215 protein-coding genes, 2 tRNA genes and 1 riboswitch (1 of these 218 running past the window's edge) are annotated in these 227,282 nt (G+C 72.1%); of the genes, 131 read left to right on the top strand and 86 right to left on the bottom strand.

Annotation, left to right across the window (positions count from 1 at the left end; genetic code table 11):
* Positions 1 to 24: 24 nt before the first annotated feature.
* Entirely contained in the window at positions 25 to 1,203 is a 1,179-nt protein-coding gene (locus BJ958_RS00005; RefSeq protein WP_179724402.1) for a 5-(carboxyamino)imidazole ribonucleotide synthase, read from the top strand.
* A gap of 3 nt (positions 1,204 to 1,206) precedes the next feature.
* On the opposite strand, the gene BJ958_RS00010 is transcribed toward BJ958_RS00005, so the two are convergent.
* On the bottom strand, positions 1,207 to 1,746 hold the full coding sequence (locus BJ958_RS00010) for a hypothetical protein (RefSeq protein WP_179724406.1): 540 nt from the start codon (positions 1,744 to 1,746) through the stop codon (positions 1,207 to 1,209).
* A gap of 42 nt (positions 1,747 to 1,788) precedes the next feature.
* On the opposite strand from BJ958_RS00010, the gene purE reads away from it, so the two are divergent.
* On the top strand, positions 1,789 to 2,277 hold the full coding sequence (purE, locus tag BJ958_RS00015; protein WP_179724408.1) for a 5-(carboxyamino)imidazole ribonucleotide mutase: 489 nt from the start codon (positions 1,789 to 1,791) through the stop codon (positions 2,275 to 2,277).
* A 3-nt stretch (positions 2,278 to 2,280) separates the two neighbouring features.
* Here the strand turns inward: purE and BJ958_RS00020 are convergent, their stop codons facing one another.
* Positions 2,281 to 2,700, bottom strand: coding sequence for a CoA-binding protein (locus BJ958_RS00020; protein ID WP_273520129.1), 420 nt, complete (start codon positions 2,698 to 2,700; stop codon positions 2,281 to 2,283).
* 35 nt (positions 2,701 to 2,735) lie between these two features.
* Positions 2,736 to 3,401 carry a TetR family transcriptional regulator gene (locus BJ958_RS00025; protein WP_179724410.1) on the bottom strand — a complete coding sequence of 222 codons (666 nt, stop codon included), beginning with the start codon at positions 3,399 to 3,401 and terminating at the stop codon, positions 2,736 to 2,738.
* A gap of 88 nt (positions 3,402 to 3,489) precedes the next feature.
* Between BJ958_RS00025 and BJ958_RS00030 the strand changes: the two genes are divergently transcribed.
* From BJ958_RS00030 to BJ958_RS00050, 5 genes are all read left to right on the top strand, one after another.
* Entirely contained in the window at positions 3,490 to 4,641 is a 1,152-nt protein-coding gene (locus tag BJ958_RS00030; protein WP_179729886.1) for an acyl-CoA dehydrogenase family protein, read from the top strand.
* Positions 4,642 to 4,741: 100 nt separating this feature from the next.
* Complete coding sequence (locus BJ958_RS00035; protein ID WP_179724412.1) at positions 4,742 to 5,347, top strand: hypothetical protein; 606 nt, start codon at positions 4,742 to 4,744, stop codon at positions 5,345 to 5,347.
* Between the two features lie 259 nt (positions 5,348 to 5,606).
* Positions 5,607 to 6,128, top strand: coding sequence for a hypothetical protein (locus tag BJ958_RS00040; protein ID WP_179724414.1), 522 nt, complete (start codon positions 5,607 to 5,609; stop codon positions 6,126 to 6,128).
* A 69-nt stretch (positions 6,129 to 6,197) separates the two neighbouring features.
* Positions 6,198 to 6,962 carry a class E sortase gene (locus BJ958_RS00045; protein WP_179724416.1) on the top strand — a complete coding sequence of 255 codons (765 nt, stop codon included), beginning with the start codon at positions 6,198 to 6,200 and terminating at the stop codon, positions 6,960 to 6,962.
* A 93-nt stretch (positions 6,963 to 7,055) separates the two neighbouring features.
* Positions 7,056 to 7,628, top strand: coding sequence for an LPXTG cell wall anchor domain-containing protein (locus BJ958_RS00050; RefSeq protein ID WP_218865520.1), 573 nt, complete (start codon positions 7,056 to 7,058; stop codon positions 7,626 to 7,628).
* A gap of 82 nt (positions 7,629 to 7,710) precedes the next feature.
* On the opposite strand, the gene BJ958_RS00055 is transcribed toward BJ958_RS00050, so the two are convergent.
* Positions 7,711 to 9,009 carry a glycoside hydrolase family 6 protein gene (locus BJ958_RS00055; RefSeq protein ID WP_179724418.1) on the bottom strand — a complete coding sequence of 433 codons (1,299 nt, stop codon included), beginning with the start codon at positions 9,007 to 9,009 and terminating at the stop codon, positions 7,711 to 7,713.
* Between the two features lie 102 nt (positions 9,010 to 9,111).
* Here BJ958_RS00055 and BJ958_RS00060 point away from each other — a divergent pair, with 102 nt between their 5' ends.
* Positions 9,112 to 9,255 carry a DUF1059 domain-containing protein gene (locus tag BJ958_RS00060; RefSeq protein ID WP_139622113.1) on the top strand — a complete coding sequence of 48 codons (144 nt, stop codon included), beginning with the start codon at positions 9,112 to 9,114 and terminating at the stop codon, positions 9,253 to 9,255.
* Between the two features lie 9 nt (positions 9,256 to 9,264).
* Here BJ958_RS00060 and BJ958_RS00065 read toward each other — a convergent pair whose 3' ends face one another.
* A complete protein-coding gene (locus BJ958_RS00065) occupies positions 9,265 to 10,128 on the bottom strand; it encodes an enoyl-CoA hydratase-related protein (protein ID WP_179724421.1) in 864 nt (287 codons plus the stop codon).
* Between the two features lie 22 nt (positions 10,129 to 10,150).
* Entirely contained in the window at positions 10,151 to 11,350 is a 1,200-nt protein-coding gene (locus BJ958_RS00070; protein WP_179724424.1) for an LCP family protein, read from the bottom strand.
* A 23-nt stretch (positions 11,351 to 11,373) separates the two neighbouring features.
* On the opposite strand from BJ958_RS00070, the gene BJ958_RS00075 reads away from it, so the two are divergent.
* Complete coding sequence (locus BJ958_RS00075) at positions 11,374 to 11,880, top strand: hotdog domain-containing protein (protein WP_179724426.1); 507 nt, start codon at positions 11,374 to 11,376, stop codon at positions 11,878 to 11,880.
* Here BJ958_RS00075 and BJ958_RS00080 read toward each other — a convergent pair.
* Entirely contained in the window at positions 11,877 to 12,755 is an 879-nt protein-coding gene (locus BJ958_RS00080; protein ID WP_179724429.1) for a LysR substrate-binding domain-containing protein, read from the bottom strand. The two genes, BJ958_RS00075 and BJ958_RS00080, sit on opposite strands and share 4 nt — an antisense overlap.
* Before the next feature lie 86 nt (positions 12,756 to 12,841).
* On the opposite strand from BJ958_RS00080, the gene BJ958_RS00085 reads away from it, so the two are divergent.
* Together BJ958_RS00085 and BJ958_RS00090 are read left to right on the top strand one after the other, a co-directional pair.
* A complete protein-coding gene (locus BJ958_RS00085) occupies positions 12,842 to 13,801 on the top strand; it encodes a threonine ammonia-lyase (protein ID WP_179724430.1) in 960 nt (319 codons plus the stop codon).
* Between the two features lie 56 nt (positions 13,802 to 13,857).
* Positions 13,858 to 15,351 (top strand): LCP family protein, encoded by a 1,494-nt coding sequence (locus tag BJ958_RS00090; RefSeq protein ID WP_343052501.1) that lies wholly within the window; start codon positions 13,858 to 13,860, stop codon positions 15,349 to 15,351.
* 17 nt (positions 15,352 to 15,368) lie between these two features.
* On the opposite strand, the gene BJ958_RS00095 is transcribed toward BJ958_RS00090, so the two are convergent.
* Positions 15,369 to 16,034 (bottom strand): NADPH-dependent F420 reductase, encoded by a 666-nt coding sequence (locus BJ958_RS00095; RefSeq protein ID WP_179724431.1) that lies wholly within the window; start codon positions 16,032 to 16,034, stop codon positions 15,369 to 15,371.
* Between the two features lie 43 nt (positions 16,035 to 16,077).
* On the bottom strand, positions 16,078 to 16,845 hold the full coding sequence (locus BJ958_RS00100) for an inositol monophosphatase family protein (RefSeq protein WP_179724432.1): 768 nt from the start codon (positions 16,843 to 16,845) through the stop codon (positions 16,078 to 16,080).
* A gap of 50 nt (positions 16,846 to 16,895) precedes the next feature.
* On the opposite strand from BJ958_RS00100, the gene BJ958_RS00105 reads away from it, so the two are divergent.
* From BJ958_RS00105 to BJ958_RS00115, 3 genes are all read left to right on the top strand, one after another.
* Positions 16,896 to 17,291 carry a hypothetical protein gene (locus BJ958_RS00105; protein ID WP_179724433.1) on the top strand — a complete coding sequence of 132 codons (396 nt, stop codon included), beginning with the start codon at positions 16,896 to 16,898 and terminating at the stop codon, positions 17,289 to 17,291.
* A gap of 70 nt (positions 17,292 to 17,361) precedes the next feature.
* A complete protein-coding gene (locus BJ958_RS00110; RefSeq protein ID WP_343052502.1) occupies positions 17,362 to 18,270 on the top strand; it encodes a glycosyltransferase family 2 protein in 909 nt (302 codons plus the stop codon).
* Positions 18,267 to 19,193, top strand: coding sequence for a glycosyltransferase (locus BJ958_RS00115; protein ID WP_179724434.1), 927 nt, complete (start codon positions 18,267 to 18,269; stop codon positions 19,191 to 19,193). Before BJ958_RS00110 ends, BJ958_RS00115 begins: the two co-directional genes overlap by 4 nt.
* Here the strand turns inward: BJ958_RS00115 and BJ958_RS00120 are convergent.
* A complete protein-coding gene (locus BJ958_RS00120; RefSeq protein ID WP_179724437.1) occupies positions 19,102 to 20,232 on the bottom strand; it encodes a phosphatase PAP2 family protein in 1,131 nt (376 codons plus the stop codon). The genes BJ958_RS00115 and BJ958_RS00120 overlap by 92 nt on opposite strands.
* Before the next feature lie 97 nt (positions 20,233 to 20,329).
* Between BJ958_RS00120 and glf the strand changes: the two genes are divergently transcribed.
* From glf to BJ958_RS00140, 4 genes are read left to right on the top strand one after another with little or no spacing between them, the layout of a single operon-like run.
* Positions 20,330 to 21,532, top strand: a complete 1,203-nt coding sequence (gene glf, locus BJ958_RS00125; protein WP_343052503.1) for a UDP-galactopyranose mutase — start codon at positions 20,330 to 20,332, stop codon at positions 21,530 to 21,532.
* Positions 21,529 to 23,556, top strand: a complete 2,028-nt coding sequence (locus BJ958_RS00130; RefSeq protein WP_179724440.1) for a glycosyltransferase — start codon at positions 21,529 to 21,531, stop codon at positions 23,554 to 23,556. Before glf ends, BJ958_RS00130 begins: the two co-directional genes overlap by 4 nt.
* Complete coding sequence (locus tag BJ958_RS00135; protein ID WP_179724442.1) at positions 23,553 to 24,458, top strand: ABC transporter permease; 906 nt, start codon at positions 23,553 to 23,555, stop codon at positions 24,456 to 24,458. Before BJ958_RS00130 ends, BJ958_RS00135 begins: the two co-directional genes overlap by 4 nt.
* Positions 24,458 to 25,225, top strand: a complete 768-nt coding sequence (locus BJ958_RS00140; RefSeq protein WP_179724445.1) for an ABC transporter ATP-binding protein — start codon at positions 24,458 to 24,460, stop codon at positions 25,223 to 25,225. The genes BJ958_RS00135 and BJ958_RS00140 overlap by 1 nt, the downstream gene beginning before the upstream one ends.
* A 33-nt stretch (positions 25,226 to 25,258) precedes the next feature.
* Here the strand turns inward: BJ958_RS00140 and BJ958_RS00145 are convergent, their stop codons facing one another.
* Positions 25,259 to 25,873: a DUF2238 domain-containing protein gene (locus tag BJ958_RS00145; protein ID WP_179724448.1), complete on the bottom strand. Its 615-nt coding sequence runs from the start codon at positions 25,871 to 25,873 to the stop codon at positions 25,259 to 25,261.
* 211 nt (positions 25,874 to 26,084) lie between these two features.
* Here BJ958_RS00145 and BJ958_RS00150 point away from each other — a divergent pair, with 211 nt between their 5' ends.
* Positions 26,085 to 28,184: an N-acetylmuramoyl-L-alanine amidase gene (locus BJ958_RS00150; protein ID WP_179724451.1), complete on the top strand. Its 2,100-nt coding sequence runs from the start codon at positions 26,085 to 26,087 to the stop codon at positions 28,182 to 28,184.
* Positions 28,185 to 28,212: 28 nt separating this feature from the next.
* Here BJ958_RS00150 and BJ958_RS00155 read toward each other — a convergent pair whose 3' ends face one another.
* Entirely contained in the window at positions 28,213 to 28,950 is a 738-nt protein-coding gene (locus BJ958_RS00155; protein ID WP_179724453.1) for a TIGR03089 family protein, read from the bottom strand.
* A 50-nt stretch (positions 28,951 to 29,000) separates the two neighbouring features.
* Between BJ958_RS00155 and BJ958_RS00160 the strand changes: the two genes are divergently transcribed.
* Complete coding sequence (locus BJ958_RS00160) at positions 29,001 to 30,080, top strand: mannose-1-phosphate guanylyltransferase (RefSeq protein ID WP_179724457.1); 1,080 nt, start codon at positions 29,001 to 29,003, stop codon at positions 30,078 to 30,080.
* Between the two features lie 411 nt (positions 30,081 to 30,491).
* On the opposite strand, the gene BJ958_RS00165 is transcribed toward BJ958_RS00160, so the two are convergent.
* The 3 genes from BJ958_RS00165 to cofD form a co-directional block, all read right to left on the bottom strand.
* Entirely contained in the window at positions 30,492 to 31,250 is a 759-nt protein-coding gene (locus tag BJ958_RS00165; RefSeq protein ID WP_343052504.1) for a DUF3105 domain-containing protein, read from the bottom strand.
* Positions 31,251 to 31,319: 69 nt separating this feature from the next.
* Positions 31,320 to 32,276: a coenzyme F420-0:L-glutamate ligase gene (locus tag BJ958_RS00170; protein ID WP_179724459.1), complete on the bottom strand. Its 957-nt coding sequence runs from the start codon at positions 32,274 to 32,276 to the stop codon at positions 31,320 to 31,322.
* Entirely contained in the window at positions 32,276 to 33,334 is a 1,059-nt protein-coding gene (cofD, locus tag BJ958_RS00175) for a 2-phospho-L-lactate transferase (RefSeq protein ID WP_425489732.1), read from the bottom strand. The genes BJ958_RS00170 and cofD overlap by 1 nt, the downstream gene beginning before the upstream one ends.
* A gap of 144 nt (positions 33,335 to 33,478) precedes the next feature.
* Between cofD and BJ958_RS00180 the strand changes: the two genes are divergently transcribed.
* From BJ958_RS00180 to BJ958_RS00190, 3 genes are all read left to right on the top strand, one after another.
* Positions 33,479 to 33,733: a WhiB family transcriptional regulator gene (locus BJ958_RS00180; RefSeq protein ID WP_273520110.1), complete on the top strand. Its 255-nt coding sequence runs from the start codon at positions 33,479 to 33,481 to the stop codon at positions 33,731 to 33,733.
* A 72-nt stretch (positions 33,734 to 33,805) separates the two neighbouring features.
* Entirely contained in the window at positions 33,806 to 36,682 is a 2,877-nt protein-coding gene (locus BJ958_RS00185; RefSeq protein ID WP_179724468.1) for a glycosyltransferase, read from the top strand.
* Positions 36,675 to 38,093, top strand: coding sequence for a DUF5719 family protein (locus BJ958_RS00190; RefSeq protein ID WP_179724471.1), 1,419 nt, complete (start codon positions 36,675 to 36,677; stop codon positions 38,091 to 38,093). The genes BJ958_RS00185 and BJ958_RS00190 overlap by 8 nt, the downstream gene beginning before the upstream one ends.
* 26 nt (positions 38,094 to 38,119) lie before the next feature.
* Here BJ958_RS00190 and BJ958_RS00195 read toward each other — a convergent pair whose 3' ends face one another.
* A complete protein-coding gene (locus tag BJ958_RS00195) occupies positions 38,120 to 38,581 on the bottom strand; it encodes a metallopeptidase family protein (RefSeq protein WP_343052505.1) in 462 nt (153 codons plus the stop codon).
* A gap of 50 nt (positions 38,582 to 38,631) precedes the next feature.
* Here BJ958_RS00195 and BJ958_RS00200 point away from each other — a divergent pair, with 50 nt between their 5' ends.
* From BJ958_RS00200 to BJ958_RS00225, 6 genes are all read left to right on the top strand, one after another.
* The gene (locus tag BJ958_RS00200; protein WP_260806105.1) at positions 38,632 to 39,015 is read left to right on the top strand and encodes a DUF3499 domain-containing protein; all 384 of its coding nucleotides are present in this window, start codon (positions 38,632 to 38,634) and stop codon (positions 39,013 to 39,015) included.
* A gap of 34 nt (positions 39,016 to 39,049) precedes the next feature.
* Entirely contained in the window at positions 39,050 to 40,429 is a 1,380-nt protein-coding gene (locus BJ958_RS00205; RefSeq protein ID WP_179724474.1) for a phosphomannomutase/phosphoglucomutase, read from the top strand.
* Entirely contained in the window at positions 40,426 to 40,617 is a 192-nt protein-coding gene (locus BJ958_RS00210; RefSeq protein ID WP_273520105.1) for a Trm112 family protein, read from the top strand. Before BJ958_RS00205 ends, BJ958_RS00210 begins: the two co-directional genes overlap by 4 nt.
* 1 nt (position 40,618) lies before the next feature.
* Positions 40,619 to 41,644 (top strand): SIS domain-containing protein, encoded by a 1,026-nt coding sequence (locus BJ958_RS00215; protein ID WP_179724477.1) that lies wholly within the window; start codon positions 40,619 to 40,621, stop codon positions 41,642 to 41,644.
* Positions 41,645 to 41,721: 77 nt separating this feature from the next.
* Positions 41,722 to 42,828 carry a WXG100 family type VII secretion target gene (locus tag BJ958_RS00220; RefSeq protein WP_179724480.1) on the top strand — a complete coding sequence of 369 codons (1,107 nt, stop codon included), beginning with the start codon at positions 41,722 to 41,724 and terminating at the stop codon, positions 42,826 to 42,828.
* Complete coding sequence (locus BJ958_RS00225) at positions 42,825 to 43,247, top strand: hypothetical protein (RefSeq protein WP_179724483.1); 423 nt, start codon at positions 42,825 to 42,827, stop codon at positions 43,245 to 43,247. Before BJ958_RS00220 ends, BJ958_RS00225 begins: the two co-directional genes overlap by 4 nt.
* Before the next feature lie 17 nt (positions 43,248 to 43,264).
* Here BJ958_RS00225 and BJ958_RS00230 read toward each other — a convergent pair whose 3' ends face one another.
* Positions 43,265 to 43,756 carry a hypothetical protein gene (locus BJ958_RS00230; RefSeq protein WP_179724485.1) on the bottom strand — a complete coding sequence of 164 codons (492 nt, stop codon included), beginning with the start codon at positions 43,754 to 43,756 and terminating at the stop codon, positions 43,265 to 43,267.
* A 106-nt stretch (positions 43,757 to 43,862) separates the two neighbouring features.
* Here BJ958_RS00230 and BJ958_RS00235 point away from each other — a divergent pair, with 106 nt between their 5' ends.
* Positions 43,863 to 44,948 (top strand): acyltransferase family protein, encoded by a 1,086-nt coding sequence (locus BJ958_RS00235; RefSeq protein WP_179724488.1) that lies wholly within the window; start codon positions 43,863 to 43,865, stop codon positions 44,946 to 44,948.
* Between the two features lie 35 nt (positions 44,949 to 44,983).
* Positions 44,984 to 45,964, top strand: coding sequence for a DUF808 family protein (locus BJ958_RS00240; RefSeq protein WP_179724491.1), 981 nt, complete (start codon positions 44,984 to 44,986; stop codon positions 45,962 to 45,964).
* Between the two features lie 33 nt (positions 45,965 to 45,997).
* Here the strand turns inward: BJ958_RS00240 and BJ958_RS00245 are convergent, their stop codons facing one another.
* Both BJ958_RS00245 and BJ958_RS00250 read right to left on the bottom strand, forming a co-directional pair.
* On the bottom strand, positions 45,998 to 46,435 hold the full coding sequence (locus BJ958_RS00245; RefSeq protein WP_179724495.1) for a 6,7-dimethyl-8-ribityllumazine synthase: 438 nt from the start codon (positions 46,433 to 46,435) through the stop codon (positions 45,998 to 46,000).
* A 52-nt stretch (positions 46,436 to 46,487) separates the two neighbouring features.
* A riboswitch (FMN riboswitch) is annotated at positions 46,488 to 46,653 on the bottom strand.
* A gap of 9 nt (positions 46,654 to 46,662) precedes the next feature.
* Positions 46,663 to 47,031, bottom strand: coding sequence for a hypothetical protein (locus tag BJ958_RS00250; protein ID WP_179724497.1), 369 nt, complete (start codon positions 47,029 to 47,031; stop codon positions 46,663 to 46,665).
* A gap of 174 nt (positions 47,032 to 47,205) precedes the next feature.
* Between BJ958_RS00250 and BJ958_RS00255 the strand changes: the two genes are divergently transcribed.
* The 9 genes from BJ958_RS00255 to BJ958_RS00295 all read left to right on the top strand — a co-directional run bounded on the left by BJ958_RS00255 (position 47,206) and on the right by BJ958_RS00295 (position 58,583).
* Positions 47,206 to 48,663 carry an MFS transporter gene (locus BJ958_RS00255; RefSeq protein ID WP_179724499.1) on the top strand — a complete coding sequence of 486 codons (1,458 nt, stop codon included), beginning with the start codon at positions 47,206 to 47,208 and terminating at the stop codon, positions 48,661 to 48,663.
* 121 nt (positions 48,664 to 48,784) lie between these two features.
* A complete protein-coding gene (ahcY, locus tag BJ958_RS00260; protein ID WP_179724501.1) occupies positions 48,785 to 50,227 on the top strand; it encodes an adenosylhomocysteinase in 1,443 nt (480 codons plus the stop codon).
* Positions 50,228 to 50,310: 83 nt separating this feature from the next.
* Positions 50,311 to 51,021: an MtrAB system response regulator MtrA gene (gene mtrA, locus BJ958_RS00265; RefSeq protein WP_343052508.1), complete on the top strand. Its 711-nt coding sequence runs from the start codon at positions 50,311 to 50,313 to the stop codon at positions 51,019 to 51,021.
* Positions 51,022 to 51,027: 6 nt separating this feature from the next.
* The gene (gene mtrB, locus BJ958_RS00270) at positions 51,028 to 52,716 is read left to right on the top strand and encodes an MtrAB system histidine kinase MtrB (protein WP_343052509.1); all 1,689 of its coding nucleotides are present in this window, start codon (positions 51,028 to 51,030) and stop codon (positions 52,714 to 52,716) included.
* Positions 52,716 to 54,458 carry an LpqB family beta-propeller domain-containing protein gene (locus BJ958_RS00275; protein WP_179724502.1) on the top strand — a complete coding sequence of 581 codons (1,743 nt, stop codon included), beginning with the start codon at positions 52,716 to 52,718 and terminating at the stop codon, positions 54,456 to 54,458. Before mtrB ends, BJ958_RS00275 begins: the two co-directional genes overlap by 1 nt.
* A gap of 108 nt (positions 54,459 to 54,566) precedes the next feature.
* Positions 54,567 to 55,268 carry a ComF family protein gene (locus tag BJ958_RS00280; RefSeq protein ID WP_343052510.1) on the top strand — a complete coding sequence of 234 codons (702 nt, stop codon included), beginning with the start codon at positions 54,567 to 54,569 and terminating at the stop codon, positions 55,266 to 55,268.
* A 584-nt stretch (positions 55,269 to 55,852) separates the two neighbouring features.
* Entirely contained in the window at positions 55,853 to 56,479 is a 627-nt protein-coding gene (gene hpf / locus BJ958_RS00285; protein WP_179724503.1) for a ribosome hibernation-promoting factor, HPF/YfiA family, read from the top strand.
* Positions 56,480 to 56,596: 117 nt separating this feature from the next.
* A complete protein-coding gene (locus tag BJ958_RS00290; protein WP_273520096.1) occupies positions 56,597 to 57,256 on the top strand; it encodes a response regulator in 660 nt (219 codons plus the stop codon).
* Between the two features lie 112 nt (positions 57,257 to 57,368).
* Positions 57,369 to 58,583 (top strand): DNA glycosylase AlkZ-like family protein, encoded by a 1,215-nt coding sequence (locus BJ958_RS00295; protein ID WP_179724504.1) that lies wholly within the window; start codon positions 57,369 to 57,371, stop codon positions 58,581 to 58,583.
* Here BJ958_RS00295 and BJ958_RS00300 read toward each other — a convergent pair.
* From BJ958_RS00300 to BJ958_RS00345, 10 genes are all read right to left on the bottom strand, one after another.
* Positions 58,561 to 60,171, bottom strand: a complete 1,611-nt coding sequence (locus BJ958_RS00300) for a succinic semialdehyde dehydrogenase (RefSeq protein WP_179724505.1) — start codon at positions 60,169 to 60,171, stop codon at positions 58,561 to 58,563. The two genes, BJ958_RS00295 and BJ958_RS00300, sit on opposite strands and share 23 nt — an antisense overlap.
* Positions 60,168 to 62,039 carry an AMP-dependent synthetase/ligase gene (locus tag BJ958_RS00305; RefSeq protein ID WP_179724506.1) on the bottom strand — a complete coding sequence of 624 codons (1,872 nt, stop codon included), beginning with the start codon at positions 62,037 to 62,039 and terminating at the stop codon, positions 60,168 to 60,170. Before BJ958_RS00305 ends, BJ958_RS00300 begins: the two co-directional genes overlap by 4 nt.
* 29 nt (positions 62,040 to 62,068) lie before the next feature.
* Positions 62,069 to 63,211, bottom strand: a complete 1,143-nt coding sequence (locus BJ958_RS00310) for an MlaD family protein (protein WP_179724507.1) — start codon at positions 63,209 to 63,211, stop codon at positions 62,069 to 62,071.
* Positions 63,208 to 64,179, bottom strand: a complete 972-nt coding sequence (locus tag BJ958_RS00315) for an MCE family protein (RefSeq protein ID WP_179724508.1) — start codon at positions 64,177 to 64,179, stop codon at positions 63,208 to 63,210. The genes BJ958_RS00310 and BJ958_RS00315 overlap by 4 nt, the downstream gene beginning before the upstream one ends.
* The gene (locus BJ958_RS00320) at positions 64,176 to 65,318 is read right to left on the bottom strand and encodes an MCE family protein (RefSeq protein ID WP_179724510.1); all 1,143 of its coding nucleotides are present in this window, start codon (positions 65,316 to 65,318) and stop codon (positions 64,176 to 64,178) included. Before BJ958_RS00320 ends, BJ958_RS00315 begins: the two co-directional genes overlap by 4 nt.
* The gene (locus BJ958_RS00325; protein WP_179724513.1) at positions 65,315 to 66,295 is read right to left on the bottom strand and encodes an MCE family protein; all 981 of its coding nucleotides are present in this window, start codon (positions 66,293 to 66,295) and stop codon (positions 65,315 to 65,317) included. The genes BJ958_RS00320 and BJ958_RS00325 overlap by 4 nt, the downstream gene beginning before the upstream one ends.
* Positions 66,295 to 67,350, bottom strand: a complete 1,056-nt coding sequence (locus BJ958_RS00330; RefSeq protein WP_179724515.1) for an MCE family protein — start codon at positions 67,348 to 67,350, stop codon at positions 66,295 to 66,297. Before BJ958_RS00330 ends, BJ958_RS00325 begins: the two co-directional genes overlap by 1 nt.
* Complete coding sequence (locus tag BJ958_RS00335; protein ID WP_179724517.1) at positions 67,347 to 68,459, bottom strand: MCE family protein; 1,113 nt, start codon at positions 68,457 to 68,459, stop codon at positions 67,347 to 67,349. The genes BJ958_RS00330 and BJ958_RS00335 overlap by 4 nt, the downstream gene beginning before the upstream one ends.
* A 75-nt stretch (positions 68,460 to 68,534) precedes the next feature.
* Complete coding sequence (locus tag BJ958_RS00340) at positions 68,535 to 69,365, bottom strand: ABC transporter permease (protein WP_179724519.1); 831 nt, start codon at positions 69,363 to 69,365, stop codon at positions 68,535 to 68,537.
* Between the two features lie 7 nt (positions 69,366 to 69,372).
* Positions 69,373 to 70,182: an MlaE family ABC transporter permease gene (locus BJ958_RS00345; protein ID WP_179724521.1), complete on the bottom strand. Its 810-nt coding sequence runs from the start codon at positions 70,180 to 70,182 to the stop codon at positions 69,373 to 69,375.
* A 157-nt stretch (positions 70,183 to 70,339) separates the two neighbouring features.
* On the opposite strand from BJ958_RS00345, the gene BJ958_RS00350 reads away from it, so the two are divergent.
* The 10 genes from BJ958_RS00350 to BJ958_RS00395 all read left to right on the top strand — a co-directional run bounded on the left by BJ958_RS00350 (position 70,340) and on the right by BJ958_RS00395 (position 80,859).
* Positions 70,340 to 71,107: a MerR family transcriptional regulator gene (locus BJ958_RS00350; RefSeq protein ID WP_179724523.1), complete on the top strand. Its 768-nt coding sequence runs from the start codon at positions 70,340 to 70,342 to the stop codon at positions 71,105 to 71,107.
* Between the two features lie 45 nt (positions 71,108 to 71,152).
* Complete coding sequence (gene ndk / locus BJ958_RS00355) at positions 71,153 to 71,563, top strand: nucleoside-diphosphate kinase (protein WP_179724525.1); 411 nt, start codon at positions 71,153 to 71,155, stop codon at positions 71,561 to 71,563.
* 312 nt (positions 71,564 to 71,875) lie between these two features.
* Positions 71,876 to 72,907 carry a rod shape-determining protein MreB gene (locus BJ958_RS00360; protein WP_273520086.1) on the top strand — a complete coding sequence of 344 codons (1,032 nt, stop codon included), beginning with the start codon at positions 71,876 to 71,878 and terminating at the stop codon, positions 72,905 to 72,907.
* Positions 72,907 to 73,848 carry a rod shape-determining protein MreC gene (gene mreC / locus BJ958_RS00365; RefSeq protein WP_179724527.1) on the top strand — a complete coding sequence of 314 codons (942 nt, stop codon included), beginning with the start codon at positions 72,907 to 72,909 and terminating at the stop codon, positions 73,846 to 73,848. Before BJ958_RS00360 ends, mreC begins: the two co-directional genes overlap by 1 nt.
* Entirely contained in the window at positions 73,845 to 74,447 is a 603-nt protein-coding gene (gene mreD / locus BJ958_RS00370) for a rod shape-determining protein MreD (protein ID WP_343052511.1), read from the top strand. Before mreC ends, mreD begins: the two co-directional genes overlap by 4 nt.
* On the top strand, positions 74,447 to 76,600 hold the full coding sequence (gene mrdA / locus BJ958_RS00375; RefSeq protein ID WP_179724529.1) for a penicillin-binding protein 2: 2,154 nt from the start codon (positions 74,447 to 74,449) through the stop codon (positions 76,598 to 76,600). The genes mreD and mrdA overlap by 1 nt, the downstream gene beginning before the upstream one ends.
* Positions 76,597 to 77,826, top strand: coding sequence for a rod shape-determining protein RodA (gene rodA, locus BJ958_RS00380; RefSeq protein WP_273520083.1), 1,230 nt, complete (start codon positions 76,597 to 76,599; stop codon positions 77,824 to 77,826). The genes mrdA and rodA overlap by 4 nt, the downstream gene beginning before the upstream one ends.
* A 38-nt stretch (positions 77,827 to 77,864) precedes the next feature.
* Complete coding sequence (locus BJ958_RS00385; protein WP_179724530.1) at positions 77,865 to 78,410, top strand: hypothetical protein; 546 nt, start codon at positions 77,865 to 77,867, stop codon at positions 78,408 to 78,410.
* A gap of 68 nt (positions 78,411 to 78,478) precedes the next feature.
* On the top strand, positions 78,479 to 79,204 hold the full coding sequence (locus BJ958_RS00390) for a YcnI family copper-binding membrane protein (protein WP_179724532.1): 726 nt from the start codon (positions 78,479 to 78,481) through the stop codon (positions 79,202 to 79,204).
* A 20-nt stretch (positions 79,205 to 79,224) separates the two neighbouring features.
* Positions 79,225 to 80,859, top strand: coding sequence for a copper resistance protein CopC (locus BJ958_RS00395; RefSeq protein ID WP_179724534.1), 1,635 nt, complete (start codon positions 79,225 to 79,227; stop codon positions 80,857 to 80,859).
* Here BJ958_RS00395 and BJ958_RS00400 read toward each other — a convergent pair.
* The 3 genes from BJ958_RS00400 to BJ958_RS00410 are packed head-to-tail and all read right to left on the bottom strand — an operon-like array spanning position 80,846 to position 83,405.
* Positions 80,846 to 81,391, bottom strand: a complete 546-nt coding sequence (locus BJ958_RS00400) for a hypothetical protein (RefSeq protein ID WP_179724536.1) — start codon at positions 81,389 to 81,391, stop codon at positions 80,846 to 80,848. The genes BJ958_RS00395 and BJ958_RS00400 overlap by 14 nt on opposite strands.
* Entirely contained in the window at positions 81,388 to 82,290 is a 903-nt protein-coding gene (locus BJ958_RS00405) for a hypothetical protein (protein WP_179724538.1), read from the bottom strand. Before BJ958_RS00405 ends, BJ958_RS00400 begins: the two co-directional genes overlap by 4 nt.
* Entirely contained in the window at positions 82,287 to 83,405 is a 1,119-nt protein-coding gene (locus tag BJ958_RS00410) for a calcium:cation antiporter (RefSeq protein ID WP_179724540.1), read from the bottom strand. The genes BJ958_RS00405 and BJ958_RS00410 overlap by 4 nt, the downstream gene beginning before the upstream one ends.
* A 72-nt stretch (positions 83,406 to 83,477) precedes the next feature.
* Between BJ958_RS00410 and BJ958_RS00415 the strand changes: the two genes are divergently transcribed.
* Positions 83,478 to 85,418, top strand: coding sequence for a TIGR03960 family B12-binding radical SAM protein (locus BJ958_RS00415; protein ID WP_179724542.1), 1,941 nt, complete (start codon positions 83,478 to 83,480; stop codon positions 85,416 to 85,418).
* Positions 85,419 to 85,436: 18 nt separating this feature from the next.
* Here BJ958_RS00415 and BJ958_RS00420 read toward each other — a convergent pair whose 3' ends face one another.
* On the bottom strand, positions 85,437 to 86,117 hold the full coding sequence (locus tag BJ958_RS00420; RefSeq protein ID WP_179724544.1) for a hypothetical protein: 681 nt from the start codon (positions 86,115 to 86,117) through the stop codon (positions 85,437 to 85,439).
* A 19-nt stretch (positions 86,118 to 86,136) separates the two neighbouring features.
* Complete coding sequence (locus BJ958_RS00425; protein WP_179724546.1) at positions 86,137 to 86,847, bottom strand: DUF4190 domain-containing protein; 711 nt, start codon at positions 86,845 to 86,847, stop codon at positions 86,137 to 86,139.
* Positions 86,848 to 86,987: 140 nt separating this feature from the next.
* Between BJ958_RS00425 and lhgO the strand changes: the two genes are divergently transcribed.
* Positions 86,988 to 88,190 carry an L-2-hydroxyglutarate oxidase gene (lhgO, locus tag BJ958_RS00430; RefSeq protein ID WP_179724548.1) on the top strand — a complete coding sequence of 401 codons (1,203 nt, stop codon included), beginning with the start codon at positions 86,988 to 86,990 and terminating at the stop codon, positions 88,188 to 88,190.
* A gap of 9 nt (positions 88,191 to 88,199) precedes the next feature.
* Here the strand turns inward: lhgO and BJ958_RS00435 are convergent, their stop codons facing one another.
* On the bottom strand, positions 88,200 to 89,222 hold the full coding sequence (locus BJ958_RS00435; protein WP_179724550.1) for a lysylphosphatidylglycerol synthase domain-containing protein: 1,023 nt from the start codon (positions 89,220 to 89,222) through the stop codon (positions 88,200 to 88,202).
* Positions 89,223 to 89,353: 131 nt separating this feature from the next.
* Between BJ958_RS00435 and BJ958_RS00440 the strand changes: the two genes are divergently transcribed.
* A complete protein-coding gene (locus BJ958_RS00440) occupies positions 89,354 to 90,313 on the top strand; it encodes a Gfo/Idh/MocA family protein (protein ID WP_179724552.1) in 960 nt (319 codons plus the stop codon).
* Here the strand turns inward: BJ958_RS00440 and BJ958_RS28885 are convergent, their stop codons facing one another.
* The 7 genes from BJ958_RS28885 to BJ958_RS00475 all read right to left on the bottom strand — a co-directional run bounded on the left by BJ958_RS28885 (position 90,314) and on the right by BJ958_RS00475 (position 97,605).
* On the bottom strand, positions 90,314 to 90,745 hold the full coding sequence (locus BJ958_RS28885; RefSeq protein ID WP_179724554.1) for a DapH/DapD/GlmU-related protein: 432 nt from the start codon (positions 90,743 to 90,745) through the stop codon (positions 90,314 to 90,316).
* Between the two features lie 4 nt (positions 90,746 to 90,749).
* Entirely contained in the window at positions 90,750 to 91,670 is a 921-nt protein-coding gene (locus BJ958_RS00450; RefSeq protein WP_179724556.1) for an NAD-dependent epimerase/dehydratase family protein, read from the bottom strand.
* 76 nt (positions 91,671 to 91,746) lie between these two features.
* The gene (locus tag BJ958_RS00455; protein WP_179724558.1) at positions 91,747 to 92,940 is read right to left on the bottom strand and encodes a glycosyltransferase; all 1,194 of its coding nucleotides are present in this window, start codon (positions 92,938 to 92,940) and stop codon (positions 91,747 to 91,749) included.
* Between the two features lie 114 nt (positions 92,941 to 93,054).
* Positions 93,055 to 94,158, bottom strand: coding sequence for a DegT/DnrJ/EryC1/StrS family aminotransferase (locus BJ958_RS00460; protein WP_179724560.1), 1,104 nt, complete (start codon positions 94,156 to 94,158; stop codon positions 93,055 to 93,057).
* Positions 94,159 to 94,189: 31 nt separating this feature from the next.
* Complete coding sequence (locus BJ958_RS00465; RefSeq protein WP_179724562.1) at positions 94,190 to 94,882, bottom strand: acyl-ACP--UDP-N-acetylglucosamine O-acyltransferase family protein; 693 nt, start codon at positions 94,880 to 94,882, stop codon at positions 94,190 to 94,192.
* A 19-nt stretch (positions 94,883 to 94,901) separates the two neighbouring features.
* The gene (locus tag BJ958_RS00470; protein WP_179724563.1) at positions 94,902 to 96,047 is read right to left on the bottom strand and encodes a DegT/DnrJ/EryC1/StrS family aminotransferase; all 1,146 of its coding nucleotides are present in this window, start codon (positions 96,045 to 96,047) and stop codon (positions 94,902 to 94,904) included.
* 82 nt (positions 96,048 to 96,129) lie between these two features.
* Complete coding sequence (locus BJ958_RS00475; RefSeq protein WP_179724565.1) at positions 96,130 to 97,605, bottom strand: hypothetical protein; 1,476 nt, start codon at positions 97,603 to 97,605, stop codon at positions 96,130 to 96,132.
* A 67-nt stretch (positions 97,606 to 97,672) separates the two neighbouring features.
* On the opposite strand from BJ958_RS00475, the gene BJ958_RS00480 reads away from it, so the two are divergent.
* From BJ958_RS00480 to proB, 6 genes are all read left to right on the top strand, one after another.
* Positions 97,673 to 98,392: a TIGR03936 family radical SAM-associated protein gene (locus tag BJ958_RS00480; RefSeq protein ID WP_179724566.1), complete on the top strand. Its 720-nt coding sequence runs from the start codon at positions 97,673 to 97,675 to the stop codon at positions 98,390 to 98,392.
* Between the two features lie 315 nt (positions 98,393 to 98,707).
* Positions 98,708 to 101,629: an Rne/Rng family ribonuclease gene (locus BJ958_RS00485; protein ID WP_179724569.1), complete on the top strand. Its 2,922-nt coding sequence runs from the start codon at positions 98,708 to 98,710 to the stop codon at positions 101,627 to 101,629.
* Positions 101,630 to 101,815: 186 nt separating this feature from the next.
* Entirely contained in the window at positions 101,816 to 102,118 is a 303-nt protein-coding gene (gene rplU, locus BJ958_RS00490; RefSeq protein WP_179724571.1) for a 50S ribosomal protein L21, read from the top strand.
* Positions 102,119 to 102,152: 34 nt separating this feature from the next.
* Entirely contained in the window at positions 102,153 to 102,407 is a 255-nt protein-coding gene (gene rpmA / locus BJ958_RS00495) for a 50S ribosomal protein L27 (RefSeq protein WP_179724573.1), read from the top strand.
* A gap of 83 nt (positions 102,408 to 102,490) precedes the next feature.
* Positions 102,491 to 104,053: a GTPase ObgE gene (gene obgE / locus BJ958_RS00500; RefSeq protein ID WP_179724574.1), complete on the top strand. Its 1,563-nt coding sequence runs from the start codon at positions 102,491 to 102,493 to the stop codon at positions 104,051 to 104,053.
* Entirely contained in the window at positions 104,046 to 105,161 is a 1,116-nt protein-coding gene (gene proB, locus BJ958_RS00505) for a glutamate 5-kinase (protein ID WP_179724576.1), read from the top strand. Before obgE ends, proB begins: the two co-directional genes overlap by 8 nt.
* A gap of 13 nt (positions 105,162 to 105,174) precedes the next feature.
* Here the strand turns inward: proB and BJ958_RS00510 are convergent, their stop codons facing one another.
* Positions 105,175 to 106,251, bottom strand: coding sequence for an FAD-dependent monooxygenase (locus BJ958_RS00510; RefSeq protein ID WP_179724578.1), 1,077 nt, complete (start codon positions 106,249 to 106,251; stop codon positions 105,175 to 105,177).
* A gap of 67 nt (positions 106,252 to 106,318) precedes the next feature.
* On the opposite strand from BJ958_RS00510, the gene BJ958_RS00515 reads away from it, so the two are divergent.
* Genes BJ958_RS00515 through BJ958_RS00530 form a run of 4 tightly spaced genes read left to right on the top strand, consistent with a single transcriptional unit; the run spans position 106,319 to position 110,719 of the window.
* Positions 106,319 to 107,494, top strand: coding sequence for a cysteine desulfurase family protein (locus tag BJ958_RS00515; protein WP_179724580.1), 1,176 nt, complete (start codon positions 106,319 to 106,321; stop codon positions 107,492 to 107,494).
* 15 nt (positions 107,495 to 107,509) lie between these two features.
* Entirely contained in the window at positions 107,510 to 108,625 is a 1,116-nt protein-coding gene (mnmA, locus tag BJ958_RS00520; protein ID WP_179724582.1) for a tRNA 2-thiouridine(34) synthase MnmA, read from the top strand.
* Positions 108,622 to 109,641 carry a uroporphyrinogen decarboxylase/cobalamine-independent methonine synthase family protein gene (locus BJ958_RS00525; protein WP_343052514.1) on the top strand — a complete coding sequence of 340 codons (1,020 nt, stop codon included), beginning with the start codon at positions 108,622 to 108,624 and terminating at the stop codon, positions 109,639 to 109,641. The genes mnmA and BJ958_RS00525 overlap by 4 nt, the downstream gene beginning before the upstream one ends.
* Before the next feature lie 4 nt (positions 109,642 to 109,645).
* Positions 109,646 to 110,719, top strand: a complete 1,074-nt coding sequence (locus BJ958_RS00530) for a hypothetical protein (RefSeq protein ID WP_179724584.1) — start codon at positions 109,646 to 109,648, stop codon at positions 110,717 to 110,719.
* A gap of 69 nt (positions 110,720 to 110,788) precedes the next feature.
* Here the strand turns inward: BJ958_RS00530 and BJ958_RS00535 are convergent, their stop codons facing one another.
* Together BJ958_RS00535 and BJ958_RS00540 are read right to left on the bottom strand one after the other, a co-directional pair.
* A complete protein-coding gene (locus tag BJ958_RS00535; protein WP_179724586.1) occupies positions 110,789 to 112,441 on the bottom strand; it encodes an MFS transporter in 1,653 nt (550 codons plus the stop codon).
* Between the two features lie 35 nt (positions 112,442 to 112,476).
* Entirely contained in the window at positions 112,477 to 113,079 is a 603-nt protein-coding gene (locus BJ958_RS00540; protein ID WP_179724588.1) for a TetR/AcrR family transcriptional regulator, read from the bottom strand.
* Between the two features lie 134 nt (positions 113,080 to 113,213).
* On the opposite strand from BJ958_RS00540, the gene ligA reads away from it, so the two are divergent.
* Positions 113,214 to 115,316, top strand: a complete 2,103-nt coding sequence (ligA, locus tag BJ958_RS00545) for an NAD-dependent DNA ligase LigA (RefSeq protein WP_179724590.1) — start codon at positions 113,214 to 113,216, stop codon at positions 115,314 to 115,316.
* Positions 115,317 to 115,320: 4 nt separating this feature from the next.
* Positions 115,321 to 116,355, top strand: coding sequence for an alpha/beta hydrolase family protein (locus BJ958_RS00550; RefSeq protein ID WP_179724592.1), 1,035 nt, complete (start codon positions 115,321 to 115,323; stop codon positions 116,353 to 116,355).
* 29 nt (positions 116,356 to 116,384) lie between these two features.
* Here BJ958_RS00550 and BJ958_RS00555 read toward each other — a convergent pair whose 3' ends face one another.
* Both BJ958_RS00555 and BJ958_RS00560 read right to left on the bottom strand, forming a co-directional pair.
* Positions 116,385 to 116,573 carry a hypothetical protein gene (locus BJ958_RS00555; protein WP_179724593.1) on the bottom strand — a complete coding sequence of 63 codons (189 nt, stop codon included), beginning with the start codon at positions 116,571 to 116,573 and terminating at the stop codon, positions 116,385 to 116,387.
* Between the two features lie 69 nt (positions 116,574 to 116,642).
* Entirely contained in the window at positions 116,643 to 117,089 is a 447-nt protein-coding gene (locus BJ958_RS00560; RefSeq protein ID WP_179724595.1) for a hypothetical protein, read from the bottom strand.
* 16 nt (positions 117,090 to 117,105) lie between these two features.
* On the opposite strand from BJ958_RS00560, the gene gatC reads away from it, so the two are divergent.
* From gatC to gatB, 3 genes are read left to right on the top strand one after another with little or no spacing between them, the layout of a single operon-like run.
* Positions 117,106 to 117,432, top strand: coding sequence for an Asp-tRNA(Asn)/Glu-tRNA(Gln) amidotransferase subunit GatC (gene gatC, locus BJ958_RS00565; protein WP_425489795.1), 327 nt, complete (start codon positions 117,106 to 117,108; stop codon positions 117,430 to 117,432).
* Positions 117,429 to 118,955 carry an Asp-tRNA(Asn)/Glu-tRNA(Gln) amidotransferase subunit GatA gene (gatA, locus tag BJ958_RS00570; protein ID WP_179724597.1) on the top strand — a complete coding sequence of 509 codons (1,527 nt, stop codon included), beginning with the start codon at positions 117,429 to 117,431 and terminating at the stop codon, positions 118,953 to 118,955. Before gatC ends, gatA begins: the two co-directional genes overlap by 4 nt.
* Positions 118,952 to 120,445, top strand: coding sequence for an Asp-tRNA(Asn)/Glu-tRNA(Gln) amidotransferase subunit GatB (gene gatB, locus BJ958_RS00575; protein ID WP_179724599.1), 1,494 nt, complete (start codon positions 118,952 to 118,954; stop codon positions 120,443 to 120,445). Before gatA ends, gatB begins: the two co-directional genes overlap by 4 nt.
* A 66-nt stretch (positions 120,446 to 120,511) precedes the next feature.
* On the opposite strand, the gene BJ958_RS00580 is transcribed toward gatB, so the two are convergent.
* Positions 120,512 to 121,039 (bottom strand): hypothetical protein, encoded by a 528-nt coding sequence (locus tag BJ958_RS00580; protein WP_179724601.1) that lies wholly within the window; start codon positions 121,037 to 121,039, stop codon positions 120,512 to 120,514.
* Between the two features lie 677 nt (positions 121,040 to 121,716).
* Between BJ958_RS00580 and BJ958_RS00585 the strand changes: the two genes are divergently transcribed.
* From BJ958_RS00585 to BJ958_RS00605, 5 genes are read left to right on the top strand one after another with little or no spacing between them, the layout of a single operon-like run.
* Positions 121,717 to 123,219 (top strand): hypothetical protein, encoded by a 1,503-nt coding sequence (locus BJ958_RS00585; RefSeq protein ID WP_179724602.1) that lies wholly within the window; start codon positions 121,717 to 121,719, stop codon positions 123,217 to 123,219.
* Positions 123,219 to 124,079 (top strand): hypothetical protein, encoded by an 861-nt coding sequence (locus tag BJ958_RS00590; RefSeq protein ID WP_179724604.1) that lies wholly within the window; start codon positions 123,219 to 123,221, stop codon positions 124,077 to 124,079. The genes BJ958_RS00585 and BJ958_RS00590 overlap by 1 nt, the downstream gene beginning before the upstream one ends.
* A 7-nt stretch (positions 124,080 to 124,086) precedes the next feature.
* Entirely contained in the window at positions 124,087 to 125,193 is a 1,107-nt protein-coding gene (locus tag BJ958_RS00595) for a CbiQ family ECF transporter T component (protein ID WP_179724606.1), read from the top strand.
* Positions 125,193 to 126,821 carry an ABC transporter ATP-binding protein gene (locus BJ958_RS00600; RefSeq protein WP_179724608.1) on the top strand — a complete coding sequence of 543 codons (1,629 nt, stop codon included), beginning with the start codon at positions 125,193 to 125,195 and terminating at the stop codon, positions 126,819 to 126,821. The genes BJ958_RS00595 and BJ958_RS00600 overlap by 1 nt, the downstream gene beginning before the upstream one ends.
* A complete protein-coding gene (locus tag BJ958_RS00605) occupies positions 126,818 to 127,660 on the top strand; it encodes an ECF transporter S component (protein ID WP_379146780.1) in 843 nt (280 codons plus the stop codon). The genes BJ958_RS00600 and BJ958_RS00605 overlap by 4 nt, the downstream gene beginning before the upstream one ends.
* Here the strand turns inward: BJ958_RS00605 and BJ958_RS00610 are convergent.
* From BJ958_RS00610 to BJ958_RS00635, 6 genes are all read right to left on the bottom strand, one after another.
* Positions 127,647 to 128,828 carry a PQQ-dependent sugar dehydrogenase gene (locus BJ958_RS00610; protein ID WP_343052516.1) on the bottom strand — a complete coding sequence of 394 codons (1,182 nt, stop codon included), beginning with the start codon at positions 128,826 to 128,828 and terminating at the stop codon, positions 127,647 to 127,649. The genes BJ958_RS00605 and BJ958_RS00610 overlap by 14 nt on opposite strands.
* Positions 128,825 to 129,760: an alpha/beta fold hydrolase gene (locus tag BJ958_RS00615; protein ID WP_179724610.1), complete on the bottom strand. Its 936-nt coding sequence runs from the start codon at positions 129,758 to 129,760 to the stop codon at positions 128,825 to 128,827. Before BJ958_RS00615 ends, BJ958_RS00610 begins: the two co-directional genes overlap by 4 nt.
* Before the next feature lie 41 nt (positions 129,761 to 129,801).
* Positions 129,802 to 130,020 (bottom strand): hypothetical protein, encoded by a 219-nt coding sequence (locus BJ958_RS00620; protein WP_179724612.1) that lies wholly within the window; start codon positions 130,018 to 130,020, stop codon positions 129,802 to 129,804.
* A gap of 67 nt (positions 130,021 to 130,087) precedes the next feature.
* Positions 130,088 to 130,969, bottom strand: a complete 882-nt coding sequence (locus BJ958_RS00625) for an EamA family transporter (RefSeq protein ID WP_343052517.1) — start codon at positions 130,967 to 130,969, stop codon at positions 130,088 to 130,090.
* Positions 130,970 to 131,054: 85 nt separating this feature from the next.
* Entirely contained in the window at positions 131,055 to 132,986 is a 1,932-nt protein-coding gene (locus BJ958_RS00630; RefSeq protein WP_179724614.1) for a hypothetical protein, read from the bottom strand.
* 195 nt (positions 132,987 to 133,181) lie between these two features.
* Positions 133,182 to 135,098, bottom strand: a complete 1,917-nt coding sequence (locus BJ958_RS00635) for a hypothetical protein (protein ID WP_179724616.1) — start codon at positions 135,096 to 135,098, stop codon at positions 133,182 to 133,184.
* 227 nt (positions 135,099 to 135,325) lie between these two features.
* Between BJ958_RS00635 and BJ958_RS28890 the strand changes: the two genes are divergently transcribed.
* Positions 135,326 to 138,133, top strand: coding sequence for an AAA family ATPase (locus tag BJ958_RS28890; RefSeq protein WP_179724618.1), 2,808 nt, complete (start codon positions 135,326 to 135,328; stop codon positions 138,131 to 138,133).
* Here the strand turns inward: BJ958_RS28890 and BJ958_RS00645 are convergent.
* A complete protein-coding gene (locus BJ958_RS00645; RefSeq protein WP_179724620.1) occupies positions 138,123 to 138,428 on the bottom strand; it encodes a hypothetical protein in 306 nt (101 codons plus the stop codon). The genes BJ958_RS28890 and BJ958_RS00645 overlap by 11 nt on opposite strands.
* Positions 138,429 to 138,576: 148 nt before the next feature.
* Here BJ958_RS00645 and BJ958_RS00650 point away from each other — a divergent pair, with 148 nt between their 5' ends.
* From BJ958_RS00650 to BJ958_RS00680, 7 genes are all read left to right on the top strand, one after another.
* Positions 138,577 to 139,656 carry a WD40/YVTN/BNR-like repeat-containing protein gene (locus tag BJ958_RS00650; protein WP_179724622.1) on the top strand — a complete coding sequence of 360 codons (1,080 nt, stop codon included), beginning with the start codon at positions 138,577 to 138,579 and terminating at the stop codon, positions 139,654 to 139,656.
* 9 nt (positions 139,657 to 139,665) lie between these two features.
* Positions 139,666 to 140,115 carry an SRPBCC family protein gene (locus tag BJ958_RS00655; RefSeq protein WP_179724624.1) on the top strand — a complete coding sequence of 150 codons (450 nt, stop codon included), beginning with the start codon at positions 139,666 to 139,668 and terminating at the stop codon, positions 140,113 to 140,115.
* A gap of 138 nt (positions 140,116 to 140,253) precedes the next feature.
* On the top strand, positions 140,254 to 142,101 hold the full coding sequence (gene ilvD, locus BJ958_RS00660; protein WP_179724626.1) for a dihydroxy-acid dehydratase: 1,848 nt from the start codon (positions 140,254 to 140,256) through the stop codon (positions 142,099 to 142,101).
* A gap of 3 nt (positions 142,102 to 142,104) precedes the next feature.
* Positions 142,105 to 143,070: a pyridoxamine 5'-phosphate oxidase family protein gene (locus BJ958_RS27460; protein ID WP_246318984.1), complete on the top strand. Its 966-nt coding sequence runs from the start codon at positions 142,105 to 142,107 to the stop codon at positions 143,068 to 143,070.
* A complete protein-coding gene (locus BJ958_RS00670) occupies positions 143,067 to 144,035 on the top strand; it encodes a hypothetical protein (protein ID WP_179724627.1) in 969 nt (322 codons plus the stop codon). The genes BJ958_RS27460 and BJ958_RS00670 overlap by 4 nt, the downstream gene beginning before the upstream one ends.
* A 14-nt stretch (positions 144,036 to 144,049) precedes the next feature.
* Entirely contained in the window at positions 144,050 to 144,757 is a 708-nt protein-coding gene (locus tag BJ958_RS00675) for a GNAT family N-acetyltransferase (RefSeq protein WP_179724629.1), read from the top strand.
* A 78-nt stretch (positions 144,758 to 144,835) separates the two neighbouring features.
* Positions 144,836 to 145,252, top strand: coding sequence for a VOC family protein (locus BJ958_RS00680; protein WP_179724631.1), 417 nt, complete (start codon positions 144,836 to 144,838; stop codon positions 145,250 to 145,252).
* A gap of 40 nt (positions 145,253 to 145,292) precedes the next feature.
* Here the strand turns inward: BJ958_RS00680 and BJ958_RS00685 are convergent, their stop codons facing one another.
* Positions 145,293 to 146,165 carry a LysR family transcriptional regulator gene (locus BJ958_RS00685; RefSeq protein ID WP_179724633.1) on the bottom strand — a complete coding sequence of 291 codons (873 nt, stop codon included), beginning with the start codon at positions 146,163 to 146,165 and terminating at the stop codon, positions 145,293 to 145,295.
* Between the two features lie 108 nt (positions 146,166 to 146,273).
* Between BJ958_RS00685 and surE the strand changes: the two genes are divergently transcribed.
* The 6 genes from surE (at position 146,274) to BJ958_RS00715 (ending at position 152,295) form a co-directional block, all read left to right on the top strand.
* Positions 146,274 to 147,335 (top strand): 5'/3'-nucleotidase SurE, encoded by a 1,062-nt coding sequence (gene surE / locus BJ958_RS00690; RefSeq protein ID WP_179724635.1) that lies wholly within the window; start codon positions 146,274 to 146,276, stop codon positions 147,333 to 147,335.
* 36 nt (positions 147,336 to 147,371) lie between these two features.
* Positions 147,372 to 148,199 (top strand): CHAD domain-containing protein, encoded by an 828-nt coding sequence (locus tag BJ958_RS00695; RefSeq protein ID WP_179724637.1) that lies wholly within the window; start codon positions 147,372 to 147,374, stop codon positions 148,197 to 148,199.
* A 213-nt stretch (positions 148,200 to 148,412) separates the two neighbouring features.
* Positions 148,413 to 150,188: an acetolactate synthase large subunit gene (locus tag BJ958_RS00700; RefSeq protein ID WP_179724638.1), complete on the top strand. Its 1,776-nt coding sequence runs from the start codon at positions 148,413 to 148,415 to the stop codon at positions 150,186 to 150,188.
* A complete protein-coding gene (gene ilvN, locus BJ958_RS00705) occupies positions 150,188 to 150,727 on the top strand; it encodes an acetolactate synthase small subunit (protein ID WP_179724640.1) in 540 nt (179 codons plus the stop codon). Before BJ958_RS00700 ends, ilvN begins: the two co-directional genes overlap by 1 nt.
* A 74-nt stretch (positions 150,728 to 150,801) precedes the next feature.
* Positions 150,802 to 151,827, top strand: coding sequence for a ketol-acid reductoisomerase (gene ilvC, locus BJ958_RS00710; RefSeq protein ID WP_179724642.1), 1,026 nt, complete (start codon positions 150,802 to 150,804; stop codon positions 151,825 to 151,827).
* Between the two features lie 75 nt (positions 151,828 to 151,902).
* Positions 151,903 to 152,295: a VOC family protein gene (locus BJ958_RS00715; RefSeq protein ID WP_179724644.1), complete on the top strand. Its 393-nt coding sequence runs from the start codon at positions 151,903 to 151,905 to the stop codon at positions 152,293 to 152,295.
* Here BJ958_RS00715 and BJ958_RS00720 read toward each other — a convergent pair.
* The 5 genes from BJ958_RS00720 to BJ958_RS00740 form a co-directional block, all read right to left on the bottom strand.
* Entirely contained in the window at positions 152,285 to 152,692 is a 408-nt protein-coding gene (locus tag BJ958_RS00720) for a hypothetical protein (RefSeq protein WP_179724646.1), read from the bottom strand. The genes BJ958_RS00715 and BJ958_RS00720 overlap by 11 nt on opposite strands.
* Positions 152,693 to 152,816: 124 nt before the next feature.
* The gene (locus tag BJ958_RS00725; RefSeq protein ID WP_179724648.1) at positions 152,817 to 153,251 is read right to left on the bottom strand and encodes an EamA family transporter; all 435 of its coding nucleotides are present in this window, start codon (positions 153,249 to 153,251) and stop codon (positions 152,817 to 152,819) included.
* A 62-nt stretch (positions 153,252 to 153,313) separates the two neighbouring features.
* Positions 153,314 to 156,190 (bottom strand): PKD domain-containing protein, encoded by a 2,877-nt coding sequence (locus BJ958_RS28895; protein ID WP_179724650.1) that lies wholly within the window; start codon positions 156,188 to 156,190, stop codon positions 153,314 to 153,316.
* A gap of 203 nt (positions 156,191 to 156,393) precedes the next feature.
* The gene (locus tag BJ958_RS00735) at positions 156,394 to 157,272 is read right to left on the bottom strand and encodes an ABC-2 transporter permease (RefSeq protein ID WP_179724652.1); all 879 of its coding nucleotides are present in this window, start codon (positions 157,270 to 157,272) and stop codon (positions 156,394 to 156,396) included.
* Positions 157,269 to 158,201, bottom strand: a complete 933-nt coding sequence (locus BJ958_RS00740; protein WP_179724654.1) for an ABC transporter ATP-binding protein — start codon at positions 158,199 to 158,201, stop codon at positions 157,269 to 157,271. The genes BJ958_RS00735 and BJ958_RS00740 overlap by 4 nt, the downstream gene beginning before the upstream one ends.
* 131 nt (positions 158,202 to 158,332) lie before the next feature.
* On the opposite strand from BJ958_RS00740, the gene BJ958_RS00745 reads away from it, so the two are divergent.
* Positions 158,333 to 158,986 carry a DsbA family protein gene (locus BJ958_RS00745; RefSeq protein WP_179724656.1) on the top strand — a complete coding sequence of 218 codons (654 nt, stop codon included), beginning with the start codon at positions 158,333 to 158,335 and terminating at the stop codon, positions 158,984 to 158,986.
* Positions 158,987 to 159,018: 32 nt separating this feature from the next.
* Here BJ958_RS00745 and BJ958_RS00750 read toward each other — a convergent pair whose 3' ends face one another.
* Positions 159,019 to 159,471, bottom strand: coding sequence for a MaoC family dehydratase (locus BJ958_RS00750; RefSeq protein ID WP_179724658.1), 453 nt, complete (start codon positions 159,469 to 159,471; stop codon positions 159,019 to 159,021).
* Between the two features lie 180 nt (positions 159,472 to 159,651).
* On the opposite strand from BJ958_RS00750, the gene efeU reads away from it, so the two are divergent.
* The 4 genes from efeU to serA all read left to right on the top strand — a co-directional run bounded on the left by efeU (position 159,652) and on the right by serA (position 164,712).
* Positions 159,652 to 160,515 (top strand): iron uptake transporter permease EfeU, encoded by an 864-nt coding sequence (gene efeU / locus BJ958_RS00755; RefSeq protein WP_179724660.1) that lies wholly within the window; start codon positions 159,652 to 159,654, stop codon positions 160,513 to 160,515.
* A 3-nt stretch (positions 160,516 to 160,518) separates the two neighbouring features.
* On the top strand, positions 160,519 to 161,718 hold the full coding sequence (gene efeO, locus BJ958_RS00760; protein WP_179724662.1) for an iron uptake system protein EfeO: 1,200 nt from the start codon (positions 160,519 to 160,521) through the stop codon (positions 161,716 to 161,718).
* Positions 161,715 to 162,983: an iron uptake transporter deferrochelatase/peroxidase subunit gene (gene efeB / locus BJ958_RS00765; RefSeq protein ID WP_179729904.1), complete on the top strand. Its 1,269-nt coding sequence runs from the start codon at positions 161,715 to 161,717 to the stop codon at positions 162,981 to 162,983. Before efeO ends, efeB begins: the two co-directional genes overlap by 4 nt.
* 121 nt (positions 162,984 to 163,104) lie before the next feature.
* Positions 163,105 to 164,712 carry a phosphoglycerate dehydrogenase gene (gene serA, locus BJ958_RS00770; RefSeq protein WP_179724664.1) on the top strand — a complete coding sequence of 536 codons (1,608 nt, stop codon included), beginning with the start codon at positions 163,105 to 163,107 and terminating at the stop codon, positions 164,710 to 164,712.
* Between the two features lie 64 nt (positions 164,713 to 164,776).
* Here the strand turns inward: serA and yczR are convergent, their stop codons facing one another.
* Positions 164,777 to 166,231, bottom strand: a complete 1,455-nt coding sequence (gene yczR, locus BJ958_RS00775; protein ID WP_179724666.1) for a MocR-like transcription factor YczR — start codon at positions 166,229 to 166,231, stop codon at positions 164,777 to 164,779.
* Positions 166,232 to 166,292: 61 nt separating this feature from the next.
* On the opposite strand from yczR, the gene yczE reads away from it, so the two are divergent.
* The 13 genes from yczE to BJ958_RS00840 all read left to right on the top strand — a co-directional run bounded on the left by yczE (position 166,293) and on the right by BJ958_RS00840 (position 180,782).
* Positions 166,293 to 166,955 carry a membrane protein YczE gene (yczE, locus tag BJ958_RS00780; protein ID WP_179724668.1) on the top strand — a complete coding sequence of 221 codons (663 nt, stop codon included), beginning with the start codon at positions 166,293 to 166,295 and terminating at the stop codon, positions 166,953 to 166,955.
* A gap of 94 nt (positions 166,956 to 167,049) precedes the next feature.
* Positions 167,050 to 168,279, top strand: a complete 1,230-nt coding sequence (locus BJ958_RS00785) for a toxic anion resistance protein (RefSeq protein WP_179724670.1) — start codon at positions 167,050 to 167,052, stop codon at positions 168,277 to 168,279.
* Between the two features lie 33 nt (positions 168,280 to 168,312).
* Positions 168,313 to 168,828, top strand: a complete 516-nt coding sequence (locus tag BJ958_RS00790) for a hypothetical protein (protein WP_179724672.1) — start codon at positions 168,313 to 168,315, stop codon at positions 168,826 to 168,828.
* Complete coding sequence (locus BJ958_RS28330) at positions 168,825 to 170,450, top strand: AAA family ATPase (RefSeq protein ID WP_179724674.1); 1,626 nt, start codon at positions 168,825 to 168,827, stop codon at positions 170,448 to 170,450. Before BJ958_RS00790 ends, BJ958_RS28330 begins: the two co-directional genes overlap by 4 nt.
* Positions 170,447 to 171,712, top strand: a complete 1,266-nt coding sequence (locus tag BJ958_RS00800; RefSeq protein ID WP_179724675.1) for a hypothetical protein — start codon at positions 170,447 to 170,449, stop codon at positions 171,710 to 171,712. The genes BJ958_RS28330 and BJ958_RS00800 overlap by 4 nt, the downstream gene beginning before the upstream one ends.
* Positions 171,712 to 172,635: a glutamate ABC transporter substrate-binding protein gene (locus tag BJ958_RS00805; protein ID WP_179724677.1), complete on the top strand. Its 924-nt coding sequence runs from the start codon at positions 171,712 to 171,714 to the stop codon at positions 172,633 to 172,635. Before BJ958_RS00800 ends, BJ958_RS00805 begins: the two co-directional genes overlap by 1 nt.
* On the top strand, positions 172,632 to 173,762 hold the full coding sequence (locus BJ958_RS00810) for a hypothetical protein (RefSeq protein ID WP_179724679.1): 1,131 nt from the start codon (positions 172,632 to 172,634) through the stop codon (positions 173,760 to 173,762). The genes BJ958_RS00805 and BJ958_RS00810 overlap by 4 nt, the downstream gene beginning before the upstream one ends.
* Positions 173,759 to 176,188, top strand: a complete 2,430-nt coding sequence (locus BJ958_RS00815; protein WP_179724681.1) for a serine/threonine-protein kinase — start codon at positions 173,759 to 173,761, stop codon at positions 176,186 to 176,188. Before BJ958_RS00810 ends, BJ958_RS00815 begins: the two co-directional genes overlap by 4 nt.
* Positions 176,185 to 177,372 (top strand): zinc-ribbon domain-containing protein, encoded by a 1,188-nt coding sequence (locus BJ958_RS00820; protein WP_179724683.1) that lies wholly within the window; start codon positions 176,185 to 176,187, stop codon positions 177,370 to 177,372. The genes BJ958_RS00815 and BJ958_RS00820 overlap by 4 nt, the downstream gene beginning before the upstream one ends.
* A complete protein-coding gene (locus BJ958_RS00825; RefSeq protein WP_179724684.1) occupies positions 177,365 to 178,654 on the top strand; it encodes a vWA domain-containing protein in 1,290 nt (429 codons plus the stop codon). The genes BJ958_RS00820 and BJ958_RS00825 overlap by 8 nt, the downstream gene beginning before the upstream one ends.
* A complete protein-coding gene (locus BJ958_RS00830) occupies positions 178,651 to 179,433 on the top strand; it encodes a double zinc ribbon and FHA domain-containing protein (protein ID WP_179724686.1) in 783 nt (260 codons plus the stop codon). The genes BJ958_RS00825 and BJ958_RS00830 overlap by 4 nt, the downstream gene beginning before the upstream one ends.
* Positions 179,434 to 179,719: 286 nt before the next feature.
* The gene (locus tag BJ958_RS00835) at positions 179,720 to 179,863 is read left to right on the top strand and encodes a hypothetical protein (protein ID WP_179724688.1); all 144 of its coding nucleotides are present in this window, start codon (positions 179,720 to 179,722) and stop codon (positions 179,861 to 179,863) included.
* Positions 179,864 to 179,888: 25 nt separating this feature from the next.
* Positions 179,889 to 180,782, top strand: coding sequence for an SDR family oxidoreductase (locus BJ958_RS00840; protein WP_179724690.1), 894 nt, complete (start codon positions 179,889 to 179,891; stop codon positions 180,780 to 180,782).
* 89 nt (positions 180,783 to 180,871) lie between these two features.
* Here the strand turns inward: BJ958_RS00840 and BJ958_RS00845 are convergent, their stop codons facing one another.
* Positions 180,872 to 181,441: an O-methyltransferase gene (locus BJ958_RS00845; RefSeq protein WP_179724692.1), complete on the bottom strand. Its 570-nt coding sequence runs from the start codon at positions 181,439 to 181,441 to the stop codon at positions 180,872 to 180,874.
* Between the two features lie 500 nt (positions 181,442 to 181,941).
* On the opposite strand from BJ958_RS00845, the gene BJ958_RS00850 reads away from it, so the two are divergent.
* The 3 genes from BJ958_RS00850 to BJ958_RS00860 all read left to right on the top strand — a co-directional run bounded on the left by BJ958_RS00850 (position 181,942) and on the right by BJ958_RS00860 (position 184,391).
* Positions 181,942 to 182,103: a hypothetical protein gene (locus BJ958_RS00850; RefSeq protein WP_179724694.1), complete on the top strand. Its 162-nt coding sequence runs from the start codon at positions 181,942 to 181,944 to the stop codon at positions 182,101 to 182,103.
* A gap of 11 nt (positions 182,104 to 182,114) precedes the next feature.
* Complete coding sequence (locus tag BJ958_RS00855) at positions 182,115 to 183,221, top strand: 3-isopropylmalate dehydrogenase (protein ID WP_179724696.1); 1,107 nt, start codon at positions 182,115 to 182,117, stop codon at positions 183,219 to 183,221.
* 81 nt (positions 183,222 to 183,302) lie between these two features.
* Positions 183,303 to 184,391, top strand: a complete 1,089-nt coding sequence (locus tag BJ958_RS00860; protein ID WP_246319135.1) for a branched-chain amino acid aminotransferase — start codon at positions 183,303 to 183,305, stop codon at positions 184,389 to 184,391.
* Positions 184,392 to 184,430: 39 nt separating this feature from the next.
* On the opposite strand, the gene BJ958_RS00865 is transcribed toward BJ958_RS00860, so the two are convergent.
* Entirely contained in the window at positions 184,431 to 185,222 is a 792-nt protein-coding gene (locus tag BJ958_RS00865; RefSeq protein WP_179724700.1) for an alpha/beta fold hydrolase, read from the bottom strand.
* 206 nt (positions 185,223 to 185,428) lie between these two features.
* On the opposite strand from BJ958_RS00865, the gene BJ958_RS27280 reads away from it, so the two are divergent.
* From BJ958_RS27280 to BJ958_RS00885, 4 genes are all read left to right on the top strand, one after another.
* Positions 185,429 to 185,659, top strand: a complete 231-nt coding sequence (locus tag BJ958_RS27280) for a hypothetical protein (RefSeq protein WP_218865524.1) — start codon at positions 185,429 to 185,431, stop codon at positions 185,657 to 185,659.
* Positions 185,660 to 185,710: 51 nt separating this feature from the next.
* Positions 185,711 to 187,390: a protein kinase domain-containing protein gene (locus BJ958_RS00875; protein ID WP_179724702.1), complete on the top strand. Its 1,680-nt coding sequence runs from the start codon at positions 185,711 to 185,713 to the stop codon at positions 187,388 to 187,390.
* Positions 187,391 to 187,556: 166 nt separating this feature from the next.
* Positions 187,557 to 189,164: a citramalate synthase gene (cimA, locus tag BJ958_RS00880; RefSeq protein ID WP_179724704.1), complete on the top strand. Its 1,608-nt coding sequence runs from the start codon at positions 187,557 to 187,559 to the stop codon at positions 189,162 to 189,164.
* Between the two features lie 55 nt (positions 189,165 to 189,219).
* Positions 189,220 to 190,041 carry an SMP-30/gluconolactonase/LRE family protein gene (locus BJ958_RS00885; RefSeq protein ID WP_179724706.1) on the top strand — a complete coding sequence of 274 codons (822 nt, stop codon included), beginning with the start codon at positions 189,220 to 189,222 and terminating at the stop codon, positions 190,039 to 190,041.
* Here the strand turns inward: BJ958_RS00885 and BJ958_RS00890 are convergent.
* Positions 190,014 to 190,625 carry a TetR/AcrR family transcriptional regulator gene (locus tag BJ958_RS00890; RefSeq protein WP_179724708.1) on the bottom strand — a complete coding sequence of 204 codons (612 nt, stop codon included), beginning with the start codon at positions 190,623 to 190,625 and terminating at the stop codon, positions 190,014 to 190,016. The two genes, BJ958_RS00885 and BJ958_RS00890, sit on opposite strands and share 28 nt — an antisense overlap.
* 96 nt (positions 190,626 to 190,721) lie before the next feature.
* Here BJ958_RS00890 and BJ958_RS00895 point away from each other — a divergent pair, with 96 nt between their 5' ends.
* From BJ958_RS00895 to BJ958_RS00905, 3 genes are all read left to right on the top strand, one after another.
* Entirely contained in the window at positions 190,722 to 191,279 is a 558-nt protein-coding gene (locus BJ958_RS00895; RefSeq protein WP_179724710.1) for an NAD(P)H-dependent oxidoreductase, read from the top strand.
* A gap of 163 nt (positions 191,280 to 191,442) precedes the next feature.
* Positions 191,443 to 192,276, top strand: a complete 834-nt coding sequence (locus BJ958_RS00900; RefSeq protein ID WP_179724712.1) for a hypothetical protein — start codon at positions 191,443 to 191,445, stop codon at positions 192,274 to 192,276.
* A gap of 34 nt (positions 192,277 to 192,310) precedes the next feature.
* A complete protein-coding gene (locus BJ958_RS00905) occupies positions 192,311 to 193,735 on the top strand; it encodes an amidase family protein (protein ID WP_179724714.1) in 1,425 nt (474 codons plus the stop codon).
* Between the two features lie 76 nt (positions 193,736 to 193,811).
* Here BJ958_RS00905 and bioD read toward each other — a convergent pair whose 3' ends face one another.
* The 7 genes from bioD to BJ958_RS00940 all read right to left on the bottom strand — a co-directional run bounded on the left by bioD (position 193,812) and on the right by BJ958_RS00940 (position 200,156).
* Positions 193,812 to 194,534, bottom strand: a complete 723-nt coding sequence (bioD, locus tag BJ958_RS00910; RefSeq protein ID WP_179724716.1) for a dethiobiotin synthase — start codon at positions 194,532 to 194,534, stop codon at positions 193,812 to 193,814.
* Positions 194,531 to 195,658 (bottom strand): 8-amino-7-oxononanoate synthase, encoded by a 1,128-nt coding sequence (locus tag BJ958_RS00915; protein WP_179724718.1) that lies wholly within the window; start codon positions 195,656 to 195,658, stop codon positions 194,531 to 194,533. Before BJ958_RS00915 ends, bioD begins: the two co-directional genes overlap by 4 nt.
* On the bottom strand, positions 195,655 to 196,947 hold the full coding sequence (gene bioA, locus BJ958_RS00920) for an adenosylmethionine--8-amino-7-oxononanoate transaminase (RefSeq protein WP_179724720.1): 1,293 nt from the start codon (positions 196,945 to 196,947) through the stop codon (positions 195,655 to 195,657). Before bioA ends, BJ958_RS00915 begins: the two co-directional genes overlap by 4 nt.
* A gap of 10 nt (positions 196,948 to 196,957) precedes the next feature.
* Positions 196,958 to 198,166, bottom strand: coding sequence for a biotin synthase BioB (gene bioB / locus BJ958_RS00925; RefSeq protein ID WP_179724722.1), 1,209 nt, complete (start codon positions 198,164 to 198,166; stop codon positions 196,958 to 196,960).
* 93 nt (positions 198,167 to 198,259) lie between these two features.
* A complete protein-coding gene (locus BJ958_RS00930; protein WP_179724724.1) occupies positions 198,260 to 198,871 on the bottom strand; it encodes a CbiQ family ECF transporter T component in 612 nt (203 codons plus the stop codon).
* Positions 198,868 to 199,569: an ATP-binding cassette domain-containing protein gene (locus BJ958_RS00935; RefSeq protein WP_179724726.1), complete on the bottom strand. Its 702-nt coding sequence runs from the start codon at positions 199,567 to 199,569 to the stop codon at positions 198,868 to 198,870. Before BJ958_RS00935 ends, BJ958_RS00930 begins: the two co-directional genes overlap by 4 nt.
* The gene (locus tag BJ958_RS00940) at positions 199,566 to 200,156 is read right to left on the bottom strand and encodes a biotin transporter BioY (protein ID WP_179724729.1); all 591 of its coding nucleotides are present in this window, start codon (positions 200,154 to 200,156) and stop codon (positions 199,566 to 199,568) included. Before BJ958_RS00940 ends, BJ958_RS00935 begins: the two co-directional genes overlap by 4 nt.
* 115 nt (positions 200,157 to 200,271) lie before the next feature.
* Here BJ958_RS00940 and BJ958_RS00945 point away from each other — a divergent pair, with 115 nt between their 5' ends.
* Positions 200,272 to 200,772 carry a TetR family transcriptional regulator gene (locus tag BJ958_RS00945; RefSeq protein ID WP_179724731.1) on the top strand — a complete coding sequence of 167 codons (501 nt, stop codon included), beginning with the start codon at positions 200,272 to 200,274 and terminating at the stop codon, positions 200,770 to 200,772.
* On the opposite strand, the gene BJ958_RS00950 is transcribed toward BJ958_RS00945, so the two are convergent.
* Genes BJ958_RS00950 through BJ958_RS00960 form a run of 3 tightly spaced genes read right to left on the bottom strand, consistent with a single transcriptional unit; the run spans position 200,756 to position 202,809 of the window.
* Complete coding sequence (locus tag BJ958_RS00950; protein ID WP_179724733.1) at positions 200,756 to 201,559, bottom strand: hypothetical protein; 804 nt, start codon at positions 201,557 to 201,559, stop codon at positions 200,756 to 200,758. The two genes, BJ958_RS00945 and BJ958_RS00950, sit on opposite strands and share 17 nt — an antisense overlap.
* The gene (locus BJ958_RS00955) at positions 201,552 to 202,070 is read right to left on the bottom strand and encodes an RNA polymerase sigma factor (protein ID WP_246318986.1); all 519 of its coding nucleotides are present in this window, start codon (positions 202,068 to 202,070) and stop codon (positions 201,552 to 201,554) included. The genes BJ958_RS00950 and BJ958_RS00955 overlap by 8 nt, the downstream gene beginning before the upstream one ends.
* A gap of 19 nt (positions 202,071 to 202,089) precedes the next feature.
* The gene (locus BJ958_RS00960) at positions 202,090 to 202,809 is read right to left on the bottom strand and encodes a hypothetical protein (protein ID WP_179724735.1); all 720 of its coding nucleotides are present in this window, start codon (positions 202,807 to 202,809) and stop codon (positions 202,090 to 202,092) included.
* Between the two features lie 165 nt (positions 202,810 to 202,974).
* Between BJ958_RS00960 and zwf the strand changes: the two genes are divergently transcribed.
* Positions 202,975 to 204,423, top strand: coding sequence for a glucose-6-phosphate dehydrogenase (zwf, locus tag BJ958_RS00965; RefSeq protein WP_179724737.1), 1,449 nt, complete (start codon positions 202,975 to 202,977; stop codon positions 204,421 to 204,423).
* Positions 204,393 to 205,241, top strand: coding sequence for a GDSL-type esterase/lipase family protein (locus BJ958_RS00970; protein ID WP_179724739.1), 849 nt, complete (start codon positions 204,393 to 204,395; stop codon positions 205,239 to 205,241). Before zwf ends, BJ958_RS00970 begins: the two co-directional genes overlap by 31 nt.
* Before the next feature lie 23 nt (positions 205,242 to 205,264).
* On the opposite strand, the gene BJ958_RS00975 is transcribed toward BJ958_RS00970, so the two are convergent.
* Positions 205,265 to 206,140: an SDR family NAD(P)-dependent oxidoreductase gene (locus tag BJ958_RS00975; protein WP_179724741.1), complete on the bottom strand. Its 876-nt coding sequence runs from the start codon at positions 206,138 to 206,140 to the stop codon at positions 205,265 to 205,267.
* Between the two features lie 55 nt (positions 206,141 to 206,195).
* Positions 206,196 to 207,608 (bottom strand): HNH endonuclease signature motif containing protein, encoded by a 1,413-nt coding sequence (locus tag BJ958_RS00980; protein WP_179724743.1) that lies wholly within the window; start codon positions 207,606 to 207,608, stop codon positions 206,196 to 206,198.
* Between the two features lie 21 nt (positions 207,609 to 207,629).
* Between BJ958_RS00980 and BJ958_RS00985 the strand changes: the two genes are divergently transcribed.
* Positions 207,630 to 207,857 carry a hypothetical protein gene (locus BJ958_RS00985; protein ID WP_179724745.1) on the top strand — a complete coding sequence of 76 codons (228 nt, stop codon included), beginning with the start codon at positions 207,630 to 207,632 and terminating at the stop codon, positions 207,855 to 207,857.
* A gap of 117 nt (positions 207,858 to 207,974) precedes the next feature.
* Entirely contained in the window at positions 207,975 to 208,730 is a 756-nt protein-coding gene (locus BJ958_RS00990; RefSeq protein WP_179724747.1) for a methyltransferase domain-containing protein, read from the top strand.
* Between the two features lie 20 nt (positions 208,731 to 208,750).
* Here BJ958_RS00990 and BJ958_RS00995 read toward each other — a convergent pair whose 3' ends face one another.
* Complete coding sequence (locus tag BJ958_RS00995) at positions 208,751 to 209,647, bottom strand: helix-turn-helix transcriptional regulator (protein ID WP_179724749.1); 897 nt, start codon at positions 209,645 to 209,647, stop codon at positions 208,751 to 208,753.
* A 142-nt stretch (positions 209,648 to 209,789) separates the two neighbouring features.
* On the opposite strand from BJ958_RS00995, the gene BJ958_RS01000 reads away from it, so the two are divergent.
* The gene (locus BJ958_RS01000; protein ID WP_179724751.1) at positions 209,790 to 211,112 is read left to right on the top strand and encodes an MFS transporter; all 1,323 of its coding nucleotides are present in this window, start codon (positions 209,790 to 209,792) and stop codon (positions 211,110 to 211,112) included.
* On the opposite strand, the gene BJ958_RS01005 is transcribed toward BJ958_RS01000, so the two are convergent.
* Genes BJ958_RS01005 through BJ958_RS01015 form a run of 3 tightly spaced genes read right to left on the bottom strand, consistent with a single transcriptional unit; the run spans position 211,070 to position 214,331 of the window.
* Positions 211,070 to 212,590 (bottom strand): flavin-containing monooxygenase, encoded by a 1,521-nt coding sequence (locus BJ958_RS01005; protein ID WP_179724753.1) that lies wholly within the window; start codon positions 212,588 to 212,590, stop codon positions 211,070 to 211,072. The two genes, BJ958_RS01000 and BJ958_RS01005, sit on opposite strands and share 43 nt — an antisense overlap.
* Positions 212,587 to 213,435, bottom strand: a complete 849-nt coding sequence (locus BJ958_RS01010) for an SDR family oxidoreductase (RefSeq protein WP_179724754.1) — start codon at positions 213,433 to 213,435, stop codon at positions 212,587 to 212,589. The genes BJ958_RS01005 and BJ958_RS01010 overlap by 4 nt, the downstream gene beginning before the upstream one ends.
* A complete protein-coding gene (locus tag BJ958_RS01015) occupies positions 213,432 to 214,331 on the bottom strand; it encodes a patatin-like phospholipase family protein (protein ID WP_179724756.1) in 900 nt (299 codons plus the stop codon). The genes BJ958_RS01010 and BJ958_RS01015 overlap by 4 nt, the downstream gene beginning before the upstream one ends.
* Before the next feature lie 88 nt (positions 214,332 to 214,419).
* Between BJ958_RS01015 and BJ958_RS01020 the strand changes: the two genes are divergently transcribed.
* Positions 214,420 to 215,049, top strand: coding sequence for a TetR/AcrR family transcriptional regulator (locus BJ958_RS01020; RefSeq protein WP_179724758.1), 630 nt, complete (start codon positions 214,420 to 214,422; stop codon positions 215,047 to 215,049).
* A 10-nt stretch (positions 215,050 to 215,059) separates the two neighbouring features.
* Here BJ958_RS01020 and BJ958_RS01025 read toward each other — a convergent pair whose 3' ends face one another.
* A complete protein-coding gene (locus BJ958_RS01025) occupies positions 215,060 to 216,601 on the bottom strand; it encodes a purine-cytosine permease family protein (RefSeq protein WP_179724760.1) in 1,542 nt (513 codons plus the stop codon).
* A 7-nt stretch (positions 216,602 to 216,608) separates the two neighbouring features.
* Positions 216,609 to 217,010, bottom strand: a complete 402-nt coding sequence (locus BJ958_RS01030) for a nuclear transport factor 2 family protein (RefSeq protein ID WP_179724761.1) — start codon at positions 217,008 to 217,010, stop codon at positions 216,609 to 216,611.
* Between the two features lie 219 nt (positions 217,011 to 217,229).
* Here BJ958_RS01030 and BJ958_RS01035 point away from each other — a divergent pair, with 219 nt between their 5' ends.
* Both BJ958_RS01035 and BJ958_RS01040 read left to right on the top strand, forming a co-directional pair.
* On the top strand, positions 217,230 to 218,144 hold the full coding sequence (locus tag BJ958_RS01035; protein ID WP_179724763.1) for an AsnC family transcriptional regulator: 915 nt from the start codon (positions 217,230 to 217,232) through the stop codon (positions 218,142 to 218,144).
* 24 nt (positions 218,145 to 218,168) lie between these two features.
* On the top strand, positions 218,169 to 218,744 hold the full coding sequence (locus tag BJ958_RS01040) for a hypothetical protein (RefSeq protein WP_179724765.1): 576 nt from the start codon (positions 218,169 to 218,171) through the stop codon (positions 218,742 to 218,744).
* Positions 218,745 to 219,044: 300 nt separating this feature from the next.
* On the opposite strand, the gene BJ958_RS01045 is transcribed toward BJ958_RS01040, so the two are convergent.
* Positions 219,045 to 219,899 carry a 3-methyladenine DNA glycosylase gene (locus BJ958_RS01045; protein ID WP_343052522.1) on the bottom strand — a complete coding sequence of 285 codons (855 nt, stop codon included), beginning with the start codon at positions 219,897 to 219,899 and terminating at the stop codon, positions 219,045 to 219,047.
* A 32-nt stretch (positions 219,900 to 219,931) separates the two neighbouring features.
* Here BJ958_RS01045 and BJ958_RS01050 point away from each other — a divergent pair, with 32 nt between their 5' ends.
* From BJ958_RS01050 to BJ958_RS01075, 6 genes are all read left to right on the top strand, one after another.
* Positions 219,932 to 220,744, top strand: a complete 813-nt coding sequence (locus BJ958_RS01050; RefSeq protein WP_179724769.1) for a fumarylacetoacetate hydrolase family protein — start codon at positions 219,932 to 219,934, stop codon at positions 220,742 to 220,744.
* Entirely contained in the window at positions 220,741 to 222,216 is a 1,476-nt protein-coding gene (gltX, locus tag BJ958_RS01055) for a glutamate--tRNA ligase (protein ID WP_179724771.1), read from the top strand. The genes BJ958_RS01050 and gltX overlap by 4 nt, the downstream gene beginning before the upstream one ends.
* Complete coding sequence (locus tag BJ958_RS01060; RefSeq protein ID WP_179724773.1) at positions 222,203 to 223,183, top strand: CPBP family glutamic-type intramembrane protease; 981 nt, start codon at positions 222,203 to 222,205, stop codon at positions 223,181 to 223,183. The genes gltX and BJ958_RS01060 overlap by 14 nt, the downstream gene beginning before the upstream one ends.
* 44 nt (positions 223,184 to 223,227) lie before the next feature.
* Positions 223,228 to 223,299: transfer RNA gene (locus tag BJ958_RS01065), tRNA-Gln, on the top strand.
* A 104-nt stretch (positions 223,300 to 223,403) separates the two neighbouring features.
* Positions 223,404 to 223,476, top strand: a tRNA-Glu gene (locus BJ958_RS01070).
* 259 nt (positions 223,477 to 223,735) lie between these two features.
* Entirely contained in the window at positions 223,736 to 226,114 is a 2,379-nt protein-coding gene (locus tag BJ958_RS01075; RefSeq protein ID WP_343052523.1) for a M4 family metallopeptidase, read from the top strand.
* Positions 226,115 to 226,138: 24 nt separating this feature from the next.
* Here BJ958_RS01075 and BJ958_RS01080 read toward each other — a convergent pair whose 3' ends face one another.
* Positions 226,139 to 226,618, bottom strand: a complete 480-nt coding sequence (locus tag BJ958_RS01080) for a hypothetical protein (RefSeq protein ID WP_179724775.1) — start codon at positions 226,616 to 226,618, stop codon at positions 226,139 to 226,141.
* 92 nt (positions 226,619 to 226,710) lie between these two features.
* Between BJ958_RS01080 and BJ958_RS01085 the strand changes: the two genes are divergently transcribed.
* On the top strand, positions 226,711 to 227,282 hold the 5' portion of the coding sequence (locus tag BJ958_RS01085) for an AlkA N-terminal domain-containing protein (protein WP_179724777.1). The gene runs 913 nt beyond the window's last position; the window shows 572 of its 1,485 coding nt (coding positions 1-572); it begins with the start codon at positions 226,711 to 226,713; the stop codon falls past the right edge of the window.

Raw genomic sequence — 227,282 nt, forward strand, 5'->3', positions numbered from 1 at the left:
GCGCGCACTGCGTAGGGTTCGGCCGTGTCGACCACCGAACCCGCACCCCGGATCGCCGTGATCGGAGGGGGCCAGCTCGCCCGGATGATGGCCCAGCCCGCCGTGGCCCTCGGCGTACCGCTCCGCGTGCTCGCCGAGGCCGAGGGCGTCTCGGCCGCCCAGGTCATCCCCGACCAGATGGTCGGTGACTACCGCGACCTGGCCACGCTGCGCACCGTCACCGAGGGTTGCTCGGTGGTCACCTTCGACCACGAGCACGTCCCGACCGAGCACCTGCGCGCCCTCGCCGCCGACGGCGTGATCGCCCACCCGGGCCCCGAGGCGCTGGTCCACGCCCAGGACAAGGTCGTGATGCGCGAGGCGATGACCCGCCTCGGTGCGCCGCAGCCGCGCTGGGCCGTCGTCGCGACCGAGGCCGACGTCGAGGCGTTCGGCCTGCCGTGCGTCCTCAAGGTCTCCCGCGGCGGGTACGACGGCAAGGGCGTCTGGGTCGTCCGGACTCTCGCGGACGCGGTCGAGCCCCTGGCGGTCGCCGCGGACCGAGGCGTGCGGCTGCTCGCCGAGGAGCTCGTCGACTTCCGCCGCGAGCTGTCCGCCCTCGTCGCCCGTGCCCCGAGCGGCCAGGCGGCGGCGTACCCGGTCGTCGCGACGCTCCAGGTCGACGGCGTGTGCCGCGAGGTGATCGCCCCCGCGCCCGACCTCGACCCCGCTCTGGCGACCTCCGCGCAGGAGCTCGCGCTGCGCATCGCCGGCGAGCTCGACGTCACCGGCATCCTCGCCGTCGAGCTGTTCGAGGCGGTCGGCGCCGACGGCCACCCGGCCGTCTACATCAACGAGCTCGCCATGCGCCCCCACAACACGGGCCACTGGACCCAGGACGGCGCTGTCACCAGCCAGTTCGAGAACCACCTGCGCGCCGCCCTCGACCTGCCCCTCGGCTCGCCCGCCCCGCGCGCCCGCTGGACGGTGATGGTCAACATCCTCGGTGGCGACAACCCCGATGTCGGCCGCCTCTACGACGGCTACCCCCACGCCCTGGCCCGCGACCCACAGCTGCGGGTGCACCTCTACGGCAAGGACCTGCGCCCGGGACGGAAGGTCGGCCACGTCAACGTCTACGGCGACGACCTCGAGGACTGCCTCGAGCGGGGTCGCCACGCCGCCGCGTGGTTCCGCGGCGACCTCGGCAACGAGAGCGAGTAGGCCTCAGCGGTCGGCGCAGGCGGCGACCAGCGGCTCGCTGTCGTCCGCCTCGGCTGCTTCCGCGAGATCGGCGTACCTGTCGTCGAGGACCCCGGCCGCCGTGACCAGGTCCCGGCCGCGGTACCACGCCTCGCCGCCCTCCGCCACGAACAGGCAGCCGGTGCCGGCGAGCAGGGCGGCGTCCGGGGCGACCTCGTCGACGTCGGCGCACGCGTGGTCGACCTGCGACCTGCCCTCCTCGACGTTCTCCTCGTCCGGCTCGTTGCCGACCAGCAGGTCACGGACCGAGAAGTCTGCGCGGTCGATCCCCTCGGTGATCTCCGGCGCGAGGAGGGTGCTGAGGTCGACCTGGGCCCGCCAGAGCGCGTTCTGGTCGTCGTCGCTGGCGAGCTCGAGCCCGCTGACGTCGCGCTGCTGGTGGTGCAGCCCGCACAGGACCCGGGTCAGCAGGCCCGGCTCGAGACTCGGCTCCGGCGTGCCCGAGCAGGAGGTGAGGACGAGGAGCGCAGCCGGGAGGGCCGCCACCGGAGCCGTGCGTGACATGGCCCCGATCCTGCCCAGCGGCCTCGCCGATAACCTCTCCCCATGACTGCGCGCGTGGGCATCGTGATGGGCTCCGACTCCGACTGGCCGGTGATGAAGGCTGCGGCCGAGGCGCTGCGGGAGTTCGGCATCTCCTACGAGGCCGACGTCGTCTCGGCGCACCGGATGCCGGCCGAGATGCTCGCCTACGGCCAGGACGCCGCCGGTCGGGGGCTGTCGGTGATCATCGCCGGCGCTGGCGGCGCGGCCCACCTGCCGGGCATGCTCGCGGCCGTCACGCCGCTGCCGGTGATCGGGGTGCCGGTGCCGCTGAAGTACCTCGACGGCATGGACTCGCTGCTCTCCATCGTGCAGATGCCGGCGGGCGTGCCGGTGGCGACGGTCGCGATCGGCGGCGCGCGCAACGCCGGCCTGCTCGCCGTACGCATCCTCGCGGCGACCGACCCGGCGCTGCAGCGGCGGATGGCCGACTTCCAGGCCGAGCTGAAGCTCGCGGCCGAGGCGAAGGGCGCGGTCGTCCGCGACCAGTAGGGCTCAGCGGGCGCGCTTGCGCCACTCGATGGCCGGGCAGGTGTCCATGACCATCGGTACGCCGGCCGCCCGGGTCCGCGCGAAGGCGGCCTCGTCGACCACCCCGAGCTGGAACCACACGCCCCCGGCGCCGACCGCGACCGCCTCGTCGGCGAAGCGCCCCGCGTCCTCGGAGCGACGGAACACGTCGACCACGTCGATCGGGAACGGGACGTCGGCGAGGGTCGCGTAGCCCTGCTCGCCGAGCACCACCGGCGCCGACGGGTGGATCGGCACGATCTTCTTGCCGCGCGCCTGCAGCAGCTCCGCGATCCGGTACGCCGTGCGGTCGGGGTTGCCCGACAGGCCGACGACCGCCCAGGTGGTCGCCTCGTCGAGCATCCAGTCGATGGTCTCGGGGTCGAGGTGCGAAGTCGTGGTCACGTAGGTGCAACCCGGGTCGGGGCCCGGCTCTTCCCTCACGCCCGGCCGAGGGCGTCGCGGACCTCGCGCACGACCTGCTCGACGTCGCGCCCGCCGCTCGTGATCACGATGGTGGGCGCGCCCGCGGACGCGGGTCCACGCAGCACGGCGAGCGCGTGGTCCAGGGCCCGGTCGACGAGCGCCTGCGCCGTCGCTGCGTCGTCGACCTCGCCGCGCAGCCACTGCCGCAACACGTGGTTGTGGCCGATGACGACCGCGGAGGCGACCAGCTCGGCGCGCAGGGACCCGTCGGTCTCGGCGTCGAGCCAGCGGTGGACGTGCTTGCCGAACAGGCGCACGTAGCGCTGCACGCTCGCGATCTCGCGGTCGCGGATCGCCGGCACGGTGCTGGCCAGCCGGTAGCGGGTGCGGGCGGTCTCGCCCTCGTCGAGGTAGTGGGCCAGCACGATCCCGGCCGCCTCGCGCAGTGCCACCTCGCGTCCCGCGCTCGAGGCCGTGGCGAGCCGCTCGTCGACCCGGCCCAGCAGCGCCTCGTGGTCGGGCAGGACGACGTCGTCCTTCGTGGGGAAGTGGCGGAAGAACGTGCTCCGGCCGGTGCCGGCGCGGGTGGCGATCTCGTCGACGGTGGTGGCGTCGTAACCCTGGCCGGCGAAGAGCTCGAAGGCGGCGGCGACGAGACGGTCGCGGGAGGTGGCGGGCACGGGCTGACCCTAACTCGACGGAACGGAGTCTCACTAGTACGATACTGAGTACCAAAGAGACCAGGAGGCCGTCGTGAGCGACTACCCGATGTACGCCCTGTCCGAGGAGCACCAGGCGATCCGCGAGGCCGTGCGCGCGATCTGCGACGCCAAGGTCGCGCCGTTCGCGGCCGAGGTCGACGAGCAGGCCCGCTTCCCGCGTGAGGCCGCCGAGGCCCTCAGGGCCGCCGACTTCCACGCGCCCCACGTCCCCGAGGCGTACGGCGGCGCCGGCGCCGACGCCCTGGCCACCGTCCTGGTCATCGAGGAGATCGCCCGCGCCGACGTCTCGGCCTCCCTGATCCCGGCCGTCAACAAGCTCGGCTCGCTGCCGGTCATGATCGGCGGCTCCGAGGAGCTCAAGCAGAAGTACCTCGGCCGGCTCGCGGCCGGAGAGGGCTTCTCCTACTGCCTGTCCGAGCCCGACGCCGGCTCGGACGCCGCCAACCAGAAGACCCGTGCGGTCCGCGACGGCGACGCCTGGATCCTCAACGGCACCAAGCGCTGGATCTCGAATGCGGGGGAGTCGGAGTTCTACACCGTGCTCGCCACCACCGACCCCGACGCCCGGACCAAGGGGATCTCGGCGTTCGTCGTCGAGAAGGGAGACGCCGGCGTCTCCTTCGGTGCCCCGGAGAAGAAGCTCGGCATCAAGGGCTCGCCCACCCGCGAGGTCTACTTCGACAACGTCCGGATCCCCGCCGACCGGATCATCGGTGAGGAGGGCAAGGGCTTCGAGTACGCCATGAAGACCCTGGACCACACCCGGGTCACGATCGCCGCCCAGGCTGTCGGCGTCGCCCAGGGTGCCCTTGACTACGCGCTCGAGTACGCCAAGGAGCGCCAGCAGTTCGGCAAGGCGATCGCCGACTTCCAGGGCCTGCAGTTCCTGCTCGCCGACATGGGCATGAAGGTCGAGGCCGCCCGCCAGCTGACCTACGCCGCCGCCGGTCGGTCCGAGCGTGGTGACAGCGACCTCACCTTCTTCGGTGCCGCGGCCAAGTGCTTCGCCTCGGACGTCGCCATGGAGGTCACCACCAACGCGGTGCAGGTCCTCGGCGGCTACGGCTACACCCGCGACTACCCGGTCGAGCGGATGATGCGCGACGCCAAGATCACCCAGATCTACGAGGGCACCAACCAGGTGCAGCGGATCGTGATGGCCCGCCAGCTCCTCGCCGGGGTGCAGAGCGAGATCTGAGTCACACGCGTGGCTGTGTGTGCCTCTGCCTCGGGTGGGTAGGTCCCGGCTCGGGGGGACGTCCGGTCCTGCCCGACGTACTCACCCGAGGAGAGAATCCATGCAGATGCGCCGGCTCCGCCAGGCCCTGGTCGCCGTCATCGTCCCTGCCGCCCTGGTCGGCCTGACGGTCGGTCCCGCCGAGGCGGCCGCGAAGGCCCCGAAGCTCCCCACCCCCGCCAAGGTCGCGGCGGCCTACCCGCACCTCGCCGGTGTCACGCCGGTGGTGGTCTCCGGCGCGGCGAAGCCGGGCAACTGCACCCCGGCCGCGCTGGTCAAGGGCGCCAAGTCCTCCGCCGCCGTCTACAGCGCCTCCGCCCCGGCTGCCGCCACCCCGTCGGTCACCGTTGCGGCCATTCGCTTCAAGTCGGCCACCAAGGCGAAGGCGTACCTGAAGAAGGCTGCCGCCTTCATCGCGTGCGAGTCGCAGGCTCTGGGCTTCACCTTCAGCTCGACCGCGTTCAAGTTCAAGCTCAAGGGCACCGACCAGCGCGTCGGCCTGACCACCACCCAGTCGATCAGCGGCATCAGCATCGCCGGTCAGACCCTGCTCGCCCGCAAGGGCGAGAAGGTCGTCAGCGTGACGGCCGTCTCCGGGAACGCCACGGCTCCGGCCGTCGAGCCGGCCCAGGGCCTGCTCAAGGTCGCGGTCAAGGCCGCTCGCTGACCCACGCCAGGACGAACGCCCTGCAGCCCGCTCGGGCTGCAGGGCGTTCTGCTTGTCACGACTTGTCACCGACGTGGAGTGACCCCTCGCCAATGCCCGGCTACCAAAGGTGTTACCGGATGTCGCGTGTAGAAGGGTAAAAAGTCGGCGGGAGGGCCGTAACAAACCTCACAGGGGCCCGTTTGACCATCAAGCTCGCCCATCAACCGGGGCGATGGGCGAAGCGTCCGTGTTTCATCTTTCGGGAGATGGGGTCTTGATGCGTCGTTACCTGGTCCTGGGGAGTGCCGTCGTGGCACCCCTCGCGTTCCTGCTCGCCCTGGTCGGGTGGGGGAGTCCCGCGTCCGCGGACGACTACACGCCGGCGCTGCCGACGTCGTGCCGGGTCAGCGTGCCCGCCACCGTCGTCGGCGACCGCGTCGTCGTACGGGTGCGGGTGAGCGTGGCCGGCAACGTGCAGCCGACCGGGAACGTGACGGTCGAGGTCGACAAGAGCTTCTCGAAGAAGGTGCGCTACGACGGGGTGGCCGTCGAGGTCCTCGGTCCGCGGCTGAGCCGGGGCGAGCACAAGGCGAGTGCCACCTTCGTCCCCGACGATGTGAAGAAGTTCTCCGGGTGTCGCGACGCCGTGACGTTCTCCGTGGGTGCCGAGCAGGCCGGTGGGGGCGGCACCGGTGGACTGCCCAACACCGGTGGGCCGCACCTGGGGTTCCTCCTCGCCGGGGTCGGGCTCGTGGCGACCGGTGGTGGACTCGTCGAGCGGGGCCGCCGCCGGGCGTGACACGCAGGTCCGCGCCGCGTTGGATGGGGTGGGGCTGTCCGACGTGGGGCCCCGCGAGGAGGGAACCCCATGACCCAGACGGAGCGGCCCGACGACACGGACGTCGCGCCCGAGCGCGTACGACGACGGCGCTCTCGCCCCGCTGACGCCCCGTCCGGCAAGGCATCGGTCTCGACGGGCCGCCGGATCTCGTTCTGGACCGGTTGCGGCCTGATCGTCGCCGGTCTCGCCGTGCTCGGCTGGGTGGCGTGGCAGTTCTGGGGCACCAACTGGCAGTCTGGCCAGCGGCAGGACGACGTACGCCGTGCGCTCCAGTCCGGCTGGGGCGACGGCCAGGACGTCGTCCGCACCGACTTCGGCAATGCCACCGCCATCGTGCACATCCCGAAGTTCGGCAAGGACTACGCGGTCCCCGTGCTCGAGGGCTCGAGCCAGGAGGTGCTCGCTGCAGGGGTGGGCCACATGGCCGACACCGCGGACGCGGGTGCTGCCGGCAACTACGTCCTCGCCGGGCACCGGGTCACCCACGGCGAGCCCTTCGCCGAGCTGCCCTCGCTGGAGCCCGGCGACGAGGTGGTGGTCGAGACCCGCGCTGCGACGTACACCTACGTCCTCGACACCGGCGGCCAGGACCTGGTCATCCCGTTCACCCAGACCTGGGTCCTCGACCCGAAGCCGGTGAACCCTCACGGCGGCACCCAGCCGCCCGCCGACGCGGGGGACCACCTGATCACCCTGCTCACGTGCTCGGAGATCTTCCACACCGACAACCGCTCGGTCGTCTTCGGCCACCTCGTTGAGACGAAGCCCACAGGCGAGTCCGCGGCCGGCTGACCCGGCAGGGGTGATGTGCACTACGCTGAGCGATGCACTGCCCGTCACCTTGAACACCACGGGTCGTTGCATGGGGAAGTTCAAGGAGGACACGTGCTCAAGAAGCTGGCTGCGCTCGCCACGCTTGCCGCCGCATTCGCTGTCGCGCCGTCGGCGCCCGCGCGTGCGGATGACGGCTACACGGTCAAGATCCCGACCGTGACCCACATCCAGGTCATCACCGCCGAACCGGGTGAGCCGATCGTGCTGGAGGTCAGCGCGAGCGCCAACTACCCGACGCCGCCCGCCGGCAACATCGCGGTCACCGTCTCCGCGGGGGGCAACGCCGCCCGTGGGGCCCAGGTCGCCGCTGCCAAGCCGGTCTTCTCGACCACGGTGCACTTCGTCGACAAGCCGATCCGGGTCAAGGGTCCGCGCCTGCCCAAGGGCGGCTACCTCGCCCACGCGGCCCTCACCCCCGATGACGCGGCCCGGTTCCTGCCGTCGTCCGACACCACCGGCTTCCGCATCGGCGCTGCCGATGCCGGTGGCGGCGACAAGGGCGGCGCGCTGCCCAACACCGGTGGCCCGGACCTGATCTGGCTGGTCCTCGGCGCCGGCCTCGTCGCCGCGGGTGCGGGTGGGGTCGGCTACGGCCGCCGCCGCAGCGCCCCGGCTGCCGCCTGACGCACCACGATCCATCCCACCGGCCGTCCCCTCGGGGGCGGCCGGTGTGCTGTGCGCCGACCCCGTCGTGCGACGGGGTCGGTCAGGGGGCGAACCAGCCCGTGCTGCGGGCCATGCCGATGGCGCGGTCGGCGCCCTTCCAGTTGGCCTGCATGAACAGCCAGGGCCGGGCGTACCAGAGGAAGCCGTCGACGTACTGCTTCGCCTCGCGGCTGGTCTGCTTCGACAGGCCCCAGCGCTCGTCCCCGACGCGGGAGGTCGGGGGGATGCCGAGGGTGACGCAGCCGCGGCGGTCGGAGGTCGAGCCGCAGACGCGGGCGTTGTCGTTGACCCGGCTGCCCTGGGCCTCGACCTCAGGCCAGGTCATGCCGTTGCCGTTCTGGGCGGTGTCGACGACGAAGTGGACGCCCTTGACACCACGCGCGCGCAGGATCCGGACCAGCTCGGCGCCGTAGGCGACGGACTCCTCGGTGCCGACGTAGTGGGTGGCGTTGAGGGCGAAGCCGCGGGCCTCGGCGATGCCGTTGGCCATCAGCAGGTCGGCGGCCTGGGAGGCGCGGGGCGCGCCGACCTGCGGGGTGCTGCTCCAGTCGGCGGCGCCGGCGTCGAGGTAGACGCTGGTGTTGGGCTGTGCGGCGAAGGTCTTGACGGCGTAGGTGATCAGCGAGCTGGTCACCGCGCGGTTCGAGCACCACCAGAACGGCAGGTCCGGCTGCAGGATGATCGCGGTGTGCTGGCGTCCGAGGGCCCGGGCGGCGTTGGCGATCCAGCGCCGGTAGGTGTCCTGACCGCCGCGGGACGGGGCACGACCGCCGCAGACGGCGTGCTCCCACGGGTCCATCCGGAAGATCGCGAGCTGGACGAGGACCTTCGGGTCGCCGCCGGAGGCGTTCTCGACGTACTCCCGCACGACCGAGCCGATCTGCTCCGGCGACCCGCTCCAGTCGCCGAGCCACAGCGACTTGGGGCGCAGCGCGATCTTGCCGAGCAGCCGCTTCGTGTCCCCGCCGGCGGACTCGTACGCGCGCCAGGTCTGCTCGAGGTCGCCCTTGTAGACGCCCCAGCGTCGCTCGGCGAGCGGGTTCTTCAGGTTCTGCAGGTGGGCCGGCTGCGCCTTCTGCCAGACCTCCTTGTCCCTGAGGTAGGGCCGCTGGGTGCGCTGGACGTGGGGCAGCGCCGTCTTCGACTGCTCGGCCGCGGGCGGCTCCGGCGCCGGTGTCGGCGGGGGAGCGGCCGTGGTCGGCGGTGCGGTCGTGGGTACGGCGGCCGCGGGCTCCGCGGGGCCGGGCTCCTGCTCGTTGCAGCCGGCCAGGGCCACGGTCGCGAGGACGGCGACGAGGGTCGCGAGGGTACGTCGGACGGGGGCTCCAGGGCTGCGCATCGCCGTCGAGGCTAACCCGACGGGCGCCTCGTGCCGAAGTCGCCGGAGCTCCGGGTCGCCCTAGACTGGAACGCGTTCTGTTCCCCGTTCCCGGAGGTCCCGATGCCCTCGCTGCGTTGCCCCTGCGACACCACCCTGCGCGCCGACACCGACGACGAGCTGGTCGAGAAGGTGCAGGAGCACCTCGCGGCCGAGCACCCCGGTCGGGAGTACAGCCGCGAGGAGATCCTCTTCATGGCGATGTGACCCGCCGGGTCACACGATCCGGGGCAGCTGCGACGCCTTGCCGCTGAAGCTCGGCGTGCGCTTGTCCAGGAACGCCGCGACGCCCTCCTTGCCGTCGCCGATCGACGTCCAGAACATGGCGAGCGAGTCGGTGAGGTGCGCCTCGAGCGGGTCGGCGGCCGCGCTGTTGCGGTAGAGCATCTGCTTGGCCAGGCCGAGCGCGACGGGGGAGCGGTCCGTGACGAACGACCGTGCCAGCTCGTACGCCGCCGGGAGCAGCTCGTCGGGCTCGTGGACGCTGCGCAGCAGCCGGCCCGCCAGGGCCTGCTCGGCAGTGAGGATGTCGGCCGAGTAGACCCACTCCAGGGCCTGCTGGATGCCCACGATGCGCGGCAGGAACCAGGTCGAGCAGGCCTCCGGCACGATGCCCAGTCGGCCGAAGACGAACCCGATCCGGGCCTTCGTCGAGGCCAGCCGCAGGTCCATCGCCAGGGTCATGGTGGCGCCGATGCCGACCGCCGGGCCGTTGATCGCGGCGATGACCGGCTTGGGCAGGGCGTGGATCGCCAGGGTGATCTTGCCGCCGGTGTCGCGCACGCCGTCCGCGTACGGCGGCTCGTCGTACGCCGCCCGGAAGGCCTCGGGCGTCGGGGCGAGCGACTCGTCGAGCCCGAACACGTTGCCGTCGGCGGACAGGTCCATGCCGGCGCAGAACGCACGCCCGGAGCCGGTCACCACGACCGCGCGGACGGCGTCGTCGCGGGCTTCGGTGGTGAACACCTGCAGCAGCTCGCGGGCCATGGTGAGGTCGAACGCGTTGAGCGCGTCGGGCCGGTGCAGGGTCAGCGTCGCGATGCCGTCGTCGTCGACGTGCCAGGTCAGGGTCTCGTACACGAGGTCCTCCGGTGGGGTGCGGTCAGCGGGCGAGGCCGGTGGCCGTGCAGAGATCGGGGGTGATCTCGTCGGTCCGGTCGGCAGCGATCTTGCCGAAGAGCTGCTGCGCGCGCTTGGTGTCCCACGTGGTGTCGGCCCGGGCGAGCGGCACGGTGCACGACTTCTCGACCTTGGTCATCGCCAGCGCCCACTTGCCGGCGGCGACCGGGCCGGTCGTCTTGCCGAAGCGGAAGAAGTCCGGCACGGCGCCGTTGAGCTCCCACCAGCGGATCGGGTTGAGCACCGACCACGGGGAGAGCACCTTGTCGCCGACCGCCGCGATCACCTCGCGCTGCTGCTGGACCCGGGCCAGGTCGGAGATCGGGCTGTACTTGCGTGCTCGCGAGTAGGCCAGCGCGGTGGCGCCGTCGACCTCCTGGCAGCCCTTCTTCACGTTGAGTCCGGAGTCCTTGTCCTTGATCCGCTGCTTGGGGCAGATCTCGATGCCGCCGACGGCGTCGACGACCCCGACGAGGCCGCCGAAGCCGATCTCGACGTACTGGTCGACACGCAGACCGGTCGCCTTCTCCAGGGTCTGGACGAGCAGCGGCGTGCCGCCCTTGGCGTACGCCGAGTTGACCTTGCTCCTCCCGAACCCGGGGATCTCGAGGGGGGAGTCGCGGGGGATCGACACCAGCGTCGTCGGGCCGTCGCCGGTGTGCAGCAGCAGGATGGTGTCGGTCAGCTCGGAGGCGGCGTCGCCGGTGTGGAGCTTGCGGCGCTCCTTCGGGGACAGGCCCGCGCGTGAGTCGCTGCCGACGAGCAGGTACGTCGTCCCCGGCTGCTCGGCCGGGCGGTCGGCGCTGGGCTCGAAGTCGACCTTGTCGACCTTGTTCCACGCGATGAGCGGGACGGCCACGAGGAAGGCCAGCCACAGCACCAGCACGAGGAGCACCAGTCGCACGTAGGTGCGCGGCCGGGTCCAGCGCCCGCGCCTCGGCGGGCGGGCCGAGGGGCGCGGCCCACCGGGCTCGGGCGTGGCGCCGTACTGCTGGGCCGGGGGCAGCCGGACCGGCGGCGGCGGCGGACCCGGCGGGGTCGCTCCCGGTCGTCGCTGGACCGGGATCCGGCGGGTGGGTTCGGGGTCGGAGGAGCCGCGGGGACCGTCCTGCGAGCCGGACCCGTAGACCCAGTCGAAGTCCTCGCCGCCGGTGCCCCCGGTGTCGTTGCCACGCCCTGCCATGCCGATGACGCTACCGTCACGGCGTGAGCGAAATCGTCGCGGCACGCACGCCGTCGTACTCCCGCATCGAGCTGGCCACGCTGACCTCGCGGGCGCAGGCCAACCTGCTGGGCAACATCCACGGCGGCGAGGTGGTCAAGCTGGCCGACTCCACGGCGGGTGTCGTGGCGCAGCGGCACAGCGGGGGCCCGGCCGTCACCGCGGCGCTCGACGAGATGGCCTTCCTCGAGCCGGTCCGGGTCGGCGACATCATCCGGACCTTCGGCCAGGTCAACTGGGTGGGCCGGTCCTCGATGGAGATCGGCGTCCGGATCGAGACCGAGCCGTGGGACGCGGCCGGCAAGGTGCTGCACGTCGGCTCGGCCTACTTCGTGTTCGTGGCCGTCGACGGCGCGGGCCACGGCCGGCCGGTCCCGGCGCTCGAGCCGGAGACCGACGAGGACCGTCGCCGGATGCACGAGGCCGAGGTGCGCCGGGCCCACCGGCTCGCGCGACGCACGGAGATCGACGCGATCCGCGCCGGGTCCTAGGCCCTTGCCACCTCGGTCAGCGCGGCGGCCACGGCGTCGACGGCAGCGGGACGCGGGGGAGCGCCGTACGTCGAGAGCTGGACGCGGCGGTGCGCGGCGAGCGGGCGGCGTACGACGTCGCGGTTCTGGTGGGCACGCAGGGCCAGCCCGGGCAGCACGGTGACGCCGAGCCCGCTCGCGACCAAGGACTGCACGGCGACGTAGTCGTCGCTCGCGAACGCGATCGCGGGGGTGAAGCCGGCGTCCGCGCACAGGCTGAGCAGCTCGCGCCGGCAGCGCTCGCAGCCGGTGATCCAGCCCGACCCGGCGTAGCCGGCGAGGTCGACGGCGCCGTCGGGCGGCGCGGCCGAGGCGGGCGTGACCAGGTGCAGCGGGTCGTCGACGACGGGGACCGAGGTGATCTGCTCGGGCTCGGGCTGGTCGGGGTAGGCGAAGGTGAGGGCCAGGTCGATCTCGCCGCCGCGCAGCAGCTCGTAGGCCTCGGGCGGCTCGGCCTCGACCAGGTCGAGCTGGATCCCCGGGTGCCGGGTCGCGAGCAGGGCCAGTGCATCGGGGACCAGGGTGGCCGCGCCGGAGGGGAAGGCCGCGAGCCGCACCCGGCCCGACTGCAGGCTGGTCGCGGCGGCGAGCTCGGCCTCGGCACGCGCGAGCAGGCCCAGGATCTCCTCGCCGCGGCGGGCCAGGCGCTCGCCCTCCGGCGTCAGCCGGACCCCGCGGCCGACCCGCTGGAGCAGCACCGCACCCGTCTCGGCCTCGAGCCGGCGCAGGTGGTGGGAGATCGTCGGCTGCCCGTAGTGCAGGTGGGCCGCGGCCGCCGACACCGAGCCGGTGCGGTGCACGGCGACGAGGGCCTCGAGGCGGCGCAGGTCGATCACCGGTCCAGCATAGATCGACCATGTCGATCATTCCTGTCGAAAGGAACTATTGGACCGATGGATGTTCGGTCGCCGACGATGGACCCATGACCTTCGACCTCACCTACGACGACGTCCTCGCCGCCGCCGAGGTCGTCGGTGCGCACCTGCCGGTCACCCCGCTGCAGGCGCACCCGCTCCTCGACCAGGCGCTCGGCCGCCCGGTGCTGGTCAAGCACGAGAACGTGCAGCCGACCGGCGCCTTCAAGGTCCGCGGCGGCGTGCACCTCTCGGCGACCCTGACCGACGCCGAGCGCCGGCACGGCCTGGTCACCTGCTCGACCGGCAACCACGCCCAGTCGGTGGCGTACGGCGCCCGCCTGGCCGGCGTCCGCGCCACGATCGTGATGCCGGCCAGCGCCCCGGCGGCCAAGCGCGACGCGGTCGCGGCCCTCGGGGCCGAGGTCGTGCTCGTCGGCGCCAGCCTCGGCGAGGCGGGTGAGCACGCCCGCGCGCTGGCGGCCGAGACGGGCGCCGCCTTCGTGTGCCCGACCGACCCGCGGATCGTGCTGGGCCACGCGACGGCGTACCTCGAGCTGTTCGGGCAGGCCCCCGCCCTCGACGCGCTGTTCGTCCCGATCGGCAGTGGCACCGGTGCCGCCGGCGCCTGCCTGGCCCGCGACGCGCTCGCTCCCGGCTGCCGGGTCATCGGCGTGCAGTCGTCGGCAGCCCCCGCCGGCTGGCACTCGTGGCGCACCGGCCTGATCGAGGCTGCCCCGGCCACGACGCGCGCGGCCGGCCTGGCGACGACGACCGGCTATCCCCGGACCCAGGCGATCCTGCGCGCCCGCCTCGACGACTTCGTGCTGGTCGACGACGACGCGATCGACGAGGCCGCGCGCCTCCTGGCCACCTGTGCGCACACGCTGGCCGAGGGCGCCGGCGCTGCGTCGCTGGCCGGCGCGATCGCGACCGGCGTCGAGGGGGCCGTGGCGGTCGTCTGCACCGGTGCCAATGCCTCGGCCGACGAGATCGCCCGGCTCGCAGGCTCGGTCGCTGCTGCCTGACCCGCCCGCGGCGCGTCGTCACCGGAGTGGCGTGTGGGACTGGTGATACTGGACGGGTGCCTCAGCAGATGCCCGTCGACGAACGCGCCGCCCGGGTGCGGTTCCGCCGGGCCCTGACCCTGATGGCCTTCACCCTCGTGGTGCCGGGCTCGGCCCAGCTGCTCGCCGGCAACCGTGCGATCGGCAAGCTCGCGCTGCGGATCTGGCTGTTCTCGCTCGCCACCCTGCTCGCTGTCGCCGCCTGGAGCTGGTTCGACAAGGGCTTCGCGCTGACGCTGGCCTTCAGCCCCACCGTGATGCTGGTGATCCGCCTCTACCTGATCGTCGGGGCGCTCGGCTGGGCCGCGCTCTTCGTCGATGCCTGGCGGATCGGGCAGCCGCTGAGCCTGCGCCTCCCGCACCGCCGCGCCGTCGTCGGCGTCAACGGCATCCTCTGCTTCTCGGTCGCCGGCACCATGCTCTTCGGCGCGCACCTCGCCGCCGCGCAGCGCGAGTGGCTGACGATGTTCGCCGACGGCGACCTCGGCAGTGCCCACAACGGCCGCTACAACATCCTGCTGATCGGCGGCGACTCCGGCAACGACCGCTGGGGGCTGCGCACGGACTCGATGACCATCGCCTCCGTCGACGCCACCACCGGACGCACGGTGATGATCGGCCTGCCGCGCAACATGCAGAACTTCCCGTTCCGCAAGGGCAGCGTGATGGCCGAGCAGTTCCCCAAGGGCTTCAACTGCGACGGCTGCTACCTCAACGGTGTCAGCACGTGGGTCGGCGACCACACCCAGCTGTTCAAGGACTCCGAGAACCCCGGCATCGACGCCACCGTCTCGGCGATCGAGGGCATCACCGACCTCGACATCAACTACTGGGTGATGGTCAACATGCGCGGCTTCGAGCGCCTGGTCAACGCGTTCGGCGGCGTCACCCTCAACGTCCGCTCGCGAATCCCCGTCGGCGGCCTCGGCAAGGACGTCACCGGCTACATCGAGCCCGGCAGGCGCAAGCTCAACGGCCACGACGCGCTCTGGTACGCCCGGGCCCGTGAGGGCTCCGACGACTACTCGCGGATGGCGCGGCAGAAGTGCGTGTTCTCCGCGCTCGCCTCACAGGTCAGCCCGGCCCAGGCGCTGACCAACTTCCAGGAGATCGCCAAGGCGTCCAGCGCGATGATCCAGACCGACATCCCCGGCGGCGCGCTGAGCGACTTCGTCCAGCTGGCGCTGCGGGCCCGCACGCAGAAGATCTCCTCGGTCTCGCTCGTGCCCCCGCGCATCGACACCGCGCACCCCGACATCGACCTGGTCCAGCAGATGATCCGCAACGCCATCGACCGGGCCGAGGGCGACCCGAAGGCGGCCAGGAAGGGCGCGACGCCGGAGACCGGCAAGCCGAAGAGTGGCAATGGGGACCAGACCACCGACCAGGCCACCGACCCGGCCACCGAGCAGCCCGCCCAGCAGTCCGGCACCGTCACCGGCGGCTCGCTCGGATCGCGCAACCAGGGCTACCGGGCCAACGAGACCGACGACGTCGCGGCGGCCTGCTGACCGCGGGCGTCAGCGGTTCAGCGGACGATCTTGAAGTTGAACGACGCGCTGCCGAGCGCGCCGTACAACCGCAGCCAGACCGGCAGCATCATCTCGGTGCCCCGGGCGGTCGTGATGTCGCCGAGGTCGATGACGTCGGTGTGACCGAGCTCCTCGAGCAGCGCCGTCGCCGTGCCCTTGGCGTCGGCGTCGTTGCCCGAGACGAACACGCTCGACCCCTCCGGCAGGGTCTCCGGGTGGACCATCAGGTCGGCGTTGAGGGTGTTGAGCGTCTTGACCACCCGCGCGTCGGGGAAGGCCCGCTGGACCTGCTCGCCGAGCGAGTCGGTGTCCTTGACGAACAGCGTGGGCGGCATGCCCTGCGAGAAGTCGAGGGGATTGGCGACGTCGAGGAGCACCTTGCCCGCGAGCCGCTCGGCGCCGGCGAGCGCCAGCACGTCGAGGGAGGCGGCGCCGTTGGTGGCGCACACGACCACCTCGGCGCCCGCCGCGGCGTCGGCGAAGGTGGCCAGCCCGATCCGGGGGTGCTCGGCGGCCCATGCGGCGTACGACGCAGTGCCCTCGTCGCGTGCTCGCGTCGCCTCGGGGTCGCGGGTGCCGACGACCACGGTGTGGCCGAGCTCGTCGAGCCGGCCGGCGATCGCCCGACCGACCATGCCGGTGCCCAGGACTGCGATGTTCATGGAGTGCTCCTCGGGGGCGGGTGCTGCGCAGGGGGTCAGGGGGTCAGATCGGGAGCGCCGCCACCACGGCGTCGTACGTCGCCCGGTCGGGGGCGGCGACCAGCCCACCGGCCAGGCGTTGCGGCTGCATCGCGGAGCCGTCGTGCTGGCCGATCACGCCGCCGGCCTCGGTGAGGACGAGCGACCCGGGGAGGTGGTCCCACGGCATCGAGCGGCTGTAGACGAGTGCCCGGGCGTCCCCGGCGATCAGGTGCGGGTAGTCGACGCCGCAGCACGCCCAGGTGAGCTCCAGGGCGCCGAGCGTGCCGAGCTCCTGGCCGACCCAGGCGCGCCGCGCGGTCCGGAACGGCACCCCGCCACCGGCACTCGCCACGGTGAGCCGCTCGCCGTTGCGCCAAGCGCCGGCGCCGCGCTCGGCGACGTACGACGCCTCGTGCTGGGGCTGCCAGATCCAGCCGCGGGTCACCTCGCCGCCCCGGACCTCGGCCACCATCACCGCGTGGTCGGGGGAGCCGTTCACGAAGTTCTTGGTGCCGTCGACCGGGTCGACGGTGAACGCGTGGTCGGCCGACGCGAACCGGTCGAGCAAGGTGGCGTCCGCGGCCATCGCCTCCTCGCCGAGCACCAGCGCCTCCGGGTAGGCCGCCTGCAGGGCCGCGGTGATCAGCGCCTCGGACTCGTGGTCGGCCACGGTGACCAGGTCGCCGGGATTCTTCTCGGTGACCTGCTCGTCGGCGAGCGCGCGGAACCGGGGGTTGATCACCTCCGCGGCGACGTCCTGGAGCAGGGTCAGCACGGCGGCGGTGTCCACAGCGCCACGGTAACGGGACACCACACGCCCTGGTGAGGTTGGGTAGGACCATGCGCTTCACCGAGCACGAGCTGACCGCAGCACTCGCCGGCGCGGCCAAGGTCGTGCTGGCCGCCGACCGGCGCCTGCGCAAGCGCGGCGTCGACGTCGACACGGCGTGGGAGCAGATGGACCGCTACCAGCGGTTCAAGGTGCTCGACGCGCTCGGCGACCAGGTGCTGCCGGTCCTCGTCGCCCTGCCCGACGTCGATGTCGCCCCCGGTACCCGCCCGACGTACGACGACCGCCAGGTCGCCGAGGTCGTCGAGGGTCTTGCCGGCAGCGGCAGGGGGCGGCTGCGCCGGGCGGTCGAGGTCAAGGCACGCACCGCCCTGGTCCAGGCCGCGCTCGCGGCGATCCCGCCGCGACTCGACCCGGACGCGCTGCTCACCGACGACGACCTCTAGGTCCGGAGTACAGCCCAGCGCAGCCTCCGCGACACGGGTTTTCGGCGGCCGCCCCGCTAGGGTCTAGGCCGTGCGAGTCCAGGCCGTCGTGGTGACCTTCAACAGGTTGGCGATGCTGCAGCGACTCGTCGCGCGGCTGCAGGAGATCGCCGGCCTGGAGCGCATCCTCGTCGTCGACAACGCCTCGACGGACGGCACGGGGGAGTGGCTGGCCGGGCTGGACGACGAGCGGCTGCGCCACGAGACCCTGGCGGCCAACACCGGTGGTGCCGGCGGCTTCCACCACGGGCTCGGCTGGGCGGTGCGCGAGGGCGCCGACCTGGTGTGGCTGATGGACGACGACGGGCTGCCGGCCCTCGACTGCCTCGACCTCCTGCTGGAGCGGCAGCAGCGCGACGGCCTGGAGTTCTGCGGCCCGGCTGTGCTGGCCGAGCAGGACCCGTCGCGGCTGTGCTTCCCGATCCGGCTCCCGGGCGGCACGCGGGTCGTGCACGACATGGCCGCCGTCGAGGCGGCGGCGCGCGAGGGCCTGATCGACGACGTCGTGATCCCGTTCAACGGCGTGCTCGTCACCCGCGAGCTGGTCGAGCGGATCGGCCTGCCCCGCGAGGAGTTCTTCATCTGGGGCGACGACGTCGAGTACCTGTGGCGCGCGCAGCGGGCCGGCGCCCGGGTCGCCACCGTCGTGGATGCCCACTTCCTGCACCCGGCCACCGACGACCTCGGCACGCCGATGATGTTCGGGCGCACGACGTACAACCACACCGCGAGCGACCTCAAGCACTACTGCATGGCGCGCAACAACACGCTGAACCTGCGCACCTACCGCGGCTGGCTGCACGTGCTGCTGTTCTGGCTGAAGACCGTGTGGTTCTACCTGTTCACGAAGCCGCAGCCGGCGCGGATCCCGCTGAGCGCCCGCGCCGCGGCCGCCGGCCTGCGCGGCGACTTCACCGGCCACCGGAGGTACCTGACGTGAGCTCCGAGGCTCGCTCCGCTCGCGCCTCGACCACCGAGGCACGGGTGGCCGTCGTCGTCGTGACGTTCAACCGGGCCGACCTGCTCGAGCGGATGCTGGCCGGTCTCGGTGCGCTCGACCGTGCGCCGGACGCGGTGTTCGTGGTCAACAACGCCAGCACCGACCACACCCGCGAGGTGCTCGAGCGCAGCGCCCTCGCCGGTCTGGTGCCGATCCACACGACCGACAACCTCGGGGGAGCCGGCGGCTTCCGGCTGGGCCTGCAGACCGCCTACGACCGGGGCTTCGACGTGATGTGGCTGATGGACGACGACGTCGTCCCGGCTCCGGACTGCCTGACCAGGCTGCTCGAGGCCGACGGCTCCTGCCTGATCGCGGTCCGCGAGGACCTGACCGGCAGGCTCGTCGAGAAGGCGGCGCTGCGCTTCGACCTGCGCAACCCGCTCGCGATCCGGCCGAAGACGGCGAGCATCGACTCGACGTACGCCAGTCGTGCGGCGATGCCGGCCAGCGTCGAGGTCGAGAACGTCGCCTTCGAGGGCTTCCTGGTCCGCCGGGAGGTGATCGACCGGATCGGCCTGCCGGACGCGTCCTTCTTCATCTTCTACGACGACGTCGACTTCGCGATCCGGGCCCGTCGCGCGGGCTTCGCGATCCGGGCGGTGCGCGACGCCGTCCTCGTGCGCCAGCTCGACTTCGACCAGCAGCACGACCTCGCCGGCTGGAAGGGGTACTACATGTACCGCAACCTGTTCGTCGTGCACTTCCGGTACGGCGAGAACCTGCTCGTGCGGCTCAAGCCCGCGCTGATCGCACTGGTCGTGGTGCTGCTCAGTCCGCTGCGGGGCGGTCGGGCAGAGGCAGCGAACGTGACGCGAGCGCTTCGGGATGGCTGGCGGATGCGGGCTCTCCCGACTCGCTGACCTCCGGCACCAGGCGCACACGCAGGCCGACCCGGTTGCCGGTCGCGATGCCGGCGATCCACACCGCGAACGCTCCGAGCGCGGCGCCGGCGATCACGTCGACGAAGAAGTGCCAGCCGAGGTAGACAGTGGCGAGCACGGTCAGGCCGAAGAAGGTCCACGCGCCGATCCGGACCCAGCGGGCCAGCTTGACCGCCTGCACGATGAGGCAGATCGTCATCATGATGCCGACGTGCAGGGACGCGAACGCTGCGATCGTCTGCAGGCCCGACTCGCCGTGGGTGGCGAGGGTGTCGACCCGGTCGGTCCACATCGAGTCGGCGAGCTTGCTGACGTAGGTGTCGGGCAGGTCCGCGAAGGTGCTGCTGTCGGAGTAGATCGGTCCGACCGTCGGGACCAGCACGTAGAGCAGCGCCCCGAGCGCCCAGTCGACCGCGACGGCCGTGACGTACCACTCACCCGCGCGCGTCTGCCGGGTCCAGACCAGGGCGATCGCGATCGACACCGGGACCAGCGCGATCCACACGATGTAGACCGACGAGAAGAAGTGGGCGGCGATGCCGGTGCCGAACCATGCGTGCAGCACGGCGGCCGGGTCGTGGCCGGCGAAGAGGAACTTGTCGATCTCGGCCAGCGGGTCGTCGTAGATCTTCTCGTGGACGAACGGCGCCATGCTCTTCACGTTGCGGAAGGCGGCGTAGCACAGGTACCACGCGATCACGCCGTTGAGCGCGAACTTCCAGTGCGACAGCGGCCAGCGCTCCCGCATCACGGTGCGGAAGGCGGTGCGGATCCGGCTCAGCCAGCCGCCGCCCGGACGCCCGGCGGCCATGAAGGTGTGGGGCACCACGTCGAGGGCGATGGCACCGAGGACGATCGCGGGGAACCGGATGTAGCCCGGGATGAGGCTGTCGGGGTCCTTGATCGGGATGTCCTCGAACCTGGAGAACGCCACCGTGGCTACGGCCAGACCGAGGCCGGCGAGCCAGGCAAGGGCAAAGGATGGCGCGCCGCGTCCGGTCGACTGGTGGGTATACACCAGAACAGGATATTCGTCACCTCCCCCAGTGGGTGAACAGGGCATGGCCGCGCGTCCGAATGGGGATCGGCGCAGTGGGTCCGTAAACTCACCGATCGTGTCTCTCACCTCGTCGAACCCCGACCTCCCTGACCTGGTCGTCGTCGGCTCCGGATTCTTCGGCCTGACCATCGCGGAGCGGTGCGCTGCCGACCTCGGGCTCAAGGTCCTGGTCCTCGAGCGCCGCTACCACCTCGGGGGCAACGCCTACAGCGAGTTCGACCCCGAGACGGGCATCGAGGTGCACAAGTACGGCACCCACCTGTTCCACACCAGCAACGAGCGCGTGTGGGAGTACGTCAACCGGTTCACCGAGTTCACCAGCTACCAGCACCGGGTGTTCGGTCGCTACCAGGGGCAGGTCTACTCCCTGCCGATGAACCTCGCGCTGATCAACAGCTTCTTCGGCAAGAGCCACACGCCGGACGAGGCCCGGGCGCTCATCGCGGAGCAGGCCAGCGAGATCGACACCAAGGACGCGAAGAACCTCGAGGAGAAGGCGATCAGCCTGATCGGGCGCCCGCTCTACGAGGCGTTCATCAAGGGCTACACCGCCAAGCAGTGGCAGACCGACCCCACCGAGCTGAGCGCGGACATCATCACCCGGCTCCCGGTGCGCTACAACTTCGACAACCGGTACTTCAACGACACCTACGAGGGCCTCCCGGTCGACGGCTACACCGCCTGGCTGTCCCGGATGGCCGAGCACCCGAACATCGAGGTGCGGGTCGACACCGACTTCTTCGACGTCGCCGACGACTACAAGGGCAAGGTCCCGATCGTCTACACCGGCCCGGTCGACGAGTACTTCGACAACCGCGAGGGTCGCCTGTCGTGGCGCACCGTCGACCTGGTCCAGGAGACGCTCGACGTCGACGACTACCAGGGCACCGGCGTCGTCAACGCCAACGACGCGGACGTCCCGTTCACCCGCGAGCTCGAGTTCAAGCACCTGCACCCGGAGCGGGCGGCGTCGTACAAGCCGGGCCGCACGGTCGTCGTGCGCGAGTACAGCCGGTTCGCCGAGGAGGGCGACGAGCCCTACTACCCGATCAACACGGCCGAGGACCGGGCCAAGCTGCTCAAGTACCGCGACCTCGCCGAGAAGGAGCCGATGGTGCTCTTCGGCGGCCGCCTCGGCACCTACAAGTACCTCGACATGCACATGGCGATCGCCTCGGCGCTCTCCATGTACGACAACAAGCTCAAGCCGCACTTCGCCGACGGTGCCGAGCTCAAGAGTGGTGGGGTGGACGCATGAGCACCGCTGACACGGGGACGGTGCAGCGCCTGCTGCAGCGCCAGATCCTGCCGCTGGACACCGACCCGGACGTCCTGCCGCTCTACCTCGACTGCGAGGAGCCGAACCTCGACGAGGACAAGTACGTCGTCGGCGGGTCGCGTGCGGCCAAGGAGCTGAACAACGCCTCGATCCGGCAGAAGACCGCGACCGGACGCACGGTCCGGCCCGACCAGGTGCTCTCCCGCACCGCCGTCCTGGTGCCGTCGGGGGAGAAGGTGTCGTTCGGCACCTACTTCAACGCGTTCCCGGCCAGCTACTGGCGCCGGTGGAGCGTCGTCGACGCCGTCACGCTGACCGTCACGGTCCGCGGCTCGGGCGCGACCGTCATCGTCAACAAGTCGATGGCCAACGGACGCCAGCAGAAGGTCGACAGCGGCGTCACCGAGGCCGAGGGCCCGACCACGCTCACCTTCCAGCTGCCGCTCGGCCCGTTCATCGACGGCGGCTGGTACTGGTACGACGTCGTGGCCGGTCACGGCGACGTCACCGTCGAGTCGGCCGAGTGGACCGCCGCCGTCCCTGCCGACCGGGCCGAGCACGGCACCGTCGACCTGGCGATCACCACGATGAACCGCCCGGACTTCTGCGCCAAGCTGCTCGCCCAGCTCGGCACCCCCGAGCTGCTGCCCTACCTCGACACCGTCTTCGTGATGGAGCAGGGCACCCAGCTGGTCCGCGACAGCGAGTTCTTCCCCGGCGCCGAGGCCGGCCTCGACGGCCGGCTCAAGGTGCTCCAGCAGGGCAACCTCGGCGGCTCGGGCGGCTACGCCCGCGGTCAGCTCGAGTCGGTGCGTAAGGGCACCGCGACGTACGCGATGATGATGGACGACGACGTCGTCTGCGAGCCCGAGGGCATCATCCGCGCGGTCACCTTCGGCGACCTGGCCAAGCGTCCGACCATCGTCGGTGGCCACATGTTCAGCCTCTACGCCAAGAGCCGGCTGCACAGCTTCGGCGAGATCGTCCAGCCCTACCGGTTCTGGTGGATGTCGCCCAAGGACGGCTTCCAGGACTGGGACTTCGGCGCCCGCAACCTGCGCTCCGCGCGGTGGCTGCACAAGCGCCAGGACGTCGACTTCAACGGCTGGTTCATGTGCATGATCCCGCGCCAGGTGCTCGAGGACATCGGCCTGTCGCTGCCACTGTTCATCAAGTGGGACGACTCCGAGTACGGCCTGCGCGCCAAGGCGGCCGGCGTGCCCACCGTCACCTTCCCGGGGGCCGCGGTCTGGCACGTCCCGTGGACCGACAAGAACGACGCCCTCGACTGGCAGGCCTACTTCCACCAGCGCAACCGGTTCGTCGCGGCGCTGCTGCACTCCGGCTACCCGCGTGGTGGCCGGCTGCTCCAGGAGAGCTTCGCCTTCGACCTGGCCCACCTCGTCTCCATGCAGTACTCCACGGTGGAGCTGCGCATCCAGGCGCTCGAGGACGTCCTCGCCGGACCGCAGGGCCTGCACGGCATGCTCGGCACCCGCCTCGGTGAGGTCAACGCCTTCCGCAAGCAGTTCTCCGACGCGCAGCTGCACGCCGACCCCGACGACTTCCCGCCCGTGCGGCGCGAGAAGCCCCCGCGCAAGGGCAAGGACCTCAGCGACGTCCCCGGCCGCCTGTCCAAGGCGATCACCGCGGGCCTGGCGCCGATCCGGCAGCTGAAGAAGCCGCGTGACCTGTCCCGCGAGTTCCCGGAGGTCGAGATCCGTGCGATGGACGCGAAGTGGTACCGGATCGCGGGCTTCGACTCCGCGATCGTCTCGATGAACGACGGCACCTCCGCGGCGCTCTACCAGCGCGACCGCGAGCGCTACAAGGCGCTGGTCCGTCGTACCGTCCAGCTCCACAACCGGTTCCGGCGCGACTGGGACGAGATCGCCGCGCAGTACCGCTCGGCGCTCGGCGACATCACCTCGCCCGACACCTGGGAGAAGACCTTCGCTCCGTGGATCGAGGGGAGCGACGTGACCGAGGGGGAGGGCCGATGACCACCGACGCACCCGGCGCCCGGGCCATCGACGACGACGAGCCCGGCCTCCCGCCGCTGCGACCGCCGTCAGCGGAGAACGGCCTGCTCGGGGTCTTCCGGCGCCGCTACCTGCTCCGGCTGCTGGTGACCCGCGAGATCAGCGCGCGCTACCAGGGCTCGTTCCTGGGCCTGCTGTGGTCGTACATCAACCCGCTGACGCAGTTCTTCATCTACTTCTTCGTCGTCGGGTACATCTTCAACCTGCACGCGAACATCCCGAACTTCGCCATCCACCTCTTCGCCGGGCTCACGGTGGTGCACTTCTTCACCGAGACCTTCGGGGCGGGGACGCGGTCCATCGTGCGCAACCGCGCCCTCGTGGTGAAGATGGCGATGCCACGGGAGATGTTCCCCGTCGCCACGATGATGGTGTCGCTCTACCACGTCCTGCCCCAGCTCGTGATCCTCACCATCGCGTCGCTGATGTCGGGCTGGATGCCGGAGCCGGTCGACCTGATCGCGCTGGTCCTCGGCCTGCTGATCTGCGGCCTGCTCGGCCTCGCCGGTGCGCTCTTCTTCAGCGCCGCCAACGTCTTCTTCAGCGACTTCGGCAACATCGTCAGCGTCTTCAACAACTTCGTCCGCTGGGGCGTGCCGATGATGTACTCGTACTCGATGGTCGACGACCGGTTCGGCCGCTTCGCCCAGTACTACCTCTACAACCCGCTGGCCGACGCCGTCCTGCTGTTCCAGCGGGCGTTCTGGGTCGGCACCGTGCCGCCGGGGCACGAGGCGGTCCGAGCGATGCCCGACCACCTCATCGTGCACGGTTTCATCATCCTCGTCGCGTCGGTCGGCGTGCTCGCCGCTGCCCAGTTCGTCTTCAGCCGTCTCGAGAACAAGATCCCGGAGCGCCTCTGATGGCCAAGTCGATCGTGGTGGAGAACGCCACCAAGTACTTCACCCTGCGCTACCACCGCACCTTCAAGGAGGTCACGGTCGCGAAGGCCAAGGGCCGCAAGACAGGCGAGACCTTCCGCGCCGTCGACGACGTGTCCTTCAGCGTCGACATCGGCGAGTCGGTCGGGATCATGGGGCTCAACGGCTCCGGCAAGAGCACGCTGCTCAAGATGATCAACGGCGTGATGCGGCCCGACGAGGGCTCGATCCTCACCCGCGGGCGGATCGCGGGCCTGATCGCCACCGGCGCCGGCTTCCACAACCAGCTCACCGGGCGCGAGAACCTGTACCTCAACGCCGCGATCCTGGGCATGAGCGAGCAGGAGATCAAGCGGAAGTTCGACTCGATCGTCGACTTCGCCGACCTCGGCGCCACCCTCGACGGACCGGTCGGCCACTACTCCTCCGGCCAGAAGGCACGACTGGGCTTCGCCATCGCGATCCACGTCGACTCCGACATCTTCCTGGCCGACGAGGTGCTGGCCGTCGGTGACAAGCCGTTCCGGGTCAAGTGCATGAAGAAGATGCGCGAGATCCGCAACAGCGGCGACCGCACCCTCTTCTACGTCAGCCACTCCCCGGAGTCGGTCATCAAGATGTGCAACCGCGTCCTGGTCCTGGAGAAGGGACGCCTCGGCTTCGACGGCGACCCGGTCGAGGCGGTCCACTACCTGCGCTACGACGAGGACGACGACCTCGACGACGACTCGCTCGCCAACGACATCTGAGGCGGATGGCGCGAGCGGCTCGCTCGCGCCTCCTCACTCGCCATGCCCGGTGGGGAGCGGGCCTCGTCGTGCCCGGGTGACGGCGAGGACGAGCGCCGCCGCCAGCCCGCCGAGGGTGCCGAGGACCTCGTCGCCGAGCGTGTCCTCGTACGCCGTGTCGAGCTCGGTGCCGTTGCGGATGAAGCTCACCCACTCGCCGACCTCCCAGCCGATGGCGAGCACCGCTCCCAGGCCGGTGACGGCGACGACCAGGACCCAGGCGGGGGACAGGCGCGGCGCCAGCAGCAGTCCGAGCCCACCGCACAGGAGTGCCCAGTTGGCGAAGTGGTTGACGTCGTCCCACCACGCCACGGCGTCGTAGAGGTCGAGGCTGTTGCCGGTCACGTCCACCAGGAACGGCAGCATGACGAGGGTGAACGCGCCCCACGGCGGTGCGGCCGGCGCCGGAGCACGCCGCGCGCGTAGCCACCACCAGGTCGGCACGACCAGCATGAGCAGGGGATAGGCGACCAGGCGGGCGCCGAAGGCCTTGCCGTCGAAGCGGTCGATCCCGGGGGCTAACGCAGCCATGCCGAGCTGGGCGACGGTTGCAGCGAGGACCAGACCGGGGACCCACCCCGGGCAGCGTGGCGGAGCGGTGGCGAGCATGCGCGCAGCGTCGCACAGGGCGGCGTGCAGGGCGCGGGCCCGGCTCAGATACCGCCGTCCCGGGCCGATCTACAAATTTGCAGGCGATCGGCGTGTCGAGTGGAAATTACACGATTGTAGTTACTCACTTTCCCTTCCCAGACTCGTGTGACGCATGTGAAAGTTGCTACTCGTGTGACACCTTCCCCGCACACACGTCTGGAGCAGAACCATGTCGCCGTACCCCACGGAGATCCCCGAGCACACCCGGCGGAGCCGGTTCGTGACGCTGTGCCAGCAGGCGCTGGCCCTGGCTGTCGTCGTCGCCGTCCTCACGCCCGCAGCACGCACCGTGACCATGGAGGTCCGCCCCGCCGAGCCGGGCGCCACGACCCTGCCCGGCACGGTCAGCCTGCAGGCCGCGACCACCCCGCTGACGGTCCCGACCGCCACGGTCGACCCGACCGTGACGTCGTACTCGCTCACCCCGTCGCCGAGCGCCGTCAGCGGCCGGGTCACGCTGCACGGCAGCGTCAAGGAGCTGGCCGACGGCGGTGACAAGGTCACGAGCGACGCGCTGCCGGTCGAGGGCTACGGCACCGTCGGCGTCACCTGGGCCCACGGCGCCGCCGTCCCCGAGGACGGGATCACGGTCGACGTCCGCACCCGTACCGGTGACACCTGGAGCGGCTGGACCGCCGCCGACTACCACGACGAGCACGGCCCCGACCCCGACAGCGAGGAGGGCCAGCACACGCGCCCCGGCACCGAGCCGGTCCTGGTCGGCGACGTCGACCAGGTGCAGGTCCGGGTCGAGACCGCCGACGTCGCGCCGGCCGACCTGCAGGTCGCCGTCATCGACCCCGGTACGCCGTCCGCCACCGCGAAGGAGGGCCCGGCGCTCTCCTCGGGTGCCGGTGCCGCGACCACCTCGGGCCAGGCGAACGCGCGACCCGGGACGGACGGCGCGATCGCGATGCAGGCCGCCACGACCGGTGCGCCGCAGCCGCAGATCTACTCGCGGGCCCAGTGGGGCGCGCCCGAGGACCCCAGCTACAAGCCGAAGTACGGCACGATCAGCGCGGGCTTCGTCCACCACACGGTGAACGCCAACGACTACCGGCCCGAGGACGTCCCGGCGATCCTGCGCGGCATCTGGAAGTACCACGTCAAGACCCGGGGTTGGAGCGACATCGGCTACAACTTCCTCGTCGACCGGTTCGGCCGGATCTGGGAAGGCCGTGCCGGTGGCATCGACAAGCCGGTCGTCGGCGCCCACACCCTCGGCTACAACGACTACTCCTTCGCGATGTCCGCGATCGGTAATTACGAGACCGCGCAGCCGACCCCCGAGATGATCAACGCGTACGGCGCCCTGTTCGCGTGGAAGCTCTCCCTGTCCGGCGTCGACGCCGCCTCGATGAGCCAGCAGGTCGGCAAGAGCAGGTTCGCCGCGATCAACGGACACCGTGACGCCGGCAAGACGGCCTGCCCCGGCAAGTACCTGTACGCGCAGATCCCGGCCATCCGGGCGCTCGCCGCCCAGATCCAGCAGGGCGCGCTCCTCGGCCAGCTCAACGGCAACTACATCGGCTCGGCCAACCCGGACGTGGTCGTCCGCAAGGCCTCGACGGGCCGCCTGTTCCTCCACGACCTCGACCGGGTCGGTGGCCGGTGGGCGATCGCGGCGACGGTGAAGACCAACGTCTACGTGCCGTGGGCCAAGCAGGTGCTCCGCGTCGGCGACTGGGACGGCGACGGGCTCAACGACCTGATCGTGATCCGCAAGAGCGACAAGGCGCCGGTGCTCTTCCGTGGCGCCGGTGGCGGGACGTTCCAGCCCGCACAGGTGCTGCCGGGCAGCTTCGGCGGCGTGAAGATGCTCGCTGCCGTCGGGGACATGACCGGCGACAAGCTGCCGGACCTGATGGGCCAGCCGAAGGGCGGCCAGATGCAGGTCTACCCGGGCAACGGTGTCAACGGCTTCCAGGCGGCCGTGCCCGCAGCGGGCCCGGTCCCGGGCAAGCGACTCGTCCCGGTCGGACGCTGGAACAAGGACGGGTCGCCCGACGCCCTCGTCAGCGACGGGACGGCGCTCTCGCTCTACACCGGCATCCTGCCCGGTGGGTGGGCGGCCGCGAAGGCCATGAAGTCGGGCGTCCCCGGCTACGACTGGGTGATCGGCCTGGGCCCGATGGCCAGCGGTGGCAAGGTCGTCGTCGTGCGCAGCAAGGCGACCGGAGCGGTCTACGCCCTGGAGAAGACCAAGGCCAAGAAGTTCGGCTCGCCCATCTTCTTGAAGAAGCGCAAGAAGTTCGACCTCGCGGGCTAGACCCCGCGAACCGATCCGTCCTGGTCGTTCAGGCGGGGAAGCGGGCCGTGGCGTGCTCGGCGACGTACGTCGCCTCGAGCCGCTCCGGCTCGGCCCGGACGACCAGGACGAGTGAGCCGCCTGCAAGGAGCGGCTCACAGAGGATCGCCGGCTCCGCGACGGGGTCGGCGACCGCGAGCAGGCGGCCGTTGCCGACCAGACCGGTGACGGCCGCCTCGCTCCACAGCCCGGCCTGGCTCAGCGTCCGGTCCCCCACCTCGAGGGCCAGGTCGTCGGCCTGTGGCGGGTCCCATGCCGTGAAGGCGTCGGGCTGGGACCAGATGTCGATGCCGACGTCGGTCACGCCGGCCGGGACCGGCTCCGCGAACCGGACGCCGAGCGGCAGCAGGGCACAGGCCAGGACCGCGAGCTCGCCGGTCCGCTCAGCCCACGCGGACAGGGTGTCGGGTCCGCACACGACGGCGGCGAGATCGGTGGGGGCGGCGTCCGCGCTCGTCGTGACGACCAGGCCGCAGTTCCAGGCCGCGCCGAGGAAGACGGTTCCGAGCCAGTGCGGCGGCAGGTCGACCGCGATCCGGTCGCCACGCTCCAGGCCCAGCTCGTCGACGAGCAGCGAGCTCGCCTTCGCCACCCAGTTCGCCCACGTGGTGACCGACAGCTCGACCCGCTCGCCGGTCGCCTGGTCGTAGAAGGTCACCAGCGGCTGGCCCGGGTCGGTGCGGAGGCGGGCGGCCAGGACAGCGGGAAACGTGGTCGGGGTCGTCACGTCCCGAGCCTAGGGTTCGGCGGTTGACCGGTGGGCCATAGGGTGCGGCCATGGTCCTCGACGAGATCCCCGGCTTCTGGGCCGTGGTCCCCGCCGGCGGTGCCGGGACGCGGCTGTGGCCGCTGTCGCGCTCGCACGCTCCCAAGTTCCTCCACGACCTCACCGGCGCCGGTCGCACCCTGCTCGAGCAGACCCACGACCGGCTCACCCCGCTCGCGGGTGACCGGATCCTCGTCGTCACCGGCGCCGCGCACCGTGCGGCCGTCCGCGGTCAGCTCCCGACGCTGCCCGAGGACGCCGTCGTGGCCGAGCCGTCGGCCCGGGACTCGATGGCCGCCATCGGACTGGCGGCCGCCCTGCTCGAGGCCCGTGGCGCCGAGGTGATGGGCTCCTTCGCGGCCGACCACGTGATCCCCGACCCGGAGCGCTTCGGCGCCTCCGTGGCCGAGGCCGTCGCCGCCGCCCGCGAGGGCTGGCTGGTCACCATCGGCATCGAGCCGACCTTCGCCTCGTCCGCGTTCGGGTACGTCCGTCAGGGCGAGCCGCTGCCCGGTCACCCGTCCGCGCGCCGGGTCGTCGAGTTCGTGGAGAAGCCGTCGGTCCCGGTGGCCGAGGAGTACCTCGCGACCGGTCAGTACCGGTGGAACGCCGGCATGTTCGTCGTACGCCCGACGGTGCTGCTCGACCTGCTGGCCGAGCAGGACCCCGGCTTCGCGGCCACCCTGCGCACCATCGCCGCCGCCCCGGAGCGCCTGGGTGAGCTGTGGGAGAGCCTGCCGAAGATCGCCATCGACCACGCCGTGGCCGAGCCCGCGGCCGCCGCCGGCAAGGTGGTCACCATCCCCGGGACCTTCGCCTGGGACGACATCGGCGACTTCGACTCGCTCGCCACGCTCCTCGGCGACGACGACGCCTGCAGCGTCCTCGGCGACGAGACCCTGACCCAGTTGATCGGTGCGAGCGGGATCGTCGTCCCGCGCTCGGGCCGCACCGTCGCGGTGATCGGGCTGGACGACGTCGTCGTCGTCGACACCCCGGACGCGCTGCTCGTCACCACGCGGGCGCGGGCGCAGGAGGTCAAGAACGTGGTCGCCGCGCTGAAGGAGCAGGGGCGCGCGGACCTGGTGTGACGGGGCGAGTGCTGGCGACGGGTGCTCGTGGCGGGTGCGCGTGGGTGGTGCGCGTGGGTGGTGCGCGTGGGTGGTGCGCGTGGGTGGTGCGCTACGTGAGCGACTCACGGTGTTGGTTTGGCGCTCGCTTCGCTCGCGCATGTCGCGCCGCCTTGTGACGCCGTTTCTTCCTCCCCCGCTCGCTCGTTCCTCGCTCGCTCCTCCGTCCAGAAACGGCGGGCGGCGCGACGAGAATCAGCCGAATGTCGTGCGCGACCGCACGACATTCGGCTGAGTGCTCTCTGTCGGGCGCCCCGCGTGATCTGGACTGAGCGGAGCGAGCGACCGAGGAACGAGGGAGCGAGCGCAGCGAGGGAAGATCACGCGCCAAAGGGCGCCCGACATGCGCGAGCGAAGCGAGCGCCAAACGACTCAGTACGCGTAGGGCTCCGGGGCGTCGGTGAACGGGTACTTGTCCATGAACGTGCTCAGTGCGGCACCGCTGACCTCGGAGCAGTACTGCCAGGAGCCGTACTGCTTCTGGGTGTCGGGGTCGACGCGCCAGTGGGTGAAGGCGATGTGCTGGCCCTTCGGGAACTTGCCGACCTCCTTCTCGTCCGCCTTGGTCCACGGGGCGACCTTGAACTTCAGTCGCTGGTTGGTGTCGTTGGCGTCCATGATCTTGGCGATGGCGCGCATGGCCGAGATCTCGGAGGAGTCGTCGTTGGCGGTGGTGTCGTACCACAGGATCGTGTAGCCGTGCTCGAGGTTGTGCACGAGCGCCTCGAGCTCGGGGCGGGAGTCCTCGGTGTAGAAGCGGTCGCCGATCGGGGTGGGAGCGACGCCGGCCACGTTCCAGTGGGCGCCGAAGGCGGGCGGGGCGTCCTTGTAGTCGACCTGCTGGCCCTCGGGGACGTGCTCGCCGCTGCCCGTGGCCTCCTTCTCGGTGATCTTGCCGCACACGCTGGCAGAAGCGCCGATCTCGGCGACGCTCTTGCCCTTCCACTTCTGGTCGTTGACCATGTCGCGGACCTTCGGGTAGAGCGCCGCGCCGACGATGATGAGTGCGACCGCGACGCAGACGCCGACGATGGCCATGCCCTGGCGCTTGTCGGCGCGCTTCTGCTTGCGCCGGATGTCGTCGATGACTTGGCGGCGCTCCGACTTCTCGGACTTGCTGGACTTGGCCACGTGCGGGGTACCTCGTCTTGGTCGTGAAGGGCATGCGGGAGCACGCCCCGTGCGGCGAACGCGGTGAGTCTACGGAGTCACCGGTCGAAACCGCAGGTCGGTGTCGACATCGCCGGTCTGCGTGCTGTGCCATCCGTGGGCGAACGCGACGATGTCGGCGGCCGCGCGTCGCTCCCTGTCCGTGTGCACGACGTCCGGGGCCGTCGCGTGGGCGGTGATCCCCGCGCGGCCGAGCGCGGCGACGAACTCCGCGGCGTCGACGGGACTGCCGAACGGCGTGCGTGCGCCCGGCTGGGCGGCGACCGCCTGGATGACGGCCTCGCGGGCGCCGTACCCGAACAGGTCGGCGCCCTCGGCGCGGATCAGTGCGCGGGCGCCGGGACCGTCCTCGCCCGGGGCGAGGACGAGGTCCGCGCGACCTCGCAGCACGGCGCAGGGGCGGGCGCCGAGCTTGCCCTGGGCGAGCTCGACGGCGGAGGCGATCTCGTCGGCGACGGCGGGGGCGGTGACGGCGAGCTCGTTGCCGTGGGCGTCGACCCGGCCGGCGAACGACTCGAGCACGGCCAGGCCGGCGGCGCCGATGGCGATGTCGGTCTGGCCCTCGCGCCAGGCCCGGCCGGCGGTGTCGGTGACGACGACGCCGACGTTGACGCCGCGCCGCTCGGCGACCGCGGCTCGCAGCGCGCGGGCCGAGGCGTCGGGGTCGAGGGGGAGCAGGACCACGGACCCCGCGGCGACGTTCGAGGCGTCGACGCCGGCAGCGGCCATGGTCAGGCCGAGGCGGTTGCGCACGATCCGGGTCGGGCCGCGGCGGGCGACCAGGCGGTCGGTCTCGGCGTCGATCCACACCTCGCGGTCGCCGTCCTCGATCCGGCCCTCGGCCTTGCTGACCACCTTGCTGGTCACCACGAGCACGTCGCCGTCGACGAGGTCCTCGGGTCCGAGCGCGGCGAGCAGGGCAGCAGCGAGGTCGTCGCCCGGACGGATCTCGGGCACGCCGTCGGGCGCGGTCACGCTCAGCGCCATCAGCGCACCAGGTCGATCGCAGCGGCGGCCATGGCGGCCGTGGCGTCGTGGTCGGTCATCATCAGCGGTACGGCGGCCGAGCGGATCCCGGCCGCCTCCAGCCGCGCCACCTGCGCGGCATCGCGCTCGTCGACCAGCCAGCCGTCGAGCACCCCGCCGGCCGCACGGGCGCCGTAGTTGAGGCCGACGCCGGCCGCGCTGATCTCGACGCCGATCGAGGTCAGCATCTGCTCGGCCATGCCGCGCACGTGGCTGTCGCCGACGATGGGGGACAGGCCGACGACCTTCGCGTCGGTCGCGCGCACGGCGTCGCGCAGGCCGGGGACGCCGAGGATCGTCCCGACCGACACGACCGGGTTCGACGGTGGCAGCACCACCAGGTCGGCGCCGGTGATGGCGTCGAGCACGCCCGGCGCGGGGGAGGACTGGTCGAGGCCCACGAACACGACCTGCTCGGCGGGCACCTCCGCGCGCAGCCGGACCCAGTACTCCTGGAAGTGCACGACCCTCTTGCCGCTGGCGCTGTCCGCGTCGGCGACGGCGACGTGGGTCTCGACGCGGTCGTCGGTCATCGGCAACAGGCGCAGCCGGTCGCCGTACGTCGGCTCCAGCCAGCGCTTGCACAGCGCCTGCGTGACCTGCGAGAGCGGGTAGCCCGCGTCGAGCATCTGGGTGCGCACCAGGTGGGTGGCGATGTCGCGATCGCCGAGACCGAACCAGGTCGGCTCGACGCCGTACGCCGCCAGCTCCTCCTTGGCGCTCCAGGTCTCCTCCCGCCGGCCCCAGCCGCGCTCGAGGTCGATGCCGTCGCCGAGGGTGTACATCACGGTGTCGAGGTCGGGGCAGACCTTGAGGCCGTGGATCCACCAGTCGTCGGCGTTGTTGGCGACCACCGTCACGTGGGCGTCCGGGGCGACACCCGGTAGGGTTCCAGCGGCGATGCCGTGGAGCAGGCCTTGCAGGAAACGGGCTCCGCCCATGCCGCCCGAGAGGACGGTCAGCTTCCGCGCAGGTCGGCCGATGGGTCCACTGGCTGTCGCGTCAGGTGTCGAGTCCACGGGGGACAACTGTGCCGTGCCCGAAAAAGGCTGCGAGCACGGGGCTCCCCATAGCAGACTCGACCTTGACTGTTTGGGTATGACACGTATGTAATTCCAGAGATGTCGTTCGGGGCATCGGGTCGAGACGTAAGGGGCGTAATCGTGAGGGAACTGTTCCTGGTCGAAGCAGATTCCGAAGAGCTGGGGTGGCAGGAGCGCGCGCTGTGCGCGCAGACCGACCCCGAGGCGTTCTTCCCGGAGAAGGGAGGATCGACGCGCGAGGCCAAGAAGGTCTGCCAGACCTGCGAGGTGCGCATCGAGTGCCTCGAGGCGGCGCTGGGCAACGACGAGCGCTTCGGCATCTGGGGTGGCATGTCGGAGCGCGAGCGCCGCAAGCTGAAGAAGCGCGCCGTCTGAGACGTACGACGCGCGGTCGCTCCCTGCTGACGGTTCGCCCCCTTCGGGCCGTCGGTCGTAGGGTCTGACCTCGTGTCGCAACAACCCGAGGTGGCTGTCCTCCTGGTCAGCCACGACGGCAGCACCTGGCTGCCGGCGGTCCTCGACGGCCTGCTCGCGCAGACTGCGCCCCCCGCGCGCGTGGTGGCCGTCGACACCGGCAGCAAGGACGGCAGTGCCGACCTGGTCCGGGCCGCACTGGCCGGACGCCTGTCCCTCGAGCAGCGCTCCCTGGCCGGCGACACCGGGTTCCCCGACGCCGTCGCCGAGGGCCTGCTCGTCCTGGCCGAGACCGGCACCGCCCCGGACTGGGTGTGGATCCTCCACGACGACGCGAACCCCGCACCCGACGCCCTCGCCGCCCTGCTGGCCGCGGCCGCTGCGCGCCCCGACGCCGACATCCTCGGCCCCAAGCTGCGCGAGTGGCCCTCGCTGCGCCGGCTCCTCGAGCTGGGCGTCACGATCAGCGGCACCGGCCGGCGCGAGACCGGGCTGGAGCGCGGAGAGTACGACCAGGGCCAGCACGACGAGGTCCGCGAGGTGCTCGCGGTCAACTCGGCCGGCATGCTCGTGCGCCGCGAGGTGCTCGAGGAGCTCGGCGGCTTCGACAGTGCACTGCCGATCTTCGGCAACGACATCGACCTCGGCTGGCGCGCCGCCGCGGCCGGCCGCACCACGCTGGTCGTCCCCGACGCCGTCGTCTTCCACGCCGAGGCCGCCCACCGCGGCATCCGTCGTACGCCGCTGACCGGGCGGCACACCCACTTCCAGGAGCGCCGCGCCGCGCTCTTCACGCTGCTCGCCAACGGCCGTGGGGCCACGCTCCCGCTGCAGGTCCTGCGCCTGACCCTCGGCTCGCTGCTGCGCGTGCTCGGCCTGCTCGGTGTCCGCGCCGTCGGCGAGGCGCTGGACGAGCTCGCCGCCCTGGTCTCCGTGCTGCGGCACCCGGGCCAGGTCCGGGCGGCCCGCCGGGCACGACGTGGCGCCGGCGCCGCGGGCACCGACCGTGCGCGGGTACGACGCCTGCTGGCCCCGTGGTGGCTGCCCTACCGGCACGGCCTCGACTTCGCCTCCGACCTCGTCGCCGCAGCGACCAACCAGGCGGCCGACGTCGCCGACCGGAGGCGGATCGCGGCCGCCGAGCGCGACGCCGCCACGGCCCCGCCCGCCGCCCGGCACCGCGACGAGGACGAGGAGTTCGCCGACACCGGCATCGTCGTCCGCTTCTTGACGAACCCGGTCGCGGTCGCGACCGCGATCACCGTGCTGGCACTGCTCATCGGCGTGCGCGACGTCGTCGGCGGGGTCGCCGGCGGGGCCTTGTCGCCCGCGCCCGGCAGCGTCGGCGAGTGGTGGGCGCTGCACCTCGAGGGGCGGCACCCGATCGGGTTCGGCAGCGACGTGCCGGCGCCGCCGTACGTCCTGCCGCTCGCAGTGCTCGGCCTCCCGTTCGGCCCGTCGCTGCTGATGTCCCTGCTGATGGCGTTCGCCGCGCCGCTCGGGCTGTGGGGCGCCTGGCGCTTCCTGCGGGTGGTCGGCCGCCTCGTCACGCCGTACGGCGCACCGCGCTGGCTGCTGCTGTGGGGCTCGGTGACCTGGGCGCTGGTGCCGCTGGTCGCCGGCGCCTGGGGCGGTGGTCGCTGGGGGATCGTCGTCGCGGCGGCCGTGCTGCCGTGGATGGCGCACGCCGCGCTGGGCTTCGCCGATCCCGACGCCGACCACCGCTGGCGCGCCGGCTGGCGCACCGGCCTCGCGCTCGCCCTGCTGAGCGCCGTCGCGCCCCCGGCGTGGCTGGTCGTCGCGGTCCTGATCGGGGTGCTGCTCGGCTGCGCCGTGCGACTGCTGCCCAGCGAGGCCGGCGACAGGTCGGTCTGGGGGCCGCCGCTGCTCGCGCTCGCGGTGCCGCTGCTGGTGCTGCTGCCGTGGTGGCTGCCGGCCCTGCTGGAGGGCGGGATCGCCGGCACCGTGCTCGACATCGGTCGCTGGCCGACCGCGGCCACCTCCGGCTGGGACCTGCTCGCCGGCCGCCTCGGCGGCCTCGGCGCCCCGGTGCCGGTCGGCTACGTGCTGCCGGTGCTGGCTGCGCTGGCGCTGGTGCCGCGCGCGACCCGGATCCCGGTGGTCGTGTGCTGGCTGGTCGCTGCGGTGAGCGCCGTGGTCGCCGTACCGCTGGCCGTCACGACCATCGACATCGCCGGTCCGGCCGGCCAGCAGCCCGGCCTCGGCGCCGTCCTGCTGATGCTGCAGGGCGCGTGGATCACCGCGATCGTGCTGGGCGGCCTCTCGCTGCACCACCTCGGCGACCAGGCGAAGCCGGCACAGGCCGTGCTGGCGCTCTCCGGCGTCGTCGGCCTGGTCGCCCCGCTCATCGGTCTGGTCTGGTTCGCCGGCTGGGGCGCCGAGGAGCTCGACGACCCGCCGGCCTCCGACGTCCCCGTCTACATGGCCCAGCGCGCCGAGCAGGCCGACCAGAACGGCGTCCTGGTGCTGCGCGGCAGCAAGGACACCGGCCTGCGGTACGACGTCCACCGCGGCGACGGCCCGACCGTCGGCGAGGACGAGATCGCCGCGCTCACGCCGGAGGACACGAAGGTCACCGCGACCATCCGCTCGCTGGTCACCTCGCCCGACCCGGACGCGGTGGCCCGTCTCGCCGACCTCGGCATCCTCTACATCGTCCAGGCGGCACCCGCCGACGGGTCGGTCGCCGCCAGCCTCGACGCCACCACCGGCCTCGTCCAGGCCAGCTCCGAGCGGGGCACCCGCGCCTGGCAGGTCAGCCCCGAACCGGGACCGCTGCCGAGCCACCACGCCTGGCTGCGCTGGATCCTGCTGCTCGTCCAGGCCGCCGCGATCCCGGTGCTGGTCGTGCTCGCCCTCCCGCCGCTGCGAAGGAACCGCGATGAGTGAGTCCAAGCCCGCAGGCCGCCGCGCGGCAGTCGTCCGCCGTCGGCGGGTCGACGTCCTGGTGGCCCTGGCGATCCTGCTGCCCACCGTCGTCGCCCTCGCGCTCGGGGCGATCGGCGACGAGCAGTCGCCCGTCGCCGGGCCGCAGCCGCCGGGCACCGCCGAGCTCACCTCCGCCACCGTCGTGTGCCCGGGCGGCACCCGCGCGACGAGCTCGACGCGGGTCGGCCGCGCGCCCGGTGTCGCCGGCGGCGAGCTCGAGGTGCTCACCGCCCCGGCAGACGGTGCCGAGGCGGTCCCGGGGGCTCCGGTCACCGCCGACACGGCGGGCTCGGCCGTCGTACCGGACAGCTCGGGTCCGGTCGTCCTCGACGGTCGCGGCGCTGCCGCCCCCGGCGTCGTCGCCGGCCGCGACGACCCGCTGGCCGTCCCCGAGTGCCGCGCCCCGGCGTACGACGAGTGGCTGGTCGGCCTCGGTGCCACCGCCCGCTACGCCACCACCCTCGAGCTGGTGAACCCCGACGACGGCGAGGCGGTCGTCGACGTGGCGCTGTCCGACGCCGACGGTCCGGTCGAGGAGCCCGCCCTGCGGGGCATCCAGGTCCCGGCGCACGGCGTGCACCGGATCGACCTGGCCGCCTCGGCGCCGCGTCGCGAGCTGACCGCCGCCCACGTCACCGTGACCCGGGGCCGGGTGACCCTGACCGCCCGCACCACGCGGGACCAGCTCGGCCGCGGCCGCGTCACCACCGACTTCCTCCCGACGCAGGCCGCGCCCGACACCGACAACCTGATCCTGGGCCTACCGGCGGGCGCGCGCGGCGCCTCGCTGCTCGTGGCCAACCCGGGCGACGACGAGGTCCGGGCGCGGGTCCGGCTGGTGACCGCCGAGGCGACCTTCACCCCCACCGATGCGCCGGAGGTCGCCGTCGGGCCGCACGCGATGCAGGAGGTCGACCTCGGCCCGCTGCTCTCCGGCGACAACGGCACCGGGGTGGTCGGTCTCGTCGTCGAGTCCGAGGACCCGGTCGTGGCGTCGGTGCGGCTGGTGTCGCGCAAGGACCTGGTCCTGCTCGCGCCTGCGATCGAGGTCCGCGAGCCCACGGCCGCGGTGCTGCCGACGGGCGAGAAGACCCTCCTGCTCGGCCACGCCCTGCGCACCGGCGTCGTCCACGTCACGTCGTACGACGCCGACGGGACGGTCCTGCGTGAGGACCAGGTCGAGGTCGCTCCCGACCGGGCCGCGTCCCTGGCGCTGCCGCCGGAGGCCGTCCTCGTGGCGGTCGAGCCCCGCAACACCCGGATCGCAGGGGTCGTCTCGATGCCGACCGGCGGCGCCCAGCCGGGCCTCGCGACGCTGCGTCTGCGGCCGGCCGAGACCCACGCCCGGATCCCGGTCGTCTCGCCCGACTGACCCCTCGCTCCCGCTGGCCCCGGGCCTCAGTCGTCGTCGAGGTCGGAGGGGTAGCGCGGGTCCACGTCGTGCGGCTCGATGCCGAGCAGCTCGGCGACCTGCTCGACCACGAGCGCCAGCACGATGGCCTCGAGGTCGGCCCGGTCGGCCGCGCGGTGCTCGAGCGGACGGCGGAACACCACCAGCCGGGTCGGCGTCGTGCCCGAGCCGCGCACGAGCGAGGACAGCGGCACGCGCCCCGAGTCCCAGTCGTCGGGCAGCTGCGGTGCGTCCTCGACGGCGTACTCCACCAGGCCGAGGTGCTCGGACCAGCGCGCGTCGATGTCGGTGACGACGTCGAGCATGATCTTGTCGAACACCTCGCGCCGGCTGCGCGGCAACGGCGGCCGGTGCCCGGTCGCGGCCAGCGGCTGCACCGCCGGACCGCGCATCCCGCGCCCGCGCCGGTCGCGGCGTCGGCGGGGGACCAGCTCATCGCGCTCCGTCACACCAGCGAGCCTATCCACCGCTCGACCGTGGGGGCGGTAGCGTCTGCGCCGTGAGTGTGACGGCGAACGCGGGACCGCAGAGCCTGCGAACCTGCTCGCGCACGGCCTGCGGCCGGCGCGCGGTCGCCACGCTGACCTACGTGTACGCCGACTCCACCGCCGTCCTCGGCCCGCTGGCGACGTACGCCGAGCCGCACGCCTACGACCTGTGCGACGTCCACAGCGAGCGGCTGTCGGCCCCCCGCGGCTGGGAGGTGGTCCGGCTCTCCCTCGGCACCCAGCAGCCCGGCCCCAGCAACGACGACCTGCTCGCGCTCGCCGACGCGGTCCGCGAGGCCGCCCGCCCGGTCCGGCGCGAGCCGGTCGAGGCGCCGCGTGAGCCCGGTCGCGAGGTGGCCCGCAAGGGGCACCTGAGGATGCTCACCACCGACTGAGTGCACCGGGCGCGACATGCCCTAGGGTCTGGGCATGGCCACGACCAGTCCTGACAACCTCGGCAAGGTCTTCAAGGCCTACGACGTGCGCGGCCTCGTGGGTGAGCAGCTCGACGAGGAGCTGGCGCGCGCGACCGGTGCGGCATACGTCGAGGTGCTCGGCGTCGACGCGATGGTGATCGGCTACGACATGCGGCCCAGCTCGCCGTCGCTCGCGGGCGCCTTCGCCGAGGGCGCCACCGCTGCCGGCGCCGACGTGACGATGATCGGCCTGGCCTCGACCGACCAGCTGTACTTCGCGTCCGGGCACCTCGGCCTGCCCGGCGCCATGTTCACTGCGAGCCACAACCCGGCGGCCTACAACGGCATCAAGATGTGCCGTGCCCTCGCGCAGCCGGTCGGCATGGAGAGCGGCCTCGCCGAGATCCGCGACCGGGTCGCCGCCGGGGTCTCGACCGGCGGGGGACCGCAGCGGAGCATCGGGGCGATCAGCTCCCACGACGTGCTGCAGGCGTACGCCGCCCACCTGCTCACCCTCGCCCCGGTGACCGGGCGCAGGCTGAAGGTCGTCGTCGACGCCGGCAACGGCATGGCCGGCCACACCGCGCCCGCCGTCTTCGGCCGCCTCGCCGACCAGGTCGAGATGGTGCCGCTCTACTTCGAGCTCGACGGCACCTTCCCCCACCACGAGGCGAACCCGATCGAGCCGGACAACCTGGTCGACCTGCAGAAGGCGGTCATCGCCGAGCAGGCCGACATCGGCCTGGCCTTCGACGGCGACGCCGACCGCTGCTTCCTCGTCGACGAGCGTGGCGAGCTGGTCTCGCCGTCCACGCTGACCGCCCTCATCGCCGCCCGCGAGCTCGCCAAGGAGCCGGGCGCCACGGTGATCCACAACCTGATCACCTCGCGCGCCGTGCCCGAGATCGTCACCGAGCTGGGCGGCACCCCGGTCCGCACCCGCGTCGGGCACTCCTACATCAAGGCCACGATGGCCGAGACCGGGGCGATCTTCGGCGGCGAGCACAGTGGCCACTTCTACTTCCGCGACTTCTGGCGCGCCGACTCCGGCATGCTCGCCGCGCTGCACGCGATGGCGGCGCTGGCCGAGTCCAACCGGCCGCTCTCCGAGCTGCTGGCCAGCTACGCCCGCTACCCGCTCAGCGGTGAGATCAACAGCACCGTCGCCGACCAGGACGCGGTGCTCGCCGCGCTGGAGGCGTCGTACGGTGGCCGGGACGGGGTGAGCATCGACAAGCTCGACGGTCTCAGCGTCAGCCACCAGGACTGGGCGTTCAACGTGCGCGCCTCGAACACCGAGCCGCTGCTGCGGCTCAACGTCGAAGGAAAGGACGAGACCACCATGGCCCGAGTCCGGGACGAGGTCCTCGCGATCATCCGGAGTGGCAAGTGAGCGCCGCGCAGGGCGGGATCTCGCCCGAGCTGCTGGCGATCATCGTGTGCCCCTCCTGCAAGGGCGACCTCGCGGTGACGCCCGCGGGGGAGTCCGTCGAGCTGGTGTGCCAGGGCTGCGGCCTCGCGTACCCGGTGCGCGACGGCATCCCGGTCCTGCTGGTCGACGAGGCCCGTAAGCCGGCCTGACATGGTCTGGTTCGACGAGTCCCGGCTGGACGACGAGGCGGCGCTCGCCACCGCCGACCTGCGGTTGCGCACGCTCGCGGAGTCCGGCGCCCGGGTGCGCCGGGAGGTCGGTGACTCCGCCGAGGCCATCGCCGAGGCGGTGGCCCGTTCGATCGAGACCCGCCCGCGTGCGGTGATCGCCGCCGGGCCCGACTCCCGCCTGCTGCGGGCCGTGCTCGAGCCGTTCTGCCCCGTGCCGTTCGTGGCCTGGCCCTCGCCGGCCCTGCCCGGCTGGGCCGGCAGCCTCGACCTCGTCGTGGTGCTCGCTCCGGAGGGAGCCGACCCCGGCACGGCGCTGGCCGTCGCCGAGGCCGCGCGCCGCGGCTGCCAGCTCGTCGTGGCCGCGCCGCGAGGGTCGATGGTCGCCGAGCACGTGACCGGCCGATGGACCACGCTGCTGCCCACGAGCACCGGCGACCAGCTCGCGACCGCCGTCGCGATGCTGTCCTTCCTCGACCGCGTGCACCTCGGGCCGAGCGCCGAGCCGGAGGCCGTGTCCGAGGCCCTCGACGCGGTTGCCATCGCCTGCTCGCCGAACCGCGACATCTCGATCAACCCTGCGAAGATGCTGGCCATCTCGCTCGCCGACGCCGCTCCGCTGGTCTGGGGTGGCTCCGTGCTCGCGGCCCGGGCCGCGCGCCGGATCGCCGAGTCGATCCGCCGCACCTCCGGGCGCACCGCGCTCGCCGGCGACGCCGAGCACCTCCTCCCCGTGATCGAGGCCGCCCGCCCGCGCAACGTGTTCGCCGACCCGGTCGCCGACGGCACGGGCGATCGCCGTCCGGTGCTGGTCATGCTCGACGACGGCGTCGACGACCCGGTCGTCCGCGACCAGCGCCAGCGGCTCGAGGACGCTGCCCGCAGCAAGGACGTCCGGATCGAGCACGTCGCCTCCGAGGCGACCGGCGAGGTGGCCCGCTACGCGTCGCTGCTGCTGAGCGGGACGTACGCCGCGGAGTACCTGCGCCTGGGCCTCGTGGACGACTGAGCCGACCGGGTTTGCCGCGACCGGTTCGCCGGGTAGCAACTCAGCATGCCTCACTCCACCGTGCCCAGCAGGTGCCGATGACCGGGTTCTTCGTCGTCCCGGGCGCGTTGCGCTCCTACGCCGACACCCTCAGCGCCGCCGCCACCAACGGTGGCATCAACCTGGCGACCGACTTCTTCAACACCGCCCCGCCGTACGTCGACAAGTACCTCGCGGTCGACCGCACCTCGGGACTCAGCGACCTCTTCGAGGTGATCTTGTCCTCCAACGAGACGCTGGTGACCAACGTCAAGGACACCTACTCCACGGTCGGCATGCGCATGTCGATGTCCGGGCTCGCGCTGGCCGACTCGGCCGATCTCTACGAGACGACCGACGACGAGGCCAATGCCCGGATGGACAAGCTGTGGCCCGGGGCCGGCAAGGTGCCGGAGCTCGACTCGGGGGCCGGTGGCGGCAAGGTGGCCGAGGCGGCCGGGCCGCTGAACGCCGTACCGTCCGACGACGTGCTGATCCCCGACCCGGTGCACTGGATCATGGACCAGGCCGGTTGGTTCTCCGTCGGCGACAACCTGCTCAAGATCGCCAACATCTTCGGTCTCGACCCGGCCTCGTCGCTGACCAAGCTGCTGGCCGGCGACTACGGGCTGGTCGCGCGTGCCGGCCACGCCGCGACGGCCCTCGCGGACTTCGAGCGCAACGTCGCCGAGTCGATGGCGGCGGGCCTCACCACCATGACGACCCAGTGGACCGGGCACGCGGCCGACCAGGCCACGTCCTACTTCACCCAGTTCGTCAACGCCTTCGAGGACCACGCCTCCCAGCTCGACGAGGTCGCCTCGAAGTACGCCGAGATCGCCCAGGCCCTCGCCCAGGTCGCCGAGCTCCTCGGCGGCCTGCTCGCCACCGCCATCGACAAGCTGTTGATCTGCCTGGCGAAGCTGGCCGCGGCCGGCTGCCTGGCGGAGATCCCCGGCGTCAACGTGATCGCGGGGATCATCGGCGCCTACTCGGTGTGGCAGGCCAAGGAGGCGGTCGCCGCCTTCCTCAAGGCGACGAGCGTGATGGCCGACACCTGCGAGGCGGTCGTGGCGCTGGCGGTCGGCATCTCCGGGTTGTGCACCTCGGGCTCGGCCGATGCCGCCTTCCCCGCGGTGACCTACGCGAACGGAGCGCAGAAGTGAGCGGCTACGGTGTCCCGCCCGGGCGTCGCGACGAGCCGGAGATCCCCGACGCCCGCAGCGCTGCTGACATGAGGCGCCCCGAGATCGACTACTCGGCGATCGACGCGGTCGCCGGTGGGGATGCCCGGGCCGCCCGTGAGCTGCGCGCCAGCGTCGCCGTGATCGCCCGGCGGACCGAGGACCCCACGTTGCGCGAGCTGTGCCTGGCCGTGCTGGCCGGGCGGCAGAGCGTGCGCCGCGTGTTCGAGCACCCGGAGTTCCAGCAGATGAGCATGGTCAGCCTCCGGCACCTCGAGGAGGGACTGGCACGGCTCGACGACGAGGATCGGGAGGACCTGCTCGCGAGGGTCGGCATCCCCACGCTGGAGCAGGACGCCGAGTTCGACCTGATGGAGGGACGCGGGCTGCCCGAGCAGTGACCGGGCCGGCCCCGGCCTCACAGGCTCGTGAACAGCCGGCGGGTGTCGTGGGGAGCAGGGGCGGCCAGGGCGGCGGCGGTGTCGATCGTGGCGCCGGCGCCGGCCGCACGGCGCCGCAGGTCGCCGACGAAGTCCTCGTGCCCGGCGAGGAAGTGGACGCGGAACGGGCGTCGGCCCCGCGCCGCGATCCACACCGTGTGTCGCGCGACGTCGGGCCGCCCGTCCTGGTGCTCCCAGCTGGCGGCGGTGACCTCGGACAGCGGCACGCGCACCGTGGTCACCCGTCCCCGCACGACCAGCTCGTCCGCCGTGAGGACGACGGCGCGACGCAGCTCGCTCCAGACCCCGATGCCCGCCAGCACCCCCAGCGCCGGCAGCACGATCATGCCGGGGACCGAGCCCGATGCGAACGACGCCGCCGCCAGCAGCGCGCTGACGATCCCGAGAGCGCCCAGCCCGAGAACCATGCGCACGCGGATGGCATCGGTGGGCCTGTAGGTGGTGTCCACGCCATCAGTCTCCCATCGCCCCTGCTCGCGCCGCGGCGCGAGCAGGGGCGTCGCCGGGTTGTCTGACAGTTGGTGTCCGCAGAGGCGATTCGGGTACCAAGGAGTGATGGCCTCAGCACCTCGGACTCGGGACCCGTGGCTCGACAACGCGAAGATGGGCCTGGTCACGCTCGTCGTGGTCGGGCACCTGCTCGCGCTGCTGCCCTCCGACGGACCCGGCGGGCGGACGTACGACTTCGTCTACCTGTGGCACATGCCGGCGTTCGTGTTCCTGTCCGGCTACCTGTCGCGGGGGTTCGGCTACACCCCCGCGCGGCTGTGGCAGCTGGTGACCACGCTGCTGGTGCCGTACGTCCTGTTCGAGGGTGCGCTGGCCTGGTTCCGGATCAACGTGGGGCACGAGCACCTCTCCGACCTGTGGACCGACCCGCACTTCCCGCTGTGGTACCTGCTCGCGATGGTGGCCTGGCGGCTGGTGACCCCGCTGCTCCGGCCGCTGCGGGGCGGCGTGCTGGTCGCGGTGGGCCTGAGCGTCGCCGGTGGCTTCCTCCTCACCGGGGACTGGACCCGCTGGCTGGACGCCCCGCGGATCGTCGGCTTCCTTCCGTTCTTCGTGCTCGGCCTGAAGGCCACGCCCGAGGCGCTGGAGTGGCTGCGTGGCCGGTTCGCCGCGGTGGTCGGCGTCGCGACCTTCGCGGCGCTGTGGGTCGCCGCCGGCTCGCTCGACGAGTGGGCCAGCCGCGACTACCTCTACCAGCGGCCGTTCGCGCTGCTCGACGACCCGACCTCGACCGCGGTCCTGACCCGGCTGCTCGTGCTGCTCGCCGGTGTCGCCGGCGCGCTGGCCTGGCTGAGCGTCGTACCCCGCATCGGCGGCTGGTTCACCCGGATGGGCTCGGCGACCCTGGTCGTCTACCTGTTCCACGGCTTCCTCGTGAAGGAGCTGGAGTACCTCGGCTTCATCGAGTGGGCGCACGACCGGCCCTGGCTCGGCCTGCTCGCCGCGGTCGGCATCGGCGTCGCGGTGGCGCTCGGCCTGGCCGCACCACCCGCGCGCCGTGTGCTCGAACGGGTCGTCGACCCCTTCGACGTCGCCCACCGGCGGGTCCGGGAGGCGGTGCAGCTCACCGGGGTCGTCCACGAGCAGGAGTGGGAGACCACGGACGCGGGCCTCGTGGCCGCGGGCCGGTAGCCTTCGAGCATGCCTCTCACCACGGACCGACCCTCGTGAGCGCCGGCCTGTTCGGTCTCCTCGACGACGTCGCAGCCATCGCCAAGATGGCCGCCGCGTCGATGGACGACGTGAGTGCCGCGGCCGGCAAGGCCACCGCCAAGGCCGCCGGCGTGGTGATCGACGACACGGCGGTCACGCCGCAGTACGTCCAGGGCGTCGCCGCCACGCGTGAGCTCCCGATCGTGAAGAAGATCGCGATCGGCTCGATCCGCAACAAGCTGCTGATCATCCTCCCGGCGTCGCTGCTGCTCAGCCAGTTCCTGCCGGACCTGCTCCCCATCATCTTGATGATCGGCGGCACCTTCCTCGCCTACGAGGGCGCCCACAAGATCTGGCACGTGGTCTCCGGCCACGACGAGCACGAGACGCCCGTCGCCGAGGTCAGCGCCGAGGCCGAGAAGGAGCTGGTCTCCGGCGCGATCCGCACCGACCTGATCCTGTCCGCTGAGATCATGGTCATCGCGCTGGCCTCGGTCGAGGACGAGTCCTTCTGGACCAAGCTCGCCACCCTGCTCGTCGTCGCCGTCGTCATCACCGTGGCCGTCTACGGCGTGGTGGCGCTCATCGTGAAGATGGACGACGCGGGCCTGAGCCTCGCGCAGCGCTCCTCGGCGTTCGCGCAGCGGCTGGGCCGCGGCCTGGTCGCGTTCATGCCGCGACTGCTGTCGATCATCTCGATCGTCGGCACCGTCGCGATGCTCTGGGTCGGTGGCCACATCCTGCTCGTCAACCTGCACGAGGCCGGCTGGTGGGACGCGCCGTACGAGTGGGTCCACGGCATCGAGCACGACGTCGAGCACGCCGTGCACGGCGTCCTCGGCAGCGCCCTGGCCTGGCTCGCCAACACCGGGATCTCCGCGGTGATCGGCCTGGTCGTCGGCTCGGTCGTGGTCGCCGTCGTGCGGGTGCTGCCGTTCACCGGCGACAAGGACCCGATCGAGCGGTACGACGACGGCGAGCCCGCCGCGCACTGACCTCGGTCAGGCGCGGCAGGCCCGGCCGCGGGCTCAGAGTGCGGGGAGCCGGACGGTCGCGTCCAGCGCGTTGGCCAGCTCGCGGCCCTTCGTCTCGAAGTGGCGGCGGAAGTAGTCCAGGTGCTCGTCGTGCTCGTGGAAGTGGTGCGGCGTGAGCACCGCGGAGAACACCGGCACGTCGGTCTCCAGCTGGACCCGCATCAGCGCGTCCACGACGCTGGACGCGACGAAGTCGTGGCGGTAGATGCCGCCGTCGACGACCAGGGCGGCGGCCGCGACGCCGGCGTACCGGCCGGACAGGGCGCGTCGTCGTACCTGCAGCGGGATCTCGAACGCACCGGGCACGTGGACGACGTCCACGGCGTAACCGCGCTGCTCGAGCTCGGTGGTGAACGTGGTGACGGCGACGTCGACGATGTCGGCGTGCCAGCGGGCCGCGACGATGGCGACGCGGGGGGCGGTGGGTGACATGGGCTCTCCTCTTCGCGTGTCACCCAGGGCGTGACGACGCGCGCGAGGCCCGTCGCGTTCTCTTCCATCCGGACTGTGACCGTCGGCTCCGGAGTCGCACCGGATCTGCTGACCCGCCCCGGTCGTGACCGGGCCGGCGCTCGCGGGCTCGGTCGCCCCGGATCGGCCGGGACGCCCTCACCGCCGGTGGGGAGTTCCACCCCGCCCTGAGAACGTACGGCGTCAGACTACTGGCCCCGCGCCGCGTGCCGGTCGCGTGCCCGCCTGATGCCCACGAGCCCCGCCGCCACGAACGGCACCGGTGCCAGCGCGGCGACCAGGCCGCCCTGGCGGCCCACCGTCCGGATGGAGGCGGCGCCGACCACCACGTCGGTCAGGTCGCTGGCCAGCGCCGTCGTCGCCCAGCGGGTGAGGTCGGCGTCGGGTGCGAGCACGGTGCCGGCTCCGAGCACCAGGTCGCGGACCCCGATCGTGCGCAGCAACAGCTGGAACGACGGGTCGTCGTTGCGGCCGACCAGCCGCGGCGCGGCCAGCATCGTGACGCCCACCGCCATCCGTAGGGCGCCGAGGCCACGGGCCACGCTGGTGTCCGCCATGGCAGCAGGCTAGGACACGCCCCTGGTGGTGACCTCGGGAGTCGTCCGGGCCGCGGCGTGGGCACGCGGCCCCAGAAGTCTGGGGAGCGCGCACCACCGGAGGATCTGGGGCACCGGAGAACCCGCCCGCTTGGGATGGTCGGCGTACCGGCGCGACGGACAGCATCTCGTGCCATGACATCCGCCACCTCCCCGACACCTGCGACGACCGCGACCCCACCGCTCGCCCGGACCGCCGCCGACCGGACGCTCAGCATCGCCGTCGCCTGCGTGGCGACCGTGATGCTGATGCTGGACGTCAGCGTGGTCAACACCGCACTCGACGACATCGCGGCCGGCCTCGGGGCCAGCCTGTCCGGGCTGCAGTGGGTGATCGACGCCTACACCCTGCCGCTGGCGGCCGTCGTCCTGTCCGCCGGCTCGATCGCCGACCGTGTCGGCCGCAAGCAGGTCTTCCTCGGCGGCATGGTGCTGTTCACGGCCGCGTCCGCCGCCTGCGCCGTCTCACCGGGCATCGGCACCCTCGTCGCGGCCCGTGCCGTCCAGGGCATCGGCGCGGCGGTGCTGTTCGCCACCGCCCTCGCCCTGATCTCCGAGGTGACCCCGACGGCTGAGGAACGCGCCAGGGCGCTCGGCGTGTACGGCGCGTCGATCGGAGCCGCCTTCGCGATCGGCCCGTTCGTCGGCGGGGTGCTGACCGACGCCATCGGCTGGCGGGCGATCTTCTGGTGCAACGTGCCGATCGGCCTGCTCGCCCTCGCCCTGGCCCGCCGGGTGCAGGAGAGCCGGGACCCGCAGGCGCGGCGGCTCGACGTACCAGGTCAGCTGGCCCTCGTCGCCGGGCTGTTCCTCCTCGTGCTCGCCCTGCTGCGGGGCAACGAGGACGGCTGGGGCAGCGGCCTGGTCGCGGGGTCGCTGGCCGGCGCCGCGGTCGCCCTCGGGGCGCTGGTCGTCATCGAGCACCGCTCGCGGGCGCCGATGCTCCCGCTGCGGCACTTCCGGCAACCGGCCTTCAGCGCACCGCAGGTGCTGGTGTTCGGCATCTCGGCGTCGTTCTTCGCCGGCTTCCTCTACCTCACGCTCTACCTCCAGGGGGTCGTCGGTCTGAGCCCGTTGCAGACCGGGCTCGCGTACCTGCCCGGCACCGCGCTCGTCTTCGTCGTCTCCGGCACGACGGCCGGGCTGATGACCCGGTTCGCCCCTGCCGCCCTGGCCGTCGTCGGTCTGCTGCTCGTCGCTGCCGGGATGGCGGTCTTCGCCTGGACCACGCACGCGGACTCCGGCTGGGCCTCGATCCTGCCCGGCTTCCTGCTCGCCAGCGTCGGCACCGGGCTGTTCAACCCCTCCGGCAGCGCCCTCGCCCTCGCCGCCCTCCCGCCCGAGCAGAGCGGGCTCGCCGCCGGCGCGAACGACACCTTCCGGCAGACCGGTCTGGCCGTCGGCGTCGCCTGGCTCGGCACCTTCGTCCCCGCCGCCGGGCCGTACGGCGCCGACGCCGCCGGGTTCGTCGACGGGCTGCACCACGCGGTGCTCGCGGGCGCGGTCGTCGCGCTCGGGTGCGCGGTGGTGGGCGGCGTGCTACTGCGGGCGGGGCACGGGCGTGGCGGAGCGGTGGAAGGACATTCCCGATGATTCCCCGGCCCTCGGAGCACGCTTGTAGGGTGTCCTACGTCATGCGCGGGAGATCCCGACGATGCGCAGATGCGCCGCAGGACCCAGCTGTCACACGACACTCGAACCTCGAGGATCACTCATGGACTACAAGGTTGCTGACCTGAGCCTGGCCGAGTTCGGCCGCAAGGAGATCGAGCTCGCCGAGCACGAGATGCCCGGCCTGATGGCGATGCGCGCCCGCTACGGCGCCGACCAGCCGCTCAAGGGCGCCCGGATCGCCGGCTCGCTGCACATGACCATCCAGACCGCCGTCCTCATCGAGACGCTCACCGCCCTCGGCGCCGACGTGCGCTGGGCGACGTGCAACATCTTCTCGACCCAGGACCACGCCGCCGCGGCCGTCGTCGTCGGCAAGAACGGCACCGTCGACGCCCCCGCCGGCACCCCGGTCTTCGCCTGGAAGGGCGAGACCCTGGCCGAGTACTGGGACGAGGCCGAGAAGGTCTTCGACTTCACCGACGCCGACGGCAACAAGATCGGCCCCAACATGCTGCTCGACGACGGCGGCGACATCACGCTGCTCGTCCACAAGGGCGTGGAGTTCGAGAAGGCCGGTGCCGTGCCGGGCCAGGACTCGACCGACAACGAGGAGTACAAGGAGGTCCTCCGGGTCCTCGCGCGCTCGCTCGACAACGACCCGCAGCGCTGGACCAACATCGCCAACGGCATCAAGGGCGTCACCGAGGAGACCACCACCGGTGTCCTGCGCCTCTACGACCGCTTCAAGGAGGGCTCGCTCCTCTTCCCGGCGATCAACGTCAACGACTCGGTCACCAAGTCGAAGTTCGACAACAAGTACGGCTGCCGCCACTCGCTCATCGACGGCATCAACCGCGGCACCGACGTGATGATCGCCGGCAAGACGGCGGTCGTGTGCGGCTACGGCGACGTGGGCAAGGGCTCCGCCGAGTCGCTCCGCGGCCAGGGCGCTCGCGTCATCATCACCGAGATCGACCCGATCTGCGCGCTGCAGGCGGCGATGGACGGCTACGAGGTCAAGCGCCTCGAGTCGGTCGTCGACTTCGCCGACATCTTCATCACCACGACGGGCAACTTCGACATCATCCGCGTCGAGCACTTCGAGAGGATGAAGAACCAGGCCATCGTCGGCAACATCGGCCACTTCGACAACGAGATCGACATGGCCGGCCTCGCGAAGATCCCGGGCATCGTCAAGGACGAGATCAAGCCGCAGGTCCACCAGTGGATCTTCCCCGACGGCAAGAAGGTCATCGTCCTCTCCGAGGGCCGCCTGCTGAACCTCGGCAACGCGACCGGCCACCCGTCGTTCGTCATGTCGAACTCCTTCACCAACCAGGTGCTCGCGCAGATCGAGATCTTCACCAAGACCGACGAGTACCCGATCGGCGTCTACGTGCTCCCGAAGCACCTCGACGAGGAGGTCGCCCGCCTCCACCTCGACGCCATCGGCGTGGAGCTGACCGAGCTCAACCAGGCGCAGGCCGACTACCTCGGCGTCCCGGTCGAGGGCCCGTACAAGTCGGAGCACTACCGCTACTGACCAGCTACTGAGCAGTACGTCGACGAGGCCCGGCACCGTGGTGGTGCCGGGCCTTCGTCGTGCCCCCGCCTAATATTGCGGGCGTGACCCCGCCCAGCAGCGCGCCGTACCCGACGAAGGGACGCGTCCTCGTCGTCGACGACGACGCCCCGCTCGCGGAGATGCTCGGCATCGTGCTGGGGCAGGAGGGCTTCGAGAGCCGGGTCTGCCCGCGGGGCGACCTGGCGCTGGCGGCGTTCCGCGACTACAAGCCCGACCTGGTGCTGCTCGACCTGATGCTGCCCGGCAAGGACGGCATCGACGTCTGCAAGGAGATCCGCGCCGAGTCCGGCGTCCCGATCGTGATGCTGACCGCCAAGGGCGACACCGTCGACGTGGTGGTCGGACTGGAGTCCGGGGCCGACGACTACGTCGTCAAGCCGTTCAAGCCCAAGGAGCTCGTCGCCCGGATCCGAGCGCGGGTACGCCGTACCGAGGCGGTCCCGCAGGAGGCGCTCGCCATCCGAGACGTCGAGATCGACGTGGCCGGGCACGCGGTGACCCGTGGCGGCGAGGAGATCTCGTTGACGCCGCTCGAGTTCGACCTGCTGCTGTGCCTGGCGCGCAAGCCCGGCCAGGTGTTCACCCGCCAGGCGCTCCTGGAGGAGGTCTGGGGCTACCAGCACGCCGCGGACACCCGCCTGGTCAACGTGCACGTGCAGCGACTGCGCTCCAAGGTCGAGCACGACCCCGAGCACCCCGAGATCGTGCTGACCGTGCGCGGGGTCGGCTACAAGGCCGGCTCGGCCCAGTGATCACAGGTGCTTGAGGCGCTCCGCCGCTGCTGGGGGTGGCTCGCACCCCGGCTGCGCCGCGCACTGACCTTCTGGCGGCGCTCGATCCAGGCCCGGGTCGTGGCGAGCACGGTGGTGCTGTCCGCGGTCGTGGTCAGCGGCGTCGGCTGGATCCTGCTGCAGCAGACCCGTGACGGCCTGCTGCGGCACCGCTCCGAGGTCGTGCTCGGCGAGGTCGACGCCGAGGTCGCCGACGCCCAGGACCGCCTCGAGGCGGCGTCGGGACGCGAGGTCAACGCCAGCCAGCAGCAGCGCGACCTGGTCGACCCGATCATCGAGCGGGGCGCGAGCCGGGGGTACGCCGTCGTGCTGGCCGGGCCCGAGGGGGAGGACCCGGCCCTGCGCACCGGCGGCGGCGAGTACACCAGCGGCCTCGACCTGATCAGCATCCCCACCTCCCTCGAGGAGCACTTCGACGCCCCGCGCCGGGCGACGGCGTGGACCTACACCGAGATCGTGCGCACGACGGGCGCCGGCTCCGACGCGAGGACCACCCGGGAGCCGGGGATCGTGGTCGGCTCCCAGGTCCAGCTGCCCTCGGACGGCAAGACCTACACGCTCTACTTCCTGTTCCCGCTCTCCGAGGAGCAGGACACCCTCGACCTGGTGACCCGGGCGCTGCTGACGGCGGCCGGGCTGCTGCTCGCGCTGGTCGCGGGCCTGACCTGGCTGGTGACCCGGCAGGTGGTAACCCCGATCCGGCTGGCCCGGCGGGTCGCCGAGCGGCTCGCGGCCGGGCGGCTGCAGGAACGGCTGCAGGTCACCGGCGAGGACGACATCGCGCGCCTGGCGTACTCCTTCAACCAGATGGCGACCAGCCTCCAGCGCCAGATCCGCCAGCTCGAGGAGCTCAGCTGGGTCCAGCGCCGGTTCGTGTCGGACGTGTCCCACGAGCTGCGCACCCCGCTGACGACCGTGCGGATGGCCTCCGACGTCCTTCACGACGCGCGCGAGAGCTTCGACCCGGCGACGGCCCGCTCGGCGGAGCTGATGCAGGCCGAGCTCGACCGGTTCGAGAACCTGCTCGTCGACCTGCTCGAGATCAGCCGCTTCGACGCCGGCGCCGCGGTGCTCGCCACCGAGAACGTCAACCTCGGCGACCTCGTACGACGGGTGGTCGAGGCCGCTCAGCCACTGGCGGACCAGCGCGGGATCCGGGTGCAGGTCGTCGAGCCGGGGCACCCCGTCCAGGCCGACGTCGACGTGCGCCGGATCGAGCGGATCGTGCGCAACCTGGTCACCAACGCGATCGACCACGCCCTCGCCGACGACCCGACCGAGGCGGTCATCGTGCGCCTCGAGTCGGACGAGGAGGCGGCCGCGATCACCGTGCGCGACCACGGGGTCGGCCTGGCGCCCGGCGAGGCGTCGATGGTCTTCAACCGCTTCTGGCGCTCCGACCCGGCCCGCACCCGCACCAGCGGTGGCACCGGCCTGGGCCTCGCGATCGCGCAGGAGGACGCGCACCTGCACGGCGGCTGGCTGCAGGCGTGGGGCAGGACCGGTCAGGGGGCACAGTTCCGGCTGACCGTGCCCCGGCACGCCGACGGCACGCTGCGGCACAGCCCGCTCCCGCTGGTTCCCGAGGACGCGATGTCGAGCGACGCCGCCGTCGTGGTCGGGCCCGCGGGCGTCGTACCCGAGGGGGAGGAGTGATGACCCGCCTGCGCGCCGTCGTGGTGCTCGTGCTCGCCCTGGCGGTGCTGTCCGGCTGCACGTCGCTCCCGACCTCCGGCCCCGTGGTCCAGAGCCGCGGCACCGACCGCGGTGACACCCGCCGGGCCAGTGACATCGACGCCCGGCCCCCGGTCGAGGGTGCATCGCGCACCGAGGTGGTCGCCGGGTTCCTCGACGCGATGACGGCGTGGCCGGTGCAGACCAGCGTCGCGAAGCAGTACCTCACCAAGGAGGCCGCGGCCGGCTGGAACCCCGAGCAGGAGACGATCATCTACAGCGACTCGCTGCCCGTGCGCGAGAGCGGGGGCTTCGTGTCGGTGTCCCTGACCGCCGCCGACCGGCTCGACTCGGTCGGGGCGTGGCGGGGCGCGATGGGCGCCGAGGAGCTGACCCTCGACTTCAAGGTCACCGTGCAGGACGGGGAGTACCGGATCACCGACCCGCCGGACGCGCTCGTCGTGCCCGCCTCGTGGTTCCGGCAGCGCTACCACCAGGTCTCGCTCTACTACTTCGACCCGGTCGCCAAGATCCTCGTCCCCGAGCCGGTGTTCGTGCCGGAGGGCGACCAGCTCGCCACCAGCCTCGTCGCCGGCCTGCTCGCCGGTCCGCCGCCACTGGCCCAGGGCGTGGTGCGCTCGTTCCTGCCCTCGGGGCTGTCCGTGGGGCTGTCCGTGCCCGTCAGCGACGCCGGCGTCGCCGACATCTCGCTCGTCGGCGAGGCCCAGTCGGTCACCTCCGAGCAGGCCGGCCTGATGCTCGCCCAGCTCGCGTGGACGCTGCGCCAGGACCCGTCGGTCACCGCACTGCGGGTCAGCGTCGACGGCTCCCCGCTGCCGCTGCCGGGCGGTGTCGCGCAGTACTCCGTCGACGCGGCCGCCGCCTACGGCCCGGCCGGCCCCGGCGGCGGCAAGACGCTCTACGGCATCAGCCAGGGCCGGCTGGTCTCCGGCGCCCAGGACACCGACCTCGACCCCGTCACCGGCGTGTTCGGCGACGAGGGGGCAGGTCTCACCGCGATCGCGGTCAGCCCCGACAACGAGGAGGTCGCCGGCGTCGACGCGGGTGGGCGCCGCGTCCGCCTCGCCCACGTCCAGCAGTCGACCTCCGAGCCCGCCGCGCAGGTGCTGCTCGACGGCGGCAGCTACGCCCGCCCGACCTGGGACCACGCCGGACGGCTGTGGGTGCTGGAGCGCAGGGCGAGCGGCGCGGTCGTGTGGTTGTACGACGGCGCCCAGCTGCGCACCGTGAGGGTCCCCGGCATCACCGGCACCCGCGCCCGCAGCCTCGTCGTCAGCCGCGACGGCACCCGCCTGGTCGGGGTGGTCCGGGTGAGCGGGCAGGGCGACGAGGTCGTCGGTGCCCGGGTGTTCCTCAACGGTCGCGGCCAGGTCGCCCGGGCGGGCCGGCCGTTCGTCGTACGCGCTCCCGAGGGCAGTGCCGTCATCGACATCGCCTGGGCCAGCCCGGTCCGGGTCGCGCTGCTGACCGCGAGCGTCCCCGGCAACCTCTACGAGGTCGACGTGGTCGCCGTCGACGGCGCCACGGTCGGCGTCGACGTCCTGTCCACCATCGTCACCGGCGAGGTCCTCGGGCTGGCTGCCTCGCCCGTCGAGGACGCGCCGATGTACGCCGTCTACGCCCGCCAGTACGTCGACCTGGTGCGCCAGGAGGACCACGAGGCCGGGCCGGGAGGGCTCTCGGAGCTCGACTACGCGGGCTGAGCACCGAGCTGAGCACCGAGCTGAGCACCGAGCTGAGCACCGAGCTGAGTCTCCACAGGCTCCCCGGCGCCGGTTGCCCGGGTGGGGGTGGCCTGCTGAGGTGGGCCGGTGGCCACCGCGCAGCTGATCGACGGGTTCGTCGACCTGGTGCTCGGCTCGCGCTGCGTGGGCTGCGACCGGCCCGGGCGCCCCTGCTGCCCGGCCTGCCGCGACCTGTGCCGGCTGCTGGCCACCCAGGCCGTGCCGCACTGGCCGACGCCCTGCCCGGCGGGGCTGGTGCCGACCTACGCGGTGGGGGACTACGACGGCCTGCTGCGTGACCTCGTCCTCGCCCACAAGGAGCGCCGGGTGCTCGCCCTCGCCCGGCCCCTCGGTGACCTGCTCGCCGGGTCGGTCGGGGCCGCGGCACCGCCGGGCCCGCTGGTCCTGGTCCCCGTGCCGTCGCGTGCCACGACCGTGCGCCAGCGCGGCCACGACCCCACCCTCGCCATGACCCGGGCCGCCGCCGCGCTGCTCGGCGCCGAGACACGGGTGGCCCGGCTGCTGCGGCTGCGCCCCGGTGTCGTCGACCAGGCCGGCCTCGACGCCGCCGGCCGCTCCGCCAACCTCGCCGGCTCGATGACGGCGCCCGCGCACGCCGTACGACGCCTCGCGCGGCGCTGCCCCCGCGCCCACGTCGTGGTGTGCGACGACGTGCTCACCACCGGCGCCACGCTGCGTGAGGCACAGCGCGCGCTGGAGGCCGCCGGGGTGCCCGTGCAGGCCGCGGCGGCCGTCGCCGCGACCCGGCGCCGGAACCCCGCCAGATGAAGGGTCTGAACTTCGGGCCAAGCCTTTCGCCGTCACCACCGACGGACTAACGTCTGGTCATGGAGTCCGCCCGGGTCCGTGGTTGCGTCGCCCAGGCCGGGCGCGAGCCCAGCCGGGTGCGGCAAGCCGATGCCAGTCGCAGGCGAAACGGTCCACGTAAGCCGGCCCCCGGGCCGGTGATCACGGTGCGGCTTAGTCGTCAGTCCTGCCTCGGCCCGGACGTCAGATACGTCCGGCCCCGGGAGAGGGCCGGTAGTGGCAACAAGCTGCGGAAGCCCCAGCAGGCGGGTGTGGGGACGAAGACCAGGTCGGCCGGGCGGACTCCGCCATTTCGCGCTCGCTTCGCTCGCGCATGTCGCGCCGCCTGCCAGCGCCGTTTCTTCCTCCCCCGCTCGCTCGTTCCTCGCTCGCTCCTCCGTGCAGGAACGGCGGGCGGCGCGACGATGGCGCCCTGGCGCTCGCTTCGCTCGCGCGCCGGGCGTCGCCCCTTGAGTTCGTGCTGGTCGAGCAACGGGCCAGCACACCGGCTTCCTGCCTGGGCGGCAGGAGTACCCATCACGCCGAAATCCCCTTGGAGGTAACTGATGGATGTTGTGGTCACCGGACGGCACTGCGAGATCTCGGACAGGTTCCGGGAGCATGCCGCGGAGAAGCTCACCAAGCTGGAGAAGCACGATCACCGGATCATCCGGGTCCATGTGGAGGTGGACTGCGAACCCAACCCCCGCCAGCACGACCAGGCGGTGCACGTCGAGCTCACGGCCTTCTCCAAGGGGCCGGTGATCCGGGCCGAGGCCGCCGCTGACGACAAGATGGGTGCGCTCGACCTCGCGCTCGACAAGATGGCCGCGCAGATGCGCAAGGCCGCCGACCGCCGGCGGGTCCACCGCGGCCGTCGTACGCCGGTCTCGGTCGGCAAGGCGCTCTCCGACGTCCCGACCACCGTGGTCGAGGAGGACAGCGACGAGGTCGCGATCGACCGGCAGGTCGGTCCGATCACGGTCACCGGCGACGGGCCGCTCGTGGTCCGCGAGAAGACCCACCCGGCGAGCCCGATGACTCTCGACCAGGCGCTCTACGAGATGGAGCTGGTGGGCCACGACTTCTACCTGTACGTCGACAAGGAGAGCGAGCGTCCGGCCGTCGTCTACCGCCGCCGCGGCTACGACTACGGCGTCATCTCGCTCGACATCGGGAGCGTGCAGGACTGATCTCCCCAGCATCGTGCAGCGCTCGAAACCGGACTGGACCGGCACTCACTCGGGAGGTCGTGTCATGATGCCGCCGTGGCGGATGGTACTTCGCCGGCCGCAGCACCGGGACAGCCCGTGAGCGAGCCGGTACGTGTGGTGGTGGTCGACGACCAGGAGCTGTTCCGGCGTGGGCTGACCATGCTCCTGGGCATCGAGGACGGCATCGAGGTCGTCGGCGAGGCCAGCAACGGCATCGACGGCGTCAGCCTCGTGGTCAGCAGCGTGCCCGACGTGGTGCTGCTGGACGTCCGGATGCCCAAGCAGTCCGGGATCGAGGCGTGCGTCGCGATCAAGGAGGCGGTCCCGATGACGAAGATCATCATGCTGACCGTCTCCGACGACGAGGCCGACCTCTACGAGGCGGTCAAGAGCGGTGCCTCGGGCTACCTCCTCAAGGACTCCTCCATCGAGGAGGTGGCCCAGGGCATCCGCGTCGTCGCCGACGGCCAGTCGCTGATCAGCCCGTCGATGGCGGCCAAGCTGATCGACGAGTTCAAGACGATGTCGAAGCCCGACCGCACCGCCGGCCCGGCCCTCAAGCTCACCGAGCGGGAGCTGGAGGTGCTCCGGTTCGTCGCCCGCGGCCTGAGCAACCGCGACGTCGCCGCACAGCTCGCGATCAGCGAGAACACCGTCAAGAACCACGTCCGCAACATCCTCGAGAAGCTCCAGCTGCACTCGCGGATGGAGGCGGTCATGTACGCCGTGCGCGCCAAGCTGGTCGAGCTGGAGTAGTCGGGGCACTGCTCGCGCGCGCTGCACGGATCCCCGGAAGTCCCTGACCGGTGTGACCCCAGGGACAGGTGGGACGGCGGCGGCTGTCGGCGGCGGCTCCTAGGGTGGGCCCGTGCCCACCACGCAGTCGCTGTCGCTCGCCCAGGCCCGCCGCATCGCACTGGCCGCGCAGGGCTTCCTCGACCCGGCCCACAGCGCCCCGACGCTGCGCACCTTCGACCGCACCCTGGCCCGCACCGGGGTGCTGCAGGTCGACAGCGTCAACGTCCTGCAGCGCGCCCACTTCATGCCGCTCTACTCCCGGATGGGGCCCTACGACGTCCAGCTGCTGCAGCGGGCGGCGAGCGGGCGCAACCGGCGCGTCGTCGAGTACTGGGCTCACGTGCAGGCCTTCATGCCGGTCGAGCTGTGGCCGGCGATGCGGCACCGGATGGACGACTACCGGGCACGGCGCGGCAAGTGGTTCACCGTCGAGGAGGGCGACCAGCTCGAGGCGGCGCTGCTCGCCGAGATCACCGACCGCGGCGCCAGCACCGCGCGCGAGCTCGACGACGGACTGCCGCGCACGAAGGACCACTGGGGCTGGAACTGGTCGCGCACCCGCCGGATGCTCGACTACCTCTACATGACCGGGGAGCTGGCCATCGCGGGCCGCAACAGCCAGTTCGAGATCCGCTACGACCTGCCCGAGCGGGTCCTGCCGGCAGCGGTCCTGGACGCGCCGGCGATGACCGCGGCCGAGGCCCACGTCGAGCTCGTACGACGAGCGGCCCGGTCCCACGGCGTGGCCTCGGCCAACTGCCTGGCCGACTACTACCGGATCCGGGTCGGGGAGGCCCGGGCCGCGGTCGACGAGCTCGTCGCGGCCGGCGAGCTGGAGCCGGTCGAGGTGCAGGGCTGGAAGCGTCCGGCCTACCTGCACACCGAGGCGCGGCTCCCGCGCCGCATCGGCGCCCGGTCGCTGCTCAGCCCGTTCGACCCGGTGGTGTGGGAGCGCGACCGCGCCGAGGCGCTGTTCGACTTCTTCTACCGCATCGAGATCTACGTCCCCGCCGAGCAGCGGGTGCACGGCTACTACGTGCTGCCGTTCCTGCTCGGCGACCGGATCGTCGGCCGGGTCGACCTCAAGGCAGACCGGGTCTCCGGACGGCTGCTGGTGCAGTCGGCGTGGTCGGAGCCGCACGCCCCCGCCGAGACCGCGGGCGAGCTCGCCGCCGAGCTCGAGCGGCTGGCCGGTTGGCTCGGCCTCTCCGAGGTGGTGGTCGCGCCCAAGGGCGACCTCGCCCCGGCCCTCATCGCCGAGGTCAGCGCACCCGCAGCCTCCTGAGCAGCCTGAGCTGGGCGTTGCCGAGCCCCACGAACCTCTCCACCGCCATGCCGGCGGGCGGGCCGAGGGGGACCAGGCGCTGGGTGGCGACGGTCTGCGACTCGGTGTACTTGCGCATGCCCTCCGCGCCGTGGCGCCGACCCAGGCCGCTGTCGCCCATGCCGCCCATCCCGGCCTCGATCGATCCGGCCGCGGCGGCTGCGCCGTCGTTGACGTTGACCGAGCCGGCCCGGATGCGCTGAGCGAGTGCCTCCGCACGGGCGGCGTCGCGTGACCAGATGCTCGCGGAGAGGCCGTAGCGGCCCTCGTTGGCCTTCTCGATCGCGTCGAGGTCGGTGGCGACGCGGTAGAGCGAGATCACCGGGCCGAAGGTCTCCTCGAGGCAGACCGGCATGTCGGCGGTGACGCCCTCGAGCACGGTCGGCTCGTGGACCAGCGGGCCGAGGTCGGGCCGCGCCCGGCCTCCGGTCAGCACCCGAGCGCCCGACGCCACGGCGGAGGCAACGTGGGAGGTGACCGCCTCGAGCTGGGCCGGGGAGGCCAGGGAGCCGACGTCGACGGTGTAGTCGTAGGCCTGCCCGAGGGTGAGCGCCTCGGTCGCGGCCACGAGCGCCGACCGGAAGGCGTCGTAGACGTCCTCGTGGACGATCACCCGCTCGATGTGGATGCACATCTGGCCGGTGTTCGCGAAGGCCGCCGCCACGCAGCCGGCCGCGGCCTTCCCGACGTCGGCGTCGGCGAGCACGACCAGCGGGTTCTTGCCACCGAGCTCGAGCGAGGCCGAGATCAGCATCTCGCCGGCACGACGACCGACGTGGCGGCCGGTGGCGGTCGAGCCGGTGAAGCAGATGTGGTCGACACCGGTGCCCGGGGAGTCCGGCGAGCCGATGAGGGCGTCGCCGACGACCGCGCCCGGGCCGACGACGACGTGCCAGACGTCGCGGGGCAGGCCCGCCTCGGCGAGCAGGGCGCGGGTCCACAGCAGGGTGAGCGGGGTCTGCGAGTCCGCCTTGCTGACCACGCCGTTGCCGGCGAGCAGCGCGGGCAGCACGTCGCCGACGGCGAGGTAGAGCGGGTAGTTCCAGGGCGAGATCATCCCGATCACCCCCTTCGGCACCCGCACCTCGCGGACCCGGGTCAGGCCCGGCATCGCGCCGCGGACCTTGTTGTCGACCAGGTAACGGCGGCCGTGGCGGGCGTAGTGGCGGGCGATGGTGGCGACCTGCAGGATCTCCTGCCAGGCACTGAAGCGGGACTTGCCCATCTCCCACTGGATCAGGTCGATCACCTCGTCCTGCCGTTCGACCAGCAGGTCGTGGAAGCGCAGCACGATCCCGGCACGGGTGCTCCACGGCAGCAGCGCCCAGCGGTGCTGGGCGTCGAGAGCGCTCGCGACGGCGTCGGCGACGTCGACGGCGCTGGAGACCGGCACGGCGGCCGTCGGCTGCCCGTCGTACGGCGCGACCGCGGTGCTGGTGGCGGTCGAGGCCGCGTCGCGCGACACCCACCGGTTCCACGCGGAGATCCGCTCGTCGGTGACCCAGCCGGGACGGGCGGTGCTGGTGGGGGCAGCAGTGGTGGTGCTCACGAGTAGAGCCTCTCCAGGACGTCGGCGTACTTGGCGTGGACGACGCGGCGCTTGAGCTTGAGGGTCGGGGTGAGCTCCTCGGACTCGGCGGTCCACTCGACCGGGAGCAGCTCCCAGGCCTTGACCTGCTCGGGGCGGGAAAGTCGGTCGTTGGCGGCGTCGACGGCCTGCTGGGCGACCGCGAGGATCGCGGGGTGCTGGGCCAGCTCGGCGAGCGAGGTGCCGGCCGGGATGCCGAGCTGGGCGCCGACCAGAGGCGCGATCTCGGCGTCGAGGGTGAGCACCGCGACGACGTACGGCCTGCCCTCGCCGAAGACCAGCGCGTGGCCGACGATCGGGCTCTCCTTGAGGTAGTTCTCGATGTTGGAGGGCGCGATGTTCTTGCCGGAGGAGGTGATGATCATCTCCTTCTTCCGGTCGACGACCTTGAGGAAGCCGTCGGCGTCGATCTCGCCGATGTCGCCGGTGTGCACCCAGCCGTCGGCGTCGATGAGGGCGGCGGTCGCCTCGGGCTGCTTGTAGTAGCCCTTCGAGGCGACCGGGCCGCGGGCCAGGATCTCCCCGTCCTCGGCGAGGGTGATCTCGATGCCGGGCAGGGCGCGGCCGACGGTCCCGAGCCGGAACTGGTCGGGTCCGCAGGACGTGACCGCGGCGCAGGTCTCGGTCATGCCGTAGACGTCGTAGATGCGCATCCCGAGACCGGCGAAGAACCTGGCCACCTCCAGCGGCATCGGGGCGGCGGCGGACGCCGCCCACTCGCAGCGGTCGAGACCGAGCAGGGCGCGCAGGAAGGCGAGCAGGCCTTCGTCGGCGGCGCGGAACCGGGCCTCGAGCTCGGGAGAGACGCTGCTACCCGACTGGAGCGCCTCGACGTGCTCCAGGCCGATGGCGAGCGCGGCCTCGACCTGTGCCTTCTTCTCGGGGTCGGTCTCGGCGGCGAGCTTGGCGGAGATGCCCGTCCTGATCTTCTCCCAGACCCGCGGGACGCCGAAGAAGCGCGTCGGGTGCACCTCGCCGAGGGCGCCGAGCAGCAGCGCGGGGTCGGCGATCAGGTGGATGTGGGCGCCCATGACCTGCGGGATGTACATGCCGAGCGTGCGCTCGGCGATGTGGGCGAACGGCAGGTAGGAGATGAACTCGTTGCGCTGGGTCGGCGAGGCGACGCGCAGCGAGCAGACGCACTCGTAGAGCACCGCGTGGTGGGTGAGCACGACACCCTTCGGGTTCCCGGTGGTGCCCGACGTGTAGAGGATGGTCAGCGGGTCGTCGGGGGAGATGCCTGCGGTGCGCTCGGCGAGCTCGGTCGCGTGGTCGGCACGCCAGGCGGCGCCCGAGGCGAGGAAGGCGTCCCAGGTCACGAAGCGGCCGTCGTCCTCGGGAGGCGCCGCGTCGATCACCACGACGGTGCGGATCGAGGTGGACTCGGCGAGCGCTCGCTCCCACCGGGCGAGGTGGTCGGCGCTCTCCAGCACGACGAGGGTGGGCTCGGCGTGCCCGGCGACGTAGGCCACCTGGTCGGGGGAGAGGGTGTTGTAGACCGACATCGACACCCCGGCGGCGTGCACGACGCCGACGTCGGCGACGACGTGCTCGATCCGGTTGCTCGCCATCAGCGCGACCCGGTCGCCCGCGGCGACGCCCGCCGCCATCAGCGCGCCGGCCACGTCGAGCGCCTGCTCGCGCAGCCCGGTCCAGCCGACCGTGCGCCACCCCGGTGCGTAGCCCGCGGACAGGTCGATCCCGACCTTGTCGGAGTACGCCGCCCGGTCGCCCTCGGCCTCCACGGTGCGGGCCAGGGCCGCGGGCAGGGTGAGGCCGGCGATCTCCTGCTCGATCTCGGCGCGGATCGTCAGGGTGTCGGTGCTCATCGTGGTTCCTCTCGGTTGGGCGGACGGGACTACTGCTGGGGGACCTCGGCGGAGCCGCGGCCCTGGGTGCCCTTCGGCGGGTCGGTGCAACGCACGTCGGTGCGCGGCTCGCGGCGGCTGGTGTCCTGGATGTCGCGCTGGACGCTGCGGTCGTAGACGCAGTTCTTGAGGATCCGGGGGACGAGCACGACCCGGCCGCTGCCGTCGCGCGTGCTGCCGGCCATCACGTCGGCCTGGACCGGCGCCCAGTCCAGCCAGTGCTGGAGCCCGCGCAGGTGACCGGCGGCCATCTCGGTCAGGGGCACCCCGTCGCGCAGCATCCGCCGCAGCTGCGGGGAGGCCGACCGCCACCAGCGCTGGAGACGCGGCACCAGGTCGATCGCGGTCGTGACGGTGCTGCGCACGGCGGGCGTGGCCGTCGCGAGCGACTGGGCCACGGCCTCGAGGTCCGCGGAGAGCCGGCGGATCTCGGGGGAGAGGTCGGCCACCGTGGTCAGCGGTGTCTCGGCCTGCTCCGCGAGCCTCGTCAGGGCGGGCTCGAGCCGGCGCAGCATCGCGAACGCACTCTCCAGCTCGACCGCCAACGAGCGCAGGTCGACGTCCTGGTCGTTGTCGCCGAAGATCGCGGCGGTCTCGGTGGCGATGGTCTGCACGTCGGCGACGTCGAGGTGCGACATCAGCCGCTGCGCGTGCGCCAGCACGTCGGGCACGCCGAGCGGCACACTGGTCGCCGACAGGGGAACGGTCGACCCGTCGGCGAGGAACGGGCCCTTGCTCGACGAGGGACGTACGTCGAGGTACTGCTCGCCGACCGCGGACAGGTTGCGGACCTCCATCGCGCTGTCCCGCGGCACCTCCACGCCGGACTCGATCTCGATCCGCGCGACGACGCCGACGCCGGGCTTCGCGCTCAGCCGGACGTGGGTCACCTCGCCGATGCGCTGGCCGCGGTAGGTGACGACCGAGCCCTCGTGCAGGCCGGCGGCCTGCGGGAGCTCGACGGTGACGGCGTAGGGGTGGTGGAACAGGGACCCGCCGACGACGGTGTCGGCCACGTGGACGACGCCGCCGACGAGGATGACCAGGATCAGCGACTGGGCGACCCGGATCCGGCGCTGCCACATCCGGGCGGTGGCGGCGACGGCCTCCACGGGCGTGGGGCGGCGGCTCACTGCGCACCTCCGGTCGCCGACAGCGCCTGGAGGTCGAGCAGGAAGGTCAGGTCGAAGTTGGCGAAGTCGCCGGGTGCCGCCCGGTCACTGCCCTCGGCGAAGGCGACCAGCCCGGTCATCACGCCGTCGATGTCGTCGCGGCCGGCGAGCAGGGTGCGGACCACCGGTTCCATGTCCTCGAGCTGGGCGACGAGGTCCTCGCGCACGGCCGCGGTCAGCGGCGTGGCGACGGCGTCGAACCGGCTCAGCGACTCCATCGCCGTGACCAGCTGCGCGCGCTGCCGGTCGAAGGTGGTGACCAGCCCGGAGAGGGCGGTGAGGGAGCGGGTGATGTCAGGCAGGTCGCCGGCCAGCCGGATGGTCAGCCGGTCCAGCGCGGCGGTCAGCCGGTCGACCCGCGGGAAGTCTGCGTTCAGGTCGGTGACCGCGGTGTCGAGGCGGTGCAGGAGGCGTCGCACGTCGTCGGCGTTGCCGGTCAGCGCCGCGTTGAGCTGGTCGATGATCGTGGAGATGTCGGCGAAGCTGCCGCCGGTGACCACCGTGGACAGCGCGCTGAGCAGGTCGGTCACGTCGGGTGCGCTGCCGGTCGCGGCGACCGGGAGGGTTGCCCCGTCGGCCAGCACGGCTCCGGTGTCGCCGGGGAAGAGCTGCACGAACGCCGTCCCCATGGGGGAGGTCAGGCGGATCTCGGCGCGCGAGGTGTCGCGCAGCCGCACGGACGTCGACAGCGCGAGCTCGACCTCGGCGACGTAGTCGCCCGCCTCGACCGCGGTGACCTGCCCGACGGTGGCGCCGTCCAGCTTCACCGGGGCATCCACGGGGAGGTTGAGCGCGTCGGTGAACTCGACCGTGACGGCGTACGTCGGACCGTCGACCAGGTCCGGCAGCGGCACGTCCTCCAGGGTCAGCCCGCAGCCGGCGGTGAGGCCGGCGACCAGGAGGGTCACGATGGCGAGTGCGCGCCTCACGGGATCGCCCCCGGCAGGCCGTCGTAGACGCCGTCGAGGAGCGGGTCGAGCAGCCCGGTGCCCTGCTCGGTGAAGAGCAGCCCGCAGATCCGGGTGCCGCCGTCGCCGGCGAGCGCCTTCGCGAAGACCCGGCAGCTGTGGTCGCGGAAGGCGGCGGAGAACGGACCGGCGCTGAACGCGAACTGCACGCGAAGCCGGCCGAGGTCCCAGTCGTAGGCGCGGGCGAAGTTCTCCGCCATCGTCGGCATCGTGTCGAAGGCCTCGGCCAGCGAGTCCTGCCGGGAGCGGACCAGGGCGACCACGTCCGCGAGGCCCGACAGGTCGTCGCCGAGGACGCCGCCGTTCTGCTTCAGGAAGCGGTCGGCCAGCCGGGTGAGCTCGTCGAGGCTGTCGAGGGTCGCGACCAGCTCCTGGCGCTGGTCGGCGAGGACGTCGCCGGTGTCGGCGGCCGCCTTCGTGAAGTCGCGGATCGACCGGTCGCGCTCGGAGAGCGTGTCGACCAGGGCGACGAGGTTGTCGGTGACCGCGGTCAGGTCGCCGGCCTTGGCGTTGATCGTCGCCAGTGCGTCGCGGCTCTCGGCGAGCGCGGCCCGCAGGTGCGGCCCGTTGCCGTCCAGCGTCCTCGCCATGGCAGAGAGCACGTCACCGAGGCCCTTGTCGCCCTTGCTGCCCGGGCCCTCGGGACCGCCGTCGAGGGCGAGCACCAGGTCGTCGATCGCCTTCGCGATCTCGTCGACGGTGGCCGGCGCCCGGGTGTGGTCGGCGGCGATGTGGGCCCCGGACGCGAGGGTCGGCCCGTCGGTCCAGGCAGGCCCGAGCTCGACGTACCGGTCCGTGACCAGGGAGCCCTGCAGGATCTCGGCGCCCGCGTCGCGGGGGACCCGGGTGTCCGGGGCGAGGTGCATGACCACCCGCATGGTCGCGCCCTGCGGCTCGATCCGGACGATCTCGCCGACCCTCACGCCGAGGTAGGTGACGTCGTTGCCGACGTACACGCCGGTCGTGTCGGCGAAGTCGGCGGTCACGACCAGGTCGTCGGGGTCGTCGCCACCGAGCCAGCCGAGCAGTCGGGCGCCGGAGACGAGCAGGGCCAGCGCGACGACTGCCCCGGCGATCGTGAGGATGCGCTGCCGGCTCACTTGCAGTCCTCCGGCGAGATCGAGCAGACCAGGTCGTCGGGCACGATCGCCCAGGGCGCGTTCACGCCGAGCCAGGGCCCGTCGCCGGTCGCGTTGGTGAAGACCCGCATGGTGGGGCCGGCGAGCTCGAGGGTGCGGTCGAGCAGCGCGGTGTGCTCGTCGAGGACCTTCAGCACGGTGCGCAGGTCGCGCAGCGCCGGCTTGAGCTGGGGTGCCGTCGCCCGCACCAGTGCGGTGAGGCCGGTGACGAACCGGTGCGCGTCGGAGAGCAGCGCGCGCAGGGTCTCCTTGCGCTGCTGGACCATGAGCATCACGGTCGTGCCGTGGGCGAGGACCTGGTCGAGCTCGTCGCTCTGCTCCAGGACCAGGTCGGTGACCTTGCGGATCGAGGTGAGCAGCTCGTCGAGCTGCTGCTCGCGGTCGTTGGCGATCGCGGACACCCCAGCGATGCCGTCGAGAGCGTCCCGCAGGGCGTCCGGCTCGACGGCGAGGTCCGTGGCCAGCACGTCGACCGCGCGGTGCACCCGGTCGAGGTCGAGCGCCTCGACCTGGGGAGTGGACTCCAGCCAGAACCGCTCGATCGTGTAGCTGTCCACGGCGTGCTCGACGGCGATCGTCCCGTCGTCGCCGAGCGCCGCGCCCTCGCCCGGGCTGAGCGAGAGGAAGCGCTCGCCGAGGATGGAGAGCAGCTTGACCTGCACGGTGCTGTCCGCGGTGACACCGAGGTCCCCGGGAGCGCCGGTCAGGCTGAACCGGACGTCGACCTGGTCGCGCTCGGCCGTCACCGCAGTCACCTCGCCGATCCTCAGCCCTGCCATCCGTACGTCGTCCCCGGGCTCCAGCCCCGCGGCGTGCCGCAGCCGCGCGTGGTACGCCGGATCGCCCGCGAACGCGCGGACACCCAGCAGCAGCAGGCCGAGCACGACCAGGGCCGCGACCAGGCGCAGCGGCCAGGCGAGTCGTCCGAGCGTCCCCATCAGCGGCACCTCGTGGAGTGCCTGTTGCCGGTCACGCCGAGGTCGAGCCTGAACGGGAACCCGGCACCGCCGGCAGCGAGCGTGCAGACGTAGACGTTGAGGTAGCTGCCGTAGCCGAGCGTGCGCAGGTAGGTGTCCAGCTGCCGGGGGACGGCCGCGCCCGTCTGCACGAGCAGGTCGCGGCGCTGGGCGAGGTAGCGGAACCACGGAGCACTCAGGTCGGCCACGTCGGTGACCGGCTGGCGGACCTCGCCGACCAGGTCGGCCGTCGTGGCCGAGAGCCGGGCGATCGAGTCGAGGCTGCTCGCGATCCGGTCGCTGTCCTTCGCGAGACCGCCGGTGAGGGACGCCAGCCCGTCGACCAGGCGGGTGATCTCGGTGCGGTGCTCGTCGGTGGTGTCGAGGACCAGCGTGACGTTGTCGACGACCTTCGCGAGCGTGGCGTCACGGTCGACGATGCCGGAGGTGAGCCTCGCTGTCTGGTCCAGCAGGTGCGCCATCGTGGGGCCCCGGCCCTGCAGCACCTCGACGATGTTGGTCGCGAGCTGGTTGATGTCGGCGGGCTGCAGCAGGTCGAAGATCGGCTCGAAGGCGTTGAACATCGCGGTCAGGTCGAGCGCGGGCCGGGTGCGGGCGAGCGGGATACGGGCGCCGTCGGTGAGCCGTCCGGCCCTCGCCGTGCGGTCGGGCCGGGCCAGGGCGACGTACCGCTGGCCCATCAGGTTGAGGTAGTCGACCGACGCGGTCACGTCGTCGTGCAGCCGCTGCCCCGCGTCGACGCTCATGGTCACGACCGCGAGGCCGCGCTCATCGCCGCTGCCGAGGCGGGTGCCGGTGACCCGGCCGACCCTCACCCCTGCGATCCGCACGTCGTCGCCGGCGCGCAACCCGGTGGCGTCGCGGAACACGGCGGTGACGGTGATCGCGTCGCCGTGCTGGGCACGGGACAGGGTGCCGGCGACCATGCTGGTCAGCACGACGGCGACCAGCGCGAAGCAGGCGACCCCGAGCGCGGCGCCGCGGTGGCGGCGCAGCTCGCTCAGCTGGCGGCTCACCGGTGGTCACCCCCGCAGGGTCCGGTGAGTCCGCGGTAGGTGGGGCAGTCCTTCGGGTCGGCGGGGTCGTACGGGTCGAGCAGCTGGGGCGCGAGCACGCCCTCCATCTGGATCCGGCCGTCCTTGACGGCTTCGGCGCCGTTGCGCAGCAGGACCGGCACCTTGCGGAGGAGCTCGGCGAAGGCGGGGTACCGCTCGGCGAACACCTCGAGCGTCGCGGCGCTGGCGTTGAGCAGGCGCGCGGTCGCAGCTGCGTTGTCACGCAGGAAGGTGGTCACGCCGTCCTCGCCGTCGAGGAGCTCGGGCACGTCGGCGAGCAGCTGCGAGATCCTCGCCTGCTGCTGCACGAAGGTCCGGGCCAGCGGCCGGGTGTCGCGCAGTGCCTTCACCAGCCGAGGCTCGACCTCGCCGGCCAGGTCGGTGTCGCGGGCGAGCAGGTCGAGGTCCTCGCGCACCTGCGGGTGCAGGTCGGCCCAGCGGCCGAGGAAGCCGTTGCCGTCGCGGACCAGCTCCGCGATCCGTGCCCCCCGCCCGTCCAGCGCGTCGGCGAGCTGCGACAGCGCGAGGTCCCACCGGGCCGGGTCGACGGCCGCGAGCAGCCGCTGGGTCGCGGAGAAGGTGTCCATCAGCCGCAGCGTCGCGGTCGAGGTGTCCGCCGGCACGACGGCGCCCTCGGCCAGGTGTGCCCCGCCGGCGGCCGCGGTGGGGGTCGCGGTGGGGGTCGCGGTGGCGCTCGCGCTCACCAGGTCGACGTACTCGTTGCCGAACAGGGTGCCCGGCAGCACCCGCGCGACCACGCCCGCCGGGATCAGCGCGGCGTGCTCGGGTGCGACCAGCACCTCGGCGCTCGGTCCGGCGGGATCGACCTCGACGACGCGGCCGACCCGCAGGCCGTCGTACTTCACGTCGGAGTTGATCCCGAGCGTGTCGCCGACGGTGGGGAGCTGGACGGTCACCCGGACGTCGTCGCTGACGATGCCGAGGGTCTGCAGGCCGAGCGCGCCGGTGAGCGCGCCGAGCAGCAGGAGGCCGACGACGCCGAGCGCGGCCAGCCGCAGCCGCAGGGCGCGCGGGTCGGCCTTGCTGTGGGCGAACAGGAACTCGCTCATACCGGGGTCCCCGACCGATTGTTCGCGCAGGAGCGAAGCGGGGGAGCGGAGAATCGAGTGGGGTGGTTCACGCGCTCACCCCGAGATCTGGACCTGCTGGTCCGCGCCCCACAGGAGCAGCGTCAGCAGGATGTCGACGACGGTGAGCGAGATGATGCTGGCCCGGATCGCGCGGCCGGTCGCGCGGCCCACGCCCTCGGGGCCGCCGGTGGCGGTGAAGCCGTGGTAGCAGTGGATCAGGGTCACGACCGTGGTCAGCACGACGACCTTGATCGCGGAGTAGATGACGTCGACCGGGGCGACGAAGGTGCGGAAGTAGTGGTCGTAGGTGCCGGCGGACTGGCCGTAGAAGGTGGTGACCATCAGGTCCGTGGCGACGTAGGTGCCGACCAGGCCGATCAGGTAGAGCGGCAGCACGACGATCCACGCGGCGACCAGGCGGGTGCTGACCAGGTAGGGGATCGGGCGGATCGCCATCGACTCGAGCGCGTCGATCTCCTCGCTGATCCGCATCGCGCCGAGCCGGGAGGTGAAGCCGCAGCCGATCCGGGCGGCGAAGCCGAGTGCGGCGACCATGGGCGCGAGCTCGCGGGTGTTGGCGTACCCCGAGATGAACCCGGTCAGCGGCGCCAGGCCGATCACGTCGAGGCCCTGGTAGCCCTCGAGCCCGACCTCGGTGCCGGTCAGCGTCGACAGCAGCAGCACGACGCCCACGACGCCGCCGCCGACGAGGAAGATGCCCGAGCCGAGGGTGACCTCCGCCAGGACCCGCTGGATCTCGCCGCGGTAGCGGGTGAGCGCGACCGGCAGCGCCACGACCGCGCGCCAGGCCAGGACGAGCTGCAGCCCGATGCCGGCCAGGGGCCCGACGACCGCCTTGTCGACGCTCTCCTCGATCGCCGTCACGGGTGGTTCATCCGATCGGCCCTCCCGCGAAGGTGCTGTAGACCTGCGAGATCACGAAGTTGGCCGCGAAGAGCAGCACGAAGTTGGTCACCACCGCGCTGGTGACCGCCTCGCCGACGCCGGTCGGGCCGCGCTCGGCCCGCAGTCCCTTGTACGACGCCACGAGGGCGCAGATCACCGCGAAGATCGCCGCCTTGGCCAGCGAGAGCCACAGGTCGGAGACCTGGGCCAGCGTGGTGACCGAGGCGAGGTAGCTGCCCGGCGGGAGGTCCTGCAGCACCACGCTGACGCTGAGCGTGGTGATGATCGTGAAGAACATGACGACGCCGTTGAGCAGCACCGCGACGGCGACGACCGCGAACATCCGCGGCACGACGAGCCGCTCTACCACCGAGAGGCCCATCACCTCCATCGCGTCGATCTCCTCGCGGATCCGGCGCGAGCCGAGGTCCGCGCAGATCGCCGAGCCGGCGACGCCGGACAGCATCAGGGCCGTGATCAGGGGAGAGGCCTGGCGGACGACGGCCAGCGTGTTGCCCGCGCCGGTGAACGCGACGGCCCCGACCTCCTGGGCGAGCACGCCGACCTGCAGCGCGAGGATGATGCCGAACGGGACCGAGACCGCGAGGGCGGGCAGCGTGCAGACCCGGATCGCGTACCAGGTCTGCACCACGGTCTCGGCCAGCGGGAACCGGCGACCCGTGACCGACCCGAGAGCGGCGGCGAGCACCCGGCGGGTGAACCCGAGCAGCGCGACGACCTCCGCGAGCGGCCTGCCGAGGGCCAGGGCGGCCCGCGGGGCGCTGTGGGCGGGCATGGCGCTCCTGTCGTCGTACGGCTGCGGTCAGGCTCGGAGGGGGCACAATGACAGTAGAACTGTCACACACGTACTGTCCACGTCGATGTGACGCGCGTCAACCCTTGAAGGAGATCCTGCGTTGCACGCAGCAAATGACAGTCGTACTGTGACAGTCATGAGTTCTGTTGCCGGGGTCGACCCGGCGCCCCGGGCCGACGACGGCGGCCCGCTGCGCACCATCGACGAGCTGGCCGCGGCCGCCGGGCTGACCGTGCGGACGACCCGCTACTACGCCAGCCTCGGCCTGCTCCCGCCGCCGGCCCGGCGCGGCCGGATGGCGTGGTACGACGACACCCACCTCGCGCGCCTGGAGATGATCCGCGCGCTGCAGGGGCACGGCTTCACGCTCCAGGCGATCGAGAAGTACCTCGCCTCGCTGCCCGTCGACGCCGGCGTCGAGGACCTCGCGGTGCAGCGCGCGATGCTCACGTCGTGGACGGTGGGGGAGCCGCAGGAGCTGACCCGTCGCCAGCTCGACCAGCACGCCGGCCGCCGGCTCACCGACGACGAGGTGACCCTGATCGAGGAGTTCGGCCTGCTCCGGGTCGCGACCGACGAGCGTGGTGCGGTCCGCTTCACCCCGGTCCACGGCTTCGATGTCGCCGTCCAGCTGCTCGAGGTCGACATCCCCGTCGCCGGGATGCGGGCCGCCGGGGACGCGATCGAGCGGCACATGTCGGCGCTCGCCGAGGAGCTCACGCGGGTGCTGCGCGACGAGGTGATCGAGCCCTGGCGCCACGCCAGCGACCACCACTCCCGTGAGGACGCCGAGCAGCTCGAGGCCACCATCAGCACGCTGCGCCGGCTCACCCTCGACGCGATCGTGCGCGGCTTCCAGCGCTCTGCCAACAAGGTCATCGCGCGCTCGCTGCACCGTGCCTGAACCCGGGGGAGCGGCAGCGCGGCCCGATGGCCTAGTGTCGCGCCCGTGACCCAACGCACTCTCGTCCTGCTCAAGCCCGACGCGGTACGCCGTGGCCTGGTCGGCAACGTGCTGGCCCGGTTCGAGGCCAAGGGCCTGGTCATCGTCGCCATGGAGCACCGCCACATCGACGCGGCGATGGCCGACGCGCACTACGCCGAGCACGTCGAGCGCGACTTCTACCCGCCGCTGCGGACGTTCGTGACCAGCGGCCCGCTCGTCGCGCTGGTGCTCGAGGGCGACGAGGCGATCGAGGTCGTGCGCGCGCTCAACGGGGCGACCGACGGCCGCAAGGCGGCGCCGGGCACCATCCGCGGCGACCTGTCGCTGTCGAACCGCGAGAACCTGGTCCACGGCTCCGACTCGCCGGAGTCGGCCGCGCGCGAGATCGCGCTCTGGTTCCCCGGGCTCGCCTGAGGCGTCCCGGGCGCAGGAACAACCGCTTCAGCGGCGATTCCGCTGCTTCCTGGCCGTGGCAACGGCCAGGAAGCGCAAGAACACGTCAGTCGATGTGACCCGTGTGACTCCTGAGACCAGGCACGCCGTACCGGCGTGCCTGCGCACCCTGACCCGTCTCGTTCCTTACGCTCGCAAGCGGAGACGGGCGGATCGTGCGCTCGTCCGGCTCCCCGGCACACTCCTCGCACCACGAGGGGAGCGGGTCGGCTTCCCCGACGCGCGCGGACGGGCCTGTCAGCCGACCGGTCCGGTGACGTCTTGCGAGGAAGCGTGAGGGCGAACTCCATCATCGGCCGCGACATGGCCGTGGACCTCGGTACCGCCAACACGCTCGTCTACGTCCGCCGGCGCGGCGTGCTGCTCGACGAGCCGAGCGTGGTGGCACTCAACGACAGCACCGGCGAGGTGATCGCCGTCGGGCACCAGGCCAAGCAGATGCTGGGCCGCACCCCGGACAACATCACCGCCCTGCGCCCCCTGCGCGACGGCGTGATCGCCGACTTCGAGGCGACCGAGCAGATGCTGCGCCACTTCATCGCGCGCGTGCACCGTCGTCGCTACTTCGCCAAGCCCCGCATGGTCATCTGCGTCCCGAGCTCGATCACCCCGGTCGAGCAGCGCGCGGTCAAGGAGGCCGGCTACCAGGCCGGCGCCCGCCGCGTGTACGTCGTCGAGGAGCCGATGGCCGCCGCGATCGGCGCCGGGCTGCCGGTGCACGAGGCGACCGGCAACATGATCGTCGACGTCGGCGGCGGCACGACGGAGGTCGCCGTCATCTCGCTCGGCGGCATCGTCACCTCCCTCTCGGTCCGCACGGCCGGCGACGACCTCGACGCCGCGATCATCGCGTGGATGAAGAAGGAGCACGGCGTGATGCTCGGCGAGCGCACCGCCGAGGACGTCAAGATCACCCTCGGCTCGGCCTTCCCGCGCCCCGGTGAGCCCCAGGGCGAGGTCCGCGGCCGCGACATGGTCACCGGCCTGCCGCGCACGGTCGAGGTCACCAGCGCCGACATCCGGCACGCGCTCGAGGAGCCGCTGCACGCCATCGTCGACGCGGTCCGGGTCACCCTCGACCAGACGCCTCCCGAGCTCGCCGGCGACATCATGGACCGCGGCATCGTGCTGACCGGCGGCGGAGCGCTGCTGCGCGGCCTCGACGAGCGGATCCGCCACGAGACCGGCATGCCCGTGCACGTCGCCGAGGACCCGCTGGTCTCGGTCGCGATGGGTGCGGGTCGCTGCGTCGAGGAGTTCGAGGCCCTCCAGCAGGTGCTCGTGACCAACCAGCGACGGTTCTGATGGCCATCGACACCCGTCCCCCCGCGAGCAGGCCGAACCCCCAGGTACGCCGTACCGGCACGTCCCGCGACGCCGACCGCGACGCCGGCCGCCCGGCCCGGTCGCTGGTGGTCGCCCTGGTGCTCGCGTCGGCGGCGCTGATGGTGGTCGACAAGGCCGACGGCTCACCGGTCGACCCGGTGCGTCGCGTCGTGGGCGAGGTCGTCGGTCCGGTCCAGGCCGGCGTCTCCACGCTCGTGCGCCCGCTCGTCGACCTGCCGGACACGCTGCGGACCAACGGCTCGCTGCGCGACGACCTCGGCAGGCTCGAGGCCGAGAACGCCGACCTGCGCAGCAAGCTCGACAAGGCCGGGTACGACGACCAGCGGCTCGCCGACCTCCAGGGGCTGCGCGCGCTGTCCGGCGACATCGGCTACGCCCTCGTGCCTGCGCGGGTGATCGCGATCGGTCCTGCGCAGTCCTTCTCCAGCACCGTCACCCTCGACGCCGGCTCCGACGCGGGCCTGCACCCCGACATGACCGTGGTCGCCGCGGAGGGCCTGGTCGGGCGGATCACCTCGGTGACCGCGCACACCGCCACGGTGCTGCTCATCGTGGACGACAGCTCCCGCGTGGGCGGCCGGATCGGCGACAACCAGGAGCTCGGGTTCGTCCGTGGGCACGGCACGCTCGGCACCGACGACCGGCTGGAGATGGAGCTCGCCGACCACAACCTGGTCCCCAAGGTCGGCCAGTCGATCCTGACCTGGGGCAGCGAGGGCGGCTCGCCGTACGTCGCCGGCGTCCCGATCGGCACCGTCGGCAAGGTCTACGAGTCGCTGCGGGAGACGTCCTACCGCGCCGTCATCACGCCGGCCGTCGACTTCACCGCGCTCGACCTGGTCGGCGTCGTGGTGCCCTACGGCACCAAGGGCCGCGTGATCGAGGGAGGCGCGCAGTGAACCGCCGCGGTCGGCTGGTCGCCACCCTCGTCTCGGTGTTCGCCGCCCTGCTGCTGCAGGTGACGGTGCTGCCGAACTTCGCCTGGGACATCGGCGGACTCGGCGTCGTCCCCGACGTGGTGCTGCTCGTGGTGGTCGCGACCGCCGTCGCCACGGACACGCGGTTCGCCACCCTGACCGGCTTCTGGGCCGGCCTGCTGCTCGACGTCGCGCCGCCGGCCGACCACCTCGCCGGCCGCTGGGCGCTCGCCCTCATGGTCGTCGGCTACGTCGTGGGCCGGCTCGTCCACGACAACGCCGGCGATGTCGGGGCCGGCAGCCGCTTCGCCCGCGAAGGCGTACGCCGCCCGCCGCTCCTGCTCGCCCTCGCCGCCGCGGCAGGCGGCTCGTTCATCGGCACGTCGGTCTACGCGCTGACCGGGCTGCTGCTGCGCGACTCCGGTGCCGCGATCGGCGACCTGCTGCCGGTCGCCCTGATCGCGCTCGTGCTCGACGTGGTGGCGGCCCTGGTCGTCGTCCCCGCCTCGTTGTGGCTGCTCGACCGCACCACCCGCGACGGCCTGCCGCGTCCCACCCAGCGGATCCGGGCCCGCGCCTGATGGCCTCCTCTACCACGAGCGCGGGCGCCTCCCACCGCAGCCGGCTGCGGCTGATCGTCATCCAGACCCTGGTGTTCTCGCTGCTGGCCACGCTCGGCGCGCGGCTCTACTACCTGCAGGTCATCGCGGGGGAGCGCTACCAGGGCAAGGCCGCCTCGCAGTCGGTCCGCGAGATCGTCGTGCAGCCGCAGCGCGGCCTGATCGTCGACGCGATGGGTCGCCCGCTGGTGACCAACCGGCTCACCTGGGTGGTCTCGGTCGACCGCACGCTGATCGGCAAGATGTCGTCCGCGGACCGCGCCGAGCTGCTGGCGCGCACCTCCGACGCCATCGACGTCCCCGTCGAGGAGATCGCCGGCAAGCTGCTGCTCTGCGGCGACGACGGCGCGGTGGCCGGCGAGTGCTGGAACGGCTCGCCCTACCAGCCGGTCCCGGTCGCGCAGGACGTCAAGGAGGCCGCGGCGCTGCGGATCCTGGAGCAGCCCGAGGACTTCCCGGGCGTGGTCGTCGACCGCCAGAGCGTGCGGCAGTACCCCGCGCCGTACGGCATCAACGCCGCCCACGTCCTCGGCTACCTCAGCCCGATCACCAAGGACGAGCTCGAGTCCGCCGAGGACTCCGGCGACAGCTCGGTCAACGGCGCCTCCGTCGTCGGCCGGGCCGGCGTGGAGAAGGAGTACGACGAGTGGCTGCGCGGGCAGCCGGGCTACGACCAGGTCGCCGTCGACTCCAAGGGCCGCGTCCGTGAGGACGTGTCCGGGCTGGAGGCGCAGCCCGGCGACACCCTGGTGACCTCGATCGACGCGAAGGTGCAGAGCGTCGTCGAGGAGCAGCTCGCGAAGATGATCGCGACCCAGCGCCAGACCCGCGACCCGGTCACCAAGCGCAACTTCGAGGCCGACTCCGGTGCCGCCGTCGTGATGGAGGCGCGGACCGGCCGGATCGTGGCGATCGCCAGCCAGCCGACGTACGACCCCTCGGTGTGGGTCGGCGGGATCACCGACAAGCAGCTCAAGCGGCTCTACTCCGAGGCTGCCGGCACGCCGCTGCTCGCGCGCTCCTTCCAGGGGCAGTTCGCGCCGGGCTCCACCTGGAAGCCGTTCATGACCGTCGGCGCGCTGACCCACGGCTACGCGCCCTCCACCACGCTGCCGTGCTCCTCGGCCGTGCAGATCGGCAACCGTGCCTTCCACAACCACGAGTCGGCGGCCTACGGCCAGATCACCTTCGCCCGCGCGCTCGAGGTCTCCTGCAACACCTTCTTCTTCCAGGTCGGCATGCACTTCTGGCAGACCCTCGGCTCCGACCCCGACGACGCCAGGGCCAAGGACCCGCTGGTCGAGCAGGCCGAGAAGTTCGGCTTCGGCGAGCGCACCGGCGTCGACCTGCCGGGCGAGGCGTCGGGTCGGGTCGCCGACCGCAGGTGGAAGCGCAAGTACTACGAGTCGATGAAGGACTACTACTGCGGCATCGCGAAGAAGCCGCAGGACACCGGGCCGAAGGGCACCTCCGACTTCGTCTACAAGTTCGCCCGCGAGTTCTGCGTGGAGGGCTGGAAGTACAAGATCACCGATGCCGCGAACTTCGCGATCGGCCAGGGCGACACCATCGTCACGCCGCTGCAGCTGGCCCGCGGGTACGCCGCGATCTCCAACGGCGGCACGCTGTGGGATCCCCGCGTCGGCAAGGCGATCGTGTCGCCCGACGGCAAGGTGATCCGTCAGATCGAGCCGAAGAAGGAGCGAAGGCTCAAGATCCCGGCCTCGGTGCTGACCTACCTCGACGAGGCGCTCCAGGGCGTCGCGCTGCGCGGCACGATGAACTGGAAGCTCCAGGGATTCCCGCTCGACAAGGTCAAGATCCGGGCCAAGACCGGCTCCGCCGAGGTCTACGGCAAGCAGTCGACCGGCTGGGTCGCGTCGTACACCAAGGACTACGTCGTGGTGATGATGATGAGCCAGGGCGGCACCGGTTCCGGATCCACGGGTGACGGCATCCGGGCGATCTGGGAGGCGCTGTACGGCGTCGACGGCGACCAGGTCGACCCCGGCAAGGCCGCCATCCCCGGCGTCACCCCGCCCGCCCAGCTGCCGACGTTCGGTGACGACGGCTCGATCCTCCCGCCCGCGCGCGCGAAGGGAAGCGACCAGTGAGCAACCGCATCCCCGGCCGCAGCCGGGCCAGCACCCGTCGTACGACGGCCTCCCGGCGGGTCGGCCGCCTCCAGTGGGCCGACCTCGACCTGGTCCTGCTCGGGGCCGTGCTCGTGCTCTCGCTGCTCGGCTGCCTGCTGATCTGGTCGGCCACGCTCGAGCGCGACGACCTGACCGGCGGCGACTCGCGGGCGTTCCTGGTCAAGCAGGTCGTCAACGTCGTGATCGGGATCGGGCTGATGCTGCTGGTGGTGGTCACCGACCACCGCTGGGTTCGGATCCTCGCGCCGATCGGCTACCTGGTCGCGATCGGCGGACTGGTGCTCGTCCTCGTCATGGGCTCGACCATCAACGGCTCTCGCTCGTGGCTGATCCTCGGCGGGATGTCCTTCCAGCCCTCCGAGCTGGCCAAGCTGGCCGTCGTGGTCGGCATGGCCCTGGTCGTCGCCGAGCGCAGCGAGGGCCGCTGGCGCGACCGTGTCGGCACCTCCGACGTGCTCCTCATGCTGCTGGTCGCCGGCGTGCCCGCCGTGCTAATCCTGGCCCAGCCCGACCTCGGCACCATGCTCGTGCTGACCGCCACCGTCTTCGGCGTGATCGCCGCCTCGGGTGCCCACCGGCGCTGGCTGGCCCTGCTCGCCGGCGGCGGCGTGCTCGCGGCGGCCGCGGCGGTGTCGAGCGGGATGCTCAAGGCCTACCAGGTCGACCGGTTCCTCGCCTTCACCAACCCCGCGCTCGACCCGAAGGGCGCCGGCTACAACGTCGAGCAGGCCCGGATCGCGGTCGGCAACGGCGGGCTGTTCGGGCAGGGGCTCTTCGACGGCTCGCAGACCCAGTCCGGCTTCGTCCCCGAGCAGCACACCGACTTCGTGTTCACGGTCGCGGGGGAGGAGCTCGGCCTGGTCGGCGCCGCGCTGATCGTGCTGCTGCTCGGCGTCGTGCTGTGGCGGGCGCTGCGGATCGCCACCCGCACCGACGACGTGTTCGGCCGGATCGCCGCCGCCGGCATCGCCTGCTGGTTCGGCTTCCAGGCCTTCCAGAACATCGGCATGTGCCTCGGCATCATGCCGGTCACCGGTGTCCCGCTGCCGTTCGTGTCCTACGGCGGCTCGTCGATGTTCGCCGGCATGCTCGCCGTCGGCCTGCTCCAGAACATCCACCTGCGCGCACTGTCCGCCCCGGCGTCGCGGCTCGCGCCACAGCAGCGGGTGCTCGTCCGGGGCTGAGGACGGGGGCCGATCACCGATCCGGCAGGATGGGGGCCGTGCTGACCCTCCGCCGTGCGCCGCGCTCCCGCGTGCGGCTCTCGGCGATGCTGGGCAGCCTCGAGAGCGTGACGGCGCTGGTCCTGGCCCACCTGGCGGCCGGGGGAGAGCTCCCGCCGGCGGGGTGGCTGGCCGCCTTCGCCGTCCTCGTGTACGCCGCCAGCAGCGTCGTGCTGCGCGGGCGGGCCGGCATCCGCGTGGTCCTGCCGGCGCTGCTCGGCGCCCAGGTGCTCGGGCACGCGTGGCTGGTCACCCTGGCCCCGGACCTGCACCCGGGGCACGAGCACGTGACGTCGGCCTTCCTCGGCCTCACCCCGGCGATGCTGGCCGCCCACCTGGTGGCGGCCGCGGTCACCGGCGCGATGTGGGTGCTGCGCCGCCGGGCGGTGGAGGTGCTGCTGCGCTGGACCGACGCGGGCGTCGTACCGCTGCCGGGGGTGCGTGGCGCTGCCGCCCCGGCCCCCCGACGGAGCCGGACCGCGCGCGAGCACCGTGCGCTGGCGCCGACCCGCGGACCGCCGGCGGGCCCGCTCGCGACCGCCTGACTCCCGTGGTGGAGGGCAGGCGTTCGCCGCTGCCCTCCGTACGAGTCACCCGATCGAGAGAGACATCCATGCAGATCCGACGCTTCACCCTGCCCACCCTCGGCGCCACCGCGGCGCTCGGGATCGTCGCCCTGACCGCCGGCGCCGCCAGCGCCCACGTCGACGTCGCGCCCGACACCACCGCCGCCGGGTCCTACGCCGTGCTCACCTTCAGCGTGCCCCACGGCTGCGAGGGCTCGCCGACCACCAAGATCGCCATCCAGATGCCCGCGGACATCCCGCAGGTCACGCCGACCGTCAACCCGGGCTGGACGGTCGAGAAGGTCAGCGAGAAGCTGCCCGAGCCGATCGAGGACGCCCACGGCAACGAGCTCACCGAGCGGGTCAGCCAGGTGGTCTACACGGCGAGGACCCCGCTCCAGGACGGCTACCGCGACACCCTCGCCCTGTCGGTCCAGCTGCCCGAGAGGGTCGGCGAGACCCTCACCTTCCCGGTGCTGCAGACCTGCGCCAAGGGCGAGACCGCCTGGAACGAGACCCCGGCGCAGGGTCAGGACGAGGAGGAGCTGGAGAACCCGGCTCCCGCCCTGACCATCACCGAGCCCAGCGCCGAGGGCCACCACGGCGGTGCAGCGGAGTCGGACGAGAAGTCCGACGCCGAGGCTGACGAGAAGGCCGACGCCGAGGACGACGAGGGCGCCGGCAACGGCCTCGCCATCGGCGGCCTCGTGGCGGGTCTGGGCGGGCTGGCGCTCGGTGGCCTCGCCCTCGCCCGCACGGGCAAGAAGGCCTGAGCGCTCCGATGATGCGGCGTGTGCCGGCGTACCTGCTCGCTGTCCTGGTCGCCGTCCTGACGGTGGTCGGGGCGGCGGGCCCGGCGTCGGCACACGCCACCCTCGTCTCCACCGACCCGGCCGAGGGCGCGGTCCTCCCCGAGGCGCCCACCCGGGTGACCTTCACCTTCGACGAGCCGGTCCAGCTCGTCCCCGACGGCCTGCTCGCCTTCGACGCGGCGGGCAAGCGGGTCGACGTGGACCCGTCCGCCAAGGGCGTCGAGGTCACCGGCAGGCTGCCGGGCGAGCTCGACAACGGGACGTACGTCGTCACCTGGCGGGTCGTCTCCGCCGACGGCCACCCGATCGCCGGCTCGCTGACCTTCCACGTCGGTGCGCCCAGCCCGAAGGTGGTGCCGCCCCAGACCGGGCCGGCCGATCCCGGCGCGGTCCCGACCGTCCAGGGCATCGTGCACGGCCTCGACTACGCCGCCCTGCTGCTCGCCGGCGGGCTCGCGATCTTCCTGGCGTGGACCGCCCGCGGCGTCCGCCTGCGCGATGACGTGCGTCGACGGCTGGTCCGGGTGCTGCGCTGGAGCGCGCTCGTGGCGGTGGTCGCGGCGGCGCTCGCCGTACCGCTGGCGGGGGCCTACCAGCTCGGCTCCGGACTCGGCGGGGTGCTGGACCCGGGCTCGTTCGACCCCGGTCTGGTGCAGGACGACCTGCAGGTGCTCGCCCTCCAGGTCGCCGGGCTCGGCGTCGCCGCATGGGCGGCCGGACAGGCCCGCTCCTCGCTGGTCGTCGACCTCGTCACGGCGCTGGCGGTGTGGTCGCCCGCGCTGGTCGGGCACACCCGCGCCTACGAGCCCAGCATGCTGCTCGTGATCACCGACGCACTGCACCTGTCCGCCGGCGCGGTCTGGCTCGGCGGCCTCGTCGGGCTCGCCCTCGCCCTGCCCGCGCTCGCCGGGCGGCCCAAGGACGCGGCGCAGCTGATCACCCGGTTCTCCACGGTCGCGGCCGGGCTGCTCGCCGCGCTGGCGCTCACCGGCGTGCTGATGGGCTGGCGGATCGTGGGCGCCTGGGCGCCGCTGGTGGAGGAGACCTGGGGCCGGCTGCTGCTGGTCAAGGTCGGCCTCGTGCTCGTGGTCGTCGCGATCGCGGCGTACAACCGCTTCCGGCTGGTGCCGCGCGTGGCCGGCGACGGCGGGCACGACGAGCGCCGGCTCGCGACCGGCCTGGTCCGGCGGACGGTCGCCGCCGAGGCCGCCCTGCTCGTCGCGGTCCTCGGCGTGACCGGCTTCCTGACCCAGAAGCCCCCGGGCGGCGAGGCACCCGCGCAGGCGCAGACCGCCGACACCGGTGTCGTGACCGGTGTCGCGAGCGACGACCTCAAGGTGCTCGCGGTGCTCGACGCCGGACCGGGCCTGCAGCGCACCCTGATCGTCCAGGTGCAGAACCTGGCCGGCGACCCGCTCGACCTCGCGGCCGCCCCCGCCGTGGCGCTGCGCTCCGACAGTGTCGACCTCGGCACCGTCCCGGTCGTGCCGACCGGTGCCGGCACCTACACCGCCGACGTCGTCTTCCCGCACGCCGGTGCGTGGAAGCTGCAGGTCAGCATCCGGGTCGACACGTTCACCAGCCCGGTGACGACGGTGGACCTCAGGGTGCGCTGAGGTCGTAGGACAACGCCAGCTCGACGCCGGGCTCGGCCGTCACCTTGACCGGCCGGCTCTGGCCGTCGAGCCAGACGTCGGCGTCGAGGGTGTCGGGGAGCATCGCCTGGACCTGCGCCGGCAGCGTGATGCCGGCGAGCGCGGCCCTCGGGTCGAGCGTGATCCGGTAGTGCTCGGTCGCGACGCCGCCGACCTGCTCGGGACCGATGTGGACGAGCTGCTCCACGGTGACGGCGTCCAGGGCGGCGGCGACCTGGGTGGTGTCGATGGTCAGCTCGCGGGCGGGGCCGCCGGCCAGGGAGGCGCTCACCTTCACGCGGCCCGCGGTGCGCAGCGCAGCGGCGACCGCGTCCAGGACCGGGCCCGCGTCCTGCGTCGTCCCTTCGTGGGCGAAGGGCGTGGGCCTTCCGGAGGAGGAGGCGGCCGTCGGCGTCGAGCTCGGCCTCTGGGGCTCGTCGTCGCCCCCGCAGCCGGCGAGGAGCACCGACGAGGTCAGCAGTACGACGGCAGGCAGGGCGGTGCGGCGGTTCACGAGACCTCCTCGGGAGCGATGACCGGGGCGGTCACGGCGAGCTGGTGGAGCAGCCCGTCGACGCGCACCTGCAGGAACAGGCGGTAGTCGCCGGGCTGGGTGAAGACGGTGTGGAAGGTGAGCACGGTGCCGTCGTCGGTGACCTCGGGGGCGCCGTACGGGTGCACGTGGACGAACCCGCGCGAGTCGATCGCGAAGCCGGTGAGGTGGGCACTGGTGCCGAGGTAGCTGCCGAGCGCGACCGGATCGCCGTCCTCGTCGGTGACCCGCAGCCGCAGCCGCCCGTTCGGGCCGACCTCGCCCTCGGCCTGCAGGCGTGCCTTCACGACGCCGTCGTCGCCGGTCTGGGCGGCCGTGCCCCGCGGTACCTCGGCCGGCGTCCAGTCGCCCGCGACCCGCAGCGTCGTCCCGAGGACGATCGGGTTCGTCGCGCCCTGCGGGATGAACTCGGCGACCACGCGCCACCTGCCCGGAGAGCCGAGGTCCACGCGGGCGGTCCAGGTGCCGTCGTCGCCGAGCGTCGGGTGGAGGTGGCGGAACTGCGCGAGGTCGTCGCGCACGACGTAGAGGTGGAGCAGCTTGGTCTGCTCCTCGGTGTAGGTCAGCAGGGGAGCCCCCGACGGGTCGAGGATCCGGAAGGCGACGTCGCCGGTGCCGTCGGCGCCGGGCAGCGTCACGTCGCTCATCCGGTACCCCTCGACCGTCGCGCTGGTGCCGTCGCCGACCGGGTTGCCGACCGGCTGCGCGCCCGAGCCGCCGTCCTCGGCGGGGGTGAGCGTGATCCGGTCCGCGTCGTCGGCGGACCGTTCGTCGGAGGAGCAGGCGGACAGGCCGAGCGCGAGGAGGGTCGCGGTGGCTGCGGCGACCAGTGTCGTCGTACGGCGGTGCGGGTGGGTCACGGCGCCACCGTCAGCAGCAGGAAGGCCGCGAGGAGCAGCAGGTGGACGATGCCGTTGAGCGGCTTCGCGCGCCCCGGCACCACCGTCAGGATGCCGACGACCGAGGACAGTGCGAGCAGCACCAGCTGCAGCGGATCGAGTCCCAGCGCGAGGTCGCCCTCGAGCCAGATGGAGGCGACGGCGATCGCCGGGATGGTGAGGCCGATCGAGGCCATCGCCGATCCGTAGGCCAGGTTGAGGCTGATCTGGACCCGCTGCTGGCGCGCGGCCCGCACCGCGGCGATGGTCTCGGGCAGCAGCACCAGCATCGCGATCACCACGCCGACGACGGCGTGCGGGAAGCCGAGCCAGTCGACGGCGTCCTCGATCGAGTAGGACTCGACCTTCGCCAGGCCGACCACGGTGACCAGCGAGACGATGAGCAGGGCCAGCGCGACCTTCGTCTCCCGGCTGGTCGGCGGGTCCGCGTGGTCGTCCCCGTCGGCGTCGTTCTCGGCCGTCCAGCCACCGGGCGTGGAGGTGGTGCCGGGCAGGAAGAAGTCGCGGTGCCGGACGGTCTGGGTGAACACGAACGAGCCGTAGAGCACGAGCGAGGCGAGCGCCGCGAAGGTCAGCTGGGTGCCGGTCAGCACCGGGCCCGACTCGCTCACGGTGAAGGTGGGGACGACCATGGTCAGGCCGGCCAGGGTGATCACCGTCGCCAGGGCGGACCCGGTGCCCTCGGGGTTGAAGACAGCGAGGTGGTGGCGCACCGCGCCGACCACCAGCGCGAGCCCCACGATCCCGTTGACCGTGATCATGACCGCGGCGAAGACGGTGTCGCGGGCCAGCGTGGAGGTGTCGCCGTTGCCGGACACCATGAGCATCACGATCAGGCCCACCTCGATGACGGTCACCGCCACGGCCAGGAGCAGCGACCCGAAGGGCTCGCCGACGCGGTGCGCCACGACCTCGGCGTGGTGGACCGCTGCCAGCACCGCCCCGATCAGCGCGATGCCGATGAGGCTGGCCGCGAGCGGCCCCGGGTGGGTGCCCCAGCTCACCGCGAGCACGAGGGCGGCGAGAGGCGGCGTGAACACCGTCCACCCGAGACGTCCGGAGGTGGAGGCACTCATGGTGGTGGATCCTACGGGGACGGGCCAGTGACGATGCCGCTCGCGCCCGGGCACCCTCGTAGAATCGGTGGCATGTCCGTCGAGTCCGTCTTCCCCCGGCTGGAGCCCCACCTGCTCTCGGTCTCCAAGCCGATCCAGTACGTCGGCGGCGAGCTCAACATGGTCTCGAAGGACTGGGACGCCGCCGAGGTGCGCTGGGTGCTCATGTACCCCGACGCCTACGAGGTCGGCCTGCCCAACCAGGGCGTCCAGATCCTCTACGAGGTGCTCAACGAGCGGGAGTGGATCCTCGCCGAGCGCACCTACGCCGTGTGGCCCGACATGGAGAAGGTGCTGCGCGAGCAGCAGATCCCGCAGTTCACCGTCGACAACCACCGTCCCGTCGGTGCCTTCGACCTGTTCGGCGTGAGCTTCTCCACCGAGCTCGGCTACACCAACCTGCTCACCGCGCTCGACCTGGCCGGCATCCCGCTGCACGCCGTCGACCGCGACGAGTCGCACCCGGTCGTCATCGCGGGCGGCCACGCCGCGTTCAACCCCGAGCCGATCGCCGACTTCGTCGACGCCGCCGTCCTCGGTGACGGCGAGGAGGTCGTGCTCAAGATCTCCGAGGTCGTGCGCGAGTGGAAGGGCGAGGGTCGTCCCGGCGGCCGCCAGGAGCTGCTGCGCCGCCTCGCGGTGTCCGGCACCGTCTACGTGCCGCAGTTCTACGACGTCACGTACGACGACAGCGGCGCGATCGCGGCCGTCGTACCCAACCACCCGGAGGCTCCCGACCGGGTCCGCAAGCACACGCTGATGGACCTCGACCAGTGGCCCTACCCGCGCAACCCGCTGGTTCCGCTCGCCGAGACCGTCCACGAGCGCTTCTCGGTCGAGATCTTCCGCGGCTGCACGCGCGGGTGCCGGTTCTGCCAGGCGGGCATGATCACCCGCCCCGTGCGCGAGCGGTCGATCGAGACCATCGGCGCGATGGTCGACAACGGCATCAGGAAGACCGGATTCGAGGAGGTCGGCCTGCTCTCCCTGAGCTCGGCCGACCACACCGAGATCGGCGACGTCGCCACCGGCCTGGCCGACCGCTACGAGGGCTCCAACGTCTCGCTGTCGCTGCCCTCGACCCGTGTCGACGCGTTCAACATCACCCTCGCCAACGAGTTCTCCCGCAACGGTCGCCGCTCCGGCCTGACCTTCGCGCCCGAGGGCGGCAGCGAGCGGATGCGCAAGGTGATCAACAAGATGGTCACCGAGGACGACCTGATCCGCACCGTCGCCACGGCCTACTCCCACGGCTGGCGGCAGGTGAAGCTCTACTTCATGTGCGGCCTCCCGACCGAGACCGACGAGGACGTCCTGCAGATCGCCGAGCTCGCCAAGCGCGTGATCGCGACCGGCCGTGAGGTCTCCGGCCGCAACGACATCCGCTGCACCGTCTCCATCGGCGGCTTCGTGCCCAAGCCGCACACGCCGTTCCAGTGGGCCGCCCAGCTCGACGCCGAGACCACCGACCGCCGCCTGCAGGTGCTGCGCGACACCGTCCGTGCCGACCGTCGCTACGGCAAGGCGATCGGCTTCCGCTACCACGACGGCCAGCCCGGCCTGATCGAGGGGCTGTTGTCGCGCGGCGACCGCCGCGTCGGCCGGATCATCGAGCAGGTGTGGCGCGACGGCGGCCGCTTCGACGGCTGGTCCGAGCACTTCTCCTTCGACCGGTGGGCCGCGTCGGCCGAGGTCGCGCTCGAGGGCACCGGCGTCGACCTCGACTGGTACACCACCCGCGAGCGGGAGTACGACGAGGTGCTGCCCTGGGACCACCTCGACTCCGGCCTCGACAAGGACTGGCTGTGGGCCGACTGGGAGGACGCCCTCGCCGTCGGTGCGGGGGAGTCGGACGTCGAGGTCGAGGACTGCCGCTGGACGCCGTGCTACGACTGCGGGGTGTGCCCGGAGATGGGCACCGAGATCCAGGTCGGTCCGACCGGTCAGAAGCTGCTGCCGCTCTCCGTGGTCTGAGGTGGGCCGGGTCGTGTCTCAGGCCCCGACCTGCTCACCCTGGTCACGGATCCGTCCCGTGAGCTCGTCGCCGTCGGCCCGCTCCAGGTGGCAGAAGAAGTTGTCGCCCTGCTCAGGCTCGTCGTCGTCGAACGAGTCCGACTCGACACGTACGTCGTACTCGCCGCTCTCGATGGCCGACCGGTAGGCCGGGGCGAGCCCCGGCAGTCCGCCGCAGAACCCTGCGGGCGACACATCCTGGAACAGTTCGGCCAGGTCGTCGTCGAACGCGCCGACCCAGATCACCTCGCCTGCGTGCGGCTCGTCGCAGTGCGCCTTGACCGGGTCGTCGAGGAAGTCGAGGTCGATGCACTGGCCGACCCGCGCCTCGTCCTCCCAGACCGTCCGGCTGCCCATGACCGCGGCGAAGACCACGAACCCGATGCCGGCGAGCAGGACGACCACACCCACCACGAGGCCCGTGACGGCCGCCCACCGTCCCGATCGCCGGCCTGCGCGCGTGCGCACGATGCCGGCGATGCCGAGACCGATCCCGACCGGCGCCGCGCAGCACGTGAGCGAGCAGACGAGCGCGGCGATCGACAGGCCGTCGTACGGCACCCGGGTGCCGTACGACGACGACCCGTACGACCCGGACGAGCCGTCGTACGGGTTCGAGCCGGGCTCGTAGGAGGGGTAGCCGCCGTACGGGTTCGTCATCCGAGAGGTTGCGACGGGGTCAGAGGATCGGCTTGGTGAGCTTGTCGTCGGGCTGGACGTAGCAGACCAGGTGGTCGCCGACGGACACCTTGTCGGGGTCCTCGATGACCGCGTTGATGTCCTGGATGTACGACGTGAGCTTGGCCAGGTCGTCGGAGTCGATCGCCTTCGCGCAGTAGCCGGCCATGCTGTCCTCGACCTCGCTGAGGTTGGCGGAGGTGACCTTCGCGACGCCGACGATCTCGGCGTCGTGCGACTCGGTGCACTTCTTCTCGCGCATCAAGATGGTGCCGTCGCTGTCGTCGACGTCGACGCACTGGCCGACCTCGGCCTCACCCGGCGTGACCAGGGAGTCGGCGAACAGGAACAGGGCTGCACCGGCCACGGCCGAGCCGATCGACATCAGCAGACCGATCACGATGCCCGCGACGGCGAGCCCGCGACCCTTGCGCTGCCCACCCTTGGTCCGGGAGAGGCCCACGATGCCGAGGATGACGCCGAGCGGCGCCAGGCAGCACAGCAGGCTGGTCACCAGCGCGGCGATCGAGACGCCGTCGGTCTTGGGCGGCATCGGGTCGGAACCCCCGGGGAATCCGCCCGGGGCGCCGTACCCGCCACCACTGCCGCTCGCGTACGGCGCGGGCGGGGGTGCCGGCTGACCGTACGGGTTCGGGGGCTGGTTCTGGCCGTAGGGGTTCTGCGGCGGGTTCTGGCCGTAAGGGTCGCTCACGGGCGTCACCCTAGGCGAACACGAGGGGGTCGCACCGGAGATGTGCCGAACCCGGCCGCGTTGTGCCGGGCCGACCCTCACTAGAATCGGCGCATGCCCGAGCCGACGCCTGCCGTCCACGACCCCGGAACGTGCCGGGCATGACCAGGTATGACTACGTCGTCGTGGGCGGCGGCATCGTGGGTGCTGCGACCGCACGGGCACTGACGGATCGCTTCCCCGGCCGCAGCGTGCTGCTGCTCGACAAGGAGGACGGCTTCGGCCGTCACCAGACCGGGCACAATTCGGGCGTCATCCACTCGGGGATCTACTACACGCCGGGCAGCCTCAAGGCCGAGCTGTGCCGAGCCGGCGCTGCTGCGACCGAGCGCTTCGCCGAGGAGCACGGGGTTCCGTGGAACCGGATCGGCAAGCTCCTGGTTGCCACCACCCCCGCGGAGGTTGCCGGCATGCGTGCGCTCGCGCAGCGAGCCGAGGTCAACAAGATCCCCGCAACCCTCCTCAGCGCCGCGGAGCTGCGCGAGCGCGAACCTCACATCAGGGGCCTCGGCGCGCTGCACCTGACGTCCACGGGCATCACCGACTATCGCCGAATCAACACCACGCTCGCTGGCTTGGTCGGCGAGGCGGGCGGCACCCTGATGACCCGCACCGCGCTCACAGGCGTGCGCGAGACGAGCAAGGAGGTCGTGCTCTCCACCACCTCCGGCGAGGTGGTGGCCGACTACGTCGTCTACTGTGCCGGGATCCAGGCCGACCGGGTCGCCGCGATGGCAGGTATCGACGTCGACTTCGCGATGATCCCGTTCCGCGGCGAGTACTACGACGTCCGGCCCGAGCGTGCTGACCTCGCGCGCACCCTGATCTACCCCATACCCGATCCGGACCTGCCGTTTCTCGGTGTCCACCTGACGCCGACCGTCGATGGTGGCCTCAACGTGGGGCCGAACGCGGTCCTGGGCCTCGCCCGTGAGGGATACCCGAAGTTCTCCTTCGACCGGCGCGACGCCGCCGACATCGTGAAGTTCCCGGGAATCTGGCACGTCGCTCGCAACAACGTGCGCACTGGTGCGCGGGAGATGTGGAACTCGGTGTCGAAGCGCGGCTACCTCAAGCTGTGCCAGAAGTACTGCCCCGACCTGCGCCTCGAGGATCTCACTCCCCGCGAGGCCGGAATCCGGGCACAGGCTGTGATGCGCGACGGCTCTTTCGTCCACGACTTCCTGCTGCGCGAGACCGCGCGGGGTCTCCACGTCGTCAACGCGCCGTCCCCGGCTGCGACCTCCGCGCTGCCCATCGCCGACGAGATCGTCCAGCGCGTCACGCAGGCGCAGGGAGCCTGATTCCCGAACTCAGAGCTCGTCGTCCTCGATGCCGGGATCGTGGTGGATCGGGCCGTGCCGGCGTCGCTCGTAAACACCGACCGCGGCGGCAGCCGCGGCAGTCACGATGTCGGCAGCGGTGAGCATGACCCGGGACACGGCAGCCAACGCGATCGAGGTCCCGGTACCGACATGCGGGGCCAGCGCGGTGACGATCACCAACTCCCGGACGCCCGCGCCAGAGGGCAGGATGAAGAAGAACAGCCCGGAGATCATCGCCACGGCCATCGTGCCGATGCAGGTGAGCAGCAGCCCGGCGCCGTCGCCGGCCCCCTCGCTCAGCAGCCACAGGTGGACGCCGAAGAAGACGTATGACGTCACCGCGGCCGCCAGTGACAGGACGATCGCCCGGCCGCGGACGGGATGGTCGCGCTGGGGGCGTCGCAGCACCTTGAACCCGACGCCGACCAGCCGGTCGAGCACAAGCGGGTGCAGACAGACCAGGCCGACGGGAAGGAGGAGGTACAGCCACTGAAGCGGCGCCAAGGAGTCGTCGTTGTCGATGAGGGACGGGATGACCAGAGCGCCGGTCAGCAGTGCGGCGACGACGGCCACTGCGAGCGAGAACACGGTCGCAGTGAAGATCCGGGCGCGGGCGAGGCCGGCCCGGCGGCCGAGCTCCATCTGGAGCACGTAGGCCCACACGGAACCGGGGAGATACTTGCCGAGCTGTCCGACCAGGAAGATCTGTGCCCCGCGGGCGGGTCCGATCGGCTCCCCGATCTCGTCGACCAGGAACTGCCAGCTCAGTGTGGAGCACGCGATGGCGACAGGCAGGGCAAGGAACGCCGGGAGCACGGTCGTCCACGACATCGTGCTGATCGTGTCGCTGACCTCGGACCAGTGAGACCGGACCGTCCAGAACGCGGCCAGCACCACGGCCAAGACCATGGCGATGCGGCCCCAGTGGAAGAGGCGGCCGATGAGACTGTGCGACGGTGCGGGTGATGTCGCCGGGGTCGACGTGGTCGGCGTGGCGTCGCGCGAGGACATCAGGCTCTCCGGTTCGAGGATGGACGGACACCTCATCCTGCCTCACGGCCGGCGCAAACCGTGGATCCCGGGCCCGCACCGCGTCTCCGGTACAGTTCCCGCGTCCTGACGTCCAGTGCTAGGTCTCCCGCATGTCTGTACCGCTCCGTGTTGCCCTCATCGGTTCCGGTTCGATGGGGCGCAACCACGCCCGCGTCATCGCCACCAGTGAGCGCACCGATCTCGCCGTGGTCGTCGACCCACACGAGGAGACCGGACGAGCGGTCGCCGAGCAGCACGGGTCCACCTGGGTGCCCTCACTCGACGGTCTCGGCGACGTCGACGCGGCCGTGATCGCCGCGCCGACCGAACACCACTTCGACCTCGCGAGCGACGTCATCGCGAGCGGCCTGCCGCTGCTGGTGGAGAAGCCGCTGTGCCCCTCGCTCGCCCAGACGCAGGAACTCGTCGATGCATCGGCCGCGGCGGGAACGCCGCTGATGTGCGGCCTGCTCGAGCGGTTCAACCCGGCCGTGATGGTGGCGCTGCGCATGGTGGAAGAGCCGCTCTACGTGCGAGCGACCCGGCACTCGCCTTACGCACCCCGGATCAAGACCGGCGTCGCGTGGGACCTGCTCGTCCACGACGTCGACCTGGTCGTACGAGTCTTCGGCGGTGACCATCCCGACAAGTTCGACGTCGAGGTCGGCCAGTACCACCCGCAGTCGGTGCCGGGCGCCGAGGACATCGTCGAGGCGTCGCTGCGCTTCACCTCGGGAGGGATCGCCTCCGTCTCCGCGAGCCGGATGGGCCAGACGAAGGTCCGCACCATGGTCATCCAGGAGCTCGACCGGATGATCGAGGTCGACCTGCTGCGCCGTGGACTCACCAGCTACCGTCATGCGACCGTCGCCGAGGACGAGGGACAGAGCGGGTTCCGCCAGTTCACCGAGATGGAGATTCCCGACATCGCCGGCGTGGAGCCACTCGTGGGCCAGCTCAACCATTTCGTCGACCTGGTGGGTGGCAAGGTCGACGTCGACCTGGAGCGGGACTCGATCCTGCCGGCGCACCGGGTCGTCGACCAGGTACTGGCACTTCGCTCGGCCTGACTAGGCTGGCGGGAACGTCGGCCGCGACGGATCGCTGAGGTCAACCGTCGCGACGACCCGCGCCGGAACCCCGGCGACGACTGTCCGCGGCGGCACGTCCCCGGTGACGACCGCGCCCGCCCCGACGACCGCCTCGTCGCCGATTTCCACCCCCATGTTGACGATGGCGCCCGCGCCGATGAACACACGGTCTCCGATCCGCACGGGCATGCGCTCGACCTCGGGGAACTGACGGCCGCTCACACATCGTCTTGCCGACGAGTGAGTGTAGATCTGCACGCCCGAGGAGATGTCGCATCCGCGGCCGATGACCAGACCGCCGGAGCCGTCGATGACGGTGAACGCACCGATCCAGGTACCCTCACCGATCTCCGGCTCACCGACGATCCAGGCGTGCTCGTTGTATGGGTTCGGGGGTAGGGAGGCGCCCACGGGATCAGTCGGCCCGGATGAGGTCGGTCATCCCCTTGACCACGTCGATCGTCGGCTCGAAGCCGAGGATCTCCTTCGCCCGCGTCACATCGGCCGCACGACGGGCGACCAGCACGTCGCGCGGGTTGAAGATCGGCTCGACGTCGGCGCCCACGGCGTCGATCAGGATCCGGGCCAGCTCGGCGATCGAGGTGTCGATGCCGGTGCCGACGTTGACGGGCACGTTGGCCTGCTCGGACTCGAGCGCCAGCACGACCGAGCGTGCGATGTCGTGGACGTGGATGAAGTCCATCGACTGCTCGCCCTTGCCGTCGATGACGGGCGGCTCACCGTTGCGGATCCGGTTGACGAAGTGGTTGATGACTGACGTGTAGTAGGCGGTGGTCTTCTGGCCCGGGCCGTAGACGTTGAAGAAGCGCAGCGCGATCCAGGACAGGTCGCTGCGACGCTCGTAGAAGCCGAGCAGGTCCTCGCCGGCGCGCTTCGCGATGCAGTACGGCGTCAGCGGGTTGAGCACGTCGTCCTCGTGCATCGGCAGCTTCTCCGGGTCGCCGTACACAGACGCCGAGGAGCAGTAGACGAGCCGGTCCACACCGTGATCGGCAGCGGCCGCGAACACGTTGTGGTTGCCGATCATGTTGATGTCCATCGACTCGTACGGGTCGGCCTGGCTCTTGTTGATCGACACCGCGGCGGCGTGGATGACCTTGGTGCAGCCCTTCATCGCTGCGTGCACTGCGCCGCCGTACCGAATGTCCTGGTCGATCAGCTCGACATCGTCGCCGAAGGCTGTGATCGCGTCCCGGTCGCCGCGGAACATGTTGTCGAAGATCCGGACCTTGTAGTCCTTCTCCAGCAGCATCGGGACGACGTGCAGGCCGATGAAGCCCGCGCCTCCGGTGAAGAAGACGGTCTCGGAAGTCATGTTGGTGGGGCTCCTCAGGCGCAGTTCGGTTGGGTCGGGCGGGTAGCCGACGTCGGGAAGGCTACCAACGGGTGAGTCAGACGCTGGTACGGGACGAGACGAGGTCACCGAGGACTTCGAGGTGCTGGTCGAGCACCCGCTCGAGGGCGAAGTGCTGGTCGACGATGGTGCGTGCCTTCGCGCCGACCTCGCGGGTCGCCTCGGGGTCGTCGAGCGCGCGGATGATGCGCTCGCCGAGGCCCGTCACGTCCCCGACCTCGCACATGTAGATCTCGCGGCCGTCCACCATCGGGACGCCCGGGAAGTTGTCGATGCGACCCCACGCGACCACGGGGACGCCGGCAGCCATCGACTCGAGGGTCGCAGTGCCGAGGCCGAGGCCCTGCTCGTGCGACTCCACGCGGGCGGCGGCGAGCAGATGGGGGATGTCCGCCTTTGGCACGGCCCCGAGGGCGCGCACCGCGTGGTCGACGCCGAGCTCCTTGGCACGCTGGAGGAAGAGGTCGTAGTAGACCCGTCCCACGACGGCGAGGACGGCGTTCGGGTGCTTGTCGAGGATCGCCGGCATGGCTTCGACGAGGCCGAGCCGGTCGCGCAAGGGAATCACGTGACCGACGGACAGGATGACGGGCGTCTCCGCGTCGACACCGATGAGCTCGCGACCGCGTTCTGCGTCACCGGCACGCACCCAGTCCGGGTCGACGCCGACAGGGATGGCGACGAGGTCGCGGTACCCGCCGCTGTAGCGCTCCTCGATGTAGTCCTGCATGTAGCTGTCCATGACCACCAGGGACGGCTTGTTCAGGCGCAGGCGTGGGGCGACCAGACTGGCGTCGAGGAAGCGGAAGGCATGGCGGTAGCGGGCGACCGGGTTCTCCAGGCGGGTGTGGATGCTGAGCAAGGAGGGGATCCGGCGTCGGCGGGCGTAGGCGCCGGTCGACCAGGTGAGGTCCATGAACTGGCCGTGCTGGTGGATGACGTCGGGCTTGAACTCGTCGAGGAGCGTGGCCAGCCGGCGCCGGATGCTGGGCCGGGTCGCGAACGAGAGGTCGAATGAGACGGCCAGCCGGCTCTCGGGCAGCGTGATGGCCGGGAGCCGCACGATCCGGATACCGTCGCGCACCTCCTCCGACGGGGCGTCCTGGTACGCAGCCGTCACGACGAGGACGTCGTGGCCGCGGCGGGCGTAGCCGCGGGCGAGGGCGTCGCTGAGATGGGCGCTTCCGCCGACGCGGGGCGGGAAGAAGTTGTTCACGACGACGATGCGCACGCTCTGCTGTCTCCGATCGAGGCCGCGGTGCACGTCGGACGTTCCGGCGGCACACACGGACCAGCGCAGCATCGTAGCCGCGGTTCCGAGGGAGCCGGGAATCAGCGCAAGGGCTCAGGCGCCGGCGCGCACAGTGGCGTTGACCGCAGTGACGATCCGCTCGAGCTCTCCCTCGCTCAGCGACGGGTGCACGGGCAGGGAGATGACCTCGCGGGCCGCGACCTCCGTCTGAGGCAGGTCGAGACCCGGCGCGAACTTCGCCAGCGAGGCAAGGCGGTGGTTGGGGATTGGGTAGTAGACACCCGTTCCGACCTGGTGCTCCTCGCGGAGCGCGGAGACGATCCGGTCGCGCTCGGCACCGTCGACCCGGATTGTGTACTGGTGGTACACATGGGTGGCCGGCGCGGCCACCGGCGGCACCGTCACACCCTCCAGGTGCTCGTCAAAGTACGCTGCGTTGCGCTGGCGAGTCGTCGTCCAGGCCCTTACCTTGCTGAGCTGGACCCGGCCGATCGCTGCGTGCAGGTCGGTCATCCGGGCGTTGAAGCCGACAACCTCGTTGGCGTACTGGCGCTCCATGCCCTGGTTGCGCAGCAGTCGGACCTGGCGGGCCAGGTCGTCGTTGGCCACAGAGACCATGCCGCCCTCGCCCGACGTCATGTTCTTGGTGGGGTAAAGGCTGAACATCGCGAAGTCGCCGAACGTCCCGACCGCGCGGCCCTGCCAGGTCGCGAGGTGCGCCTGCGCGGCGTCCTCGAAGACTCGCAGGCCGTGCTCCGCAGCGACCGCACCCAAGGCGTCCATGTCGGCGGGGTGCCCGTAGAGGTGGACGGGCATGATCGCGGTGGTGCGGTCTGTGACGGCGGCGCGCACCGCGTCGGCGGCGAGGCAGAAGTGGTCGGGCTCGATGTCGGCGAACACAGGGGTGGCCCCGGTCAGGGCGACGGCGTTCGCGGTCGCGGCGAACGTGAAGGACGGGACGATGACCTCGTCACCCGGCCCGATCCCGGCGGCGAGCAGACCGAGGTGAAGGCCGGAGGTGCCGGAGTTCACCGCGACGCAGGTACGCCCCTGGGTCACCTGCTCGGCGAACTCCGACTCGAAGGCCGCGACCTCCGGACCCTGGGCGATCATCCCGGAGAGGAGGACGCGGTCGACGGCTGCGCGCTCCTCCTCGCCCAGGATCGGCTTGGCGGGGGGGATGAAAGCTTCGGACATCGAAGGCCTCTCGGTTGTTCGGGTGAGGTGCTCAGGCGTCGAGGCGCTCGAGCCAGGCGGTGATCGAGGGGAGGAGCGGGCCCGGGAGCCCGGCGGTGTCGCGGGAGCCCCCGAGCAGGACTGCGGCCAGGTGTGCGTGCTGGTCCTCGGTGACGCCGAGTCGCTGCAGCCGGTGGGTGTTGAGGCGCCGCGGGCGGGCGGGCACGCCCATGCTGACGACGTAGGGCGGCAGGTCGGTGGTCACCGCCGCCTGCATGCCGATCATGCTTCCGGCCGGTACGACGCGGCGTTGGTGGACGACCGCGCCCAGGCCGAGGTTGGCTCCGTCCTCGACCGTGACGTGCCCGGCGGCGACGACCATCGCGGAGATGGTCACGTCGTCGCCGATGCGGCAGTCGTGGTTGACGTGGGCCTTGCTCATGAAGAAGCCGTCATTGCCGATCGACGTCGCGTGGGCCCAGCCGCCGCTGACGGTGACGTGCTCCTTGAAGACGTTGCGGGAACCGATCAGGACGGGTTGGCCGTCGATCTCTTCCTCCCACGCGGGGGTGAAGCCGTGGCCGCGGACCTCGGGTAGCCCGCCGATGCAGGCGAAGGCGGACACGTAGTTGTCGTCGCCGAGGGTGACCGGACCCTGCAGCACGGCGTACGGACCGATGACATTGCCCGTGCCGAGTCGGACCTGTGGACCGAGGACGGCGGTCGGGTGGATCCGGTTGGTCATGCGTGCAGCTCCCGCGCACTCACGCCCGGACTCCGGCGCCGCCAACCACTTCGCGCACGACTGAGGTGACGTAGCTGACGTCGTCCTCGGTGAGGTTGGCATGCATCGGAAGAGCGAACTGCGTTCGGAACAGACGGGCCGCGACCGGGCATTCCTGGGCCGAACCGTAGACGGGCTGGACGTGGCTGGAGTAGGTGCCGATGTTGCTGCCCACACCGCGCTCGCGCAGGGCCATCACGACCGCGTCGCGGTCGACACCGTCGCCGGCCGTGAGCAGGTAGGACTGCCAAGGGTGGGTGCGGTCGTCGAGGACGACCGGCAGGCTGATCTGCTCCAGGTCGCCGAGCTCCTCGGCGTACTGGTCGGCGGCCCGGCTGCGGGCGGCAACCAGGTCTGGGAGCCGGCGCAGCTGAACCCGCATGATCGCGGCCTGCACGTCGGAGAGGCGGTAGTTGTAGCCGGCCACGTCGAAGCTCGGTACAGCGAGAGCGTTGCTGCCCTCACGGCTAACGGCTGGTGCGATGCCGTACGTGTGCAGTTTGCGGGCCAGGTCCATCCGGTCCGTGTCGTCACCGACCAGCGCGCCGCCCTCGCCGCTCGTGATGCCCTTGCGGCCGTGGAAGCTGAAGGCGGCAAGGTCGGCGAGGGAGCCCGCCGGGCGGCCCTTGTACGTGGCTCCAGCGCTGCACGCGGCGTCCTCGAGCAGCCACAGGCCGTGCTTGTCGGCGAGGGCCCGCAGCTCGTCGTAGTCGGCGGGCTGGCCGACCAGGTCGACGGCGATGATGCCGACCGTGCGCTCGGTGACGAGCGCTGCCGCGGCTTCGGGATCGATCGTGCCGATGTCGGGCCGGACATCGGCGAACACAGGCGTGGCGCCGGTCCACATGACCGAGTGACCGGTGGCAGGGAAGGTGTAGTCGGCGACGATCACCTCATCGCCCGGACCTGCGCCCAGTACCTGGAGGGCGAGGTGGAGGGCAGAGCCGCAGTTCGACGTCGACAGCGCGTGGCTGGTGCCCACAGCCGCGGCGAACTCCTTCTCGAAGGTGACGCACGTCGGTCCGGCGCCTGAGATCCAGCCGCTTGCGAAGACCTCACGGAGTGCTTCGATCTCCTCCTCGCCGACGGTGGGCTGGCCCAGGGCGACCTGACGAAGGTCCTGCATGTCGTACCTTTCCTGCTGACCGGGGAGTCTCCAACGTAGTGCGGACGTCATGGAGTGGTGAAACCGTGAGCTCCGGCGTGTTTCACCACAGCGTGACGCACCAGCTCAGGACGCTGATGGTCGCCAAGGCGCCGAGCACGCGGGCGAACCACGGGTGGTCCTTGAACAGGAGCAGGACGACCAGCACGAAAAGAGGCGCCAGCGAGATCGAGTACCGGGAGACGATCGGGTGGTCGATGCCGACGTTCACGGCGTTCGACAACCGCAGGAGCGGCGGATACAGCAAGAAGCCGAGCAGGGCCGACACGCTGAGCAGACGCAGCGGGGATGTGGCCCGATTAGTCGCGTGACCTTCGGAGGTCGATTCGTCCGCGGGAGCACTGTCGGCCGGCGCGGGACGGTTGCCGGAGGTGCGGACGAGGACGGTGCCGACGGCTCCGGCGGCGCCGGCCAGGAGCCCACCCAGAACAGCGACCGTGACGGGGAGGGGAAGGGAGACGCCGGCGTTGCGGGCATACGCCCGGGGGAGACTGAGCGAGGCCGGGATGAGCTCGCTGTCGTCGGACCACGGGTCATGGAGGCTGAAGACCTCCCCCCAGACGCCGAGCAGCACCTTCGACCAGTCGGCGAGAACGTACCCGGCATAGATCTCGTCGTTGGTCATCGTGGCCCGTGAGCTGGTCCAGAGGCCGAACGCGACGATGGGGACGACGAGGATCGCGGCCAGGACGCCGGCCTGCCACCACCTCGGGATCCAGCCACCTGTGAACTCGTAGCCTCGCCGCCGCGCCACCAGTCCGATCAGGCAGGCAATCAGGAACACGCCTCCGGGCAACGACGACGTCACTGCCACGCCTGCCGCGAACGCTGTCGCGGCAGCCAGCCACCAGAAGCCGCGACCTGTCGTCATCCACCGGATCCCGGCCCCTGCGACGAGCGCCCCGCACAGCGGTGCCATCGACATCGGGTTCACCATGGTCGCGAAGACGAGAATGCCTCCTGCGGCGACGGGGGTGAGTGCTGCCGCCAGCAGGCTGCTGCCCCGCAATCCGACCAGCCAGGCCATCGCCGCGCAGGCCACGACTCCCAGCAGGGTGACCACGGCCGCGTACTGCCGGTAGGAGTCGATCTCGTACCGCGGCGAACCGAGGACGCGGTCGTGGACCTGGCGGAACAGTTCTCCGCCGAGGAAGTACGTGGGGTAGTGGATGTAGCCGGTCGTGTAGGAGCCAGACGGGATCAGGTTGGGGCGGGATTGCTTCGAGTGGCAGCGCGCCGTCCAGTCGACGTACGCGTGACCGGTGTAGCAGGTCCAGGTGTCGACGGTCTCCTGGTTGATCTTGTCCCCGCGGAACGGGTAGTTGCCGTGGTGCACCTTGAAGGCGGTGTCGGCGTGCACGGTCTCGTCGATGGCGGAGAAGGGCTTGCCCTCGCCGGCGACCCGGTAGGTGACGATCCCCAGCAGCGCGACCGTGCCGACGAGAATCGCGAGGCTCGACCACGTCCCGAGCCGGGAGGCGATGGAAGACGCTCGATGACCCGAGTGGTGGGACCTCATGGAACCGGGATCCTAGTGCGGGGATACGAGTGCGCCTGGCTCCAGGGTGGTGCCCTAGCCTGTCGACGTGCCGCGGAATCAGCCCGAACAACAGGCCCCGCCTGTCCAGAAGATCCGCATCCGGTACGCCAAGCGCGGCCGGCTGCGGTTCACCAGCCACCGGGACGTGAGTCGAGCGATCGAACGGGCCGTCGTGCGGGCCGGCATCCCGATGGCGTACTCCTCCGGCTTCCACCCGCACCCGCGGATCTCGTACGCCGGCGCCTCGCCGACCGGTGCGGCCAGCGAGTCGGAGTACGTCGAGCTCGGGCTCGCCGAGACCCGGGACCCGGCGGCGGTGGGGGAGGCGCTCGACGCCGTCCTGCCCGACGGGCTCGACGTCGTGGTGGCCGTCGACGCGGCCACGACGGCTGCGGGATCGCTGGCTGACCTGCTGACCGCCAGCCACTGGCTGATCGACCTCGGAGGGACCGAGCCCGACCGGGCCAGGGCCGCGGTCGAGGCGTTCCTGGCGACGGAGTCGGTCACCGTGGAGCGGATGACCAAGAAGGGGCTGCGCTCGTTCGACTGCCGCGCGGCCGTGGTGCGGCTGCTGGTGACGCCCGAGGGCGACCTTGACCTGCTGCTCGAGCACACCGTGCCCGCCGTACGCCCGGACGACGTGCTCACCGGGCTGCGCGAGGTCAGCGGTCTCGACGTGGCCGCGACGGGGTTGCTCACCCGGGTCGCGCAGGGCGTCCTCGAGCGGTCCACCGAGTCGATCGGCGACCCGCTCGCGACCCGCTGACGGGCCAGGGATGCCGGCCGTGTGATGGCCGTGTGCGATACTCGCCACAGATTTCCACCCGCGCGCGTCCCACAGGACAGCGTGCGGAGAGATCGACGACGTTCTCGCCGGACGGCAGGTGACTGACCGCCCGGCACGGTGGAGACGGACCACCGCCCGACGCGACGCACACGGCGACCGCGGCAGGCGAGCGGCCCCGTCTCCGGCGACGCATGACCGCGGAGGGTGTCGTCCCACGCAGGCTTGTGGCGCCGCCCTGGGCGAGCGCCGACGACACACCCCGGGCGCCGAGCGCCCGGGTGGAGGAGTAGCGCAATGACCGACGCGCCCACCGACACCCCGACCGAGGCTCCCGCCGACAAGGTGGAGAAGGCAGAGAAGCCGGAGAAGGCCGCGAAGCCGGCCAAGAAGGCGGCGGCCAAGAAGACCGCGGCGAAGAAGGCCACCACCGCCAAGAAGACCGCCGCCAAGAAGACGGCTGCGAAGAAGACGACGGCCAAGAAGACCGCCGCGAAGAAGACCACCGCGGCGAAGAAGACCACCGCGAGCCGGGCCAAGGCCAAGGCCGCGCCCGCGCCCACCTCCGAGCAGCTCGAGCTCGCCGCCGAGGTCGAGGAGGCCGCCCAGGCGCCCGTGGACCTCGAGGCCGCCGAGGCCGCGCCCGCGACCGCCGTTCTCTTCCAGGCGCCCGTCGCGCCGGTCGGGGAGCCTGCCGTCGAGGAGCCTGCCGCCGAGGACGAGCCGCTCGAGGAGCCGGCCGCTGACGAGCCGGCCGCTGAGGAGCCGGCCGTGGAGACCGAGGCTGCCGCCGACGAGGAGCCGGCTGCCGAGGAGTCCGCGGCCGAGGCGTCCGCGGACGAGCCGGCCGGGGACGAGCCGGCCGGGGACGAGTCGGCCGACGAGGACGAGGGCGAGGAGGGCGACGAGTCCGGCAACGGAACCGGTGCCGCTCGCCGGCGCCGTCGTCGCGGTGGCCGTCGCCGCCGCAAGCCGTCCGCGAACGCCGAGGGCGAGGACACCGAGTCCGCCGAGGGCGAGGACGCGGAGGGTGCCGATTCGGGCACCGCCAAGGACAAGGACGCCGAGAGCGCCGAGGGCGAGGACGCTGCCGCCGAGGGCGAGGAGTCCGAGGAGGGCGAGGGCGCCACGTCCGGCGGCTCCTCCTCGTCGCGCCGGCGTCGCCGGCGTCGCCGGGCCGGCGAGGGGGGCGGCGACAACGAGGGCGACGACCCCGAGAACACCGTGACCCGGGTCCGCAAGCCGCGTTCGTCGGAGGACGAGATCACCTCGATCTCCGGCTCCACCCGTCTCGAGGCCAAGAAGCAGCGCCGCCGCGAGGGCCGCGAGGCCGGCCGCCGCCGTGCACCGATCGTCAGCGAGGCCGAGTTCCTGGCCCGGCGCGAGTCCGTCGAGCGCGTGATGGCCGTGCGCCAGCGCAAGGACCTCACCCAGATCGCGGTGCTCGAGGACAAGGTCCTCGTCGAGCACTACGTCGCCCGCGAGTCGCAGACCTCGCTGATCGGCAACGTCTACCTCGGCCGCGTCCAGAACGTGCTGCCCTCCATGGAGGCGGCGTTCATCGACATCGGCAAGGGCCGCAACGCCGTGCTGTACGCCGGCGAGGTCAACTGGAGCGCGCTGGGCCACAAGGACGGCGAGCCCCGCAAGATCGAGTCGGTCCTGCAGTCGGGCCAGACGGTGCTGGTCCAGGTCACCAAGGACCCGATCGGCCACAAGGGTGCCCGGCTCACCAGCCAGGTCAGCCTCGCCGGCCGCTTCCTGGTCTACGTCCCGGACGGCACCACCTCCGGCATCTCCCGCAAGCTGCCCGACACCGAGCGCTCGCGCCTGAAGACGCTGCTCAAGGAGATCGTCCCCGACACCGCCGGCGTCATCGTGCGCACCGCGGCCGAGGGCGCCTCGGAGGAGGAGCTGACCCGCGACGTCGAGCGTCTCAAGGCACGCTGGGAGGACATCGAGGGCAAGGTCGCCAAGGGCAACGCCCCGCAGCTGCTGTACGGCGAGCCGGACCTGACCCTCAAGGTCGTCCGCGACCTGTTCACCGAGGACTTCGCCAAGCTCGTCGTCCAGGGTGACGACGCCTGGGCCACCGTCAAGGAGTACGTCGACCAGGTCGCCCCCGACCTCGCCGAGCGTCTCGAGCGCCACGAGTCCGGTGACGGCGTCCCGGACCTGTTCTCCACGTACCGCATCGACGAGCAGATCGCGAAGGGCCTGGACCGCAAGGTCTGGCTGCCGTCGGGCGGCTCGCTGATCATCGACCGCACCGAGGCGATGACCGTCGTCGACGTCAACACCGGCAAGTTCACCGGCTCGGGTGGCAACCTCGAGGAGACGGTCACCAAGAACAACCTCGAGGCCGCCGAGGAGATCGTGCGCCAGCTCCGGCTGCGCGACATCGGCGGCATCATCGTCGTCGACTTCATCGACATGGTGCTCGAGTCGAACCGCGACCTCGTGCTGCGTCGCCTGGTCGAGTGCCTGGGTCGCGACCGCACCCGTCACCAGGTCGCCGAGGTCACCTCGCTCGGCCTGGTGCAGATGACCCGCAAGCGGATCGGCACCGGCCTGCTCGAGGCGTTCAGCGAGACCTGCACGCACTGCCAGGGCCGCGGCATCGTCGTCCACGACCTGCCGGTCGAGCCGAAGCGTGGGGGAGGCGAGCAGGACGAGTCCCGCCGCCCGAGCCGGCGCCGCAAGGGCAAGGGCGGCAACCAGGCCGACAACCAGGCGGAGACGCCCGCCGAGGCGCCGAAGGCGGTGCCGTCACCGAAGGACATCGCCGCGATGGCCAAGCCGGCCGACCACGAGCACGAGAACCCGGAGGTCGAGGCCCCCGAGGTCGAGGCTCCCGAGGTCGAGGCTCCCGAGGTCGAGCAGCCGGTCGTCGAGGCGGCGCACGTCGAGAAGGCATCCGTCGAGGTCCAGGAAGCCGAGCCGGAGCCGGAGCCGGAGCCCGAGCCGGAGCCGGAGCCGGAGCCCGAGCCGGCCCCCGTCGCCACCACGACCGTGGTGACCCGGACCCGCCGTCGCGCGGCCACGCGTCCCGCGGGCCCGCCGGCCGAGGTCGCAGAGCCCGCTGCCCAGGCGGCTCCCGAGGCGACCCCGGAGAGCACGGACGAGCCGACGGCGGACGCCTCGCACGAGGACTCCCACGAGGAGCCGCACGTCGAGCACGTCCCGATCAAGCGCAAGGGTGGCTCGCGCAAGCGCTAGTCATCACCACGCAGCCGGGCCGGAGGCCCCGTTTTGGCGGAATCCGGCCCGGCTGCGTAACATTGTTCGTCGGTGCGCCGCCGAGGCGTGCCGTTCTGCTGGCACCCGGCATCTTGCGACGTAGTCGCGGCGTGGGATCCGCAGTGTGCCGTAGACAACAGACGTTGAACCAGAAGGAGCCCGGTGGTGTACGCGATCGTGCGCGCAGGCGCGAAGCAGGAGAAGGTCGCTGTCGGCGACGTCATCGAGATCGACAAGGTCTCCACGCCCGTCGGCGACACCCTGACCCTGCCGGTCGTGCTCGCCGTTGACGGCGACAAGGTGACGGCCACCGGCCTCGACAAGGCGGCCGTGACGGTCGAGGTCCTCGGTGCCGCCAAGGGCCCGAAGATCGTCATCCAGAAGTACAAGAACAAGACCGGCTACAAGAAGCGCCAGGGTCACCGCCAGAAGTACACCCAGGTCAAGGTCACCGACATCAAGCTCTGACCTCCGGTCAGCACGACACCCCAAGGACTGAAACATGGCACACAAGAAGGGCGCGGCGTCCACCAAGAACGGCCGCGACTCCAACGCCCAGCGCCTCGGCGTGAAGCGCTTCGGCGGCCAGCTCGTCAACGCCGGCGAGATCATCGTTCGCCAGCGCGGCACCCACTTCCACCCGGGCTCCGGCGTCGGCCGTGGCGGCGACGACACGCTGTTCGCGCTGATCCCCGGCTCGGTGGAGTTCGGCAAGAAGCGCGGCCGCAAGGTCGTCAACATCGTCCCGGGTGAGTGAGCAACGCTCACTCCGACCTGAGGCTTCGAAGGGCGTCCCGGTTCGGGGCGCCCTTCGCCCATTTCTACTGAAAGACTGAATCCATGGCCGTCCCCACCTTCGTCGACCGCGTGGTCCTGTCCGTGTCCGCCGGTCGCGGCGGCAACGGCGTCGCGTCCGTGCACCGCGAGAAGTTCAAGCCGCTCGGCGGCCCCGACGGTGGCAACGGCGGTCCGGGGGGCTCGGTCATCCTGCGCGTCGACCCCGACGTCACGACGCTGCTCGACTACCACCACAGCCCGCGGCGCAAGGCCGAGCACGGCGGCCACGGTGCCGGTGACCGGCGCAACGGCTCGCACGGCGCTGACCTGGTGCTCGCCGTCCCCGCGGGGACGGTCGTCAAGCACCGCAACGGCGAGGTCGTCGCCGACCTGGTGACGCCCGGCGCCGAGCTCGTCGTCGCCCAGGGCGGGCGCGGCGGCCTCGGCAACGCCGCGCTGGCCTCCAAGACCCGCAAGGCCCCCGGCTTCGCGCTGCTCGGCGAGCCCGGCGACGAGCTGGAGGTCGTGCTCGAGCTCAAGGTCGTCGCCGACGTCGGCCTGGTCGGCTACCCCAGTGCCGGCAAGTCCAGCCTGATCGCCGCGATCTCGCGCGCGCGTCCCAAGATCGCCGACTACCCGTTCACCACCCTGGTCCCCAACCTCGGCGTCGTCACCGCGGGCGAGACGGTCTTCACCGTCGCCGACGTGCCCGGCCTGATCGAGGGCGCGGCCGAGGGACGCGGCCTCGGCCACGACTTCCTGCGCCACATCGAGCGCTGCGCCGCGATCGTGCACGTCCTCGACACGGCCACCCTCGAGCCGGGGCGCAACCCGCTCGACGACCTCGACGTGATCGAGGACGAGCTGCGCCGGTACGGCGGCCTCGACGACCGGCCGCGCCTGGTCGCGCTCAACAAGGTCGACGTGCCCGACGGCCGCGGCATCGCCGAGCTCGTCGTGGAGGAGCTGCGCGAGCGCGGCCTGCGGGTCTTCGAGATCTCCGCGGTGTCCGGCGAGGGCACCCGCGAGCTGGTCTACGCGATGGCCGAGATCGTGCTCGAGGCCCGCCGGGCCAAGGCCACCGAGATCCCGGCGCGGATCGTCGTACGTCCCAAGGCGGTCGACGACGACGGCTTCACCGTCAAGCGGACCGGCGCCGGCTGGCGGGTCCGCGGTGCGAAGCCGGAGCGCTGGGTGCGCCAGACCGACTTCAGCAACGACGAGGCCGTCGGCTACCTCGCCGACCGGCTCAACCGCCTCGGCGTCGAGACCAAGCTCCTCGAGATGGGTGCCGAGGAGGGCGACGCCGTCCTCATCGGGCCCACCGAGAACGCGGTGGTCTTCGACTTCAAGCCCGGCATCGACGCCGGGGCCGAGAACCTGTCGCGCCGCGGCGAGGACGACCGGTTCCACGAGGAGCGACCCGCTGCTGCCCGTCGTCGCGAGATCCAGGAGCAGATGGGCGAGCGGGCCGAGAACGAGACCCGTGCCGACGTCGCGCGCCGCATCGACCAGCCCGACGTCTACGGTCCGAGCTCCTTCGAGATCGGCTCCGCGGACGACCCGGACACGAAGCCGGTGACCGGCTTCGAGGACGACTGGCTGGAGGACGACCCCGGTGAGTGAGCGCGCCCTCGTGACGCAGGCGCGCCGGGTCGTGGTCAAGGTCGGCTCCTCGTCGCTGACCACGGCGTCCGGCGGCATCGACCCGGAGCGGATGAGTGCGCTGGTCGACGTCCTCGCGGCCGCTCGTGCGCGGGGCGCCGAGGTGGTCCTGGTGTCCTCCGGCGCGATCGCGGCGGGACTCGCGCCGCTCGGCCTCAAGAAGCGGCCGCGCGGCCTCGCAGCCCAGCAGGCCGCGGCCAGCGTCGGCCAGGGCCTGCTGGTGCACCGCTACACCGAGGAGCTCGCTCGCCACGGCCTGATCGCCGGGCAGGTGCTGCTCACGCTCGACGACGTCACCCGGCGCTCCCACTACCGCAACGCGCACCAGACGTTCGCGCAGCTGCTCGAGCTCGGCGTGATCCCGATCGTCAACGAGAACGACACCGTGGCGACCACCGAGATCCGGTTCGGCGACAACGACCGCCTCGCGGCCCTCGTCGCCCACCTGGTCCACGCCGACCTGCTGGTGCTGCTCTCCGACGTCGACGGCCTGTACGACGGCCCGCCGTCACGCCCCGGCGCCCAGTTGATCCCCGACGTGCGCACGGACGCCGACCTCGCCGACGTGGTGGTCGGCTCGGTCGGCGCGGCCGGCGTCGGCACCGGTGGCATGGTGACCAAGGTCGACGCCGCCGCGATCGCCACCGGCTCCGGCATCCCCGTCGTCCTCACCTCGGCCGACCGCGCCGGCGAGGCGCTGGCGGGCAAGCCGGTCGGGACCCTGTTCCACCCCACCGGCAAGCGCCGCCCCACGCGGCTGCTGTGGCTGCGCCACGCCACCGAGGCCAAGGGCGCCCTCGTCCTCGACGCGGGCGCCGTCCGCGCCGTCGTCGAGCGCCGGGCCTCGCTGCTCGCGGCCGGCGTGACCGGTGTCCAGGGCGACTTCAGCGCCGGCGACCCGGTCGACCTGCTCGACCCCGACAGCACCGTCGTGGCCCGCGGCCTGGTCAACTTCGACGCCTCCGAGGTGCCGAACCTGCTGGGCCGCTCGTCGAAGGAGCTCAAGCGCGACCTGGGGGCGGCCTACGAGCGCGAGGTCATCCACCGCGACGACCTCGTCATCCTCTGAGTCACCCGCTGAGTCACCCGCTGAGGATCCGCCGCACCACCGCGTCGGGCACCAGCGCCGAGAGCCGGTGCACGGCGGGGGGCGCGTCGACGACCCGGCTGGCCGCGCGGGAGGCCCGGACCAACCGCTCGGTGGGACGACGCCGCTGCTGCTCGAACGACGTGAACGCGGCAGCCGGCGTCCCCGGTACGGCGAGCAGCGACGCCAGCAGGGCCGCGTCGACCAGCGCCTGGCCACCGCCCTGCCCCAGGTGGGGTCGCATCGGGTGCGCGGCGTCGCCCATGACCACGACCGGGCCGTCGGCCCAGCGCCGCAGCCGTTCCCGGTCGAGCACGTCGTTGCGGCTGACACTCGCCGGGTCCGTGGCGGCCAGCACCCTCGCGACCGGGTCCGGCCAGCCGTCGAACGCCCGGCTGAGGTGGGCGAGCTCGTCGGGCGCCCCACCTCCCTCGGGCTCGCGGACCGTCGCGAACCAGTAGGCCAGGCCGTCGCCGAGCGGCACCACACCGAGCTCCTGCCGCTCGCCCCACAGCTGCACGGGCGCCAGCCCGGGCGCGGTGGTCAGGCCGCGCCACGCCGGGAAGCCGGCGTACCTCTCGGCCAGGCCGGGCTGCAGGGCCCGCGCGACCCGTGAGCGGAAGCCGTCGGCGCCGACCAGTGCCGCCGCGTCGAGCGGCCCGCCGGCCGTCTCCACCCGCACGCCGGCACCGGTCCGCCGGTAGCCCGTGACCGCGCACCCGAAGGTGAGGCTGCCGGGGGAGACCGCCGCGTGCAGGAGCTCGACCAGCAGTCCGCGGCGCACGGCGAGCAGGGGCAGGTCGAGCGAGCGGATCGTCCGTCCGCCGCGGGTGCGGACCGAGCCGGGCCCGACCGGGTGCCCGGCCGCACGGACGGCGGCGCCGACGCCGATCCGGTCGAGTGCGTCGAGCGCCGCCGGCCACAGCGAGATCGCGCCGCCGGTGCTGCCGAGGGCGGGCCGCTCGTCGAGGAGCCGGTAGCGCCAGGGTGCACCCGCGTGGCTGAGGCCCGCAGCGAGCGCGAGGCCGGCGATCCCGGCCCCGGCGATCACCAGCTCGGGCTCCTCGGGCACGTGGCCACGGTAGCGACGTGTGGCGGTTGGTCGCCGCTCCCGGGCGCGCCGTAACCTTGGAGGCGCCATGAACGACTCCCGGACGGTCTACCTCGACCACGCCGCGACGACGCCGATGACCGACGTCGCGGTGGAGGCGATGACCGCCCACCTGCGCGAGGTCGGCAACGCCAGCTCGCTGCACGCCTCGGGTCGTCGTGCCCGTCGCGTGGTCGAGGAGTCGCGCGAGACCGTCGCGCAGGCGCTGGGCTGCCGCCCGGGCGAGGTGGTCTTCACCTCCGGCGGCACCGAGGCCGACAACCTGGCGGTCAAGGGGTTGTACTGGTCGCGCCGCGACGCCGACCCGCGCCGCACCCGGATCCTCGCGACCGCGGTCGAGCACCACGCCGTGCTCGACGCGCTGGCCTGGCTCGAGGAGCACGAGGGTGCCGTGGTCGAGCTGCTCCCCGTCGACCCCGACGGCCGGCTCCGGATCGACGCGCTGCGGGTGGCGGTGGAGCGGGAGCCGGAGTCGGTCGCGCTGGTCACCGTGATGTGGGCCAACAACGAGGTCGGCACCCTCCAGCCGGTCGGCGAGGTCGTCGCGGTCGCCCACCCCCACGGCATCCCCGTCCACACCGACGCGGTCCAGGCCGTCGGTGCCGTCCCCGTCGACTTCGCCGCCTCGGGCGTCGACGCCTTGTCCCTGTCGGGGCACAAGGTCGGCGGACCGCAGGGCGTCGGCGCGCTGGTCGTACGCCGCGAGGTCGAGCTGGCCGCCCTGGTCCACGGCGGCGGCCAGGAGCGCGACGTGCGCAGCGGCACCCTCGACGTGCCCGCCATCGCCGGCTTCGCGGCCGCGGTCGAGCTCGCGGTCAAGCAGCAGAGCGAGCACGCCGCCCGGCTCACCGGCCTGCGCGACGACCTCGTCGACGCCGTACGACGGGCCGTGCCGGACGCCGTCCTCAACGGCGACCCGGTCGACCGGCTGCCCGGCAACGCCCACCTGAGCTTCCCGGGCTGCGAGGGCGACTCGCTGCTGATGCTGCTCGACGCCCGCGGCATCGAGTGCTCGACCGGCTCGGCCTGCTCGGCCGGCGTGCCGCAGCCCTCGCACGTCCTGCTCGCGATGGGTCGCAGCAGCGACGGTGCCCGCAGCTCGCTGCGGTTCAGCCTCGGCCACACCAGCAGCGCCGCCGACGTCGAGGCGGTCGCCGGCGCGATCGGCGCCGTCGTCGAGCGCGCCCGCGCGGCCCGCGCCTGATACGGGACCACGAGGATGAAGGTCGTCGCCGCCATGTCCGGGGGAGTGGACTCCGCCGTCGCCGCCGCCCGTGCCGCCGAGGCCGGGCACGAGGTGACCGGCATCCACCTCGCGCTCTCGCGCAACCCGAAGTCGTACCGCACCGGCGCCCGCGGCTGCTGCACGATCGAGGACGCCAACGACGCCCGCCGCGCCGCCGACGTGATCGGCATCCCGTTCTACGTCTGGGACCTCTCCGACCGCTTCCACACCGACGTGGTCGAGGACTTCATGGACACCTACGCTGCCGGCCAGACGCCCAACCCGTGCCTGCGGTGCAACGAGAGGATCAAGTTCGCCGCCGTCCTCGACAAGGCGCTGGCCCTGGGCTTCGACGCGGTCGCCACGGGCCACTACGCGAGCGTGCGTACGGCGGCCGGTGGCGAGATCGAGCTGCACCGGGCCGTCGACGGCGCCAAGGACCAGTCCTACGTCCTCGGCGTGCTCGACGAGCAGCAGCTGCGGCACTCGCTGTTCCCGTTGGGCGACACCCCGAAGCCGCAGGTCCGGGCCGAGGCCGCCGCCCGGGGGCTGCTGGTCGCGGACAAGCCCGACAGCCACGACATCTGCTTCGTCGCCGACGGCGACAACACCGGCTGGCTGCGCGAGAAGCTGGGCGACCGGGCGCCCAACCAGGGCGGCGCGATCGTCGACGACGCGACCGGGGCGGTGCTCGGCGAGCACACCGGGACCTACGGGTTCACGATCGGCCAGCGCAAGGGGCTGCGTCTCGGGCACCCGGCGCCCGACGGCCGGCCGCGCTACGTCCTCGACATCGAGCCGGTCTCCGGCACGGTCACGGTCGGACCGCGCGAGCGGCTCGCCGTCGACCGGGTCGAGGGCGACCGGGTCCGCTGGTGCGGCCGCCCGCTCGAGGCCGGCACCGTCCTCGCGGGAGACAGCGTGACCGTCCAGCTGCGCGCCCACGGTGCCGAGCACCGCGCGGTCGTCCACGTCGGCGACGACACCCTGCGCGTCGACCTGGTCGAGCACGCCGAGGGCATCGCGCCCGGCCAGGCCGTGGTCGTCTACGACGGCACCCGGGTCGTCGGGTCCGCCACCATCACGGCCACCCGGCGGGTGTCGGCGTGAGCGTCGGCGTGAGGGGCACCGGCGTCGGCTCCTTCCCGGGCGAGGGCCAGCGCGACTACGACGAGGCGCTGTCCGTCGTGCTCGGTGAGCTGGCGGCCGACGAGCACGGGCTGGCGTTCGTGCCGGAGGTGCCCGGGCGTGGTGCGGGTGCCGCGATGACGGGACGCACCCTCGGCCTGGTCACCGAGCTCGACGCCGACCTGCAGCCCGAGGGCTGGCGGCTCACCGGCACCTCCGGTGCCTCGCCCGCCGACCAGCGCCGCGCCCGCAGCCTGCTCGCGCAGGACCTCGACGCCCTCGAGGAGCAGGCCTCCGCTCACACGGGGCCGTTCAAGGTCCAGGTCACCGGTCCGTGGACCCTCGCCGCCACCGTCGAGCGCCCCCGGGGCGACAAGCTGCTCGCCGACCACGGCGCCCGCCGCGACCTCGCGCAGGCACTCGCGCTCGCCGTGAGCGACCACCTGGCCGACGTACGCCGCCGGCTGCCGGACGCCTCCGAGCTGGTCCTCCAGCTCGACGAGCCTGCGCTGTCGGCGGTGCTGGCGGCCGGCGTGCCGACGGCGTCGGGGTTCGGCAAGCACCGCATGGTCCACCCGCCGGAGGCCAGCGAGGCACTCGAGTGGGTGCTCGCCGCGGCCGAGGCTGCGGGGGCGACGCCGTGGGTGCACTGCTGTGCGCCGGACGTGCCGATCGGACTGCTCCGCGGGGCCGGCGCCCGGGGCGTGATGGTCGACCTCGACCTGCTCGACGCCGGCGGCCACGACGCGGCCGCCGAGGCGCTGGAGGCGGGCGACACGATCGTGCTCGGCGTGGTCCCGACGACCGGCCCGCTGCCGGGGGACAAGGTGCTCGTCGAGCGGGTGCTGCGCTGGCTCGACATGCTCGGCCTGGATCCCGAGGAGGTCGGCGCCGGGCTGGCCGTCTCGCCCACCTGCGGCCTCGCTGCCAGCACCCCAGCCGGCGCCCGCCGCGCCCTGGAGTTGGCCCGGAACGTGGCGAGGTCCGTGTCAGGCTGACCGGGTGAACACTCGGGTCTACCTGCTCAAGAACCTGGCCGCAGGCCTGGTCGTGCTGGCCGTGGTGGCCGGGATCGTGGCCCTCGGGCGCTGGATCAGCGGTCCCGACGAGCCCGACGACACCCCGGTGCCGGCGACCAAGAAGGCGATCGCCGCCGTGGCGGTCGAGGTGCTGGACCTGCACCCGACGTCGTTCAACGTGAACCCGTACTACGACGTCCCGGACCCGCTCGGCGTCGAGATCCGGTTCCGTCCGCCGGGTGACGGGGGCGACTCGCACTACCTGCACGTCGGGGTCGGTCCGGCGCGCGACTCCGACGCCGGCTGCGGCGACTCCTACGACTGCGCCGACTGGGACGGCCACGGCGGTCACTTCCACCTCGCCTGGCAGGAGGAGCAGCCCGAGGAGGACCCCGGCATCCTCACCCTGACCTTCCGCACCGCCGCGGGCGAGGAGCGCAGCGTCACGTATGCCGGCACCCTCATCGAGGGCGACCCACGCGACCAGGAGCTGCCGCTGAGCGTCGAGGGCGACCTGGTGCGTCTGCTGACCGACGAACGGTTCTCCGCGACCACCACGCGGGCGATGGTCGACGCCGACCTGGCGAAGTGGCCCAAGCACGACACCCTCGGCGACCCGGTCGCGACCACCCCCGAGGTCGTCGCCCAGTGGATGGTCGAGGAGGGTGTGCGGGACGTTCCGGACCGGCGCCCCGTCGACACGTCGGCGTACGGCGACGGCGCCGTCGGTGTCGAGCTGGTCGCCCGCGACCACACCACGAGCGTGGTGCTGGTGCCGAAGGACAGCCCGGCGGTGCCGACCTGCGGCGCGGACTGGCACTGCGTGAGCAAGCGGGGCGTCGTGCGCGGTTGGCAGCCGGGGGTGGCGATCGCGATCCGGCAGACGGCCGACGCGGTCGCGCTGGTGACGGTCCGGGCCCCGGGTGTGGACGGGCCGATCGGCCGGCGGAGCGCCGACGGGCGCGTGGGGTCGGACTACCTCGCGCTGGCCGACGGGTTCGCCGCGTTCACGCTGACGACGACGAAGGAGTTCGCGGGCGACGTCCCCGCGTCCTGAGCACCGACGGCACGAGGCCCCCTGCTCGGTCGAGCAGGGGGCCTCGTGCGCGTGGGTGTCGGGTCGGGATCAGCCGACGTGCACGCCCTCGGGGGCGTCGGTGGCGAGCTCGGTGTGCTTGACGTTGAGGAACGCCCAGATCACGGCCGACGCCGTCAGCATGAGGATCGACGCCACGAGGAAGGCGTGGACCGCGCCCTCGGGGAAGCTCGAGCCGAAGATGCCCGCCTCGAGGAGGGTCAGGTCGGTGCCCGGTACGACGGCCGTCGGGTCGCCGCCACCGGCGACGATCGCGTCGGCCATCGGCTTGGCGACCGCGCTGGCCTGGTTGTTGGTGAAGTGCAGCGCGACCGTGCTCAGCGTCGCCAGGCCCAACGCGCCGCCGACCTGCTGCATGGTGTTCAGCACGCCGGAGCCGATGCCCGAGTCCTCGGCGCGCACGTGGTGCACGGCCGTGAGGGTCATCGGGACGAAGACCAGGCCCATGCCGACGGCCATCAGGATGATGAACGGGAACACGTGGGTCCAGTAGTTGATGTCGGCGCCACCGTCGGTCATCGCCTGCAGGACGGCCTTCGGCGACTCGTCGACCGGGATCCGCGAGAACATGAACAGCGCGGTGGCTGCGAGCAGCGTGCCGGTCCCGGCGAGGAAGCGTGCGTCGATCCGGGCGACCAGGTTGGACGCCAGGCCGGCGCCGATCACGATGCCGAAGGAGAACGGCAGGAACGCGAACCCGGCCTCGAGCGGGCTGAAGCCCATGATCTGCTGGATGAACAGGCTGAGGAAGTAGAACATCGCGAACATCGCGGCGGGGGCGATCATCATGGCCACGAAGCTCGTTGCCCGGGTGCGGCTGGCGAAGATGCGGACCGGCAGCAGCGGGTGGGCGACGCGGGACTCGATGACGGCGAAGGTGACCAGGAGGGCGACACCGGCGACCAGCGCGACGATGGTCTGCGGGTGGTCCCAGCCGTAGGCCTCCTCGCCGGCCCGGGACAGGCCGAAGACGATGCCCAGCAGGCCGAGGGTGCCGGTGATGGCGCCGGGGATGTCCATCTCACCGGGGTGCACCTCGGACTCGGCGAGCACCCGCGGCACGGCGAAGGCGGCGATCAGGCCGATCGGGACGTTGATCAGGAACGTCATCCGCCAGCCTTCGACGTCGAGGCCGACGAAGGAGTCCAGGCCGGTGAGCCAGCCGCCGAGGATCAGGCCGATCGCGGCACCGACGCCGGACATGGTGGCGTAGGCGGCCATGGCGCGGTTGCGGGCCGGGCCCGCGGCGAACGTCGTGGTGATCAGGGCGAGGGCGGCCGGAGCGGCCATCGCAGCGCCGACGCCCTGCAGCGCACGTGAGGCGAGCAGCATGCCCTCGTTCGCTGCGAGGCCGCCGAGCAGGGAGGCGATGGAGAACGTCACCAGGCCGACCATGAAGAGGCGGCGGCGGCCGTAGAGGTCACCGAGACGGCCGCCGAGGAGCAGCAGGCCGCCGAACGCGAGCGCGTAGCCCGTCACGATCCAGGTCAGGTTGGCCTGGGAGATGTCCAGGTCGCGGCCGATGTAGGGCAGCGCGATGTTGGCGATGGTGGAGTCGAGCACCACCATCAGTTGGGCGGTGAGGATCAGCACGAGCGCCAGGCCGGCGTGCTTCGTGGTGGTCACCTCGGCTTCCGCGGGCGAGGTCGTCCCCGCGGGGTCGAGCGATTCGACGTCGGTCATGAGGGTTCCTTCGTGAGGAGGCGGGCGAGAGGAGGTCAGCCGCGGGTGGCGGCCGGGATGATGACCTGGTCCACCACGCGGGCGATCAGGTCCTGGGTCGGGGGGTCTCCGAGCAGGAAGCCGCGGTGCAGCACGATGCCGGGCAGCGCCGCGGTGAGGATGTCGAGGTCGACGTCGTCGCGGAGCTCGCCGCGCTGGCGGGCCCGTTCGTAGACGACGCGGCCGACCTCGACCTTGGGGGCGATGAAACGGTCCCGGAAGGCCGCGGCGAACTCCGGGTCACGACCGATCGCGGTGACGACGCTGCCGAGGAGCGCGGTCTGGTGCTCGTCGGTGAGGCCGCCGTGGCCGCAGTACATGCTGAGCAGGTCGCCCCGCAGGCTGCCGGTGTCCGGCGGCGTCTCCAGTGGCGTCTTCTGCGACATGAGCGCGTCGATGACCAGCGCCGCCTTGCCGTCCCACTTGCGGTACAGCGTGGCCTTCGACGCCTTCGCCCTGGTGGCGACGGCGTCCATGGTGAGCCGGTCGTAGCCGACGTCGACGAGGACGGCGATCGCGGCGTCGAGGATCTCCTGCTCCCGGTCGCCCTCGACGCGGGGTCGGCTCGGCGCCTCGCGGCGGCTGATGCGGGGGACCATGGTGACTCCGGGTGGTTCGATGGAACGGAACGGTTTCGTTCCACATAGATAGTACGGAACGGTTTCGTTCTGTCAACCCCATTTCCGTCGAGCCCGTTCCCCGGCTTGTCGGAAGGACCCGGCAGGATGTCCCCATGAGCGACGCCGACCTCCCCGCCGTCCCGCCCGAGGCCCGCGAGGAGCACGCGACGATCAGCGAGGTGATCGAGGACGCGCGCTACCGCTACTACGTCCTGGACGACCCCACGCTGTCCGACGCGGACTTCGACCAGCGGATGCGCCGGCTCGAGGCGCTCGAGGAGGAGTTCCCCGAGCTGCGCACGCCGGACTCGCCGACCCAGAAGGTCGGCGGCGCGGTCGCGACCGACTTCACCGCGGTCGACCACCTGCAGCGGATGGAGAGCCTCGACAACGCCTTCTCGTTCGAGGACCTCGGCGCCTGGTACGCCCGCCTCGGCCGTGACGGCGTCGAGGCGCCGGCACTGCTGTGCGAGCTCAAGGTCGACGGCCTGGCGATCAACCTGCTCTACGAGCAGGGGCGCCTGGTGCGGGCGCTGACCCGCGGCGACGGCCGCACGGGCGAGGACGTGACGCCCAACGTGAAGACCATCGCCGCCATACCCCACCGGCTCACCGGCACCGACGAGTTCCCGGTGCCGGCGCTGGTCGAGGTGCGCGGGGAGGTGTTCTTGCCGGTCGCGGCCTTCGAGGCGCTCAACGTGTCGATGACCGAGGCCGGCCGGCCCGCCTTCGCCAACCCGCGCAACGCGGCCGCCGGCTCGCTGCGCCAGAAGGACCCGCGGGTCACCGCGTCCCGCGCGCTCGGGATGGTCTGCCACGGCATCGGCGCCCGCGAGGGCTTCGAGCCGAAGGCCCAGTCGCAGGCCTACGAGGCGCTGGCCGCATGGGGCCTGCCGGTCTCCGAGCAGGTCCGGGTGCTGCCCACGCTCGCCGACGTCGAGGGCTACATCGCCAACGCCGGCGAGAACCGGCACACGATCGTGCCCTACGAGATCGACGGCGTCGTGGTGAAGGTCGACGACGTCGCCCTGCAGCGGCGGCTGGGCTCGACGAGCCGCGCGCCGCGATGGGCGATCGCGTACAAGTACCCGCCCGAGGAGGTCAACACCTTGCTCCTCGACATCGCGGTCAACGTCGGCCGCACGGGCCGGGTCACGCCGTACGGCGTCATGGAGCCCACCAAGGTCGCCGGTTCCACGGTCGAGAACGCCACGTTGCACAACTTCCACGAGGTCGAGCGCAAGGACGTGCGGCCCGGCGACACCGTCATCCTGCGCAAGGCCGGTGACGTGATCCCCGAGATCGTCGGCCCGGTGCTGCCGCTGCGGCCCGAGGGGCTCCAGCCGTGGGTCGCCCCGACGACCTGCCCGGCCTGCGGGACCGAGCTGGTCGAGCAGAAGGAGGGCGACAAGGACCGGCGGTGCCCCAACCACGAGAAGTGCCCGGGACAGGTGCGCGAGCGGGTCTTCTTCGTCGCCGGCCGCAGCGCCTTCGACATCGAGGGGCTCGGCTACGAGGCCGCCGTCGCGCTGCTCGACGCGGGCGTGATCACCAACGAGGGCGACGTGTTCGACCTCGACGCCGACAAGCTCCGCGCGACGGACCTGTTCACGCGGGCGCCGAAGAAGGACGAGGACGGCCCGCAGCTCTCCGCCAACGGCGAGAAGCTGCTCGCCAACCTCGACGCCCGCAAGCACGTCGCGCTGTGGCGGGTCATCGTCGCCCTCTCCATCCGGCACACCGGGCCGAGCGCGTCGCGCGCGCTGGCGCAGGAGTTCGGCTCGATGGAGGCCATCCGGGCCGCCACCGAGGAGGAGCTCGCCGCCGCCGAGGGCGTGGGTCCCACCATCGCCCGCGCGGTGATCGAGTGGTTCGAGGTGCCGTGGCACGTCGAGATCGTCGACAAGTGGACCGCCGCCGGCGTCTCGATGGCCGACGAGCGCGACGAGTCCGTCGAGCGCACCCTCGAGGGCCTCACCGTCGTGGTCACCGGCTCGCTGCAGGACTTCTCCCGCGACTCGGCCAAGGAGGCGATCCTGTCGCGCGGCGGCAAGGCCGCCGGGTCCGTTTCGAAGAAGACCGACTTCGTGGTCATCGGCGAGAACGCCGGTTCCAAGGCCGAGAAGGCCGAGCAGCTCGGCGTACCGATCCTCGACGAGGACGGCTTCAAGAAGCTGCTGGCCGAGGGACCTCCGCGGGCCGCCGAGGCACCATGAGCTCATGAGGCGCGCCATCCCGGTCGTCCTGCTCGCGGTCCTCGGGGCCGCGTGCAGCAGCACGGACGCGCCCGGGGGCGCGCCGACGCCCGCGGTGTCGAGCAGCCCGGTGCCGGACGGTACGACGCCGGACGGGGCGACGCCGTCGGGGCCGGCGGCCGCCGTACCGAACCGGGTGTCCCTGCCGGCGCTCGCACAGAAGGCGTTCGACGGCAGCGGGTTGCGGGTGGGCGAGGAGGTCGCGCGGACGCCGCGGCACCGGCAGTACGCCGTCACCTGGCGCAGCGGCGGGCTGAGGGTGTCCGGCCGGTTGGCCGTGCCGGAGGGCCGCGGGCCGTTCCCGACGGTGGTCCTCGCTCACGGTTACATCGATCCGGCGGTCTACGTGAGCGGGCAGGGGATGACCCGGGAGCGGGCGTGGCTCGGCGAGCACGGCTACGTCGCACTGCACGTCGACTACCGCGGGCACGCCGGCTCCGACCCCGACCCGAGCGGCGGGCTCGACATGCGGCTGGGCTACACCGAGGACGTGATCAACGCCGTGCTCGCCCTGCGGGAGTGGGAGGGGCCCGTCGACGACGACCGGGTCGCGCTCGTCGGGCGCTCGATGGGTGGCGGGGTCGTCTACAACGCTCTCGTCGCGCAGCCCGGCCTGGTCGACGCCGCCGTGGTCTTCGCGCCGGTGAGCTCCGACGCGGTCGACAACTTCGAGCGGTGGACACGCCCGGACCTCGGCCGGGCCGGCATCGCGCGCCGCATCCTGCGCACCCATGGCGAGCCGTCGGCGCAGCCCGCGTTCTGGCAGGGGATCAGCGCCCGCACCTACTTCCGCGACATCACCGAGCCGGTGCTCATCCACCACGGCACCTCGGACGACTCCTGCCCGATCGCGTGGAGCCGCACCACCGCCCGGCTGATGGAGAGGGCCGGCGTCGACGTGACGCTGCGGACCTATGCCGGGGAGGAGCACGCCTTCGGGCCGCGGTTCGAGCAGTCGATGCAGCGGACCGAGCGGTTCCTGGCCCGCCACCTCGGCTGAGCCGGCGGCGGAGGACCGCGGCGGGACGGCTAGGCGAGGAACAGCTCGGCGTCGGCGCGCAGGGCGAGGGCGGCCGTACGACGGCCGTGGACGCTGGCGGGGCAGGGCATCCAGTAGGGGACGGCGCTCGCCTCACGGGCAGCCTGCTCCTCCTCGCGGGCAGCGAGTCTCAGCAGCTCCTGGCGGACGAGGGCCCGGACGTGGTCTGAGGTGGACATGACTCGAGGATGGTCCCCACGGTCGCCGGACAGCAGGGCCGAAGGGCCCGGTCCGCCACGTCCCTTGGTCTAGGCCGACGGGTCGAGCGAGCGCAGCCAGCTCTCCGCGGCGTCCGGGTCCGGGAGCCGGAGCACGGTCAGGCGCGGGTGGATCAGCGGTGCGCGGTCGACCCAACCGAGGTCGGGCTCGCGCTCGCGGGCCTCGGAGCGGATCCGGCGCAGGGTGCGGCGTACCTTCCCGGCGAAGGTGGCGGCCTCCAGGTCGACCCGGACCAGGACGTCGCTGCGCTCGAGGACGAGCGGGCGGGCCCACGCCTCGTCGGCCGTCGTCACCCAGCCGTCGAACGCCGCCAGCCGGGCCACCTCGCTCGGCCCGGACAGGTCCGCGAGCGGGACGAGGGGGACGTCGAGGGTGCTCGCGAGGCGGGTCAGGAAGGCCGCGAGCGGGTCGCCGGGGGCGCCGGCCACGACCACGCGCTGCGGGAGGCGGCGTGGAGTGGGGGCGAGGGCGTGCACCCGGCGGATTCTAGGGCTGCCCTCAGCACCTAGAATCGCGGGCATGTCTCAACTCACCCGCGACGAGGTGGCCCACCTGGCCGACCTCGCCCGGATCGACCTCGACGACGCCGAGCTGGACCACCTGGCGCCCCAGCTCAACGTGATCCTCGAGGCGGTCGCGTCCATCAGCGGTGTCGCCGGCGACGACGTGCCGCCGACCTCCCACCCGATCCCGCTCACCAACGTCTTCCGTGAGGACGTGGTCCGCCCGAGCCTGAGCGCCGAGCAGGCGCTGTCCGGCGCGCCGGCGGTCGAGGAGCAGCGGTTCCGGGTCCCGCGGATCCTGGGGGACGAGCAGTGAGCGAGCTGATCACCAAGACCGCCGCCGAGCTGGCTGATGCGCTGGCCGCCGGCGAGACCACGTCCGTCGAGGTCACCCAGGCCCACCTCGACCGGATCGCCGCCGTCGACGGCTCGGCCGAGGCCGGCGTCCACGCGTTCCTCCACGTCGACGCCGAGGGCGCGCTCGCCCAGGCAGCCGAGTCCGACGCCCGCCGCGCGGCAGGGGAGACCCGGCACCTGCTCGACGGCGTCCCGATCGCGGTCAAGGACGTGCTGGCCACTGAGGGCCTGCCCACCACCTGCGGCTCGAAGATCCTCGAGGGGTGGGTACCGCCGTACGACGCCACCGTCGTGCGCCGCATCAAGGACGCCGGTCTGCCGATCCTCGGCAAGACCAACATGGACGAGTTCGCCATGGGCTCCTCGACCGAGCACTCGGCGTACGGTCCGACCCGCAACCCGTGGGACCAGACCCGGATCCCCGGCGGCTCCGGCGGCGGCTCCGCCGCGGCCGTCGCGGCCTACGAGGCCCCGCTGGCGCTCGGCACCGACACCGGCGGCTCGATCCGCCAGCCCGGCGCCGTCACCGGCACGGTCGGCGTCAAGCCGACCTACGGCGGCGTCTCGCGCTACGGCCTGGTCGCGCTCGCCAACAGCCTCGACCAGGTCGGGCCGGTCACCCGGACGGTCCTCGACTCGGCGCTGCTGCACGAGCTGATCGGCGGGCACGACCCGCTCGACTCGACCTCGGTCGACGTCCCTGTCGGCAGCTTCGTCGAGGCGGCGCGCCAGGGCGCCACCGGTGACCTCGCCGGGCTGCGCGTCGGCGTGATCAAGGAGCTCGCCGGCGACGGCTGGCAGCCCGGCGTCATGCAGCGCTTCGCCGAGACCGTCGACCTGCTCGAGGAGCTGGGCGCCGAGGTCACCGAGGTGTCCTGCCCGACTTTCGTGCACGCGATGGCGACCTACTACCTGATCCTGCCGGCGGAGTGCTCCTCCAACCTCGCCAAGTTCGACGCCATGCGCTACGGCCTGCGCGTCGTGCCCGAGGGAGACCCGAGCGCCGAGGCGGTCATGAAGGCGACCCGCGACGCCGGCTTCGGCGACGAGGTCAAGCGCCGGATCATGATCGGCACCTACGCCCTGTCGAGCGGCTACTACGACGCCTACTACGGCCAGGCGCAGAAGGTCCGCACGCTCATCTCGCGCGACTTCGCGGCCGCCTTCGAGAACGTTGACGTGCTGGTCTCGCCGACCTCGCCGACCACGGCGTTCCCGCTGGGCGACAAGCTCGACGACCCGCTGGCGATGTACCTGCAGGACCTCGCCACGATCCCGGCCAACCTGGCCGGCGTACCCGGCATCTCGGTCCCCGCCGGCCTCGCCGACGAGGACGGCCTGCCGGTCGGCTTCCAGGTGCTGGCGCCGGCGCTCGCCGACGACCGGCTCTACCGCGTCGGCGCTGCCGTCGAGGCGGCCCTGACCTCCCGCTGGGGCGGTCCGATCCTTGCCAAGGCTCCGACCCTGGAGGTGTCTCGATGACCGAGGTTCTCGTTCCCTTCGACGAGGTCATCGCGAAGTACGACCCCGCCCTCGGCCTCGAGGTGCACGTCGAGCTCAACACGAACACGAAGATGTTCTGCGGCTGCCCGGCCGTCTTCGGCGGCGAGCCCAACACCCAGGTCTGCCCGACCTGCCTGGGCCTGCCCGGCGCGATGCCGGTCGTCAACGGCAAGGCCGTCGAGTCGGCGATCCGGATCGGCCTGGCGCTGAACTGCTCGATCGCCGAGTGGTGCCGGTTCGCGCGGAAGAACTACTTCTACCCGGACATGCCGAAGAACTTCCAGACCTCCCAGTACGACGAGCCGATCGCCTTCGACGGCTGGCTCGACGTCGAGGTCGAGGGGGAGACCTTCCGGGTCGAGATCGAGCGCGCCCACATGGAGGAGGACACCGGCAAGTCCACCCACGTCGGTGGCGCGACCGGCCGGATCCACGGCGCCGACTACTCGCTGGTCGACTACAACCGTGCCGGCATCCCCCTGATCGAGATCGTCACCCGCCCGATCCTGGTGCCGGCCGAGAAGGCTCCGGCCGTGGCCCGCGCGTACGTCGGGCAGCTCCGCGACCTGATCCTCGCCCTCGGCGTCTCCGACGCCCGGATGGACCAGGGCTCGATCCGCGCCGACGTGAACCTGTCGCTCGCGCCGAAGGGTGCCGACAAGCTCGGGACGCGCTCGGAGACCAAGAACGTCAACTCGCTGCGCTCGGTCGAGCGCGCGGTCCGCTACGAGATGTCGCGTCACGCCGGCATCCTCGACGCGGGCGGCTCGGTGCTGCAGGAGACGCGGCACTTCCACGAGGACACCGGTACGACGTCCTCGGGCCGCGAGAAGTCCGACGCCGAGGACTACCGCTACTTCCCCGAGCCCGACCTGGTGCCCGTGGCACCCTCGCGCGAGTGGGTCGAGGAGCTGCGCGGCACGCTGCCCGAGAACCCGACCCAGAAGCGGGCCCGGCTCCAGGAGGAGTACGGCTTCTCCGACCTGGAGATGCGTGACGTCTGGGCGGCCGGCGCGCTGCCGCTGATCGAGGCCACCGTCGCCGAGGGCACCGCCCCGCAGTCGGCGCGCAAGTGGTGGGTCGCCGAGCTGCTGCGCCGCGCCAACGACGCCGGCGTCGAGCTGGCCGAGGTCGGCGTGACCCCGAAGCAGGTCGCCGAGGTGCAGGCCCTGGTCGACGCCAAGACGATCAACGACAAGCTGGCCCGCCAGGTCTTCGACGGCCTCATCGCCGGCGAGGGCACGGCTGCCGAAGTCATCGAGAAGCGCGGCCTCGCGCTCGTGTCCGACGACGGTCCGCTGATCGCAGCCATCGACGACGCGCTCGCCGCCCAGCCCGACATCGCCGAGAAGATCCGGGGTGGCAACCACGCCGCCGCCGGCGCGGTCATCGGTGCGGTCATGAAGGCGACCCGGGGCCAGGCCGACGCCGCCCGAGTGCGCGAGCTGATCCTCGAGAAGCTCGCCTGAGCCCACCGCTGCGGAGCCGCCCGTCCCCGGATGAACCGGGGGCAGGCGGCTCCGGTGCTGTCCGGGTCACGCCGCCAGGCCGGCGTAGGTGTCGCGGAGGACCGCGCGCACCAGGTCGGGGTGATGCATCACCTGGGGCCAGGTGAACCGGAGCACCCGCCAGCCGGTGGCGGCCAGAGCGTTGTAGCGCTCGCAATCCGTCTCGAACGCGTGCTTCTCCCTGCCGTGGAACTCCCAGGACTCCGCCTCGAGGACAACGCCGGCCAGCGGGTCGACCAGGTCGGGGTGCAGCACGAGCCCTCGCGCGTGGATCTCGAACTGCGGCACCACGGGTACCCCCGCCTCGATGGCGATCGCCCTCAGCGCCGACTCGAACGGGTTGGCCGCGACCTTCGTCGCATGCAGCAGGACCGCACGGTCACGCCCGGAGGCCGCGGCCTGCAGGTCGTCGTACGTCATCGCGTCGTGGCGCAGGGCCGAGTCGGCCACGGCCAGCGCATCCGCGAACGGAAGGTGGCGGGCACACTGCAGGACGGTCGCGAGTGGGCTGGTGGCCCAGCCCTCGGTCGTGGTGCCACGGGGGAGGCGATGCACGTCTGCCGCCCCGACCCGGGCAGCGGTCGCCCGTGGGGTACGCCGACCTGCGGTCGCCGGGGCGGCATCCGGACCTCCCACCCCCAGTGCAGGGCGGCGCTGAGGAGCGTGACGTGACCGCCGACCAGCACGGCCGCGCGTCGGGCCTGGTCCGCGACCGGCAGCGCGTAGCGACCGTGACCCGCCTGGAGGATCGCGCGTCCCTGCACGGCGGTCCGCAGACGCCGGCGCGAGGTGAGCAGGAGCAGGTCGCGCGCCGCGGCGATGCCGCCCAACCGCTCGAGAGCCTCCACCGTGTCCACCCCCTCAGCCTCTCCCGATGGCCGGGCGGCTGCACCCGGCCCTCCACAGGCCAGGTCGCGCAGCGATCGGGCGCCGACACGCCGATCGGCCGGCATGTCGCAATGCTCCCAAGGCATCGAATGGCCGGTGACGGGCGGATGAGGGCGCGGGGTCGCAGCGGAGGTACGCTGACCCGGTTACATCGAGAACACGCCCGTGGTGGGGGAAGCCGGTCGAATCCCGGCGCTGACCCGCAACCGTGGACCGCCCCTCGGGGAGCGGTGAGCCGGAGCACCCGACGCGGCGCGTCCTGACACAACGCTGTCGCGGAGAGCAGCGGGTCAGCGGCACAGGACTTCTGGGCCCGCCCGTCGGCTGCAGCGGGAAGGCACCACATGTCCACCTCCCTGTTCGTACGCCGGGCGGTCGCTGCCGTCGCCGGTACTGCCGTTGTCGCCGGTGGGTTGATGGCCGTCGCGCCGGCTCCGGCCGCGCACGCGGTCCCGGCCGCGCCCAACGCCGAGGCGAGTGCCGCCGCGGCATGGCTCAGCGATGCGATCGGCGGTGACGGCCTGATCCCTGGTGGCGGGGTTGGTGGCTTCTTCTACGGCGCCAATCTCGACTTCGGCATCAGCCTCGCCGCGACCGGTCAGGCGCCGTCCGCCGCATTGACCAAGATCACCGACGGCATCGACGCCACCGTTGCAGACTACGTCGGCGACATCAATGCCGCGGCGAACGCAGGCAAGGTCGCCCACGCGGCCTACTTCTACGCCGTGACCGGCGGCAACGCCTCTGACGCGGGCGACGATCACCTTGACCTCGCTGCGGCGCTGGCCGCCCAGGTCGACGACACGACGGGCCAGCTCGGCAGCACCAACACCGTCTACAACCAGGTGTGGGCGGTCTTCGCGCTGAAGGCGATCGACAGCAACGAGGCCGCGAAGGCTCGCGACTTCCTCGTCGCTCAGCGCGGTCCCGCTGCCACCGACGGTTGGGGCTATGACGCCGGTGTCTGGACGAATGACGTTGACGCCACGTCCTGGGCCCTGCAGGCACTCGCGCCGTGGCAGTCCGACACCACCGTCAAGGCCGCGATTGACGCCGGAGCGACCTACCTGCGCTCGACGCAGAAGCCGAGCGGCGGGATCGATGCGGGCTTCCTGGGGGTGAACGCCAACAGCACGGGGCTTGCCGCGTACGCGTTCGGCCTCACAGGACGTACGACCGAGGCCTCTGCTGCCGCATCGTGGGTAGCGGCCCACCAGTCCGTCGCTCTCGCGGGCTGTGGCGTGCCCGGGCCGAATGCCGGTGCCATCGCCTATGACGACCTCGCGTTCGCCGGCGGCGTGACCGCGGACGAGGTCGACCAGGCCGGGCCTGCGACCGCGCAGGCCCTGGAGGGCCTGGCCTACCTCCCGGCGGCCCAGCCGAGCCTCCCGAAGTTCGCCGATGCCGGTACGACGAACAGCCTTCCGCTCCAGGGGGCGCGCACCGGTCAGCAGGTCTGCGTCACCGGGCTCGGCGCCCCGCAGCAGTTGACCGCCCCGGCCTCCGCCACCTACGCAGCGCCGGCGGGCACTGCCGACCACCCGGTCACGCTGACCTTCCTCGGAGGCAGCACCACGACGACCCTCAAGGCCCTCGACGCCACCAGGCTCAAGGTCAAGGTCGCCACCAAGCTCAAGGCGAACAAGAAGGCCACGATCAAGGTCAAGGGTCTCGCCGCCGGCGAGAGCGTGAGCGTGAAGATCGGCAAGAAGACCGCCACCGGCACCGCGAACGCCAACGGCGTCGCCAAGGTGAGGATCAAGGTGAAGAAGAAGGGCAAGGCCAAGGTCAAGGTGGTCGGTCAGTTCCCCGACCGCAAGGGCAAGGCCACCACCCGGGTCGTGTGATGACCTCCAGCAGCACCCTGCGCACTGCAGCCGCGACGATCCTCGTCGCGGCTGCCGTCGTGCTGCTCCCGCAGGCGTCGGCGTCGGCGGCGGCCTGTGGCGGCAGCACGGGCATCACCGTCGTGGTCGACTCCAACCAGCTCGGCGCCGGCATCAGCGCGGGCTGCGACGCGGACGGCGGCACCGCGGCGAACAACTTCGCCGACGCTGGTTACCAGCTCGAGTACAGCCAGGCAGCGGGCATGAGCGGCTTCGTCTGCAAGATCAACGGCAACCCGGCCAACGGCGACTGCACGGAGACCGACGCCTACTGGAGCCTGTGGTGGTCCGACGGGAAGTCGGGCACCTGGACGTACGCCGCCCGCGGAGTGGGGAGCCTGCGCGTTCCCGACGGCGGGTACGTCGCCTTCGCGTGGCACCAGGGCAATGGCCAGGCCGCGCCTCCCGACGTCGCGCCGACCCCGCGGGTCCAGGAGGCCAAGCCGACGCCCGCACCCAGCCCGACCAGGTCCACGAAGCCGAAGCCGTCGGCGAAGCCCACGCCCAAGCCGACCCCGAAGCCCTCGGCCAGTGCGACCTCGGCGACCCCGAGCGCCAGCGCCACCCCGAGCGCCTCGGCGTCCACGGCGACGCCGACCGCGACTCCGACGGACGCGACTCCGAGCGACACCCCGAGCCAGACCACGACCACCGGTCTGCCGTCGATCGACGAGATCACCGACGGCCCCGAGGCGACGTCCGCGGACGTGGACGGCGAGAACGACGGCGGCGGGTTCCCCGCGTGGCTGGGGATCGGGCTGGTCGTGGTGGTGCTGGGGGCGGCGGGCGCCGTACCCCTGATCCGTCGACGCAGGGCCTGAGCGGGTCATGGGCGCAGGACGGCTGGCACGGGACCTCCACCCGGTCGCGTGGTGGGTCTGGGCGGTGGGGCTGGCCGTGGCCGCCTCCTGCACGACCAACCCGTGGCTGCTGCTCGTCCTGCTCGGCGTGGTCACCCTCGTCGTGCTCACCTGCCGCTCCGACCAGCCGTGGGCGCGCTCGTTCCGGCTCTACGTCTGGCTCGGCGTCGTGGTGCTCGTCGTGCGGATCCTGTTCCGGGTGCTGCTCGGCGGCGACGTGCCGGGCCACGTCCTGTTCACGCTGCCGAGCATCCCCCTGCCCGACTGGGCGGCGGGCATCTCGCTGCTCGGGCCGTTCACCCGCGAGGAGCTGCTCGCGGCGACGTACGAGGGACTGCGCCTGGCAACCCTGCTGATCGCGGTCGGCGCCGCCAACGCGCTGGCCAACCCCAAGCGACTGATGAAGTCGCTGCCGCCGGCCCTCTACGAGATCGGTACGGCGATGACGGTGGCGATCAGCGTGGTCCCGCAGCTCGCCGACAGCGCGCGGCGGGTGCGGGCTGCGCAGCAGCTGCGCGGGGGACCGGAGGGGCGGTTCCGCCGGGTCCGGGGCGTACGACGCCTGCTGGTCCCGATCCTCGAGGACGCCTTCGACCGCTCGCTGGCACTGGCCGCCGGCATGGACGCCCGCGGCTACGGCCGCACCGGTGAGCTCACCGCCGTCCAGCGCCGCCGCACCGGAGCGCTCATCATCGGCGGCCTGGTCGGGGTGTGCGTCGGCGTCTACGCCTTCCTCGACAGCACCGCGCCGCGCCTGCTGGCGTTGCCGATGCTGGTGCTCGGGATGCTCCTCGCCCTCGGCGGCTTCGCGCTGGCGGGCCGGCGGGTGCAGCGCACGCGCTACCGCCCTGACCGCTGGCAGCTCCCGGAGCTCGTCGTCGCCGGGGCCGGGATCGCCGCAGGTGCAGGGATGTGGGCGCTCCAGCGGTGGGACACGGCCGTCGCGCACCCCGGCGTCCTGGTCCGCCCCGACGTCTCGCTGCTGGCCCTCGCGGCAGCGCTGGTCGCCGTGCTCCCGGTCTGGGCCGCGCCGCTGCCGGTCACCGCCCGACGGCGCGTGGAGGTGGTGGCCTGATGCTCGAGCTGCGCGGGATCACGCTGACCTACGACGACCCGGAGACCACCGCCCGCACCACCGTCCTCGACCGGGTCGACCTGACCGTCACCGACGGCGAGCTGGTCGTCCTGGCCGGTCCGACCGGCGTCGGCAAGTCGACGCTGCTCGGCGTCGTGGCCGGCCTGGTGCCGTCGTACACCGGCGGCACGCTCGCCGGCGACGTCCTCCTCGACGGCGCCAGCATCGTCGAGCGGCCGGCCAGGGAGCGCGCCCACGCGATCGGGTACGTCGGCCAGAACCCCGCCGCGTGGTTCGTCACCGACACGGTGGAGGAGGAGCTGGCGTTCGGGATGGAGCAGCTGGGGCTGCCCGCGCCGACGATGCGTCGCCGGGTCGAGGAGACCCTCGACCTGCTCGGCATCGCCGAGCTGCGCCACCGCGACCTGCGCACCCTCTCGGGCGGCCAGCAGCAACGCGTGGCGATCGGCGCCGTGCTCACCACCCACCCCCGGCTGCTGGTCCTCGACGAGCCCACCTCGGCGCTCGACCCGACCGCGGCCGAGGACGTCCTCGCGACGCTCACGCGGCTGGTCCACGACCTCGGCGTCTCGGTGCTGGTCGCCGAGCACCGCCTCGAGCGCGTGGTGCCCTTCGCCGACCGGCTCTGCCTGCTCCACCGGGGTGGCCGGGTCGAGGTCGGCGAGCCTGCCGAGGTGCTCCGGGACGCGCCGATCGCGCCGCCGCTGGTCGAGCTGGGCCGGCTCGCCGGGTGGCAGCCGTTGCCCCTCACCGTCCGCGAGGCCCGGCGCCGCGCGCCCGCGCTGAAGGAGCGGCTGGGGGAGCCGCCGCACCGCGAGCAGCCCGCCAGCGCCGAGCCCGTCGTCGACGTACGACGCCTCGTGCTCGCCCACGGCCGCACGCCGGTTCTCCGCGAGGTCGACCTCACCCTGCGGCCCGGGACGGTCACCGCCCTGATGGGTCGCAACGGCGCCGGGAAGTCGACGCTGCTCTGGGCGCTCCAGGGCCGTCACGCCGCGACCTCCGGCACCGTCCGCGTCGCCGGCCAGGACCCGGCCGAGCTCAGGCCCGAGCAGCGCCGGGGCACCACCGGCCTGGTGCCGCAGAGCCCTGCCGACCTGCTCTACCTCGAGACGGTCGCCGAGGAGTGTGCCGCCGCCGACCAGTCCGCCCGCGCCGACGCCGGGACCTGCCGAGCCGTCCTCGACCGGCTCGCGCCCGGCATCGACCCCGACGGGCACCCCCGCGACCTCTCCGAGGGGCAGCGGCTCGCGCTGGCCGTGGCGATCGTGCTCACCGCCCGGCCCCCGGTGCTGCTGCTCGACGAGCCGACCCGTGGCCTCGACTACCCGGCCAAGCGCGCCCTCGCCGGCCTGCTCCGCGAGCTCGCCGCCGAGCCGGGTGCGGCCCGTGCCGTGCTGGTCGCCACGCACGACGTCGAGTTCGTCGCGCAGGTCGCCGACGACCTGGTGGTCCTCGCCGAGGGCGAGGTCGTCTCCGCCGGTCCCGTGGTCCCGACGGTCTCCGAGTCGCCCGCCTTCGCGCCGCAGGTCACCAAGGTGCTCGGCGCCGGCTGGCTGCGCGTCGACGACGTGGCGGCGAGCCTGGCGGCCGAGGTCGCCCGGTGAGCGCCACCGCGAGCGAGACCCGCTCGGTCGCCGTACCCCTGCGGCTGCGCTCCGGCGTCGTCCTCGCGATCACCTCGGTGATCGGCCTGCTGATGCTCGCCTGGCCGCTGCTCCTCGACGTGCCGGCCGACACCGAGCGGGTCGACCCGCCGTTCCTCTTCCTGCTCCTGCTGCCGGTGATCCTGGGCGTGGTCCTCGCCGAGATGAGCGAGGGCGGCATGGACGCCCGTGTGCTCGCGATCCTCGGCGTGCTCAGCGCGGTCAACGCGGTGCTCCGCCTCGTCAGCGCCGGTACGGCGGGCCTGGAGCTCGTGTTCTTCCTGCTGATCCTCGGCGGCCGGGTGTTCGGGGCCGGGTTCGGCTTCGTGCTCGGCTGCACCTCGCTGTTCGCCTCGGCCCTGATGACCGCCGGCGTCGGCCCGTGGCTGCCGTTCCAGATGCTCGTCGCCGCCTGGGTCGGCATGGGCGCCGGGCTGCTCCCGCGCCGGGTGCGCGGACGTGCGGAGGTCGCCCTGCTGGCGGCGTACGGCGTCGTCTCGGCCTATCTCTACGGCCTGCTGATGAACCTGCAGGGCTGGCCGTTCATGGCCGGCATCCAGGTGCCCGGGCAGGACTCCACCGAGATCTCCTACGTCCCGGGCGCGGGCGTGCTCGAGAACCTGCACCACTTCGTCGTCTACACCCTGCTGACCTCGACCGGCGGCTGGGACACCGGTCGCGCGGTCACCAACGCGCTCGCGATCGTGCTGCTCGGCCCGGCGGTGCTGGTCACCCTGCGCCGTGCGGCCCGGAAGGCACGGATCGACCGGACCGGCCGGGGGACCGCTACGGCTCGATGAGCAGGATCCGGTCGTCGTCGGCACCCGGGGTGCCGCGACCGTCCTTGTTGCTCGTGCTCAGCCACAGCCTCCCGTCGGGTGCGCGGGCCACGGTCCGCAGCCGGCCGTACTCGCCGGCGGCGCCCTTCCCCTCCCCGGCGAAGTACGCCGTCGGGTCGCTCACCTGGCCGTCGGCCACCTTGATCCGCCACAGCCGCTCGCCGTTGAGCGCCGCCATCCACAGGTAGGTGCCGGCGTAGGCCAGGCCGGAGGGGGACGCCTCGTCGGGCGACCAGGTCAGCAGCGGCTGGGTGTACTTCGCCGGGCCGCCGGTGCCCTCGACGACCGGCCAGCCGTAGTCCTCGCCGGGCACGATCCGGTTCAGCTCGTCGGCCTTGGCGTCGCCGAACTCGGATGCCCACAGCAGGCCCTTGTCGTCCCAGGCGAGGCCCTGGACGTTGCGGTGTCCCCAGGACCACACGGCGTCGCCGAAGGGGTTGCCGGGGGCGGGCTGGCCGTCCGCGGTGATCCGCAGGATCTTGCCGGCGTACGACTTCCTGTCCCGCGCCAGCTGGTCGTCGCCCGTCTCGCCGGTGGAGACGTAGAGGAAGCCGTCGGGGCCGAACGCCAGCCGGCCGCCGTCGTGGATGCGGCCGTTGGGGATCCCGGTGAGGACCGGCTCGACCGGGCCGAGCTCGTCGCCGGTCAGCCTCGCGCGCACCACGCGGTTGTCGTCCTTGGTGCAGACGTAGAAGTAGACCAGGCCGTCGGAGGCGAAGCCGGGCGAGACGGCCACGCCGAGCAGGCCGGCCTCGCCGCCGGGCGCCGTCTCGGGGATGGTGCCGACCTCGACGACCTTGCCCTCGTCCTTCGTGGTCTTCCCGTTGCCGCCGACCTTGGGCGCGGTGACCACCAGGACCCGGCCGCTGTCGCGCTCGGTGACCACGCCACGGCCGTCGGGGAGGAAGTCGATGCCCCACGGCGTCGACAGCCCGCTCGCCACGGTGGCCACGACGTCGGGGACGCCGTCGATGGTGAAGATCACCTCGCCGTCGACGACCGACCCGGTGGGGGCCGCCGTCGCGGTGCCCATCACGTCGACCTCGCTCACGTTGCCGCCCTGGCCGCAGCCCGCAGCGAGCAGCGCGAGCGCGGCGAGGCCGGCTGCGCTGCGGGAGCGCCGCGTCACGACAGCTGCTCCAGGAACTCGAGCAGCAGGTCGTGGACGCGCTCGGGCTGCTCGAGCTGGACGAAGTGGGAGCCGCGCAGCTCGACGTACGTGCTCTGCTTGCCGGTCTCGGCGAGCCGTCGGGAGGCGCTGGCCATGTCGCGGGCACCGGCCAGGACGTCCCACGTCGCGGAGACGAACATGGTGGGCACGTTGATCTGGCTCAGCCGCACGCGTGGGTGCCTCGAGGTGCTGATCGCGAGGTGGGCGTACCAGTCGACCGGGGTCGTGGCGAACTCCTGCAGGCCGATCGCGGCCGCCTCCGGGTCGGCCACCGGGAACATGAACCCGGTCCGGCCCAGCAGCCGCACCGTGCTCGCGTTGATCGGGAGGTGCCGGACCAGCGGGTTCACCGCCCAGCCGGCGTATTGCGCGACCCGGCAGGCGTTGACCGTCACCGCGCGGGCGACCAGTCGCGGCAGGTGCAGTGGCCCGAGCATGGTGGCGAAGGTGTCGCCGGGGACGCCGCACATCGCGAAGATCCCGCGGACCCGCTCCGGGTGCCGGTAGGTCAGCTCGAAGGCGGTGTTGACGCCCATCGACCAGCCCATCAGCACGGCGCTGTCGATGCCGAAGTGGTCCATGACGGACAGTCCGTCCTGGACGAAGTGCTCGATCTCGACGTGCTTGGGGTCGGCCGGCCGTTCCGAGCCGCCGACACCGCGGTGGTTCCACGACACCACGCGTACGCCGCAGTCGGGCTCGAGCAGCCGCGGCCACAGGTAGGGGTTGGTGCCCAGCCCGTTGCAGAGCACGACGGTGGGCCCGTCGATCTCGCCGTCGGGGTCGTTGGTCCAGGCGCGGACGTGGGTCCCGTCGTCGGACAGGATGTCGCGGAAGGCGATCGACGCGGACCGGACGCGCTGTCCGGGCTGGGGAGCGGAGGTCGACATGGCGTCGATTCTGCCGGACCCGGCCCGGATCGGCGGGATGCTCAGGCGTGCAGCGAGACGGAGCCCTCGACGACAGGGCCACGGCGGGCGTCGGCGCGAGCGGCGAGGAAGGCCTCGACGTCCTCACGCTCGGCGCGGCGCTGGGTGCACGCGGTGAGCGCGACCATGGCGTTGCGGCGGGCCCGCTGCTGGAGGGCGACGGACCAGGTGTGGGCGATGCGGGTCACGGGCTGGGTGATCGAGGTGGCAGGCAGTGACATGGGGGTGTCGACTTCCGGAAGGGGAGTGGCGGAGTACCGACACTACGAGCGCGCAGCGCGTCCCGGGTCACGTCGGCGTGACATCTGGGTGAACCTCGGCGCGCGTCGCCCGGGTCGCGCCCACGCTGGCGACCACGACGCAGCCGATCGCCACCCACTGCACGGGGGCGAGCGACTCGCCCACGACGACCAGGCCGGCCAGCGCCGCGGCGGCCGGCTCGAGGCTCATCAGCACGCCGAAGGTCGCCGCCGGGAGGGTCCGCAGCGCCGCCAGCTCGGCGCTGTAGGGCACCACCGAGCTGAGCAGGCCGACGGCCGCGCCGAGCAGGAGGACCCGCTGGTCGGCCAGGTCGGCGGTGTCGACGGTGAGCAGCAGCGGGGTCAGCAGGACGACGGCGACCATGCTCGCCACGCCCAGCCCGTCGATGCCCTCCCAGCGCCGGCCGGTCGCCGCGCTGGAGAGGATGTAGCCGGACCACGCCGCGCCGGCGAGGACGGCGTACATGATGCCGAGGGGGTCGAGGTGCCCGCGCTCGAAGCCGAGCAGCAGCACGCCGAGGCCCGCCAGGACGACCCAGCCGAGGTCACGCGGGCGACGGAAGCCGATCGCCGCGAGGACCAGGGGGCCGATGAACTCGATGGTGACCGCGACGCCGATGGGGATCCGCGAGAACGACTGGTAGATGCCCCAGTTCATCGCGCCGAGGCAGGCGCCGTACCGCGCCGCGACCAGCCAGTCCTCGCGACTGCGACCGCGCAGCCGGGGCCGGGCCCACAGCATGAGGACCAGTGAGCTGGTCGCCAACCGCAGCCACACGACGCCGTTGGGAGCGATGTCGTCGAAGAGGAGCTTCGCGAACCCCGCGCCGAGCTGGACCGAGCCGATCCCGAGGAGGACCAACCCGATCGCCACGCCGAGGGGCGGGCCGTGGCGGGGCGTCGTGTGCACCCGAAGAAGGTAGGACGTCTCACCGCAAAGCGACGAACCGCCGATCCCCCATCGGACCGGCGGCTCGTCGCCCCCTCGGCGGGGGCTACTTGGCGGCGACGATGCCGTCGATGGTGACCTTGCGGCCGTTCTTGCTGACGACCTTGATCTTGAGGGTGCCGGTCTGGACGCTGCCGAGGTCGAGGACGGGGACGGTGACCTGGCCGGTGCCCTTGAGGTTGATGGTCTTCACGGCCGTGCCGTTCCAGTAGACCTTGACCTTGCCGCCCTTCGTGGCCTTGGTGAGGATCAGGTCGAGGTGGCGGGCCTGGATGCCGGTGAGGGTGAGCTTGCGGCCCTTCTTCTTGGTCATGGTGGCGGTGTTGTTGAAGGCGCCGGCCTTGGTGGTCCGCTTCCACTTGGTGCCGACGAGGGCGGTGTCGTCGAGGGGGACGGTGGTGCACCGCTCGGGGGAGCGGAAGCCGAGGTTGCCTGCCTTGTCGGTGCCCTGGGCCTGGAAGCAGTGGGTGCTGCCGAAGGTGCCGGCGAAGGGCTGGGAGGTGGTGGTGGTGTTGTCGGCGATGACCTGCTGGGGGCCGAAGCCGCTGTTCCAGGCGGCGGTGCGGACCATGACGTCGGTGCTCTTCACGCCGGACAGGGAGTCGGTGACCTTCCACGCGACGTCGAAGCTCGGCGAGCCGACGACCGCACCCGGTGCGGTCACGGCTGCCGCCGGCCCGGCGATGTCGAGGAAGTCGGCCTGCACGTAGGAGTTGAAGGCGTTCTCGACGACGCCGACGGCGACCACGTTGCCCTCACGGTCCATGTCGGCGGCGAAGGCACCGTTGGTGGCGCCGGCGTCGTACTGGCTCCAGGGGAGCACCGGGTTGGTGTGGTGGCGCACGTTGAGCTGGTCGGCGTCGTTGTGGACGACGACCTGGTCGGCGCCGTCGGACACCAGGCTGCGGTGGTCCTGGCTGAGCGTGGTGCCGGGATCGGCGATGCCCGCGGTGCCGAAGGCCTGAGCGGGCTTGGCGACGGCCGCGCGGACGACGTACCCACCGTTCTCGAACGCGCTCCAGGTGGCCTGCATCGTGCCGTTAGGGCTCATCGCCAGGTCGCGCCAGGTGGCGTTGACGCCGGCGGCCGACAGCGGCTGGGGGAAGCCGAGGGTCCCGGTCGGGGACACGCGGGTCACGACGGCACGGACCTTGCCGTCCTCCATCCCGCCCATCATCACGGCGCCTTCACCGTTGTCGGCCAGGACGGCGACGGTGTCGTCCATGACGTTCTCGATCCACGACAGCGACTTCGGGCCGAGCCACCCGACGCTCGCGTTGCGCCGGGTGGCCTTGACCTCGGTGCCGTTGGTGCTGTCGAAGTACGACATCAGGACGTCGCCGGCCTCGTTGACGTCGATCGACGGCTCGAAGCTGTCGTCGTCGAGGGCGGAGAGCTGCGGCGCGACGCCCGGGCTCCACATGGTCGTCTGCACGCGGTGCTCGCCGTTGTTCACCGCCTCGTAGGCGACGTGCACGCGACCAGCGCCGTCCATGCCGGCGTCGATGGAGTGCACGGTCTCGAGGTCGAACGCGGGGCTGAGCAGCGTGGAGCCGTCCCAGGTGCCGTTGGCGAGGTAGCGCGAGCCGCGCACCTTCTCCTCGCCGCCGGTGGTCTGGTTCCACACCACGGCGAGGTCGCCGTTGGCGTTGGCCACGGCGTGGGCGTCGTGCGCGTCGGTGACCGGTGCGGCGGTGACCGTCTTCGCGGCTCCCCAGACGCCGTCGGTGGCGATGGCGGCGTAGACCTTGGTGCCACCGACCACCGGTCGGGTCCAGGTCGCCAGCGCGTCGCCGGAGCCGAAGGCCGTGACGTCGACCGAGGTCGGGACGTCGCCGTAGTTGCTGATGTTGCCGCCGTCGATGCCGCCCACCGCCTGGGCAGGGCTGCCCGTGAGGGCGAGGGTGCCGACGGTGAGAGCCGCGGCCGCCAGGCCGAGGACCTGGGTGCGGATCGAGGTGCTCCTCGTGGTGCTCATGATGTTCTCCCTGTGCTGGTCGGGCGGGGCCCGGTTCGTTGTCGTCGGGAGTAGGAGCAGCCGGCGGGGGAGACCTTGCAGGTTTTCCGGAGAACTTCTCGGCCGGTTCTCCGTCGGGAAATGACACGAACCGCCGGCCCCCCACGGGCCGGCGGTTCGTCGCCCCAGGTGGGGCGTGTGGTGGAGCTGCTGGGGCTACTTGGCGGCGACGATGCCGTCGATGGTGACCTTGCGGCCGTTCTTGCTGACGACCTTGATCTTGAGGGTGCCGGTCTGGACGCTGCCGAGGTCGAGGACGGGGACGGTGACCTGGCCGGTGCCCTTGAGGTTGATGGTCTTCACGGCCGTGCCGTTCCAGTAGACCTTGACCTTGCCGCCCTTCTTGGCCTTGGTGAGGATCAGGTCGAGGTGGCGGGCCTGGACGCCGGTGAGGGTGAGCTTGCGGCCCTTCTTCTTGGTCACGGTGGCGGTGTTGTTGAAGGCGCCGGCCTTGGTGGTCCGCTTCCACTTGGTGCCGACGAGGGCGGTGTCGTCGAGGGGGACGGTGGTGCACCGCTCGGGGGAGCGGAAGCCGAGATTGCCTGCCTTGTCGGTGCCCTGGGCCTGGAAGCAGTGGGTGCTGCCGAAGGTGCCGGCGAAGGGCTGGGAGGTGGTGGTGGTGTTGTCGGCGATGACCTGCTGGGGGCCGAAGCCGCTGTTCCAGGCGGCGGTGCGGACCATGACGTCGGTGCTCTTCACGCCGGACAGGGAGTCGGTGACCTTCCACGCGACGTCGAAGCTCGGCGAGCCGACGACCGCACCCGGTGCGGTCACGGCTGCCGCCGGACCGGCGATGTCGAGGAAGTCGGCCTGCACGTAGGAGTTGAAGGCGTTCTCGACGACGCCGACGGCGACCACGTTGCCCTCACGGTCCATGTCGGCGGCGAAGGCACCGTTGGTGGCGCCGGCGTCGTACTGGTCCCAGGGGAGCACCGGGTTGGTGTGGTGGCGCACGGTGAGCTGGTCGGCGTCGTTGTGCACGACGACCTGGTCGGCGCCGTCGGACACCAGGCTCACGTGCGGCTGGCTGGTGATCGTCTTGGGCTCGGCGAGGGCGGCCGTGCCGAATCCCTGGCCGGGCTTGGACACGGCGGCGCGGATCACGTAGGTGTTCCCGCCCTCGAACGCGGTCCACGTCGCCTGCATCGTCCCGTTGGGGCTGACGGCGAGGTCGCGGTACGACGTACCGACGCCGGTCGGCGAGACCAGCTCGATGTTGCCGAGCGTGCCGTTGGGGCTGACCCGGACGACGATGGCCCGGGTCTTGGCGGCCTCGACGCCGCCGAACATCACGGCTCCGCTGCCGTCGTCGGCCAGCTCCGCCTCGGTCTCGTTCTGGGTGTCGCCGAGCCACACGATCGGCTTCGGGCCGAGCCAGCCCAGCGACGCGTTGCGCCGGGTGACCATGATCGTGTCCTCGCCGCTCTCGTTGTCGTAGTACGACAGGAGGACGTCACCCGCCGCGTTCACGTCGAGCGACGGGTCGAAGGTGTGGTAGCCGAAGTTGTCGACGACAGGGGTGCCGCCCTTGGCCCACACCGAGGTCTGGATCCGGTCCGCCCCGCTGTGCTCGGTGTCGAAGGCGACGTGCACCCGGCCCGCCGCGTCCATGCCGGCGTCGATGGAGTCGACGGTCGAGATGTCCGTGCTCGCGCTGAGCAGCGTCGAGCCGTCCCAGGTCCCGTTGGCGAGGTAGCGCGAGCCACGCACCTTCTGCTCGCCGCCGATGGTCTGGTTCCACACGACCGCGAGGTCGCCGTTGGCGTTGGCCACGGCATGGGCGTCGTGGGCGTCGGTGACCGGCGCGGCGGTCACGGCCTGGGGGCTGCCCCAGACGCCGTCGGTGGCGATGGCGGCGTACACCTTCGTGCCACCGACCACGGGCTTGGTCCAGGTGGCCAGCGCGTCGCCGGCACCGAAGGCGGCGACGTCGACCGACGTGGGCACGTCGCCGGAGGTGCTGATGTTGCCGCCGTCGATGCCTCCGACGGCCTGGGCCGGAGCCGAGAGACCGAGGGCGAGGCTGCTGACGGCGAGAGCTGCAGTGGTCAGTCCGAGAAGCTGGGTACGCATGGTGCTGCCTTTCGCAGAGGGGGTGATCGACGGGAGTAGGAGCGGCCCGCCGGCAGGACCTTGCAGATTTCCGACGACTCTCTCCTCGGAAGATCCGGTGTGGCCCGGTGACACCCACGTTCGTCCAGCCGGGGGGCCGGCCACATCCGCGCGCACCACGCAACCAACGCCGGGCGGTACGGACGCAACACGGAGCCAAGGCGTGCCGAACGCCCTACGATGCCGACGTGCGCTCCCCAGTGCTCGTCTCTCGGACCCTCGAACGTGCCCGCCTCCGGGGCGCCCTCGAGGCGCTCGGCAAGGGGCAGGGCGGGCTGTGGGTGCTGCGCGGCGACCCCGGGATCGGGAAGTCCCGGCTCGCGACCGCACTCGGTGCGGAGGCGACGGAGCTCGGGTTCGAGGTGCTGTCCGGGCGGGCCGTCCCCTCCGGTACGCCGACCCCGCTCCGCCCGCTCAGCGAGGCACTGCTCGGCTGGCTGCGCACCCATGACGTCCCGGACGACCGGCTGCTGGCGCCGTACCTGCCCACGCTCGCGCGGCTCGCGCCCCAGCTCGGCCCGGTCGCACCCGACGGCGTCTCCTCGGTCATGCTGCTCGGGGAGGGGCTGCTGCGGCTGGCCCGGACGGTCCCGGCACCCGGCATGGTGCTCGTCGTCGAGGACCTGCACTGGGCCGACCCGGAGACCCTCGCGCTGGTGGAATACCTCGGCGACAACATGCGGGAGGTGCCCCTGCTGGTGGTGGTCACCAGCCGGCTGCACGAGTCACCGGCGGCCAACGAGCTGGTCACCGCACTCGAGTGGCGGCGCTCGGCCGAGACCGTCGACCTGCTGCCGATGGCCGACGACGACGTCGCCACCATGGCGCGCGCCTGCCTCGACGCGGAGCCGTCGGACGAGGTGGTCGCCTGGCTGCAGAGGTACAGCGCGGGCTACCCGCTCTTCGTCGAGGAGATGCTCGCCGACCTGCGTGACGCCGGCCTCCTCGAGGGCCCGTTGCCCGTGCTGGTGCCGCGTCCGTTCGCCCGCTCGGTCGAGGCCCGGCTCGGTGAGGTCGGTCCCGCTGCCCGTGAGGTCGCGATGGCGGCCGCGATGCTCGGGCCGGAGTTCGACTGGACCCTCGTGGCCCAGGCGCTCTCGCTCTCCGACACCGAGGTCGCCGGCGCGCTGCGGCAGCTGCGCGACCAGCGCCTGGTGGTGGCCGCGTCGGCCGACAGGTTCGTGTTCCGGCACGCGCTCACCCGGGAGGCGGTGCTCTCCGGCCTCCTGGCGCCGGAGCGATCACGCCTCGCCGGCCTGCTCGCCGCCGCGCTCGCGGGCCGGTCGGCCGAGTCCGCCGACGACCACCTCCAGCTCGCCGAGCTGTTCGAGGCCGCGGGCGACGACGAGCGGGCCGTCGAGCTGTGGCTGACGACCGCGCGCGACGCGATCGACCGGGGTGCACTGGCCAGCGCCCGCGAGGCGATCGGCCGCGCACTGCAGCGCAGCACGCCGGGCAGCGACCTGGACAGCCGGGCGCGCGAGGCCGAGGTCGAGGTGCACGCGCTGGCGGGCGACGTGCCCCGGGCGCTGGAGGCGGGGGAGCGGCTGACCGCCGAGCTCACCGGCGACCCGGGCCGGCTGGCCGCCGTACGGCTCCGGTTGGCGCGGGCCCTGCTGGCCGGTGGCCGGTGGGACGAGGCCGAGGCGATGCTCGAGGCGGCCGCGGGTCACGACCCGGTGCAGGAGCACGTGCTCGCGGCGCGGCTGGCGCTCGGCAGGGAGGACGACCTCGCCGCTGCGGAGCGGGCGTCGGCCGCGCTCGCCGGCGTGGGGGAGGACCGCCCCGAGATCGCCTGCGAGGCGTGGGAGGTGCTCGGTCGGGCGACCCGGGCGCGCGACCACGTCGCCGGCGAGGAGGCGTTCGAGGCCGGCTACCGGCTCGCCGACGCCGAGGACCTTCCGTTGTGGCGCTGCCGCCTGCTCGCGGCCCTCGGGGCGCTGGACCTGGCCGCTCGCCGCCCGACCGAGGACCGGCTGGTCGCCGCCCGTCAGGTCGCGCTCGACGTCGGCGCCATCGCCGTCGCCGCGCGGATCGAGATCGACCTCAACCTGGTGCGGATCCGCTACCTGGACCTCGACGACGCGATGGCCGCGATCGACAACGCCATCACGATGATGGGCCGGCTCCGGCTGCCCGAGCTGCCGACGGCGTACCTGCTGCGTGCGGCGACCCACGGCCTCGCCGGCCGCAGTGAAGCGATGGAGGCCGACGTCGCGACCGCCAGCGCGATGCCGATGGACGAGGCGCTGCGCCTGGTCGGGATCCCCGGGCACATCCGGGCGTTCGTCGCCCTCGGCCACGGTCGGTACGACGAGGCGCGGACCCAGCTCGCGACCGCGATGGAGTACCACCGCCGCTCGCCCAGCCTGCCGTTCTCCCTGCGTGGGTTCTGGGCGCTGCTCGAGACGGCGCTCGGTGACGGTGCCGCGGCGCGGGAGGAGGTCCGCACCGGTCCGCAGGCCAACAGCCCGCACAACGCCTTCGCACTGCGGTACGCCGACGCGATCGCCCTCGGGCGCAGTGGCGACACCGCCGAGGCGGAGCGGGTCTTCGCCGACGCCGAGTGGGGCCTGCCCGGACGGGAGCCGTGGCCCGACCTGCACGCCCGGTTGCTGGTCGCGACGGCGGCCGCACGGGACGGCTGGGGCACCCCCGAGCCGTGGTTCCGGCACTGCCTCGACGGGCTGGTGGGCTACGGCCTCACCGAGGCGGCATCGGGCTGTCGCGTCGCGATGCGCGAGGCCGGGTACGCCGTGCCGCGCAAGGCGGCGGGCGCCCAGCGGGTCCCCACCCACCTGCAGCGCCTCGGCGTCACCGCCCGCGAGCACGACGTGCTCGGGCTGGTGGCCGAGGGCCTGCAGAACAAGCAGATCGCGGACCGGCTCTACCTGTCGGTCCGGACCGTCGAGACCCACGTCGCGCGGCTGCTGCAGCGCACCGGCTGCGCCGACCGCAGCGAGCTCGCGGCACACCTGGAGGCACCTACAGCGTGATGCTCGGCCGGGCGGCCAGGCCCAGGTCCTCGACCGCCTCCAGCCGCTCGCACCACCACGACCGCGCGGTGTCGTGGGTGCCCGGCGCGAGCGCCGCCTCGAGGTCCGGTACGGCGACCGCGTCGGCCAGCTCGACCACGACGGTGCAACGGTCGTGGTCGGCGGCCAGCAGCCACCGGCTCGTCACGAACCCGGGCAGCCGGCGCAGCCATGGCGCCACCTCGCTGCGCAACCGGGTCAGCACCTCGTCGCTGCGGTCGGGCACGAGGACCAGGGTGGCCAGCAGCGTCGTCATGGGTCCAGCGTGGCGGGCGGGCCGGCGGCGCTACATCCGTGGCGGGTACGGACTCAAGAAATGACCTCCGGCAGCGATGACTTCCGTCGGCGGTCGGGGTCACAGTGGGAGGACCAGGTCGGTCGGCGCAGACCAGCGAGGAGGAACGATGACCACGATCCTGATGGTGGGCACCCGCAAGGGACTCTGGGTGGGCCGGTCCGAGGACCGCGTCGACTGGGCGTTCACCGGACCCCACCACGACATGGAGGAGGTCTACTCCTGCCTGGTCGACACCCGCGGGTCCACGCCGCGGCTGTTCGCGGGCGCCTCCTCGAGCTGGCTGGGCCCGCAGCTGCGCTGGTCCGACGACCTCGGCGCGACCTGGCAGGAGACCCCCAACGGCGCGATCCGGTTCCCCGAGGGCGCCGGCGCGACCGTCGAGCGGATCTGGCAGGTCGTCCCCGGCGTCGGCGACGGCGTCCTGCACGCCGGCACCGAGCCCGGCGCCGTCTTCACCTCCCGCGACGGCGGCGCCAGCTTCGCGCTCGAGGAGGGGCTGTGGAACCACCCCCACCGCGAGCAGTGGGACGCGGGCTTCGGTGGTCAGGCCTTCCACACCGTGCTCCCGCACCCGAGCGACCCGGCGTCGATGACCGTCGCCATCTCCACGGGCGGCGTCTACCGCACCACCGACGGCGGCTCCTCGTGGGAGCCGCGCAACCAGGGCATCCGCGCCGACTTCCTCCCTGAGGACCAGCGCTACCCCGAGTTCGGCCAGTGCGTCCACAAGGTCACCCGCCACCCCTCGCGTCCCGAGCGCCTCTACGCCCAGAACCACGGCGGTGTCTACCGCTCCGACGACGAGGGCGGCACCTGGACCTCGATCGGCGACGACCTGCCCAGCGACTTCGGCTTCCCGATCGTCGTCCACCCCCACCGTCCCGACACGATCTGGGTGTTCCCACTCGGCGGCGGCGACCGCCGCTACCCGCCCGACGCCCGGCCGCGGGTGTGGCGCTCCGACGACGCGGGCGAGTCCTGGACGCCGTACGGCACCGGTCTGCCGGACGCCTTCTACGTCGGCGTCATGCGCGACGCGATGTGCGCCGACTCCCACGACCCCGCCGGCCTCTACCTCGGTGCCCGCAACGGCACGGTCTGGGCCTCCGCCGACGACGGCGAGACCTGGCGCCAGATCGCCGCCGACCTGCCCGACGTCATGTCGGTCAAGGTCGGCGTGGCCTAGGGTCGCGCCGTGCCTGCCTTCTCCCAGACCCACGAGACGACGATCGCCGCGCCCGCCGCGACCGTCCACGCACTGATCGCCTCCTTCCCCGAGTGGGTCCGGTGGTCCCCGTGGGAGGGCCTCGACCCCGACCTCTCCCGGACGTACGACGGCGCCGGCGTCGGGGCGTCGTACGCCTGGTCGGGCAACAAGAAGGCCGGCGAGGGCCGGATGACCTTCACCTCGATCACCCCGGCCCAGGTCGTCGTCGACCTCGAGTTCCTCAAGCCGTTCAAGGCCCGCAACGTCGTCACCTTCGACCTCACGCCGGTCGGCGACGGCACCCGGGTGGCCTGGACGATGAGCGGGCAGCGCAACCTCGCGTTCGCGGTGATGGGCAGGCTGTTCTTCGACAAGGCGATCGCCAAGGACTTCCAGCGGGGGCTGGCGTCGCTGAAGGCGGCGGCCGAGTCGACGTGAGTTTCACCGGCCGGCCGGTGAAACTCGTGCTTGGACGAGGAAGCATCCTCGTCCAAGCGCCAGTTTCGTCGTCCAACCGTCAGTTTCACCGGTCGGCCGGTGAAACTGACGGCTGGCCCACAGGCGTAGCCTTGCGGCATGCCCACCCTTCGTTCCGCGACGTCCACCTCGGGCCGCAACATGGCCGGCGCGCGTGCCCTGTGGCGCGCCACTGGCATGACCGACTCGGACTTCGGCAAGCCGATCATCGCCATCGCGAACTCGTTCACCGAGTTCGTCCCCGGTCACGTCCACCTGCGTGACCTCGGCAAGATCGTCGCGGAGTCGGTCGTAGCGGCCGGCGGTGTCGCGAAGGAGTTCAACACGATCGCCGTCGACGACGGCATCGCGATGGGCCACGGCGGCATGCTCTACTCCCTGCCGAGCCGTGAGCTGATCGCGGACGCCGTGGAGTACATGGTCAATGCCCACTGCGCCGACGCGATCGTCTGCATCTCCAACTGCGACAAGATCACCCCCGGCATGCTGCTGGCGAGCCTGCGCCTCAACATCCCCGTGGTCTTCGTGTCCGGCGGCCCGATGGAGGCCGGCAAGACCACCGCCATCGAGGGCATCGTCCACAGCAAGCTCGACCTGGTCGACGCGATGGTGGCCTCGGCCAACGAGGCGGTCACCGACGAGCAGCTCGACACCATCGAGCGCTCGGCGTGCCCGACCTGCGGCTCCTGCTCGGGCATGTTCACCGCCAACTCGATGAACTGCCTGACCGAGGCGATCGGCCTGTCCCTGCCGGGCAACGGCTCGACCCTGGCCACCCACGCCAAGCGCCGGGCGCTGTTCGAGGAGGCCGGCCGGGTCGTCATGGACCTGTGCCGCCGCTACTACGAGGACGACGACGAGTCCGTCCTGCCGCGCAACATCGCCAACCGGGAGGCGTTCGAGAACGCCGTGGCGCTCGATGTCGCGATGGGCGGCTCGACCAACACAGTCCTTCACCTGCTCGCCGCGGCCCGCGAGGCCGAGCTCGACTTCGACGTCCACGACATCGACGCGATCTCCCGCCGCGTGCCGTGCCTCAGCAAGGTCGCCCCCAACTCCCCGAAGTTCCACATGGAGGACGTCCACCGCGCCGGCGGCATCCCCGCCCTGCTCGGCGAGCTGCGCCGCGGCGGCGCGCTCAAGGAGGGCGTCCACTCCGTGCACGCGCCGAACCTCGACGAGTGGCTCGACAAGTGGGACATCCGCGGCAAGAACCCCTCGCCGGAGGCGCTGGAGCTGTTCCAGGCCGCTCCCGGCGGCGTTCGTACGACGGAGCCGTTCTCGACCGAGAACCGCTGGGGCACGCTCGACACCGACGCGGCCGAGGGCTGCATCCGCGACTTCGAGCACGCCTACTCCGCCGACGGCGGACTGGCCATCCTCACCGGCAACATCGCGGTCGACGGCTGCGTCGTGAAGACCGCGGGCGTCCCGGACGACTGCCTGGTCTTCCACGGCACGGCGATCGTCTTCGAGTCCCAGGACGCCGCCGTGGAGGGCATCTTGGGCAAGAAGGTCGAGGAGGGCCACGTCGTGGTCATCCGCTACGAGGGCCCCAAGGGCGGCCCCGGCATGCAGGAGATGCTCTACCCGACCGCCTTCCTCAAGGGTCGCGGCCTGGGCCAGAAGTGCGCGCTGATCACCGACGGCCGGTTCTCGGGCGGCACCAGCGGCCTGTCCATCGGGCACATCTCGCCCGAGGCGGCCGGCGGCGGCCTGATCGCGCTGATCGAGGACGGCGACCCGATCTCGATCGACATCCCCAACCGGACCATCCACCTCGACGTCGACGACCACACGCTGTTCGAGCGCAAGATCCTGCAGGAGAAGCGGGACAAGCCCTACACCCCGCTCGACCGTCAGCGTCCGGTCTCGGCCGCGCTGCGGGCCTACGCGTCGATGGCCACCGCGGCCTCCGACGGCGCGTACCGCCGCGTCCCCGAGTGAGCGATGGGGAAGGTCCACGCCAGGGTCGACGGACGGCTCCGGGAGTTCGTCGACGCGCAGCAGGTGTTCTTCGTCGCGACCGCGCCGCTCGCCGGTGACGGCCACCTGAACCTGTCGCCGCGCGGCATCCCGGGGACCTTCGGCATGCTCGACGAGACCACGTTCGCGTGGCTCGACGGCACCGGCAGTGGCAGCGAGACGATCGCCCACCTGCGCGAGAACGGCCGGATCACGGTGATGTTCTGCGCCTTCGGGGGTGCCCCCAACATCGTCCGCTTCCACGGCCGCGGCCGGGTGGCGACGGTCTACGACGAGGAGTACGCCGGCCTCGCGGCCCGCTTCACCGACCTGCCCGGGGCGCGGGCGGTGGTCGTGGTCGACATCGAGCGGATCTCCGACTCGTGCGGCTGGACGGTCCCGCTGATGGAGTACGCCGGTGAGCGGGACCTGCTGGCGCCGTACTTCGAGCGCAAGGGCGTCGACGGCTCCGCCGACTACCGCCGGCGCAAGAACCGCACCAGCATCGACGGCCTGCCCGCCTTCGACTTCGACCCGCTCGACGAGTGGTCGACGCTCGCGGGCCTGGGCAGGATCCGGGAGCGGCTCGCGGCGCAGATCGACGGCTGGACCTACCCGGTGTCCTACGCCCTCGCGCTGGACGGCGAGATCGGCCACGTCAACCTGCCGGGCGGGCAGCACCGGTTGCCGGGCGTCGTGCTCGCCACCGTGCTCAAGCACGACGGCTCCACCGCGACCCTCGACGTGAGCCGCCAGCAGCTCGACGAGGCGATCACCACCCTCGCCCCCGCGACCGCCTGCACCGAGGTCGAGCACCCCAACCTCGCCGCCTGGCGGGCGCTGCGCGACGCGCACGACGAGCGCGGCGGCACGATCACGGCGGTCTTCGTCCGCGACGCGGCCGACCCCGCGTCCTCCACGACCGACGCGACCCTGCGCTCGCTCTGGTGACCGGGCCGCACCGCGTCGCCGCCGTCCTCATCCTGGGGCTGGCGCTGCTGCTCGCCGCGTTCACGGACCCGGGACACACCAACCGGGACCGCGACCGCGCCCCCGCGGCCGCCGTACCTCCGGTGGGACCGGCCGCCGAGCCCACGCCCGGCACGCCCGCGCCCCCGAACCTGCCCACCGGCACCCCGCGCTGGCGCAGCGAGCGGGTCCTGCCGGACCGCGGCATGCTCGTCGCCTACTACGGCACGCCCGGCACCGGCTCCCTCGGCGTGCTGGGGGAGACCTCGCCGAGGAAGGCCTTCCGCCGCCTGCAGCGCGCCGCTGCGCCCTTCGAGCGCCCCGGGCGCCCGGTGCGCCCGGTTTTCGAGCTGATCGTCAGCGTCGCCGACGGCCACCCCGGCAAGGACCGTGACTTCAGCCACGACGTCGGCCGCGCCGCCGTCCAGGAGTACGTCGACGCGGCCCGCGACCTCGGCGCCCTCCTCGTGCTCGACCTCCAGCCCGGCCGTACCGACTTCCTCGAGGTCGCAAAGCGCTGGGAGTGGGCCCTGGTGCAGCCCCACGTCAGCCTGGCCATCGACCCCGAGTGGCGCGTACGCCGCGGGCAGCGCCCGGCCCGGGTCATCGGCAGCGTGGGCGCGGGCGAGGTCAACCGCACCAGCGCCTGGCTCTCGCGGCTCGTCGTCGAGCACGACCTGCCCGAGAAGCTGTTCGTCGTCCACCAGTTCCGCACCTCGATGGTGCGCCACATCGGCCGGGTCAAGGCGCGCGACGGCCTCCAGCTCCTCCAGCACGTCGACGGCTTCGGCAACCGCGGCCAGAAGCTGGCCACCTACCGTGCCGTCGCACGCCCCGACATCTTCGCGATGGGCTTCAAGCTCTTCTACGACGAGGACTACAACCGGATGGGCGCGAAGGCGGTCCACCGGATCCGCCCACGGGTCCGGTTCGTCTCGTACCAGTGAGCGGGAGGGCGTCGATGCAGACCAACGAGCACGGCCAGCGGATCGGTGACCCGGTTCCGGACTGGGAGCCCCGGCCGTGGCCCGAGCCGGTGCTCCTGCAGGGTCGGTACGTCGCCGTCGAGCCCCTCGGCTCGGCCCGCTACGCCGAGCTGTTCGCGGCGACCTGCGGCGACGACGACGCCGGCCTGTGGACCTACCGGCCGATCCCCAGGCCGCGGAGCCTGCCCCAGCTGTGGATGCACCTGGCCGCCCACCTCGACGACCCCGCCATGGTGACCTTCGCCCTCGTCCCGCTGGAGGGCGAGGCCGCGGGTACGGCGGCCGGCATCGCGTCCTACATGCGGATCGATCCCCACCACGGCCAGGTCGAGGTCGCGGGCGTCCTCCTCGGCCGCGCCCTGCAGCGCACCCGGGCCGCGACCGAGGCGATCCACCTGCTGATGCGCAACGCCTTCGACCTCGGCTACCGGCGCTTCGAGTGGAAGTGCGACAGCCTCAACGAGCCGTCACGTCGCGCCGCGCTGCGGCTCGGCTTCGTCGAGGAGGGCCGGTTCCGCAACCACATGGTCACCCAGGGTCGCAACCGCGACACCGACTGGTTCTCGCTCACCGACGGCGAGTGGCCCGCCGTCCGCACCGCCCACGAGCGGTGGCTGGACCCGGCCAACTTCGACGACGAGGGGCGGCAGCGGGTCGCCCTCGCCGCCATGCGAGCCGGGTAGGACCTGGTCCGCCGCTCCGGCCGGCCCGTCCCGCCGCCCCGGGCGGCGATGTCCTCGCCGAGTGCTTGAGTGGCAGGCATGGACCAGCGGATCAGCTTCATCACCCTCGCGACCGACGACCTCGACGCCACGCGGCGCTTCTACCGCGACGGCCTCGGGTGGGTGCCCGAGCTCGACGTGCCGGGCGAGGTGCTCATGTTCAAGGCGGGCCAGCTGCTCGTCCTGTCCTTCTGGGAGCGCGGCCACTTCGAGGCCGAGGTGGGTGCGACCATGCGCGGCCCGGGCGTCGCCCCGATCACGATCTCCCACAACATGCCCACACCGGCGGGCGTCGACGAGGTGCTGGAGGCAGCGCGGGCGGCCGGTGCACCGGAGGTGCACGCGGCCGTGGAACGCGACTGGGGCGGCTACTCCGGCTACTTCGCCGATCCCGACGGCTACCGGTGGGAGGTCGCCCACAACCCGGGACCGGTGGGGGAGGTGGTGCTGCCCTGACCGACCGGCCGCAGCTCGACAGCGGGGCGGGCCGGCGGCCTCAGGCCACCAGCTCGCCGACCTGGCGCAGCACGTCGAGCAGCAGCCGCGACGCCGCGCGCTCGTCGTCGGGGCGGTGCACGGCGAGCAGGGTGCGGTGCATCGGCGGGTCGAAGCCGCGCGACACCACGCCGGGCAGGGGCGCGCGTCGTGGGTCGAGGCTGTGCCACAGGCAGGAGGCGACGCCGCTGCTGACGGCCGCCAGCCAGGCGTGCCGCTCGTCGGTCTCGACCGCGACCTCGGGCGCGATCCCGCAGCCCTCGAAGAACGCGTCGAGCGTCGCGCGGCGGTCGGAGCCGGCCGTCGGCAGCACGAGCGGGACGCTCGCCAGGTCGGCGAAGGTCACGCGTTCGGGCAGGTCGAGGCCCGCGGGGGAGTAGAGCCGCACCTCGGCCCGGCCGATCACGACCTGGGGCAGGTCCGCCGGGACCGCGCTGTCGCACAGGCCCAGGTCTGCCCGGCCCGCGGCGACGAGCTCGGCGACCTCGGCCGAGCTGCCGGCGCCGAGCAGGCGGGCGTGCAGTCGTGCGCCGTGCTCGCGCAGCCCGGCGATGATCGGGATGGCGAGGGCCGCCTGCAGCGTGGGCGAGGCGGCGATGACGAGCGGTGCCGAGCCCTGGTCGGCGGCGACGGTGGTGCCCAGCCGGTCGATGCTGTGCAGCACGGCACGCGCCCGGTGCACGAAGGTCTGGCCTGCCGGGGTGAGGATGACGCCGCGTCCGTCGCGGGCGAACAGCGGCAGGTCCAGCTCGCGCTCGAGCTGCCGGACGGCACGGCTGAGCGCCGGCTGGGCCACGAACAGGGCCGCGGCGGCGGCCGTCATGCTGCCGCGCTCGGCAGTCGCGACGACGTACCGCAGCTGCTGGATGTTCATCTCTTCTCCGGGCGGTGCCATGCCGAACAGGTCTTGGACGCGTGCACGTCCGGGCCCTGAATGTAGAACGCGTTCCACTCGGGTACCACCCTCCACGAGGAGTTCGTGATGCGTCCTGTTCCCTCCCGCCCCCTGCTCCCGCGCCTGCTGGCCGTCGGCGTCGGCCTCGCTGCCGGTGTCGCCGGCATCGTCGCCGCGTCGCCCGTGACCGCGGCGCCGTCCGAGACGGTGACCGCCGGGACGACCGCACCGCCCTTGGCCGGCCTCGAGATCCTGCTCACCAACGACGACAGCGCCCGCGGTGCCGACGCCGGGTTCGGCACCGACGGCAAGGGTCTCTACGTCCTGCGCCGGGCGCTGTGCAACGCCGGAGCCGACGTCCTGGTGGTGGCGCCCTGGTCGCAGCAGAGCGGCGCCGGGGCGCGGATGACCTCGCCGGGCTTCGCGCCGGTGCCGCTGACCGTCCAGGCGGTGACGGTGCCGGCGGCGTACGCCGGTGACTGCGCCGGTACGTCGACCGGCGGCGCCGTGTTCGGGGTCTGCGCGTCGGCCGGGCCCTGCTCCTCGACCACGCCGTCGGCCTCGCCCGCCGACGCGGTCAACGTCGGCCTGAGCCGGTTCGCGAAGAACTACTGGAGCGGCGGCCCGGACGTGGTTCTGTCCGGCACCAACTTCGGCCAGAACATCGGCGCCACGCTCAACCACTCGGGCACGGTCGGCGCGGCGGTCACCGCGCACGAGTACGCGGTCCCCGCCGTCGCGGTGAGCGCGGAGGTGCCTCGCGAACTGGCGCAGATCCCCAACGTCGCGTTCACGGGCGCGGCCGACTTCACGGTCAAGCTGCTCGGCGGCCTGGTGAAGCGCAACCTGCTGGCCGACGACCTCGTGCTCAACGTGAACTTCCCGTTCGTCGGGCCCGGAGAGACCCTCGGCCGCGCGGTCAAGGCCGACGTGGGCCGCAGCAGCGACCTGGGCCTGACCTACGCCGGTGACGTGCCGGCCACGGGCGGCACCTACCTCCTCTCGGCGGGCGCTCCTGCGACCGAGACCCGGCCCAACGCCGACACGACGGCGCTGGCGGCCAACAACATCCCGGTGACCGCGCTCGACGGCGACTGGGGACGGCCGATGCCGGTCGGGATCTGGCTGCTGCTGGGCTCGCTGCGCTGATCCCGCCCTGCCGGGGCGTCCGCCAGAATGGGAGGTGTGGCGGACTCCCCGGCAGGCGACCTGCTCTCCACGGTGATCGGCGACCTGGTCGCCGACGTCCTCACCGGGCGGGAGCCGGCCCTCGCCGACGAGCCCGACGCGGTCCACCAGCTCCGCACGTCGGTACGCCGGCTGCGCAACGTGCTGGCCGGCTTCGGGCGGTACGTCGAGAAGCGGCCGGCGCGGGAGATGCGCGCTCGCCTGGCGTCGTACGGCGCCCTGCTGGGGGCCGGCCGGGACCTGGAGGTCCGGGCCGAGGACTGTCGACGGGTGCTGGCCGAGCTGGGCCGCACCGACCTCGGGCACGCACTCGTCGATCCGCTGCTCGCCGCCCACAGCGGGGCGCACGCGGCCCTCGTCGCGTGGCACGCCTCCCCGGACGCGGCGGCCCTGGCTCACCTCCTCGGCATGTGGGGCGAGGAGGTCCCGCTGGCCGACCGGGCCCGGCGGCACGCCGACCGGGTGACGGATGCGGTGCTGCGCCACGAGGTGCACCGGGTTCTGGACCGGGCCGCCGAGGGCGAGACCTCCCACGAGGTCCGCAAGGCCGCGCGCCGGCTGCGCCACGTCGCCGACGCCGTCGGGGACAGGGAGCGGGCAGCCGCGGGCAAGGACATCCAGGGCCGGCTCGGCGACCACCGGGACGCGCTCCTGCTCGCCGGCCACCTGTGGTCCGCCGGCGCCCCGGCCGTCGTGGTCGCTCATGTCGAGACCGCTGCGAGCCGCGCCCTGGACGGCCTCCCCGAGGCGATCGCCGCGCTCCGCTCGCTGGCCGGGGGACAGACGAATCCTGAGACTGCAGTCTTGCCATCTGAGACGATGTGAGACACTGGTTCGACGGCACGACGTGCGGCGGCTACGGTGATTCCATGCATGACCTGCTTCTCGTACGCACCGGACGCGCCGGCTGATCCTGACCAGGACAATCCGTCAGTCAATCGCCAGCGCGTCCACCCCTCGTTGCCCAGCAACCGAGGGGTTTTTTGTTGAGTTACGACCAGCAGATCAGCCCACCACAGCAGACAAGGAACGACTCGGATGAGTGAGCAGCAGGGCTCGGGCGCCAACTCCCAGCAACACGGCATCACCGGGGCGCAGAGCCTGGTCCGGTCCCTCGAGGCGGCGGGTGTCACCGACATCTTCGGCATCCCCGGCGGAGCGATCCTCCCGGCGTACGACCCGCTGATGGACAGCAGCATCCGGCACATCCTCGTGCGCCACGAGCAGGGTGCCGGCCACGCCGCGCAGGGGTACGCCGCCGCGTCCGGCAAGGTCGGCGTCTGCATGGCGACGTCCGGCCCCGGTGCGACCAACCTGGTCACCCCGCTCGCGGACGCCCACATGGACTCGCTGCCGATGGTCGCGATCACCGGCCAGGTCGGCGCCTCGCTGATCGGCACGGACGCCTTCCAGGAGGCGGACATCCGCGGCATCACGATGCCGATCACCAAGCACAGCTTCCTGGTGACCGACCCCGCGGAGATCCCCACCAAGATCGCCGAGGCCTTCCACATCGCCTCGACCGGCCGCCCCGGCCCGGTCCTGGTCGACGTGACGAAGTCCGCGCTGCAGTCCAGCACCACCTTCCAGTGGCCCACCGAGCTGAACCTGCCCGGCTACCGACCGGTGACCCGGCCGCACGCCAAGCAGATCCGCGAGGCCGCGCGCCTCATGCTCGAGTCGCGCAAGCCGGTCCTGTACGTCGGCGGCGGCACCATCCGGTCCGGCGCCTCCAAGGAGCTGCTGGCCCTCGCCGAGCTCACCGGCATCCCGGTGGTCACCACGCTGATGGCGCGCGGCGCGTTCCCCGACAGCCACCCGCAGCACCTCGGCATGCCCGGCATGCACGGCACCGTGGCGGCCGTCGCGGCGCTGCAGAAGAGCGACCTGATCATCAGCCTCGGTGCCCGCTTCGACGACCGCGTCACCGGCAACCTCGACTCGTTCGCGCCCGGTGCGAAGGTCATCCACGCCGACATCGACCCGGCCGAGATCGGCAAGAACCGCTACGCCGACGTCCCGATCGTGGGCGACGTGCGCGAGGTGCTGGTCGACCTGATCACCACCCTGCGCACCGAGCAGGAGGCCGGCAACACGGGTGACTACGAGGGCTGGGTCGCGTTCTGCGCCGGGGTGAAGAAGAAGTACCCGCTCGGCTACGACCGTCCCACCGACGGCGGCCTCGCGCCGCAGTACGTCCTCGAGCGACTCGGCGTCATCTCCGGCCCCGACACGATCTACACCGCGGGCGTCGGCCAGCACCAGATGTGGGCCGCGCACTTCGTCGGCTACGAGCGCCCCAACACCTGGATCAACTCCGGCGGTCTCGGCACCATGGGCTTCTCGGTCCCGGCCGCGATGGGTGCCAAGGTCGCCATGCCCGACCAGACCGTGTGGTCGGTCGACGGCGACGGCTGCTTCCAGATGACCAACCAGGAGCTCGCCACCTGCGCGATCAACAACATCCCGATCAAGGTCGCGGTCATCAACAACGAGTCGCTCGGCATGGTGCGCCAGTGGCAGACGCTGTTCTACAACTCGCGCTACTCCAACACCGACCTGCACTCGAAGCGGATCCCGGACTTCGTCAAGCTGGCCGACGCCTACGGCTGCGTGGGCCTGGCCTGCGAGTCGCCCGACGACGTCGACGCGACCATCCAGAAGGCGATGGAGATCAACGACGTGCCCGTCGTCGTCGACTTCCGGGTGCACCGCGACGCCATGGTGTGGCCGATGGTGGCCGCCGGCACCAGCAACGACGACATCAAGTACGCGCGGGACCTCGCGCCCCAGTTCGACGAGGACGACCTCTGATGGCCAAGCACACCCTGTCCGTCCTCGTCGAGGACAAGCCCGGAGTCCTGGCGCGCATCTCCGCGCTGTTCAGCCGCCGCGGCTTCAACATCGAGTCGCTGGCGGTCGGCCCGACCGAGCACGACGAGATCTCGCGGATGACGATCGTGGTCAACGTCGACTCCTCGCCGCTCGAGCAGGTCACCAAGCAGCTCAACAAGCTGGTCGAGGTCATCAAGATCGTCGAGCTCGACCCGACGGCCTCGGTCAACCGGGAGCTGGTGCTGGTCAAGGTCGCCGCCACGGCGGAGAACCGCGGCGAGGTCCTCGACATCGTCCAGCTGTTCAAGGCGAAGGTCATCGACGTCGCCTCGGACGCCATCACCATGCAGATCGTCGGCAACGACGGCAAGATCTCCGACTTCCTGCGCGTGCTGGAGCCCTTCGGGATCCGCGAGCTCGTGCAGTCCGGCATGGTGGCCATCGGCCGCGGGCCGCGCTCCATCTCGGAGCGCAGCAAGCCCGTCGCCGTACCGGTGCCGCCCGCCGCCAACGCCTGAAAACACCCCACCCCTGAGGTTCGAGGCTCGCTGCCCTCGCACCTCAACCACCGAGATACAAGGAGAAGCCCGACGTGGCTGAGATCTACTACGACGACGACGCCGACCTGTCCCTGATCCAGGGCAAGCACGTCGCCGTCATCGGTTACGGCAGCCAGGGCCACGCGCACGCGCTGAACCTGCGCGACTCCGGCGTCGACGTCCGCGTCGGCCTCAAGGAGGGCTCGAAGAGCCGCGCCAAGGCGGAGGAGGAGGGCCTGCGCGTCCTGACCCCCCGCGAGGCCGCGGAGGAGGCCGACGTCATCGTCATCCTCGCCCCCGACCAGGTGCAGCGTCACCTGTACGCCGACGACATCGCGCCGGCGCTCGCCGAGGGCGACACCCTGGTCTTCGGCCACGGATTCAACATCCGCTTCGGCTACATCCAGCCGCCGGCCGGCGTCGACGTCATCCTCGTCGCGCCGAAGGCCCCGGGCCACACCGTGCGCCGCGAGTACGTCGCCGGGCGCGGCATCCCGGACATCATCGCCGTCGAGCAGGACGCCTCGGGCAAGGCCTGGGACCTCGCGAAGTCCTACGCGAAGGGCATCGGCGGCACCCGCGCCGGCGTCATCAAGACCACCTTCACCGAGGAGACCGAGACCGACCTGTTCGGTGAGCAGTCGGTCCTGTGCGGTGGTGTCTCGCAGCTGATCCAGTACGGCTACGAGACCCTCACCGAGGCCGGCTACCAGGGCGAGATCGCCTACTTCGAGGTCCTTCACGAGCTCAAGCTCATCGTCGACCTGATGTGGGAGGGCGGCATCGCCAAGCAGCGCTGGTCGGTCTCCGACACCGCTGAGTACGGCGACTACGTCTCCGGCCCGCGCGTCATCGACCCGCACGTGAAGGAGAACATGCAGGCCGTCCTCGCCGACATCCAGAGCGGCGCGTTCGCCGAGCGCTTCATCGCCGACCAGGACGCCGGCGCGCCGGAGTTCAAGGCGCTGCGTGAGAAGGGTGCCCAGCACCCGATCGAGGCCGTCGGCAAGACCCTGCGCTCGCACTTCTCGTGGGCGCACACCGACGACGACTACACCGAGGGCTCGGCCGCGCGCTGACCTCGCGTCGTACGCACGACACCCCCGGACCCGTCAGGGCCGGGGGTGTCGGCGTCTCGTGGCAGGGTTGCGGACATGGGCTACCCGCGGCTGCGCAGCACCGTCCTCGACACCACCGACGTCCCCCTGCTGGCGGAGTTCTACCGCCGGCTCCTCGGCTGGTCCTACCCCGAGGGCTTCGACATCGACGAGTTCACCGACTGGCGCTCGATCGTCGGGCCCTCCGGCGAGCGGCTGTCCTTCCAGCAGGTCGACGAGCTCGCTGCGACGACCTGGCCGGACGCCGAGGTGCCGCAGCAGCTGCACCTCGACTTCCAGGTCGAGGACCGCACCGACCTCGAGGTGAACCACCAGCGCGCCCTCGAGCTGGGCGCCGTCGTCCGCTCCGACCAGTCCGACGACCCCGAGGAGCCGTTGCGCGTGTACGCCGACCCGGCGGGCCACACCTTCTGCCTGTTCACCCGCTGAGGGGCCCGAGGACCTCGGCCAGCCGGCCGTCGAGGGCGTGCGAGCCTCCGGCGAGCGAGAGCCGCCTGATCCCGCCGGCGGTCACCAGCTCGATGGCCGTCGAGCGGCCGTCGGCCCCGGTCGACACCGACACCGCCGTGATGGAGGAGCGCGGGACCAGGACCGTCTCCACGTGGTGCCGGCGTTGCCGGTGGGCGACGACGACGGTCGTCGGCGTGACGACGATCAGCCCGTCGACGGGCCTGCCGTCCAGGTCCTGCACGACAGCCGCGAGGTCGACCACGTCGTCCGAGGCGACGACAGGCCCGATCGTCGCGGCGAGCCGGCGGTGCAGCCGCCGAGCACGGCGTGCGACCCGCCTGTCCCCGACGAGGAGACCGGTCTCCTCGAGCCCCACGTCAACCGCCGAGCCCGCACCTCCAGCCCCGGCAGATCGAGGTGACCGGTCGTCCATGGGCAGGACGCTAGGGCTTGCCACGAGAGGGCGTCGATGGGGAGAACTCCCCACCAGGAAAGGGAATTCACCCGCTGACCACCAGCAGAACGGCACCCGCGCCCACCAGCGCGACCCCGCCCCACTGCAGGAGCGAGAGCCGCTCGCCGAGCAGGGTCACGCCGAAGACGGCCACGAGCACGACGCTGAGCTTGTCGACCGGTGCGACCAGTGAGGCGTCGCCGAGCTTGAGGGCGCGGAAGTAGCAGATCCAGGACGCACCGGTGGCGAGCCCGGACAGGACGAGGAACACCCAGGTCCGGGTGCCGACCTCGCCGGGGGAGTGGAACTTGCCGAGCGCCAGCAGGATCAGGCCGAGCGTGACCAGGATGACGACGGTGCGGACGAAGGTCGCGACGTCGGAGTCGATCTGCTTCACGCCCACCTTCGCGAAGATCGCCGTCAGGGCTGCGAAGGCGGCCGACAGCAGGGCCCAGAACCACCAGGTCGAGGTCAGCTCCATGCCCGGATCCTCGCACGGCCGCGCCCGGTGTGGGCGCGGCCTGCGCGGTCGTGCGGGCCGGGTCAGTGCAGGGCGATCGTGACGCTGGTTCCCTTCGCCGCGGAGTCGGCGGTGGCGACCTGGTCGCCGTACTGGCCCGCGGCGACGGGACCGCCGGTGTCGGCGACGAGCTGGTCGGCGTGGGCGCCGCCGGTGCCGATCAGGCGTTGCCGCACGGTCGATCCGGCGGGCTCGGTGAAGGCCGTCGTCGCGGAGGACCGGTCGGCCCACACGGTGACCACCCAGTTGCCGGGCGTGCTGACCAGCGGACTGTGGTGCGTGGTCGTCGCGGTCGTCTCGCCGAGGCCGGCGACCGCGGCCACGGGACCACCGGGGTCGGTGCCGGAGTAGGCCAACACGGTCAGCGTCGCCTTCACCGCCGTGGCGCCGAAGCTGACGGTCACGTTGCGGCCGGCGTCGTCGGCCGCGGCCACCTTCTGCCAGACCACGGTCGTCATCGCGTCGGTGGCGGCGGGGGAACCGACCTGGGTCCAGCCCGCCGGTGCCGCGGGTACGGCGGTAGTGGCCGCCGAGACGACGGCGACCAGGCCGTCGCCGGCCTGCGCGGTCGCCGGGATCGGCGAGACGATGCTGGTCGCGTTGGTGACCTTGCCCGTGGAGTCCCGGTAGCCGATCTGGCTGGTGCCGCCCTGGATCACGACGGGCTGCGTCGTGGTGCCCGTGCCGCCGTTCTCGTCGGTCACGGTGAGCGTCACCTGGTAGGTGCCCGGCGCGGCGTACACGTGGCTGGGCTGGGCGCCCGTCGCCGTACCGCCGTCGCCGAAGCTCCACGCCCACGAGGTGACCGTGCCGTCGGCATCGGTCGACGCGGTGCCGTCGAAGGAGCAGGACTGCCCGGCGCAGGTCGGCGTGAACGCCGCGGTCGGCAGCTGGTTGGCGAGCGGGCCGAGGAACATGGTGCCGCTCGACCACACCGGGCTGGTGTCGATGCCGTTGCCGGTCACCCGGGTCCAGGTGCCGCTGGTGACGCCGTCCGCGACGGGCAGGCGCCACAGCTGGTTCGTCGACATGCCGGCCCACAGCTGGCCGTCGGCGTACACGAGGTTGCGGACGTCCTGCAGCAGCGGGAAGTTCGACGACGCGACCGTGAACTCGGCCGCTCCGACGATCAGGCTCTGCGGCGAGAACCAGCGCCAGAACACCTTCCCCTGCAGGCTGCGGGTGTAGTAGAGCCGACCGTCGGCGTACGCCATGCCGGTCACGTTGGACAGCTGCCCGTAGAGGTTGGGCACCCGGCCGCGATAGGTCTGCGTGCCACCACTGGTGGTGACGCTGCTCCAGTAGGGGTCGTTGTAGGGGTCGATGACGTTGTCCGGCCCGAACGCCGTGCCGTCGAAGGTCCGGTAGTGCAGCTTGTTGTCGGTCGCCCCGTAGACCAGCTTGGAGCCGATCATGAACGCGCCGCGCACGTTGTTCCAGTTGGCTCCGCCCGTGGTGGGCACCGTGGTCGGGGTCGTGATCGAGGTGCCGGAGAACTGTCGCGTGGTGACCGTGTTGGCGGAGAGCCGGTAGAGGCTGCGCGGCAGCACCGGGTCGGCCTGGGTGACCGGGGCCGTCCCGCCTTCCACAGGGAAGAAGGCGAGGCGGGCCCGGCGGTACTCACCGTTGCCGATGTACTCGGTGTCGCTGCCGACGTACACGCCGTTGTCGGTCGCCAGCAGCTCCTCGGCGCCGATGCCGCGCGGGTGCCGGCCCGGGTTCCAGGTCAACGGGATGCCGTTCTGCGGGTCGAGAGCGGCCAGGCCGGGCCGCGGCACCTGCCCGGCCTGCTCGTCGGAGCCGCTCTGGATGGCGTTCATCCACTTCTGGTGGCCGCCGACGTAGACGACGTTGTCGGCGATCGCGACCGAGAGCAGCGAGTCCTGGCCGGTCGCGGCCTGCCAGGTCGGCTGCACGTCCTGGCCGGTGACCGCGGTGTCGAAGCGGGCCGCGGAGTCGCACAGCGTTCCGTTGTAGCCGGCGCCGCTGGAGGCGACCACGAAGTAGGAGCTGTCGGGGGAGTAGTCGACGTCGCGCACGTAGGAGTCGAAGGAGTTCTTGCTGCACGCGGGCGTGTAGCGCGTCGTCTTCCAGTCGGGGTCGACGTAGGCGTTGTCGGTGCCGAGCCGGATCAGCACGACCTGGTCGCGGTCGAGGCCGTCGGCGTGCTTGAAGTTGCCGATCCCGACCAGTCGGGAGCCGTCGGGGCTGGCGGCCAGCTTCCCGACGCCCACCGGCGCCTTCGCCGTACCGGAGGGCCAGTTGTGGTTCGTGTCGACGGCGACCTTGAGGTACTCGTCCACCTCGCCGGTGGTCGCGCTCAGCGAGGCCAGCCCGGCCCGCGGCAGGGTGGCGACCGTGGTGAAGGTTCCTGCGAGGAACAGCCGGCTGCCGACGAGGGCGAGGTCGAGCACGCTGCCGTTGGGGCTGGGGTTCTTGAACCCCGGGACCAGGGCCCCGGTGGTCGTGTTGATCTTGATGACGTTGCGGACCTTCGTCGTACCGGCGAGCTTGAAGGTGCCGGCGACGTACAGCGCGCTGCCGTCCGGCGACGCCACGATCGCGGTCACCTGGCCGTCGAGCGCCGGCGCGAAGACCGGGTCGATGACGCCGGTGCCACGGTCGTAGGCGAACAGGTACGGCGTCGGCAGCTGCGCGCTCGTGTCCGGGTTCTGCGCCAGGGTGAAGGTGCCACCCACGAAGACCTTGCTGCCGACCTCGGCGATCGCCAGCGTCCGACCGTCCAGGATGTTCGGTGTCGTCGCCGGCACTGCCGACGGGATCAGCCGATGGTGCGCCGGTTGCGCGTGCGCGGGTGACTGTCCCGCGCCGGCGGCGCCGAGGAGGGCAGCCACCATGGCCGCGACGAGCAGGATGATGCGGACAGGACGACTGCGCACGGTTGGCCCCCAGGTGAGTCTGTCGAGACCACACGACGCTCGCATGTTCCCGCCCCGGGCGACTCACCCATGTTGGGCATCTGCATGCACGCCGACCCGGCAGGAACTGGCTCGGGAAATGCCCCGACCCGGCAGAAGATGACATCGGGGGAGTCATCTTCTGCCGGGTCGGCGCTGATGGCGAGCTGCTTCGAGCCGGGTCGCTACTTCACCTCGGAGCGGAGCACCAGCCGGGTGCCGATGAGGAGCGGCAGCGCGATCCACAGGAGCGAGGTGACGCCGAGCTGGGCCCACTCCTGGCCGGTGAGGCTGCTGTCGAAGAGCAGGAAGCGGGTCTGGTTGAGGTCGAACCAGCCGGCGTTGTCGGCCCACCACTCCTGGGCGGAGGCCAGGGCGCCGGACAGGCCGGGGAGCACGAGGTTGACCACGAAGTAGCCGACGATCGCGGCGGGCGAGCTGCGGAACAGCAGGCCGAGCGCGAAGCCGAGCAGCATGCCGAGCTCGTTGGCGAGCACGATCTGCGCGAAGGTGCCGAACGAGATGTCCCAGACCGGGTCGACGCCGGTGATCATCGAGGTGACCAGGTTGCCGAGGGCGCCCACGCCGAGCGCGATGAGCATGCCGGCGAAGCCGATGGCCAACGTGTTGAGCAGCTTGGCCGCCAGCACCCGGGAGCGGCCCGGCACCAGGGTGAACGTGGTCAGCGTGGTGCGCTGGCTCCACTCGCTGGTCACCGCGAGCACGCCGATCACCGGGAGGATGATCGACATCGGGCTGCCGATCGCCGCGGCGAACGAGTCGAAGGTGAGGTCGTCGCGATCGCCGACCAGCAGCGTGATCACCGTGGCGATGGCGGAGGTGATGACGATGCTCGCCATCAGCCAGAAGCCGGAGCGGGTGTCGAACATCTTGCGCAGCTCGACGCGCTGCACCCGGCTGAACGGGGTCCGGGCGGGCACGGGACGCGTCCGCTCGGGTACGACGCCCGGTGCGGCGTCGAGGGTGGTGGCTCTCGGATCGGGGTCCCCGCTGAGTTGTTCGGGGGAGCGAAGCGGAGGAGAAGAACTCAGTGGGGTGATCATGCCGCTGCTCCTTGGGTGGTGGTGGTCTGGGTGGTGGTGACGGTCTCGCGCTGGCTCTCGGCGGTGAGCGCCAGGAACATCTCCTCGAGGCCGGCGCCGTCGGCGGCGCGCAGCTCGGTGACGGCGATGCCGGCCGCGAAGGCGGCCTGGCCGACGCGGGTGAGGTCGGCCTCGGCGAGGACGGCGCCACCGGAGGTGGGCCGCGCGGTGATCCCGGCGGCGGCCAGCGCGGCGGCGAGCGTCGTGCCGTCGGCGGCGCGGACCAGGGTGCCGGCGCCGGCGAGCAGCTCCTCCTTGGTGCCCTGGGCGACGATCCGGCCGTTGCCGATGACGACGAGGTCGTCGGCGATGACCTCGATCTCGTGCAGCAGGTGGCTGGAGAGCAGGACGGTGCCGCCCTGGTCGGCGAAGTCGCGCAGCAGGTCGCGCATCCAGCGGATGCCGGCCGGGTCCAGGCCGTTGGCGGGCTCGTCGAGGATCAGCACCTCGGGGTTGCCGAGCAGCGCCGTACCGATGCCCAGGCGCTGCCGCATGCCCAGCGAGTAGTTGCGGACCCGGCGGCTGGCCTCGTCCGGCGTCAGGCTGACCCGCTCGAGCATCTCGTCGACACGGGTGCGCGGCAGGCCCATGGTCAGGGCGGCGATCGTGAGGATCTCGCGCCCGGTCCGCCCGGCGTGCTGGGCCGACGCGTCCAGGAGCACGCCGACCTCGCGGCCCGGGTCGGGCAGGTCGGCGAAACGGCGCCCGAGGACGCGGACCTCACCGCTGCCGGGCGCCGTCAGGCCGACCATCACCCGCATGGTGGTGGACTTGCCGGCACCGTTGGGTCCGAGGAACCCGGTGACGCGGCCCGGTGCGGCGGTGAACGACACGTCGTCGACGGCGGTGAAGCTCCCGTACGACTTGCTGAGGGACTCGACTGTGATCATGTCCCGAAGCCTGTCGCCCGGAGGGGGCCGCTCGCTTCGGGCAGATCCCTTGACCCGTCCCTGACCTCGCCCCCGCGGCCCCTAGGGGTTCGCCGGGGAAGCAATCAGGGGTACGACGCGTTGCACCCCTCGTGCGTATCGAGATCTGGGCTGACGTCGTGTGTCCGTGGTGCTACATCGGCAAGCGCCGACTGGAGAAGGCGCTCGCCTCGTTCGAGCACCGCGACGAGGTGGAGGTCGTCTACCGCTCCTACGAGCTGGACCCGTTCGCGCCCGAGGTCGGCACCGAGACCACCGTGCAGGTGCTGGGTCGCAAGTTCGGTGCCGACGAGGCCGGCACCCGGGAGATGATGGCCCGCGCCGACGAGGTCGCCGCGGGGGAGGGCCTGGAGTTCGCCCACGCCGACGCGCTCCACGCGCGCACGCTGACCGCGCACCGCCTGCTCCACCTGGCCGCGGCCGAGGGTCGTCAGCACCAGCTGATGGAGCAGGTCCTGGCGGCGTACTTCACCCGCGGTGAGTCGCTCGGCGACCACGACGTGCTCCGCCGGGCGGCGGCCGCGGCCGGGCTCGACGCCGGCCGGGTCGAGGACGTGCTCGGCAGCGACGAGTTCCGCGACGAGGTGATGGCCGACGTCGCGCAGGCGCGGGCCTACGGCTCGAGCGGCGTCCCGTTCTTCGTCCTCGACGGCCGCTTCGGCATCTCCGGCGCGCAGCCGACCGAGCTGTTCGAGCAGGCGCTCACGCAGGCCTGGGACAGCCGCGAGGCCGAGCTCGTCGAGTAGTCCGTCTCGGGCCACAGCTCGACGAGCTCGGTTCAGGGCAGCAGCAGGACGACCGTCTCGGCGACGCAGGCCGGCTTGGCCTCGTCCTCGATCTCGATCGTGTGGTGCACGGTGAGCTGCTTGCCGCTGGGGATGTCGACGACGTCACCCATCGTGACGTGCAGCCGGATCCGCTTGCCGACGAGCAGCGGCGCGGGGAAGCGGACCTTGTTGACGCCGTAGTTGAGCTTGGCGCCCGGGGTGCGCAGCGTGAACACCTGGCTGCCGAGCCACGGCACCAGCGACAGGGTCAGGTAGCCGTGGGCGATGGTGCCGCCGAACGGTCCCTCCTTGGCGCGCTCCAGGTCGACGTGGATCCACTGGTGGTCGCCGGTCGCGTCCGCGAACTGGTTGACCCGGCGCTGGTCGATGGTGACCCAGTCACTGGTCCCCAGCTCGGTCCCGGCGGCCTCGGTGAGCTCCTCGAACGTCGTGAAAACGCGCATGGCCTGACTCCTTCGTCGACGGCGAATCCCTGGTGCCTCGACCTTAGGACTCCCGGGTACGACGGTCAGCAACCGCCGCGCCCCGTCTCACGTCCCGGGGCGCCACCGGGCGCGCGGGACAGGTAGGTGAGGGCACCCTCCATTAGGCAAGGCTAACCATGGGGAGTAACCTCGACGTTCGTGCTCGCCAACTTGCTGATCGGACTGCGCGAAGGCCTCGAGGCCGCGCTGGTCGTCAGCATCCTGGTGGCCTACCTCGTCAAGACCGAGCGCCGTGAGCTGCTGCCCAGGATCTGGCTGGGCGTCGGCATCGCGGTCGCGGTCGCGCTCGGGTTCGGCGCCGCCCTGACCTTCGGGCCCCGTGGCCTGACCTTCGAGGCCCAGGAGGCGATCGGCGGCAGCCTGTCGATCGTCGCCGTCGCGTTCGTGACCTGGATGATCTTCTGGATGTCGACCGCGGCCCGCGGGCTGGGTGCCGAGCTGCGCGGCCAGATCGACCGGGCCGCCGACGGTGGGCGCTGGTCGCTGGTGGTCGTCGCGGTCCTGGCGGTCGGCCGCGAGGGCCTCGAGACCGCGCTCTTCCTGTGGGCGGCCACCCAGGCCGGGACCCGCGACACGATCGGGTCGGTGACCCCGACCTGGGAGCCGTTGGTCGGCGCGCTGCTCGGCATCCTGGTCGCCGTCGCACTCGGCCACCTGATCTACCGGGGCGCGATCCGCCTCGACCTGTCGGCCTTCTTCACCTGGACCGGCGCCTTCCTCATCCTGGTCGCCGCCGGCGTCCTCGCCTACGGCATCCACGACCTGCAGGAGGCAGGGATCCTGCCGGGCCTGCACGCCCTGGCCTTCGACGTCTCCGACGCGATCGCGCCGTCGTCCTGGTACGGCACCCTGCTCAAGGGCGTCTTCAACTTCTCGCCCGCCACGACCTGGCTCGAGGCCACCGCCTGGGTGCTGTACGTCGTCCCCGTCGGCGGACTCTTCCTCCTCCGGACCCGCAGCAAGCGTCCGACCCCTCCCTCCCCGCAGCTCCAGGAGCACTGATCCATGCGCACCAAGACCCTGCTCGCGTCCGTGGCCGCGCTGGCCGTCGCACCGATGCTCGCCGCCTGCACCGAGAACGCCTCCTCCGGCGACGACGGGGGCAAGGGCGCCGACGCCCGCGCCCTGACCGTCGGCTCGAGCGCCGACGGCTGCGAGCTCTCGGCGACCAAGGCGCCCGCCGGCACGCTGAGCTTCGACGTCACCAACACCGGCTCGGACGTCACCGAGTTCTACCTGCTCGGCAGCGACGGGCTGCGGATCGTCGGCGAGGTCGAGAACATCGGCCCGAACCTCACGAAGAAGCTCACCGTCAACGTGCCCGAGGGTGACTACTTCACCGCCTGCAAGCCGGGCATGGTCGGCGAGGGCATCCGGGCGCCGTTCACCGTCACCCACTCCGACGACGAGCAGCAGGTCAGCGCGTCCGACCAGGAGCTGATCGACCAGGCCCAGGCCAACTACCGCAGCTACGTGCAGGACCAGTCCGGCCAGCTGCTGGAGAAGACCAAGCAGTTCGTCGAGCTCTACGAGGCCGGCAAGGACGACGAGGCCCGAGCGCTCTACCCGGTCGCCCGCGAGCACTGGGAGCGGATCGAGACCGTCGCGGAGTCCTTCGGCGACCTCGACCCCAAGACCGACGCCCGCGAGGCCGACGTCGACCTCGCCGCCGGCGAGAAGTGGACCGGATGGCACCGCATCGAGAAGGACCTGTGGCCCCAGGACGCGAAGGGCTACACCGCGCTGACGCCCGCCGAGCGCACGACGTACGGCGACGACCTGCTGGCCAACGTCACCGAGCTCGACGGGCGGATCCGGGCCACGGGCGCCGACGCACTGACCTACCCGATCGACGCGATCGCCAACGGCTCGATCGGCCTGCTCGAGGAGGTCGCCAACGGCAAGATCACCGGCGAGGAGGAGGCCTGGTCGCACACCGACCTGTGGGACTTCCAGGCCAACGTCGACGGCGCCCGGGTGGCCTACGAGGGGGTCCAGGGCCTGCTCGAGGGCAAGGACCCGGCGCTGGCGAAGGAGCTGACCGCGAAGTTCGACGCGCTGCAGGCGGTGCTCGACGAGTACCGCGACGGTGACGGCTTCGTGCTCTACACCGCGCTCGAGCCGGCGGACACGAAGAAGATGACCGACGCGGTCAACGCGCTGTCCGAGCCGCTCTCCAGGCTCACCGCGGCGGTGACCTCCTGACCGGCAACGGCCGCGTCAGCAGGCGCGGGCTCCTCGGCGGTGGCGCGGCTGCGGCCGGGGTCGCCGGCGCCTTCGCGGCCGGCCGGTTCGCTGCTCCCGAGACCGCGAAGGTCGCGGCCGCGGCGGCGTCGTACCCGTTCCACGGGGAGCGCCAGGCGGGCATCGTCACGCCCGCCCAGGACCGGCTGCACTTCGTCGCGCTCGACGTGACGACCGAGGACCGCGACGAGCTGGTCGCACTGCTGAAGGCGTGGACCGAGGCGGCGGCGCGGATGACCGAGGGCGGGTCCGCCGGCCCGGTCGGCGCTGTCGACGGTCCGGGCAACGCGCCGCCCGACGACACCGGCGAGGCGCTCGACCTGCCGCCGAGCAGGCTCACGATCACCTTCGGCTTCGGCCCCGGCCTGTTCGTCGACGCCGACGGCAAGGACCGCTTCGGTCTCGCCGAGCGCCGTCCGGAGGCGCTCGAGCAGCTGCCCCGGTTCTCCGCCGACGTGCTCGACCCCGCCCGCAGCGACGGCGACATCTGCATCCAGGCCTGCGCCGACGACCCGCAGGTCGCGGTCCACGCGATCCGCAACCTGGTCCGGATCGGGTTCGGCACGACGGCGGTGCGCTGGTCCCAGCTCGGCTTCGGGCGCACCTCGACCACCTCGACCACCCAGTCCACGCCGCGCAACCTGTTCGGCTTCAAGGACGGCACCGCCAACATCAAGGCGGAGGAGACGAAGGCGCTCGACCAGCACGTCTGGGTCGGGGCCGGCGACGACCCGAAGGCTGCCTGGCTGACGGGCGGCTCGTACCTCGTCACCCGCCGGATCAACATGACCATCGAGGTCTGGGACCGGCAGTCGCTGGAGTCCCAGGAGCAGTTCATCGGCCGCACGAAGGGCATTGGCGCGCCGCTGTCGGGCGGCGAGGAGATGACCGAGCCGGACTTCGACATGAAGGGAAGCGCCGGGCCGGTCATCCCGGTCGACTCACACGTCCGCGTCGTGCACCCCGACACCAACGACGGGGTGCGGATCCTGCGCCGCGGCTACAACTTCGTCGACGGCAGCAACGACGTCGGCGGCCTCGACGCCGGCCTGTTCTTCATCGCCTACCTCCGTGACCCGCGCACCCACTTCATCCCGCTCCAACGGGCGATGTCGAAGTCCGACGCGCTGATGGAGTACCTCCGCTTCACCGGCCAGGCGCTGTTCGCCGTACCTCCCGGGGTCGGCAGGGGCGAGTACGTCGGTCAGGCGCTCTTCGAGGCCTGAGCACCCCCTCCTGCGCCCGCTTCGGACTTGCCTGCGGGCGCGCGGAGCGGGCGAGTAGGCTGGCGGCACCCCGCACAGCGCCGTGCACCCCTTCTCGAACCGCACCTTCGAAGGACCCGCTGTGACCGATCCGACCGCGCGCCCCGCCGTCCCCGTCGTCCTGATCGCCGAAGAGCTGAGCCCGGCCACCGTCGACGCGCTCGGCCCGGACTTCGAGGTCCGGTACTGCAACGGCGCGGACCGCGGCGAGCTGCTGGCGGCGATCGCGGACGTCGACGCGATCCTGGTGCGCTCCGCCACCAAGGTCGACGCCGAGGCGCTGGCCGCCGCCGGCCGGCTCAAGGTCGTCGCGCGCGCCGGGGTCGGCCTCGACAACGTCGACGTGAAGGCCGCGACCCAGTCCGGCGTGATGGTCGTGAACGCCCCGACCTCCAACATCGTCTCCGCGGCCGAGCTCGCCGTCGCGCTGATGCTCGCCGCGGCCCGCCACGTCTCGCCCGCGCACGCCGCGCTGCGCAACGGCGAGTGGAAGCGGTCGAAGTACACCGGCATCGAGCTGTTCGAGAAGACCGTCGGCATCGTCGGCCTCGGTCGGATCGGCGTCCTGGTCGCCCAGCGCCTCGCGGCGTTCGGCATGAACGTCATCGCCTACGACCCCTACGTCCAGGCCGGCCGCGCCGCCCAGGTCGGCGTCCGCCTCGTCGACCTCGACACCCTCCTGGCCGAGTCCGACTTCATGTCGGTGCACCTGCCCAAGACCGCCGAGACGACCGGCCTGATCGACGCCGAGGCCCTCGCGAAGGCCAAGCCGTCGCTGGTCCTGGTCAACGCCGCACGCGGCGGCATCGTCGACGAGGGTGCGCTGTACGACGCCCTGAAGACCGGCCGGATCGCGGCCGCCGGCCTCGACGTCTTCACCCAGGAGCCCTGCACCGACAGCCCGCTCTTCGAGCTGGAGAACGTCGTCGCCACGCCGCACCTCGGCGCCTCCACCGACGAGGCCCAGGAGAAAGCCGGCCTGGCCGTCGCCAGGTCCGTCCGGCTCGCCCTGTCCGGCGAGCTGGTCCCCGACGCGGTCAACGTCCAGGGCGGTGTGATCGCCGAGGACGTCCGGCCCGGCATCCCGCTCACGGAGAAGCTCGGCCAGATCTTCACCGCCGTCGCCGGCGAGGTCGCCCAGCAGCTCGACGTCGAGGTCCGCGGCGAGATCGCGGACCACGACGTCAAGGTGCTCGAGCTGGCCGCCCTCAAGGGTGTCTTCGCCCACGTCGTCGAGGAGCAGGTCTCCTTCGTCAACGCCCCGCTGCTCGCGGCCGAGCGCGGGATCGTCGTACGCCTGGTGATGGACAGCGAGAGTGCTGACCACCGCAACCTGATCACCCTGCGCGGCACCCTCGCCGACGGCACCCAGGTCTCCGTCAGCGGCACCCTGGTCGGCATCGCCCAGAAGGAGCGGCTGGTCGAGGTCAACGGCTACCTCGTCGACATCGAGCCGACCGACCACCTCGCGTTCTTCACCTACGTCGACCGGCCCGGCATGGTCGGAACCGTCGGTCAGATCCTCGGCGACGCGATGGTCAACATCGCCGGCATGCAGGTCTCCCGCGAGACCAAGGGCGGCGAGGCACTGGTCGCGCTGTCCGTCGACTCCGCCATCCCGGCCGACGCGCTGGCGCAGATCGAGACCGCCATCGAGGCCACCTCGATCCACGCGGTCGACCTGGTCTGATCCATGCCCTTGTCAGGGGTTGCAACGCCTGACAAGCGCATGAACTCCCTGACACGTACGCCGCTCAGGCCACCAGGACCGGCTCGGATCCCGACGGCGGGGTCGGTGCGCCCAGCCGGCCGGAGGTGACGACCGCCCAGGCGTCCGCGATCCGTCGTACCGCCTCGACCAGCTGGGGCGCGGCGATCGCGTAGGGGAGCCGGACGTAGCGGTCCAGACCGCCCTCCGGTGCGAACGACGGGCCCGGTGCGAGCAGCACGCCGTGCCGTTCGGCCTCGGTCGACAGTGCGGTCGCACCCGCGACGGGCAGGTGGCACCACAGCGCCATCCCGCCACCCGGCGGCCGGAACTCCCAGTCGGGCAGGTGCTCGGCGAGCGCGCCGGCCATCGCGTCGCGCTGCTCGCGCAGCCGCGCCCGCTGCCCGCGCAGCAGCGGCTCGAGGTCGCCGGTCAGCAGGCGGGTCAGCACCAGCTGCTCGAGCACGGGCACGCCGAGGTCGAGCCCGACCCGGGCCCGGGTGAGCCGGTCGACGAGGGCGTGCGGCGCCCGGATCCAGCCCAGTCGCAGTCCGCCCCAGATGCTCTTGCTCGCGCTGCCCACGCAGACCGCGTCCTTCGCGAGCGACGCGAACGGTGTGCCGGCGCGCGCGTCGTCGTCGAGCGCCAGCAGGTGGTGTGCCTCGTCGACGACGGGGACGGCGTCGTGGCGGGCGAGCAGGCCGGCGTAACGCTCCCGGTCGGCCTCCGACATCACCAGCCCGGTCGGGTTGTGGAAGTCCGGCATCAGGTGGACGAGCCGCGGCTTGTGCCGGGTCACGGTCGCGGTCACGGCGTCCAGGTCCCACCCGGACGGGTCCAGGGCGATCGTGGTCAGGCGGCCGCCGCCGGTGCGCAGCGCCCGCACGGCGTTGGGGTACGTCGGTGACTCCACCAGCACCCGCTCGCGCGCGCCCGCGAGCGCGCTGCCGACCACCGCGGTCGCCGCGAGCGCGCCCGGGGTGACGATGACCTGCTCGGGCGCGGTCGGCAGCCCGCGGGCGTCGTACGTCGCCGCGATGGCGGCCTGCAGGTCGGGCATCCCGGCCGGGAAGTACCCGTGCCCGCCGAGGTGGGCAGGCAGGTCGGCGGCGGCCTCGGCGTACACCGCGGCGATGCCCGGGGGAGCGGTGGCCGCCGCGCAGACCAGGTCGATCACGCCGTTGCCGACGTCGCTGGGCCACAGCGCGCGGTCGAGCGCGCGGGTGCGCCCGCCGGGCAGCCGGGTGAAGGTGCCCGCGCCCTGGCGGGCCTCGGCGTAGTGGGACTCGCGCAGCACGGCGTACGCCCGGGTCACCGTCGTCCGCGAGACGCCGAGCGCGTCGGTGAGGTCGCGCTCGCTGGGCAGGCGGGTGCCGTAGCCGATCCGGCCGTCGCCGATCAGCTCGCGCAGGGCGTCGGCCAGGCCGACGTACGCCGGCGACCGGTCGAAGCCCGCGACGAGGGTCGCGAGGCGCGCCGCCGTCAGAGTGGACTGCGTCATGCAGGCCACTGTCTCACGATTGGCTATTTCAGAACAGTCCAATCGCCGGCACGCTGGTGTCATGTCGATCGCCGCCCCTGCCCCTCGGGTCGCCGTCCAGCTCGCCGACCTCGGCCCCGTCGCCCAGCTCCGCGCCGGCCGGCTGCCCCGCCGCCTCGTCCAGCTGTACGTCGGGCTCTACCTCTACGGCGTCAGCCTGGCCCTGATGGTCCTCGGCGACATCGGCCTGGCGCCGTGGGACGTGCTGCACTCCGGCTTCATCCGCCACGTCCCGATCACCCTCGGGCAGGCCGTCGTGCTGTTCAGCTTCGTGGTGCTCGTGCTGTGGATCCCGCTGCGCGAGAAGCCCGGCCTCGGCACCATCTCCAACGCGATCGTCGTCGGCATGTCCGCCGACCTCACCCTCGCCATGTTCGACGCGCCCGACAACCTGGCTGCCCGGATCGCCCTCATGGTCGGTGGCATCGTGCTGTGCGGCCTCGCCACCGCGCTCTACATCGGCGCCCAGCTCGGCCGCGGTCCCCGAGACGGCCTGATGACCGGCCTGCACCGTCGTACGGGACTCTCGATCCGGCTGGTCCGCACCGGCATCGAGGTCGCGGTGGTCGCCATCGGCCTGGCCCTCGGCGGCACGCTCGGCCTCGGCACGGTCGTGTTCGCGCTGACCATCGGCCCGATCACGCAGTGGATGATGCCGTGGTTCCTGGTGGACCTGGAGTCCTGACGGAACCCGCGGGGTCGGTGGGATCCCTGAACCGGACCCTGATTTGCACTCGCGACCCTGCATGAGGAGAGGGTTCGCTGGATAGGCTCGGGCCATGACCACCGACGGTTCCCCGGCCGCTGCCCCCGAACCCGCCCCGCTCGCCCCTCCCGAGCCCGTCATCCAGCTGACGGCACCGGAGGCGCCGGCGCCGGTCGTGGAGACCCAGGCGCCCAAGATGGCGCCGCAGGTCGAGGCCGCGATGGTGCCCGAGCTCGACGCGAAGGTCGACAACTTCATCACCGCGCTGACCTCCACCAAGGCGGGCAGCCCGGAGTTCGCCGCGCAGGCCGAGAACGTGCGCACCATGGGCGACGCCGACATCCGCAAGGCGGCAGAGACGTCCAACCGGATGCTCGACAAGCCGGTCAACGCGCTCAAGACCGGCGGCATCGCGCAGGGCTCCAACGTCGGCAAGACGTTGCTGGAGCTGCGCCGCACGGTCGAGGACCTCGACCCGGGCCAGGCCACCGGCGTGAAGAAGTGGTGGGACAAGCTGCCCTTCAACGACAAGATCGAGGACTACTTCCGCAAGTACCAGTCCTCGCAGAGCCAGCTCAACGGGATCCTCCACTCGCTGCGCAGCGGGCAGGACGAGCTGACCCGCGACAACGTCGCGCTCAACCTGGAGAAGACCAACCTCTGGGGCGTGATGGGCCGGCTCAACCAGTACATCTACGTCGCCGAGAAGCTCGACGCGCGGCTGTCGGCCAAGATCGCCGAGCTCGAGCTGAGCGACCCCGAGACGGCGAAGACGCTGTCGCAGGACGTTCTGTTCTACGTGCGCCAGAAGCACCAGGACCTGCTCACGCAGCTCGCGGTGTCGATCCAGGCGTACCTCGCGATCGACATCATCATCAAGAACAACATCGAGCTCATCAAGGGCGTCGACCGGGCGACCACGACGACCATCTCCGCCCTGCGGACGGCGGTCATCGTCGCGCAGGCGCTGAGCAACCAGAAGCTGGTGCTCGACCAGATCACGGCGCTCAACACCACGACGTCCACGATGATCCAGCGCACCTCGGAGATGCTCAAGGAGAACTCCGCGGCGATCCAGGAGCAGGCGGCGTCCTCGACGATCGGGATCGAGCAGCTGCAGGCCGCGTTCGCCAACATCTACGCGACGATGGACTCGATCGACGAGTTCAAGCTCAAGGCGCTCGACAACATGTCGACCACGATCGGCGTCCTCGAGAACGAGGTGCAGAAGTCGAAGGCCTACCTCGAGCGCGTCCAGCAGCACGACGCCCGCAACGCCGCCGGCACGCTGGATCTGGGCTAGGCCGGAGAGTACAGGGGACAGGACAGATTTCGGGTGGGGCTGAAGTCGTGGTGGCGCCGGTCTCGGAGCGCCACGGAGCAGCCGGCGTACGTCGTACCGCCGGCGCCGACCGAGCAGGACATCCGGGCTGCGCTCAACCAGGTGGCCGCGATGCTCACCGAGAACAACGCGCCGCCGGTGGTCGTCTCGCGCGTGCAGCGGATCGCGCGCACGATCAACCAGACGCTGCCGCGCCTGAGCCAGCTCGGGCTCGGCAGCGAGGAGAGCTACTCGGTCGTCGCGACGGCGACCGACTACCTCCCTGAGGCGCTGCAGTCCTACCTCCGGCTGCCCCGCGACTGGGCCGACACCCGGCCGATCGACGGCCCGAAGACCGCGCTGCTGGTGCTCATCGAGGCGCTCGAGCTGCTCGGCGTGACGATGGACCAGATCCTCGACGCCGCCAACCGCGCCGACGCGCAGGCGCTCATCGCCCACAGCCGCTTCCTCGACGCCAAGTTCGGCCACTCCTCCTCGGGCGGCCCCGACCTCACCCTGGGAACCCCATGACGACGCTCACCGAAGCCCTCGACGCCCTCGTCGCCGCGGCCCGCGCGGCCGGGCTCGACGAGGCGGCCGCCCGCGCCGAGGGCGAGGCGGTCGCCGCGACCGTCTCCGAGCGCTCCCGCGGCGCCTTCGTCGACTGGTGCGCGCAGACCGGGCGCGAGCGCTCCGCCGAGGAGCACATGCTCGCCGCCAAGCGAGGCAACCGCTTCCGCGCCGGCCCGACCCCGCTGATGGCCCAGCTGCTGCTGGAGAAGTCCGCCGCCTCGGCCGACTACGCCGGCGCCCTGGCCGACGTCGCCCTCGCCGGCTCGGCGCTCGGCGAGCCCGGTCCCGACGCGGTCGGCGCCGCCACCACGGTCACGACCGCCCAGCTCGGTGGGGGAGCGACCGGCCTGACCCCGTCCGCGAGCGCCCCCGGCGCCTTCGACCTGCCCACCCGGCAGCCCGTCCCGGGCCTGGGCGACCAGGTGCTCGACCAGGTACGCCGCGTGGGCGAGCAGGTGCGACGCCAGCTCGGTGCGCTCAACGACGCAGCCCCGCCGCTGCCGAGCCCCACGCTCACCTCGGACGCGCCGACGCCCGTGGACGCGTCGCAGCCCGCGGACGGCGTACAGACCCAGGCGGCGCAGCCGGAGACCCCGCCGGCCGAGGAGCCGAAGCCCGAGGAGCCCACGAAGACGGTCGAGGAGCTGCTCGCCGAGCTCGACGGCCTGATCGGCCTGGCCAACGTCAAGGGCGAGATCCACCGCCAGGCAGCGGTGCTGCGGGTCGAGGGCCTGCGCAAGAAGGCCGGCCTGGAGAGCCCGACGATCACCCGGCACCTCGTCTTCAACGGCAACCCCGGCACCGGCAAGACCACGGTCGCCCGCCTGGTCGCCGGGATCTACCGCGCGCTCGGCCTGCTCACCAAGGGCCAGCTGGTCGAGGTGGACCGCTCCGAGCTGGTGGCCGGATACCTCGGCCAGACCGCCGCCAAGACCGCCGAGGTGGTGAAGTCCGCCGAGGGCGGCGTGCTGTTCATCGACGAGGCCTACTCCCTCTCCGGCGACCAGTACGGCAAGGAAGCGATCGACACCCTGGTCAAGGAGATGGAGGACAAGCGCGAGGACCTCGTGGTCATCGTCGCCGGCTACCCGCTCCCCATGGCCATCTTCATCTCCGAGAACCCGGGCCTGGAGAGCCGGTTCCGGACCACGATCGACTTCGCCGACTACACCGACGACGAGCTGGCCGCGATCTTCGAGTCGATGGTCAAGGGCGCCGACTACGACGCCGGCGAGCCGGTGCTGGCGCGGCTGCGCGAGATCCTGGGCGCGGCCGAGCGCGGGCCGTCGTTCGGCAACGCGCGGTTCGTGCGCAACCTGATGGAGGCCGCGATCGGACGCCACGCCTGGCGCCTGCGCGACGTCGCCGAGCCCACGCTCGAGCAGCTGCGCGCCCTCGAGCCCGAGGACCTCGTGGTCGACCCGAACGACGAGGCCCCTGCCGAACCCGCGGCCGAGGGCGAGGTCGTCGCGCCCGCCGACGCTCCGCCCGCCGAGCCGGTCGACCCGTTCGGCGACGACGCCACGGTCGCCCGCAAGCCGAAGGACCCCCAGGCCGAGACCCCCGAGGAGGAGTCGTGAGCCAGACCGCCACCCCCGCGGCCGCCCCGCCGCCCGCCGCCGCACCCGTGCCGGCTGCGGCGGCGCCCGCCGTCGCGGGCCAGCCCGCGCCGTCGTACGTCGACACGCCGGCCCTCCTCAACCGCTGGCAGCTGATCGGCATGAGCGTGGCTGTCGTGTTCGGCATCGTCAGCGCGCTCGTGCAGTTCGTCGGCTGGCAGTCCGACGGGCGCGCTGCCGACGACACCGAGCAGCTGCTGCGGGTGCAGGAGGTCAAGACCTCGCTGCTGCGCGCCGACGCGCTCGCGACCAACGCCTTCCTCAAGGGCGGCCTCGAGGACCCCGCCCAACGCAAGGAGTACGACGCCGCGATCGACGGCGTGCTCCAGGACATCGCCGACGCGGCCGAGGCCCAGCCTGCCGACCGCAAGGCGCTCGCGGCGCTCAACGTCGAGGTCACCGACTACACCACCGGTGTCGCGCAGGGGCGCGACAACAACCGGCAGAACTTCCCGATCGGAGCGGAGTACCTCAACACGGCCAGCACCGAGCTGCGCGCGTCCGCCCTGCCGATCCTGGACGAGCTGATCAAGGCGAACCAGCAGCGCGCCGAGGACGCCATGAACGGTCAGCACCCGATCTGGCTGCTCCTCTTCGGTGTCGTGATCCTGGTGGCGCTGGTGTGGCTCAACCGCGAGCTCGCCCGGCACTTCCGACGGCGGATCAACAAGGGCCTCGCCGTCGCCGCTGTCATCGTCCTCGCGGTCACCCTCGTGACGGTGGCCGGCGCCTGGATCCGGGACAGCTCCAACGACAGCCTGCGCGACGGCGAGTTCGCGACCGCGGTCCACGAGGCCAACGCCCGCACCGCAGGCAACGACGCGAAGGCGTTCGAGAGCCTGCGGCTGATCAAGCGAGGCTCGGGCGCGATCAACGAGCCCAGGTGGGAGCTCGCCGCGAAGGCCGTGACTTCGTCAGGCACCCGCGAGTCGGGCGCCTGGGACGCCTACACCAAGGTGCACGAGGAGATCGTCAAGCTCGACGACGCCGGCGGTTGGGACAAGGCCCGCCAGCTGGCGATCGAGCAGAGTGGCAAGGCCTTCGAGCCGTTCGACACCGGGACGCGCGCGGCCGTCGAGAAGAACGGCACCACCGCGACCGACGACCTGCGCAGCGGCCGCTGGTTCGCCCTTCTGATGAGCGGGCTGACCCTGCTCCTCGGAGTGGCCGCCGCGCTGTCCGTGGCCCGAGGTATCGGCGAACGACGGAGGGAGTTCTCCTGATGAGGATTCGAGTCCTGGCGGCGACGTTCGCCGCGACGGCGGCTCTCCTGGCCGGCTGCGGCTACGACGCGACGCCGCTGCCGAAGCCGGAGGAGGCGGCGTCGTCGCCGACGCAGGCCGCGACGCCGGTCGAGTGCGACAACGCCACGCAGTCCTACGCGCCCAGCAACGACAAGGGCGCGGCTCTCAAGCAGCTGATCAACAAGGGGCGGCTGGTCGTCGGGGTGTCGGGTGACACCTACAAGATGGGGTTCACCGATCCGACAGACGGCGAGCTCAAGGGCTTCGACATCGCGTTCGCGCAGGAGATCGCCAAGGCGCTCGGGGTCGACCTCGAGCTCCGCGTCATCCTCGCCTCCGACCGGATCACGATGCTCGATGAGGGCAAGATCGACATGGTGGCGCGCAACATGACGGTCAACTGCGATCGCTGGACGCAGGTCGCCTTCTCCTCCGTCTACTACAACGCCACCCAGAAGGTCCTGGTCGGCAGCGACGAGGCCGACAAGTACACCGGTCCGGCGAGCCTGGCCGGCAAGCGGGTCTGCGCCCCGACGGCCACGACGAGCGTCGCCAACATCAAGAAGATCGAGCCCGACGTGATCGCGGTCGAGGCCGCCAACCACACCGGCTGCCTGATCAAGTTCCAAAACAGCGAGGTCGACGCCATCACCGGCGACGACACCGTCCTCGCGGGACTGGCCGCCCAGGATCCCTACACCGCTGTTCCGAAGCAGGAGAAGCTGACCGACGAGCCGTACGGCCTGGCGTTCAACAAGGACGACGTTGCTCTCGTGAGGTTCGCCAACTCCGTGCTCGACCAGATGCGCGCCGACGGCCGCTGGACCGGGATCTACGACGAGTGGCTCAAGCCCACCCTCAAGGTCGACGCCACGCCACCCGCCCCCGCCTACGGCCGGTGAGCGTGCAGGCCACCATGACCACCACGGCGCCCGTCGCCCCCGGCAAGCTGGGGGACGCGCTGGAGCCTGCCGCAATCCAGACCTACCTGGGCGAGCTCGACACCTGGTTGCGCGTACGACGCTCCGAGCTCGACGAGCTCGACCGAGCCGCCCTGGCCGTGGGTCGTGGGGGAGAGCTGGCGGGCGACATGTCGTTGGCGCTGGCGCTGTGGAAGGCGACGTCCGACCGTTACCAGCTGGTCTTCGCGACCTGGGACGGCGGGCGGGTGCTCCAGCAGGAGCGCGAGCGGATCTCGGCACTGATCTGGGGCCGGCTCGACGGAGCGACCGAGCTGCCCGGTGGGCTGGCGGTGTCGCTGCCCGAGGCCGGGCGGCTGTGCGACGCACTGACCGGTCAGCTGCGCAGCCGGCTGGCGCTGGTGCCGGGTGCCGACGAGCAGGCGGCGCGGATCCGGGAGCTGCGGGCGCAGCTGGAGCGGATCCGCGACCAGGTGGGGCTCGAGCCGGCGCTGACCCGCGACGCGGCCGTCAACCGGCTGGCCGAGCTGATGTCGCGGCTGGAGGGGATCACCGCGAAGGCCGAGCGCGGCGGCGACGCCGGGGGGATGCTCGGTCCGCTGGAGGTCGAGGCGACCACGTTCGAGCGCGACCTCATCGTCGGCAACGCCCGGCGCCGTGACGCCCGCGACCAGGTGATCTCCGCGCGCGAGCTGCGCACCGACCTCGAGGCGCGGGAGGCCGCGCTGCAGAAGCTGGCCGAGACCTGTGTGGCGACGGTCGACCCCGCGCCGAGGTACGCCGTCCCCGACGTCGACCTGCTCGGCCCGGTCCCGGTCACGCCCGACGCGATCGGGCCGTACCTCGAACGCCTCGACCGCGTCTCGCAGGCGCTCGAGGTCGCCCAGCACGCCTATGCGGCAGCACTCGACGAGCACACCCAGCTGGTCGCCCTGCTCGACGCGTACGTCGCCAAGGCGCGCGCGTCCGCGGTCGCCGACCACCCCGACCTCGTCGCGAGCGAGAAGTCCGCCCGCGACCTCCTCGAGCGCCGCCCGACCCCGATGGCGGTCGCGAAGCAGCTCGTCACGACGTACCAGACCTGGCTGATCAAGGAGACGAGCACATGAGCGCAGGCGCCTGCACCCAACCCGGTTGCACGGGCAACATCGTCGACGGCTACTGCGACGTGTGCGGCATGCCGGGGGCCTCGACCGGCTCGACCGCCGTGTCGTCGACGCCCGCCGCCGCCACGCCCATCGGGGACTCCGGCACGGTCAAGGCCCCGATCGCCGCAGCCGTGGCGGGCAACCCGGCCAGCGTCGCGGCGTCCACCTGCCAGCAGCCCGGCTGCACCGGCACCATCCTCGACGGCTACTGCGACGTCTGCGGCTCGCCCGCGGTCCCGGGCGCGAAGGTCGCGGAGGCGACCGCGCTGGCCGAGTCCCAGCCGCTCTCCGGACGCGAGGGCACCTCCGCCACCGCGGCCAGCCGGGTCCAGTCCGCGGCCATCGGCTCGAAGCGTGCCGGCGCGACGGGAAGCACGTCCACCCGACGCACGCGCACCGGCTCGCAGCGGATGCGTGCCGCGCGCATCGGCGCCGGGCTGACCGTCGTACCTCCCGCGCCGCCGGTCGACGCAGCCAAGGCGATCATGGCCAACCCGCAGGTGCCCGAGGACAAGCGCAGCTGCGCCAAGTGCGGCAACGCCGTCGGCCGCAGCATCGACGGAGCGCCCGGACGCAGCGAGGGCTTCTGCCCCAACTGCGGCCAGCAGTTCTCGTTCACGCCGAAGCTGAAGCAGGGCGACCTCGTCGCCGGCCAGTACGAGGTCGCGGGTGCGCTCGCCCACGGTGGCCTCGGGTGGATCTACCTCGCCCGCGACCGCAACGTCTCCAACAGGTGGGTCGTGCTCAAGGGCCTGCTCAACTCCGGCGACCCCGACGCGCTCGCCGCGGCGATCGCCGAGCAGCAGTTCCTCGCCCAGGTCGAGCACCCGCTGATCGTCGAGATCTACAACTTCGTCACGCACGAGGGTGCGGGCTACATCGTGATGGAGTACGTCGGCGGCAAGTCGCTCAAGCAGATCCTCAAGCAGCGCATGGTCGCCAACAACGGCGCCTACGACCCGCTGCCGGTCGACCAGGCCTTGGCCTACATCCTCGAGCTGCTGCCGGCGTTCCAGTACCTCCACGACCTCGGCCTGGTCTACTGCGACTTCAAGCCCGACAACATGATCCAGGTCGGCGACGCGATGAAGCTGATCGACCTCGGCGGCGTGCGACGCATCGACGACGAGGAGTCCGCGATCTACGGCACCGTCGGCTACCAGGCGCCGGAGGTGGCCGAGGTCGGGCCGTCGGTCGCGTCCGACATCTACACGATCGGCCGCACGCTCGTGGTGCTGTGCATGGAGTTCCGCGGCTACCAGGGCACCTACCTGCACAGCCTGCCGCCGGTCGACACGACACCGCTGTTCCAGGAGTACGACTCGCTCTACCAGCTGATCGCCAAGTGCTGCGCGCCCGACCCCGCCGACCGGTTCGCCTCGGTCGACGAGATGCGCACCCAGGTGCTGGGCGTGCTGCGCGAGGTGGTGGCCCGCACGCGGCAGGGCACGGCGACCACCTCGGCCGCATCCGTGCTCTTCGAGTCGCCCGCGACCGCCCGCCCGATCACCGAGTGGAGCCAGCTGCCGGACCTGCGCACCGACACCACCGACCCGCAGTACGGCTGGCTCAGCACGATCGGCGACGACGACCCGAAGCAGCGGCTCAAGGACCTCGAGTCCGCGCCGGAGGACACCGCGGAGGTGTGGCTGGCCCGCGCCCACGCGGCGCTCGCGCTGGGCGACCCGGTGCTGGCCCGGAACCACGCGCAGAGGCTGCTCACCGACGACCCGTGGGAGTGGCGGGCACTGTGGATCGAGGGGCTCGCCTCGGTGCAGGCCGGCGACTGGGAGACCGCGAAGGCGTCGTTCAACGCCGTCTACCAGCAGGTCCCCGGTGAGCTCGCGCCCAAGCTGGCGCTGGCGTTCGCCTGCGAGCGGGGTGGCCTGCCCGAGGTGGCCGAGGGCCTCTACCTCGTGTGCGCGTCGACCGACGCGGCCTACGTCCCTCCGGCGGCATTCGGGATGGCCCGGGTCCGTGCCGACCGGCACGACGTCCCCGCTGCCGTGGCCGCGCTCGACCTGGTGCCGACGACCAGCCGGGGCTACACGGAGAGCCGCCAGCAGCGGGCCGAGGTGCTGCTGTCGGGCAGCGCGCAGGACATCACCGTGCTCGACCAGGCGATGCGCACCATCGACTCCTCGAGCGTCGACCAGGCCACCCGGCAGCGGTTCACGGTGCGGATCCTCAACGAGGCGCTGCCCGTGGTCTCGGCCGGCAAGGTGCCCGCGGGCGCGCGGATCGGGGCCGTCGAGGCGACCGAGGCCGGCGTGCGCGACGGGATCGAGAACGCCCTGCGGCTGCTCGCCCGCGACGCCGTCGACCTCAAGGAGCGGGTCACCCTGGTCAACCAGGCCAACGCCGTCCGGAACTGGAGCCTCACGTGAACTGCCCCTCCTGCCAGGCAGCGCTGGCTCCCGGTGCCCGCTTCTGCGAGAACTGCGGTGCGCAGGTCGGTACGCCGGCCGCCGCCCCCGTTCCCGCCGCAGCGGCTGCGGTGGACCACCCGCTCGGGGACGCCCCGATCAGCGCCCCCACCCGCAAGCCGGCGGCCGCGCTGCCCGACCCGCCGGCCCCGGCCGGCCGGCGCCCCTGCACCGAGTGCGGGGGAGAGGTCGGCCCCGACCTCTACTGCCTCGAGTGCGGCACCAAGGCCCCCAGCGAGCGCGATCACTTCCAGGAGCAGCCGGCCCCCTGGGTCGCCGGCGTGTGCGACAAGGCGATCGGCAAGAACCGCAACGAGGACGCGATGGCGCTGCTGGCCGGCGCGCAGCCCGGTGGTCAGCCGGGCTCACGGGCGGTGCTGATCGTGATGGACGGGGTCTCGAACTCGATCGACTCCGACGTCGCGTCGCTGGCCGGAGCGCGGGCGGCTCGCGAGGTGCTGCGGATGCCGCTGCCGGCGGGGATGGGTACGCCGGAGAGCCGCGACGCCGCCGTACGCAAGGTCTTCACCGATGCCGCGGCCGCCGCCAACACCGCGATCGTGGCCGTCACCGACCCCGACTCGCCCAACCCCGCGTCGGCGACCTTCACGACCGCCGTCCTCGAAGGCCGGCGGATCACGTGGGCCAACATCGGCGACTCGCGCTCGTACTGGCTGCCCGACGACGGCACCCCCGTCCAGCTCACCGTCGACGACTCCGTCGCCCAGGCCCAGATCGCCTCCGGCGTGGCCCGTGAGGTCGCCGAGACCGGACCGCAGGCGCACGCCATCACCAAGTGGCTCGGCCGCGACTCGGAGGACCAGGTGCCCACCGTCGGCTCGCTCGAGGTCGACCGGAGCGGCTGGCTGCTGGCGTGCTCCGACGGCCTGTGGAATTACGCCTCCGAGCCGGAGGCGCTGGCCGCGCAGGTCCGAGCCGCCGCCACCAGTGACCCGCTGTCCCTCGCGCTCGCGCTGGTCGCGTTCGCGAACGGCGCCGGCGGGCACGACAACATCACCGCCGCGGTGGCCCGGGTCGACCTGACCCCGCCGCCCCCGCCGCCCCCGCCGCCCCCGCCGCCGCCACCGGCGGTCGGGCAGAATGACCAGACGCCGACCCCAGGAGGAGAGCCGAGCGATGGCTGAGTTCAGCGCCGCCGTCTACCAGAACGAGTTCCTGCCCGACGGCGGGACCGACGTCAACGCGATCGTGACGATCACCTGCAAGGGCGCCGGCACCGCCGGTCAGTCCGGAGCGGGCAGCGCGGGCGAGATCATCATCGTCGACACGTCCGGCTCGATGGGCCCGGCGACGATGGCCGCCGCCAAGGAGGGCGCCCAGGCCGCGCTCGCCGAGATCGTCGACGGCACCTACTTCGCCGTGATCGCCGGCGCCGACCGTGCGATGCTCGCCTACCCCCAGGTCTCCAGCGGACCGGGCATGGTCCCCATGGATGCGCGCACCCGCCACGAGGCGTCGCTCGCGATCGACCGCTTCGTGGGCAGCGGCGGTACGGCGATCAGCACCTGGCTCGACCTCGCCGGCCAGCTCTTCTCCTCGGTCAGCGCGGTCACCCAGCGCCACGTCCTTCTGCTCACCGACGGTGAGAACCGCGAGCGTCCCGGCCGCCTCGACGACGCGATCAACCGCGCCACCGGCTACTTCCAGGCCGACTGCCGCGGTGCCGGCACCGACTGGCAGGTCGCCGAGATCCGCCGGATCGCGCAGGCCCTGCTCGGCACCGTCGACATCATCCCGAGCCCGGCCGAGATGAAGGCCCAGTTCGAGGAGATCATGCGCAACGCCATGGCCCGCGGTGTCGCCGACGCGTCGCTGCGGGTGTGGACGCCGCAGGGCGCCGAGGTGCTGTTCGTGCGCCAGGTGTCGCCGACCGTCGAGGACCTGACCAGCCGTCGTACGCCGGTCAACCCCCTCACCGGCGACTACCCGACCGGCGCGTGGGCCGACGAGTCCCGCGACTACCACGTCGCGGTCCGGGTGCCGGCCAAGGCGATCGGCCAGGAGCAGCTCGCCGCCCGCGTCCAGCTCGCGATCGGCAGCGACGTCGTCGCCCAGGGACTGGTCAAGGCGACCTGGTCCAACAACTCCGAGCTGACCACCCGGATCGACCAGCAAGTCGCCCACTACACCGGCCAGGCCGAGCTCGCCCAAGCGATCCAGGAGGGCCTCGCGGCCAAGGCCGCCGGCGACGAGGCGACCGCGACCACCAAGCTCGGTCGTGCCGTGCAGCTCGCCGCCGAGACCGGCAACGACGAGGCCACCTCCAAGCTGCGCAAGGTCGTCGACGTCGACAACGAGGAGACCGGCACCGTCCGTCTCAAGCGCTCGGTCGAGAAGGCCGACGAGATGGCCCTCGACACCGCGTCCACCAAGACCACGCGGATCCGCAAGGAGCCGACAGCATGAGCACCTGCCCGTCCGGGCACGAGTCGACGTCGGACGACTACTGCGACGTCTGCGGCCTGCCGATCCCGGCGGGCGGTGGTACGCCGGCCCCGGACGGGGCGGGGGCGCCGGCCGCGGTCGAGGAGCCGACCCCTCCGGCGGCTCCTGCCGCTCCCTCGACCGCCGAGTGTCCCAACTGCCAGGCGGCCAACCCGCCGAACGCGCTGTTCTGCGAGGCCTGCGGCTACGACTTCACCACCGGCTCGATGCCGCGCCCGGTCACGCCCTCCGTGCTCGACCTCGGCGTGCCCACGCCGGCCGCCGGCACCGACGACGCCGGCACGGCAGACGCCAGGAAGCCCGCCACCCCGGACGCCTCGATCGCGCCGCCGCTCGCCGACGCGTGGGTGGCCGAGGTCTGGATCGACCCCGACTGGTACGCCGACCAGGAGTCGACCGACCCGCTCCCGTCCGCGGGCGTGCCGACCGTCGTACCCCTCAAGACGACGTCGATCCTCGTCGGCCGCACGTCCCGCAGCCGAGGGATCCATCCCGACATCGACCTCGCCACCGACAACGGCATCAGCCGGCGACACTGCCAGCTCACCACCGACGGCAGCCGCTGGTGGGTCGAGGACCTCGGCTCCTCCAACGGCACCTACCTCGGCTCGGCCGTCGGCCCCCTGCCCAAGGACCCGGTGCCGGCGGGGGAGAAGCGCGAGATCGCCCCGGACGCACGGGTCTACCTCGGCGCCTGGACCCGGATCGTGATCCGGCGGGCCCAGCCCGGCGAGGTGTGAGTCCTTCACCCGGTAGGTTCGGCGCCAGCATCGCGTGCGGGTGACGGACTGCGTCACGCATGGAGGTGCCGGACCAGGAAGGCGATGATCATGACGATCACGTCGACTTCCTCGTTCCTCGCCGATGGCTGAGGCACGAGAGCACGCCAGGCTGGTCGCCTGGCACCGCGAGATGGAGAGCGCGCACGCCCGGCTGCGGCGTGCGCTCGAGGTCACCCGGTAGGCACTCGCCGCGGGTGTCGAGGTACCCGCGGCCGAGCAGGGCCTGCTGCTGTACTGCCACGGCTTGTGCACGGCGCTCGACGGCCACCACCGGGCCGAGGACGACGGCCTGTTCCCGGCCCTGCTCGCCCAGCGGCCCGAGCTGGTCGAGGTCCTCGCCGGCCTCGACCTGCCGCTCGACGTACCCGAGGGACTGGGTCCCCTGTGAGCCCGGATTCTGCGAGCATGCGTCCATGGCGATCAAGGACCAGGTCATCCTCATCACCGGCGGCGCGCGTGGCATCGGGTTCGAGACCGCGAAGGCGCTGGCGGCCAAGGGCGCCCGGCTGGCCCTGACCGACCTGGACGCACCGGCGCTGGCCGACGCGGTCACCGCGATCGGCGCGGATCGGTGCGAGGGGATCGTGGCCGACGTGTGCGACCTGGCCGCCATGGAGGCAGCGGTCGCGACCACGCTGGAGCGGTTCGGCCGGATCGACACCGTGCTCGCCAACGCCGGCATCGCCAGCTACGGCTCGGTGATGGCGATCGACCCGGCCGCGTTCCAGCGCACGATCGACATCAACATCGTCGGCGTCTTCAACACCGCCCGCGCCTCGGTGCCGGCGCTCGCGGAGACCAAGGGCTACCTGCTGGTGGTCTCGTCGCTGGCCGCCTTCGCCGCGGCGCCCGGCCTGGCGGCGTACAACGCCAGCAAGGCCGGGGTGGAGCACTTCGCCAACGCGCTGCGGCTCGAGGTCGCGCACCAGGGGATCGCGGTCGGCTCGGCGCACATGTCGTGGATCGACACCCCGCTGGTGCAGGACGCCAAGAGCGACCTGCCGACCTTCCAGGAGCTGTTGAGCAAGCTGCCGCCGCCGCTGAACCGGACCACCGGTGTCGAGGCCTGCGTCAAGGCGTTCGTCAAGGGCGTCGAGAAGCGCTCGCGGCACGTCTACTGCCCGGGCTGGGTGCGCGGTGCCGGACTGAACCGCAACGTGATCAACTCCGCCGCCGGCAACCGGCCGATCCTCAAGCTGGTTCCGGACCTGCTGCCGCGGATGGACGCCGAGGTGCGGGCGCTCGGTCGCTCGACCAGCGCGCGCAACATCGCCAACGACGAGCGCAGGGCCCGCGAGGAGGGTTGAGCAGCGGAGGGGGCGCGGGGATCGGACGCTCGGGTGAGTCAGTTTTCTCGTCCAAGCGCCAGTTTCACCGGCCGGCCGGTGAAACTGGCTCAGCGGCGGGTCGCGATCAGCGCCGACGCGTCCGGCGCGACCATCACCTCGACGGTGGTGAACCGCTCGTCGGTCAGCCACTCCTCGCGCAGCGTGTCGACCCGGCCTCCGGTGATCGGCGGCCACATCTCGCACGGGACGAAGTCGTCGAGCACCACGATGCCGCCCGGCTCGACCAGGTCGGCGATCTTGTCGACCCCGACGGCCGACGGGTCGCCGGAGTCGAGGAACAGCAGCGAGAACGGCCCCTTGTCCATCAGCGTGGACCAGTCCGCCTCGAGGACGTCGACCAGCGGGTCGTCGTCGAAGATCTCGATCGCGGCCGCCGCCAGCTTGGGGTTCAGCTCGGCGGTGAGGATCCGCGCCTTGTCGTTGCGTACGCCGGAGCGCAGCCAGGCGGTGCCGACGCCGCAACCGGTGCCGAACTCGGCCATCGTCCCCTCGCGGGTCGCGGCGAGCGCCGCGAGCAGTCGGCCGGTCTCGTTGCGGCAGAACGAGACGTAGCCCGCACGCCGGGACACGTCGAACGCGCGGTGGACCACGTCAGGAAGCTCGGGGGGCGCGCTCATGTCTTGAGTTTCACCCCTGCGATCAAGGAGCGGGACGCCGGTCTCGGATCGTGGTCCGGGCTGCCGCCGTTGCTGCGGGCCGTCCCATCGGCATCACCTGTATCCCCGGATGTCCGGCGATCCATGCAGCAGACCGCCCGCATGCTGGACGAAACAGGGACAGCGGCGGTCCGGCTCCTCTACAGTCGTCCCATCATGCGGAGCGCTCTTCTCGTAATCGTGCGCCGCGGCGAGGCCTGAGAGAGGCCACCTCGCCGCGGTGATTGCGGCGTTCCCGATACCGCGTCGGGCTTCTCGATCAAACCGAAGAAGTCCTGACGCGTCTCCGATCCGCACCGCGGCGGGGCCACCGGCCGGCAACGCGTGATCCGTACCCCCGTCGTAGTCGAGCTCCCGTGAGACCCACGAGCTGACGCCCCACCCGCCGTGGTGGGAGACGCGCAGGACAGCACTCGTCCAGCACCGTCCTCAGCACCTTCAGCTCTCACGGAGACCCAGCGATGTTCACCACCTCGACCCGCCCCGGCGCCCAGTACCGCGACTCCCGCGAGTGGGGCCCCGCCAAGCACGACCCGGAGCACCCCTTCCACCTCGCCCAGCTCGACACGCCCGCGGGGACTGACCTGCGAGACGGTGACGCCGGGCTCCCCGACGACAACTAGGTTTTCCTCCCATGACCGACTCCTCCGCTGCAGCCCCCGTCACCACCGGCCAGGTCGCCCTGGGCGTCATCCCCGGTGACGGGATCGGCCCCGAGGTGACCGCCGAGGCCCTCAAGGTCCTCGAGGTCGCGGCGCCGGCCGACCTGAAGTTCGCGCAGACCCAGTACGACCTCGGTGCCGAGCGCTACCTGCGCACCGGCGAGGTGCTGCCCGACAGCGTGCTCGAGGAGATCCGCAACCAGGACGCCCTGCTGCTGGGCGCGGTCGGCGGCAAGCCCAACGACCCGAACCTGCCCCCGGGCATCCTCGAGCGCGGCCTGCTGCTCAAGCTGCGCTTCGAGCTCGACCACTACGTCAACCTGCGCCCCTCGCGCATCTACCCGGGCGCTGCTCGACTTGGCTCCCCGCTGTCCGACGAGGTGCTGGGCAAGGGCGAGGTCGACTTCGTGGTCGTCCGCGAGGGCACCGAGGGCCCCTACACCGGCAACGGCGGCGCCCTGCGCGTCGGTACGCCGGCCGAGGTCGCCACCGAGGTGTCGGTCAACACGGCCTACGGCGTCGAGCGGGTCATCCGCGACGCCTTCGAGCGCGCCCGAAAGCGGCCCCGCAAGAAGCTCACCCTCGTCCACAAGACCAACGTGCTCGTCCACGCGGGCCAGGTCTGGTGGCGGCTGTTCCAGCAGGTGGCCGAGGAGTACCCGGACGTCACCACCGACTACAGCCACATCGACGCGGTGATGATCTACCTGACCACCGACCCGCAGCGCTTCGACGTCATCGTCACCGACAACCTGTTCGGCGACATCGTCACCGACCTCGCCGCCGCGATCAGCGGAGGCATCGGCCTGGCCGCGTCCGGCAACGTGAACCCGGATCGCACCTCGCCCTCCATGTTCGAGCCCGTGCACGGCTCGGCACCCGACATCGCGGGGCAGCTGATCGCCGACCCCACCGCCGCGATCCTCTCCGGCGCGCTCCTGCTCGACCACCTCGGCCACCCCGAGGCGGCGGCCCGCATCGAGGCGGCGGTGCTCGCCGACCTCGAGGCGCGCGAGCCGGGCCAGCAGCGTCGTACGCCCGAGGTGGGCGACGCGATCGCGGCGCGAGTAGCCGGCTGAGTCCGCGCCGGGGCACATCGCCCCAGACGCGGGCAGACGGCCCACTCCCGACCCGCGTTAACGAGGACTAACCTGATGACCATGCAGATCACCACCACGCTCTCTGCGACCCCGACCGACGACGCCCGCCTGGCCGAGATCCTGGCCAACCCGGGCTTCGGGGTGCACTTCTCCGACCACATGTTCACCGTCGAGTGGACGCCGGAGCAGGGCTGGTACGACGCCCGCATCACGCCGTACGGCCCGATCACGCTCGACCCCGCGGCCGCCGTCCTGCACTACGCGCAGGAGACGTTCGAGGGGATGAAGGCCTACCGCCACCACGGTGCCGACGGGGACTCGCTGTGGCTGTTCCGGCCCGAGGCCAACGCCGAGCGGATGAAGCGCTCCAGCCACCGCCTCGCGCTGCCGGTGCTCGAGGTGCCGGACTTCATCCAGGCCGTCGAGGAGCTGGTGAAGGTCGACGCGCGGTGGGTGCCGGGGAACCCCGACGGCGGCGAGAAGAGCCTCTACCTGCGCCCGTTCATGTTCGCCTCGGAGAAGTTCCTCGGCGTGCGCCCGGCCCAGCACGTCACCTTCATGGTGATCGCGAGCCCGGCCGGTGCCTACTTCAAGGGCGGCATCAAGCCGGTCACCCTGTGGCTGACCGAGGAGTACACCCGCGCCGGCCGTGGCGGCATGGGCGCGGCCAAGACCGGCGGCAACTACGCCTCGTCGCTGGTCGCGCAGCAGGAGGCCTACGCCCAGGGCTGCGACCAGGTCGTCTTCCTCGACGCCCAGGAGGGCAGGTACGTCGAGGAGCTCGGCGGGATGAACATGTACTTCGTCTTCGACGACGGCTCGATCGTCACCCCGGAGACCGGCACCATCCTCGAGGGCATCACCCGCTCCTCGATCATCGAGCTGGCCGGCAAGATGGGCCACCAGGTCACCGAGCGCAAGTTCGGCATCGACGAGTGGCGCGAGGGCGTCGCCAGCGGCCGGATCACCGAGATCTTCGCCTGCGGCACCGCCGCCGTGGTCACCCCCGTCGGCTCGCTGAAGTACACCGGCGGCGAGACCCCGGCACCCGCCAGCCAGGACCTGACCATGCGGATCCGCGAGGCGCTCGTCGGCGTCCAGCTCGGCCGAGCCGAGGACACCTTCGGCTGGATGCGCCGCATCGACTGAGGTTCGCCGCGAGCCGGGTGGGTGCGGGCGACCTGCCGGTCACTGCCCGCCACCCGGCTCGCGGAGGAAGCGCCCGACCGCTGCGGCCACGGCGGCGGCGTGACTGACCGCGAGGCCGTGGTCGGCCCCGGCGACCACCACGTCGGCAGCGTCCGGGAACCACGCGAGCACCTGGCGTCGTACGGCGGCCCACCAGGGGCCGCTCGCGTCGCCACCGACGTGCAGGACCGGGCAGCGGACCCGGGCCGCGTCGACGGCGGTGAACGTCCACGCGAGCAGGGCGGGCAGGTCGGCGCCGAGGAAGGTCGCTGCGTCTCGACGCACCTGGGCGCGGGCGTCCGGGACGACCGGCTCCAGCGCTGCCCACCACTCCGGCGGCGCCTGCATCGCGAGGAAGGCGTCGAGCGCGGCCTCCACCCCCTGCTCCCGGCGGAGCTCGAGCAGGTCCGAGACCACCTCCAGGAACGCGGCCCGGTGCTCGCTCACGCTCGGTGGCGGCTCGAGCAGCACCAGGCTCGCGACCCGGTCCGGGTGGGCCGCCGCGAGATCGAGCGCGACGGCGGCGGAGTAGGAGTAGCCCAGCACGTGCGCCCGGTCGAGGCCGAGCTCGTCGAGCAGGACCACGCAGTCGTCGGCATCGGTCGCGATCGACGGCACGGGGTGCGGCGGCGGACTGCCGGCGTACCCCCGTCGGTGCAGGACCAGGCGGCGGTGGCCGGCGAGGTCGGGCTGCAGCGCGAGCGGGAGCAGCTCGTCGGCGGTCAGCCCCGTCTGGACCATCAGCAGCGGGACGCCGTCACCGAGGTCGTGCACCTCCAGCGAGGGAGCCATGGCCCATGGTGGCACGCGATACTGGCTGGCATGGCCCACCCGATCATGTTCCGCGACGACGATCCCGGCCTGGTCGAGCTGCGTGCCATCTGTCTCGCGCTGCCGGGCGCCGAGGAGCGGGTCAGCCACGGCCGGCCGACCTTCCGGGCCGGCAGGATCTTCGCCGCCTTCGGAGGCAGCGAGAAGATCAGGCGGGGGAGCACCGGATGGTGCCGAGCGCCTTCATCTTCACCCCCGACGCCGTCGACCTGCCGGCCCTCGACGAGGACCCGAGGTTCTTCGTGCCTGCCTACTACGGCCCGTACGGCGGCCGGGCGATCGACCTCGCCGACCCCGACGTGGACTGGGCCGAGATCGCCGAGCTGGCCGACGCGTCGTACCGCCGCGTCGCCCCGAAGCGCCTGGTCGCGGAGCTCGACGCCCGTGGTCGGGCGTAGCGACCGGTGTGCCCGGGCCTGATCCGGTGCCCGGCTGGGTAGCCTCTGGCTGTGACCCTCCGCCCGGACAGCAGCGCGCCCACGCACGTGGGGCGCTACACGCTGCTCACCAAGCTCGGCGAGGGTGGGATGGGCATCGTGCACCTGGCGCAGGGTCCCGACGGGCAGCGCGTCGCGCTCAAGGTGCTGCGCCCGCAGGTCGTGGGTGACCAGGAGGCTCGCAACCGGCTGGCGCGCGAGGTCGGCTCGCTGACCCGGGTGCGCAGCCCCTGGGTCGCGGAGATGCTCGACGCCGACCCGTGGGCCGAGGTGCCCTACGTCGTCACCCGCTACGTCCCGGGATTCTCCCTGCACGAGCACGTCGCGACCGAGGGCCCGGTCGCCGGCCGCGACCTGCTCTGGCTCGCCGGCTGCCTCGCGGAGGGGATCGCCGCGGTGCACGGGTCAGGCGTCCTGCACCGTGACGTGAAGCCGGGCAACGTGCTGATGGAGGGCCGCACCCCGATCCTCATCGACTTCGGGCTCGCGCGCGTCGCCGACGACGTCCGGCTGACCCAGACCGGCTGGCTGCTGGGCACGCCCGGGTACCTCGCTCCCGAGATCCTGTACGGGGACGAGGCGACCCCGGCCGCCGACGTGCACGCGTGGGCGGCCACGGTCGCCTACGCCGCGAGCGGGCGCCCGCCGTACGGACGCGGTCCCTCGATGGCCGTCATGGATCGCACCCGTCGTGGCCAGCACGACCTCGCAGGCATCGAGAGCCCGCTGGCCGAGGTGCTCGCCGCCGCCCTCGACCCCGACCCGCTCGAGCGGCCGCTGCTCGAGGAGCTGCTCGCCTGGCTGCGCCCGCTCAGCACCCGGCCCGAGCTGCCTCCCGCGCCCCCGCCCGGCGCGTTGTTCACCCCGTCGGGCCCCGTCCCCGACGACTTCACGCTCCCGTTGGCGCTCGCCGCGCACGGCGGCGCACCCGTGCCGCCCGGGCCGGACACCCCGCCCACGGTGCCGGAGCCGGCCGCGCCCGGCACCCAGGTCCTGCCCACCCAGGCGGCACCGGCCGCCGCGCCCGTACCTCCGCCCGCGCCGCCGCCGCCGGCCGCGGCGATGGCGCGGATGGAGGAGCAGTTCGACCAGGCCTGGGACCTCGAGCAGGCGTTCGTCGCACAGCCGAAGCCCCCGCTCGCCGAGCGACTGCGCCGCTGGACGGCGGTCGGGCTCGGTGCCGTCGCGCTCGGGGCAGGCTTCGCCGCCGCACCGTGGGTCGCCACCGCCGTGGTCGTGCTCGCCGTGTGGCTGCTGCGCGCCGGCTCCCTGGCGGCGTCGGCGGTCGCCAGTCGTCGTACGGTCCGCGGCGTCAAGTGGTACGACGGCCTGCGCTGGGTCACGACCAGTCCGTGGCACCTCCTGCGGGCCGTGACCGGCACGGTCGTGCTCGTGTCCTGGAGCGCCGGGCTCGGCGTGGCCGCGGGCCTGCTGGCCTACGCGCTGGCGCTCGACGTACCGACCACGTTGCTGGCCGGCGGCGCGACCCTCGGCGTCGCGCTGTGGTCCGGGCCGGGCAGCAGCAGGTTCCGTTCGCCGCTCTCGCGGGTGCTCGCCCCGCTCGCGCGCCGGCCGGTGCCGTGGTTGCTGACCTGCGCGCTGGTGCTCGCTGTCGCGGCCGGCCTGGGCGTGCTCGTCGCCGGCAACGGAGTCGCGTGGTTCCCCTGGACCACGGGCCCCTTCGACCTGTGAGCCCGTGGACTCCGAGCCGGGCGAGCGGGCATCCGTGGCACACTGACCTCGTGAGCACCATCACCACGATCATTAGTTAGCGCGTCCGACGCCCGTCGGACGCGCCAGCCTCTCGTTGTCGGGAGGCTTTTGTTTTGCCCAGGTGACACCCAGCGAGAGATCCCCGATGAACCAGCAGCTCGACCTCCACGGCTCGTTCCACGTCTACGACACCACCCTGCGCGACGGCATGCAGCAGGAGGGGCTCAACCCCACGGTGGCCGACAAGCTCGCCATCGCGCGGCACCTGGACGGGCTCGGCGTCGGCTACATCGAGGGCGGCTGGCCGGGTGCGAACCCCAAGGACACCGAGTTCTTCCGGCGCGCAGCCGTCGAGCTGGACCTCGAGCACGCCCGGCTCGCGGCGTTCGGCTCGACCCGACGCGCCGGCCTGCTCGCCGCCGACGACCCGCAGGTCGCGGCGCTGCGTGAGAGTGGGGCAGGCGTCGTCACCCTGGTCGCGAAGTCCCACGTCGGGCACGTCGAGAAGGCGCTGCGGACCACGCTCGAGGAGAACCTCGCGATGATCCGCGACACCGTCTCCCACCTGCGGGCCGAGGGACAGCAGGTGTTCCTCGACGCCGAGCACTTCTTCGACGGCTACCGGCTCGACCGGGCCTACGCGCTCGAGGTGCTGCGGACGGCGTACGACGCCGGTGCGGAGGTCATCGCGCTGTGCGACACCAACGGCGGCATGCTTCCGGGCTGGGTCTCCGACGTCGTCAACGACGTCCTCGAGACGACCCAGGTCCGCGTCGGCATCCACTGCCACAACGACACCGGTCTCGCGGTCGCCAACACGCTCGCGGCCGTCGAGGCGGGCGCGACCCACGTCCAGGGCTGCATCAACGGCTACGGAGAGCGCACCGGCAACGCCGACCTCGTCAACGTCGTCGCCAACCTCGAGCTCAAGCTCGACCGGCAGGTGCTGCCGCCCGGCCTGCTCACCGAGGCCACCCGGATCGCCCACGCCGTCGCGGAGGTGACCAACGTGCCGCCGGCCGCGCGCCAGCCCTACGTCGGCGCCTCGGCCTTCGCGCACAAGGCCGGCCTGCACGCCAGCGCGATCAAGGTCGACCCCGACCTCTACCAGCACATGGACCCGGCCGGGGTGGGCAACGACATGCGTCTGCTCGTCTCGGACATGGCCGGTCGCGCGACCATCGAGCTCAAGGGCAAGGAGCTCGGCTTCGACCTCTCCGACAACCCCGAGCTGGTCACCCGGGTGACCAACCGGGTCAAGGAGCTCGAGCTGCGCGGCTACACCTTCGAGGCCGCGGACGCGTCCTTCGAGCTGCTCCTCGCCGAGGAGGTGGACGGCCGGCGGCCGTCGTACTTCGACGTCGAGAGCTGGCGGGTGATCACCGAGACGCTCACCCACGCCGCGCCGGGCGAGGAGGCGGTCTCCGAGGCGACCGTGAAGCTCACCGCCGCCGACGTGCGCTACGTCGTGACGGGGGAGGGCAACGGCCCGGTCAACGCGCTCGACCAGGCGCTGCGCTCGGCGATCGAGCAGGCGTACCCCGAGATCGCGAAGTTCGAGCTGATCGACTTCAAGGTCCGCATCCTCGACCAGGGCCACGGCACCGACGCCATCACCCGTGTGCTCATCGAGACCACCGACGGCGCGTCCTCGTGGGTGACGGTCGGCGTCGGCGCGAACGTCATCGAGGCATCCTGGGAGGCGCTCGTGGACAGCCTCACCTACGGGCTGCTGCGCCACCACCAGGACTGATCTCCCGCTGCTGCCGCGGGCGATGAGTCCCGCGGCCGCGGCCGGTCCATCCTGCATGGACACCCTCGTGAGCGGACTGGGCCTGGTGGAGTCACCGCGGTGGCACGACGGCCGGATCTGGTTCAGCGACTGGACGCACGGCCGGATCATCGCGGTCGACGAGCACGACTGCGTCGAGGTGGTCGTCGAGCACCCGTCGCTGCCGCTGTGCTTCGACTTCCTGCCCGACGGGCGGCTGGTCCTGGTGTCGAACCAGGTGCACGCGCTGCTCGTCCGGGAGCCGGACGGCACCCTGGTGAGGTACGCCGACCTGGCCGGGCTGTCGTCGTACGGCCACAACGACATCGTGGTCGACCGCCTCGGCCGGGCGTACGTCAACAGCTGCGACTTCGACTTCGCCGTCGGCCCGCCGGACGGAGCCCGGGCGCCCGGCTTCGTGGCGCTCGTGCTGCCCGACGGCACCGCCCGCGTGGTGGCCGACGACCTCGCGTTCCCCAACGGGATGGCCCTCACCGCCGACGGCCGGACGCTGGTCGTCGCGGACTCCTACCGCTCGCAGCTGGTGGGATTCGACATCGCCGAGGACGGCTCCCTGTCGCGACGGCGGATCTGGGCCGACCTCGGCACCGACAACCCCGACGGCATCTGCCTCGATGCCGAGGGGGCCGCCTGGTACGCCGACGTCCCGCACCGGCGCTGCGTCCGCGTCGCCGAGGGCGGCGAGGTGCTGCGCACCGTCGAGCTGGACCGCGGCGGGTTCGCCTGCGCGATCGACGGCGACCGGCTCTACGTCGTCGCCGCGCACTGGCCGGGGCCCGCGGAGCTCCCGACCTTCCAGGACTGGGACGGTCAGCTGCTGCGGGTGGCGCTGGGCTGAGCGACGACCCGCGCGACCAGGTCGTTCCAGCCGGCGACGACCTGCGCCTCGCTCATCCCGCCGGCGTCCATCAGCTGGCGCAGCACCGGCACGCCCAGCGGCGCGACCAGCGCCGTCGCCAGGTAGCCCAGGTCGCCCTGCACCCCGAGCTGGGACAGCAGCATCCGCACGTGCAACGACACGAACCCGAGCACGGCGTAGTTCTCGCCCCACGTGGTCCCCGCCGCCTCGATGAGCGCGGCCTGCTCGCGGTGGTGGCGAAGCCGGGACGCGCCGAACGCCAGCAGCCGCTCCATGGGCGGCGCACCCGGGCCCAACGGCGGGGGCCCGCTGATCACGCTCGCCTGCCACTCCTCCTCGCGGTGGTTGAGCAGCGAGGCCATCAGCCCCTCGCGGCTCCCGAACCGCCGGAACACCGTGCCCTTGCCCACGCCCGCCCGGGCGGCGACCGCCTCGGTCGTGAGGTCGTCGACCCCGCAGCTCTCGATCAGCTCGGCCGCGGCCCGCAGCAGCGCCTCCCGGTTGCGGGCGGCGTCGCGTCGTACGACGGGCGCGGTCGTGATCAGCGGGAGGTCCTTCGGCATGGTGAGGCCACCCTAGGTCGCGGCGCCGACAGGCGTTCGCGAAAAAACTCCTCGCACCCCGGGAATGAAAGCGGACCGTGGTCCGTTTCGACCTCCATGACTGACACCCAGAGCACCCGCGTCGCCGTCCTCGTCGGATCCCTCCGGGCCGACTCCCTCAACCGCAAGCTCGCCGAGATCCTGCGCGACGAGGCGCCGGCCGGCGTCACGCTGGACATCATCGAGGGCCTCGGCGAGGTCCCGTTCTACAACGAGGACCTCGACGGCGAGTCTGCCCCTGCCGCCGCCGTCGCCCTGCGCGAGCGCGTCGCCTCCGCCGACCGCGTCCTGGCGGTCACCCCCGAGTACAACGGCACCATGCCCGCGGTCCTCAACAACGCGATCGACTGGATCTCGCGCCCGTACGGCGCCGGCGCCGTGGTCGGCAAGCCGTTCGGCGTCATCGGTGCCACCCCGACGCCCTACGGCGGCAAGTGGGCCCACGGTGACACCGCTCGCTCCGCCGGCATCGCCGGTGCGATCGTCGTCGAGGACGTCACCGTCTCCCAGCCGGCCGTCGACGTCGACCCGACCACCGACCCCGAGGTCCGCGCCAAGCTGCTCGCCGCGCTCGGCACCCTGGTCGAGTTCGCCCCCGAGGTGAGCGCGGCCTGACCCCGCCGTCCCGACGCCGCTGCCGCACGCCCACCGCGTGCGGCAGCGGCATTTTTGGTGAGGCTCCTTACCGGTGACAGCGCGTCACAACAAGAGTTGATCTTCTGGTGAGGGTTCGGCTGAATGGGCCCGATCGCTGCACCCCTCGCTCCCAGGAGAACCCATGCCGCTGCTCCCGTCCCGTCGTGCCCGAGCCCGCCTCGCCGCTCTCGTCGCGCTCGTCGCCCTCCCGGCCGCCACCCTCGTCCCGACCGCCCGGGCGGCCGACGAGCCGCACCCGTTCGAGGTCTTCCGCAACTGCCCGGCCCAGCAGATGCTGGCCGAGGCCGACGACGCGTCGACGTCGTGCGTCACCGCCGTGGTGACCGGCGGCACCTTCGTGATCGGCAAGGGCACCGTGCCCGTGACGGCGCAGTCGGTGCTCTCGCTCGGCATCGCGAGCGTCGGCGCAGGGGAGAAGACCTTCGGGACGCCCGGCAAGGTGTTCACCTCGTCCCCGATGCAGGTCCCCGGCGGGCTGCTCGGCGTGCCGGGTGTCGAGCGGTTGCTGCCCGGCCTCACCGACGTGACCGCCACGGTCGAGCTCGCCACCACGCAGCTCCCGCAGATCGACATCCTCGCCTCGATCTACGGCGGCGAGGTGGTCGCCCTGCCCGTGAAGATCCGGCTCAGGAACGCCCTGCTCGGCGGCGGCTGCTACATCGGGTCGAACGCGAACCCGATCGTGCTGCACCTGGCCATGGAGAAGGCCGGGTCCTTCGAGTTCGTGCCCGTCGGCGAGGCCGGCAGCCTGATCCACGCCCGGGGCGGTGTCGTCGTCGACCGGTCCTTCGCCGTCCCGGCGGCCACCGGGTGCGGGGTCGGCGGCCTGCTCAACGGAGTCGTCAACGCCCGTCAGGGCCTGCCGTCGCCGGCCGGCAAGAACAGCGCCGTCCTCGACCAGGACGCCTACCTCGGCGGCCCGGCCTCGGAGGTCCTCGCCTTCCAGCAGCGCTGATCTCGCCCGAGCACCCGACGGCTAGGGTCGGGTCGTGGCCGAACTCCACGACCTGACCGCCCTCGAGCAGGGGGCGCTGATCCGCTCCGGCGAGATCAGCCCCGTCGAGCTCACCGAGCACTACCTCGAACGCGCCGCGCGTCTCCCGCAGGAGTACGTCGACGGCGCGTTCGTGCACCGGGACCCGGATGCCGCGCGGCGCCGCGCCCGGGAGGTCGCGGCGGTGGGTCCGGTCGGGGACGGTGCGTCCCCGCTGGCCGGCGTACCGACGGCGATCAAGGACCTCAACCTCACCCGCGGTGTCCCGACCGCGTTCGGGTCACCGGCGTTCGCGGGCTACGTGCCCGACGTGTCCGACAGCGTCGCGCTGGCGATCGAGGACGCCGGACTGGTCAGCCTCGGGAAGACGAGCACGCCCGAGTTCGGCTCACCCTGCTACACCGAGCCGGAGGGTCGCCCGCCCGCCGTCACGCCGTGGGACACGACCCGGATGGCGGGTGGCTCGTCGGGGGGTGCGGCGTCCGCCGTCGCGGCCGGGCTGGTGCCGGTCGCGCAGGGCTCCGACGGCGGCGGCTCGATCCGGATCCCGGCGTCCTGCTGCGGGCTGGTCGGGCTGAAGCCGACCCGCGGCCGGATCAGCGGCTTCCCCGTGTACGGCGACCCGGTCGGGCTGGCCGTGTCGGGCCCGATCGCCCGCACGGTCGCGGACGCCGCGGCGCTCCTCGACGTGCTCGCCGGCCGCCGCGCCGGCGACCCGGCCTGGGCCCCCGACCCGACCGGGACCTTCCTGTCCGCCGCGGGCCGCGAGCCCGGCCGGCTGCGGATCGCCCGCTTCGACCGGCCGGTGATCGCGGACGTCGAGGTGCACCCGGAGGTCCAGCAGGCGTACGACGACGCCTCGCGCCTGCTCGCCTCGCTCGGTCATGTGATCGAGGACGTGCAGGTGCCCCTGCCGCCTGAGGCGGTCGCCGTCTTCGAGACCTGCTGGGCGGTGCTCACGGCGCTCTCGACGGTTCCGCTCGAGCCTGCCCAGCGCGAGCAGATCAGGCCGCTCACCCGCTGGCTCGGCGAGCGCGGCGAGGCCGTCTCCGGACCGGAGTTCGGGCTGGCGATCGGGGCGATGCGCCGCTACGCCGCGGGCGCGCTGGTCGCGCTGGCGCCGTACGACATCGTGCTCACCCCGACCCTCGCCGCCCCGCCGCTGCCCGTCGGTGCCCTCCGCGACGACGACGACCCGGCGGCCGACTTCGAGGCGCAGAAGCGCTTCACACCGTGGACCTCCGCGTGGAACGTGACCGGCATGCCGGCGATCTCGCTGCCGCTCCACCAGACCTCCGACGGACTACCGGTCGGCGTCATGCTCGCCGCCCGCCCTGCCGAGGAGGAGCTGCTCATCTCGCTCGCCGCGCAGGTCGAGGCCGCGGCACCATGGAAGGACCGCCACCCGCCGCTGTGGTGAGGTGCGGGAATCGCCGCTTCAGCGGTGATTCCGGCGCTTCCTGCCCTTTGCGACGGCCAAGAAGCGCCAGTTCCGGTCAGGAAGTGGGGCCGAACCATCCCGGCGCGGCCGTCGTGAACTCATCGGGACGCAGGTCCCCGGCACCGTCGGGGATGACGGCGAGGACCGGGACACCGGTCAGGCGGGTCAGGTCGGTGCGGTTGCACGTCTCGGCCACGCCGGGCTCGGCCGGCCAGGCGCCGATGACCAGGCCCGCGGGCTCGACCTGGACCGCCCGCAGCGCAGTGGTGGTCAGCTCGGTGTGGTTGAGCGTGCCGAGACCCGCACGGGTGACGACGACGACCTCCACGGGTGAGGAGACGACGTCGTCCGGTCCCCGGCGGCGCAGGGCGAAGGTCAGGTCGCGGGCGAGGTCGAGCAGGGTGCCGCCCTCGGTGTCGAGGCGGACCAGCAGGCCGCCCGCGCCCTCGACCAGCACGAGGTCGTAGTCCGGGAGCAGCTCGCGGATCCGGGTGACGTGCTCGCGCACGGTCGGGATGGCCACGCCCTGGCGGCGCGCGGCGGTGTCGGGCGCGAGCGGCTCGTCGAGCGCGACCAGCTGGACCGTGTCGGCGCCGGTGAGGCGGGCGACCGTGTCGACGTCGGGCACGTCCGGGTCGGCGCCGCCCACGCCGGTCTGCACCGGCTTCACGACGAGCACCCGGTCTCCGGCCGCGACCGCACGGGCCGCAAGAGCAGCGGTGGCGACGGTCTTCCCGACCCCGGTGTCGGTGCCGGTCACCACCACGACGCGCGTCACTGGTGCTCCTTCACGAGGTCGACGAGCACCTCGACCGCCCGCGCCCAGTCGTCCTCGGGAACTCCCGCGGTGACGGTGATCCGCAGCCGCGAGATGCCGTCGGGGACCGACGGTGGCCGGAAGCAGCCGACCCGCAACCCGGCCTCCAGGGCCGCGGCCTGGGCGGCGACGGCGGCCTGTGGCGAGGACATCGGCACCGAGAGCACCGCGCCCGCAGGGGCCACGACGCCGAGGATGTCGGCGAGGGAGGCGACCCGGGTCCGTACGGTCGCGCCCAGCTCGGGCCGCGCGCGGATCGCCCGCAGCGCGGCCAGCGCGCCCGCGGTCGGGGCCGGCGCGAGGCCGGTGTCGAAGATGAACGGACGGGCCCGGTTGACGAGGTGCTCGCGCAGCGCGGACGAGCCGAGCATGGCCCCACCCTGGGCGCCGAGCGACTTCGACAGGGTCGCGGTCACGACGACGTGGGGGAGCCCGGCGAGCCCGAGCGTGGCGACGAGCCCGGGCCCGTGGACACCGACGCCGTGGGCCTCGTCGACGACCAGCAGGGCGTCGTACTGCTCGCACAGGGCGGCGAGCTCGACCAGTGGTGCGGCGTCGCCGAGCACGGAGTAGACCGACTCGACGAGCACCATCGCCCGCTCACCGGCCTCGGCGGCGGCCGCCAGGCCGGCGTGGACGGCGTCGACGTCGCTGTGAGGTACGACGCTCAGCCGGGCTCGCGACAGCCGGACGGCATCGACCAGCGAGGCGTGGATGTGGGCGTCCGAGAGCACCCGGGTGGTGCGGTCCGCGAGGGCGGTCACCACCGCCAGGTTGGCGTGGTAGCCGGTCGAGAGGACCAGTGCCGCCGGCTGCCCGAGGTAGTCGGCGAGCTCGAGCTCGAGCTCCTCGTGCAGGACGAAGGTGCCGGTCACCAGGCGGGACGCGCTGGCGCTCGATCCCCACCGGAGCGCGGCGTCCGCGGCCGCCCGCCGGACCTCGGGGTCGCGCGCGAGGCCGAGGTAGTCGTTGCCGGCGAGGTCGATGGTCGCGTCGTCGGCCGCCCAGGCGCGCAGCCGCCGGGTCAGGCCCGCGGCCTCCCGCTGCCCGGCCTCTGCCTCCAGCCACTTCTCCCAGGTGGTCATCCGGCCTTCACCGCCTCCGTCATGCCGCCGATGAGCTGGTCGATCGCGTCCGGCCCGGCGACGTACGGCGGCATCGCGTACACCAGGTCCCGGAAGGGGCGCAGCCACACGCCCGCGGCGAGCGCGGCGTCGGTGGCGGCGACGACGTCGACGAGGTGGTCGAGCTGCACGATGCCGACGGCGCCGATGGTGCGGACGTCGGCCACGCCGGGCAGGTCGCGCAGGGGAGCGAGCCCGGCGCTCAGCTGGTCGCCGATCGCGGTGACCGTCGCCCTCCAGTCGGAGGCGAGCAGCAGGTCGATCGACGCGCTCGCCACGGCGCAGGCGAGCGGGTTCCCCATGAAGGTCGGACCGTGCATGACGACCCCCGCCTCGCTGCCGGAGATGCCGCGGGCGACGGCGTCGGTCGTGATCACGGCGGCGAGGGTCAGGTAGCCGCCGGTCAGTGCCTTGCCCAGGCACAGCACGTCGGGCGTGACGAGCTCGCTGACGAACAGGTGGCCGGTGCGGCCGAAGCCGGTCGCGATCTCGTCGAACACCAGCAGCAGGCCGTGCTCGTCGGCCACCTCGCGCAGCACCTGCAGACAGGCGACGGGGTAGGGCCACATGCCGCCGGCGCCCTGCAGCAGCGGCTCGACGATGATGCCGGCCAGCTCGTGGGCGTGCTGCTCCGCGAGGCTGCGCACGGCGTCGGCCCAGTCCGCGACGGCCGTCGGGTCGGCGTCGTACGACGGCGGCCGGGGCGCAAACACCTGCTCCGGAAGGAGTCCCGCCCACAGCGAGTGCATCCCGCCGATCGGGTCGGTGACGCTCATGCAGTCGAAGGTGTCGCCGTGGTAGCCCCCGAGCACGGTGAGCATGCGGGTGCGCTCGGGCCGGCCGACCCCGCGCTGGTACTGCAGCACCATCTTGATTGCGACCTCGACGCTCACCGAGCCGGAGTCGGCGAGGAAGACCCGCTCCAGCGGTGCCGGGGTGATCTCGACGAGGCGCCGGCCCAGCTCCACCGCGGGCTCGTGGGTGAGGCCGCCGAACATGACGTGGCTGAACCGGCCGGCCTGCTCGGCGACCGCGGCGTCGAGCGCCGGGTGCCGGTAGCCGTGGATCGCCGACCACCACGACGACATCCCGTCCACGACCCACCGGCCGTCGACCTCCAGCTCCCAGCCGCGGGCGGCCGTGACCAGCCGGACCGGGGTCGGCTCGGTCATCGAGGTGTAGGGGTGCCAGAGGTGCTCGCGGTCGAAGGCGAGGGTTTCGACGAGCTCGGTCACCGGGAGATCAGCCATCACGGCAACCTCAGGCGTTGGCGGCGACCTCGGTGCCCGCACCTCGCGTGCGGATCACCGGCTTGTTGTCAGCCTTGGTGTCAGCCCTGTCGGCGGCGACCGAGCAGCCGCCGCAGCCGTCGCCGCACCCGGTGCCGGCCGCCGAGCCGCACGGGGTCGTCGCGTGGGCACGGTGGGTCACGCCGGCCTCGTGGGAGGCGATCAGCTCGTCGAAGGCGCCCTGGTCCATGCCCAGGATCGAGAAGCCGTTGTCGCGCAGCATGTGCAGGTCGGTCAGCGCGTCCTGGCCCTCGGAGGTGAGGTAGTCGCCGAGGAAGATCGAGTTCGCGACCTGCAGGGCGGTGGCCTGCAGCGTGCGCAGGTGCATCTCGCGGCCGCCGGCGATGCGGATCTCCTTGTCGGGGCACACGAAGCGCGCCATCGTCAGGATCTTCACGCAGCGGATGGGGGAGAGCTCCCAGGTGTTCTGGTACGGCGTCCCGTCGAACGGCATCAGGAAGTTCACCGGGATCGAGTCGGTGTCCAGCGCCTTCAGCGCGAACAGCGCCTCGACCAGCTGCTCGTCGGTCTCGCCGAGACCCGCGATCAGGCCGGAGCACGGCGACAGACCGGCGTCCTTGGCCTTGCCGATGGTGTCCACGCGGTCGTCGTACGTGTGCGTCTGGACGATGTTGTCGTGGTGCGACTCGGCCGTGTTGATGTTGTGGTTGTAGGCGTCGACACCCGCTGCCTTGAGCCGCGCGGCCTGCCCGTCCTTGAGCAGGCCGAGGCAGGCGCAGACCTCGACGCCGTCGTACTCGTCCTTGAGGGCCTCGGTCATCTCCACGACCTTGTCGATGTCGCGCTCGGAGGGACCGCGGCCCGACGACACCATGCAGACCCGGGTCGCGCCGCCGCGCAGGCCGGCGCCGGCCTGCTTGAGGGTCTCCTCCTTGGAGAGCCAGGAGTACTTGAGGATCGGCGCCTCGGAGCCCATCGCCTGCGAGCAGTAGTTGCAGTTCTCGGGGCACAGGCCGGACTTGAGGTTGACCAGGTAGTTGACCTTGACCGTGTTGCCGAAGTGCTCGCGCCGCAGTCGCGCCCCTGCTGCGACGACCGACATCAGGTCGGCGTCCGGCGCCCGGAGCACGGCGAGCGCGTCGGCCTCGGTGGCTGCGCCTCCGCCGAGGATGCGGGTGGCCAGCTCGTCGAAGTTCGGGGCGGTCGTCGTGGTGGTCATGGTGCTCCTCGTGCGGTCCTGGATCCGACCTGAACGGTGTTCAGGTCGCTCAGGATAGCCGGGATCCGCGGCTTTGGGGAGAGGTGAGCGCCGTCAGTCGTCGCCGAGGCCCCGCGCGTGCAGCGCGTCCCCGGTGGCCCGGGCGTGCGCGACGACCCGGATGACGAGCGGCGTGAGGTAGGCGCGCGGGTTGCGCTCGAGCCCCCGCGCGCGGGCGGCGTCGCGGGTCTCGCCGGCGATGGCGAGCGTGAGCGGGATGCCGCGGATCATCAACGAGAAGGCGAGCGCGACCAGCTCCGGGTTGACGCCGAGTCGGCGCAACGGCCCGAGCCAGCGGGTGATCGCGTCGACCATCCGCTCGACGGACGTGGTCGTGGTGAAGGCGGTGGCCAGCAGCAGGAGCGCGACGAGGGCGCCGACGACGACGAAGGCGTGCTCGGCACCCCGCTGCCAGGTCTGGTAGGCCGCCAGCAGGGTCATCGCGACCGCGACCCCGCGCAGTGCCCGCAGCACCCGGCCGAGGCGGACGCCGGCGATCGCGCAGCAGGCCACCGCCAGCCCGAGCAGCCCCGCGGTGGTCGGGACCCCGCGGAAGGCCACCGCGACCACGCTGAGCACCAGCAGGCCGAGCAGCTTCGCGCCGACGGGCAGCCGGTGGAGCACGGAGGTGCCCGGCTGGTAGTCGCCGAGCGGACTGGCGGTCACCCCGCGCTCGCGCGGTAGTGGTCGACGACCTCGCCGGGTGCGCCGTCCGCGACGACCGCGCCGTCGTCGACGAGGAGCGCCCGGTCGCAGCGCAGTGCCAGGTCGAGGTCGTGGGTGGCGAGCACCAGCTGCTGGGGGAGGCCGAGCAGCAGGTCGCCGATCATCCGGGCGTTGCGCAGGTCGAGCAGCGTGGTCGGCTCGTCGGCCACCAGGATCGCCGGCTCGGTCGCGAGGACCCCGGCCAGGGCGAGCAGCTGGCGCTGGCCGCCGGACAGCGTGTGCACGCTGCGGTCGGCCAGCTCGTCGAGCCCGTACGACGCCAGCACCGCCCGCGCGGCGAGCGTCCGCTCCTCGCGCCCGCGCACCTGGTGGCGCAGCGACAGAGCGACGTCCTCGACGACGGTCGGCATGACCAGCTGGGCGCTCGGGTCGGTGAAGACGAAGCCGACACGGCGTCGTACCTCCCGGCCCTTCCTCGCCACGTCGAGTCCGTCGACGCTGACCCGGCCGGACGTCGGCTCGACGAGCCCGTTGACCAGTCGGGCGAGGGTCGACTTGCCCGAGCCGTTGGGGCCGATCAGCGCGATCCGCTGCTCGGTGAGGTCGAGCGTGGTCTCCCGCAGGACGGTGACCTCGGGAGCCGGGCCGCCGGGCGTCGCGGCCCGGACGACGACCCGGTCGAGCTCGATCCGGCTCACGCCGCGGAGGTCTCCTCGACCTCGGCGGGGCGGGTGCGGGCCGCGAGGTCGGGGAACGCGCGGTGCACGGCCGTGGCGACGAGCGCCATCACCACGTTCTTGGCGATGTCACCGGGGAAGTAGGCGGCGTCGAAGCCGAACGCCTCCTTGAGGCTGAGGTCCGCGCGCCAGGCGAGGTTGAGCGGTCCGAGGGTGTGCACCACGAGGAAGCTGCTCAGCAGGCCGCAGGTGAACACGAACGCGAACTGGGTGGCGTTGTGGCGGTTGCGGTAGACGAGGAAGCCGCACAGCGCGGCCGCGATCGGGAACGCGACGAGGTAGCCGGCGGTGACGCCGCTGTAGTGCGAGATGCCGGACGCGCCGCCGGAGTAGATCGGCAGCACCAGGCCCGCGACCAGGTAGAGCACCACGCACAGGAAGCCGCGCACGGGGCCGAGCACGGCGCCCGCGAGAAGCACGCCGAAGGTCTGCAGCGAGTACGGGACGCCGATGCCGGTCTTGATGTCCGGCAGGATGGCGCACACCGCGATGAGCGCGGCGAAGCCGGCGATCAGGGCGACGTCGGTGGTGGGGGTACGGCGGGTCATCGGGTCACTCTCGGTTCCGGGGGGCGCATGGTGTCGCGCAGTTGAACGGTGTTCAGGTTAGGCTGGGTGTCGCACCGGGGTCAACGCGGCCCCGCACGGGACGAGGAGCTGCAGGGTGCGGTACCGCAGGGACGACGTGGTCGCGCGGGCGATCGAGGTGCTCGACGCGCACGGCCTCGACGCGCTGTCCATGCGCCGTCTCGCCGGCGACCTCGGCGTCCAGCCCGGCGCGCTCTACCACCACTTCACCAACAAGGACGCGCTGCTCGCCGCCATCGCCGACGAGATCCTGCGCCGCGGCCGGCGTCCGGCCGAGATCATGGCCTGGGACGCGGAGGTGCAGCTGCTCTGCCTCGGCCTGCGCGACGCGATGCGCCGGCACCGCGACGGCGCCGTCCTCATCGCCCAGGTCAACCGCGCCGACGCCGAGGCCCTCGAGCGCCCGTTGCGTGACGCGCTCGAGCGCGCCGGCGCCGGCGCCGACCTCGCCGGGGTGGGTGCCCGCACGCTGCTGCGCTACGTGCTCTCCCACGAGGACGATACGGACGCCGACTTCGCCCTCGGCCTCGGCCTGCTGCTCGACGGACTGCGCCAGCGGCTCACTCCGGGAACGTGATGGACTGGACGATCTCCCGGATGGCGCTGGGAGGATCGCCCGCACACGGATCGCACATGCTCTGCAGGACCACCCGCCGGCCGCCCGCGTCGAGGATCCACCACTCGCCGACGTAGCTCGGCGTGACGTTGTTGTTGGTGCCGTCGATGCCGGGCAGGTTGACCTGTCCGTCGCGGCAGATGGGGGCGTCGAAGTCGGGATCGATCCGCATCAGCAGGTACTGGCCCTGGGCGCCGCCGATCGTGACGGGCTCGGGAGGCGAGACCTGCAGGCCGGGCTGGGTGCGGATCGCCTCGACGAGGTCGGCGACGGTGGGTCCGACGCGAGTGATGCCGTCACCGTGGCACGGGTCCTCGGCCACGCCGTACCGTTCGGTGGCCGCCTCCACCTTCAGCAGGCCGTTCGACGTCAGGATGTAGAGGCCGCCGACCTCGGCACGGGTGCCGGACGGGAGGTCGACGTCGAGGGCGAGGGTGTCGCTGAGCGGGAAGCGGTAGCGGCCTTCGTCGAGGGCGGGCGGCTCCTCTCCGACGGCGGACGTCGGCAGGGCGCGCACACCGTCGGGGAGCACCACGACCGGTGTCGGGTCATGCACCGGCTCTGGGGGACCGGCCTCGTCGCGGGTGTGGAGGCCGATCCCGACCCCGGCGCCGACGACGGCGAGTGCCGCGGCGACTCCGGCGATCCGGTTGCGGCGGTCCCGGGAGCGGGCGGTGCGCACCAGCGATTCGAAGGCGGGAGGCGAGACGTCCTCGCCGACCTCGCGCAGCGAGTTCCAGTCAGCCATGGCTCGGCTCCTCCTTCTCCGCCAGCAGCTCGCCCAACCGGGCCCGGCCCCGGCCCAGGCGAGACTTCACGGTGCCGACCGGCAGGCCCAGGTCAGCGGCGATCTCGGCGACCGAGAGGTCGGCGAGGTGGTGCAGCACGACGACCTCGCGCTGGCCTGCGTCGAGCAGGCCCAGCGCCGTCACGAGGGCGACGTGCTCCGGACCCACGTCGAGGGACGGCTGCGGCGGCCGCTCGGTGGCCTGGTGCCGCCGGACCACCGCGGCATGCCGCCAGCCGTGGTGCAGGCGGTGCAGCGCGACGGTCCGGATCCAGGCCTCCGGATTCTGCACGCTCACGAGGGTCCGGCGCTTGCGGATCGCCGTGATGAAGGCCTCCTGGACGGCGTCCTCTGCGTCGGCCATGACCCCGCAGATCGCGTACATCTGGACGACGAGGCGGCGGTAGCACCCCGCGTACAGCACGTCGAGATCGTCTGCCTCCCGCCTGCTGTCCATGAGCACCTCCGTCATCTGTGACCACGGTCCCGCGTCAGGGCGCTGCTGTGAAGGTGATGGTGTCGACGACCTCGCGAACGCGATCGGACGCGTCCGCTTCGCACGGGTCGCACATGCCCTGGAGGACGACTCGCCGGCCACCGGTGTCGAGGATCCACCACTCTCCGACGTAGGCGGGGGTGACGTTGTTGTTGGTGCCGTGGATGCCGGGCAGGTTCACCTGGTGGTCACGGCACGACGACACGTCGAAGGCCGGGTCGATCCGGACCCGTAGGTACGTGCCGGTTGCGCCGCCGAGCGTTTCAGGGCGCGGCCGGCTCACCTTGAGCCCGGGCTGGTGCCGGATCGCCTTCACGAGGTCGGCCACGCGCGGCCCGACCGGCGTGATGCCGTCGCCGACACAGGGGTCGCTCGCCACGCCGTACCGATCGGTCGCGACCTCCGACTTCAAGACGAAGTCAGGGGTCATCAGGTAGAGGCCGCCGCTGTCGCCCTCGCTCCCCGCGGGGAGGTCGATCTCGAAGGCCAGCGTCTCGTCGAGCGGGACGTGGTACCGCCCCGCGACGAGCGAGGAGTCCTCGCCGGGCGCGGGCAGGAGCCGGGCGCCGTTCGGCAGCAGGCTCTCCTGCGCCGTGGCACTCGGGGTGGGCTCGCTCCCGGACGCCTTGGTGCCCTCGTCGTCGGAGCAGCCGGCGACCAGCGGCAGCAACGCCGCAGCGACCGCCACGCGGGCCGTGATCGTGCGTGATGACATCGGAGTCTCCTGTCGTGGGTGGCGACGGACGCCGAGTCGTCCCTGACACACCGACGAGGTCCAGCGCCGCCGCTTGGTTCCCGCCGCGCCGCGGTCTTCTCGCGCCATGTGCGGGGTACGGCAGACTTGACGTGCTGGAAACAACAGGGAGGCACTGTGGACGACATGGCACCGAAGACCCAGAAGCCCGTGACGGTCGTGCTCTTCGGCGCGACGGGAGACCTCGCCCGCCGCAAGCTGCTGCCGGGGATGCTGCACCTGTTCGAGACCGGGCTGCTGCCCCAGCTGCAGATCATCGGTACGTCCCTCGACGAGCACACCACCGACTCCTTCGTGCAGTTCGTGCACGAGGCCGTCCAGGAGTTCTCCGGGGACGACGGCGACATGGCGGCCTGGCCGGAGTTCGCGAAGCTGCTGCACTGGGCGCCGGGCAGCGAGGGCCCCGCGGGCCTGCGGGCCGCGGTGGAGAAGGCGGAGGCGGACTGGTCGGGCGACCGGGTGCGGCTGCACTACCTCAGCGTCCCGCCGAAGGCCGCGCTGTCGGTGGTGAAGACACTCGACGACGCCGGCCTGGCCGAGGGCAGCCGGATCATCATGGAGAAGCCGTTCGGCGTCGACCTCGTCTCTGCGAAGGCGCTCAACGCCGAGCTGCACAAGACCTTCGCGGAGTCGCAGATCTACCGGATCGACCACTTCCTCGGGAAGGAGGCGGCGCAGAACATCCTCGCGTTCCGGTTCGCGAACGGCCTCTTCGAACCGATCTGGCACCGCAACAACATCGACCACGTGCAGATCGACGTGCCCGAGGAGCTCGGGCTCGAGCAGCGCGCGAACTTCTACGAGTCCACCGGCGCCTACAAGGACATGGTGGTCACCCACCTGTTCCAGGTCCTCGCGTTCACCGCGATGGAGCCGCCGACCTCACTGCACCCGGACGCCATCAACGAGGAGAAGAACAAGGTCTTCCGCTCGATGATGCCGATCGACCCGGCGAACGTCGTCCGCGGTCAGTACCAGGGCTACCGCGACATCGAGGGTGTCGCTCCCGAGTCGGAGACCGAGACGTTCATCGCGCTCAAGTGCTTCGTCGACAACTGGCGCTGGGCCGGCGTGCCGTTCTACCTGCGCACCGGCAAGCGGATGGCGGAGGGGGCGCGGATCATCTCGATCGCGTTCAAGGAGCCGCCCCGCTCGATGTTCCCGAAGAACTCGGGCGTCGGCGACCACGGCCCCGACCACCTGACGTTCGACCTCGCCGACAAGGCCAAGATGTCGCTGTCGTTCTACGGCAAGCGGCCGGGGCCCGGCATGAAGCTCGACAAGCTCTCCATGCAGTTCGCGATGGGCGACACCACCTGGGCCGGCTCGGTGCTCGAGGCCTACGAGCGGCTGATCTACGACGCCGCGCGCGGTGACCAGACCCTGTTCACCTCGGCCGAGGGCATCGAGCGGCTGTGGGAGGTCTCCGAGCCGCTGCTCGAGAACCCGCCGGTCGTCCGGCCCTACCGGCAGGGCAGCTGGGGTCCGAACCAGATCCACCAGCTGGTGGCGCCGTACGCCTGGCGGCTGCCGTTCGAGCGGCAGTGGCGCAACCCGAACGCGATGGGCGGCTGACCCGGACCGTGCTCCGGCGGTGCCTGGTCGCACTGGTCCTCGTGCTCGTCGCCTGGGGACTGGTGGTGGGTGTCCGCGCCCCGGGTCCCGTCCAGGTCGGAGCCACGGGCCCCTCGGCGCGACCGGGTGCGTACGTGCTGGCGCTCGGCGACTCGGTGCCGGCAGGAAGCGCGTGCGGCTGTGAACCCTTCCCGGTTCGGTACGGCGACCTGCTCGGCTCCGCGACGCACACCCGGGTCACCGTCGACAACCGTGCCGTGGGCGGCAGCGACAGCGCGGACCTGCTCGACGCGCTGCGCACCGCGGACCTGCGGGGTGCAGTCCGGCGGGCCGACATCGTGCTGGTCACGATCGGTGCCAACGACTTCGGTGACCAGCACGACGACATCGTCAGCGGCAGCTGCTCGCCGGCCGTCGACTGCGTCGGCGCCGAGCTCACCGCGCTCCACGACCGCCTCGCCTCGGCGCTCCGGATCATCCGGATGCTGCGGGGTGACCAGCCCACGACGGTGCTGGTGACCGGCTACTGGAACGTCTTCGAGGACGGCGACGTCGCGCGCGACGACTACGGCCCGACCGGCCTCGCCGCCGCCCGCGCCCTGACCGTGCGCGCCAACGCGGTCATCCGGACGGTCTCGGGCGCCACCGGAGCGCGCTACGTCGACCTGGCCGCGACCTTCACGGGTGCCGGCCCCGACCCGACCCGGCTCCTCGCCGACGACGGCGACCACCCGAATGCGGCCGGCCACGAGCTGATCGCCCGGGCCCTGCTCGCCGCCGGGCCGGTCATGGACCCAACCCCGAGCGCGGGAGCCTGAGCGAGCCTGACCGCCCCTGTCGCTCAGCGGACGACGGCGTCGCTGTAGCTGAGCGGAGCGCCGAGCAGGTTGCGGCGGGAGACCGGGACGCGGCCGTCGACGTCGGTCACGCCCAGCTCGATCGCCAGCTCCGCGCCGATCAGCGCCCGACCGGAACGCTCTCTCTTCGCGGTGCTGGGCCCGGCGTCGAGCGCGGCGATCGTCCGGCCGGTGAGCTCGGGATGCTCCATGATCGGCAGCGACGCGGCGTACAGGTCCGGGTCGGCGTCGACGACGCGCATGGTGCGCTCGGTGCGCAGTAGGCCCGGCCACAGCGACACCACGCTGACCCCCGACCCGTCGAGGTCGACGGCCATGTCGTGGGTCATCTTGTCGACGCCGGCCTTGACCGCGCCGTACGCCGGCCCGTGCAGGTAGCAGACCGCGCCGAAGCCCGAGATGTTCACGATCAGCGGAGACCGCTCGGCCGAGTCCAGCAGCAGGGGAGTGGCGTGCCAGGTCGTCGTGTACGTCGAGCGCAGTCCCACGTCGAAGGTCGCCACCGCGTCCAGCGACTTCTCCCAGAAGTGACCACTCGCGGTGATGTCGTCGGGAACGGCGAACGCGTTGTTGACCAGCAGGTCCAGCACTCCCTGCTCCCGGCGCACCTGCTCGGCCAGGGCCGCCCCGGCGGCGTCGTCGCGGTGGTCGCACGCGACCGCGATCCCGGTCCCGCCCCGCTCGGTCACCTGCGCGGCCGTCTCGCCGATGGTGCCGCCGAGGTCGTGCGTGCCGGGCTCGGTGCTGCGGCCGGTGACGTACACGGTGTAACCCGCGTCCCCCAGGGCAAGCGCGATTCCCTTGCCCAGCCCACGGCTGGCTCCGGTGACGACGGCGACGCGGTCGTGTGGTGCAGGCACGCGACGACGCTAGCCGACGCGTACCGCGCCCAGCCTTCGCAGTGACCGGGCGAGCTCAGGCGGCGCGGGGTCGGGCGGGTGCGTAGGTGATCCCCGCAGCGCGGTAGCCCTCGCGGGTGTTGCGGGGTGGTGGGGTCCACACGGGTTGACCGGTGTCCTCGTCGATGTGGACGGCCCAGGGGGTCTGGTGGACCAGGACGTGGTGGTGGCGGCACAGCATCACGAGGTTGTCGAGACTGGTCACACCGCCGTCGGCCCAGTGACGGATGTGGTGGGCATCGCAGGCCAACGGCATCCGGGCACAGCCGGGGAACGCACAGTGCCGGTCGCGGACGACCAACGCGGTCCAGATCGCGGCAGTGACGAGTCGTTGGGCACGCCCGACGTCCAACACCTGCCCGTGGGTGCCGAGCACGGTGGGGATGATCTCGGCGTCACACGCCATCCGGCGGACCGCGGCCGCCGAAACCCGGGCCCCGGTCGGGGTGTGTCCGTTGCGGGCGAGTCCGGCGTCGATGACCTGCTGCTCGAGGGATTCCTGGTCGATCAGCACCACCACCCGGGGCTTGGTGCCGTGGTCACGGGGCAGCTGGTCGTCGCTGGCGGCGAGCCGGTCACACGCGTCGACCAGCGCGTCCCAGAGTCGGGCACCCGCCTCACGGGGGTCACGCCCATCGTGGCGGCAGCCCGGGGTCAGACACGCAGCACTCGTGGAGACCCCGTCGTCGTCGAACATCGGTTGACCGGGTTGCCGGTTCACGCCGCCACACGAGCCGGGCTCGGTGGTGGCCGGGGCGGCGAGGGGGTGGAGGGTCGCCTTGATCCTCTCGACGTCCTCCACACTGCCGTAGCCCTTCACCCGGACTCCGCCGTGGCCGTCCTCGGCGAACGACAGGTGCCGGGCGTGATGGGCAGCGCGTTCGGCCTTCGCGCGTTCCTTCTCCGCGTTGACCAGCGCGGCGTCGGGGTCGAGCTCGCGGACCACGTCACCGAACACGGTCTGCAGATCCGACGCGTCGTGCCCACGGACGTCGACCAGCTCCAGCATCCGCCCAGCGACCGCGGTCCGGAACTGCGGCACCCGGGGCAAGGTGTGGACCTTCGACGCGATCGCCCGGGCCTGGGGCAACGTCACCCGGCCCGACTCCAACGCCGCCTGCACCTCGGGGAGGTCACGCAGCTGCTCGACCGCACGGACCAGCCCACCACCAGTCCCCTTGTGACCACCGGTGAGGTGGGTGAGGAAGTCCTTGACCGATGCCCACCCCAACCCCCGGACCGCGTCGGTGGCCTCGAGCCGCTCGATCCCGCGCAGCAACGCGGCATCGAGGAACGAGCGTGCCGCGACGATCGCCTCCACGCCCGCCACCACGTCCGGCCCGTCGACCGCGTCCCACTCGGCGCCGGCCAGCACCGAGGCACGCTCGGCCACGGCTGTGGCCTGGTCGAGCGCCCCGGGAGAAGTCATGCGCTCATCCTACTCGAACACATGTTCGAACACAAGAGTGCGAGCTCCTCCGCCCGCCGGCACGAGGTGGCGGGCGCGCTCGCCTCCTGGGGAATGGCCCTCGGCGAGTCCGGAAACCTGATCAGCGGTCTGGGCATGTTGCTGCTCGCCACTCCGTTGCTGGCTCTGCTCACTGCGGCGGTCAACTTCTGGTTGATCGACCTCGCCCTGACACCCGTTCGCGCGATCGTGACACGACCCAGGTCCTAGCCCGCTCATCGGCATGGGCAGACGGGTTCGCCTTGCGAAACCCATTGGCAGAGCGACGAGCTCCGCTGATGTACTGATCTGGCGCAGAGGATCGGCCGCCCGACGGAGGTAGTGGTTGTGACGGGGTACGAGGCGCTCGCTGAGGTGTACGAGTGGCTGATCTCGGACGCGAAGCTGGCGCCAGCTGACTTTGCTGCGTCGTTCGATGACGTCCTCGCACTGTTGCCGTCGGACGCTGACGTCCTGGACTGTTCGTGCGGAACAGGACAGCTGGCGGTGGGCCTCGCCGCTCGAGGCATGCGGGTTGTCGCCGCTGACGCCAGTGAGGCGATGGTTCGTCGGACTGCGGAGCTGGCCACTGAGCTCGGGGCGCCTGTCCGGTCGGTGCGGGCGGACTGGCGCGACCTGCCCGACCACTTCGACGACGAGACCTTCGACATGGTGTTCTGCGTGGGCAACTCGTTGCACCATGCCGAGGGCGCGAGCGGCAGGGTTGCTGCCCTGGAGTCCATGTCACGGGTCCTGCGCCGCGGCGGGCGCCTGGTGCTCACCTCCCGCACGTGGGAACTGGTGAGGTCGAGGGGTTCGCGGCTGGACATCGGGGACCGTCTCGTTCGCCGGAACGGTCGAGATGCCGTCGTGATCTACCGCTGGGAGATCGCGCCGCGTTGGGAGGACGAGCACCACATCGAGATCGCGGTCGCACAAGTCGATGCCGCCGGGTCGGTCCTGGTCCGCTCGGAGCTGTTGTCGTGCTGGCCCTACCGGTACGACGAGCTCGAGGCAGAGCTGCACAGGGTCGGTCTCCGGACCGAGACGAGCACCTTCAGTCTCGAGGACGAGAACTACAGGGTGGTGGCCCGGAAGGTGTAGGCGCCGCGTGCCGATCCGCCTCAGTCGATGACGCCCGCCTCCCGGGCCAGCCGTACGGCGTGCACCCGGTTGGTCGCGTGCAGCTTGCGCATCGCGTTCTTGAGGTACGACTTCACCGTGCTCTCGACCAGCCCGAGCGACGCCGCGACCTCGCGGTTGCTCTGGCCGAGGGCGACCTGGGCGAGCACGTCGATCTCGCGGGCGGCGAGACCGGTCGGCACGGCACCAGGGGCGCGGCGGGCAGTGGGCTCGGCGGGGGAGCGGCCGTGGTCGACGCGGCTGCGCACCTCCTCGAGGCGGGCGCGCAGGGTCTCGTCCTGCACCAGGGCGGCGAGGTCGGCGAGCTCGTCGGAGATGTCGCGCAGGTCGGCGCGGGTCAGCTGCACGTCGGGCTGGGGTGCGGGGGCCGCGGGCCGGCCGAGGCCGCGCAGGGCGCCGACACGGCGGCGTACCTCGTCGTCGACGGCGATCTCGCGCTCGAGGCGGCGCACGAGCGGGAGGAAGGTGTCGTACCAGACGTCGCCGAGGACGACCTGTGCGCGGTGGCCGACGTAGACGACCATCCGCGGCATCCGGTCGACCACGATCGGCAGGGCCGTCACGGTCTCCAGCTGCTCGGCGCGGACCGGTCCGTCGTACTGGTGGGTGATGCCGCGCGCGTCGTGGTAGTTGGTGACCGAGACCGGCCGGCCCATCAGCAGCGCCTTGCCGCCGAGGCCGTAGCCGGAGCGCACCCGCAGCCCCTGCAGCGAGCGGGTCTGGGCGCTGTGCAGGCCAGTGATGGCGAGGGTGTTGCCGTTGTCGACGACGGGACCACCGAACGCCATGTCGCTGTGCCCTGTGGCCCGGAAGGCTGCGAGCGTGCGCAGCAGCCGGCTGCCGTCGTGCGGCGCCTCCTGGACGAGGTCGAGGGACATGCCCTCAACGGTAGGTGACTGCGGTCACAGGCGGCAACGAGAGCACCCTCCTTGGGGGGTAGTACCCCCTTCGAGGGGTTCGGGCGGATTGTGGCCCCGCTCACACTCCGGGCGATCGACCGAACCCCGAGGAGTGGATTCCATGTCCGAACGACCGACCCCGATGCGGCGGGTGGCCTTCGCGAGCTGCGCCGGCACGACCATCGAGTTCTACGACTTCTTCATCTACGGGACCGCCGCGGCGCTGGTGTTCCCGACGGTGTTCTTCCCGGCGCTGGGGGACTCCGCCGCGAGCGTGGCCTCCTTCGCCACGTTCGCCGTCGCGTTCATCGCGCGGCCGTTGGGCGCGATCGGCTTCGGCCACTTCGGTGACCGGCTCGGCCGCAAGAGGACGCTGATCAGCACGCTGCTGCTGATGGGCGCGGCCACCGTCGCGATCGGACTGCTGCCCGGCGCTGCCACCATCGGCATCACCGCGCCGATCCTGCTCGTGGCGTTGCGCTTCCTCCAGGGCCTGGCAGTCGGCGGCGAGTGGGCGGGTGCGACGCTGCTCGCGGCCGAGTACGCGCCGGCGCACAAGCGCGGCCTGTACGGCGCCTTCCCGCAGATGGGCCCGGCCCTCGCGTTCGCGCTGTCGAGCGGCACCTTCCTGCTCGTCAACCGCGTCGTCGGCGACGCCAGCCCGGCCTTCCTCGACTGGGGCTGGCGGGTGCCGTTCATCGCGAGCGCGCTGCTGGTGGCCGTCGGCCTCTACGTGCGGCTCAAGGTCGAGGAGACCCCGATGTTCCAGGAGAGCGCCCGCACCCGCGCCTCGACGCAGGGTCCGCTCGCCTCGGCGCTGCGCCACCAGTGGAAGGAGATCCTCCTCGGTGGTGGCTCGCTGGCGATGCTGTTCGCGTTCTTCTACGTCGGCACGGCCTTCCTGACGTCGTACGGCGCCACGACGCTCGGCCTGTCCCGCCCCACGGTCCTCACCATCGGTGTCGCCGCCGCGTTCGTGTTCGGCTCGATCACGCTGCTCTCGGCCGTGTTCAGCGACCGGATCGGGCGCAGGAAGGTGGTCCTCGGCTCGTGCGTCATCGCGGTCCCGTGGGGCTTCGCGCTGTTCCCGATCCTCGACCACGGCACGGCGGCGTCCTTCGCCATCGGCCTGTTCGGCACGCTCGCGATCTTCGCGACCTCCTACGGCCCGGCCGGCGCGATGCTGCCCGAGATGTTCCGCACCGAGTACCGCTACACGGGCGCCGGGATGGCCTACAACCTCGCCGGCGTGATCGGCGGCGGCACCGCGCCCTACCTCGCCTCCGACTTCGCGGAGGCCGGCAACACGCAGGCGATCGGCTGGATGCTCGCGGCCTTCGCCCTCGGCAGCGTGGTGTGCGTGCTGCTCATGCCGGAGACCCGGCACCGGGCGATGACCCGTCAGGACGTCGAGGCGGAGACCCTCGCGCCGGTGAACGTGTAGTCGTCCAGCGGGAAGCGGGTGGCCTCGCGTGCTGCGCTCAACGTCGACGTCGGGCGCAGCAGCACCGCCTCCCCGTGCTGGTTGAAGTAGTAGCTGCGGGCGGTGGCGCAGCTGCCGGCGTTGAACACGGAGTTGTCGAGGAGGCCGGTCATCCGGTCCAGGAACTGGTCGTTGGCCTCCTCGGTGACCTCCACGACGTCGGCGCTGCGCTTCCGCATCGCCCGCAGCACCCGCCCCATGTGGGCCATCTGGGTCTCGATCGTCGTGAAGTACGACAGGCCCGAGTAGGAGTAGGGGCTGTTGAGCGAGAAGAAGTTCGGGAACTTCGGGACCGTGATGCCCTCGTAGGCGCAGAACCGGTTCGCCCTCCACCAGGCACCGAGGTCGCGCCCCTCGCGCCCGACGATCCGGATCGCGGGGAAGTTCACGTCCCACAGGTTGAAGCCGGTGGCGAGCACGAGGACGTCGAGGTCCGCCCGGTTGCCGTCGGCGGTGACGATGCCGCTCGCGTCGACGTGGTCGATGCTGGTCGTCTCGAGGTCGACGTGCGGCTGGGTGAACGTCGGGTAGTAGGTGTTGGAGAACGTCGGCCGCTTGCAGCCGAAGTCGTAGTCGGGCGTGAGCTTCGCCCGCAGCTCCGGGTCCTTCACCTGCCGCCTGAGGTGCGCATCGCAGACCCGCTTGCCGGCGGCGTTCGCCCACGGCAGGTCGCGGAAGTGCAGCACCCCGGCGACCATCATCACCTCGAGGATCGACGTACCGAGCAGCCGCGTCGCCTTCTGGGTGAGCGGCACCCTCGCGAACGCGCCGCGCACGATGCCCGGCACCGGGCCGTCCAGCTTGGGGCTGACGTAGATCGGCGTGCGCTGGTAGACGGTGAGGTGGTCGGCCACCTTCGCGAGCTCCGGGATGAGCTGGACGGCGGTCGCGCCGGTGCCGATGATGCCGACCCGCTTGCCCTCCAGGTCGACGTCGTCGTCCCAGCGGGTGGTGTGCATGACGGTGCCCGCGAAGTCCTCGACGCCGGGGATGTCCGGCAGCCTGGGCTGTGAGAGGAAGCCGGTCGCGGTCAGCAGGAAGCGGCCGCGCACGACCTCGCCGCCGGCGATCGTCACCTCCCACAGGGAGGTCCCCTCGTCCCAGCGAGCGCCCTCGACGACCGTGCCGAAGCGCATGTGGCGGCGCAGGTCGTACTTGTCGGCGACGTGGACGGCATAGCGCTTGAGCTCGGGCCCGGGCGCGAACAGCCGCGACCAGTGCGGGTTCGGCTCGAAGGAGTAGGAGTACGTCGAGCTCGGGATGTCGACGGCGAGGCCGGGGTAGCGGTTGACGTGCCAGGTGCCGCCCAGGTCGTCCTCGCGCTCGAGGATCACCAGGTCGTCGTACCCCTGGCGCTGGAGCTCGATGGCGGCTCCCATGCCGCCGAAGCCCGCACCGACGATGACGGCGTCGTGGACGTGGGTGTCGGTCGCGCTCATCGGACGGTCCTCTCGGTGGCGGCGGCGTCGAGTCGCGCGGAGTAGCCGGCTCGCTGGGTCGTGTCGGTGTGCAGCGCACGGTCGTCGCGGACGACCTTGCGGACCCGGTCGAGCACGCCGGTGGGGATCAGCGTGGTCGTGGCGGCCAGCACGCCGACGTACCGCGGCACGGCGATCTCGGCCTCGCGGCTGCGGACCGAGCCGACGACCGCGGCGGCGACCCGCTGCGGGGTGACCTTCGGGATCGGCCTCATGTCGAGGCCGGAGGCGAGGTCGGTGTCGACGGCCGACGGCAGCACCGCGGTCAGCGTGACGCCGTGCGGCGCCATCTCCAGGCGGGTCGCGGCGGTCAGGCCCACCACCGCGAACTTGCTGGCGTTGTAGACCGCCAGCCCCGGGATCGGGAACTTGCCCGCGAGCGAGGCGACGTTGACGACGTGGCCGCGACGGCGCTCGACCATGCCGGGCAGCACCCGGCGCATGCCGTGCAGCACGCCGTGGACGTTGACCTCCATCATCAGCCGGTCCAGCGCAGGATCCATGTCCAGGAACGCGCCGTTGGGCATCACGCCCGCGTTGTTGACGAGGACGTCGACCGGGCCGTGCTCCTCCTCGGCCGCGGTGACGAACGCGTCGTACGACGACCGGTCGGCCACGTCGAGGTGGTGGGCGCTCGCGCCGGTCTCCCCGGCGGTCGCCTGCGCGAGGTCGAGGTCCAGGTCGCCGAAGGAGACCTTGGCGCCGCGGGTGAGGAACGCCTCGACGGTGGCGCGGCCGATGCCGCGGGCGCCGCCCGTGACCGCGACGTGCGCGCCGGCGAGGTCGATCGGGGTGGGGTGATTCATCGGAGGACCTCCAGGTGGTCGACGAGGGCAGGAGCGGAGCGGGCGGCTTCCTCGCGGACCCGTGCGAGCCGCGAGCCGTCCATGAAGTTGGGGCCCATCGCCTCGAGGTCGGCGGCGGTCGGTTCGATCCGCACGACGCGGGCGCCGGCGTCGCGCAGCTGCGCGACCTCGTCGTCGACGCGGCGGGTCATCGGCCGGCGCAGCAGCCGCTCGACCCGGCTCAGGCCGCGGGCGGGGGCCCCGCCCCGGCTGGACATCGGGGCCACGACGACCACCTCGTCGATGCTGCCGTCCTGCACCTGCGGGAGCAGGAGGTCGGCCGAGGTGGGGGAGACGGCGCCGCCATCGAGGAGCTGCCGGTCGCCGATCCGGACCGGCGGGAACCAGCCGGGGATCGCCCACGAGGCCGCGATCGCCTGTCCCAGCGCGGCCTTCGGGGCGTCGGGGTGGCCGAGCGGCACCCGCTCGCCGGTGCGGGCGTCGGCCGAGACCAGCCAGGTCCGTGGGTGGGCGACCCATCCGGTGACGGGGTCGGCCAGCCGCTCACCCAGGTCGACGAGCCACTGCGGGTCACCGCCGCCGCGCGGCAGCAGTCCGGCCAGGCCGGCGAGCAGGTCCGCGTGCCCGGTCAGCGCGGCCCGGGTCAGGCCGAGTCCCGGCAGGCCCGGGCGGGGGAGCGGCGGGAGTGCCCGCGGCGGGTCGCCGCCATCGCCCTGGAGAGCGGCGGCGGACATGCCGGCGCCGAGGCGGGCGACCAGCTCGGCACCGGCCGACGTACCGATGAGGACGTCGGCCGTGCGCGGGTCCCAGCCCTTCCGCTCCAGCTCCGCGAGCACGGCGGCGGTCCAGGCGAAGCCCAGTGTGCCGCCGCATCCGATGACCAGTGCGCGCCCCATGCGTCCACCTCAGATCCAAGAACCGGAATGGGATGTCAGTTTCGGAACGTATCGTCAGATCTGGGGGATTGCAATAGGCTCCGGTGTCATGACGGCGACCACGGAGGGGCTCTCGCGGCTGGAGCGGCGCAAGGCCGAGACCCGGCGCGAGATCATCGACGCCGCCTTCACGTGCTTCGCCGAGCAGGGCTACCACGCGACCGGGATCGCCGACATCGCCGCGCGGCTCGGGATCGGGCACGGCACGTTCTACCGCTACTTCGAGAACAAGCGAGACATCGTCGAGCACGTCATCGACGACCTGATCGGCCGCATCGTCGAGGCACTCGGCGCCGAGAACGCGCCCGAGGCGGTGAGCACGCTGGAGGAGTACCGCGCGCAGACCGCGCGGATCGGCACCGCGCTGGCGCAGATCTTCAGCGAGGATCCCCGGGTGGCCCCGCTGCTGCTCTCGGCGGCCGGCATCGACGACGCCATGCGGGAGCGGATGCTCGACCTGTTCGCGATGACCACGCCCCTCACTGCGGCCTACCTCGAGCACGGCGTGCGGCTCGGCTACCTGCGCGCCGACCTCGACGTCGAGCCGACCGCGCAGTCGATCAACGGGATGATCCTCGGCTCGGTGCTGGCCGGCATGCGCGACCCGGCGCCGGCCCAGCAGGAACGACTGAGCGCCGCGATCCGCGCCGTGATGTACGACGGGATCGCGGCGCGCTAGGCCACAGGGCTCAGTCGCCGACGATCGGGTGGTTCGCGGCCGGGCCGGCCGGGACCAGGCGCGGGCCCTCGGGGCCGAACGCGTCCGCGGGCTCGGGGAAGATCCGCAGTGCCGCGAGGTAGAGCACCGCAGCGAGGCCGAGGCTGATCGGGATGCTCAGGTCGATGCCGTTGGCGTGGTTGCCGAGCCAGCCGACGAACTGCCCGGGCAGGTTGACGAACATCAGGCCGACGCCGGCCGAGACCAGCCAGGCGCCCATCGCGCGCCAGTTCCAGCCGTGGGCGAACCAGTAGCGGCCGCCGTGCTGGCGCCGGTTGAAGACCTGCAGCGAGTCGGAGTCGTACCAGCCGCGACGGGTGTACCAGCCGATCATCATCACGACCATCCACGGCGCGGTGCACACGACGATGAGCACGGCGAAGGTGCTGATGCTGGTGACCACGTCGATGGCGAAGCGACCGACGAAGATGAACGCGATCGCGAAGACGCCGATGAACGTCGTCGCCTGGACCCGGTTGAACCGCGGGAACACGCTCGAGAAGTCGAGGCCGGTGCCGTAGAGGGACGTCGTACCCGTGGACAGGCCGCCGATGACGGCGATCGCGCAGACCGGCAGCATGAACCAACCCGGCGAGATGGCGAGCAGGCCGCCCGCGTAGTTGCCCGCGGCGAACAGGTCGGGCTGCTCGGTCGCGACGATGGTGGCGGTGGTGAGGCCGAACAGGAACGGCACCAAGGTGGCGAGCTGGGCTCCGAAGGCGGCGCCCATCAGCTTGCCGTGCGGGGTCTCGCGCGGGATGTAGCGCGACCAGTCGCCGAGGAAGGCGCCGAAGGAGACCGGGTTCGACATCACGATGAGGACCGCGCCGACGAAGGCCGGCCAGAACAGGTCGCCGGTGGCGGTGCCCGCGAAGCCGGGGTCGAAGTCGCCCGCGAACGCGATGATGCCGAGCACGAAGAGCACCGTCGTCGCGACGACGGCGACCTTGTTGACGAGCAGCATGAAGCGGAAGCCGTAGATGCAGACCGCGAGCACGAGCACGGCGAACAGGCCGTAGCCGAAGGCGAGGCTGACGTCGTTCTCGGGGATCTTGATCGCGCGGTGCGCGGCGCCGATCAGCATGTCGCCGGACGACCAGACGGAGATCGAGAAGAACGCGAGCGCCGTCAGCAGGGACAGGAAGGAGCCGACGACCCGGCCGTGCACGCCCAGGTGGGCCGAGGACGACACCGCGTTGTTGGTGCCGTTGCGGGCGCCGAAGAGTGCCATCGGTGCGAGCAGTGCGGCGCCCAGCAGCAGGCCGATCAGGATCGAGGCGAAGCCCTGCCAGAAGGAGAGCCCGAACACGATCGGGAAGGTGCCGAGCACGACGGTCGCGAAGGTGTTCGCGCCGCCGAAGATCAGCCGGAACAGGTCCAGGGGCGAGGCGGACCTTTCGTCGTCGGGGATCGGCGCGATGCCGTTGACCTCGATCGTGGTCGCGGACGGCGGTGCGGCCGGGGTCGCGACTCCGGTGTGCGCGGGGGTGGGCTCGTCGGTCTCGGTGCTCATCGGGGCCTCACTCAGGAGTGGTGGAGAGGTGCTCGTGGACGGCGAGGAGACCGTCGGGGCCGTCGGCGAACACGATGGTCTCGCGTTCGGTGTAGGACTCCTCGGGTGCGTCGGTGGCCGGCCGGACCGTCGTACGGACGGTGTGGGTGAAGATCGCCGTCTCCCCGAGGAGCTGGACCTTGCGGTCGGTGCTGGTGCACTCGACGACCTGCCAGCCGTCGGCCAGCCACGAGGTCCAGAGCGCCTCGTACGCCGCCCGGTCGTCGAGGCGGGCCCGCTCGGTGTGGAAGCAGAACGTCGCGTCGGGCCGGAAGGAGCCGAAGTAGGCCGCCGTGTCGGTCGCCGCGAAGGCGGCCACCAGGCGGTCGGCCGCGGCGAGCACCGCGGTCTCGGTCAGGGCGTCGGTCACGGTTCCTCCAGGGGCCAGCGCAACGTGCGGTCGGCTGACGCTACGGCCGCTCCGGTGGTGTCGCAAGCACAACCATCGGTCGTCGTGGCGGCTCTGTTGTCGATCTGCCGGTCACTTGGGCAGATCATGTCGATTCTGGGATCATCGAGGGTTGGATGCGCCGGATCGACCGGCTGTTCGGTGCGCAAAGGGCGTGCTGCGAAAACCTGCAGGAGGACCGTGGACGAGATCGACACCCGGATCGTCGCCCTGCTCGCCGCCGACGGCCGGATCAGTCACCGCACCGTCGCTGAGCGCACCGGCATCTCCCGCTCTGCGGCCGGCGCTCGCGTCGCGCGCCTCCTCGCTGGCGCCGTGGTCGACGTGCGCGGTGCCGTGAACCCGGAGCTGCTCGGCCACCGCGAGCTCGCCCACCTGTCGCTGCGCCTCACCGGGCCCGCCCTCCCGGTCGCCCGCGCGGTCGCCGAGCGCACCGACGCCACCCTGGTCTCCGTCGTCACGGGCGAGAGTCCGGTGGTCCTCGAGCTCCGCGAGCCCGACCGCGACCGCCTCGCCGCCGCCGTCGCCGAGGTCCGGGCCCTCCCCGGCGTCGCCGGCGTCGACGTCCTCACCTACGACGCCGTCCACCGCGACGTCCTCGGCCCGGTCGGGCCGGTCACCTGTGACCTCGACGACCTCGACCTCGACCTCCTCGGCCTGCTCCAGGTCGACGGCCGCGCGTCGTACGTCGCGCTCGCGGACACCGTCGGCCTCACCCCGGCCGCCGTCCGCCGCCGGGTGCAGCGCCTGGTCGCCTCGTCTGCCGTCCGGATCGGCGGACTGGCCCGCTACTCGACGTACGCCGGGCAGCACGTCACCGGCGTCGCCGTACGCCTCGCGGGGTCGGCGCCCCCGGTCGTGGCCGACCTGCTGGCCATGTCCGAGGTCCGCTTCCTCGCCACCACCTACGGTCGCGCCGACCTGCTGCTGACCGTCGCCGACGCCCACCCGCGCCCGGTCCTGGAGGTGCTGGAGGAGGTCCGCGCCCACCCGGGGGTCCGTGAGATCGGCACGTGGCAGCACGTCGAGGTCGTCAAGGAGTCCTACGACGCACTCACGATCACCCGGGTCACACGAGTTGGCCGGACACCCTGAGAGCGGAGCGCCTAGCCTTCCACCATGGGTGATGACGCTCGGGTGCGCTGGTCCGGCCCAGGCGTGTGGCGCCCGGGGCCCGGTCTCCGTATCGCCTGGCTCGTCATCGGCGTCCTGTTCGTCAGCGGGACGACCTGGTTGTACCTCGACGGCGAGGTTCTCTCCGATGGCGATGTCCCGCTGTTCGCCGTCTCCGACCTGGTCGCGGTCGTCGTCCTGCCGGTCGTGCTGCTCCGGTGGCGGTTGGTGCTGACGGGCGACGAGCTGGTCCGCGTCTTCTTCCGGATCCGGCGGATTCCCCTCCGCGAAGTCGTCGACGCCCGGAACGTGAGCCGCCAGGGGCTCACCTTCGTGTGCGCGGACGGCCGCGAGCTGACCTTCGGCGGCGTCGCCAACTCAGCCTGGGGACACCGTCGAACCACCCCGACGCGTGCCGACCTCGTCGCCCGCGCCGTGCTGAGCGCGGCGGCCACGGCTCAGGGCGAGGAGCCGCCCGTCGACTACCGCCTGCCACCGATGACCGGGCTGAAGCAGGAGATCATCGAGCAGGGGATCGTCGGTGGGATCGTCGGTGGGATCGTCGCGTTCTTCCGCTCGTGACGACCGCGGACGCTCACACTGGAGCGGCGATGGTCGATGATGTGGCGGTGGACCCGCGCCAGCGCAGTTCCGATCGGCGCTTCTTCACGGCGATCGGCATCTGGATCCTGATCGGCGTGAGCCTGATTCTCCTGGGCCTGGTTCTCGCCTGTGCGGGTGCGGACATGTGGGCCTCGGGCTACCGATCTGCTCCGCTCGCCATGCTGTTCCCGATCGGCGCCGCGGTCGTCGGCACCGGCTGCTGGGCTCTCGCGCGGCGGGTGATCCGCGGCCTGACAAGCCGGGCAAGCGTGGTCGCTACTAGTTGGCCGCCTCCAGCAGCCGCTCGCACTCCTCGACCAGCCGCGCTCGCAGCGGAGCACCGCGCTCGGCGAACCCGCGCTGCGCCTCGACGTACGCCGCCTTGCCCTCGGCGGTCTCGATCCGCACCGGCTCGAAGCCGAGGTCTGCGAGGTCGTACGGCGCCGCGCGCATGTCGAGCGTGCGGATGTCCCAGGCGAGCTCGAAGCAGTCGGCGACCAGGTCCGACGACACGAGGGGCGAGAGCCGGAAGGCGTGCTTGTAGAGGTCCATGCCGGCGTGCAGGCATCCGGGCTGCTCGAACGCGGGGCGGTCGTCGCGTCCCGGGCCGAGGGTGTTCAGCGGCCGAGCCGGGGGAGTGAAGAAGCGGTACGCGTCGAAGTGGGAGCAGGCGATGCGGTGGCCCTCGACGACCTCGTCGGTGCCGGCGGTGCCGAGGCGCAGCGGCCAGTCGGCGTGGCGGGTCTCGTCCTCGGAGAGGCGGTAGACCATGGCCCACTCGTGCAGGCCGAAGCAGCCGAAGTGCGGGGCGCGGCCGGCGGTGGCGGCGAGCAGCTCGTGGATCGACGCGACGAGGGGGCGCTGCGAGGCGAGGTACGCCGACGTCACCGCCACGCCGCCGTCGGCAGCCGCGTAGCCCTTGAGCCCCTCGAGCTCCGAGCCCGGTGTCACCACGACCCCGAACCCGGGGTGCCAACGGCGCAGCTGGGCCGGGCGGTACGAGTAGTAGGTGAACAGGAAGTCGAACACCGGGTGCTTCACGGCTGCCCCGCGGCGGGCGAGGTGCGGGCCGACGTAGCGGTCGATGCGCGCGGCGTGCTCCGCGGCTCGCTGACGCCATTCCTCCGCATTCACGACGAGCAAGCGTAGGTCGATAGGCTCACCGGGTGCGCATCGTCAGATTCACGACAGGCGAGGAGCCGTCGTACGGCGTCCTGACCGGCGACCTCGACGAGTACGGCCAGCCCGGCGACGACGCGGCGATCGTCGGTCTCGTCGGCGACCCGCTGTACCAGGGGATCAAGCTGCTCGAGAAGGAGTACCGGCTCGAGGACGTGCGCCTGCTGGCGCCGGTGCTGCCGCGCAGCAAGGTCGTCGGGATCGGCCGCAACTACGCGGCCCACGCGGCCGAGCTCGGCAACGACGTGCCCGACGAGCCGCTCATGTTCCTCAAGCCGAACACCAGCGTGGTCGGGCCGGGCGACACGATCCTCTACCCGCGTCAGACCCAGGACCTGCACTACGAGGGCGAGCTCGCCGTCGTGATCGGCCGCATCTGCCGTGACGTCCCGGCCGAGCAGGCCACCGACGTCATCCACGGCTACACGATCGCCAACGACGTCACCGCGCGCGACCTGCAGCGCTCCGACGGCCAGTTCACGCGCGCCAAGGGCTTCGACACGTTCTGCCCGCTGGGGCCGTGGATCGAGACCGACCTCGACCCGCACGACTTCAACGAGGGCCGTCGGGTCCAGACGTTCCTCAACGGGGACGTGGTCCAGGACGGCACGACGGCCGACATGGTCTTCGACGTGCCGGCGCTGGTCGCGCACGTCTCCAGCGTGATGACGCTGCTGCCCGGCGACGTCATCCTCACCGGCACCCCCGAGGGTGTCGGCCCCATGCAGGTCGGCGACGAGGTGGAGATCTCGATCGAAGGCCTCGGAACCCTCACGAACAAGGTGGAAGCACGATCATGAGCAGCCCCAACGGTCCGGTCCGCGTCCGGATGGCACCCTCCCCGACCGGGAGTCCCCACGTCGGCATGATCCGCACCGCCCTGTTCAACTGGGCCTTCGCGCGCCACCACGGCGGCACCTTCGTCTTCCGCATCGAGGACACCGACAAGGAGCGCAGCACCGACGAGTCGCTGAACGCGATCCTCGACCTGATGCGGTGGCTGGGCCTCGACTGGGACGAGGGCCCGGGCGTGGGCGGCCCGTTCGCGCCGTACAAGCAGAGCGAGCGCAGCGACCTGTACGTCGACGCGCTGGCGCGGCTCAAGGACAGCAGCTTCACCTACGACTGCTACTGCACCAACGAGGAGGCGGCCGCGCGCCGCAAGGCCGCCGGCTCCAAGGTGCAGGGGTACGACGGCTTCTGCCGCGAGCTGACCCAGGAGCAGGTGGAGGCGTTCGTGGCCGAGGGCCGCAAGCCGGTCGTCCGGTTCCGGATGCCTGACGGTTCGATCACCTGGAACGACCTGGTCCGTGGCGAGGTCACCTTCGAGACCGAGTTCGTCCCCGACTTCGCGCTGTGCCGCGCCAACGGCGACCCGCTCTACACGCTGGTCAACCCCGTCGACGACGCGCTGATGGAGATCACCCACGTGCTGCGCGGCGAGGACCTGCTCTCGTCGACGCCGCGCCAGATCGCCCTCTACGAGGCGCTCAAGGAGGTCGGCATCGCCAAGGCGACGCCGGAGTTCGGGCACCTGCCCTACGTCATGGGCGAGGGCAACAAGAAGCTCTCCAAGCGCGACCCCGAGGCGCACGCGCTGGCCTACCGCGACCAGGGCTACCTGCCCGAGGGCCTGCTCAACTACCTCGCCCTGCTGGGTTGGGCGATCGCGGCCGACCGCGACATCTTCAGCCTCGAGGAGATGGTCGAGGCCTTCGACATCACCGACGTCGTCGCCAACCCGGCGCGCTTCGACCTGAAGAAGTGCGACGCCATCAACACCGCCCACATGCGGCTGCTGTCGATCGAGGAGATCACCCACCGGGTGCTGCCGTTCCTCAAGCGCGACGGCGTCGTGAGCGACCCGGTCACCGATGCCGACGCGCAGCTGCTCGAGCTCGCGATGCCGCTCGTCGGCGAGCGGATCAACAAGCTCTCCGAGGCCAGCAGCATGCTCGGCTTCCTGTTCGTCTCCGAGGACGACTTCGAGGTCGACCCCGAGGACGCGGCCAAGCAGATCGGCGAGGCGGGCCTCCCGGTCCTGCAGGCGTCGTACGACGCCCTCGTGGCGCTGCCGACCTGGTCGACCGACGCCATCCAGACCGCCCTGCAGGGCGCCCTCGTCGACGGGCTCGGCCTCAAGCCGCGCAACGCGTTCGGCCCGGTCCGCGTCGCCGTCACCGGCCGCCGGATCTCGCCGCCGCTCTTCGAGTCGATGGAGCTCCTCGGCCGCGACCGCAGCCTCGGGCGGTTGCAGCGTGCCCTCGGCTGACCCAGCCGGACTGAGGCACGACGAGCTCCAGCGGCGCGGGCCGGCGGGCGCCTGGCGTCCGCTGGCCGGCATCCCGCTGCTGCTGGTGATCTTCTTCGCCGGCCAGCTCGTGCTGAGCCTGGTGGTCACCCTCGTGCTCGTCGCGGGCGGCGACTCGTCCACGGAGGCCGTCGACAAGCTCTCGGGCGAGGTGACCACGCCGTCCTTCCTGGCGCTGGTCAACCTGGGCTGGGCGGCCGCGATCCCCGCGGTGTGGGTGGTCGCCCGGCTGCTCCACGGGCAGACACCGGGCTGGGTCACCTCCGTGACCGGCGCCTTTCGCTGGCGCTGGTTCGCGGTGTGCCTCGGCCTCGCCGTGGTCGCCCTCGGTCTCACGCTGGTCGCCTCCGCGGTGCTGCCCGACCAGGGCACGGGATCGCTCGACGCGAGCGGCACCGTCAACCCGTGGACGACGACCGTGCGCGACTTCCTGCTCGTGATCGTGCTGCTGACGCCCCTGCAGGCAGCGGGGGAGGAGTACGTCTTCCGCGGCTACCTCGCGCAGGCCTTCGGCGGGCTCGCCGCCCGCGCCGGGTCACGTGGCGCAGCGGCGGTCTCGGTCGTCGTCCCGGCGCTGCTGTTCGCGCTGGCTCACGGCCTGGGCCAGGACGTGCCGACCTTCTTCGACCGGTTCGCGTTCGGTCTGGTCGCGGGCGCCCTCGTGGTCCTCACCGGCGGCCTCGAGGCCGGCATCGCGATGCACGTCCTCAACAACTTCCTCGCCTTCGGCCTGGCCCTCGCGTTCGGCGACATGACCGATGCGCTGAACCCCACGGGAGGAAGCTGGTGGTCGATCCCGGTGACCCTCGTCCAGTCGGTCGGCTACCTGCTCCTCGCGGTCTGGGCGGCCCGCCGGACGGGCGTCCAGAACCGCACCAGGACCCCGGACGGTGGGGCCATTTTGGTCGCCGAGCGACCCGACGGGTAAGGTAGGTTCTCGGTTCGCCGGCCTCGGCCGGAGACCGAAACCATTGGGATATGGTGTAATTGGCAACACAGCTGATTCTGGTTCAGTCGTTCTAGGTTCGAGTCCTAGTATCCCAGCGAAGCTCTCGCGAGAGACAGGTCACTCCGTCAGGATTTGGCCGGTCAGGCAGGAAATCGCTAGAGTTCACGACGTTGTCACGGAGAGATCCGGAACAACGAATGCCCCCGTTGTGTAGCGGCCTAGCACGCCTGCCTCTCACGTAGGTAGCGCCGGTTCGAATCCGGTCGGGGGTACAGCTTCGGGCCCGGTCCTTCTGGACCGGGCCCGACTGGTTTTTCCGACCACCGCGCGGGCCCGGCGCGTTCCTCATGTTGTTGCATTGCTTCAACTTGCAGGTCCCGGTCCATTGACCGTGGATTCGGCCAGCCACGAGGTTGTGCTCTGGCCGCCCGGCACCCACCTCTCGCCGAGCCGGCCATCCACCCGGCTCGCCACTCCCCGGACCTTCGAGGCGCGAGCGAGCCCGACTCTCAAGAGGAGTGTTGGTTCGAAGTGAAGCGCAACCTGATGGGTGGCCTGGTCGCCACCCTCGTCACGGCCTCGGCACTTGCCGTGGCGCCCCTCGCCCCACCGTCCGCCCACGCCGATCCCGGTTCGGTGGTGAAGGCGAAGCCGCGCGACGACGCGCACCAGAAGGCCCGCCGCTCCGCCAAGGCGCTGATCGCGAGCCAGGCTCCGCAGCTGCGCACGAGCGACGACGAGCAGTTCGCGGCCGCGCCCGTCGTCAGCGGCGGCGCGGGCCTGCAGTACGCGTCCTACACCCGGACGTATGACGGGCTGCCGGTCCGCGGCGGTGACTTCGTCGTCGTCACCGACCGTGACGGCAAGATCCTCGACACCAGCGTGGCGCAGAAGAAGGTGATCGGCCGGCTGTCGGTGACCCCGACGCGGACGGCGGGCGCCGCGACCGCGACGGCGAAGGGGACGCTGCGCGACGCGGAGCTGCGGGGCACGCCCGAGCTCGTCGTCCACGCGCTCGCCGCACCAAGGCTCGCGTGGAAGGTGACGGTCAGCGGCCTCACCGCCGACGGCGACCGCTCGGTCCGTGACGTCTACGTGGACGCGAAGCAGGGCTCCGTCATCGAGTCCGACGAGCTGGTCCACTTCGCGACGGGCACGGGCAACGGCCACCACAACGGCCCGGGACTGGCGATCGAGACCACCCAGGCGTCCGCGTCGTCGTACACGCTGGCCGACCCCGGCAACCCCGGCGTCGACTGCCGCATCGACAACAACACCACCAACAGCGTCCCGGTCGTCTCCGGGCCGGACAACAGCTGGGGTGACGGCTCCGGCACCAGCACGGAGACCGGCTGCGTCGACACCCTGTACGCGCTCCAGGTCCAGGACCGGATGCTCAGCCAGTGGCTGGGCCGCGACGGGTTCAACGGCAACGGCGGCGGCTGGCAGGCGCGCGTCGGCAAGGACGAGGTCAATGCGTTCTACTGCCCGCCGGGCCTCAGCGAGCCGGGCTACTGCACCGGCACCGAGTGGGTCCGGATCGGCCACAACCAGGCCGGCACCGAGTGGCTGACCAACCTCGACGTCGTCGGCCACGAGTACGGCCACGGCGTCGACCAGAACACCCCGGGCGGCCACTCCAACGGCAACACCGGTGAGTTCGTCGGTGACGTCTTCGGCGCGCTGACCGAGCACTACGCCAACGAGTCCAGCACGTACGACGAGCCGGACTACCTCGTGGGCGAGGAGGTCAACCTCGTGGGCGACGGCGAGATCCGCAACATGTACAACCCGTCGGCCAAGGGCGACCCGAACTGCTACTCCAGCTCGATCCCGAACGCCGAGGTGCACTCGGCGGCCGGTCCCGGCAACCACTGGTTCTACCTGCTCGCCGAGGGCACCAACCCGGCCGGGGGCCCGACCAGCACCACGTGCAACAACGGCGGGACGCTCACCGGGATCGGGATCCAGAAGGCCGGCAAGATCTTCTACAACGCGATGCTCATGAAGACCACGAGCTCGAGCTACCTCAAGTACCGCACCTGGACGCTGAGCGCTGCGAAGAACCTGTTCCCGGGCTCCTGCGCCGAGTTCAACGCCGTCAAGGCCGCGTGGAACGCGGTCTCCGTCCCGGCCCAGACCGCCGACCCGACCTGCACCACGGCCGGCAACACGGTCACCGTCACCAACCCGGGCAACCGCACCGGCACCGTCGGCACGGCCACCTCGCTGCAGCTGACCGGGTCGTCCTCGGGGGCCGGTCAGACGATCACCTGGTCGGCCACCGGCCTGCCCGCCGGCCTGACGATCAATGCCAGCACCGGCCTCGTGTCCGGTACGCCGACCGCCGCCGCCACGTCGAACGTGACGGTCACCGCGAAGGACACCACCGGCGCCACCGGGTCCACCAGCTTCACGTGGACGATCAGCACGAGCGGTGGCGGCCCGACGGGCAACCTGCTCCAGAACCCCGGCTTCGAGTCCGGGGCCGTCAGCTGGACCGGCACGAGCGGACCGATCACCAACAACACCGGCCGTGCGGCGCGGACCGGCAGCTGGAAGCTGTGGCTCGGCGGCAACGGCAGCACGTCGACCGAGAACGAGAGCCAGACGGTCACGATCCCCGCGACGGCCACGACGGCGTCGCTGAGCTTCTGGGTGGCGATCGACAGCGCGGAGACGACCACGTCGACGGCGTACGACACCGCGAAGGTGCAGGTCGTCAACGGTGCGACGACGAGCACGCTCGCGACGTACTCCAACCTGAACAAGTCGAGCGGGTACGTGCAGAAGACGTTCGACCTCGCCGCCTACAAGGGGAAGACGATCACGCTGAAGTTCCTGATGAACGAGGACTCGTCCCTGCAGACGAGCTTCGTCATCGACGACACCGCGATCAACGTCGGCTGAGCTCAGCGACGAAGCGGCGGGCGGTCACCGGTCTCCGGTGGCCGCCCGTCCGTCCTTGGCGGCCGTGCTCCTCGCAGTGGCCGTCTTCTTGGCGGCCCGCGTCTTCGGCGGCGTCGGCTCGGTGCCGACGATCGCGAACACCGGCGCGGTGACCTTCTCCAGCGCGGCAACCGCGTCGGCGTGCCGCTCGGCGAGCTTGGCGACGACGCCGGCGAGCTCGGCCTGGGCCTCGGCCAGCGTGTGCACGGTGTCGGCGAGCTCGCGCTGGCGCACGATGAAGTCCTGCAACGGCTGCGCGGTCGAGCTCGCCAGGCTGGTGACGGCACCGGCCATCCCGGCCACGGCGCCGGCGAGGTCGCCGACCTGCCGGGCGAGCTCGTCGGGCTGCGTGACACCGGTGACGGCGGTGTCGCGCACGCCCCTGAGGACGTCGGTGGTGAGCTTCAGGGCGATCTGCTGGGACTTGATCAGCAGGTCGAGGGGATTGATCGGAGCGTCCGCCATGGGAGCAGCGTGGCAGAACCGGCCCCCTTGCGGTCACCGTCATGTCCGATTTCCGCGAGAGACTGTCGGTGGCGGGCGGCAGGATGGACGACATGGAGAGCACAGTGACCACGCCGGAGCAGCTCGACTTCGAGCGCTGCTACACGGCCGTGCAGTCGCGTGACCGTCGCTTCGACGGCGTCTTCTACACCGCGGTGCGCTCGACGGGCATCTACTGCCGGCCGTCCTGCCCGGCCCGCACGCCCGCCTCCCGCAACGTCTCCTTCCACCGCACCGCGGCGGCCGCCCAGGCCGCCGGCTACCGCGCCTGCAAGCGCTGCCTGCCCGACGCGACGCCCGGCAGCCCGGACTGGGACGTCGCGGCGACCGTCGCCGGACGGGCGATGCGTCTGATCGCCGACGGCGTCGTCGACCGGGAAGGCGTCGAAGGGCTCGCCGCCCGCCTCGGGTACACCTCCCGACACCTCTCGCGGCTGCTGACCGCCGAGCTCGGCGCGGGTCCCCTCGCGCTCGCGCGAACCCAGCGCGCCCAGACCGCCCGTGCGCTCGTCGAGAGCACGACGCTCAGCCTCGCCGACGTGGCGTTCGCAGCGGGCTTCTCGAGCGTGCGGCAGTTCAACGACACCATGCTCGAGGTCTACGACGCGACGCCGAGCCACCTGCG

The organism is Nocardioides kongjuensis (assembly GCF_013409625.1).
In the GTDB taxonomy this organism is placed as follows: Bacteria; Actinomycetota; Actinomycetes; order Propionibacteriales; family Nocardioidaceae; genus Nocardioides; species Nocardioides kongjuensis.

Excerpts from the sequence above, each read along its gene's own strand:
- BJ958_RS00010 (WP_179724406.1), bottom strand. The coding sequence starts at position 1,746 with ATGTCACGCACGGCTCCGGTGGCGGCCCTCCCGGCTGCGCTCCTCGTC.
- purE (WP_179724408.1), top strand. The coding sequence starts at position 1,789 with ATGACTGCGCGCGTGGGCATCGTGATGGGCTCCGACTCCGACTGGCCG.
- BJ958_RS00030 (WP_179729886.1), top strand. The coding sequence starts at position 3,490 with ATGTACGCCCTGTCCGAGGAGCACCAGGCGATCCGCGAGGCCGTGCGC.
- BJ958_RS00035 (WP_179724412.1), top strand. The coding sequence starts at position 4,742 with ATGCAGATGCGCCGGCTCCGCCAGGCCCTGGTCGCCGTCATCGTCCCT.
- BJ958_RS00040 (WP_179724414.1), top strand. The coding sequence starts at position 5,607 with ATGCGTCGTTACCTGGTCCTGGGGAGTGCCGTCGTGGCACCCCTCGCG.
- BJ958_RS00045 (WP_179724416.1), top strand. The coding sequence starts at position 6,198 with ATGACCCAGACGGAGCGGCCCGACGACACGGACGTCGCGCCCGAGCGC.
- BJ958_RS00055 (WP_179724418.1), bottom strand. The coding sequence starts at position 9,009 with ATGCGCAGCCCTGGAGCCCCCGTCCGACGTACCCTCGCGACCCTCGTC.
- BJ958_RS00060 (WP_139622113.1), top strand. The coding sequence starts at position 9,112 with ATGCCCTCGCTGCGTTGCCCCTGCGACACCACCCTGCGCGCCGACACC.
- BJ958_RS00070 (WP_179724424.1), bottom strand. The coding sequence starts at position 11,350 with ATGGCAGGGCGTGGCAACGACACCGGGGGCACCGGCGGCGAGGACTTC.
- BJ958_RS00085 (WP_179724430.1), top strand. The coding sequence starts at position 12,842 with ATGACCTTCGACCTCACCTACGACGACGTCCTCGCCGCCGCCGAGGTC.
- BJ958_RS00095 (WP_179724431.1), bottom strand. The coding sequence starts at position 16,034 with ATGAACATCGCAGTCCTGGGCACCGGCATGGTCGGTCGGGCGATCGCC.
- BJ958_RS00105 (WP_179724433.1), top strand. The coding sequence starts at position 16,896 with ATGCGCTTCACCGAGCACGAGCTGACCGCAGCACTCGCCGGCGCGGCC.
- BJ958_RS00130 (WP_179724440.1), top strand. The coding sequence starts at position 21,529 with ATGAGCACCGCTGACACGGGGACGGTGCAGCGCCTGCTGCAGCGCCAG.
- BJ958_RS00135 (WP_179724442.1), top strand. The coding sequence starts at position 23,553 with ATGACCACCGACGCACCCGGCGCCCGGGCCATCGACGACGACGAGCCC.
- BJ958_RS00140 (WP_179724445.1), top strand. The coding sequence starts at position 24,458 with ATGGCCAAGTCGATCGTGGTGGAGAACGCCACCAAGTACTTCACCCTG.
- BJ958_RS00145 (WP_179724448.1), bottom strand. The coding sequence starts at position 25,873 with ATGCTCGCCACCGCTCCGCCACGCTGCCCGGGGTGGGTCCCCGGTCTG.
- BJ958_RS00150 (WP_179724451.1), top strand. The coding sequence starts at position 26,085 with ATGTCGCCGTACCCCACGGAGATCCCCGAGCACACCCGGCGGAGCCGG.
- BJ958_RS00160 (WP_179724457.1), top strand. The coding sequence starts at position 29,001 with ATGGTCCTCGACGAGATCCCCGGCTTCTGGGCCGTGGTCCCCGCCGGC.
- BJ958_RS00170 (WP_179724459.1), bottom strand. The coding sequence starts at position 32,276 with ATGGCGCTGAGCGTGACCGCGCCCGACGGCGTGCCCGAGATCCGTCCG.
- BJ958_RS00190 (WP_179724471.1), top strand. The coding sequence starts at position 36,675 with ATGAGTGAGTCCAAGCCCGCAGGCCGCCGCGCGGCAGTCGTCCGCCGT.
- BJ958_RS00205 (WP_179724474.1), top strand. The coding sequence starts at position 39,050 with ATGGCCACGACCAGTCCTGACAACCTCGGCAAGGTCTTCAAGGCCTAC.
- BJ958_RS00215 (WP_179724477.1), top strand. The coding sequence starts at position 40,619 with ATGGTCTGGTTCGACGAGTCCCGGCTGGACGACGAGGCGGCGCTCGCC.
- BJ958_RS00220 (WP_179724480.1), top strand. The coding sequence starts at position 41,722 with ATGACCGGGTTCTTCGTCGTCCCGGGCGCGTTGCGCTCCTACGCCGAC.
- BJ958_RS00235 (WP_179724488.1), top strand. The coding sequence starts at position 43,863 with ATGGCCTCAGCACCTCGGACTCGGGACCCGTGGCTCGACAACGCGAAG.
- BJ958_RS00245 (WP_179724495.1), bottom strand. The coding sequence starts at position 46,435 with ATGTCACCCACCGCCCCCCGCGTCGCCATCGTCGCGGCCCGCTGGCAC.
- BJ958_RS00250 (WP_179724497.1), bottom strand. The coding sequence starts at position 47,031 with ATGGCGGACACCAGCGTGGCCCGTGGCCTCGGCGCCCTACGGATGGCG.
- BJ958_RS00255 (WP_179724499.1), top strand. The coding sequence starts at position 47,206 with ATGACATCCGCCACCTCCCCGACACCTGCGACGACCGCGACCCCACCG.
- ahcY (WP_179724501.1), top strand. The coding sequence starts at position 48,785 with ATGGACTACAAGGTTGCTGACCTGAGCCTGGCCGAGTTCGGCCGCAAG.
- BJ958_RS00275 (WP_179724502.1), top strand. The coding sequence starts at position 52,716 with ATGACCCGCCTGCGCGCCGTCGTGGTGCTCGTGCTCGCCCTGGCGGTG.
- hpf (WP_179724503.1), top strand. The coding sequence starts at position 55,853 with ATGGATGTTGTGGTCACCGGACGGCACTGCGAGATCTCGGACAGGTTC.
- BJ958_RS00305 (WP_179724506.1), bottom strand. The coding sequence starts at position 62,039 with ATGAGCACCGACACCCTGACGATCCGCGCCGAGATCGAGCAGGAGATC.
- BJ958_RS00325 (WP_179724513.1), bottom strand. The coding sequence starts at position 66,295 with ATGGGGACGCTCGGACGACTCGCCTGGCCGCTGCGCCTGGTCGCGGCC.
- BJ958_RS00335 (WP_179724517.1), bottom strand. The coding sequence starts at position 68,459 with ATGAGCGAGTTCCTGTTCGCCCACAGCAAGGCCGACCCGCGCGCCCTG.
- BJ958_RS00345 (WP_179724521.1), bottom strand. The coding sequence starts at position 70,182 with ATGCCCGCCCACAGCGCCCCGCGGGCCGCCCTGGCCCTCGGCAGGCCG.
- BJ958_RS00350 (WP_179724523.1), top strand. The coding sequence starts at position 70,340 with ATGAGTTCTGTTGCCGGGGTCGACCCGGCGCCCCGGGCCGACGACGGC.
- mreC (WP_179724527.1), top strand. The coding sequence starts at position 72,907 with ATGGCCATCGACACCCGTCCCCCCGCGAGCAGGCCGAACCCCCAGGTA.
- mrdA (WP_179724529.1), top strand. The coding sequence starts at position 74,447 with ATGGCCTCCTCTACCACGAGCGCGGGCGCCTCCCACCGCAGCCGGCTG.
- BJ958_RS00390 (WP_179724532.1), top strand. The coding sequence starts at position 78,479 with ATGCAGATCCGACGCTTCACCCTGCCCACCCTCGGCGCCACCGCGGCG.
- BJ958_RS00410 (WP_179724540.1), bottom strand. The coding sequence starts at position 83,405 with ATGAGTGCCTCCACCTCCGGACGTCTCGGGTGGACGGTGTTCACGCCG.
- BJ958_RS00415 (WP_179724542.1), top strand. The coding sequence starts at position 83,478 with ATGTCCGTCGAGTCCGTCTTCCCCCGGCTGGAGCCCCACCTGCTCTCG.
- BJ958_RS00420 (WP_179724544.1), bottom strand. The coding sequence starts at position 86,117 with ATGACGAACCCGTACGGCGGCTACCCCTCCTACGAGCCCGGCTCGAAC.
- lhgO (WP_179724548.1), top strand. The coding sequence starts at position 86,988 with ATGACCAGGTATGACTACGTCGTCGTGGGCGGCGGCATCGTGGGTGCT.
- BJ958_RS00435 (WP_179724550.1), bottom strand. The coding sequence starts at position 89,222 with ATGTCCTCGCGCGACGCCACGCCGACCACGTCGACCCCGGCGACATCA.
- BJ958_RS00440 (WP_179724552.1), top strand. The coding sequence starts at position 89,354 with ATGTCTGTACCGCTCCGTGTTGCCCTCATCGGTTCCGGTTCGATGGGG.
- BJ958_RS00450 (WP_179724556.1), bottom strand. The coding sequence starts at position 91,670 with ATGACTTCCGAGACCGTCTTCTTCACCGGAGGCGCGGGCTTCATCGGC.
- BJ958_RS00460 (WP_179724560.1), bottom strand. The coding sequence starts at position 94,158 with ATGTCCGAAGCTTTCATCCCCCCCGCCAAGCCGATCCTGGGCGAGGAG.
- BJ958_RS00465 (WP_179724562.1), bottom strand. The coding sequence starts at position 94,882 with ATGACCAACCGGATCCACCCGACCGCCGTCCTCGGTCCACAGGTCCGA.
- BJ958_RS00470 (WP_179724563.1), bottom strand. The coding sequence starts at position 96,047 with ATGCAGGACCTTCGTCAGGTCGCCCTGGGCCAGCCCACCGTCGGCGAG.
- BJ958_RS00475 (WP_179724565.1), bottom strand. The coding sequence starts at position 97,605 with ATGAGGTCCCACCACTCGGGTCATCGAGCGTCTTCCATCGCCTCCCGG.
- BJ958_RS00485 (WP_179724569.1), top strand. The coding sequence starts at position 98,708 with ATGACCGACGCGCCCACCGACACCCCGACCGAGGCTCCCGCCGACAAG.
- rpmA (WP_179724573.1), top strand. The coding sequence starts at position 102,153 with ATGGCACACAAGAAGGGCGCGGCGTCCACCAAGAACGGCCGCGACTCC.
- obgE (WP_179724574.1), top strand. The coding sequence starts at position 102,491 with ATGGCCGTCCCCACCTTCGTCGACCGCGTGGTCCTGTCCGTGTCCGCC.
- BJ958_RS00515 (WP_179724580.1), top strand. The coding sequence starts at position 106,319 with ATGAACGACTCCCGGACGGTCTACCTCGACCACGCCGCGACGACGCCG.
- mnmA (WP_179724582.1), top strand. The coding sequence starts at position 107,510 with ATGAAGGTCGTCGCCGCCATGTCCGGGGGAGTGGACTCCGCCGTCGCC.
- BJ958_RS00535 (WP_179724586.1), bottom strand. The coding sequence starts at position 112,441 with ATGACCGACGTCGAATCGCTCGACCCCGCGGGGACGACCTCGCCCGCG.
- BJ958_RS00540 (WP_179724588.1), bottom strand. The coding sequence starts at position 113,079 with ATGGTCCCCCGCATCAGCCGCCGCGAGGCGCCGAGCCGACCCCGCGTC.
- ligA (WP_179724590.1), top strand. The coding sequence starts at position 113,214 with ATGAGCGACGCCGACCTCCCCGCCGTCCCGCCCGAGGCCCGCGAGGAG.
- BJ958_RS00550 (WP_179724592.1), top strand. The coding sequence starts at position 115,321 with ATGAGGCGCGCCATCCCGGTCGTCCTGCTCGCGGTCCTCGGGGCCGCG.
- BJ958_RS00555 (WP_179724593.1), bottom strand. The coding sequence starts at position 116,573 with ATGTCCACCTCAGACCACGTCCGGGCCCTCGTCCGCCAGGAGCTGCTG.
- gatB (WP_179724599.1), top strand. The coding sequence starts at position 118,952 with ATGACCGAGGTTCTCGTTCCCTTCGACGAGGTCATCGCGAAGTACGAC.
- BJ958_RS00585 (WP_179724602.1), top strand. The coding sequence starts at position 121,717 with ATGTCCACCTCCCTGTTCGTACGCCGGGCGGTCGCTGCCGTCGCCGGT.
- BJ958_RS00590 (WP_179724604.1), top strand. The coding sequence starts at position 123,219 with ATGACCTCCAGCAGCACCCTGCGCACTGCAGCCGCGACGATCCTCGTC.
- BJ958_RS00595 (WP_179724606.1), top strand. The coding sequence starts at position 124,087 with ATGGGCGCAGGACGGCTGGCACGGGACCTCCACCCGGTCGCGTGGTGG.
- BJ958_RS00600 (WP_179724608.1), top strand. The coding sequence starts at position 125,193 with ATGCTCGAGCTGCGCGGGATCACGCTGACCTACGACGACCCGGAGACC.
- BJ958_RS00615 (WP_179724610.1), bottom strand. The coding sequence starts at position 129,760 with ATGTCGACCTCCGCTCCCCAGCCCGGACAGCGCGTCCGGTCCGCGTCG.
- BJ958_RS00620 (WP_179724612.1), bottom strand. The coding sequence starts at position 130,020 with ATGTCACTGCCTGCCACCTCGATCACCCAGCCCGTGACCCGCATCGCC.
- BJ958_RS00630 (WP_179724614.1), bottom strand. The coding sequence starts at position 132,986 with ATGAGCACCACGAGGAGCACCTCGATCCGCACCCAGGTCCTCGGCCTG.
- BJ958_RS00635 (WP_179724616.1), bottom strand. The coding sequence starts at position 135,098 with ATGCGTACCCAGCTTCTCGGACTGACCACTGCAGCTCTCGCCGTCAGC.
- BJ958_RS00645 (WP_179724620.1), bottom strand. The coding sequence starts at position 138,428 with ATGACGACGCTGCTGGCCACCCTGGTCCTCGTGCCCGACCGCAGCGAC.
- BJ958_RS00650 (WP_179724622.1), top strand. The coding sequence starts at position 138,577 with ATGACCACGATCCTGATGGTGGGCACCCGCAAGGGACTCTGGGTGGGC.
- ilvD (WP_179724626.1), top strand. The coding sequence starts at position 140,254 with ATGCCCACCCTTCGTTCCGCGACGTCCACCTCGGGCCGCAACATGGCC.
- BJ958_RS27460 (WP_246318984.1), top strand. The coding sequence starts at position 142,105 with ATGGGGAAGGTCCACGCCAGGGTCGACGGACGGCTCCGGGAGTTCGTC.
- BJ958_RS00675 (WP_179724629.1), top strand. The coding sequence starts at position 144,050 with ATGCAGACCAACGAGCACGGCCAGCGGATCGGTGACCCGGTTCCGGAC.
- BJ958_RS00680 (WP_179724631.1), top strand. The coding sequence starts at position 144,836 with ATGGACCAGCGGATCAGCTTCATCACCCTCGCGACCGACGACCTCGAC.
- BJ958_RS00685 (WP_179724633.1), bottom strand. The coding sequence starts at position 146,165 with ATGAACATCCAGCAGCTGCGGTACGTCGTCGCGACTGCCGAGCGCGGC.
- surE (WP_179724635.1), top strand. The coding sequence starts at position 146,274 with ATGCGTCCTGTTCCCTCCCGCCCCCTGCTCCCGCGCCTGCTGGCCGTC.
- BJ958_RS00700 (WP_179724638.1), top strand. The coding sequence starts at position 148,413 with ATGAGTGAGCAGCAGGGCTCGGGCGCCAACTCCCAGCAACACGGCATC.
- ilvN (WP_179724640.1), top strand. The coding sequence starts at position 150,188 with ATGGCCAAGCACACCCTGTCCGTCCTCGTCGAGGACAAGCCCGGAGTC.
- BJ958_RS00715 (WP_179724644.1), top strand. The coding sequence starts at position 151,903 with ATGGGCTACCCGCGGCTGCGCAGCACCGTCCTCGACACCACCGACGTC.
- BJ958_RS00725 (WP_179724648.1), bottom strand. The coding sequence starts at position 153,251 with ATGGAGCTGACCTCGACCTGGTGGTTCTGGGCCCTGCTGTCGGCCGCC.
- BJ958_RS00735 (WP_179724652.1), bottom strand. The coding sequence starts at position 157,272 with ATGATCACCCCACTGAGTTCTTCTCCTCCGCTTCGCTCCCCCGAACAA.
- BJ958_RS00740 (WP_179724654.1), bottom strand. The coding sequence starts at position 158,201 with ATGATCACAGTCGAGTCCCTCAGCAAGTCGTACGGGAGCTTCACCGCC.
- BJ958_RS00750 (WP_179724658.1), bottom strand. The coding sequence starts at position 159,471 with ATGCGCGTTTTCACGACGTTCGAGGAGCTCACCGAGGCCGCCGGGACC.
- efeO (WP_179724662.1), top strand. The coding sequence starts at position 160,519 with ATGCGCACCAAGACCCTGCTCGCGTCCGTGGCCGCGCTGGCCGTCGCA.
- yczR (WP_179724666.1), bottom strand. The coding sequence starts at position 166,231 with ATGACGCAGTCCACTCTGACGGCGGCGCGCCTCGCGACCCTCGTCGCG.
- yczE (WP_179724668.1), top strand. The coding sequence starts at position 166,293 with ATGTCGATCGCCGCCCCTGCCCCTCGGGTCGCCGTCCAGCTCGCCGAC.
- BJ958_RS00785 (WP_179724670.1), top strand. The coding sequence starts at position 167,050 with ATGACCACCGACGGTTCCCCGGCCGCTGCCCCCGAACCCGCCCCGCTC.
- BJ958_RS28330 (WP_179724674.1), top strand. The coding sequence starts at position 168,825 with ATGACGACGCTCACCGAAGCCCTCGACGCCCTCGTCGCCGCGGCCCGC.
- BJ958_RS00805 (WP_179724677.1), top strand. The coding sequence starts at position 171,712 with ATGAGGATTCGAGTCCTGGCGGCGACGTTCGCCGCGACGGCGGCTCTC.
- BJ958_RS00815 (WP_179724681.1), top strand. The coding sequence starts at position 173,759 with ATGAGCGCAGGCGCCTGCACCCAACCCGGTTGCACGGGCAACATCGTC.
- BJ958_RS00825 (WP_179724684.1), top strand. The coding sequence starts at position 177,365 with ATGGCTGAGTTCAGCGCCGCCGTCTACCAGAACGAGTTCCTGCCCGAC.
- BJ958_RS00830 (WP_179724686.1), top strand. The coding sequence starts at position 178,651 with ATGAGCACCTGCCCGTCCGGGCACGAGTCGACGTCGGACGACTACTGC.
- BJ958_RS00840 (WP_179724690.1), top strand. The coding sequence starts at position 179,889 with ATGGCGATCAAGGACCAGGTCATCCTCATCACCGGCGGCGCGCGTGGC.
- BJ958_RS00845 (WP_179724692.1), bottom strand. The coding sequence starts at position 181,441 with ATGAGCGCGCCCCCCGAGCTTCCTGACGTGGTCCACCGCGCGTTCGAC.
- BJ958_RS00850 (WP_179724694.1), top strand. The coding sequence starts at position 181,942 with ATGTTCACCACCTCGACCCGCCCCGGCGCCCAGTACCGCGACTCCCGC.
- BJ958_RS00855 (WP_179724696.1), top strand. The coding sequence starts at position 182,115 with ATGACCGACTCCTCCGCTGCAGCCCCCGTCACCACCGGCCAGGTCGCC.
- BJ958_RS00860 (WP_246319135.1), top strand. The coding sequence starts at position 183,303 with ATGCAGATCACCACCACGCTCTCTGCGACCCCGACCGACGACGCCCGC.
- BJ958_RS00865 (WP_179724700.1), bottom strand. The coding sequence starts at position 185,222 with ATGGCTCCCTCGCTGGAGGTGCACGACCTCGGTGACGGCGTCCCGCTG.
- BJ958_RS27280 (WP_218865524.1), top strand. The coding sequence starts at position 185,429 with ATGGTGCCGAGCGCCTTCATCTTCACCCCCGACGCCGTCGACCTGCCG.
- cimA (WP_179724704.1), top strand. The coding sequence starts at position 187,557 with ATGAACCAGCAGCTCGACCTCCACGGCTCGTTCCACGTCTACGACACC.
- BJ958_RS00885 (WP_179724706.1), top strand. The coding sequence starts at position 189,220 with ATGGACACCCTCGTGAGCGGACTGGGCCTGGTGGAGTCACCGCGGTGG.
- BJ958_RS00890 (WP_179724708.1), bottom strand. The coding sequence starts at position 190,625 with ATGCCGAAGGACCTCCCGCTGATCACGACCGCGCCCGTCGTACGACGC.
- BJ958_RS00895 (WP_179724710.1), top strand. The coding sequence starts at position 190,722 with ATGACTGACACCCAGAGCACCCGCGTCGCCGTCCTCGTCGGATCCCTC.
- BJ958_RS00900 (WP_179724712.1), top strand. The coding sequence starts at position 191,443 with ATGCCGCTGCTCCCGTCCCGTCGTGCCCGAGCCCGCCTCGCCGCTCTC.
- BJ958_RS00915 (WP_179724718.1), bottom strand. The coding sequence starts at position 195,658 with ATGACCACCTGGGAGAAGTGGCTGGAGGCAGAGGCCGGGCAGCGGGAG.
- bioA (WP_179724720.1), bottom strand. The coding sequence starts at position 196,947 with ATGGCTGATCTCCCGGTGACCGAGCTCGTCGAAACCCTCGCCTTCGAC.
- bioB (WP_179724722.1), bottom strand. The coding sequence starts at position 198,166 with ATGACCACCACGACGACCGCCCCGAACTTCGACGAGCTGGCCACCCGC.
- BJ958_RS00940 (WP_179724729.1), bottom strand. The coding sequence starts at position 200,156 with ATGACCCGCCGTACCCCCACCACCGACGTCGCCCTGATCGCCGGCTTC.
- BJ958_RS00950 (WP_179724733.1), bottom strand. The coding sequence starts at position 201,559 with ATGGCTGACTGGAACTCGCTGCGCGAGGTCGGCGAGGACGTCTCGCCT.
- BJ958_RS00955 (WP_246318986.1), bottom strand. The coding sequence starts at position 202,070 with ATGACGGAGGTGCTCATGGACAGCAGGCGGGAGGCAGACGATCTCGAC.
- BJ958_RS00960 (WP_179724735.1), bottom strand. The coding sequence starts at position 202,809 with ATGTCATCACGCACGATCACGGCCCGCGTGGCGGTCGCTGCGGCGTTG.
- zwf (WP_179724737.1), top strand. The coding sequence starts at position 202,975 with ATGGCACCGAAGACCCAGAAGCCCGTGACGGTCGTGCTCTTCGGCGCG.
- BJ958_RS00980 (WP_179724743.1), bottom strand. The coding sequence starts at position 207,608 with ATGACTTCTCCCGGGGCGCTCGACCAGGCCACAGCCGTGGCCGAGCGT.
- BJ958_RS00985 (WP_179724745.1), top strand. The coding sequence starts at position 207,630 with ATGTTCGAACACAAGAGTGCGAGCTCCTCCGCCCGCCGGCACGAGGTG.
- BJ958_RS00995 (WP_179724749.1), bottom strand. The coding sequence starts at position 209,647 with ATGTCCCTCGACCTCGTCCAGGAGGCGCCGCACGACGGCAGCCGGCTG.
- BJ958_RS01000 (WP_179724751.1), top strand. The coding sequence starts at position 209,790 with ATGTCCGAACGACCGACCCCGATGCGGCGGGTGGCCTTCGCGAGCTGC.
- BJ958_RS01005 (WP_179724753.1), bottom strand. The coding sequence starts at position 212,590 with ATGAGCGCGACCGACACCCACGTCCACGACGCCGTCATCGTCGGTGCG.
- BJ958_RS01010 (WP_179724754.1), bottom strand. The coding sequence starts at position 213,435 with ATGAATCACCCCACCCCGATCGACCTCGCCGGCGCGCACGTCGCGGTC.
- BJ958_RS01015 (WP_179724756.1), bottom strand. The coding sequence starts at position 214,331 with ATGGGGCGCGCACTGGTCATCGGATGCGGCGGCACACTGGGCTTCGCC.
- BJ958_RS01020 (WP_179724758.1), top strand. The coding sequence starts at position 214,420 with ATGACGGCGACCACGGAGGGGCTCTCGCGGCTGGAGCGGCGCAAGGCC.
- BJ958_RS01025 (WP_179724760.1), bottom strand. The coding sequence starts at position 216,601 with ATGAGCACCGAGACCGACGAGCCCACCCCCGCGCACACCGGAGTCGCG.
- BJ958_RS01040 (WP_179724765.1), top strand. The coding sequence starts at position 218,169 with ATGGGTGATGACGCTCGGGTGCGCTGGTCCGGCCCAGGCGTGTGGCGC.
- gltX (WP_179724771.1), top strand. The coding sequence starts at position 220,741 with ATGAGCAGCCCCAACGGTCCGGTCCGCGTCCGGATGGCACCCTCCCCG.
- BJ958_RS01080 (WP_179724775.1), bottom strand. The coding sequence starts at position 226,618 with ATGGCGGACGCTCCGATCAATCCCCTCGACCTGCTGATCAAGTCCCAG.